Below are 227820 nucleotides of genomic sequence, written 5' to 3' on the forward strand. Positions count from 1 at the left end.
CGCCGAGCAGCTGCGCATGGCGCATGGCGCGGCGCATGATGCGGCGCAGAACGTAGCCGCGGCCCTCGTTCGACGGCAGAACGCCATCGGCGATCAGGAAGGCGGACGAACGCAGATGGTCGGCGATCACCCGGTGGCTGGCGCGACGGTCGCCCTCGGCCTTGACGCCGGTCGCTTCTTCAGAAGCGGCAATCAGCGCGCGGAAGAGATCGATGTCGTAGTTGTCATGCTCGCCCTGCAGAACGGCGGCGAGACGCTCGAGGCCCATGCCGGTATCGATCGACGGACGCGGCAGGTTGACCCGCTCTTCCTTGGTGATCTGCTCGTACTGCATGAAGACGAGGTTCCAGATCTCGATGAAGCGGTCGCCGTCTTCATCGGCCGAACCGGGCGGGCCGCCCCAGATATGGTCGCCATGGTCATAGAAGATTTCCGAGCACGGACCGCAGGGGCCGGTATCGCCCATGGCCCAGAAATTATCGCTCGTCGGAATGCGGATGATGCGGTCGTCGGAAAAGCCGGCAATCTTCTTCCAGAGGTCGAAGGCTTCGTCGTCGGTGTGGTAGACGGTGACCAGCAGGCGCTTGGCGTCGAGGCCGTATTCCTTGGTGATCAGGTTCCAGGCAAGCTCGATGGCGTTCTCCTTGAAGTAGTCGCCAAAGGAGAAGTTGCCGAGCATTTCGAAGAAGGTGTGGTGACGCGCCGTGTAGCCGACATTGTCGAGGTCGTTGTGCTTGCCGCCGGCGCGCACGCATTTCTGCGCGGTCACGGCCGTCGAATAGGGGCGCTGTTCCAACCCGGTGAAGACGTTCTTGAACTGCACCATGCCGGCATTGGTGAACATCAATGTCGGGTCGTTGCGCGGCACCAACGGGCTCGACGACACGACCTCGTGACCGTTCCTGCGGAAATAGTCGAGAAAGGTCGACCGGATTTCATTCACGCCGCTCATCTTGCGTCCTATTCTAAAGCACCGATTCCGGCCCGGATCCGGCATCTGCCGCGCCACTAAGCCATTGTCCTTAAACCCCGCGGCCATCCATGACGGCCACGCCCTCCAACGCCCTCTGTCGCCGGAACCAAAGGCTTTTATCGTTCACGTATCATACTGTCCAGACGGCAGCAAAAAACCGGCCGCCAATGGGACGACCGGTTCTCCGGAAGCTTCAGTTCCTGGTGCTTCACGCCTCGGCGGCGTCGTCGCTGCCGTCGTCGGGCTCCGGTCCACCATTTTCGAGGAATCGGTCGGCGATCAGGCCGGCATTCTGGCGCAACGCCGTCTCGATCTCGCGCGCCAGGTCCGGGTTGTCGCGCAGGAACGTCTTGGCGTTCTCGCGGCCCTGGCCAAGGCGCTGGCTGTTATAGGAGAACCACGCGCCCGATTTCTCGACGATGCCCGCCTTGACGCCCAGATCGACGAGCTCGCCCGTCTTCGAGACGCCTTCGCCATACATGATGTCGAATTCGACCTGCTTGAAGGGCGGTGCCATCTTGTTCTTGACGACCTTGACGCGGGTCTGGTTGCCGACGACCTCTTCGCGTTCCTTGACCGAACCGATGCGGCGGATGTCGAGGCGGACCGAGGCGTAGAACTTCAGCGCGTTGCCGCCGGTGGTGGTTTCCGGCGAACCGAACATGACGCCGATCTTCATGCGGATCTGGTTGATGAAGATGACCATGCAGTTCGACTTGGAGATCGAGGCGGTCAGCTTGCGCAGCGCCTGGCTCATCAGGCGGGCCTGCATGCCCGGCAGGCTGTCGCCCATTTCGCCCTCGATTTCGGCGCGCGGCACGAGCGCTGCGACGGAGTCGACGACGAGAACGTCGATCGCGCCTGAGCGCACCAGCGTGTCAGTGATTTCAAGCGCCTGCTCGCCGGTGTCCGGCTGCGAAATCAGCAGGTTTTCGAGATCGACACCGAGCTTGCGGGCATAGACCGGATCGAGCGCGTGTTCGGCATCGACGAAGGCGCAGATGCCGCCCTTCTTCTGCGCTTCCGCGACGGTCTGCAGCGCCAGCGTCGTCTTGCCCGAGCTTTCCGGGCCGTAAATTTCAATGATGCGGCCCTTGGGCAGGCCGCCGATGCCGAGCGCGATGTCGAGGCTGAGAGAGCCGGTCGAAACCGTCTCGATCTCGATGATGCTGTCCTTCCCACCGAGCTTCATGATCGATCCCTTGCCGAACGACCGTTCGATCTGGGAAAGTGCCGCTTCAAGTGCCTTGCTTTTATCCACCGATTTGTCCTCTACGAGCCGCAAAGAGTTTTGTGCCATTTGGTCCACCTTTAGGTTATTGAAGCTACCGAGGCAATGAAGCCGCCGCAGGAGTTTTTGTACATGTTTTGTTCCGTATTTGCAAGAGCAGGACAATGCATTGAAAAACAATAGCTATTTTGCTTGCGTTCGATTCATGTTCACGGATTGAAACCATAGGCTCTCAAACGGGCGCGCCACCCCTGAAGACCTTCCCGGCAAGGCTCGGTCGATTCGCCCACCGGTAAGACATCAACGGTGTCGGGCACTTGGGATTCGTGCCTCGAAATGGCAGAGAGCCAACAGAATTTTCGGCCGGCTGGCCAAGCAGAGGAACATTCATGACGGAAGCTGAAATCGCCGTCTTCGGCGGTGCGCACATCGACAGGCGCGGCCGCATATCGGGAACCACCGCACCGGGTTCCAGCAATCCCGGCACCTGGTTCGAAGAGGCTGGCGGTGGCGGCTTCAACGCGGCCCGCAACCTTGCGCGCCTCGGCCATGGCGTGCGCATGATCAGCACCCGCGGCGGCGATGCCGCCGGCGAGATGGTAACGGCAGCGGCTGCCGCAGCCGGTGTCATCGACAGCCCCCTCACCTTTCTCGATCGCCAGACGCCGAGCTACACGGCGATCCTTGAAAACGACGGCAATCTGGTGATCGCGCTCGCCGACATGGAGCTCTACCGGCTGTTCTCGCCGCGGCAATTGCAGCGCCGAGCGTTGCGCGATGTCGTCGCCACCAGCAGGCTCGTGCTGACGGACGCCAACCTGCCGGAAGAGACGATTGCCGCGCTGGTCCAGTCGGCCGCAGGCAATGGGCGCCTGGTTGCCGGCATCGCCGTGTCGCCTGCCAAGGTCATCCGCTACCGGCCGTGCCTTTCGCATCTCTCCTTCCTGTTCATGAATGAATCCGAGGCACGGGCGCTCACCGGTAAGGACGCGGCCGAGGCGGAAGCATGGCCGGCGCTTTTGAGAGGCGCAGGCCTCAATGGCGGTGTAGTCACACGCGGCGGCCGCGCCGTGGTCGCCTTCGACGGCGACAGCATCTGCATTGCCGTTCCGCCAGCGCTTCCGGCACTGGCCGATGTCACTGGTGCCGGCGATGCGCTTGCCTCCGGCTTCCTTTCGGCGCGCCTCGCAGGGCGCGGCATCGACGAGTGCCTGCGGCACGGCATCGCAGCCGCCGGAATCACGTTGCGCTCCCCCTTGGCCGCATCCGAAGAGATGTCCGCCGCCAATCTCGAACAGGCGCTGGCTCTTGTGCCCGTGCCTCAAATGCTGTCATGACAATTGCCAGCAGAACTCCCAAGGAAAGACCATGACCAAACCCGCTTCTCCCTCCCTGCCGATGGAATTTTCCGACGAGGTCGCCGCCGCCAAGGCGCGTGGCGCGCCGATCGTGGCGCTGGAATCGACCATCATCACCCATGGCATGCCCTATCCGGGCAATCTGAACATGGCCCGCAGCGTCGAAGCGATCATCCGCGAACAGGGTGCGGTTCCGGCGACGATCGCCGTCATCCATGGCGTGCTGCACATCGGCCTTGACGACGCCAAGCTGGAAGAGCTGGCGAAGACGCAAGGGGCGATGAAGGTCTCGCGCGCCGATCTTGCCTTCGCAATCGCCGAACGCCGCACCGGCGCGACCACCGTCGCCGCGACGATGATCGCCGCAGCGCGTGCCGGCATCCGCGTCTTTGCGACCGGCGGCATCGGCGGCGTGCATCGCGGCGCTGAACTCTCGTTCGATATCTCGGCCGACCTCGACGAACTCGCCCGCACCGGCGTCATCGTCGTCTGCGCCGGCGCCAAGGCGATCCTCGACATTCCGAAGACGCTCGAAGTGCTCGAAACCCGCGGCGTCCCCGTCGTCACCTATGACAGCGAAGTCTTCCCGGCCTTCTGGTCGCGCGACAGTGGCCTCAAGAGCCCGCTGATGCTGAACAGCCCGGCGGCGATCGCCAACTTCCAGACCATGCGTGAACTGCTCGGCGTCGAAGGCGGCATGCTGGTCGCCAATCCCGTGCCGGAGGCAGCCGAGATCCCGCGCGAAGAGATGGAAATCTACATCGCCCGCGCGCTCGACAACGCCGAGAACGACGAGATCACCGGCAAGGAGGTTACGCCCTACCTGCTCAGCAACCTCTTCGAGATGACTGAAGGCCGCAGCCTCGAGACCAACATCGCGCTGGTCGAGAACAATGCCCGCCTTGCCGGCGAAATCGCCGTCGCGCTCAACGCCAAGTAATTCCGACAGGATACCAGACGAAAAAGCCCGGCACGCAAGTGCCGGGCTTTTGCACGTCCGGCGTCCGCCGGGTTTGTGATTTCAGTTTCGGACCGCTGGTCTCACGAGTCCAGCATTTCGCGCACGGCGACCGCCAATTGCTTCAGTGAGAACGGCTTCGGCAGGAAGCCGAACTTGGCGTCCGCCGGCAGGTTGCGGGCAAAGGCGTCTTCGGCATAGCCGGAAACAAAGATGAACTTCAGGTCCGGATACTTCTTCCTGAGTTCGGTCAGAAGCGTCGGTCCATCCATCTCCGGCATCACCACGTCCGAAACGACGATATCGACGGCTCCATCGAGCTCATCCATGATATCGAGCGCCTCGACCCCGGAGCCTGCCTCGTAGACCGTGTAGCCACGCGTCTCCAGCATCCGCTTGCCGCCGCGGCGCACCGCCTCTTCATCCTCGACAAGCAGGACGACGGCTGAATCTCCGGTGAGATCGGCCGGCTCCTCGGCTTTTGCCGCCGGTGCTGCAATGGCCGGAACGACCGGCGTGGGGGCGGCCTCAGCCGTAGCTGTCGCCACCTGGGTCTCGTCGACCGCTACGGGCGCCTCGATGTGGCGCGGCAGCAGGATGCGGAAGGTGGTGCCTTTGCCGACTTCTGATTCCGGGTAGATGTAACCGCCCGATTGCTTGACGATGCCATAGACCATCGACAGGCCGAGACCGGTGCCCTTGCCGACTTCCTTGGTGGTGAAGAACGGCTCGAAGATCTTGTCGAGGATCTCCGGCGGAATGCCGGTCCCCTGGTCGGAGACTTCGACCATCACGAAATCGTCGTCGGGCAACTCGCGTCGTCCGAAGGACGCGACCTCGGCGGCAGGCAGGTTGCGCGTTCGAAGGGTGATCGTGCCGCCCCCGGGCATTGCGTCGCGGGCGTTGACCGCAAGGTTCAGCAGCACCTGCTCGAACTGGCCGAGATCGGTCCTGACCGGCCAGAGATCGCGCCCATAGTCCACCTCGACCTTGACGTTGGTTCCGGTCATGCGGTCGACGAGCATGCGAAGATCGCCGATTACATCGGTCATGTTGAGGACCGTCGGCCGCATCGTCTGCTTGCGCGAGAAGGCAAGCAACTGGCGGACAAGCACCGCCGCGCGGTTGGCGTTGCGCTTGATCTCCATGAGATCGGCAAAGCTCGGATCGGCCGGCCGAGCCGACAGAAGAAGGTGGTCGGACGACAGCAGGATCGCCGTCAGCACGTTGTTGAAGTCGTGCGCGATGCCGCCGGCGAGCGTGCCCACGGCGTTCATCTTCTGGGTCTGCGCCATCTGGTTCTCGAGCGCTTTCTGCTCGGTGATTTCAAGCGCATAGATGATCGCCGCTTCCTCTGGCGACTGATCGCTCTGGTCGATCACCGCGTTGATATAGAAGCGGAAGTGGCGCTCTCCATCCGTCGGGTGCAGCGCGTCAATCGGCGCGATATCACCCTGCCGGTCCTTGGCCGCAGCCAGCGCCTCGTGCAGACGGCCCTTTTCGGTTTCGTGCACCACGGCTTCGATCAGCGCCCCGCGCTCGACGTCGTCCTGTGAGACGAGGCCGGAGAAGAGCTTCAGGAAGGGTGCGTTGGTACGCAGGATCCGGCCATTGCCGTCGACCGAGGCGATTGCCATCGGCGTGTTGTTGAAGAAGCGGGTGAAGCGCATCGCGGCACTTGATGCCGACTGCTCGTTGTCCTCGCCACCTTCGCGTGACATCACGATGGTGCGGCTTTCACCGGGCGCCCCGTCGCGCGTCGAGGAGACGCGGTGGATCATGCGCACCGGCAGGCTCTGGCCGTTCATCTTGCGCAGATCGAGATCGAGCATCTTGGTCTTCTTCAGCCCGGGCTCCGCCTGCACAGCCTGGACAAGCGTCAGCCCCTCGCCGGCAACCAGGTCGCCGATGCTGATCGAACCCGGCTGGAACTTGGTCAGATCGATGCCGAGCCAATCGGCGAGCGTGGCGTTGATGTAGAAGATTTCACCCTTGCGCCCGGCGGAGAAGAAGCCGGCCGGCGCATGGTCGAGATAGTCGATCGCGTTCTGCAGTTCCTTGAAGAAGCGCTCCTGATCGTCGCGCTCCGCGGTGATGTCGGCGATCTGCCAGAGGTAGAGCGGGTTGCGCTCGCTGTCTTCGAGCGGCAGCACCCGCGCTTTCAAGCGGAACCAGTGGGCACCGGAGCCGCTGGAGGTGCTGGTCGCCAGCGGCTTCAGCAGGCGGAATTCCTCATGTCCCTGCTTGCCCTCGTGCAAGCCGTTGGTCAGCCGGTAGATCGCTTCTGTCGCCTCGCGATTGCGCGACAGGATGGTTTCGAGCGACTGGATACCGGCAGCGCTCTTGGCACCGGTCAGCGCACCATAGGCGGCGTTGGCGTAGATGATGCGGCCCTTGCGGTCAGTGACGATCGTGCCGTCCTCATGGGCATCGAGAAAGGCGCGCGCCAGTTCATCCGGGCGCGACTGCGGCATGACCTCGATGAAGCCGATGACGGAGGAGACGAGAAAGAAGATGCCGACCATGGCAAGAACGCCGAGGATGCCGAGAACGATCTCGTTTTCCATCTCGTTCTTGAAGATCACGAAGGCGATGGCCGACACCGTGAGGACGATCGCGAGCAGAACGATCCGCAGCACGGTGCCCGGCCTGACGCCACGGTCAACAACCGGCATCTGGTAGTCGCCTGACTGCCGCAATTTCGTCATCTGGTCCTCTTATGCGGCCGGCGCCGCGCGCGGGCGCGGCCCAGCCCTTCCGGCCGGCATCCGCTCGATCCGCCGGGCGGAATCGGTCATTGCCGACACGCCCTCGATCATTCGGACAAGAATCATCTTTAACAATCAGAGATAACAGCAAAAAGCACCTCGGCGGAAGCATTGCAGCCAATTCACAGGGAATGTCGGCGCAGTCCTTGTCCGGGCCCGAAAAAAGCCGTCAAATACTGGCACTCGAAAGGCAGAAGGAGTTCAGCCTATGATGGAAACGATCATCGCAGACAATGGCAGCCGGTTCGTCATCGCCGCCGCAGCCGTCGCGATTGGACTTCTCTGCCTCGTGGCCGTGCTCTGGATCATGCGAAATCGCCCCTCCTCGCCGTTCATTCGCGGTGGAAAGAACCGCCAGCCCCGGCTTGCCGTGCTGGATGCCGCCGCCGTCGACACCCGTCGCCGTCTGGTGCTCGTGCGCCGCGATGACGTCGAACATCTGATCATGATCGGCGGTCCGACGGATATCGTCATCGAGAGCCGGATCGGTGCGCCCGAGGAGCGTGCCTCCGTCGCGGAGCGCAAGATTGCGGAACCGCTGGCGGTGGAGAGCCGGCCGGCAACGCGGGAGATTCCGCAGCAGGCCGCACCTTCGCTCGAAGCGGAAACTGCTGCCGCCGTCACGCCGGTCCGCCCAATTGCCCGACCGGAAGAGCAGCCGGCTACCCGTATCGAGCCGGTCGCGTCGCCGCGCATCGTCGCTGAGCAGCGCCCGGTCGCCGCACCCGTCCTTGCGGTTGAGCAGCGTCCGCCTATTCGTCCGTCCGTTCAGCCGGCTCCGGAGATCCCTGCCGTCGCAACCGCCTCGACGCCCCAGGCGAACTTCGAGGTTTCGGTAAACAGGCCCGCGCCGGCAGTGCAGCAAGTACAGGCACAGCCGATCGCCGTGCAGCCTGTGCAATTGCAGCGCCCGGTCCCGGCCATCCAGCAGCCCCAGCCGGAACCAGCCACTGCGCTTTCGGATTTCGAACGCCTGCTTGATGCGGAGATCACCGGCGACCTGCAACGGCTTGGCCCGGGCACGGTAAGCGGCCCCGGCACAATCGCCAACGCGACGGGCATGGTCGCGCCGGAGAGCCGTTCGCTGGCGCCATCCGGCCGTCAGGAGCCCACGCTTGGCGCCCCCGGCGCTGAAGGCGGCCGCAAGGAACCGACCATCGAAGAAGAGATGAACCGCATGCTGGCCGATATCTCCGCAGGCCGGAAGCCGTAGCTTCCCATTTCACAACTGGCGCCCCGCGAATTTCGCAGCTGGCGCCCCGCCAACGATCCACCCTCGCTCCGCATACAGTCCAAAGAAAAAGGCGCGGCTTGAGCCGCGCCTTTTTTCAGACAGTTCCGAAAGTCGGATATCTTATTCGTCTCGGTAGACCTTTTCCCGGCGCTCGTGACGCTCTTGCGCCTCGATCGACAGGGTTGCGATTGGCCGTGCATCCAGCCGCTTCAGGCCGATTGGCTCACCGGTTTCTTCGCAGTAGCCGTATGTGCCTTCGTCGAGCCGTTGCAGCGCCGCGTCGATCTTTGAGATCAGCTTGCGCTGGCGGTCCCGGGCTCTGAGCTCGATTGCCCGATCCGTTTCGGAAGAAGCCCTGTCTGCGAGATCGGGATGATTGGCGCTCTCCTCTGCCAAGTGATCCAGTGTCTCGCGTGCCTCACGAAGGATGTCATTCTTCCAAGCGTTCAACTTGGCCCGGAAATACGCCCGGTGGTTGGCATTCATGAATTCATCGTCCTCGGAAAGGACGAAGGTACTAAGATCGATCTTCTCACTCAACGCGATTCTCCTGAAGAACATCTCATTGCGGCGGTGTATAGACCTATGGAAGCCTTGATTCAAGCCTCGGAAGAGACACTCAACCGTATTTTAATATTGCTCGCGATTCAGGCTAACTGACGAATATTTCATCAAAATTACACATTGGAACTTGAATTCCTGCTTGGGTGTACCGCCGTATCCAGCCATTCCCGTCCAAAAGTGACACTGATGTGTTTGCGCCATTGGATCGCCTGATCGCGACCGCGGCAAAGCGCAGCAGCGCGTCGGTCCCCGGAAAAAAGCAGCCGCCAGCTTGATCTTTACGGTTCCTCCGGGAAAAGGTGGGTGTCTGTCTGGCGATGCGCAAGGCGTGCCCGACAGACACCGTTCGACCCTGCCGCAACAAGCAACAGGCCAGCCACCGGAAATTGTTCGATGCAAGACAGCGCCCCCAAGGCCCTTCGCCTCTATCTTCTCAGGCACGCGCGTTCCGGCTGGGCGTTGCCGGGGCAACGCGACTTTGATCGGGCACTGGACGAGGTTGGTTATGTCGATGCGGAACGGCTTGCACAGGTGGCTGCCAACCAGGGCATCCGGCCCGAGCGCATCCTGTGTTCCACCGCCGTGCGCTGCCGCGAAACCGCCGAGCCGTTCTTTCGCACCGTCAGCGAAAACCTCGATATCCGTTATATCGATGCGCTCTATTCGGGACCGACAACGGTCTACTTCGACCTCATCGACGCCCATCGGCATCTGAATTCGCTGATGCTGGTCGGGCACAACCCGATGATCGAGCAATTGCTATGCCGGCTGATCGGCGACGACGCCGCACGTGAGGCGTTTCCCTATGGTTATCCGCCGGCGGCGCTTTCGATCCTCGACCTGCCCGCCGTCGCGCCGAAAGATGGCGCTGAGCTGGCGACGTTGGTCTCGATCCTGCTGCCCAACCAATAGAAGAATTGCCGCGCCCTCGTTGCGACCGGGGAAATATTGCCTATATCGCGGTGGCTGCCTGCGTGCGACAGTTCTGCCGGACGACGCCAGCAAGGACCCACGGATCTACGCCGCAAGAAAGAGCAAGATTTGGCGCCCAACCTGACCAGTTTCAAAGACGACGCCCTGATTGCGCTCGACAATCTGACCGACCGGGCCTCCGGTCTCGTCAATCCCTCCATCCGCCTCGGTGTCACCGGCCTGTCGCGCTCCGGCAAGACGGTTTTCATCTCGTCGCTGGTGCACAATCTCCTGAACGGCGGGCGCCTGCCGGTGTTCGAACCGGTGCGATCCGGGCGGGTCTCGAAGGTCAGGCTTGAACCGCAGCCGGATGATGCCGTTCCTCGCTTTCAATACGAGGATCATATTGCCGCGCTGGTGCGCGATCGCATCTGGCCGGACTCGACCCGCGCCATTTCGCAGTTGCGCATCACGCTCGACTATGAGAGCGCCAGCGGCTGGAACCGACTGTTCTCGCCGGGCCGGCTGTCGCTCGATATCGTCGATTACCCGGGCGAATGGCTGCTCGACCTCCCCCTGCTGGCACAGGATTTCCGCGCGTTCAGCAACAACGCCGTGGCACGCGCCCGCGCCGCCAGCCGCCGCGCCCTTTCGTCCGAGTGGCTGACACTGGCCGCTTCGGCCGGACCGACGGCCGTTGCCGACGAGGCGAGCGCCCGCAGGCTTGCCGAGAGCTTCACGGGCTATCTTAGGGCCTGCAAGGCCGACGAACGCTCTCCCTCGACCCTCCCGCCCGGTCGCTTCCTGATGCCGGGCGATCTCGAGGGATCGCCGGCCCTCACCTTCTCGCCGCTTCCCGATCTCCCGGATGGTCGCGCACCCAAGGGCTCGCTCTGGGCGATGATGGAGCGGCGCTACGAGGCCTACAAGAAGCATGTGGTGAGCCCGTTCTTTCGCGAGCACTTCGCACGCCTCGACCGCCAGATCGTGCTGGTCGACGCGCTGCAGGCGATCAACAACGGCCCGGAGGCACTTCTCGATCTCGAGCAGGCGCTTGCCGATGTACTCGCCTGCTTCCGCCCGGGAACCAACAGCTGGCTTTCGTCCTTCCTGACGCGCCGGATCGACAAGGTGCTGATCGCCGCAACCAAGGCGGATCACCTGCATCACGAGAGCCACGACCGCCTGGAGCGCATCGCCGCGCGCCTGGTCGATCGCGCCGCAGAAAGCATTGGCATGAGCGGCGCCGGCCTTGAGGTCATGGCGCTTGCATCCGTCAGGGCGACCCGCGAAGCGACCGTCAACCACGACGGCCACGCGCTGCCGGTCATCGTCGGCACCCCGATCGCCGGAGAGAAGATCAACGGCGAGATCTTTGATGGCGAAAAGAAAACCGCGATATTTCCCGGTGACTTGCCAGAAGACCCTGAAGTGCTTTTCAAGGCGATCGAGATGCAGTCGGGCGGAACGACCTTCATCGAAAGCGCCCACCCGCTGCCGGAGCTGAGCTTCGTTCGCTTTCGCCCGCCGCATCTCGAAGAAACCGGCGGCGGTTTGAAACTGTCGGTACCGCATATCCGCCTCGACCGAGCCATGCAATTTCTGTTCGGAGACCGGCTCGCATGAGTGACGATAGCAACGGCCGCAGCCGCCGGCCTAGCGCCTTTTCGGTTGGCGAGGAGAAGCCCGTCCAGGCCGCCCCTCAGTCGCGCGTCCCGCGTTCGCCCGCGAGCTTCGATGACAATGTCGTGCTGACGCCGGATGCGGAAGATCCGTTCCGCGAGACCACGCTGGCTGTCGAGACGCTCGCGTTGCCGGAGGCAAGCCCGCGCAAGCGTCGCCTCTCGGTCGGCAAGATCGCGATCGGCGCTCTCGGCATCATCCTCTCGCTTGCAGCAGGCCTTTGGGTCGACCGCCTGCTGCGCGATCTCTTCACCCGCGCCGACTGGCTTGGTTACTCCGCCCTTGCCGTCGTCGCGATCGGACTGCTGGCGCTTCTGATCGTCGTTGCCCGCGAACTCTCCGGGATGATGCAGCTTACCGCCATCCAGAAGCTGAAATCGGAAACGGAAAATGCCGCCCTGTCTGGAAACACCAAGCTTGCGCGGTCGGCTCAGACAAAGCTCGTCCATCTGCTCGCCGGTAATCCGCAAACGGCACGCGGCCGCACGCGGCTGAAGGAGACCGAGGGCGAAATCATCGATGGGCCGCACCTCATCGAGCTCACCGAGCGCGAACTCCTGAACCCGCTCGACCGCGAGGCCCGTCGCCTCATTCTGGCCGCCTCCAAGCGCGTTTCGATCGTCACCGCCGTCAGCCCGCGCGCCCTCGTCGATCTCGGCTATGTGCTCTACGAATCCGCCCGCCTGATCCGCGCCATGGCCGAACTTTACGGCGGCCGTCCTGGCACGCTCGGTCTGCTGCGGCTGATGCGCGACGTCATCGCCCATCTTGCCGTTACCGGCTCGATCGCCGCCGGCGACAGCCTCATCCAGCAGGTGCTCGGCCACGGCCTCGCCTCGAAGCTCTCGGCGCGCCTTGGCGAAGGCGTGATCAACGGCCTGATGACAGCGCGTATCGGCATTGCGGCGATGGACCTCTGCCGTCCGATGCCGTTCCGCGCCTTGAAACGCCCGGGGATCGGCGATTTCCTGGCCGACTTAAGCCCGGGCGCCGGGCGCGTCGGCAGCGAGATCGGTGAGAAATAGGACCTGTTCGGCCGACACCAGAGCATCCCGATTTCAAGTCGAATCCTGTGAAAGCGGGATGCTCAAGAAACGAAGTGCTAGAGCGACCTTGGCGCCTTCATCCGAACGGCACGGCGCTCTAGATACCGGCATACCAGTCATAGCCTAGATCTTCCCAATAGCCGCCGCGTCCGCCACCGATGTTCGAGAGATCGGATACCACTTCGATCCCCCGGATGTACTTCGCCATCTTGTAGCCGAGTTGCCTTTCGATGCGAACACGCAACGGAGCGCCGTTGGCGACTGGAAGCAGCGTTCCGTTCAGGCCGTAGGCCAGAATCGTCTGCGGATGGCGGGCATCGATCATGTCGATCGATTCGTAGTAGGCAGCCGAGCCCGCAAGACCGGGCGACATGCTGTCGAAGCAATGGAAGACAACGTAACGTGCGTCACTTTTCACGCGCGCCTCGTCGAGCACACGGGCCAGCGGCACTCCGGTCCACTTGGCAACGCAGCTCCAACCTTCGACGCAGTCATGCCGTGTGATCTGCGTGCGCGACGGCATGTTGCGCAGTTCGTCGAGCGTCAGTTGCATCGGTCGTTCCACGAGCCCTGCGACATTCAGCCGATACGCAGCAAAGTCCCCGTCCTTCAGAGCAAGATAAGCCGGGTCGGTCGGGTCCATTGAGCCGTTCGGCCGCTGCCCCTGACGAATCTCGCTTTCCGAGAACTCCGGTGCGAGCCGATCCGCGGGGATCAGAAGTCGCTGCAACCGGTAGGTCAGTGAGTTCGCCGATGCGAGAAAGCCACGCACCGGATCGCCACTGGCCAGCAACCCATCGAGCATGTCGCAGCCCGCAAGCGGAACGGTGGATGCGGCCACTCCGGCGACGCCCAGAAAACGGCGGCGACTGACGAGCAACTGCGTCATCACGCATTCCCTCCCTTGGGTCGATCGTCGAGACGGTAGCGACCGGTAATCATCGACCGCATCTCGTTGATCGGCCCGGCGGCAAACACCATGAACAGGTGCACGACGAAGAACCCGACGAGGAGGAGCATGACGACGAAGTGGATCGTGCGGGCCGTCTGCCGTCCGCCGAAGAGGTCAAGCAGCCACGGCAAGGCGGCGTCCATGCCCGGTGACATCGTCAGTCCCGTCAGGATCATCAGCGGGAACAACAACAGGAGAACAAGCGCATAGGTGAGCTTCTGCAAGCTGTTGTAGCGTCCGTCGTGGTCGAAGTGAAAGCGTAGATGTTCGATCAAGGTGTGCGGCAACGCGCGGATATCGCTCCAGCCGGGAAGGATATCCCGCCTCAGGTGCCCATTGATCAGGCTTGCCAAGAACCAGATGGCGTAGACCGTTGCAAAGACCCATGCGAAGAAGAAATGCACGACCCGCCCCGTAGCAAGATCCTGGTAGGACGGCACGGTCAGCCAGGCAGGAAAGGCGCTGTAGGTGCGCATCTCTTCGGCCCCGCTGACGCCGAGGACGCCGGTAGTATCGAAGTTTCGCCCCAACACGGTCGTTAAACCTCGGACCTCGCCATTCCGGTCGCGAATCGGCTGGATTGAAAAGACACCATTGTCGAAGGCGAAACCGGATTGCTGGCCGACATAGAGCGCAGGATGCGCGTTGAAGATCTGCAGGCCGCTGACCAGCAGAAAGAACAGCGCCGCCGCCCACGCCCAATGGGTAAGACGCGTGACAAGTCGGTGCCGTCGAATCGTCAACCCTGCCCGCGAGCCTGTGGTGGTCGTCTGGAGGTCATTTTCCGTTCTGTTCATGGGAAATCTCCCGTTTCCCATGGCTATACGTAGGGCGCTCGGGATAAGTTTCACATGCGTTCGCTGCGCCCGCGAGAGCACTTCCCGCCGGTCGCTCCGACACGCCGAAAACCCTGTGAACAATCGCTCCAACGGCCACAAAGAAGCCACAACATCCGGCGCCCGGAAACCGTCCGTTAACCATTTGCGCGCAAATGTGGCTTCCAGTTTCGGACGTTGACCCATCAAGGATCGTTTATGTTCTCGCGCCCTTCTTTGATCGCTCGCGGCACTGCCGCCATCGCGCTTGCGGCTACCGTTGGCGTTGCGACGCCAGCCCTTTCCGGCGCCAAGGACAAGGCCTTCTTCGAGAAGGTTGCCGGCCAATGGAAGGGCCCGGGCGAGATCGTCGCCGGCAAGTACAAGGGCACCAAATTCACCTGCGATCTCTCCGGCGAACCGGTGGCTGGTGATGACACGGGTATCAAGCTCGACGGCTTCTGCCGCGTCGGCGTGTTCAAGCAGCCGATGTCGGCGGTGATCACCCGCAAGGGCAACAGCTACAGCGGCAAGTTCCTCGACGGTGCCGAAGGCAAGGGCCTCGACGTCGTTTCCGGCAATGTCGCCAAGGACAAGGTCGTCGTCGGCATCAACCGCAAGAAGCTGAACGGCGCCATGATCGCTCGCCTTCAGGACGATCAGACGATGAACATCACCATTTCGGTCAAGGTCGAGGAGACGATGGTGCCGGTCATCGGCGTCAGCCTCAACCGCCAGCTCGATGCGATTGCGGTCGGTTCGATCAAGTAGTTCCAAAGCAGAAGCGAACAACAAAGCCCCGGCAGTATTTGCCGGGGCTTCGTTGTTTCAAATGGTCTCGTCGACTTGTCGGGATCGCTCAGGCGTCTGAGCGCCACCAGGTGATGTCGCCATCGGCAACCTCGATGCCTGCGACATCCGCCGCGCGCAACCAGTCACCGACAGTGCGCCCGCGCACCGGCAAGTCGGCGGCGATGTCGGCAAGCGGCATCAGCACGAAGCCCCGGTCCGTCATTCTCGGATGCGGCAGTTCCAGCCGTGTTTCAGCCTGGGCCACCCCCTCATAGGTCAGAACGTCGATATCGAGCGTGCGCGGTCCCCAGCGCTCGTCACGCACCCGCTTCATCAAACGTTCGATGTCGAGGCACGTATCCAGCAAGGCCTCGGGCTTCAAGGTCGTCTTGACTTGAGCGCAGGCGTTGAAGAACCAGGCCTGATCGGTCTTTCCCCACGGCGGCGTGCGGTAGAGCCGCGACACGGCCTCGACGACACAGTCCTCGCGCGCATCGAGGGCCCGCAGCGCCTCGGCCATCGCCTTGCGCGGATCGCCGAGGTTACCGCCGAGGCCGAGTGTGGCGACCCGCCAGCCGCCCTCAGACGACATGCTCGACCGTCACTTCGACATAGTCGAGCACGCCGGGCACGGGCGCGTTCGGCTTGCGGATCGAAACCTTGGCGCGCTTGATCTGCGGAAACCGCACGCAGAGCGTCTTGGCGACTTCCAGCGCCAGCGCCTCGATCAGGTAACGGCGGCGCCCGGTAACGATGCGCTCGATCTCCTGAAAGGCAATGCCGTAGTGGACGGTGTCTTCGATCGAATCGTCGACGAGCGCCGTGCCCTGCTCGACTTCGAGCTCGGCATCCACGAAAAAGCGCTGCCCGAGGAGCTCTTCTTCGTCGAAGACGCCATGGCGCGCGAAGAAGGCACAGTTTTTGAGAGTAATGGTGTAAGTCGGGCTCATGCTTCTCCGTCCCGTCGGCTTTTTCTGGAATCACGCTGGCTTGGATCGAGCCGAGCTGGTTCAGACGTGATCGATTCTGGTCAGTTGCAGTCGAATGCGGGGAAAGGGCCGCACGCGCTTTTCCTTATCCCGCTCTGGCCTTGAGCATAGCATCGGCCATGGCCAGCGCATCCCTGCTGTTTGCGACATCGTGTACGCGGAAAATCGAGGCGCCGGCAGCACGCAGCAGCGCCGTAGTCGCAGCCGTCGCCACATCCCTGTCGGCCGCATCGCGTCCGCTCACGGCCCCAACGAAACGCTTCCGGGACGTTCCGACCAGGAAGGGAAGTTCGAAGCGGTGCAACTCGGCAAATCGCGCCATGAGTTTAAGGTTTTCATCCGTATCCTTGGCAAAGCCGAAGCCCGGATCCAGGACGATATGGTCGCGCGTGACGCCCGCTTCAGCCGCAATCTCAAGAGAACGATCGAGGAAAAGGAACTGATCGTCGATCACGTCGGCGAGCTTCTGTCGGTCGCGGCCGGTATGCATGATACAAAGCCCTGCTCCGGTATCCGCGGCTACCGCTGCAATATCCGGCTCGCGCTGCAGGCCATGCACGTCATTGACGATGTGGGCGCCGGCCTCGACCGCCAGCCGAGCCGTCGAGGCCCGGTAGGTATCGACGGAGATCAGTGCGTCGGTGTCGCGGCTGAGCGCGGAAATCACCGGCAGGATGCGCGCCTGCTCCTCCTCGGCACTGACTGTCGCAGCATCCGGTCGCGTCGATTCCCCGCCGATATCGAGGATCAATGCGCCCTCCTGCAGGCACCGCACGCCTTGCGCTGCCGCAGCAACTGCATCGATGAAACGTCCGCCGTCGGAAAAAGAATCCGGGGTAACATTGACGATCGCCATCAAAACGCCACGCGGCCCGAGTTCCAGGCTGCGCCCATGCGCCAGCTTCCAGCTAAATTTCTGAAATGGATTGTAAGTCATTTTCCCTCACGATCCGCATTCGGCCGAGAGCCATCGATTTGCTGTTGCGCCGATGGTGGCTATGCCCCAAGCTTGATCGAAGTTCAACTGAAGAGAACCACGCATTGATGTCCCGAGTACGCGTCCCGTTCAAAGCCGCCCTTCTCGCCCTCCTGGTCGCCGCTCCTCTCAGCGCTGCGTCTGGTGAAACCGTGATCAGCAAGAGCTTTTCCTATTTCACGATCGGTGGACGGACTGCGGAGGAACTCGACAAGGCGCTTTCGGCCAGCGGCCCGATGATGAAATCCACCGGCGCACGCCACCCGGGTGCCACCCGGATAAAGTTCGGAGGCTCCATCACCTACGTCAACCGTGGCGGCCGCTGTGCGGTCGGCTCGGCCCGGGTGACGCTCAGCACCCGCATCATCCTGCCACGCTGGAAATATCGTCGCCAGGCCGGCCGCGACCTCGCTCTGGTATGGGATACGCTCTCAAGCGACATCAAGCGCCATGAAGAGCGACACGCGGAAATCGCCCGCAACCACGCCCGCCGCATGGAAAAGATGTTCCTCGCCCTGAAGCCGGAAGCCGATTGCGAACGCATGCAGGCAAGCGTGGCGCGGGTCAGCGTCACCGCGATCGAAGCACATGACAAGGATCAGGCGCGGTTCGATCGCACCGAAGCCGCAAATTTCGACAAGCGCATGATCCGGCTTTTGCAATATCGGCTCGAAGCCCTGCAGAAAACGCAACAATAGGTAGCGGCGCCCAGACCCCGAAGAAGAGCCTGACTATAGTCCGGCTCGGCGCGATTTCAGCGGCAATACCCACAGTATTTTATTGGTGAAATATAACGATGGCTGGCAGCCGCCGACTCATCTATATTGAAATCATAGAGCGAGGGGCCGGGATGAAGACTAGCCTCAGCCGAATGAGCGAGTTAAGCGCGGCGCAGTAGTTGTGCGAAGAGCTTAAATTTTGCCGTTACTTTAGTTTAGGCGGCGTTGTTCAATATTAAAAAGAAGAAACTGAACAGCGGGGCCAATGTGGGTTCTCCTGGCGTGTCTTGGTGCTGCAGATGTCCCCTCCCTCATCTGTCAGCGATGCGCCCTCCTCGCCTCGCTTGTCCAACGACCGGCGAGGCGCTTTTTTTGCGCAAGCTGCAAATTGGAGGGCGCCAGAGCATGTCACGCAAAACCGCACGGCGGTTCGGCGACAATGACATCCGAACGGTCAAGAACTTAAGGCACAAGCAGCGAACGTGAACACTCGCCGAGCGTGTTAGGCCTGGCGCTCCGGCACATGCACGACGAGACCGTCGAGTGCATCGCTCATCTTGATCTGACAGGAAAGTCGCGACGTCGGCCGGACATCATAGGCAAAGTCCAGCATATCTTCTTCCATGGCTTCCGGAGCGCCGACGACAGCCGACCAGGCGTCGTCGACATAGACATGACAGGTCGCGCAGGCGCAGGCCCCGCCGCATTCGGCTTCGATGCCGGGAACCGAATTGCGAACGGCGTTTTCCATGACCGTCGAGCCGTTTTCGACATTAAGTTCATGGCGCGCGCCATCAAAGGCAACGATCGTAAGTTTTGTCATGTTTCTTTCCGGAATGAACTGCTGGGACTGGCAAGGCGCAAAGCCTGTTCAGAACGCACGCCGTACAGGCGCAAATTCAGTGGAAGTTCTTCCAACAAATCCGCCGGTCAGTCAACAACGGCCATCATTGCATGCCTCGCGCGCAGCGTGCGCGAAGCCGCACTCTTGAAATGTGGGATGCCGGAAGGGCGTTGACCCTCTCCGCGCCCCATCGGGCCGCGGGCTAGCGGCAGAGCTTCAAAATGAAAAGTTCGGCCTCGAGCACGGCGACCGCAAGCGTGTCTGAGAGCGATGCGTCGGCCGGGTTCTGCTCGATCGCGCCGGCAATGCTGGCAACGTCGACGGCGCCGACTGCAAGTGCAGCGCCCTTCAGCCGATGGGCAGCCTGAGCGCGAAGCGTGCTCTCTCCCTCGACGATCTCTTTCATGACCTGGCGCGCCTGGCGCGCAAAGAGTTGCAGCACTTCAATTTCCAGCGCCTTGTCACCCATCGTCTGCGCCGCCAGGTGGGCGAAGTCGATCGGCTTCTTGCCGGTAGCTGCAGAGTTTCCCGGGGTGTCCGGAGCTTCGAAGGCAATCCTGAGGGCCGCCATGAGCCAAATTCCCTATTGTTTATTGTATGTTGGTGTTATTTTCGGTGTCGCCATATCGTCCACACCGACACGCGCAAGCTCAGATACACATCCTCTGCGGGTGCGGGCTGCTATCGACTTAAATCGGGGCGCAATATGGGCAGGAATCTGGGAAAATGGTTAACGGCCGTTAAACCGTATGATTCCCTTGTATTTTCTGGCTTTGACACCGTTATCACATTAAGATTTCATTAGGATTTTAATTAAGGCCGAGCGCTCTTAATTGTAAGAACCCAGCTAATGTGTCACTACGATACGCTTAGGAACTTGCCTACGTACGAAAATGGCAACCGTTCCGGTGGATAAGCTCAACTCGTGGTCCCTTTCGGCCACAAATGTGACTATCCGTCGAGGCAATGCAGTGTGTGATCAGTAGGGTATTGCGTAGATCCGATGCGCGTATCTTGCCGTCACAGCCCGCGAGGAAGGAGCCTGGCCCGCCCGTTGTGCGCGAGCGCTGGCAGCTTTGTCGCTGGCAAAAGGTAATGAGGCGTATCCCTATGGCGACGAAAAAGAGCAATGAGTCGATCGACGAGAAGGCCTTCCAGGCTTTGGAAGCTGCCCTGAAAATCGATTTTGACGAGCTTAACTCGAGCCCGAATGACAAGACTTCCTTGGATGATCCGGAGGAAAATGTGTCTCAGCCCGGCAATCAGGCGCCAGCGCCCGATAAGAATAAAAGAGCAAAGTCTCAACCGGAGCCATCCCGCGCGGCCCGTGCTGCCGAAGCGGCCAAGACACTCGCCCCGGAACCTGCGCCCAAATCCCCTTCCCTTTCCGCAGCCAACGACGATGGTCGCCGTTCGCCGGCTGCGATGCTGCGCGCGCTCGACGTGCGCTCCAATCGCGCCGCGATACGGGTTGCCGCGCTGGTGTCGATCATCTGGGCCATCGCCGGCCTCGGCATTGCCAACCTGCTCTATGGCCCGCATATCTGGCAGATCCGCTCCCTGAGCGATCTGGCCGCGACGCCCGGCGCTATTGGCGTTGCAATCGGCATCCTGTTGCCGGTCATGCTCTTCTTCTCCTTCGCCATCATGATCGCCCGTGCGCAGGAACTGCGCAACGCCGCCCGCTCCATGGCTGAAGTGGCACTGCGCCTTGCCGAGCCCGAAACGGCCGCAGCCGATCGCGTCATGACCGTCGGCCAGGCCGTGCGCCGTGAAGTCTCGGCGATGAACGAGGGTATCGAGCGCACCATCGCACGCGCCACTGAACTCGAAACGCTGGTGCACTCCGAAGTCAACGCGCTTGAGCGCAGCTACAGCGAAAACGAACTGCGCGTGCGCACCCTGGTCCAGGAACTCGGCCTCGAGCGCGAAGCCATCATCGGTCACTCGGAGCGTATCCGCTCGGCGATATCGGGCGCGCACGGCAAGCTCAAGGATGACCTGGAACAGGCGAGCGACGACATCGCTTCGCGTATCGCGATTTCGGGCGAAGCCTTTGCCTCGCTGATCGACACGCGCGCCGCAGCCCTCAGTGAAAAGTCGGACACGGCCCTGCAGTCGATCGGCAGCATGCTGTCGTCCCGCACAGATGCGCTGCTTTCCGGCCTGACGGCCGCCGGCCTTGGCCTCAGCACCGAATTCGATACCCGTCTCGACCAGTTGAGCGACACGTTGACGAAGCGCGGCGAAGACCTGCTTAGCCAGTTCGAAACGCGCGCCTCCTCGCTCGACGCCAGCACCGAAAGACTGAACGCGGCATTGAACGACCGCGCACGCCAGCTCAACGAGACGCTGATCGCCCGCACCCGTGACCTGAACGAAAGCCTCAGCGTCGGCCAGCAGGCGATCACCGGCGGCCTCGATCACGTGCTTGCCTCGCTCAACGCCACGCTCGACGAGAAAGGCGCAAGCTTCCGTCAGAGCCTGCGTTCGAGCGCCGACGATGCGATCATGGATCTGGACCTGCGCGGCGGCTTCTTCGAAGAGAAGCTGCAGACCACCGTCGGCCAGCTCGCGACCGCCTTCGACGAGCGCTTCCACGAGTTTGCGTCGGCCTTCGACAAGCGTGCGAGCATGCTCGACACCAAGCTGATGGAAAGCCTGCACCGCATCAACGAGACCGTCTCCGGCGGCTCTGAAGCAATCGGTGGCGCCCTCGACAGCAGCATCGAGAAGATCGGCTCGGCCCTCTCCGATCAGTCGTTGACGCTGGCAGCGACGCTCGGCGCAACCCAGGACTTCATCGAGGAGACGATCACCAGCCGGACCTCGGAGCTCGGCAACCTGGTCGGCGATGCGCACAGCCGCATCGACAGCGTGCTCTCCGAGAAGACCAGCGGCCTCATGGGTGCCCTTTCCCAGGCGCAGGAGCGCATCGAGAACGGCTTCGGCCAGCGTGCCGACGCGCTTGCAAGCGCGCTCACCACCAGCGAACAGCGCCTGAGCGAAGGGCTCGACACCCGCACCGCGGCCTTCGTCGACGGTCTGCACGCAGCCCATGCCCGCATCGAGCAGACGCTCAGCGGTTCGACCGACGAAATCACCAGCGCGATCGCAGCCAGCCAGCACCGCTTGGACAACACGCTGTCCGAGCGCACGCTCGCGCTCTCGACCATTCTGTCCATGGGCGCGGACTCGATCGACAATGCCGTCAACGGCACGGCCGACCGGCTGGAGCGCGTCTTGTCCGAACGTGGCGAAGCGATCTCCGAAGCGCTCACGACCCAGACGTCGGCCCTCGATGGCGTCCTCGCCGAACGCGCCGCCGCCATCACCTCGACCATGTCGTCGCGCGCCAACGAAATGGCGAATACGCTGAGCCGCCATGCCGAAGACGTGGCCGACAGCCTGACGTTCCGCGCAACGGCCGTCGCCGAAACCATGACCGACCGTGTCGGCGATATCGAACAGAAGCTCTCCGAGAGCGTCAACACGATCGCCGAGAACCTCGGCGGCCGTGTCAACCTGATCTCCGATACCCTCACCCAGACGAGCGCTCGCATCGCCGAGGATCTCAGTGGCCGCGTCGGCAAGATTTCCGACACGCTGACCGAGACCAGCGCGCACATCGCCGATGCCCTGACCGCCCGCACGACCGAGGCCACCGCTTCGCTCGCCGGCAAGGCAGCCGAAATTGAGCAGACGCTGAGCGGCCGGGCCGAGCATCTGCGCGATACGCTGTCGTCGACGCACGAACAGATCCGCGCCACGCTCGACGATCGCATCAACGCCATCAACCTCGCCGTTGGCCAGGGCCGCGATCAACTCGAAGGCATGCTGGCCGATCAGTCGACCGCCATCGCCACGACGCTCGCCACCAGCGCCAGCATGCTGGAAATGTCGCTGGAAGAGCGCCAGTCCGCGCTTGCCGGCATCATCGACCGCAGCGGCGAAACGCTCGACACGCGCATGCGCTCGACGACCGGGCACATCGCGGAGCGACTGGCTGAAACTGCCAACCAGATCAGCCTCGCGGCCGACAGCCTCACGAACCGCGTCGACATGTCGATCAACGGCATCAACGACCGTCTCGACGATACCGGCCTGCGCATCGAGACGAGCCTCGGCTCTCTCGAGGAGCGCATGCGCGAAAGCGCGGGCAACATCGGCTCGATCGTCGACGAGACCGGCATGCATATCGAAACCCGCGTCGGTGTGCTCGAGGATCGCATTCGCAACACCGTCGGCAATGTCGGCACGGTTGTCGACGACACCGGCGCCCGTATCGAAAGCAACCTGGGCGCACTTGAAAACCGCATCCGTGGCAGCGTTACCAATGTCGGCTCCGTCGTCGACGATGCGGCTGCCCGCGTCGAAGGCGGCCTCAGCACGCTGGAAGATCGGATCCGCGGCAGCGTCAGCGGCGTTGGCGCAATCGTCGGCGAGACCGGCACCCTCATCGAAAACAGCCTCGGAGCCCTTCAGGATCGCATTCGCGGCAGCGTCAACGACGTGAACACGCTGGTTGACGATACCGGTCTTCGGCTGGAAGTCAGCCTCAGCTCGCTGGAAGAGCGTCTTCGTGACAGCGTCGGCGGTGTGAACGAGATCGTCGACGGAGCCGGACAGCGCATCGCCCACAGCCTCAGCCAGCGCGCCGGCGATATCGACCGCCTCAGCGAGGTCGCGGCCACCCGTATCTCCGGCGCAATCGAATCCGGCGCAGAGCGTATTGCCGAACGCTTCGGCACCATGGATCGCGCCCTCAATATCGGCCTCGAAAACGTCAACCGCACAATCGAAGGCAAGGCCGCCGGTCTGGTCACCAGCCTGCGTGGTGCGGTCAGCGAAGCAACGCAGGATCTGGACGCCGAAGCCGTCCGCCTCGAAGTCAAGACCGGTGACCTCGTCAGCAACCTGCGCAGCGCAGTCGGCGACGTGGCCCAGGAATTCGACGCAGAAGCCGTCCGCATCGAGGGCAAGGCTGCGGGCCTCGCGACGTCGCTTCGCGGCGTGGTCGGCGATGTCGCCCAGGAACTCGACGCAGAAGCTGCACGTATCGAAGGCAAGGCTGCCGGCCTCGTGACTTCGCTTCGCGGCGCAGTCGGCGACGTCGCTCAGGAACTCGACGCAGAAGCCGCTCGCATCGAAGGCAAGGCTGCGAGCCTTGCCACCAGCCTTCGCGGCGCCGTTGGCGACGTTGCCCGGGAGATCGACGCGGAAGCGGCGCGCTCTGCCGAGCTCCTTTCCAGGGCCGGCGACGACTTCGCTTCGGCGCTTGCTGCCCGTCAGGCCGAGTTCGCCAACACGATCGACCAGACGGCAGCGGCAACCGCCGCCCGCCATGCGGACCTTGCCAATACGATCGAGCAGAAGGCTGCTGCCAGCGCAGCCCGTCACGCCGATCTTGCCCGTTCGATCGCCGACGCGGCCGATACGGCAACGGCACGGCTCGCTGCCACGCACAGCCAGATTGCCAGCCACGCCGACACCATCCACCAGGGCCTCGCCAACACCGAGAAGGCGCTGGAAGCACGCGGCGAAGCGATCCGCACCACGCTTGACGACCGCACCCGCGAGCTCAACTCGATGCTCGCCGGCCGTTCGCTCGAACTGTCGCGCCTGATCGACGAGCAGGCCCGCCCGGTCATCGACCAGTATGCCGCAACCGGCCGCGAGGCTGCCGAGCGCATCGCCGCCGTGACCCAGGAAAGCGCAGATCGCCTGCGTGCCGAAAACGCAGCCCTGGTCAACGCGATTGCCGACCGCACGGGTGAAACGCTGAACGCGATCTCGCACCGCGCCGAGGAAACGGCGAAGGCGATGAAGATGGTCGAGAACCGTCTGCAGTCGACCGCCATGGGCCTGATCGACCAGCTCGCCAACAATAACAATGCGATCGCCACGGTCATCGACCAGGCAAGCAGCAACCTCGGCGAGATGGACCAGCGTCTGGAATCGACGATGGCCCGCGTTTCAGAAACGACCCGTCAGGCTTCCGACATGCTGTCGACTTCCACCCGCCTCATCGAAGGCAAGGTCGACAAACTGTCCGACATCTCGGCCTCGACGCTCTCGCAGATCGGTGGCATCGTCGGCCGCTTCGAGGACCACTCGAAGGTGCTCGGACAGGCCTCCGACCTGCTCGGCGCCGCCCAGTCGAACCTCGTCAGCACGCTCGAAGAACGTCAGGACGCACTGCGCACCCTGTCGGTTGGGCTCGTCCAGCGCTCGGAAGAGATCGAACGCACGATGCGTGCGCTCGAAGGCTTCGTCGATGGCGCCTTCCAGCGCGCCGAAGAACGCTCGGGCCTCGTTGCCGGCAACCTGCGCAGCGGCATCCAGCAGTCCTTCTCGGATGTTGGCCGCCTGTTGACCAGCGCCGAACAGCGTGCAGCCGAAGCGGCCGAAGCGATGCGCAACACGCTGGCTCAGGCGGGCGATGAAGCAGGCGCCTCGGTCGAACAGGTGTTCAGCCGAGCCGAGGAGCGCTCGCGCCAGATCGCCGATACGCTGCGCTCCGGCGTCGAGACCTCGTTTGCCGACGTCAACAAGACGCTGTCTTCGGTCGAGGGCCGTGCGCTCGGCGCATCGGAGGCGCTCCGCCAGGCGATCGCCAAGGTGGGCGAAGATGCCGGTGCATCGATCGAGGGCGCATTTGCCAATGCCGAGGAACGCTCCAAGGAAGTCGCCTCACGTCTGCGCGGCAGCGTCGCGGCCTCGGTGTCCGATATCGAGCGCATGCTCGCCGAGAGCGGCAAGAAATCCGACGGCGTCGCAGGGCAACTGCGCGACGCGGTTCGCGTGGCGATCGACGAGGCCATCGGCCGCTTCAGCGGTGCGACCGACGAAATCCGTCGCTCGGCCGGCGAGATCCGCAAGGAACTCGACATGACCCGCGAGGAACTGAAGCGCGGTGCCTTCGACCTGCCGGAAGAGGCCAAGGAAAACGCGGCCGTCATGCGTCGCGCCGTTGGCGAACAGATCAAGGCGCTGCAGGAACTGTCCGACATCATCGGCAAGTCCTCGACGCAGCTCGAGGTCGCCCAGCCGCTGCGTCAGCAGCCTGCCGCCGCTTCGGTCGCTCGCCCCGTACAGCAGCAACCGGTACAGCAGCAGCCGGCGCCGCAGCCGGTTGTCCAGGCCGAGCCCGTTGTGGCCCAGCAACCCGTGGCGCAGCAGCCCGTGGTGCAGCAGGCAATGGTGCAGCCGCAGGTCGAGCAGCCGCGCCGGCAGGAACCCGCTCCGGCCCTGCGCGGCAGCCTCGGCATCGAACAGCCGGCCGTTCGCCAGCCTGCTCCGTCGCAGGCGGTGACCAGCGAAGTTGCTGAAGGTGGTGGCTGGATGCGCGACCTGCTGCGTGCGGCATCGCGCGAAGAGGCGCCCTCGCCGGCGCCACAGCGTCCGGCCGAAGCCCAGCCCGCCGCCCGCACCGGCGACAACCGCAATCCGCGCCACGTCGTCGAGTCGCTGAACTCGCTCTCGGTCGACATCGCCCGCGCCATCGATCACGATGCCTCGGTCGACCTGTGGCGCCGCTATCAGCGCGGCGAACGCGACGTCTTTACCCGTCGCCTCTACACGCTGAAGGGCCAGCAGACTTTCGACGAGATCAAGCGCAAGTACGATCGCGAGCCGGAATTCCGCACTGCCGTCGACCGCTACATCGCCGACTTCGAGAAGCTGCTCGCCGATGTTGCCCGCAACGACCCGGACAAGCGCATCACCCAGACCTACCTGACGTCGGATACCGGCAAGGTCTACACGATGCTCGCCCACGCCGCTGGCCGCTTCAGCTAAGCGGTCTCGGACCTGAAACAACAAAAACGGCCCCGTCTTGTGACGAGGCCGTTTTTGTTTGCAAGGACTTTAAGGAAGAGAAGAGGCCAATCGTTTTCGCTATCGGCGGGAGGTCAATTAGCTCCATGGTCGGACACTGCGAACGAGGCTCGAGACTATGGCCGTCTATCTCATGGCACTTGTCCCGCCGCCGACTGCAGCACCGCGTATCCTCTCAAGCGCGCAATTTCGCTGTCGCCACTTTGAACTCCCTATGCTTGTACATTCCTTTTGCTGCAATCACTGATAATATACAGCAGGCCGAACTAGCTCAGCGCAGCGGCGAGCAGCCGCCAGCATCACCGGCCTTGACGCGGCCGGCCTGAAGATCCTTCAAGTAGGGCTTGTTCGGATCCGGTCCGCCGATCACGTCGTCATAGGTGGCACGATTTGTCTTCAGCATGCGTCCGCTTGCCGTAAAGCTCACCATTTCCTTCCTGTTGACGTAGGCCGAGGCGACATTCATCCGGCAGAAGAACTTCTTCTGGCCGTTCGCGACGACCCAGCCCCAGGCACCGGACTTGCCCCTGCTGAGCTTGCCCGTCGCATAGCCTTGCTTGGTAAGCGTGGAATAGCTTTCCGCCTGGGCAATGCCGGGAACGAAGGCAAGGCCGAGCGCTGCCGCCACCACCAGCCGCCTGAATGAAATAGACATCGGATTTCAACCCCTTGATTACTGAGTAACGCAATTGTCTACGCGGTCGCGGATGGCTGGCGCAACCACAACATGCATACGAGATTACCGCGCACGCCGGTGACCAAAACGACGCGAGTGGGCGACAGACTGCGCATGCCGATAACCCACAAAGCCGGCGTGTTTGCCACGTCACGGTTGCATCTCGGCACCGCTGGAATTCGCCTTCACGAAGGCGAGATGCAATCGTTTGCATTGAAATGCTGTCTTGCGCCCCGCAATGAAGGTCCTGGTTGGCCGAGACATAGGCGGGGCCGCAAGAACCATCGACGTCGCCAATGACGGCACTTGTGAAATGGGTGCGTGCAGGCACTGGAAGGTGATGTCGAACGCAGCGGATCATCAGCCGAACAGAACCGCGCCGAGATCGAAATTGCTTACACTACATCCTCGTCACGCTCACGCCCGGCCCTGGAATCTGCCGGTCGATCGGAGGACGCTCAGGCAAGCGACCTTGGATAGAACAACGGATAGAACAACGCAGGGGTCCCGCCGCAATGTGCGGCCGTTCTTGTCTGCACGATCATCTGGAAGCAGATGTGACACCCAGTCGCGATGATCCGCGGCGACCACCCTGCAGTTCGCAATGGGCCACTCCCACCCCAGGCAGTTGGTATTGCGCGATGCGTCGGCTCAGTTGAAAGGACTTGAAACGCATTGCTCTTTCGCCGCGCGAGCGGATGATCGGTTTGGCTTGACTTGCGGCAATGGCTGACTTGCCGAATGCGGACGACGGGCCTATTTACGCCGTCGTCCAACCGATTTCGATCCGCCAGGATCAAAGAAGAACTCGATCTCCCAACGCCGATGAACACGACACAGACAAGGTCCCCGCAACCGGTTGAAATCTGCGCCTGGTCTCCCGAATGGCCAAGTCAGTTCGCCGTCAAGGCAAAACGCATAAGAAGCGTGTTGGGCGAGCGCGCCATTCGCATCGACCACGTTGGCTCGACGGCGATCCAGGGGCTGGCCGCAAAGCCGATCATCGACATTCAAATTTCGGTGGCCGATCTGCACTCCATCGAAGTCCTGAAAGAGGAGATGAGCGTCATCGGGTACATGTGGCGGCCACTGAATGGCGACCTGACGAAGCGCTATTTCCGAGAGGCACCGGGCAACGAGCGTACGCATATCCACGTGCGCGCGCTCGGAAGTTGGAGCGAACAATGGTCCCTGTTGTTCCGGGACTATATGCGCGGCCATGGAGAAGAGCATGCGCCCTATGCAGAACTCAAGAGAGCCTTGGCGTCGCGATACCAGGATGATCGCGTGGCCTACACCGAGGCCAAGTCCGAACATCTATGGGGAATTGTTCGTCGTGCGGATTCCTGGGCTGCCCGAACCGGTTGGCAGCCGGGACCGTCCGACGCTTGAGCACAGACGCCATCGCAGGCGCGAGAACTCTGCCGCCGGAGCAAGGTCGACCCGCATACCCGACGGGCCTCCTCCCTCGACCGAACTCCGAAAACAAAAAGGCCCCGGACGAACCGGGGCCTTTTTGTTGGATCTCGATCAGAGCCGGCTGGAGCCGACAGCGATCAATGTTCCTTGTTGGCGTAGACCGACTTCTTCGTCAGGTAGACGAGACCGGTGAAGATCAGCAGGAACACCATGACCATGAAGCCGGTGCGCTTGCGTTCCTCGAGGTGCGGCTCGGCCGCCCACATCAGGAAGGAAGCAACGTCCTTGGCGTACTGGTCCACCGTCTGCGGCGTGCCGTCGTCGTAGGTGACCTGGTCGTTGGAGATCGGCTGCGCCATTGCCAGAGCGGCGGCGTTCGCGAAGTACGGGTTGTAGTGCGTACCTTCGGCGACTTCGACACCCTGCGGCGGCTCCTGGTAGCCGGTCAGCAGCGCATGGATGTAATCCGGGCCGCCTTCCTGGTAGGGCCAGAACATGTCGAAGACGAACTGCGGGAAGCCGCGTTCGATGCCACGTGCCTTCGCGATCAGCGAGAAGTCCGGCGGAGCTGCACCGTTGTTGGATGCCGCAGCCGCTTCCTTGTTCGCGTAAGGCGACGGGAAGTGATCAGACGGCAGAGCCTTGCGGGTGAACATTTCACCGTCGGCGTTCGGGCCGTCCTGAACTTCGTAGTTTGCTGCAAACGCCTTCACCTGCGCTTCCGAGTAGCCGAGGCCTTCGAGCGTACGGAAGGGCACCAGGTTCATCGAGTGGCAAGCCGAACAGACTTCGGCGTAGACCTTCAGACCACGCTGAAGCTGGCCCTTGTCATAGTGACCGAACGGGCCGGCAAAGCTCCAGTCCTGCTGTTCCGGCTTGTGGATCGGGTAGTGGGGCGTACCGCCGCCATGCTCCTCGCCGCCCTTTGCCTCTTCGGCGACAGCCGCTCCGAGACCGAGACCAGCGACGACAGCGAGTGACAGAATGCCTGTAACAAGCTTTTTCATTGTTGTGGGTTCCTTATCAATCGCTGTTCTGATCAGGCGCGCGCGACGGCCGGCTGCGCCTTGGCATTCTGCTTTTCCAGCACCGCTTCGGTGATGGAATTCGGAATGCGCTTCGGCGTTTCGATCAGGCCGAGAACCGGCATGATGACGAGGAAGAAACCGAAGTAGTAGAGCGTGCCGATCTGCGACATCACGACGTAGAGGCCTTCTGCAGGGCGTGAGCCGAGCCAGCCGAGCATGATGGCGTTGATGACGAAGATCCAGAAGAACAGCTTGTACCACGGACGGTAGACGGCCGAGCGGACCTTGGACGTGTCGAGCCAGGGCAGGAAGAACAGGATGATGATCGAGCCGAACATCACCAGAACGCCGCCGAGCTTGGAGTCGATCGGGCCGATGTTGAAGGTGATGGCGCGCAGCATCGCGTAGAACGGCAGGTAGTACCATTCCGGAACGATGTGAGCCGGCGTCTTCAGCGCGTCAGCCGGAATGTAGTTGTCCGGATGGCCGAGGAAGTTCGGCATGTAGAAGACGAACCAGGCGTAGATGATCAGGAAGACGGAGACGCCGAGTGCATCCTTCAGCGTCGCATAGGGCGTGAAGGGAACGGTGTCGGTCTTGGACTTGACTTCAACGCCGGTCGGGTTGGTCTGGCCGGTGACGTGCAGCGCCCAGATGTGCAGGACGACGACGCCGGCAATCATGAAGGGCAGCAGGTAGTGCAGCGAGAAGAAGCGGTTCAGCGTCGGCTGATCGACGGCGAAGCCACCGAGCAGGAACTGCTGGATCCACTCACCTACCAGCGGGAAGGCGGTGAAGAAGCCGGTGATAACCGTAGCACCCCAGAAGGACATCTGACCCCAAGGCAGAACGTAGCCCATGAAGCCGGTCGCCATCATCAGGAGGTAGATGACCACGCCGAGGATCCAGAGGATTTCGCGCGGAGCCTTGTAGGAGCCGTAGTAGAGACCACGGGCAATGTGCAGGTAGACGGCGATGAAGAAGAAGGATGCGCCGTTGGCGTGCATGTAGCGCAGCAGCCAGCCATGGTTGACGTCGCGCATGATCTTTTCGACCGAGTTGAAGGCGACGGTCGTGTCGGCGGCATAGTGCATCGCGAGAACGATACCGGTCAGGATCTGCACGATCAGCATGACCGAAAGCATGGCACCGAAAGTGTAGGCGTAGTTCAGGTTCCGGGGAACCGGATAGCTGATGAAGCTATCATGAACGAGACGCGGCAACGGCAGACGGGAATCAACCCATTTCTCAATGCCAGTCGTCGGCGTGTAGGTTGAATGTTCAGCACTCATTATCAGTAGTCCCCTCAACCGATCTTGATAACTGTGTCGGAAACGAACGCGAAGGTCGGCACGTGAAGGTTCTCTGGCGCCGGACCCTTACGGATGCGACCGGCCGTATCGTAGTGCGAACCGTGGCAGGGACAGAACCAGCCACCGAAGTCACCGGCCTGGCCAAGCGGCACGCAGCCGAGATGGGTGCAGGAACCGATCATGACGATCCAGTTCTCCTTGCCCTCGCCGGCAGAGCGATCGACATCGCTTGCCTCTGCGTCGGCCGGAAGGTTGGCATTGCGCGCAACCGGATCCTTCAGCTCGTCGAGCTTGACGGCCTTTGCCTCTTCGATTTCCTTCTCCGTACGGTTGCGGATGAAGATCGGCTTGCCGCGCCATTTCGCCGTCAGCGACATGCCGGGCTGCAGGCTCGAAACGTCAACCTCGATCGAGGCGAGCGCGAGCGTCGATGCATCCGGACGCATCTGGTCGATGAAAGGCCAGGCGACAGCACCAGCGCCAACGACGCCTGCCATGCCGGTAGCCAGATAAAGGAAATCGCGGCGAGTGGGCTCGCCCAAGGCCTCGCTTGAAGTGTCGTGTTCGCTCACGGCTAAACCATCCTCTCACGCAATATTGCGGACACCGCATCCGCCCCCGGCGAGATTCTTGCCCCTTGCGGTTTGATCCAGGTCAAGGAACCACGCCCAATTCATAGTGCTAACGCCCCCGCCGTTTTGCGCCTGCAAACACGACATCGGCACCAGAATCCGGAAAAACTCTGCGCGCATGCGGCACGCAGAATCCCCGTCAATCCGGCGCGTTCTATGCTTGATCGCAAATTATGTCCAGCCTTGACAAGGGGATGTGGGCAGATTGTCGCGGGGAAAAGCGCGGCCAATCGGCACAAGGACTTGACGGTCGCCAGTTAGGCTGAACTCAGGCCGCTCGAGCGGCCTTTGAGGCACTCTTGAGGCGCCCTACTCGGCCGCTTCTTCGCGGGCCAGAAATCCGCCCGACTGGCGCGACCAGAGCCCGGCGTATAGCCCGCCACGGGCGACGAGTTCTGCATGCGTTCCCTCCTCGACGATCCGCCCCTTGTCCATGACGACGAGCCGGTCGAGCGCGGCGATCGTCGACAGACGGTGAGCGATCGCCAGCACCGTCTTGCCCTGCATCAGACGGTCGAGATTGGACTGGATCGCCGCCTCGACTTCCGAATCGAGCGCAGAAGTCGCCTCGTCGAGAACCAGGATCGGCGCATCCTTGAGCATCACCCGGGCTATGGCGATGCGCTGACGCTGGCCACCGGAAAGCTTGACACCACGCTCGCCGACATGGGCATCGAACCCCTGGCGGCCGCGCTGGTCCTGCAGGCCGAGAATGAAGTCGTAGGCTTCGGCTTTTCGTGCGGCTGCGATCAGTTGCTCCTCGCTCGCGTCCGGCCGACCAAAGAGGATGTTGTCGCGGATCGAGCGATGCAGCAGCGAGGTGTCCTGGCTGACCATGCCGACCTGGGCACGCAAGGATTCCTGCGTTACCGCCGCAATATCCTGCCCGTCGATGCGGATGCGCCCGCTCTCAAGATCGTAGAAGCGCAGCAACAGGTTGACGAGCGTCGACTTGCCGGCGCCGGAACGGCCGACGATGCCTACCTTTTCACCGGGTCGAACGATCAGCGAGAAATCGTCGATGACGCGCTCGGCCTTGCCGTAATGGAAGCGGACGTGTTCGAAGCGAATTTCCGGTTGGCTGACGGCGAGTGCGGTGGCATCGGGCCGGTCGACGAGACCGATCGGCTGTGACACGAGTTCGGCCGAATTCTGGATCGTGCCGATGTTGCGCATGATCGAGTTGAACTGCGTCATCATCCGGCCGAGCAGCATGTTGAGCCGGAGCACCAGCGCCAGCGTGAAGGCGACGGCACCGGAACTGATCGCGCCGCCGAGCCAGAGATGGATCGAATAGACCGCAATCGCGGTGATCATCATGCCGGAAAGCAGCGCCAGCGAAGCGCGCACGGCGGTCAGAAGTCGCGTAAACGGAATGACCGCGCGCTGGAACCGATCGAAGCCGGAGCGGATATAGCGGTCGTTCTCCTCGTCGCGACCGAAGAGCTTCAGCGTCTGGATGTTGGAATAGGCATCGACCATGCGGCCGTTCAGCATCGAGGCCATTTCGGCCGTCTCGCGGGCGTGCTTGCGGATGCGTGGAACGAAGTAACGCGCGAGCGCCAGGAAGACGACGATCCAGAAGGCGACCATTGCGGCCAGACGCCAATCGAGCTGCGCCACCAGCGCCATGGTGGAGGCCGTGTAGATGACGATGAACCAGACGACCTGCAGCAGCGAGACGATGAGATCGCTCGTCGCCTGAGCGCCGGCCCACACCTTTGTGACGATGCGGCCGGAGAAATCGTTCTGGAAGAAGGTCAGCGACTGGCGCGCAACATGCACATAGGACTGCCAGCGCACCAGATTGAGAAAACCGGTGATGATCGACTGCTCTTCGACGAGCGCTGCCAGCGACACCGCGGCAAAGCGGAACACCATCACCGTCAGCAGCATGAACATGAGTTCCGGCCCGTTGGCGGCAATGAGCCCGCTCCAGCCGGCTTCCGGCTTCACCGTGTCGAGAACATCGACCAGCCGCCCGACGAAGTAGAACAGCCCGGCTTCGAGCATGGCGACGAGACCGCCAAGCACGGCCATGGCAATGAACGGTCCTTTCGCCTGCCTGGCGTAGAACCAGGCGAAACCCCAGAGCGATTTGGGCGGCTGAAGGCGCTCGCGCCGCGCGAAAGGCTTGATCCAGTTCTCGAAGAGGCTGACGATGGCGCTGAGCATGGTTCCGATATAGGCGGTTCGACGGCAACAGCAATCGGTTTCGACACAATTGCAGATTACAAATGCGTAACGTCCAAGAGAGCGGCCGCCGCTCTTTCGAACGGCGGGCCGCTGTTTCTTATTCTGCAGCTTCTTCCTTCTCGACGTCGTCGGCGATGAAGCCGCCGGACTGGCGAGACCAGAGATCGGCGTAAAGACCGCCATTGGCGACCAGTTCACCATGCGAGCCCGTCTCGACGATCCGGCCAGCTTCGAGGATCACCAGCCGGTCCATCTCCGTCAGCGTCGACAGCCGGTGAGCGATCGCGATCACCGTCTTGCCGGACATCAACGCGAACAGGTTCTCCTGGATCGCCGCTTCGACCTCGGAGTCGAGTGCGGACGTCGCCTCGTCGAGGATCAGGATCGGCGCGTCCTTCAGGAACACGCGCGCGATCGCGATGCGCTGGCGCTGGCCGCCGGAGAGCTTGACGCCGCGTTCACCGACCTGCGCATCCAGGCCCTTGCGGCCCTGGTTGTCCTCAAGCCCCTCAACGAAGTCCCAGGCATTCGCCTTCTTCGCCGCCGCAATGATCGCCTCGTCGTCCGCTTCCGGATGACCATAGGCGATGTTGTCGCGAATGGAGCGGTGCAGCAGCGAGGTATCCTGCGTGACGACGCCGATCTGGGCGCGCAGGCTGTCCTGGGTGACGGTGGAGATATCCTTGCCGTCGATCCGGATCGCACCGTCCTCGAGGTCGTAGAAGCGCAGGAGCAGGTTCATCAGCGTCGTCTTGCCGGCGCCGGAGCGACCGACGAGACCGATCTTCTCCCCCGGCTTGATGTCGAGCGACAGGTGATCGATGACGCCCTTGGCCTTGCCGTAGTGGAAGCGGATGTTGTCGAAGGCGATTGCCCCCTTCTCCGCCTTCAGCGCCTTGGCATCCGGTTCGTCGACGATGTCGTGTGCCTTGGTCATCATGCCGATGCCGTCGTAGACCGTGCCGATGTTCTCGAACAGCGCCGAGACTTCCCACATGATCCATTGCGACATGCCGTTGATGCGCATCGCCAGACCGACGGCGATCGCGATCGCGCCAACCGAGATCGCGCTCGTCAGCCACAGATGGATGCCGAGTGCTGCGATCGCAAAGAGCGCGATGCTGTTGTTGGCGTAAACGAGGATGTGGAAGAGCGTCACCTTGCGCATCTGGCGATGCACGGTGTCGAGGAAACCGTCCATGCCGTCGCGTGCATAGCCTTCTTCGCGGCCGGCATGCGAGAACAGCTTGACCGTTCCGATGTTGGTGTAGCTGTCGACGATCCGGCCCGTCATCATCGAGCGCGCATCCGCCTGCTCCTTGGAAATCTTCTGCAGGCGCGGCACGAAGTAGCTGACGATGCCGATATAGATCGCAAGCCAGATGGTGAGCGGGATGACCAGGCGCCAGTCGGCAGTCGCCACGACGGCGAGCATGGTGACGAAGTAGCTGACGACATAGACGAAGACGTCGAGGATCTTCATCACCGTTTCGCGCACGGCAAGCGAGGTCTGCATCACCTTCGTCGCCACGCGTCCGGCGAACTCGTTGGCAAAGAAGGTCATGCTCTGGCGCAACAGGTAGCGGTGCATCTGCCAGCGGGCGATCATCGGATAGTTGCCGAGCAGCACCTGATGCATGATCAGCGAGTCGATCGCCACCAGACCAGGCAGGCCGATGAGGACGAGCGCTCCCATCCAGAAGAGCCTGCCGCCTTCGGCTTCCAGGAACGTATCGCGATTGGCGCTCGACAGCCAGTCGACCATGTTGCCGAGGAACTGGAACAGCGCCACTTCACCGATGGCAATCAGCGCGGTGCAGACCGACATGATGAGGAGCCACGGCACGGCCGGCTTGGAATAGTGCCAGCAGAAGCCGAAAAGGCTCTTCGGCGGGAGCGTCGGCTCCTCCGCCGGATAGGGATTGAGGCGGGATTCAAACCAGCCAAACATTGCATTGCTCCTTCAGAGTATTTTGAAGGAAAGCGGGTTTCCCCGCGTTCTTAGGATAAAAAAGTCAGTCCGGAAATGCAGCCCCGAAAGAAGGCTTTGTCTTCCGGAGTCCCGGAAGCGCGTCGATCTCTTTTAGAAGATAGGTCGCGGAACCGGTCAGGCCAAACGGTGGCCCATTACTCCAGGAAGGCATGTCAACATCAGTACATTCATGTTTGCCTCCGTCGGTTCGCGTTGAAGAGGCCTGATCTCTACCCTTATTCGCGCCGGCATGCCAGATTGTCGCAGGCTGTTTCTTGCACAATTTTTCATCGCTCGAGCATCTGTTGCTGTTTCGGCACAGATTAGCGTCGGCAAAATCAGCGAGCGCAAAAGCAAGCAGCGGCGGGCCTTTCGCTGCGGAGAACACGGATGAATGTTTCATCGGATACGCCTCCTGATCTTCGCGGTGACGGCTTCGTCCTTCGCCGCCCTCGCGACGGTGATGCGGATGCGCGCCTGCGGCTCGGCCGCCATCCGCAAATCTACCGAATGTTCGGTGCTGGCCTGTCGTCGCCCGGCCTCTTTGGCCACGGAGAGGCAGCCGCCTGGGTTGCGCGGATTGCCGGACACCCGGCAGCCTGGATCATCGATCAGAACGGCCTCGCCGGCGAAGTCAGGCTCGACAATATCAATCACGCCGATCGGCGCGCGAGCTTCGCCATCGGCATCTTCGATCCGCGGCGCCTCGGCAAGGGGCTTGGCACGGCGGTCACCCAGCGGGTATTGGCCTATGCCTTCAGTGAACTTGCCCTTCATCGGGTGTCGCTCAGAGTTCTTTCGTTTAATGAACGGGCGATTGCCGCCTATCGCAAATCCGGCTTCTCCATCGAGGGCCGCGAACGCGAGTCGGCTCTGATCGACGGTGAATGGCACGATGACATCATGATGGGCATCCTGGCCGCGGAATTTGACGCGCGGCACGCTGCCCCCAGAAACGAGTGACCTGACGTGAGCAATCTGCGCATCGCCCTCTACCAGCCCGATATTCCCGGCAATACCGGCACGATCCTGCGCATGGCCGCCTGTCTCGGGTTGGGAGTCGATATCATCGAGCCCGCCGGGTTCGACATTTCCGACCGCAACCTGAGGCGTGCCGGCATGGACTACATCGCTTCCGTTGCACTCACCCGCCACGTCAACTGGGAGCGCTTCGAAGAGTGGCGCGCAGCGAGTGGGCGAAGGCTCGTGCTCGCTTCCACCAAGGCGGCCCTGCCCTATACGCGCTACGAGTACCTCCCTGACGACATCCTGCTTTTCGGACGGGAGAGCGCCGGCGTGCCCGACCATGTGCACGAGCGCGCCGACGGCCGCGTCCTCATTCCGATGGCCGAGGGCCAGCGCTCGCTGAACATCGCCATCTCCGCCGCGATGATCGCCGGCGAAGCGATCCGGCAGGTCTCTCCGGCCTGACAGCGTAGACATTGCTACCTCCTGACTGCTGGTCGCAAACATCACCATCGATCGGGCCTTACGCCGCCACCTCGTTGTAAGGCGCGCTCTTGCGCGCCTGTTTCAGAACGCGCGCCCACCAGGTCAGCCGGTCTATCATAAGGAAGAGCGGCGCGCGCAGTTCCTCGGGCTTGTAGAGGTTGCCGGCTGCGTCGAACTTCGACCAGGCCTTCGCCAAGGCGATGCCATCGCGCAACGTCACCGCATGCAGTTCGCCGAAAACCTGGCGCAATTGCTCGACGGCCCGAATGCCGCCCGAGGCGCCGCCATAGGAGACGAAGGACACCGGCTTTGCGTGCCAGGGCTCGTAGACCGAATCGATCAGTTCCTTGAGCGCTGCCGGGTAGCCGTGATTGTATTCCGGCGTGACGACGATGAAGGCGTCGGCCTCGGCGATCTTGCGCTCGAGCCACTCACCCGGATTGACCGCCGCCCCCAGGCCGCGCGAGGTCCTCAGCCGCGCTGGATCGATGATCGTCAGCGTGAAGGTCTCCGAAGACGAAAGTTCCCGGATCAGCCAGTTTGCGACGGTATCGCAGAAGCGACCCTGGCGCGCGCTGCCATAGATCACGGCAAGGGTCATTTTCTCAGTCATGGGAACAAGCTCCTGTTGTCGACGTCATGGAGCCAATGCTATAAAACCTCAACAATAGTTGAGGTCAATAGCCATCATGACAATTGTGAAAAGCAGCGAATTGCGCCGCGAACTGACGGTCGGCGAAGTGGCGGAACGAAGCGGCGTCGCCGTCTCCACCTTGCACTTCTATGAAGCCAAGGGGCTGATCCGCAGCAACCGCACCCGCGGCAACCAGCGCCGCTATCCGCGCAGCGTGCTGAGGCGTGTTGCGGTGATCAAGGTAGCCCAGCGCACCGGCATCCCCCTGTCGGAGATCCAGGACGCTTTGTCGGTTCTGCCGGACGATCGTCCGTTGACGGTGGAAGATTGGGGCAGATTGTCTGAAAACTGGCGCGAACAGCTGAACGAACGCATCACCAGCCTGATGGCCCTGCGCGATCACTTGACGGGTTGCATCGGCTGCGGTTGCCTGTCGCTGCGCGAATGTCCGCTGCGCAACCCGCACGACGTGCTGTCGATGGAAGGCGCCGGACCGCGGCTGATGGATGACGATGGCCACCCGTGAAGCACATTAGTCTAAAGGTGCCGAAGTCATGGCCGCTGCGCGAGAACTAAAAATGAGATCCGCACTGAAATCTATAATACTTTGATCTGGTCAATCCGCAGTCGGCAAGCGGCGCATGGTGAATTCGATCTGATCGCCGTCGAGTTGGCGCCAGCTTTCGACCTCGGTCCAATAGGCGGCCTTCGGCCAGGTGTCGAACCATTCCCGAGCTTTTGCGCGGGCAGCACTGCGATCGAGCCGAAAGGTTTCCCGCACGAAAAGGCTATCGCCTCGCGTCGGTTTGTCCCGGCGATGCCGGGCGATCTGCCGTCGCAAACCGTCGAGCGGCGGGCCTGCAGGTATTCTGGCCATGGGCTATACCTCTAAGCGCTAAGATAGTGACGGCGCTTGAGCTTTGCCAGAGCTTTGTGTTGCCCAGGCCCGTACTACCCATCGGCGCTCCGATGCGACAGACCGCCCAGTGGTGCTGGACCGCCGTTGCCATCGGCGCGAAAGTATGAACTGTGGCGACTTCAATCGAATCGGCGGCATTTCATCGGGAAATCCCGCCAACAGGACGCAATTTTCCATGGAACGACCGCAGCTCCCCCCGGGCCTCCCCGCAGATATCGAAGACAAGAAGGCCGAGGCGCGCGCGTGGTTCGAAGGTCTGCGCGACACCATCTGCGCGGCCTTTGAGGGCATCGAAGACGAACTGACCGGGCCTCTCTCCGACCGCGCGCCAGGCCGTTTCGTCGCCAAGGATTGGAGTCGGGACGATGGCAAGGGCGGCGGTGGCCGCATGTCGATGATGGAAGGTCGCGTCTTCGAAAAGGTCGGCGTCCACACCTCGACCGTCTACGGCGAGTTCTCGCCTGAATTCCGCAGCCAGATCCCGGGTGCCGCCGAAGATCCACGTTTCTGGGCCTCGGGCATCTCGCTGATCGCTCACCCCGTGAACCCCAATGTGCCGGCCGTGCACATGAACACCCGCATGGTAGTGACGACGAGCAACTGGTTCGGCGGCGGCGCCGATCTGACGCCGGTGCTCGACCGCCGCCGCGTCATGACCGACGCCGACACGCAGCTCTTCCATCGCGCCATGGAAATCACCTGTAGCCGTCATGCCGTCGCCGACCACGCCAAGTTCAAGAAGTGGTGCGACGACTACTTCTTCCTGCCGCACCGCAATGAACCGCGCGGAACCGGCGGTATCTTCTACGACTGGCTCCACTCGTCCGAGGAACAGGGTGGCTGGCAGGCCGACTTCGCCTTCACCCGAGATGTCGGCAAGGCTTTCGCCCTCGTTTATCCGAAGATCGTGCGCACCAACTTCAACACGCCGTGGACCGAGGAAGATCGAGACGAGCAGCTCGTACGGCGTGGTCGCTATGTGGAGTTCAACCTCCTCTACGACCGCGGCACGATTTTTGGCCTGAAGACCGGCGGCAACGTCGAGTCGATCCTCTCGTCGCTGCCCCCGGTGGTGCGCTGGCCATAACTCCAGCCATGGCGGCAAGCCAACTTGCGTCAGACGAACAGACAGAGCGCTGCCGGCCAAGGCAGCGCTTTTTGTTTACTTGCAGATCCGGACCTTCTTCATGGTGACGTTGCCATAGGCGCCGTAGGTCTTGACGGTCTTGAGCACGCAGCTCGGCTTGCAGCCGTAGCTGTAGTTTTGCGCCTTGGCTGCCGTGCCAAAGGCAAGTGAAAGCACCGTCGCCAGAGCCATGGCGAAGAACAAACCGCGCATCGAGTGTATCCCCTGCTGCTGTAGTGGCCGCGACCGATCCCCGTCGCTTGAGAACACACATGGCATGAACAGGAGATAGGCGCTGTTTCGAATGAAACAGGTGCGACCGCGCCGCTGTGGCGGGCACGTGCAAGGACGTTCACGGGGCGTTGTCGTCTGTGGTGGCTCGGCGACCCGAGGCCTGCAAGATCACGTCAACGGCTCAGCCGTCGTCAGATCGAGCCGAGGGTCCAGCCGACGATTTCGGCGGAGACGGTGGCAAACGCCTGATCCAGAGCCTTCACGAAAGCGGGGTTTCCGGCGCCCTTGACCGATGTCGTGGCACGAAACGCTTTCTGCGCCCGCACCGTGCCGGTGCGGTCGTTCAGGATCTTGGCGAAGATCTCGACCACGGCCGTATCGGCCCCTTCGGTCGAAATCTCGAACGAACGGATTTCCGTGATGATCTGATAGTCGATGGCGAGCCCTTCGCCCGGCTTGCCGACGCCACCGATCTTTCCGGTGTTTTCAAACGCCTGCACGAGCTTCGACTGGACCATCCTCGGCAGCCGGTCACTCCATTGCGCCTTGGAGAGATATTGCAGTTCCGATCCGGACAGACGGATGACCACCTGATCGCTGTCGAGCGCCTTCAGTGCTGTCGGTTCCGGTACCAGGATCTGCTTGCTTGTCGATGCGCGCCCTTCGATCACTGGCGACGCCGAAAGGCCGAACGTGTCGTTGGTGGCGCGCGTGCCGCATCCAGCAAGGCCTGCAGCCAACATGAAAATCAGAGCGGAACGCCAAGCGCGCGTCTTCCCTACACCCACAAGCTCCGAAAAATTCATACTGCCCAAACCCTTGTCCCACACACCTTGGCACGCTTCCGATCGAAAACACACCGTCCGGCCCGACGCCGGAGCCGCCACCTCCCGACTCAGCGTCGGGTGCGGCCATCATACTGTTTTACCGTTTCGCCACCGAAGAGAAGACGCTGCGGGTTCTTGTCGAATGTGGAGATCGTATTCTCCAGGCTCTGCACCGTGCGCCGCGTATCGGTGACAAGCGCCTCGACATCGCGCAGGCCCGAACCGGAGAAACGCTTGAGGTTCTCGGCGATCGGGCCGATCTGCGCGTTGAGATTATCTGCCATCTTGCGGAAGGACGCGAGCGTCGCGCGGGCGTCTGCCGAAAGCGAAGGCGCATCCGCGTCACCAAGGAAGCCGTCAACCTTGACGAGAATGCTGTCGACCCGGTTGGCAGAGGCGTTCAGCTTGCTCGCCAACTGGGTGACATCGGTGATCGTGCGCTCGATATCCTGCTGCCGCGCGGTGATCTTCTCGGCAAACGCAGAAATGTTGGCGACCGTCTTTCGGGCGTCGGCGGTGGCTGCCGTGATGTCGTTGACGACGAGCTCGACCTTCTCCTGGTCGACCGAGGCCACCAGCGTATCGACCCGTTCCAGCGTCTTCTGGGCGTTCTTGCCGAACTGGTCGTAGGTCTCGACCGTTCGACGGAACGCGGCAAGCGTCTCCGTCACTCCGCCCGAAGCCGCCTTCAGGTCGTTGCTGATCTGCTCGACGTTGGAGACGATGTGGTCGATCTTCTTCGGATCAACGGATTTCACCAGGGTCTCGGCGGACGCCAGAGTCGAATCGAGCTTCTTCGAAGCCGCACTCACCGAGCCGGAAAGCTCCGTCACGCTCTTCAGGAAGTCGTCGACCGCGCCGGAATTGTTGGCGAGCGCCGTCGAAAACTTCTCGGCATTGCCGATCGTCGTCGTCAGTGGGCCGCGCACGTCGGTCACGAAACCCTGTATGTCGGTGATCGCGTCATTGGCACGGTCCATGATCTGGTCGGCTGTTGCCAGCAGGCTGGTAACGCTCGACTGGTCCGCAAGAATGCGCGCCTGCGTGCCCTTTTCGATCGCGGACCTCAGTATGTTCTCGTCGCCCTTGCGACCGCCGCTGAGCTCGATATAGGCGGCGCCCGTCAGGCCCTGGACTTCCAGCGTTGCCTTGGTCGATTTCAGGACCGGCGCATCGATCGAAACCTCGGTGACGGCAATCGAATAGCGCGGGTCATTGGCGTCGATCGCAAGATTGCGCACCGTGCCGACGGCGATACCGTTGAAGCGCACCGGCGAACCGACGGAAAGACCGTTGGCCGAGCCCGGAATATTGACCACCAGTTCGACCATTTCGCCGCTGCGGCCGTATTGCGACATCCAGTAGACGAAGCCGAAAGCGGCCGCGATCACGAACACCGTGAAGAAACCGACAATGGCGTAGTTCGCTTTCGTTTCCATTCGTACCGACTACCTTCGTGGCCGCTTCACCGGCTCTTGCTCCGATCTCGACACGTAAGCGTCAAAACCGCCTTCTCGAAATTACTGATCGTTCCGCACGATCGAACGTGCCCGCTTGCCCCTGAAGTAGGACTGCACCCAGGGGTCGTCGCAGGCCAGCATGTCCTCCACGGTCCCTTCGACCAGAACCTTCTTCTTGCCGAGAACCGCGATGCGGTCACAGACGGAAAAGAGGCTGTCGAGGTCGTGAGTCACCATATACACGGTCAATCCCAGCGTGTCGCGCAGCTTGGCGATCAACTCGTCGAACTCCGCAGCCCCGATCGGGTCGAGGCCCGAGGTTGGCTCATCCAGGAAAACCAGGTCGGGATCGAGCGCCAGTGCGCGTGCGAGTGCCGCACGCTTGATCATGCCGCCTGAAAGCTCCGACGGGTATTTTTCCGCCGCTTCCGGCGCCAGGCCAACCAGTTCGATCTTCACCCGTGCCAGTTCGTCCATCAGGCTTTGCGGCAGATCGAGATATTCCCGCATCGGCACCTGGATGTTCTCGCGCACCGTCAGCGCCGAGAAGAGCGCGCCATGCTGGAAGAGAACGCCGAGGCGCATATCGAGCGCTATGCGCTCGGCTTCCGTTATGTTGTCGTAGTCGGCGCCAAGAATTTCGATCTTGCCGGAGCGCTTGGCGAGCAGCCTGAGAACGGTGCGCATCAGCACCGACTTTCCGGTACCGGAAGCGCCGACAAAACCGAGGATCTCGCCGCGGTAGATTTCGAGGTTCAGCTTGTCGAGCACGATGTTCGAACCGAAGCCCACCGTCAGGTCGCGAACGGAAAGCACGGATTCGCGACCGTTCGCATCCGTTGCCTGCTCTTCCTCATGTCGTTTCTCGACTGCGCTCACGCTGTTCCTCGCCTCAGAAATCGATTGCTGCGTAGAACATGGCGAAGAGCCCGTCGATCAGGATCACGACGAAGATCGATTTCACCACCGAAGAGGTCACGTGACGGCCGAGCGATTCGGCACTGCCGCCGACCTTCAACCCCTCGACGGCTGCAACCACGCCGATGATCAGCGCCATGAACGGCGCCTTGATCATGCCGGCCGCGACGGACGAAAAATCGACCGCTTCCTGCAGACGAGCAAGGAAGGTGGGGATCGTGATGCCGGAATAGCCCCAGGCAACCAGAGCCGCACCGGTCAGGGCCGCAAAGTTCGCGATGATCGTCAAGAGTGGCAGCGCGACGGTGAGTGCCACAAGGCGCGGAAAGACGAGAACGCCGATCGGGCTCAGTCCCATCACCTTCAGCGCATCCACTTCCTCGCGCATCTTCATCGAGCCGATTTCGGCGGTAATGGCACTGCCGGAACGGCCGGCGATCATGATCGCCGTCAGGAGCACACCGATTTCGCGCAATTGCAGGATGCCGACGAGGTCGACGACGAAGACTTCCGCACCGAAGTAACGCAGCTGGAATGCGCCCTGCTGCGCGATGATCGCCCCGATCAGGAACGACATCAGCGTGATGATCGGCACTGCCATCACGCCCATGCGGTCGATCTGGTGCACGATTGCCGCCGGCGAGACGCCGCTGTGCCGACCAAGCTTCAACTGGGCGCCGCGCACCGCAGAGCCGAGAATGTACATGGCAGCGACGATATCGTCCCAGGTCGCGATCATGACCTCGCCGACGGGCGCGAATATGCGCTGGAACAGCGGCACGCGCTCCTTGCCTTCATCGGGCGAACGCAATTCCGCCGGCAACGCGTCAATCAGCTCGACATAACGCTGTCCGCCCTCGGCAAAATGGACATGATCCCGCGAGGGCCCGGCTACCTTGGTCATGAAACGGCGGATGATCCAGGCACCTGCCGTATCCATCGCGGTCACGCCGGAAAGGTCGAACTGAGCGACACCGTCGTCCTTGCGGGCGAGCTGCTCCAGCTTTGCCGCCATCGCCTCGGCCGTTTCGTGCCGCCAGGCGCCGGTGAAGACATAGCTTCGCCCGCCGCCACTTTCGGCCAGCGCGACATCAGCGGTCAACTTGCGGGCAGCTTGCGACACGTGGCTTCTGTTTTCCCGATTTTCTACTGCATAATTTCCCGGATCGGGGTCGGTCTCAGGACAAATTTATGCAGCGGGCCTAAAGTGTTACAGCAAGCATTGCGCATCTGGACGCCCGCTGCCGTAAAGATTCGTAAATCCTTACCCCGTCATAACCGCTCGTATCGTTGCTGTCACCCGAACGTTCGACCGGTGGCGATACCACTCCTTCAGAATGCAGGCCGGAGACGTTTTCATGTCACTTTCTCTCGATGCAGCGGTGGAACATTTCCCGATCGCAGGCACGTTTACGATCTCGCGCGGCTCAAAGACGACGGCCAGCGTCGTCACCTGCCGAATCAGTGACGGCCTCCATGCCGGTCTTGGAGAATGCGTGCCCTACGGCCGCTACAACGAAACGCTTGATTCCGTGCTTGCCGAGATCGCTGCCATTCGGCCACGTGTCGAGGCCGGCCTCTCCCGCGGCGAGCTCCAGCACGAGATGAAGCCGGGCGCTGCGCGCAACGCCGTGGATTGTGCGTTGTGGGATCTGGAAGCGAAACACAAAAACAAGCCTGTTCATGTGCTTGCCGGAATTTCTTCGCCTCAGGAACTGACCACCGCCTACACACTTTCGCTGAGTGAGCCCGACGCCATGCGCGAACAGGCGGCGAAATATGCGCATCGCGCCCTCTTGAAGATCAAGGTCGGAACGCCTGACGACGCCGCCCGCATCCGCGCCGTCCGGGCCGGCGCGCCCAAGAGCCGCATCATCCTCGATGCCAACGAGGGCTGGACGCCCGAAACCCTCGCCTATCATTTCGCGATCTGCGCCGAGGAACGGATCGACCTGATCGAACAGCCGCTCCCGGCCGGGCGCGACGAGGCGCTGGCAACGATCGCCCGACCCGTACCCATTTGCGCGGATGAAAGCGTGCACGCGACCGGGGACCTCGCGGCCCTCGTCGGCCGCTATGACGCGGTCAACATCAAGCTCGACAAGACCGGCGGGCTGACAGAGGCCTTGCGCATGCGCGCGCAGGCAGATGCGCTCGGCCTCAAGGTCATGGTTGGCTGCATGGTCGGCAGTTCGCTGGCGATGGCGCCGGCGATTCTGGTCGCGCAGGGTGCCGATTTCGTCGATCTCGATGGGCCGCTGCTGCTCGCGCAAGACCGGGCGCCCGGCTTGCGCTATGAGGCCTCGCTGGTCTTTCCGCCGGAGCCCCGTCTCTGGGGCTGAAGGTACCAGGCGGCAATCGCAAAGCAGCAGCCGGCGAAGGCGACGACCGACATCGAATAGAACCCCTTCACCCCGTACCAGGCGTAGAAGTATCCGGACAGGAACGTGAAGATCGCGGTGAAGATGCCGGTATAGAAGAAATAGAGGCCCTGGGCCGACGCTTCCTGGGATTCCACCACCCGTTCGACGAGCTTGTGCTGCATGCCTGTGTGCATGATCGCATAAGTGAAGGCGTGGAAGCACTGGAGGATGAAATAGCCGCCGAAACCGAGATCCATCGGGAAGATGATCCAGCGTACCACGGCCAGAAAACAGCCCGACAGGATCATCACCCAGACGCTGAAACGGCGGCTGATCGCCTTGGCGAAGATGAACATCGTGACTTCCGCCGCCACGCCCGCGCTCCAGAGCAGCCCGATCTCCGTGCCGCTGTAGCCGATGTGCTGCCAGTAGATCGCCGAGAAGGCAAAGAGCATGGCGTGGCTGGCGTTGACCAGCGTTACCCCGACCAGGAGGAGCTGCAGGTCGAGCTGCCGTAGAGACTTCGGTGGCGGCTCGGTGAGCGCCGTGATCGGCGACGGCCTGCGCGGCTTGCCGACACGCGGCGCCGCAAAGGCCATGGCAATCGTCAGGCCGAAACCGATCGCCATCGCCGGCAGCACCATGTCGCTGCCGAATATGCCGACCATCCAGCCACCCAGCATCGTTGCACCGATAAAGGCGACCGAGCCCCAGAGCCGCATATGGGCATAGTCGAACCCCCAGCGCCTAACGCCCGAAAGCGCGATCGCCTCGACGATCGGCACATAGGGGGAATAGACGGCCGACTGCAGCGTGTAGATGACCAGCACGGGCCAGAAGTCGCGGAAATAGAACAACACCAGCGCGGTTGCCAGCGACAGGAACCCGGACCAGATCAGCACGATCGCCCGCTCGCCAAGGCGGTCGGCGATGACGCCGGCGATCGGCGCGGTGATGACGCGCACGAACATCGGCAGTGCCAGCACCACGCCGATCTCGAAATCGGTCATCGAGAGCGTGCTGAGCCACATCGGAAAATACGGCATCGCGAAGCCGTTGACGATCAACGGCGCGCAGAAGAGCAAGGCGATGCGAAGCGCGAAATGGCGCGGCGGAGGGCCCACGGATGCGGGCGCTGAGGAGGGAATCATCGGCTGACCTGATGGCTGTGCCTGATCTCTAGCACAGCCCAGGCACGCCTCGCCATAACCTAGTTTTCGCGACAGAGCCGGACGACCGCGCCCGAGATTCAGGCGGCGCGCTGGGTCAGCAATTGGGCAAGCAACCTGTCGGCTTCACCGGAGGCTTCGCCTTCCAGGGCGCCGCCGCGCATCTGGTGCCAGGTGATGAGTTCCATCGTGCCGTCGTGGTGCTCGGCGATCGCCGTACAGCTTTCCACCCAGTCACCGGTATTGATGTAGCGGATATCGCCGATGTCCTCGATGACCGCATGGTGGATGTGGCCGCAGATCACGCCTCGGGCGTCGTGCCGGCGGGCTTCCTCGGCAACCACTTTCTGGAACTCGCCGATGAAGTTGACGGCATGCTTCACCTGGAGCTTCGCCCAGGAGGAGAACGACCAGTAGGGCATGCCGAGGCGGCGGCGGATGGCGGCCAGACCGATATTGATGGCAATCGCCGTGTCATAGGCCCAGTCGCCGAGATAGGCGAGCACGCGGGCATTGCGGACCACGACGTCGAACTCGTCGCCATGCAGCACCAGATAGGTACGGCCGTCCGCGCCTTCATGCATGTAGCGTTGGGCCACCTCGATGCCGCCGAAATGCACACCGGGGAAATCGCGCAGGAACTCGTCGTGATTGCCGGGGATATAGACGATGCGAGTGCCTTTGCGGGCCTTGCGCAGAAGCTTTTGCACCACGTCGTTGCAGTTCTGCGGCCAGTACCAACTGCGCTTCAGCCTCCAGCCGTCGACGATATCGCCGACGAGCACGATCGTCTCCGCTTCGTGATACCGCAGGAAATCGAGCAGGAAGTCCGTCTTGGCGGCCTTCGACCCGAGATGGACGTCGGAGATGAACAACGTCCTGAGCTTTCGTACGGAGTTGTCTTGCTGCGCCGTCATGCCAGCCTCGTCTTCAGTTACGCTTCCTGCCCCCGTGAAAACCAGACTCGTGTTTCAGGAAGATGACATGAGCGCCTTGCCGCCGGTCAGGCCGCCGAAATCAACACGGCAAAACTGTACCTTGCTCCGAATTCATGCCAAAAGGCACGACCACGAATGAGGAATGTGAGAGCATGAACACGGGCGACAAATCGAAATCCCAAACCGGTCCGGCCAGCGGCGACATCGACCAGCAGGCCCTTTTCTTCCACCGTTATCCTCGCCCGGGAAAGCTCGAAATCCAGCCCACCAAGCCGCTCGGCAACCAGCGTGACTTGGCGCTTGCCTACTCGCCGGGTGTGGCCGCGCCCTGCATCGCCATCCGCGACAACCCGGAAACGGCTGCGGATTTCACCGCACGCGCCAACCTGGTCGCTGTCATCTCCAACGGCACGGCCGTGCTTGGTCTCGGCAATATCGGCCCGCTCGCCTCCAAGCCGGTGATGGAAGGCAAGGCGGTTCTCTTCAAGAAGTTCGCCGGCATCGACGTCTTCGACATCGAGATCGATGCATCGAGCATCGATCGCATGGTCGACGTGGTCTCGGCACTGGAGCCCACATTCGGCGGCATCAACCTTGAAGACATCAAGGCGCCAGAATGCTTCGAAGTGGAGCGGCGCCTGCGCGAAAAGATGCAGATCCCGGTCTTCCATGACGACCAGCACGGAACCGCCATCATCGTTGCCGCCGCCATCCTCAACGGCCTGGAACTCGCCGGCAAGGACATCGCCAAGGCGAAGATCGTCACCTCGGGTGCCGGCGCCGCGGCACTTGCCTGTCTCAATCTGCTGGTGACGCTTGGCGCCAAGCGCGAGAACATCTGGGTCCACGACCTCGAGGGCCTCGTCTACAAGGGGCGCGAGGTGCTGATGGACGAATGGAAGTCCATCTACGCACAGGAGAGCGACAACCGCGTGCTCGCCGACAGCATCGGCGGCGCGGACGTGTTCCTCGGGCTTTCCGCTGCCGGCGTCCTGAAGCCGGAACTGCTGGTGCAGATGGCGGAAAAGCCGCTGATCATGGCGCTTGCCAACCCGACGCCGGAAATCATGCCGGAAGCGGCCCGTGCCGCCCGTCCGGATGCAATGATCTGCACCGGCCGCTCGGACTTCCCGAACCAGGTCAACAACGTCCTGTGCTTCCCGCACATTTTCCGTGGCGCGCTCGATTGCGGCGCAAGCACGATCAACGAAGAAATGAAGATGGCCGCCGTGCGCGCCATCGCCGGGCTTGCCCGCGAGGAGCCGTCGGACGTTGCCGCCCGCGCCTATTCCGGTGAAACCCCGGTTTTCGGCCCCGACTACCTGATCCCCTCGCCCTTCGATCAGCGTCTCATCCTGCGCATCGCGCCGGCGGTCGCCAAGGCGGCTGAGGAAAGCGGTGTCGCCACCCGTCCGATCCAGGACTATGACGCCTATCTTGACAAGCTGAACCGCTTCGTCTTCCGCTCGGGCTTCATCATGAAGCCGGTGTTCGCCGCCGCGAAGAACGCCCAGAAGAACCGCGTGATCTTTGCCGAAGGCGAAGACGAGCGCGTACTGCGCGCCGCCCAGGTGCTGCTCGAAGACAGCACGGCCCGGCCGATCCTGATCGGCCGACCACAGATCATCGAAACGCGCCTGCGCCGTTACGGCCTGCGCATCCGCCCGGATGTCGATTTCGAAGTGGTGAACCCCGAGGGCGATCCGCGTTACCGCGAGTATGTCGAGGACTATTTCGCCCTCGTCGGCCGCCTTGGTGTCATTCCGGAAGCCGCCCGCACGATCGTTCGTACCAACACGACCGTCATCGGCGCACTTGCCGTCAAGCGCGGTGAAGCGGACGCCCTGATCTGCGGCGTCGAGGGCCGTTACAGCCGGCACCTGCGCGACGTCTCGCAGATCATCGGCAAGCGGGAGGGTGTGCTCGACTTCTCCGCCTTGAGCCTGCTGATTTCGCAGCGCGGCGCCACCTTCTTCACCGACACCTATGTGAGCTACTGCCCGAGCGCGGAAGAGATCGCCCAGACGACGGTCATGGCCGCCCAGGAAATCCGCCGCTTCGGTATCACGCCGCGTGCAGCGCTGGTGTCGCATTCGAACTTCGGGTCGCGTGATTCGGAAAGCGCCACCAAGATGCGCAAGGCGCTTCAGCTCGTGCGGGAACTCGCGCCCGATCTCGAAGTCGACGGTGAAATGCACGGCGATGCGGCGATTTCGGAAGCGCTGCGCCAACGCGTGATGCCGGACAGCAGCCTTTCAGGTGAAGCCAACCTCCTGGTCTTCCCCAATCTCGATGCCGCCAACATCACGCTCGGCGTCGTCAAGACGATGACCGACAGCCTGCATGTCGGCCCGATTCTCCTGGGTTCGGCGCTTCCCGCGCACATCCTTTCGCCTTCGGTCACATCGCGCGGTGTCGTCAACATGGCGGCCCTCGCGGTCGTCGAAGCCAGCCATCCGGGCTGAAATGATACCGCGGAGATCGCCTTCGATCTTCGCCGACATCGGGCGCCAGACCGGCGCCCCCAATGCCATATCCAGGCGTCGCGCAAGTGTTGAGCGCGACGCTCTATCGCCCGAGAATCACAGCGGAATCATCCTCTGTCGCCCGCTCGCGCGATCCGGTCGCGAGGACCGGCAATCGATAATTGCAAAATTGGTATTACACACCAAACAGGTAAGTTTGCGCTGGACAAAAGGTGAACCCCTAACCATGCTGGGGCCTCGGGCGAGATTCGGTGTTGTGGCATGACTGAGCAGCAGGCTGTCCTCGACATGCTGGAAATCCTGGAATGCGGGGGCTGTGTCGAGCCCGCTCATTTCTTTACGCTGATGCGCCGTACGTTCCGCATCGCCCATCTCCTGTACCTTGAAGCCGAGCCCTATGCGGACGAGCTCAAGATCTGCCGGCTGCATCACACCTTCGGTGCCTATGCCGCCGAGATCTACCGTTTGCGCGGCCTTCACCGGATAGATCCCATCCTGAAGCTTGCGCTTGGCGGCGTTCGCCCGGTGGAGTGGACGATGGCCCGGCATCGTTTTCCCGACTGCGAGCCGCTGTTCGAGGCGGCGCAGGAGATCGGCCTGTCGACGGAGGGTGTCGCGCTGCCGCTGCCTTCGCCCGCCGGCCGCATGGCGCTGCTGGCGATCAACGTCAACATGCCGGCCGACGAATGGACGGCCTATCGGCGCCAACATCTGCGTGATTTCCAGCTCGCCGCGAATCTTTTCCACGCGGCCATGCTGGAACATGGCGCGATGGCCGGCGGCCTTTCGGCGCGCGACATGCGCCTCACCGGTCGCGAAACCGAGGTGTTGACCTGGGCCGCCGCCGGCAAGAGCTATTGGGAAATCGCAACGATTCTCGGCATTTCCGAACGCACCGTGCGCTTCTTCATGACCAATGCGCGGCGCAAGCTGAATGTCGTCTCCAATACGCAGGCCGTCGCCCAGGCGGTCCGCCATGCGCTGATCCCCACCGTTTGACGCAGCTCGCGCCAAGTCCCTCCCAAAACCCCTCGAAATCTATTGGGAAATATCGCTGATTTAAACTGTCACTACCGACAGTTACGCAGCCGCCGCCAGCCTGACAGCATCCGCCCATCCCAAGACAAGGATGGAGAAAACGATGATCAGGATCCTGAACGGCAAGACCCGAGCGCAGCACCCGCAGGCCGTCGACGACATGTTCCGGTTGCGCAAGCGCGTCTTCCACGATTTTCTGAAGTGGGACGTTCAGACCGACGGCGAATGGGAAATCGACAACTACGACACGGCAAACCCGCTCTACGTCTTGTCCTACGCGCCCGACGGCCGGCTGCGCGGCTCGCTGAGGCTACTGCCGACGCTCGGTCCCAACATGCTGGACGATACTTTCCCGATCCTGCTCGGCGACAATCCGGAAATCCGCAGCGCCTCGGTGTGGGAATCCAGCCGTTTCTGCATCGAGCCTGAGATTTCGCAGGACCGCGCCTCCAACCAGGTGACAGTTGCGGCCGCCGAGTTGATGTGCGGCGTCGGCGAACTGGGCCTTGCCTCTGGCATCAGCCATATCGTCACGGTCACCGACGTGTTCCTGGAGCGCATGTTCCGCCGCATGGGATGCCCGGGCGAGCGCATTGCCGACCCCCATCGCATCGGCTCGGTCTTTGCCGTCGCCGTCGCCTGGGAAGTGACCGACGGCCTGCTTCAGCGCATGAAGGCCGTCGCCGCCATCGAAGGCACCGTTCTGGACCGCCCGATGTCGCTCGAAACCGCCCGCGCCGCTTGAGCGCATCGGTCGGCTGGAGCCATTAACGCAAACCGCTGCTTGTCGTTGCACGATCACCGACAAGCTCTATGATGGAGGTGAAACAGGAATTGCCGCTGGCAGCCGCCCATATCAGAAGGCCGGCATCGTGCGGCAGCAGGAAGAGACTTCGCCCGTGTTCCCGCGCTTGAAACACGTCGCCGCGGTGCTTGTGCCGCTGACCCTGGTCGGTGCCGATCCTTTGCTGGCATCGACCGTGTGCGACCGGCTGAATACCCGGCTTGCGCAACTGCCCGACTTCGTCGCCACCAATGCCGATGCCCGTGACTATGCCAGCGCCATCTCGCGACAGAACATCGAGTTGCGCCGGGCGAAGAACGACCGCCGCCGCGCGGCCTGTGGTGGCGGCAGCGTCGACACCTTCGATGGTGGCGACCCTGATAGCTGCGGCGAACTCGACAGCCTCATCGCCGAGATGGAAGACAATCTGCGCATGCTGAAGTCGGAGCGCGAGCAGATCGTCGCCGGAGGCAGCGATGACAGCCGTCGCCGGATCCTTGCCGCGCTCGAGATAAACGGGTGCTACGGCAACCGCGAAGAATTTGCGAGCGTCGAGCCCGAAGAGCCCGAGACGCACCGCAACATCATCGCCGATCTGCCACCTGATGACGCCTACGGGCCGATGCTCGGGCGTGACGAAGACGGCTATGCGCCGCAGGGTAGCTACTATCACGGCACGCTCAGAACCATGTGCGTGCGCACCTGCGACGGCGCCTTCTTCCCGATCTCTTCGGATGCGACCCCGGCCGATTTCCCGCGCGACGAACAGGCCTGCCGGGCGCGCTGCCCAGGCGCCGAAACGGAACTCTACTTCCACGATATCAACACGGAAGAGAGCGAGCAGATGGTATCGGCCGTGACCGGCCTACCCTATGCCGAAATGCCCAATGCGTTTGCCTATCGCACCCGCGGCGTCAGCAAGCCCGGCATGTGCGGCTGCCAGATACCGCAGACCGCCGCAACCTCACCGAAAACCACAGGCACGATGACCAGCGACGATCAGTCGTCCATCGTCGTGATCGAAACCAAGAAACCGGCAGATACCATGACAGCCAAGGCGCCGCCCGAGGAGCGGCCGTACGATCCGGCGAAGAGCAAGGTGCGCGTCGTCGGCCCGACCTACCTGCCGCAGGAAGAAACCTCGATCGACCTCAAGCACCCGAAGGGACCGGCCTATCAACCGGTCCAGAACTGATTGCCGGCGCCATCTTAAAGCGCGTCGCGATCTCCCAGATGTGCTCATTGCGCCTTAAGTTCTTGATAGTTCTCATGCCATAATCGCAAAACCGCTGCGCACCTTTGCGTGACGGGCGTTAGGAACTCTCACTGCAGTTGCCCCAGCCTTCCTCGAACACCAGTTCTTCCAGCGGCAGGCGCTGCCGCCATCCCTTCACCGCCAGCTCAGGCTGCTGGTAGAGGCGATCAACATAGCCGAGGCAGAGCCAGGCGACGATTTCGATGTGATCCGGGATGCCGAGAATCGCCTTGATCTCCTCCTCGTGAAAGATGCTGACCCAGCCGACGCCAACCCCTTCCGCGCGCGCCGCAAGCCACAGGTTCTGCACGGCACAAACTGTGGAATAGACATCCATCTGCGGATTGTGCGTGCGCCCGAGAACGACCGCGCCGCCGCGCGTGCGGTCACAGGTGACGCAGATGCTGAGCGGTGCCTTGCGAATGCCTTCGAGCTTCAGCGAGCGATACTTGCCCTGCTGCTCTGCCGCAAACATCGAGGCGGCCTCGTCATTGGCACGGCGAAACGCCTGCCAGACGCGCTCGCGCGTTTCGGCCCCCCGCACCAGCACGAAGTTCCAGGGCTGCATGAAGCCCACCGACGGCGCGTTGTGGGCTGCCGCGAGCAAACGTTTCACCAGATCATCGGGAAGAGGCTCGGGCAAGAACTCGTCACGAACGTCGCGGCGTGTTTCGATGGCGCGGTAGACGGCCTCCCGCTCTTGCCGCGAGAAGGCACCGGCGGTCGCAAGGCCGCCCTTCGGTTCAGTCAGCATCGTTCGATCCCCAACAATGCGAAACCTCCCGCCGTCCACGCGGGGTTCGGTCTATCTCGCCAGGCCGGTCTTCTGACTTCGGTTCAACCGGTCGCCTCACCTTCCCAGATCGATTGAAGATCCAGTGGCAAAACCTTGAATCAATTCAAGGCTCTTCGAGAGGCGACCGTCCCCGTCACAGCGTTGGGCACGTTCCGGAATGAAACCGGATTCCCGATTCTCCCGCTCGCGCGGGCACCTGACGGCGTCATAAGGGCACAGCCGCCGGGGAAAGACAAGCGCCGTCTAGAGCGGCGCCACCGGATGCGGAGAGCCGTCATAGCCGCCCCAGACCGACTGGTCGAAGCAGATCACCGATCCGGTCATCAACCCGGATTCGGCCGAGGACAGATAGGCGCAGGCGCGCGCCACTTCTGCCGGATCGACGAGCCTGCCGAAGGGTTGGCTGGCGGCCGCCTTTTCGAGCCAGTCCGCCGCAGCACCGTGAAACTCGCGCTGGATGCGGTCTTCGCCTTCGGATGCCATCCAGCCGATGTTGAGGCCGTTGACGCGGATGCGATTGCGCAGAAGCGCATAGGCGGTGTTCTTGGTCAGTGTCTCCAGCGCCCCTTTCGACGAGCAATAGGCCGCGATGAAGGGCTGCCCCGCCATCGCCGACATGGAACCGATATTGACGATCGTGCCTTCGGTTCGTTCGCGCCGCATCACCTTTACCGCCTCCTGCATGAGGAAAAACGGCGCCCGTACATTGATGGCGAACATCCTGTCGAAGAGTTCCGGCGTCGTGTCGAGGATCGTGCCGCGATCGGTGATGGCGGCAGCATTCACGAGCGCATCGACCCGGCCGAACTCCGCGTCACAGGCAGCAACGACCCTGCGGGCGTCCTCGACCTTTTCAAGATCGGCCTCGACATAGACCACCTTCGCAGCGCTGGCCTTGCCGATCTGTTCGGCCTTCGCATGCCCCTTGGCAGCGTTGCGTCCGCAGATGACGAGGCCCGCCGCGCCTCGTTCGGCGAATAGGCTTGTGATCGTCGCGCCCAGCCCTTGCGTGCCACCGGTGACGATGGCGATCTTGCCTTCCATTTGTCCGCTCATTGAAACTCCCCCTTGGATGATCGTGTAGAACAGGTGCGGCCCCCGGGCGAAACGCACCGGGAGCCAATCGCATGTGCTGTCGGGCCGTCAGCTCAACTTACGCTTTGCCTGCGCCTCGAGTGCCGCTTGAAAATCCGGCTCACTCGTTCCCGCAGCCAGTGCCTCGCGCATCAACTGCGCCTGGGTCTTCGGCGCCAGTCCGCCGAGCGGTGGATCGCGATCGAGATTGGTCGGGAACGAGTAGCCCTCGGCACAGGAGGCGATAGCATTGGCAGCCTCCGCCGCAGTCAGCTTGCCGTCCTCAACCAAGGCCTTCAAGGCCGGATAGAGCGCCCCGCTCATTGTCAGACGATCGACCGTTTCCATCGCCCGGCCAAACGCCGAGGACACCTGCAACAGGTTCGCCACACGGCGGATGTCGGCAGAGCGATTGTTGCCGGCGGCGTGGAAGAGCGCCGGATTGAAGAAGACGACATCTCCCTTTTCTAGCGGGAGCTGGACATGGTTCTCGTCGAAATAGGCCCGGAACTCCGGCCGGTTGAGCGCCAGGTAACCCGGCACATAGGTCTGGCTATAGGGCAGGAACAATGTCGGTCCGCTTTCAAGCGGCATGTCGCAATGGGCGACCGCCCCTTGCAGGGTCAGCACCGGCGAGAGCTTGTGGACATGCGCCGGATAGCGCTCGATCACCGCGGAGGTCTGGAAGCCGAGATGGTAGTCCCGGTGGGCCGATTGGGCCGCCCCGCCCGGATTGACCCGGTTGACCTGCGCCGTCATCTGATAGTTCGGCCCCAGCCAGGCTTCGCTGACGAGCGCGATGATGGCATTGCCATAGTAGGCTGCAAAGTTCTCCGGCGCCTTCAGGCAGTGCTTTTCCAGCGAGTTCCAGATGCGATCGTTGGCGCCGGGCTTGGCGAAGTGATCGCCGCCGCCGCTGTTGCTGCGATGCTGTTCCTCGATGATCTCGTCGAAGACGGTGCTTGCGATATCGACCGCGGCGGTGTCTGCAAAGGCGCGCTTGAAAACCGCCACACCCGGGCCGGTCGCCAGCGCCTCACAGATTTCGGCAAGCACCGCCCTCCGTGTCTCGGCATTGCCGCAAGCAGCAATCAGCTCTTCGCTGTTATAAATCAGCACGTTCTTGTCGCAGCTTGAAGCATAGGGATAGTCGGCGAGCTTGGTCCGGCGCTCGACTTCCGCGCGGAAAGTCTCGATGTCGCAGGCCTCTTCGGTGAGCCAGACGCGCTCGATCCGCTGCCTCGCACTGTTGTCGGTCTTCATCCCGTTTCCTCCTCTGGAACATCTTGATGGACACGACTATAGGCGGCGGCAAAACATGATATAGAGCAAGAATCCATCAAAAATCCATCAGGAGCGCAGCGGCGATGGCCCATCCCTTTCTGGTCAAGGACATCGCCTTTCAGGCAGGCCTCAGCACCGCGACCGTCGATCGCGTACTCAACGAACGTCCGGGGGTACGGCGGCAGACCATCGCCAGGGTTCGCGCAGCCATAGAGGAACTGGAGAAGCAGCAGGCCGGGCTCGACATTCAGGGTCGCAAGTTCGCGATCGATATCGTCATGGAGGCGCCGGAACGCTTTACCGATGCGGTGCGGCGGGCCTTCGAAAGTGAAGCCATGACCCTGGCGCCGACGATCTTTCGCTGCCGTTTTCACTTCGCCGAGACCATGCGCCCGCAGGACATCGTCCAACTGCTCGACCGCATCCGCCTGCGCGGAACCGACGGACTGGTCTTGAAGGCACCGGATGTGCCCGAGATCGTCAGCGCCGTGGCGCGCTTCGAGGCAAGCGGCATCCCCGTCGTGACGCTGGTGACAGACCTGCCCCATTCGCCACGAACCGCCTATGCGGGCGCCGACAACCGGGCAGCGGGAGAAACGGCTGCCTATCTGATCGGCGAACGCTTTGCGGGGGCGCCGGCGACCGTCCTCGTGACGCTCTCCAGCGGCCGCTTTCGCGGCGAGGAAGAGCGGGAGATCGGCTTTCGCCGGGTGCTGCGTCAGCACTATCCGACAATCCGGATCGTCGAGATCAGCGAGGGGCATGGCCGCGATAGCGAGACAGGCGCGCTGGCCGACGCGGCACTTGCCGCCAATCCCGATATCAATGCCGCCTATTCGATCGGCGGCGGCAACCGTTCGGTGCTTGCAGCCTTCGACCGCCTCGACCGCAGCTGTGCGCTCTACATCGCCCATGATCTCGACGAGGACAATCTGGCGCTGCTGCGCGCGCGGCGCATTCACTTCGTCCTGCATCACGATCTGAAGACCGACGCGCGCACGGCGTTCCGCACGATCATGCTACACGGCCGTACCCCGATCGCCGCGGTAGGCCCTCAGCTTTCGGCAGTGGTGGTCATCACGCCCTATAACGTGCCGGAGTAGGAAAATCGCCGGAACCGCCCGGTCCGGCGGTCGGCTCTTCGCCGGAGGTTCCGCCCGGCAGCACCGTATCGTCAGCGGTCTCGACGCGGTTGCGGCCACGCCGCTTGGCAAGATAGAGCGCCTCGTCCGCCGCCAGCAGCAAGGCACGCGCGGTCAGGCCATGGCGCGGCGCAAAGGCGATGCCGGCGCTGCCACCGACGACGAGCAACTGGCCGTTGAACGCGACCGGTGTTTGCGCATCGGCGATAAGACCGGCGGCAAGCCCGCGGGCTACGGTCTCGCTGCAATCGCCGAGAATGATTGCGAACTCGTCGCCACCGAGCCGCGCAACGGTGCCCTTGGGCCCGGCGCGGTTGCGGAAACGTTCGGCCATGGCGACGAGGACAGCGTCGCCAGCCGCGTGGCCGTGGCGGTCGTTGACCGCCTTGAATTCGTCGAGGTCAGCATAGACGAGCGTGAATGGGTGGGTCTTTGCCCGCAGCAGCGCCGCCGCCAGCATGTCGTCGAATCCGCTGCGATTGAGCAGCCCCGTCAGCCGGTCGTGTTTGGCCAGATGCCGGTTGAGCGCCTCGCTGTGCTGCAAGGCGGCAAACAGCGTCGAGAAGCGGAAGGCAACGAATGCCATCAGCAGCGCCGCGACGATCGCCATCATGATGACGCTCGGCAGCAGCTCGGCGCGCACGAACCCGCCAGGCGATTGCGGCATCCACGCCGCCACCAGACAGGAGGCGTCGGAGCAACGCCCGACGGACGCATAAGCGCTGCCCTCCGGTCGCTCCGTGAGGGGAACGAAGGCCAGCCCGCGCACACCCAGCCGCGCCGCAATCTCGCGCGTCATCTTGGGCGTCACTGGCCGCACAGAAACCAGGAATACAGGCGCGCGGCGTTCAGCCGGAACGACCAGTGTTTCCGGGATAACCGCCTGAACGACGGCCACACTCATGCGCCCCTCGATCTCGCGCAGATCCACTGCGTGGATCCCTGGAACGGCCGGCATGACCGATTGCGGATCGGGAGTGACGACGTCGAGTACATAGGAGCCGTGGTTGTTTCTGAGCGCGTTTTCGTAGCGGCGCCTGGCTTCCTCGACGAGATCGCCGACTTCATCGAGAGGCGCACCGGCCGCTCGTGCCGATACCGCTGCGCCATCATTCAACGCCGTCGAAACGTTGTGCTCGACGTCTGTCAGGATCAGCCAGGAAAAGCCGTAGTCTTCCCACAGCCAGCCCGACATCTCGTCTGCAATGAAGGCATCGCTGACGTGCCCTTTGGCCAGTTCCTGATAGGTCTTGTCCCAGAAGGAAAGCTGCGCCTGAAACTGAACGACCGCATCCATCTGGTGGCGCAGTTCGTTTGCCACCAGCCGACGCTCCGCCGAGAGGCCGAAACGGTCCGCTTCGTCGACGGACCGATCCAGAACGAAGATGAGGCTCGCGATGATCAGGACGGCGACCAGGGTGCAGGCGACATGGATCGCCCAGACCGTTCTGCTCCGCTTCGCCAGCCGCAAAGTCTTGTCCATGATGCGATCGCCCCCTCGTCGGTACCGGCCATCACGAGCAGCTTGGCACTTCGGAAAATGCGATGCTCGACGACGGCTGCCGGTACGGTCCGCACCCTAGCGATCAAAATCGAAGTTTGGCTTAAATAAGCTGGTGTTGAAATACTTAACGATTTCAACCGACTGAATCCGCCGGCAATCAGCAGTCGCAGATGGATTGCAGGGAGCGCAAACAATGTCAGCGCTCCCCATTTGAAGGCGGTGTTCTATTTCTCAACGACTGCAGGGCGCAGCAACGCGATGATCTCGCCGTTGCCCTTGTCACGCGCCAGATCGCGTATCGAAGGGCCGGCGACGCCGTCACGTATGCTGGCGTTTGCGCCTCGTTCGAGAAGCAGCCGCACAGCGGCCGCCTGCCCGTTGACCACGGCGAAGGCCAGTGGCGTCATCCAGTCCTGCTGCGGTTCCGGACGGCCGCGTCCCCGGAACCTGCCGAACGGCGTCTCGAGCAGCTCCGGCTGCCGATCGAGGATCGTGGCGACGCGTTCGACCATGCCGAAGGATGCTGCCGAAAAGATGTCCAGCGGCTGCTCCTTCAGAAAGCGCACCATCTCGGTCTTGCCGTTGTACTCGGCCCAGCCGATGGGCGGAGCATGGTGGTAGGGATCGCGGGCCGTTGAATTGGCACCGTGATCGAGCAGCAGCCTCGCCATTTCGACATGCCCGTGCAGCGCCGCCTCGTGCAGCGGCGTGCGCGACGTCATTCGGTTGACGTCGAAGCCGAGCGACAACATGAGTGCGGCTTCAGCGCGCTTGTCATCACCCGCCGCCTCGTGCAGAAGCGCCGGATGCGCGGCCTGCACGCGCGTGATCAGCGTCGGATCCGCATCGACGAGTGCCCTCGCCTCATCGGCCTTCTTTTCTGAGATGGCCCGCGCCAGCCGGTCGACATCTTCGAGCGGTGCTTCCGTCGCTCCACGCGAAACAAGATACTCAGCCAGCGCCGCGTCACCGCCGAGCTCCGCCCATTGATAGGGTGTGCGCCCCTTGACGGGTCGATTGACGTCTGCCCCATGCGCGACCAGCAGCCGCACGCGTTCGCCCATGCGCTTTTCAAGCGCCCAGGCGAGCTGGTAGTCGAAAACGCGTTCGCCATTTTCAACGAAGCCGCCGTCGTTGCGGACCAGCCAATTGTTGCGGTCGTTGGCGCCGAGGCCATAGTCGAGCAAGAGCTTCAAGCAGCTGTTGTCCGGCTGGAACATCCGGTTGTAGAGCGCCTGGCTGTCGTTGGCCCGGGCACCGGCATCCAGCAAGATCCGCGCGAAAGCGGCGCAATCCGGATGTTGCGGCTGCCGCTCCGGGCCGGCCTCGCCTTCGCCGAAGACGCCTGTCAGCGCCGTGAAGCGGTACTGACCGTCGTCGAGCCAATGCGCACCGGGATCGGCACCCCGTTCGATCAGGCGCCGCCCGGCGGGCAGCGAGGAATGCTCGGGAACCCGGGCATAGGCGGCATAGAGCAACGGCTCCCAGTCATAGGGGCCGCTTCGCTTGGCTGCGAGCTTGGGATCACGGTCGAGCCAACGATCGATCGCCTCCGCGTCTCCAAGGGCCGCGGCCACATGAATGCTGTCCTCGGCGATTTCAGGATGCGCCTGCAACAAGGTCAGCGCCTGCGCGAACCGATCGGGGTCGGCCGGAATGTCGCCAAAATAGGAGACGGTCGCGAGCGCAAGAAAGCGGTTTGCAAGCTGCTCCGTTGCCGGCTTCGCCGCTCCTGCCTGTTCGAAATGCCGCTTCAGCCGCGTCCAGCTCGAAAAACCGAATTCGCGGGAAAGTACGAGTTGGGCATCCTGAAGGCCCATCGCGGCAGGATCGGAGAAGTAGGGAAGCGCCCGCTGCCGTGCACTGGCATCGCCGGCCTTCACGGCTTTCAGAAAAGCCTTGGCCTGCTTGCGGATGGTGTCGAGGGTAAGGTTCGCGGGGAAATCGCGCGCGATCATGAAAGACCTCCTTTCATTCACGTCCGGTATCCGCGCCCACAGACTGAAAAGAGGTGTGGCAACCAAGTTCAGTGAGACAGGTGGGCCTTGCCCTTCCCGCGGATCGGATGCGCCCTGCGAACGAGGCCATCGCTAGCACGCCGCACTGATACTTGTCCAGCGTTGTCAGCTTTCCGGCTGATAGCGAACGAAGGCGAAGCGATCGCCCGATGGCGACCAGTTGGGAACATTGATCGTTCCCTGCCCGCCGAAAAGTTCGAAGAGGATGTGCGGGTTGCCGCCATCCATATCCATCAGCCGCAGGCGGACGTCGAGATCGCGCGGATGATCGAAAACGTCGCCGTCATAGGAAAGCACCAGCAGGTGCTTGCCATCCGGCGACGGATGCGGAAACCAGTCGCCATAGGGACTGTCGGTGATCCGGGTGATATCGCTGCCATCCGGCCGCACGCGCCAGATCTGCATGCACCCCGTCCGGCTGGAGTTGAAATAGATCCATTCGCCATCCGCCGACCAGTCAGGCCCGTCGTTGCGGCCTTCCCCGTGGGTCAGCCGCTGCTCCTCGCCGCCATCAACCGAAATCGTGTAGATGTCGAAGACCTGGTCGCGGATGCCGCAATAGGTCACCCTTCGTCCATCCGGCGACCAGCCGTGCCAGTAGGATGGCAGGTTGCGGGTGACGAGCCGCGGCGTGCCGCCTGCAGCCGGAAGCAGATAGATCGCCGACTTGCCGAACTCCGTCTTGTCGCTGATCGCGATGGTGCCGCCATCCGGCGAAATGCCGTGATCGTTGTTGCAGAGAGTGGCAAAGCCGGTGTCGATCTCCGTCGGCTCCGAACCGTCAAAGCCGAGGCGATAGAGACGACCGTCGCCGTTGATGATCAGATGCGTTCCGTCCCGCGACCAGTTCGGTGCCTCGACCAGCCGATCCGTCTGCCAGACGATCTGCGTTTCACCGGTCGCAATGTCATAGGTTTCGACGGAACTGCGCATAGTGTTCTCCCCCCCGGCAGCAAGGCCGCTATCTGCGTTCGTCGCCCGTTTCAGGCATCGCCAGGATCTTGGCGCAGACCGACTGCATCAGAATTGAATTGCGTTGGTCCCGAAAGCTCGAAACGAGGCCCCAGGCCAAGAGCAGCAGAATGCAGACGAAGGCGACGCCGAGGATAACGACGCTGCCGGTGGCAAGGCCGTAGACACCGAAGACGGCCGGTGTCGCGAAATAGGCGATCTGCGCGGAAACCTGCCTTGCGGCCGAGACGTCGCTCACCGACCATAGGCGCATCAGCCGGATTTCCTCGTCCGTGAACCGACGATATTGGTCCGTGCCGTCGTGCCCTTCGCTGGAGGTCGTCACATCCTAGCCCCGATCACGGAAGCGGTTGGTAATCGGGTAACGGCGGTCGCGGCCAAAATTCTTCTTGGTAATCTTGACGCCCGGCGCCGACTGCCGCCGCTTGTATTCGGCGATGTAGAGCAGGTGCTCGACCCGGTGAACCGTCGCCTCGTCATGACCGCGGGCCACGATCTCGTCGGTCCCCATCTCCTTTTCCACCAGGCATTCGAGAATGTCGTCCAGCACCGGATAGGGCGGCAGCGAATCCTGGTCCGTCTGGTTGGGCCGAAGCTCGGCCGAGGGCGCCTTGTCGATGATGTTGTGCGGAATGACCACGCCGGAGGGTCCAAGCGCGCCCGGCGGAACCGTGGTGTTGCGCCAGCGCGAAATCGCGTAGACCTCCATCTTGTAGAGGTCCTTGATCGGGTTGAAGCCGCCGTTCATGTCGCCATAGAGCGTGGCATAGCCTACCGACATCTCCGACTTGTTGCCGGTCGTCACAACCATCGAGCCGAACTTGTTGGAGATCGCCATCAGGATTGTGCCGCGCGTGCGGCTCTGCAGGTTCTCCTCGGTGATGCCGGACTCAGTCCCTTCGAACGTATCGGACAGAGCGCTCAAGAACCCCTCGACCGGCTCGGAGATCGGCACGATATCGTAGCGGCAGCCGAGCGCTGCGGCACATTCCTTGGCGTCCTTCAGCGATTCCTGCGAGGTGTAGCGATAGGGCAGCATGATGGTACGCACCCGCTCCTCACCGAGCGCATCCACGGCGAGTGCAGCGCAGATCGCAGAATCGATACCGCCGGAAAGACCGAGCACGACGTTCTTGAAGCCGTTCTTGTTCACGTAGTCACGGAAGCCGAGCATGCAGGCGCGATAGTCCGCCTCCTCCTGCTCCGGCAACCGCGACTTGAGCCCGCTCTCGCAATGCCAGCCGCTATCGCCCTTCTTCCATTCGACAATGGTCACGGCCTCTTCGAACTGGCTCATCTGGAAAGCCAGCGACTTGTCGGTGTTGAAAGCGAAGCTTGCGCCGTCGAAGACCAGTTCGTCCTGGCCGCCCAGCTGGTTGGCATAGATCATCGGCAGGCCGGTTTCGAGCACCTGCTTCAGCACCACCTGGTGGCGTACATCGACCTTGCCGCGGTAGTAGGGCGATCCGTTCGGCGACAGCAGGATTTCAGCCCCGCTTTCGGCCAGCGTCTCGCAAACACCGAGGTCGCCCCAGATATCCTCGCAGATCGGAATGCCGATGCGCACGCCCCGGAAATTGACCGGCCCCGGCATCTCGCCCTGATCGAAGACGCGCTTTTCGTCGAACTCGCCGTAGTTCGGCAGATCGACCTTGTCGCGGATTGCAATCACCTTGCCATCGTCAAGCACGGCAACCGAATTGTGGCGCCCGGACTTGGCCTGACGCGGGAAACCGATGATGACGCCCGGGCCTCCGTCAACCGTTTCGGCAGCCAGCTTTTCGACCGCCTGCAGGCAGGCCTTCAGGAAGGCCGGCTTCAACACGAGATCCTCGGGCGGATAGCCGGAAATGAACAGTTCCGTCAGCAGCAGGAGATCGGCGCCCTGGCGCGCCGCGTCGGCACGCGCCTCGCGCGCCTTGGCCAGGTTTCCGGCGATGTCGCCCACCGTTGGATTGAGCTGGGCGACTGCGATGCGCAGGATCGAGGGAGCGGTCTTGTGAGCGGTCATGAGCGGGCCTGTCGGTCTTTTCTGAGCGATTGCGTCTGACTTTCGCAATGTTCTTTAGCGCAATCCGCGGGAAAATACCCACAGGCAATCGCCGACGGGCAAAAAAAACCGAAAAATTCTGTCTTTCCCGGTTCTTATGAACGACCGCTACAGCGCCCTCACGTCACGAAAAGCTGTTCTCAAACCCCGTTAAGAAACCATTCATCCCCTGTTCAAAATGACGGGCGTATGACAGTTACACGACACATTTATGAAACTGGAGAATACGTTGGCTAGTATCGATTCCGCTGTCGCGAGAGGTTCGCGCGTCTACGTCGATAGACCCGGCTTCACCGCACGGCACGCCAAGACGCTTGCGGCCACCCGCAGCGCATTGTTCTCTTTGTTCGTCGCGACCTCGCTGGTCTTCCTCGTCGAGCTGATCGTGCGTCAGTCGATGTCCGATGCGGTCGCCTATATACTCGACCCGACGCGCCCGGCGCTAACCACCGTCGGCGCATTTTTCCTGATCATGCTGGCCGTCGATGGCATTTTTGGTCGCGAGCACAAGTCGGCCGTGGTGATTGCGCCGCTTGCCATCATTCCCGCCGTCGTCTGCCAGCAGAAGCAGGTCTTCCTGTCCGATCCGCTTTATCCGACGGATTTCCTGTTCGGCCGTCAGATCATGGAACTGATGCCGGTGCTGGTGAAGGATCGCCCCTGGACCGCCATTGGTATCGCCGTCGGTCTTGTCGCTGCGGTCATCGCCATCGCTCTCCTGTTGCGTTTCGCCTGGCGGACCTTCCCGAAGCTGACGACGCGCGAGCGTGTTGCCCGTCTCGCTTTCGCGCTGCCGCTGCTTGTCGCCTTCTGGAACATCATGGATTACAACCAGTTCTCCTGGATCCGTGACCGCCTGAAGGTCATCCCCATCATGTGGGACCAGACGGAGAACTATAAGCACAACGGCTTTGCACTCGCCTTCGCCATCAACCTGCCCATGGCCAATGTCAGCGCGCCTGCCGGCTACATGGCCGACGCCATCGACCGCATTCCGGTGAAGCCGCTTCCGGCCGGCACGTCGCATCGCGGCAAGCCCGACGTGATCGTGCTGATGAGCGAGTCCTTCTGGGATCCGACGCGCCTGCCGAACGTCAAGCTCTCGCCCGATCCGATGCCGACGATCCGCGAGATGCAGTCGGGCAACGTGTTCTCGCCGGAATTCGGCGGCATGACCGCCAACGTCGAGTTCGAGGCGCTGACCGGTTTCTCCAACGCCTTCCTGCCCTATGGCAGCATTCCGTACCAGCAGTATATCCGCAACCCGATCCCGTCGCTCGCCACCTTCTTCCGTGGTGAAGGCTATGTCTCGCGCGCCATCCATCCCTTCCAGAGCTGGTTCTGGAACCGCACGGCGGTCTACAAGGCCTTCGGCTTCGACATGTTCAAGTCGGAAGAGAACATGCCGCCGATGCAGAAGCGTGGCATCTTCGCCTCGGACGAATCGCTGACCCACGAGATCATGCGTCAGGCCGACGCGATGGACGATCCGTTCTTCTTCTTCGCCGTCACGCTGCAGGGCCACGGCCCCTACGAGGCAAACCGGTACGCCAAGAACACCATCAAGGTCGAAGGTGACTTGCCGGAGGCGGATCGCCAGGTGCTCGCCACCTATGCCCAAGGCATCAAGGAGGCCGACGAGAGCCTGAAGATGCTGATGGACTGGGCCAAGAAGCGCGATCGCGAAACGATCATCGTGCTCTTCGGCGACCATCTGCCGCCGCTGAACACGGTCTATACCAACACCGGCTTCATGAAGGGCGTGACCGCGGAGCGCAAGGGTTCGAAGGACCAGATGAAGGCGCAGCATGAAACGCCACTCGTCGTCTGGTCGAACAAGACTGGCCCGAAGAAGAACGTCGGCACGATCAGCCCGGCCTTCCTCTCCTACCAGATCCTCAAGCAGTCCGGCTACGAGCACCCCTATTACACCGGCTTCCTCGGCAAGGTGTACGACCAGTATCGCGTCGTCGACCGCTACATGCTGATCCGCAAGAACGGCAAGGAAGTCGCCGAATGGTCGCGCCAGCCGAAGGTGCCCGCCCTTCTGCGCGACTACCGCTTCCTGCAGCACGACATGATGTTCGGAGACCGCTTCTCGACCGATCGGTTCTTCAAGTCGCACGCCGATCTCTTCGCCAGCGTCGAGGCCCACTGATCGAAGGGGCCGGAGCAGCCGTCAGCCGCTCCGGCCCCTCATTTTCCGGTGGTGCCTGATTTCCTTGCGACGCTGAAGCGCTAGATTGTCTCCGGCCAACTCCGGAGATCCCCATGGCGCATTTCAATGACATATCGAAGCAACTGTTCGGCAAGCCGCTGAGCGAACTCGGCGAAATCGAGCGCCGCATCCTGTCGCATGCCCGGGAACGGCGCACCCTTTCAACCGATTCCCACGCCGCCTTTAACGCCGGACTGACCTTCGGCGACAAGCTCGCCGACAACATTGCCCGCGTTGGCGGCTCCTGGAGCTTCATCGTCACGTTCTGCGGATTTCTCGTCTGCTGGGTCATCCTGAACTCGGTGCTGTTCGCCACCGGAGCATTCGACCCCTACCCCTACATCTTTCTCAACCTCGTGCTTTCCATGCTTGCCGCACTGCAGGCCCCGATCATCATGATGTCACAGAACCGCCAGGCTGAGCGCGACCGCTTCGCAGCGTCCAAGGACTACGAGGTCAACCTGAAGTCGGAAGTCGAACTGATCGCCCTGCACCACAAGGTCGATGACGTATTGCTGCGCGAGATCTCGGAATTGCGGGCGGACCTTGCAACGCTCAACCGCCAGCTTGAGCAGTACCGTTCGGCACCCGGGCACGACTGACCGAACATCCGAAAATTACAGATTCAGCCCCCGGCGCCCCGGGTGCAGCGCCGGCGCGTCGGTGCGATCGGGACGCCCGCGACACCCACGTAAGTCAAGGGCGATAACTAGCTCATTTTCATAAACACTAATTCAACCGTGAATACACGTTTTGCAACATCTGCGAAATCCGCACGGAATCAACAACTTATCGGAGTACGAAAAAATTAATATTTGAGGACCATCGTACGGGTGCAGGGACATTCGAAAGATACAGCAACGTGGGTACGCGGAGATGCTGCAATGTCCAACTTCAAGCGCCTTTTAGGCCGCCAAGACGGCGCCGCTGCAATCGAATTTGCAATCATAGCGCCACTCTTCTTCCTTTGCGTGCTGACCTTGATCGCCTACGGGATCTATCTCAGCGCGGCCCATTCCATACAGCAGATCGCCGCCGATGCCGCGCGCACAGCCATCGCCGGATTATCCGAAGGCGAGCGTGAACGCCTCGCGACCGACTACATCCGCCGCACCACGATGGATCAGGCCTTCATCAAATCCTCGCGCATGACCGTGACCGTCAAAGACGACGCCAGCAACGCCAACCAGTTCACCGTTCGCATCAATTACGACGCCGCCGACCTCCCGATTTTTAACCTTTTCACATTCGCAATGCCAAGCAGCCAGATCGAGCGCTTTGCAACCATACGCGTGGGAGGAGCCTGACATGTCGTGGAGATCAACGCACCTGTACACGCTGCTCCGATCGCGAGACGCCAATATCGGCATCTCCGCTGCACTGGTCATGCCACTGGTGATCGCCTCGATGGGGCTCGGCATCGACTACGGCTATCTCACCGTGCAGAAACGTGAAATGCAGTCGGCGGTCGACCTGGCCGCGATCGCCGCAGCCTCCAACATCTCGTCGGCCGAGAAGGCCGTGCTCAACTACTTCTCCAACAATGGCCTCAACTACGCCGTGGCCACACCGACCGGTCTGATGACGGTCGGTGGCAAGGTGCTGCCGCTGAGCGATGTCGGCACGGGCAAGGTGGATGGCGTGGCTAGCCTGACGCGCGGTCGCTACATCCCCGACCCTTCCGTCGAGGCTGGACAACGCTTCGTCAAGGACGCAACGCCGACCGATGCCGTGCAGGTGCTGCTCGAAAAGAAAGGCCAGATTTTCCTTGCTTCCATGTTCAGCGCCCCGCCGGACCTAAGCGTTATCGGCACGGCCGCCAGTTCCAAGATTGCCGCCTTTTCTGTCGGCTCGCGTCTCGCCAGCCTGAACGACGGGTTGTTGAACGCGATCCTCGGGCAAATGCTCGGTACGACCATCTCCCTCAAGGTCATGGATTATCAGGCGCTCATCGACGCCGACATCGACGTCCAGCCGTTCCTCAAGATCGTCGCGACAAAGCTGAACCTGACCGCCGCGTCCTATGAGGACGTGCTGAAGGCCAATCTGACCATGCCGCAGTTGCTGTCCTCTATGCGGCTCGTCCAGGGTCTTTCGGGTACGGTGACGGCCGCGCTCAAAAGCATCGAGCTTTCGACAGCAAACAACAAGAAGACCGTCACACTGGCGCATATCCTCAACCTTGATCCGAAAAAGAGCCTGCAGGTCAATGCCGGTTCCGATTGGGCCATGAAGATCAGCGCCTTGCAGATCGTCTCCGCGGCCGCAGCAATCGCCAATGGCCAGAACCAGATCGCGCTCAACGCCGTCACTGGACTTCCCGGCATCGCCTCCGCCAAGGTCAAGCTCGCGATCGGCGAGCCGCCGGTCCAGACGCCGAGCCATCGCCTCGGAACCCCGGGCGCAGCCGTACGCACCGCCCAGACGCGCCTCGCCGTCGAAGTCAACGTCGATGGCCTTGCAGCGCTCGCCGGCATGCGCATAAGGCTGCCGATCTACGTCGAACTTGCCTATTCCGAAGCGAAACTTGCCGATATTCGTTGCTACGGCGGCACCCCGGAGAACGCGGCAGTCAGCGTGGATGCCGTACCGGGCATTGCCGAGATCGCGATCGGCGACGTCGACCCGGCGGTCCTTTCGAACTTCTCGTCGGATGCCCGCGTGCAAAGGGCCCGCCTCGTCGATGCCCTTGTCGTGAAGATCGATGCCCTCGCTCATGTCGAAGCACAGAACCTCAAGGTCTCGCGCCTGAGCTTCAGCCCATCCGAGATTGCGGCTCGATCGATCAAGAGCGTCTCCACGAAGGATATTCTCACCTCCACGACCCAAACGCTGCTCAACAACCTCGACCTCAACATCCAGGTTCTGCTCCTCACGCTCGGCAGCCCGACGATCATCCAGCAGGCCCTTGCCCAGACCCTAAGTTCCGTCACCAAGCCGGTCGATGATCTCCTCTACAACCTGCTCCTGCTCGTCGGCGTGCGGGTTGGCGAGGCCGATGTGCGCGTCACCGGCGTCAAGTGCCAGCCGCCCGTGCTGGTACAGTGACGGAGACCCGGTAATCGTTCGGTGCGCGCCTGGCGGCTGAACGTCACGCGCCCCGTTTGAACAAAATCGGTTGTTCACACGTTATGAGCAAGCTACTTCTGCTATTTGGGGTTAGGCTGAGTGGCGGTTGACGACCGAGCAACTTGTAGTTCATGCATCGGGCGAGCCGCGCAAGCATCGGGGGTGTGCGCAGCAAATGCGTGTCGTGGCAGAGCATGAGGGCGTTGCGCAAGCTGGTGCACTTGCCTTTACCGCAGAGGATTTTCGCAATCATCCGAACTTCCGGGCGATCCTTCAGGCGAGCGCCCGCGATCTGATGTCGGTGTTTGACGTCTTCCCGCGGGTCGCCCGCCTCGTCGCCTCCCATCAGAAATGGACGCTGAGCCAAGCTGTCTACACGCTTCACCTCGAGCGTGATCCAGCCAATCCCGAGACGGGCATCACTACCGCGCGCCTGCTGAAGTTCATGCACGAGATGGGCGGCGCCAGCCGCAACACCGCCGCGGCCTTCATCGCCGAACTGCTGACCTACAAACTGCTGCGCGATGCCGATGGCGGTCGTGCCAGAAAGAAGGTGCGGCCGCTGGAGCCGACCGAGATCAGCGAAGGCGCGATGCTGCGCTGGTTCATGACCCAGATGGGCACACTCGACCGTTTCGATGGCAAGGGCCGCCTTCAGCGCGTCGAAGCGGATCGGACGATCTTCGACCGCGCCCAACCGATCGCCACCCGCCTGCTGCTCGCCGACCACCGTTGGAACGAGCCGCCGGAAGCGGTGGCCGCCTTCGTCTGGACCGAGTGCGGCGGCCTGCTGCTCGACGATCTCATGTCGCGGCCGCAAAGCCTCGATCCGGTCGACGGCAAGGTCTGGCTGGAAGCGAGCCTCTCGGAACTCGCCACGCACTACATGATCTCCAACACGCATATCAGGCGAATTTTCACCCGCGCCCAGGATGCGGGCCTGATAGGTCGCGCCGGCGAGGGCCAGCGCGGTCTGTTCTGGCTCGGCGAACGCCTGCTCGACGAATATTGTCAGTGGCAATCGGTCAAGATGGCTGGCCTTGCCAACGGCTTCGAGCAGGCGGTTCGGCAGGCAACGAGCACACCGGAGTGATCGCTCAGTTGCGTCCGGCCGCATATTGCGGCAAGTCGTCCGCGATCTCGTAGAAGTCTCCCTGGTCTTCGCAGAAGATGTGGTAGCCGCCCTTCAGCTCGGTCGGCTTCTCGAAGGCGCCAGCCAGGATCGAGGTATAGCCAAGCCCGTCCGCCTTCCAGAACAACGCCGATCCGCAATGCCGGCAGAAGCCGCGACTGGCGCTATCGCTTGCCCTATACCAGGTGACGTTCTCGCCCCCCTCCACCGCAAGGTCCTGATCCTCGACATTGGTCGCTGCGTAGTAGAGGCCGGTCTGCTTGCGGCACTGGCTGCAATGGCAATAGATCAGTTCGCGCAGCTCGCCACGCGCTGCAAAGCGCACTGCCCCGCAAAGGCAACTTCCATTGTGAATGTCCGGCATTGTCTCCCCCAAGGTCGCGATCATCTTGTTTCACACTGTCATGAGGTGGCTGCAGGCAAACGACCACACACGCCGCTTCCTGCTCCAGACACGAAAATGCCGGGCCAGCTTCCAGAGCCGACCCGGCATTGTCAAATTCAAAGCGCCTAAGCGAAGTTCAGAAAAGTTGAACGACGCCAGCGACTTAGATCAACCGTTGACCACCATTCTCTTCTCGTCGCGGCCGCCCTTCATGCGTTCTGCGAGCAGGAAAGCAAGCTCCAGCGCCTGGTCGGCGTTGAGGCGCGGATCGCAATGGGTGTGGTAACGGTCGGCAAGGTCGTCGCCGGAAAGCGCGCGGGCGCCGCCCGTGCATTCCGTCACGTCGTTGCCGGTCATCTCGATATGGATGCCGCCCGGATGCGTGCCTTCGGCGCGATGGATCTGGAAGAAGCTTTCGACTTCCGACAGGATCCGCTCGAACGGACGGGTCTTGTAGTTGTTGAGCGTGATGGTGTTGCCGTGCATCGGGTCGCAGGACCAGACGACCTTCTTGCCTTCGCGCTCGACCGCGCGGATGAGGCGCGGCAGATGTTCGGCCACCTTGTCATGGCCGAAGCGGCAGATGAGGGTCAGGCGTCCGGCTTCGTTGGCCGGGTTCAAGAGGTCGATCAGCTCGAGCAGGCCATCGGCCGTCAGCGAAGGACCGCACTTGAGACCGAGCGGGTTCTTGATGCCGCGGCAGTATTCGATGTGCGCATGGTCGGGCTGACGGGTACGGTCGCCGATCCAGATCATGTGGCCCGACGTCGCGTACCAGTCGCCCGAGGTCGAATCGACGCGCGTCAGCGCCTGCTCGTAGCCGAGCAGCAGCGCCTCGTGGCTGGTGAAGAAGTCGGTCTCGCGCAGGCTCGGATGGTTTTCCGAGGTGATACCGATCGCCTTCATGAAGTCCATGGTCTCGGAGATCCGGTCGGCGAGCTTGCGGTAGCGTTCCGCCTGCGGGCTGTCCTTGACGAAGCCGAGCATCCACTGGTGCACGTTGTCGAGGTTGGCATAGCCACCCATCGCAAAGGCGCGCAGAAGGTTCAGCGTCGCGGCCGACTGGCGGTAAGCCATGATCTGGCGTTCCGGGTTCGGGATACGCGCTTCCTCCGTGAACTCGATGCCGTTGATGATGTCGCCACGGTACGACGGCAGCGTCACGTCACCCTGCTTCTCAACGCCTGAAGAGCGCGGCTTGGCGAACTGGCCGGCGATGCGGCCGACCTTTACCACCGGCTGCTGCGCGCCGAAGGTCAGGACGACGGCCATCTGCAGGAAGGCGCGGAAGAAGTCGCGGATCGTATCGGCGCCGTGCTCGGCGAAGCTCTCGGCGCAGTCGCCGCCCTGCAGCAGGAAGCCGCGACCTTCGGCGACGTTGGCAAGGGCACTCTTCAAACGGCGCGCTTCGCCTGCAAACACCAGCGGCGGATACTTCGCGAGGCGCGCTTCGGTCGCCTCAAGCGCTGCCAGGTCCGGATAGTCCGGCACCTGCTGGATGGGTTTCTGCCGCCAGCTGTTTGGAGTCCAAGTCTGTGCCATTTCGATCACCTGTTGTCTGCCGCGGTTCTGTCCGCGCGGGTCGCGCCCTGACGGCCGAAGGCGGCCGCCCGGTATTCGGAAATTTCACTCACATCCGCGTGCCCTGCCCCGGACGCTGAGCCCGGCCTTGTGCCCACTCCAGGCGGAAACGCCGCGGAATGCGGGCTTATAGACGTTAAGGAAACGCTTGGAAAGCCATCCTACCAGAATTCATTGCTTTGCAGGACGTACAGGGCGCAAGGATATGTCCGGTCAGCGCACAATCTCGAAAAGCGAAGGCGGCGGCACGAAAGAATTATGCGCAGTTTCAACGAGATAGTGCCGCCAATTCGCTACCGCCACTGTCGTGCAGCGCGGTTGGCGACATAGGCAACAATCCGTTCATCGATCATGTCCAGCAGCTTTCGGCCCGCAGCGGCTGGCACTGATGCCCCAGAGTGCACCTGCGACCGGCGCGGCTGGGGCACGCGTCAGGCGCACTTGGCGCCTGCGCCGGCGCAACAGCAGGAACGACAGGATCGGCAGCACCCAGTGCAGCCCACGCCACTCCGGTCCGTCAAGCGGATCGTCAAAACTCTTGCACGGCCCCCGCCGGTGTTGGCATTGGAGCGTCGTCCACATGACTGCCCAGTGCTCAAGCATGTTCTCGCCTCCTTTGCCTTGGGACACCGGGAGACCTAATGTCTTCTCCTGGAGCGTTGTAGGCGCGGCACTGAAAGACGTCTTTCATCCGCGAACGGACGCAAACGAGACCGACCCGCGCTAGTAGGAGACGGTGACTGTCAAGGAGAGCATATGGCTGAGCCAGCCTGGGACGATCTGAAACTGTTTTATCATGTCGCGACCGAAGGCGGATTGAGCGGCGCCGCCACGCGGACAGGCTTGAGCGCGCCGACCATCGGCCGCCGCATGCTTGCGCTCGAACGCACGATCGGCCGGGCGCTCTTCATCCGCAGCCAGCAGGGCTACCGCCTCGCCCATGACGGCCAGATCCTGTTCGAACATGTCCGCGCCATGCAGAATGCCGCCGACAGCATCTCCGACTGGCACCGCGACGCATTCGCGCTGCCCATCGTCTCGGTCGCAGGCGATGCCTGGGTGGCCGGCTTCGTCGCCGACCATGCGATGGATATCCGCTCCTGGGGCGACGGCTTTCGCTTCTGCTGCAAGCATGCCCGTCGCGGCTTCGACTTGACCTTCAGAGAGGCCGACGTCGCCGTGCTCCATGAACAGCCCCGATCCGGCAATGTGGCTGTACGCCGCTCGGTGAACATCGCCTACGCCGTCTATCGCGCCGGCAACATGCCGGAGCGCGATGACTTTCCGTGGATCTCGATCGGTACGGAAGTTGCCGGCTCGCCGGCCGAGAAGTGGGTGTTTGAAAACCGCGAGCAGCAGATCCACACGTGGACCGACAGTCCCGCTTTCCTCGCGCGGCTGATCCGGAACGGCGCCGGGCGCGGCGTCCTGCCGGCCCTTGTTGGCGACGGCGATCCGCTCCTCAAACGCGAGGGCGGCTTGATCGAGAGCCTGACGCATCCGCTATGGATCGCGGCCAACGATGACGATCGCCGCCGCCCGGAAGTCCGGACGGTCATCGATCGCCTCGCCGACCTGTTCAAGCGCGAGGAAGCGCGGTTGGCAGGCGCATCCGCCTGAGGCAGTTAGATACGCTCGCCCTTGCGGATGCGGTAGGACGGCGAATACATCGTCACCAGTTCTTCCGCTGCCGTCGGGTGCACTGCCATGGTCCGGTCGAAATCGTCCTTGGTGCAGCCAGCCTTCAGCGAGATGCCCAGTAGCTGGGCCATTTCTCCGGCGTCGTGACCAAGGATGTGGGCACCGAGCACCTTGCGGTCGGCGGCGTTGACGATCAGCTTCATGATCATCTTTTCCCTGCGACCCGAAAGCGTCGCCTTCATCGGCCGGAATTCGGCGCGATAGACTTCCAGCTCGTCGAACCGGCGCCCGGCCTCCTCTTCCGTCAGGCCGACGGTGCCGATCTCGGGTTGCGAGAAGACGGCGGTGGCGATCAGGTCGTGATCCGGCGACACCGGATTGTTCTTGTACTCGGTCTCGATGAAGCACATGGCCTCGTGGATCGCGACCGGCGTCAGCTGAACGCGGTCGGTCACGTCGCCGAGCGCATAGATGCCCGGTGCGCTGGTGCGGGAGAAGGCGTCGACGACGATGGCGCCACGCTCATCGGTCTTGACGCCTGCGGCCTCCAGACCCAGACCCTTGGTGTTTGGCACGCGCCCGAGCGCCAGCATCACCTGGTCGGCAACGATCTCACCGTGCTTCTTTGTCTGTGCCACGCGCTTGCCGTCCGCGTTCAGGGCGACAGACTGGATGATGTCCTCGCACAGGATGCGAATGCCCTTCTCTTCCATCGCGGCATGCAGACCGCGGCGCAGGTCGTGGTCGAAGCGCGACAGGATCTCCTTGCCGCGGTAGATCAGTGTCGTTTCGACGCCGAGGCCGTGGAAGATGTTGGCGAATTCGACGGCGATGTAGCCGCCACCCGCAATCAGGATCGACTTAGGCAGTTCTGGGAGATCGAAGGCCTCGTTCGAGGAAATGCAGTGCTCGTGCCCCGGCAGGGCGTCGTGCGGCGTCGGATGACCGCCGACGGCGATGACGATCCGCTCGGCCGTGACGGTCTTGCCGCTGTCGAGCAGGCGAACCGTGTTGGGGCCGACGAGCTCGGCGCGCGTATGCAGGATTTCGGCGCCGGCATTGTTCAGGCCCTTCTGGTAGAGCCCTTCGAGCCGGGTGATTTCCTGTTCCTTGGCGGCAACCAGTTTCTTCCAGTCGAAGCGGCTCTGGCCGACCGACCAGCCAAAGCCGGCTGCGTCTTCGAAATGTTCGGAAAACTGCGACGCGTAAACATAGAGCTTCTTCGGCACGCAGCCGCGAATGACGCAGGTGCCGCCGTACCGAAACTCTTCTGCAATCGCCACCTTCTTACCGAGGCTTGCCGCCAGGCGGCCGCTTCTGACGCCGCCGGACCCGCCACCGATTACGAAGAGGTCATAGTCGAACGCGGGCATGGGCAGTCTCCTGAAAGCAAGCGGGCCGGAATGGCGAAATGGAAAGCGCGCCGAACGATCGTGCGTTCGGCAGCCGGTCACGGCCAGCCGATGGCCGCACCGCACGCACATATAGTGGTGCCCCCGGCCAAAAGAAAAGCCCGGATCTCTCCGGGCTCCTCGAAACGTGATGGACCTTGGACGGCGACGGTTATTGCGCCGGCGCCTGGACGGCGCCTTCGGCAGCCGGCTGCGTGCTGCCAACCTTGTCGTCGAGCGACTTGGTGGCTTCCTGGTTCAGGTCGCGGGAAACGCCCGCAGCCCAGATGTCGGCCGCCTTCAGCAGCTCGCGCGATGCGATCGGGCCGTCGTTCAGGAGCTTCTTGCCGGCAGCAGAGCCGTAGAATTCCGTGATCGCGTTCAGCTCTTCCAGCGTAAAGGTCTTGGCGTAGATCGTCGCGGCTTCGTTCTCGAGGTCTGCACGGCGGGCGGCAAGGGCCAACGCCTTGTCGTCAACCGTCGCGGTGATCAGTTCCTGATGGTTCGGCGATGCCTGGATCAGCGTGTTCTTCAGCCGTTCGGCAAGGTTCGGCAGAATGTTGTCGAAGCTGTTGGTCACGCCAAGCGCTGCGATCGTCGCGCGCGCTGCCTTGATCTGCTCTTCGGAGACGTCCTGGGCCTTAACCGCCGGAATCGATGCGGAAAGCAGAACCGCGGTGGCAGCGAATGTGCGGACAAGACCTGCGAGTTTGTTCATTTTTACCCTTGCTCCTGTGTTTGTCGCATGCTGCCCGGGCGATTGCCGCCGCCAGGCCCGCATGTGTGGAAACCTGTTGTCTTTACCGCTCCCAGCCCATTGCGGGCTGTCGGGAGCCGGCTCAGGACGCAGTCAGAATGCGTGCCTGTTCCGGCCCTGCAATGATTGCCAGCGACGCGATGCCAATGAAAAGCCCATGCTCGACGACGCCGGGAATGGCATTCAGCTCTCCCGCGAGCGCATCTGCATCAGGAATACGGCCAAAAGATGCATCGAGAATGAGGTGCCCGCCATCGGTCTTGAAGGCGCCGTCATGGGACTGACGCACGGCAATTTCGCCTGAAAGGCCGAGGCGCGATGCCAGCTTTTCAATGGCGATCCGGGTCGCAACCTGACCGAAGGGATTGATCTCGATCGGCAGCTTGAAGGCGCCGAGAACTTCGACGACCTTCGATTCGTCGGCGATCACGATCATTCGCTTGGAGGCGCTCGCAACGATCTTCTCGCGCAGCAGCGCGCCGCCGCCACCCTTGATCAGCCGCAGCCGGCCATCGACCTCGTCGGCACCGTCGATCGTCAGGTCCAGTTCCGGCAGTTCGTCGAGCGACTTCAACGGCACGCCGAGCTCAAGGCAAAGCCGCGCGGTACGCTCCGAGGTGGGCACACCTTCGATACGGAAGCCCGCGGCGACCTTTTCAGCCAGCAGACGGACAAATTCCTCAGCCGTGGAGCCCGTGCCGATGCCGAGGCGCATGCCGTCTTCGACATATTCCAGAGCCGCTGCTGCGGCTTTGATTTTCATTTCGCGGGCGTCCATGCGCCAGTCGCTCCCTTGTAATTCCGACGGACGGCTTTGCTGCAAACAGCGAACGGCCAGCCCGTTTTCCGCTGAGACACTTACACGCCCGGCGACGCAAACAAAAGTCAAAATGAAATTGCTGCCAAGGATTCCGGAGTACTTGGGATATGTACTCCCCATTGCATTTTGAGGTCACTTCGCCTACCCGAACTGCAATGTGTCCGGTGCCATGAGGTTTTTCGGTGTCATCCCCCATAGTCGTCTTCGATCTCGACGGAACGCTCGTCGATACCGCTCCGGACCTGGTCGCGAGCCTCAACCATGCGGTGACCCAGGCGGGCATCGCCCCGGTCGGCTATGCCGATCTGACCCATCTTGTCGGTCACGGCGCACGCGCCATGATCGAACGCACCTTCGCCCTTCGGCAAAAGCCGCTCACCGAAGACGTGCTCGAATGGCAGCTCAGGGAGTTCGTCGATTTTTACCACGGCTCGATGCCCGGCGATTCGCTCCCCTATCCGGGCCTCGTCGACGCCCTCGACCGCCTCTCCGGCGCCGGCTACAGGCTGGCGGTCTGCACCAACAAGCCGGAAAAGCTGGCAAAGCGCCTTCTCGAACGCCTGGGGCTGATCGAACGCTTCGCGGCGATTTCCGGTGGTGACACCTTCGAAGTGCGTAAGCCGGATGCCGAGCATCTGCTCAGGACTGTTGCCAATGCCGGCGGGTCAGCCGAGCGCTCGGTGATGGTCGGCGACAGCCTCAACGACTTCCTCGTCGCCCGCAATGCAGCGGTGCCGTCGATTGCGGTTCCCTTCGGCTACTCCGACGTTCCTGTCGAAAGCCTGGAACCGACGAAAATTATCAGCCACTTCGACGAGTTGACGCCGGAACTGGTCTCGGCGCTTCTCGAAGCCCGATGATGGAATAGAAAAAAGGCCGCTCGAAGCGGCCTTTTCCTTTTCGTGTGCCTTATCCTTCGGCTCTGCGGGCGCCCCGCGTCGCGTCGAAGGCGCGGTTCATGTACATGTCGCGCTCATAGACATCGTTGAAATACTCGACGACGCCGTCCTTGTTCGGCCAGGCCGTGAAATAGGCGACATAGACCGGCACCTTCGCCGGAACCTGCAGCGCCTTGTTGCGGCCGCCGGCGATCTCCTTGCCGACATCCTCGACGCTCGTACCGAGCACCGCAGCCGCCATCAGGCGCGGATCGGCGAGCCGCACGCAGCCGTGGCTGAGTGCCCGGTTGTCGCGCTTGAAGAAGCTCTTCGACGGGGTGTCGTGCATGTAGATCGCATGCGCGTTCGGGAACAGGATCTTCAGCTCGCCGAGCGCATTGTCACTGCTCGGCGGCTGGCGTACTGCGACCGAAGCGGTCGAGCCGTTCCAGTTGACCGATGCCGAGGGGACCGGGCGTCCACCGACCTCGACCTGATAGCCCATGCGATCGAGGTAGTTCGGGTCGCTCCTGAGCTTCGGCAGCATCTCGTTGACGATAATCGACTGCGGCACGCCCCAGTACGGATTGACCTCGACCGTCTGGATTTCGTCCTGGAAGAAGTAGGTCTGGTTCGTCTTCGAGCCGACGACGACGCGCATCGAGAACTGCTCGGCGCCCTGGTCGGTATAGGTCGCGGTGAACGCCGGCTGGTTGATGAAGACGTAGCGATTACCGAGACCGTCCGGCAGCCAGCGTGCCTGCTCCATGGCGATCTCGAGCTTGTTGATCTTGTTGGCGACGCTGTCGCCGCCCGTCAGGATACGCACCGACGCCTGGCCGACGACGCCGTCAGCCTTCAGCCCGTGCTCCTTCTGGAAAGCTTCGACCACAGTTACCAGTTCCGGCGTGTATTCCGGCGTTCCCTGGTAGGCGGCGAGAACCGCCGCGTGCTCGGACTTCAGCGCCTCCGATCCCTTGAGGCGAATACCGGCAATGATGTTGGCGAGCTCGGGATTGCTCTGGCCCGGCTTCAAGAGCGTGTCGGGCGCGATCTCTACGCGCTGCTCGGCGCCCGTTTCCGCCCTCAACTTCTCCAGCTCGACGGAAAGGGCCGCAAACTGCGCGCTCTTCGGGTTCTGGTCGTTGAGGAGCGTGGCGACGTCGCTGCTCGCAGACAGCTTGTCGAGAAGCGGGGCGAGTTCGACAGTCTTGCGCTTGAAGTCGTGGTAGCCGGAGATCTTGTTCGGATCGATACGGCCGCGCACTGTGTCCTGCGCATAGGTCAGCGTTGCCGCCGACAAAGCGATTTCGAACTGCAGCAGTTCCTTCTCCCGCGCGATCATGTCGCCGCGGTCGAAAGTGTCCGCCGGTACGGTAACGGCATAATCCTGCGGATCGAGGCCGACCTTGGCTGCGTCGGCGAGAACGGCGACTGCCGCCTTTGCCTTGGCATTCACGCCTTCAGCGCCGATCCAGATGTAATCCATGCGGGCACCGTAATGGGCTTCGACCGCCTTGGCGACATCGCCCGAAGCGCGCACGTTGATTTCCGGAAGGAACTGCCGCGCATCGGCGAGCGGCATGCGCAGCATCGGCGGCAGCGCATCGTTGCGCACGGATCCGGTAACGACCGGATCGAGCAGCTTGTCGGTCGAGATGCGACGCAGCGGCTCCGCCTTGTAGGTGTAATACTTCGGGCCTGTGACCTTCGGCAGCGGCTTGGCCGCATCCTGCTGCGGGTCGAGCATCGTACCCACGCCCGGCAGCGGCTGGGTCGGCTGGACCTGCTGAGCCTCGGTCTTTTTCCGGCCTGCCCGGATGAAATCGCCGAATGTGAAGGCCGAAGCCGGCCGCGCATCCATGGTCGCGATCGCACAGCCGCTCATGAGCGCCACGATCGCTGCCGTCTTAATTACTTTCATATGAAACTACGTCCCCGTATCGCGTTGTCGCCGAATTCGGCTGAAGCCAGATTCTCGCCACGCCCTCGTGCACTGAAAGTTATAGAAAAGGATGGTGAATGAAAAGGAAACGCGCCCGCGAACATCGACCTTGGATCTCCTTCTCCGCCCCAGCAAACGCCTCGATTCCATAACGTTCGAAAGGGGATAAAAATTTGATCCATATGGATTTTATTTTGGCAGAAGCTCATGGACCGGCTGAAGCGGCCAATCGGCGCCCGAAAAGAACGCAGCGCATGTGACCGAAACATCACAACGGCGCCCGCCGGCCGCAAGCGAGCGAATCACGTTCACTCAGGGCCGCCTTGTTGCACTGCACCGTTTCAAACGATTGTAGCATGGCAAGCCTCGCCACGCCCCTTTACAAGCTACAGCAAGCGGGGCAGAGAGAGGCCCGGCACCCTGGGGAGATGCGCCACCCGGCCCCTCGCCCAGGCTTCATGAACCGCATGATCAAGGCAGGTATCACGATGACATCGACGCGCACGGAAACAGATACGTTCGGCCCCATCGAAGTGGCAAACGACCGCTATTGGGGCGCCCAGGCCCAGCGCTCGCTCGGCAATTTCAAGATTGGTTGGGAAAAGCAGCCGGCCTCCATCGTCCGGGCGCTCGGCATCGTCAAGCAGGCAGCCGCCCGCACCAACCAGGCGCTTGGCCGGCTGGATTCGACCGTCGCCGATGCCATCGTCAAGGCGTCTCAGGAAGTGATCGACGGCAAGCTCAACGACCATTTCCCGCTCGTCGTGTGGCAGACCGGCTCCGGTACCCAGTCGAACATGAATGCCAACGAGGTCATCTCGAACCGCGCCATTGAGCTTTTGGGCGGCGTCATGGGCTCGAAGAAGCCGGTGCATCCGAACGACCACGTCAACATGAGCCAGTCGTCGAACGACACCTACCCGACGGCGATGCACATCGCCTGCGCGGAACGGGTGATCCATGACCTGCTGCCGGCACTGAAGCACCTGCACAAGGCGCTCGAAGCCAAGGTGAAGGCGTTCGACCACATCATCAAGATCGGCCGCACCCACACCCAGGACGCAACGCCGCTGACGCTCGGCCAGGAATTCTCCGGCTACGCCGCCCAGGTCGCCTCGTCGATCAAGCGCATCGAGATGACGCTTCCCGGTCTTTGCGAACTCGCCCAGGGCGGCACGGCCGTCGGTACCGGCCTTAACGCACCCATCGGCTTTGCCGAGAAGGTTGCCGAAGAGATCGCCAAGATCACCGGCATCGCGTTTACCTCGGCGCCGAACAAGTTCGAGGCGCTCGCCGCCCACGACTCCATGGTCTTCAGCCACGGCGCGATCAACGCGACGGCGGCCGCACTCTTCAAGATCGCCAATGACATCCGCTTCCTCGGCTCCGGCCCGCGCTCCGGTCTCGGCGAGCTGTCGCTGCCGGAAAACGAGCCTGGCTCGTCGATCATGCCCGGCAAGGTCAACCCGACCCAGTGCGAAGCGCTGACCCAGGTCTGCGTCCAGGTCTTCGGCAACCACGCGGCGCTCACCTTCGCCGGCAGCCAGGGCCATTTCGAGCTCAACGTCTTCAACCCGCTGATGGCCTACAACTTCCTGCAGTCGGTCCAACTGCTCGCCGATGCAGCCGTGTCCTTCACCGACAATTGCGTCGTCGGCATCGAGGCGCGCGAAGACAACATCAAGGCGGCACTCGACCGCTCGCTGATGCTGGTGACGGCACTCGCCCCGAAGATCGGCTACGACAACGCCGCCAAGATCGCCAAGACCGCGCACAAGAACGGCACGACGCTGCGTGAAGAAGCCGTCGGCGGCGGCTACGTGACGAACGAAGAGTTCGACGCGGTCGTCCGCCCGGAAACGATGATCAGCCCGGCCTGATCCATTCTGATACACTGCGGCGCCTCAACGGCGCCGCGGTCTGAAGTCGCAATCCCGCAACAAACCGGCCGAAAAAGCCGCAGACGATCAAGCGGCAGCACGCGACGGCGGCAAATATTAAGACTTCGCAAATCATTTGCCCCTAAAAATCATAACCCGTAAGCACTGATTAATATTAGGGGGTTTGCACATGCAAACGGCAAACTCGGGCAAATCGCAGACGCCCGATATCGCAGCGCAAGTGACCCATGCCATGCGCATGATGGGTGTCGCGCCAATCCCCCGCAACTACGAGCTCTATTACGAAGCCTATCTCGGCTCCAACCCACAGCTCTCCAAGGAGCTCGCAGCGCTCGGCAGCCGCGCGACCCAGGAAGAACTGGACGCGATCGGAGCGCAGTACTTCAGCCACATCCACCGCTCGAACGGCATCGAGCGCGCCCACACCACGCTTGCAGCCAAGCTTGCCGAACTCGTCACCCTTCTGAAGGACGAGCAATACGCGCTCGAGAACTACAACAAGGTTCTCGACGAAGCCTATGTCAACATCGTCAGCAAGAGCGCGTCCAGCGCCGACATCCTGCGCCATGCGATCGGCATCCTGACCGAGGCGACCGCCGAAACGATGAGCCAGGGCAAGGAACGCGTACAGACGGTCGTGCAGAAGTCCTTCGAGATGGAAGTCATCCGGCAGGAACTCGACGAGTACAAGCGCATCGCCAATACGGATTCGCTGACGCGTCTCGCCAACCGCCGTGCCTTCGACGACAATCTGGCCGCGGTCTACAACAACGACCACCTGAGAAACTATACCGGCCTGCTTGTTGCCGACATCGACCATTTCAAGAAGGTCAACGACACCTTCGGCCATCCGGTCGGTGACAAGATCCTGGCGACCGTCGGCGGCGTCCTTCGCGCCAATCTGCGCCGCGAGGCCTTCGTGGCGCGCACCGGCGGTGAGGAGTTCGCCATCATCCTTGGCGACAGCACCCAGGAAGAATGCCTGCAGATCGCCGATCGCATCCGCACGGTGCTCGCGGCAACGCCATTCCGGAACTCGAAGACGGGGGTCAATTACGGCCCGATCACGCTTTCGGTCGGCGTCTGCATGGCAACCGCTGCCGAGGATCCTGTCGATCTCTACAACAAGGCGGATATCGCGCTCTATTCGGCCAAGAATGGCGGACGCAACAAGACAGTTCTCTTCGAAGACGGCATGCGCAAGGAATCCGGCCGCAACTGGCTGATCTACCGCCGCTGACCCTTGTCACGTTCTGCAACTGACAATTGGCGCCCCTTTCGGGCGCCTTTGGCGTTAAAGCAGCGCGTTCCTTTGGAAACAGCCATTTTTCGCCACAACCGCTAGAACGGTTCTCAACGGGAAACTACCGCTTGAGGACAGGCGCGGACGGTTCCCACAACCGAGGGGAACCACCATGAAGACCATTCTCGCAGCCCTGATTGCCACCAGCTTCTTTACCGGCGCCGCCCCGTTGGCCATGGCCTCGGACGCCGCGCCGATCACCGTCGCCTCGCTCGACAGCGCCACCGTCAAGACCAGTTCGCTTCAGCTTCTTTCGAAAGGCAGCGCAAAGGCAAAAACCGCGCGCCGCAACATCAGCCAGTCGCCGATCCCGCGTGAACTGGTTGCCTTCAGCGAAGCCGCTGCCCCCGGCACGATCATCGTCGACAATTCCGAGCGCCGCCTCTACCACGTCCTCGGCGGCGGTGTTGCGGTCAAGTATGCCGTCAGCGTCGGTCGCAGCGGCTTCCTCTGGACCGGCACCAACACCGTGAGCCGCAAGGCCGAATGGCCGACCTGGGTGCCGCCGGAAAAAATGCGGGTGCGCGAGGCGAAAAAGGGCAAGATCCTGCCAGCCAGCATGAAGGGCGGCATCGACAACCCGCTCGGCGCCCGCGCCATGTATCTCGGATCCAGCATCTACCGCATTCACGGCACCAACCAGCCGTCGTCGATCGGGAAGGCGATGTCCTCGGGCTGCATCCGCATGGCCAATGAGGATGTCGAACACCTCTATGCCAGCGTCGAGATCGGCGCCACGGTCATCGTTCGCGATTGAGTTCGCAGCAAAACCACCAGTGAATACCGGCTAGCGGCCGCAGGCGTTGGCTCCTGCGGCCCGTGCAATCGCAATCAGCTCCGGCCGGTACTCAAAATGCATCGTATCGAAGTGGTACCAGCGGCCACCCCAGATGAAGCCGTGCCGCTCGAAAATCTGGACGATCTCAAGCGGATAGCGGTTGCGATAGCCGAGCTTTCCCTTGGCCTTCCCAGCCCAGCGCCAGTAATCGGCAAAGCCGGTGTTGAGATCGATCGCCGCACCGAAACTATGGACCGAAAGGGTCGCGGCTCCGGCAATCGTCCGCCAGTTGAAAGTGCCGGCGCTCGGGCTGAGATAGCGCCGGAGCTCCGGCTGCCGCGAAAGATCAGCAGCGACCGCCTTCAGGGCCTTTGCCGCTCCGTATTTCCCGGTCACCTGCAACCGTTCGCCGAACCAGTCGACCGTGACGAGGTCCCGCCTGACGGCCGCAGCGCTACCACCATAGAGCCGTTTCAGCAACGCATCGCTGCGGATGCGACCCGGATCGAAGTCTATGGCCGGCGGTTTCGCGCACGCACCCGGAGGATAGATCTGTGACAGGCTGTCCTCGATGTCGGCCGCGGCCAGCTTCTCGGCATGGCTCTTTTTCCTGCCGTCATCGATGTCGAGCGGTGCTCCGCCATCCCGCAGGATCAGCGCATTGCCATCGATCCGCTCGATAGCATCAGGGTAGGCTTTGGCCAGCAGGCTGAGTTTCTCTGACAGGCTTGGCTCGGCGTCTACCGCCGTGCTGCCCAAGAGCGCGAGGAGGAGTGCGTATATACCTGTCAGAGCTTGCCGCCGCACCGTCGCCTCCGCTCGCGCACACCGCCGAGATGGGCGACCGCAGCGGTCGCCCGGACGGCAGCCTACCACATGGTCTTGGCGGCGCGCTCGGGCCATTCTCGGTCATAGGTTTCGCGGTCGAAATCCGCCTTGGCGGCCTTCAGCAGCGTGCCCGGCGTCGGCAGCGTTGCCGGATCGAGGAAGCGTTCCGGGTTCCAGAGCTGCGCGCGCGTCACCGCACGGGCACATTGGAAATAGACTTCAACAATGGTCACAACAATCACGCTGCGCGGATGCTTGCCGTCGACCTCGAAACTCCCGGTCAAGTCGGGATCGATGCTGAGCACCGCCGTGCCGTTGATGCGCATGGTCGTGTTCGAGCCGGGGATCAGGAACATCAGCGCCACACGCGGATCGCGCACGATGTTTGCGAGCGAATCGACCCGATTGTTGCCGCGCCAGTCGGGAAGCATCACCGTCCTGTCGTCGGCGATCCGAACGACGCAATCGTCGTCACCGCGCGGCGAACAGTCGAGCCCTTCCGGCCCGACGGTCGCCAGCGCACAGAAGGGCGAAGCTTCGATCATCAGCCGATATTCTGCCGTCAGCGTCTTGGTGACCTTTGCCACCGAAGCTTCGCTGACACCGCCATAGAGCGCGTTGAGTTCCTCGACCGAGGTGATGATCGACATGCCGTCCTCCAATACCGAAAGATCTCCGGATCGCCGGCAGGGCGCGGATTGCGTTGCGATTCCGGAGGCTAAAGCGACCCTTCGACCGATAGCATGACAGCCTGATGACGACAGCAACGAAAAAGTGTCAGGCCGCGGCTTTTTGATCTTCCGCGTGTATGAAGGTATTGATCCGCGCGATCACCGGGGCGGCCGAAACGATGCGGCGATGGCCAAAGCCGTTTGCCCAGAACATCTCGACATTCGGCCCGGCGGCGGCGTAGCGGCGCGCGTGATCGGCCGCAACCTCCTTGTCGTCCTCGGCGTGGACGATCAGCGTCGGCACGGCGAGGACGCCGATGATCCGCGCGGCATCGAATTCCTCCAGGCGTTGGCCTGAGAGACGCTCAACCACACCTTCGAAGGCGGCCTGCGTCTTCGGTGTCAGGCGAAGAATTTTCCCGAAGCCCCTGAAAAGCCAGGTCATCTCGCTCGGCGCGCCGATCAGCACCAGCTTCTTGGCCACATGGCTGCGCACGTCACAGACGATGCCACCCGCCGCACAAGCCAGGCTGCCGCCGCCAAAGGAATGACCGACGCAGACGTCGAAATTGCCGAAGTGCCGCCAGGCGGCATCGATCGCCCTGACCGCCGCGGGCATGGTGAGTGTGCGCCCCGGAGAACCGCCATGCCCCGGCCAGTCGAGCGTCACCACTTCGGCGCCGCCTTTGACCAGGCCCTCGATCATCGCAGCCAGATAGTCGCTGCGCGATCCCCAGCCATGCACGAGGAGGATGCGCTTGGCGTTCGCCGCACCGCGCGGCGCTGCGAACCGCCGCGCCAGCACCCAGCCACCGGCGTAGGAAAGCGTCACCGGCTGCCCTTGGGCAATCACCGGCGCCGCGGCCGCGAGCGCCGCCTTTTCCTTGGCATTCTTCGGCTTGCGGCCGGGCGTGACGCTGAACAGCCGGAAGGCAAGCTGGCCCGCCGTCTCGGGTGAAAAGACGGCGACGCCTTTCAGCGCGTTGCGGATGACCTTGATCGCAAAGGATGCCATAGTGGGAATCTCTTTATATGTTCAATGCTGAACATAATTGTACAACGATGAACAAAAATCAAGTGACGAGCGAACATCATTTTCCCTGGGACCATCCCCGCTTTCGCAGCTGGATCGCAGTGGCGCGCGCCTGCCAGCTCATGCAGCAGACGGTGACGCGTGAAATCGCCCATCTCGACATCAAGCCGCCGCACCTCGATATCCTGATCAACCTCTACCGCTTCGACGGCATTTCGCAGCAGGAACTGGCACGCAAACTGCTGGTTGGCCGCTCCAACATGAGCATGCTGTTGCCGCAGCTGGAAAAGCGCGGCCTGATCCTGCGCCGCGGCGACGAGAAGGACAAACGGGTGCTCAGGCTGTCGCTGACCCCGGAGGGCCGGTCGCTGACCGAGGCCGCCATGGAGATCCATACGGCGCTGATCGAAAGATTGCTCGACGACGAGCCGATCGATGATTGCTTGGTGGTCGCCCGATCCATGGAACGGCTGATCGGCCTTCTCTTGAAGGAGGAAGGTGAGCTAGCCTGACGCGGGCGACTGCATGCCTTGGATCTCAAGCGGATCAAGCGACAGGAACATGCGGCAATCGCGGTGGGACGGCGACCGTTATGCGCCTGGAGGCAGGCGCGACGCGGCGGCAGTCAACGTGGCTTCTCGGCCTTGTCGCGCGACATGCCCTTGTCGGCCAGTTCCTGCTCGTAGGTGGCAAACAGGTCCGCGCCCTTTTCACCGAGCTCGTGCAGATAGCTCCAGGTGAAAATGCCGGTGTCGTGAAAGTCATCAAAGCCGATGCGTACCGCATAGTTGCCGGTCGGCTGGACCGAGATGATCTGCACGTTGCGCTTGCCTGGCACCGTCACCCGTTGGCCCGGCCCATGGCCCTGCACTTCGGCAGACGGCGAAAGCACCCGCAGCATCTCCGCCGAGAGATCGAAGGATGCGCCATTATTGAAGGTGACGACGAGCCGATGACGATCCTTGGAGACACGCAGTTCCGTCGGCCAAATTTCGCTCATATTGCCTGCTCCTGTTCGCGAACGGCAAACGCGATGCCGTCCATTCGCCGTGATCCGCTGAAGGTTCATCGCACCATGCTTGCTGAAACCTCCTATCCCTGAAGCGGCTTTGACTTCGGGACAAGTATGCACTAGCGCAGAAATCGGCTGGCGAGAATTACCCTGCTCTTCCGATCAACACTTTGCGACAGTATGCGCCTTGACGCGAGCAGGTTCGACGACGACATTGAAAGCGCTGGGAGAAAGACGTTTGAACACAGCCACGATAGATAGGTACGGCGCTGCGCCGCTAGAGCAGAATATTGCTCCGATGATCGACCCATTCGGCCGGGCGATCACCTATCTGCGCGTGTCCGTGACCGATCGCTGCGATTTCCGCTGCACCTATTGCATGGCGGAACACATGACCTTCCTGCCGAAGAAGGATCTGCTGACGCTTGAAGAATTACAGCGGCTCTGTTCCGCCTTCATCGCCAAGGGCGTGCGCAAGCTGCGGCTCACCGGCGGTGAACCGCTGGTGCGCAAGAACATCATGTTTCTGGTGCGCGAACTCGGCAAGGAGATCGATGCCGGTCGACTCGACGAACTGACGCTGACGACCAATGGCTCGCAACTGGCGAAATATGCGGCAGAGCTCGCCGACTGCGGCGTCAAGCGCATCAACGTCTCGCTCGACACGCTCGATCCGGCAAAATTCCATCACATTACCCGCTGGGGTGATCTCTCCAAGGTCATGGAAGGCATCGACGCGGCCCAGGCCGCCGGCCTCAAGATCAAGATCAACGCGGTGGCGCTGAAGGGTTTCAACGACGCCGAGATCCCGGATCTCATGTGCTGGGCCCACGGCCGCGGCATGGATCTGACGCTGATCGAAACCATGCCGATGGGCGAGATCGAGGAAGACCGCACCGACCACTACATGCCCCTCTCCGAGATGCGCCGGCAATTGGAAGAGAGATTCACCTTCTCCGATATTCCCTATCGCACCGGTGGCCCTGCCCGCTATCTCGAGGTCGCCGAAACCGGCGGACGGCTCGGCCTGATCACGCCGATGACGCATAACTTCTGCGAGAGCTGCAACCGCGTTCGCCTCACCTGCACCGGCACGCTCTACATGTGCCTCGGCCAGAACGATGCCGCTGACCTGCGCACTGCGCTCAGGGCCTCCGAAGACGATGCCTATCTGAGCCAGGTGATCGACGAAGCGATCGGCCGCAAGCCGAAGGGCCACGACTTCATCATCGACCGGGAGCACAATCGCCCGGCCGTCGCCCGCCACATGAGCGTCACCGGCGGCTGATCGTACTTTTCCTTGATTGGGAATCTACAGCGCCGCACGGCTTTTGCGTGGCGCAAGGTTCGCTGTGCACTTCGAACACCTACAGCTTTTGTCCGTAGTCGGCTGCGCCGTGAAGAACATGCGGGGCATGGCTGGCGCTTGAAATTTCCGGCAGGCGGCCCCTCTTCCGCCTGCCGGCATCTTCTCCCTCATCAGGGGAGAAGCGTGAGGAGAAATCGTCGTCCCCCTCACGGTATTCCACATCGATATGGGCAGAGCCCTTGCCGCGACCTCAGCCGAGGTCAGTCCATGCCGTTGGACAGGTCCCTCTCCCCGCCAGCGGGGAAAGGGTGATGATGAGGGCCAGCCGCCGGCGACAAAGGCCGCCAGGCCGGCCGGGATCAGGCAGCGTAGCTCCGACGCCGCTGCGCCTGCGCACCGATACCATCGGTGCCGGTCCGGAAACGCTCGATCTTTTCGTTGAGCATTTCCACCTGCCGGCGCAGGCCATGGATCTCGGCAGTATTCTCCTCGACCATGGCGGCGTTCTGCTGAGTGATCAGCTCGACCTCGTGCACGGCCGAGTTCACCTCGTTGAGGCCCGTGTACTGGTCGGCGGCCGAAGCCTCGATGTTGCTGACGAGGTCGTGGATCGTAGTGATGTGGCTGTTGATGACGGTGAGCGCATCGCCGGTTTCCTGCACCAGAGCCACGCCGCTCCTCACCTGTGCCGAACTCTCGGAGATCAGCCCCTTGATCTCGCGGGCAGCTCCTGCGCAACGCTGGGCAAGCTCGCGCACTTCCTGCGCCACGACGGCAAAGCCGCGGCCCGCCTCGCCTGCCCGCGCCGCCTCGACGCCGGCATTGAGAGCCAGAAGATTCGTCTGGAAGGCGATCTCGTCGATGACGCCGATGATCGTGCTGATCTTTTCAGACGAGCGGTTGATTTCTGCCATCGCGTCGATCGCCTTGGCGACCACCTGACCGGAATGCTTGGCATAGGAGTTGGTTTCGCCGACCGAAACCGTTGTCTTGCGGGCGCTGTCGGCCGTCGCACGGACGATCTCCGTCAATTGGCGAAGTGCCCGTGAGCTTTCCTCGAGCGCAGCAGCCTGCTGCTCGGTGCGGCGTGCCAGGTCGTCCGCCGATGATGCAAGGTTCCCGGTACCGCCGGTGATCTCGCCGGTGACGACGCGGACGTCGGCCAGCGTCGCCCTGAGCGCCTCCACCGCATTGTTGTAGGTACGGGCCATGATGACATAGTCGGCCGGCAGGTCTTCGGCCATGCCTTCCTCGAGGTTTCCGTCAGCGAGGGCTGCCAGAACATCCGAGAGCGCGTTCAGCGCCTGCATCTGCTCGGCTTCGATCCGGGCACGCTCTGCGGCGCGGCGCGCCTCCTCATCGGCTGACAGCGCGCGTGCGGCTTCGGCCTCGCGTCCCAGTCGCACGTTCTCGACGGCATTGTCGCGGAACACGGCGACCGAGCGCACCATGTCGCCGATTTCGTCGCCGCGGTTGCGGCCCTCGATGGCAACCTCGAGATCGCCATTGGCAAGCCGGGTCATCGTTTCGGTCACGCGCTTTAGCGGGCCGCGCAAAGTCTCGACCAACATCAGGCCGCCGATGATGGCAAGCAACGTGCCGGCAATCATGGCAACGATGGAGATATCGGCCGAACGCTGGCTGTCGACCTTGCCCGCTTCCTGCGCACTGCTGACGAAGCTTTCGAGCGTGGTGCTGGCCGTGGCCACGAGGGCCGAGGCTTCCGCCTTCGCTGCCTGCCAGCGACCGCCGACATCGATCAGCGCCGCAGTGCCCTTGTCGATATTGTCGAGCGAGGGGCCGAGCTTCGCCGGAAGATCGCGGAGCGCCGCGTTCTTGCCACCGAGTTCGCCGAGCTTGCCCGCCGTTTCGCGAACCGCCTGGAGGTCGGCCATGACCGGCTCGCGGCCCGCCGCATCGAGCTTGCGATGCAACTCGCTGATATGCAACCGCGTGCTGTCGAGCCCCTTGAAGGTGTCGCCCATCAGCGCGATCAGCGTCTTCAACTGCGAAATCTCGGCATCCATGCCGACGAAGCGCTTGGCCGCCGTGTCCGAATTCTTGGCGGCTTCCTTGGCGAAGTCCGCTTCATACTTGGAGAACTTGCTGAGGATCGGCACCAGCGCGTTCTTCTTCGCCTCGCTGTCTTCGGCACCGGCAAGGATCGCCTGAACCTTGAGCGCCTGCTCCTTCACTTCCGCAATCGGTGCCTGCACCTTTTCCGAGGCGATCTTTTCCGCCTCGTCGATCTGCTTCAGGAGATGCGGCAAGAGCTTGCCCGCCTGGTCAATCTTGGCGTCCGGATTGACGGCCATGGTTACCGGCAGGCGGAATTTCTTGATGCGCTCGGCAAGGCCCTGGTAGGCGGCGGCATCGAAGAGCAGCGCCTTGGCGAAGGCTTCCTTCTCACCGGATTCCTTGCGGATGATGTCGATCTGCTTGTAGGCGGTGTTGCCCTGCTCGGTCATGTCGGCAAGCGCCGCTTCGAGCGACGCCGTCACCTGGTCCCGTTCGAGCTTGGTCGCCCAGAGCTTGTCTGTCTGGCTGCGCATCGTGCCACCCAGCGCCAGCACCGAGGCGATCTCCGCCTTGTCCTGACCACGCGTCAGAAGGCCGTCGAGCGCTCTCACGCCGCTTTCCTGCTCGTCGATCTGGCCCGCGAGTGCCGTTTTCGTTTCCTCGCTCGGCGCATCGGCAAAGGCCTGCAGCGCGCTGCGGAGCGCCTGGAAATCCGAGAGGTTGTTGATGGTTTCCCGCGTCACGGTCATATGCCCGTTGAGCGTGCGAGCAGTGAAGAAGCCAATGAGACCAATACCGGCGATCAGCGCCACGAGCGGAACCACGAAAAGCAGAACCTTGGTGACGATCCGCAAGCGCTGCAGCAGGCGATCGATGAAAGACATTGCGCACCCCTGAATTATTCTTATGGGAAGCAGGCCCGCGCGGCGGCATTCTTGGTGGAAACACCGATGGGACGAATGCCATAGGCTCTCCCAAGCCCTTGGCAGACATCCCTGGAATGGCCACCCTGCAAGGTTAATTGCGGCGCCACCCCGCCGATCGCGTCATGCGAATGGATGCGGAATTGTGGCGACGATAGGCAGCGAAACTTAAGATTCCGCGAATAAGCTCATGTTCGCGAGCGGCGGTTTTACCAGCTGACTTCAGTCTTCCTGGCAGTTGACCCCGGCCTTTCTATTTGCGCTGAAAGAAAAAGCGACTGGCGCGTGCGAAGCCGTTTGCACAAGACCTCGGCCGATGCTTAAACATTGGGCGATCCCATCTCGTGGATTCGCCTCCCATCCGTCGACAGCGAAGCCCGCTCGCCGGCGCCGCAGGACAGCCAGCATGCACGCCTCCACCAATTTCCGTGGCATTCTTTTCATGTGCCTGGCGATGGTCACGTTCTCCTGCAACGACGCCCTGGTCAAATCCGTCACCGGTGCGATGAATGTGGGCCAGATCATCTTCGTGCGCGGGCTGCTGACCACGCTGATGGTCGTGCTCGCAGCCTGGCAGTTTCGCGCCTTTCGGCCGCTGCGCACCCTGATGAGGCCGGTGATCCTGCTGCGCATCGCGATGGAGGCACTGGCCTCGGTCACCTACATCTCCGCGCTTGGCCAGATCCCGCTCGCCAATGCCTCGGCGATCATGCAGGCGCTGCCTCTGGCGGTCACGCTCGGCGCCGCCCTCTTTCTCGGAGAACCGGTCGGCTGGCGGCGCTGGACGGCGATCATCGCCGGTTTCATCGGCGTGCTGATCGTGCTTCGCCCCGGTCCAGAGGGCTTCACGCCGGCGGCGCTGACCGTCGTCGCCTGTGTGTTCGTGACCGCGACACGCGATCTCTGTACGCGGCGCATCGGCCATGAGGTGCCCTCGCTCTACATCACCGTGTCCACCTCGCTCGTCACGACCATCGTCGGCGCCGTTCTCATCCAGCCGATGGGTGGCTGGCAGCCGATGTCGGCGACGACACTCAGTCACATCGCCGCCGCGAGCATCCTGTTGATGCTCGGTTACCAGACGATCGTGCTGGCAATGCGCGCTGGCGATATTTCTGTCATCGCGCCCTTCCGCTACACCAGCCTGATCTGGTCGATCGCGATCGGCATCTTCTTCTTTGCGGAAGTACCGGACACCTGGATGCTGGTCGGCGTTGCGGTCATCATCGGTTCGGGCCTCTACACCTTCTACCGCGAGACCTTGCGTGGCCGGAAAGCTGTTGCCCAGCGCTCGCTGACCGGCCCGCTGGAATAGGAGCCGCCCGATGCTGGACACGTCACCCCTGATCAGCACCCCCCTACCGGCCGTCATCCTCGCCGGCGGATTGTCGCGCCGTATGGGAAGCCCGAAGTCTCGCCTTTCCCTGGGTGGCAGCACGATGCTTGCGCGGATCATCGAGCGCCTTCGGCCCCAGGTTACGAATGTCGCGGTCAACCTCAATACCGAACCACCGGACGGGTCGATCGGCGACCTTGCCGTGATTGCCGACACGGTTCCAGGCTTTCTCGGGCCGCTCGCCGGCGTGCTGACGGCCATGCGCCATGTGGCGGCGAGCACGCCGAAAGCATCCCATGTCGTGGTCGTTCCGACCGACACGCCTTTCTTTCCGGACGACCTCGTCGCACGACTGATCGGCGCCCTGACCCGGCGTCAACAGATTGCCGTTGCGGCATCCGCCGGCCAGATGCATCCGCTGTTCGCACTCTGGCCAGTTGCGCTCGCGGACGATCTGGAGAGTTGGATGAAGAACGACCCGAAGCGGCGCGTCCGTGCCTTTATCGAACGCCATGCCTCGGTAACGGTCGATTTTCCGGTCATCATGACGTCGAAGGGTGCGTTTGATCCCTTCTTCAACGTCAACACGCCTGCGGATCTCACCGAGGCGGAGGAATGGTTGAATTTGTTCGAAGGTGGAAAAGCATGAGCGCGATGAAGATTTTCGGCATCGCCGGCTGGAAGAACTCCGGCAAGACCGGGCTGATGGTGCGGCTCGTCACGGAATTGACGCAGCGTGGCTATGTCGTTTCCACCGTCAAGCACGCGCACCACGATTTCGACATCGACAAGGTCGGCGCCGACAGCTACCGCCATCGCGAGGCCGGCGCCCATGAGGTGACGATCGTCTCCGGCACGCGTTTTGCCATCATGCATGAATTGCGCGGTGCACCGGAGCCTTCCTTCGAGGATATCCTTGCACGGCTTGCCCCTTGCGACCTCGTGCTCGTCGAAGGCTACAAACGCGAACCGATCCCGAAGATCGAAGCGCGACGCCTTGAATCGGCGAACCGCGAGCCACTGGCCCCCACTGATCCCCACATCTGCGCGATTGCGGCCGATCACCGGGTCGCTGACAGCGACCTTCCGGTCTTTGACCTCGACGACACCACGGCGATCGCCGATTTCGTCGAGAACGTCGTAAACCTGCAGCGCAAGGACACCTCTTCCTGACCAAAGAGCCAGGGGCCAGGGTCACGGCTTCTGGGCGTCGCGATACTCTTTCGGTAGCCCGTCGAGCAGTTGCTGCGCCTTCTGCATCCCTTGCGCAGCCGCCTTGGCATACCATTTCGCGGCAGCCGAAAGATCCTTCTCCACCCCGTCACCTCTGGCATAGGCGATGCCGAGATTGAACTGCGCGTCGGCATTTCCCTGTTCGGCGGCCTTGCGGAACCACCTGACGGCAGCCGCAGCGTCGATTTCAGCGCCGATACCACTGAGATAGGCCATGCCAAGTTGGTACTGCGCCAGGGCATAGCCCTGCTCGGCCGAAAGCTTGTAGAGCCGCGCCGCTTCCTTCACGTTCTTCTCGAGACCCTGGCCGTTGGCATACATGACCGCCAGGTTGAATTGCCCCTTGGGATCTCCGCGCTCTGCGAGCTTCAGGAACCAGTGGTGCGCTTCCGCGTAGTTTTCAGCAACGCCATCCCCCCTAAGATACATGACGCCGACATTCATCTGGGCCTGCGGATTGCCCTGCATTGCCGCCTTCAGGAACAACTCGAACGCCCGAGCCTTATCCTTCCTGACGCCGCGCCCCAGCATATGGAGGATCGCCAGATCCACCTGCGCCGAGGCCATGCCCGGTCGGCCGCCTTGCGGCACCAGGTCACCGCCTCCCGATCGTCGCGCCCGACGCCGAAGGCCCGCACGTAAACACCGCAGAGCAGGTTCTGCGCGTCCTTGTGGCCGGCGTCCGCCGCAGGCCGAAGCCAGCGAACGCCCTCCTTGGCATTGACCCGCCCGGCCTCATTGTTGAAATAGAGCCGGCCGGCATTCGCTTGGCCGTCAACATCTCCCTGCTCGGCCGCGCGCAGATACCAGCGCAGCGCTTCGGCCAGATTGCGTTCGACACCAGCCCCTTTCTCGTACATGAAGCCGAGATTGTACTGAGCGCGAGCCTCGCCGGCGATCGCGGTTCGCGACGTCCACCGATAGGCTTCCGCGTCATTCTTCAGCGTGCCGTTTCCTTGAAAATAGGCGATGGACAGATTGTGCATTGCCATGACCAGACCCTGGTCCGCCGCCTTCCTATACCATTCAAGGGCCGCGGCCGCATCGCGCGTCGTGCCGCGCCCCTCCTGAAGCAGGTAACCGAGGTTGTATTGGGCCAAGGCATACCCCTGTTCCGCTGCCAGCCGATAGTAGGCAACGGCCTGCGCGTCGTCCTTGGCGACACCAAACCCATTTTCGTAGTGGACCCCGAGATTGTATTGGGCGGCCGGTGTGTTCTGATCGGCGGCGAGACGGAACCAGCGCAGCGCCTCGGCATAGTTCTGCTTCACGCCATCGGCACCGTTGAAATAGATCGCACCAAGCAAGAACTGCGCTTTCGCGTTGCCCTTCTCGGCCGGCGTGCGATACCAGCCGATGGCCTTCATGACGTCGCGCGCAACGCCCTCGCCGGTCTGATAGCGCATGCCCACATCCACCTGCGCCTCGACATCGCCCGCTTCCGCACGCTCCTGCACCTGCTCGAACGGTGCCAATGCCGTGCCTGCGCCATCGGCACGCGCGGCCAAGCAAACCTGCAACAGCAACGCGACGACGAGCCCAAAGACGATACGTTTCATCCATCCCTCCAAGCCAGGCGCCTAGCGCCACCAGCCTATGGAGAGACTCCGGCAACGGAAAATGGATTTCGACAGACCGCTTCGACGCGTCGAGCAATGGCCTTTCATAGCCACGAAGCAAGCTGTATTTGGCCGCGCAATTCACCGCACTTGCAGAGCATGGAACGCCGCCATACTCTGAAAATGTCGGACGCCAAGGATGTCGTCCGGCACCGTCCACTCTCTGACGGATATTTTCAGCCGCTAGCCGCCAATGGCCGTCAATTCGTCGCGCCGACGGTCATTTCGTCCGGAATGTCGTTGAGACGGACGAAGCTGTAGCCCTTCGCCTTCAGATCGAGGATGCCCCGGGCGACGCCCGCGCCGGCGGAATGGGTCGGCTGGTTGATATGGGCGATGATGACGTCGCCGTCCTTGGCATTGCGGATGCGCTTCTCGGCGAGAGCGGCCCCGAGCAGCGAGCCGCCGTCGCCATTCACCGAATAGCCGGCGATGCGATAACCCATGGCACGGATCTGGCTCATCGACGAATGGCTGTATTTCGCCGTTGCGCCACGGAACCAGTGCGGTGCCGGAAGGCCGTGCGCCTCGATCGCCTTGGCGCCGCCATCGACTTCGGCCGCAACCGCCGCTTCCGAGCCGGCCGCCGCCAGACCATAGACCGAGACCTTCACGTCGATCGGCGGCACGTGCATGGCGCCGTGATCCTCGATTTCGAACAGGTCCGGATGCGCCTTCATCACCTCGACCACGAGCCCGTTGCGCTTCAGCCAGCGCGCGGTGACGAAGATCGTCGCTGGAATGCGGTTTTCGATCAGGGTTCCAAGGATACGCATGTCGGTCGCGCCGCTGCAGGCATCGAGCGTCAGCGCGACACGCGGCTGCGCACTCTTGCCAGCCGGATTGGACGGCAGCCGCAAATCCGGCTCTACGAGACCGGGCGCGGCGCTGGCCGATTGAGCGAGGGTGGTTGCGGCGAGAAACGCGAGGGCAAAGGCTTTCATGGCAATCCGGGGAGTGAAATGCTGAGAAGGAATATCAAACGACGGAAACCCGCCTTTTGCGAGGCGGGTTTCCGAGAGTTAACCGGGCAATCCTGCCCGGAGCTTGATCAGCGCTACGCGACTTTGATCAGCGCTGCGCGAAGGTTGCTTAGCGCTGCGCGACCGGGCGAACCAGCGGGGTCACGCGGCGAATGGTGACGCGACGGTTCTGCTGTTCGGCGTCCTCAGTGCGCACCTTCAGGAAGCGCTCACCGTAGCCCTGGGTGACCAGGTTTTCCGGCGGAATGCCGTAGACTTCGGTCAGCAGCGAAGCGACCGATTCGGCGCGCTTGTCCGAAAGCACGAGGTTCGAGCGATCGGAACCGACAGCGTCGGTGTGGCCTTCGATGAAGAAGGTTTCGCCCGGGTCCTTGGCCAGGACCTTCTCCATCGCCGCTGCGACCTTGCGCATGGTCTTGGCCTGCGACATCGACACCTCGGCACTGCCCGTCGGGAAAGTGATCGTGTCGAGGTCGACGCGGCGGACCTTGTCGCGCAGACGCGCGGAGTGACGGACCTCGTCCATCGTATAGACGCGTTCGACACGCTCCACTGGCGGCTCGGACAGGAACTCGTAGTAGTCACGGTCCGGATCGTCCGAAACGTCGGCGATATAGTCACGCACCGGGATGCGCAGGCGCATCGGCGGCAGTTCGTAGCCGACGTCGATTATAGCCGGGCGCGGACCTTCGTCGCGCTCAGGCGCATAGATCATCAGGTACTCATTGCCGTCGCGGTCAACACGCGAACGCTGCAGGATGTCGCCGTAACGGTTGTAGACGGTGACGATCCGGTAGCCGCCCGGACGCAGGATGGTTTCGCGGGTGCGGCCACGCGGAAGCTGGTCGTAGTAGGTCTCTTCCGCATCGTGGCGCAGGCGCGGACGGTCGTCGCCACGCACGAAGATCTGGTCGCCGACGCCGAGGATGACGCGGTTGTCGACCTGTTCGACCACCTTCACCTCGGTAATGTTGTTGGTGATGTTGTTGACGGTCGTGTTGTTGTTGATCACCGTGTTGTTGATGATCGTGTTGTTGACGATGTTGGTCGTCTCCGGAACCACGAACACCGGCGCCTCATCGACGCGCGTGCCCTTTTCGTTGAGGTTCGCCTCGATCTTCTGCGGCAGGTCGGCCGGGATTTCAGCAGCGATGGCAGCCTGGGCGGCCGCATCGTCAGCCGGCGGCGGCGCATCTTCTTCCTTGGCACGCAGCTCTTCACGCAGCTTCTGGCGCTCTTCGCGCGCCTGGTTGCCGCCGGTATTGTCCGCGTCCTTGTCGCTGTCGAGCACGGCCGCACCGTTTTCGACCGGCAGAACCACGGTCTCATCGGTCGCCGCCGGGTCTTCGGCGATCTTCACCTTTTCTTCTTCCGTGCGGGTATCGACCACTTCCGGAACTGGCTGCTGCACCTGCGGCTGCTGCTCGGCGGTGGCCGGCTGCTCGGTCCCTGGGACCACCTGGCCTTCACCGGTCTGCGGCTGCTCTGTGCCGGGCACAGGCTGGCCTTCGCCGGTCTGGGGTTGCTGCTCGGTGCCCGGCGCCGTTTCGCTCGGCGCAGGCTGCTCGCCTACATTCTGCTCCTCTGTGGTCGCAGGCTGTTCGGCTGCCTTGCCACCTTCCGGCGGGCATGCGGTGGATGCATCCTGACCTTCCGGCACGACGCAGGTGCCGGGCTGAGCCTGCTCGGCAGCCTTCTGCTCTTCTGCAGCCTTCTGTTCTTCGGCTGCCTTCTGCTGTTCAGCAGCCTGACGGGCAGCTTCGTCTTCCGCAGCCTTCTGCTCGTCGGCGGCCTTTTGCTCGTCGGCGGCCTTTTGCTCTTCTGCAGCCTTTTGCTCTTCAGCCGCCTTTTGCTCCTCAGCCGCCTTCTGTTGCTCAGCGGCCGCACGGGCTGCTTCTTCCTCGGCAGCCTTCTGCTGTTCAGCGGCCGCACGGGCAGCCTCTTCCTCGGCGGCCTTCTGCTGTTCGGCGGCTGCGCGGGCAGCCTCTTCCTCGGCAGCCTTCTGCTGTTCGGCGGCTGCGCGGGCAGCCTCTTCCTCGGCAGCCTTCTGCTGTTCGGCGGCTGCGCGGGCAGCCTCTTCCTCGGCAGCCTTCTGCTGTTCGGCGGCTGCGCGGGCAGCCTCTTCCTCGGCAGCCTTCTGCTGTTCAGCGGCCGCACGGGCAGCCTCTTCCTCGGCAGCCTTCTGCTGTTCAGCGGCCGCACGGGCAGCCTCTTCCTCAGCAGCCTTCTGTTGTTCGGCAGCCTGACGTGCTGCCTCCTCTTCAGCCTGACGCTGCTGCTGCAGCAGCAGCTCTTCGTCAGACTGACCGCCACCCTCCTGTGCAACCTCGAATGGCTTCATCAGGTTGTCGGCGACAGCGGGCGGAACCGCCACGGACACCGACAGCACCGGCAGCGCGACGGTTGCAAACAGTTTGGATCGAATCGACATTTGTCTTCCTTCCTCTTCTTGGGAGGTCCTGGTCCCGCATCTTCTTCCCGGTGTGTGACACGCCCAAGAATCGATGCGAACGCGAATACTCACGGGGCCTTGACCCAAGGTTCCGGCTTTTTTGTGTTGCCGGCGACACGCGCCGTCAAGTGCAATGCCCGAGCCGCGCGCCGGTTCCTTGACAAGGGCTAGCCGAGACAAGATTAACCGCCGCTGAACGCGCCGTTCATGTTCATTGCGCAGCCCGCCACCACAATCTGCGGTCGAAATCCTTTTCCCGGTGAGCAGCTTCGCTTTCCTGTTGATTTTTACAGGAAAAGAGTACGAATATCGCCGCAACCGGAGGCAAACGCTCCGGCAGAAATTGGCATCCGTGAAAAACAAAAAACCGGATGTCGACCAACAGAGAGGACTATCATGCGTATTTCCAAGCGGCTGGCAGCCGCCGCATCGGCTGCCGTTTTCGTGCTCATGGCAGGCTCGGCCATGGCCGACGGCGAAAAGGTCGTTATCGGCACGGAAGGCGCCTACCCGCCCTTCAACAACCTCGAAGCGGACGGCACGCTGACGGGCTTCGACATCGACATCGCCAAGGCACTGTGCGCGGAAATGAAGGCCGAATGCACCTTCGTCACGCAGGACTGGGACGGCATCATTCCGGCGCTGATCGCCAAGAAGTTCGACGCCATCATCGCCTCCATGTCGATCACTGCCGAGCGCAAGGAAAAGGTCGACTTCACCAACAAGTACTACAACACGCCGCCGGCAATCGTCGTGCCGAAGGATTCGCCGATCACCGAGGCAACCGAGGCAGCGCTTGCGGGCAAGACGCTCGGCGCGCAGGGCTCCACCACCCATTCCAACTATGCCGAAGCGCATATGAAGGGTGCTGAGATCAAGCTCTATCCGACCGCTGACGAGTACAAGCTCGATATCGCCAACGGCCGCATCGATGCCGTCATCGACGACGTCGTCGTGCTCTCCGAATGGCTGAAGTCGACAGACGGCGCCTGCTGCAAACTGCTCGGCACGCTGCCGATCGACCCGGTCATCAACGGCGAAGGCGCCGGCATTGCGGTTCGCAAGGGCGACGATGCGCTGCGCGAAAAGTTCAACAAGGCGATCGAAGCGATCCGCGCCAACGGCAAGTACAAGGAAATCAACGAAAAGTACTTCCCGTTCGACGTATATGGCAGCTGATTGACGGGATCCGGCGCGATTTCCTAGTGAATCATGCCGGAGAAACGTCAGTTCATGCGAAAAATGCAACGGCGGATGGCTTGCCCTTCCGCCGTTTTTGTTTGACAAGAGCCTAAAACAAAGCGCGATCGATACACACAAAAACGGCGCAAAGGGGAAACTTCTGACATGAGCGGGTTGTTTGCCGGCTTCTATTCCATCCTCTCCTGGATCGGATCGATCGTCGATCCATTCTGCGGCCCCGTCGGGGTCTTCACTTGGCTGGCGCCCGGCACCTTGCTGGCCTGCGGCGACACCGGCTGGGGCGATGATATCGCCTACGGCTTCGTGGTTACCGCGAGCCTGGCCATCGCCACGCTGCCCGTCGGTCTGCTGATCGGCTTTTTCATCGCTCTCGGAAAGCAGTCCGAAGAGCGCACTGTGCGGTTGGCCGCCAACATCTACACCACGATCTTCCGCGGCCTGCCCGAACTGCTGACGCTCTTCATCGTCTATTACGGTCTGCAGATCCTCGTTCAGCAGCTGCTGGCGACGCTCGGCTACGAGGGCCCGGTGGAGATCAACGCCTTCTTTGCCGGCATGATCGCGCTCGGCGTCGTGTTCTCCGCCTATTGCTCGGAAGTCCTGCTCTCGGCCTTCAAAGCCATTCCGCACGGTCAGTACGAGGCCGGCGACGCCCTTGGTTTCCATCGCGGCAGAACCATGCGGCTCATCGTCCTGCCGCAGCTGGTGCGCATCGCGCTGCCCGGTCTCGGCAATCTCTGGATGGCGCTGCTCAAGGACACCGCCCTCGTCTCCGTCGTGGGCCTGACCGACATCCTGCGCCAGACCGGCGTCGCCGCCCGCGTGACCAAGCAGGCCTTTGAATTCTACGGTGTCGCCTGCGTGCTCTTCCTGATCCTCGCGATGATTTCCTCGATCGTCTTTGCGAACCTGGAACGCTGGACCAAACGTGCGGAGATGGGCCGATGAGCGCAGTAGCAACGATGATCCCGCCGCAGGCCCCGCCTCCGGCTCCGCCGAAGCCCTATACGCTGACCCGCTTTGTCGGCAGCGTCGCGCTCGGCATCTGGCTGGCGCTTGGCGTCGGCATCTTCCTGACCGTCGTCGGCGGCTGGGATCCGGAGAAATTCGCGAAATACGGTCCGCGCTTCCTCAGCGGCCTCGGCGTGACACTGATGCTGGTCTCGATCTCGATCGTGCTGGGCGCCGCCCTGTCGCTGCCGATCGCGTTTGCCCGCATGTCGAAGAGCAAGCTCTGGTCGTGGCTCGCCTACGGCTATGTCTACTTCTTCCGCGGCACGCCGCTGCTCGCACAGCTCTTCCTCATCTATTACGGCCTCGGCAGTTTCCGCCCGCAGCTCGAAACGGTCGGTCTTTGGTGGTTCTTCCGCGACGCGTGGAACTGCGCGCTCTTCGCCTTCACGCTCAATACCGCGGCCTACCAGGCGGAAATCCTGCGTGGCGCAATCGAGAGCGTGCCGCGCGGCCAGCGTGAAGGTGCAGCCGCTCTCGGGCTGCCCGAGCGCGTCGCTTTCTGGAAGATCATCCTGCCGCAGGCGATGATCGTGGCGCTGCGCCCCTACGGCAACGAAATCATCCTGATGATCAAGGGCTCGGCGATCGTCGCGATCGTCACCGTCTTCGACCTGATGGGCGAAACCCGTTACGCCTTTTCCCGCACCTTCGACTTCCAGATGTATATCTGGGCAGCCCTTCTCTACCTGATCATGGTCGAGATCCTGCGCAACATCTGGAGCATACTGGAAGCGCGCCTGACCCGTCACCTCAAGCGCTAGTTCCGCAGATCGCCGACAAGGAAGGCTTGGCAGCACTCTCCATGAGATGCTGCCAAGCCTTTGTTATTTCTGACGAAAGTTTCATTTTGGGGCAAATATTAGCTCTTGATTAAGAAATCAAGAGTTTCATCATAGAGACCAACCTTTGCGAGAAGTGAGGTCCTGATGACAAACGAAATGGAACTGCAACTGAAGGGCTACGGCCTGACGACGGCCCAGATCCTCTACCGCATGCCGGACCATCCGACATTCCTGCAGACCTATATCTGGCAGCACTACGACCTGGCACCGGATTTTCCCGAGATGCGCAGCTTTCTGAAATTCTGGGAAGAAAAGCTGGATGGCCCACTCCATTCGGTGCGCTACGTCCACCGCAAGCTGATTTCGGCGACGGAATGGCGGGCACTGAAGGGCGAGCTTATTCTGCACTGAGGCGCCCACGAAAAGCGATGTGCCCGAGGTGGCCTTCGGTCAGACAGCCGGCGTAGCGATCGGCAAGCCTTGATTACCGCCATCGCTCAAGCGTTGCGGACCTTGCGGCCGATGTGCGCTCAAACATGCACCTCCCCATGCGCCAACTCCCCTTCGCGCGGCTCCCTGTGCAGCGAGCCGTAAAGCACCAACCCATAAAACAGAGCCACGCCAAGGATCACCGGCCAGCCGGGCAAAGGGCCGAGCGCGGCATTCTGCGCCACATCGGCCCAGGAGCGCACGTGACCGAAGGGCTCACCGTTGGCTGAGATCTTCGGTGAGGAAATCTTCAGCGCCCACGCGAGCAGCAGGATCAGATACATCCAGCAGTAATTGCGCTGCAGCCGCCGGCAGACCGCTTCGCGGTAGCTCATCAGAAAGGCCGGTTTGCGCAGGCTCTTGGCAATCGATGCGGCCCAGTTGAGGTTCTGCGTCCCGTCCGGCGCCAGGATCTGGGCGAAATATCCGCGTTCCAGCTGTCGCACGCGGGCACGGTAGACATCGAAGAAGCGGTAGCGCCGCGCCTCGATCAAGAGCAGCAGCGTGATCAAAAGCATCGCGAAAAGCAATACGCCGTGGTGTGACGATGGGGTCGACAGCGATACGGACAGCAAGGCCGCAACCACGGTGATCGCCCAATTCGACGTTCGGTCGATGCGGTCGCGCCAACCGGCCATCCGCCCCATTTCACCGCGATAGTAGTGCACCACCGCATTGATCTGCTCCTGCGACGTCTGCGGCAGCGGCGGGCCCTTCATTTCCTTGACCTCCGCGCTGATGATCAGCGGACCGAGCTCGGCGGACATCGGCATTCCTCCCGTCTTTTCTTATGCTTGCGATGATGACTCCTTTCCTCGCGCCGATAAATCCCGACCGCGTCGCAAGGCGCCGTTTTTCGTTCAAAAGGCCAATGAAGTCCTGTCTCTCGCCCGGATATCGCTCAATCCGCCGCGGTAAACGATCGCCGACGGCGATTGCCAAAGCGCCTCTGCAGACGTAAGAAGCGCCCATGACCCAGAAGAGCACGAAAATCGACGAGGAAGCGCTGGCGGAAGCCTATAACCGCGCCCTCTCCCTGGAAAAATCCGGCAACTTCGATGCCGCGGCGCAAGCCTATGCCGAAGTGCTGGCGCTCGACCCGGAAGACCACGGCGGCGCTGCCGTTCGCCTGGCTTCGATGGGACGCGGCGAGACGCCCGTGAAGGCGCCTGATGCCTATGTCGCCACCCTCTTCGATCAGCACGCCGAAGTGTTCGACAACGTGCTCGTCGACCAGCTCGGTTACTGCGTGCCGCTCCTTGTGCGCCAGCGACTGCAGGCGCTCGAACTCGGTCCGTTCGATCGTGTGCTCGATCTCGGCTGCGGCACGGGACTGACCGGCGGTGCGCTTCGCGACATGGCTGACGATATCACCGGCGTCGACCTCTCCGAAAACATGGTCGAGATCGCCCATGAGAAGGATCTCTACGAGACGCTCTACGTCGCCGAGGCGGTCGATTATCTCGACGACAACGATGACGAGCCGTTCAATGTGATCGTCGCAACCGACGTGCTCCCCTATATGGGCGCGCTCGAGGCGCTGTTCTTCGGCGCCGTCGACAATCTTGTGCCCGGTGGCCTGCTGATCTTCTCCAGCGAAACGCTGCCGGCTGAAACCTTCGCCGGACGCGATTTCATGGTCGGACCGCACCAGCGCTTCGCCCACGCCGAGAGCTATCTCCGCAACCGTCTCGCCGCCACCGGTTTCGAGATCGTCGAGGTCGGCGACATCACCGTGCGTTTGGAAGAAGGCGAACCGATCGCCGGCCATCTCGTGATCGCGCGCTTCAAGCCCTGAATGACCTTGTGCCGAGGGAGCATCTGATGATGCTCCCTTCGCTCTTTTCGCGATCCGCGCCATCAGTTACACCAGAGCGAAAGCAATGGGAGCATACTGAAAATGGCAAAGGTCGCATTCATCGGGCTCGGCGTAATGGGGTATCCCATGGCCGGCCACCTCAAGGTCCGCGGCGGACACGAACTGACGGTCTATAACCGCACCTTCGCCAAGGCCGAGAAATGGGCCGCCGAATTTGGCGGCCGCGCGGCGCGCACACCGGCGGAAGCCGCAGATGGCGCCGATTTCGTCTTCTCATGCGTCGGCAATGACGACGACCTGCGCTCGGTAACCACAGGCAAGGACGGCGCCTTCGAGACGCTGAAGGCCGATGCCGTCTTCATCGACAACACCACCGCTTCGGCCGAGGTCGCCCGCGAGCTTTACGAAGCCGCAGGGGCCCGCAACGCCCACTTCATCGATGCTCCGGTTTCCGGCGGCCAGGCGGGTGCCGAAAATGGCGTGCTGACGGTCATGTGCGGCGGTGACGAAGCGGCCTTCGACCGGGCAAAACCCGTCATCGAAGCCTTTGCCCGCATGGTCGGCCTGATGGGTCCGGCGGGTGCCGGGCAGATTACCAAGATGATCAACCAGATCTGCATCGCCGGCCTCGTCCAGGGGCTCGCCGAAGGCATTCACTTCGGCAAGAAGGCCGGGCTCGACATCGAGAAGGTGGTCGACGTCATCTCCAAGGGAGCTGCCGGCTCCTGGCAGATGGAAAACCGCCACAAGACGATGAATGCCGGCAAGTACGATTTCGGCTTTGCTGTCGACTGGATGCGCAAGGATCTCGACATCGTGCTCGCTGAAGCCCGCCGCAACGGCGCCAAGCTGCCGGTGACGGCTCTGGTCGATCAGTTCTACGGCGACGTACAGGAAATGGGCGGCAACCGCTGGGATACGTCCTCGCTGCTTGCCCGCCTCGAAAAATGAGCCTCGGCCCATCCTCGACCGCAGACGAGATCATCGCGCACCTGCGGTCGCTCGGATCTGACGACAATCTCGCCGGCATGGCGCGCTTCGGCATCGTCACCGAAGCCGCCCTCGGCCTCTCCAATGTCGAGCTCCACAAGGTGACGCGGCAAGTGAAGACCGATCACCGCCGCGCGCTCGAACTCTGGCAGTCCGGCATCCGTGAGGCGCGCATCCTCGCCGCCTTTCACCGCCGATCCGAAAGCGCTGACGCTGGAAGAGGCGCGCCGTTGGGCCGACGGCTGCAATTCCTGGGAGGTCGTCGACACCGTTGCCGACCTTTTCGTCGCCGCCCGCTTCGAGCGCGAGCTGATCAGGGAATTTTCGGCCGACGAACGTGAATTCGTCCGCCGCATCGCCTTTGCTATGATTGCGACCGCTGCGGTCCACCTGAAGAAGGAACCGGATGCGACGCTCCTTGCCTGGCTGTCGCTGATCGAGCGGCACGCAGGCGACGAGCGAAACTTCGTCAAGAAGGCAGTCAATTGGGCGCTGAGGCAGATCGGCAAGCGCAACGCTTCATGCCACGGTCCGGCGCTGGCGCTCGCCGAACGCCTGGCTGAAAGCACAAACCGCGCCGCCCGCTGGACGGGCAAGGACGCGGTTCGCGAACTCAGCAGTGACAAGGTGCTCGAGCGGCTCGGTCTTCATCAAAGCCAAGCGCACTAGCGAGGTCTCAATCCTCGGCGGATTTCGCCTGGTCGATCACCATATAGTCGAGCGGAAGCTCGGTCGTGTACTTGATCTGCTCCATGGCGAAGGCGGAAGAGACGTCGCGGATCTCGATCTTGGCGATCATGCGCTTGTAGAAGGCGTCGTAGGCAGCAATGTCGGGAACGACCACGCGCAGAAGATAGTCGACGTCGCCGCTCATGCGGTAGAATTCGACGACCTCGGGAAACTCCGACACCACCTCGGAGAAGCGGCGAAGCCATTCCATCGAGTGCGAATTCGTGCGGATCGACACGAACACCGTGACCTTGGTGTTGATCTTCACCGGGTCGAGGAGCGCGACACGGCGGCGGATGACGCCGTCCTCTTCCATCTTCTGGATGCGCCGCCAGCACGGCGTGGTCGAAAGCCCCACCTTCTTGGCAAGGTCGGCAACGGCCAGCGTGGAATCCTCCTGCAGCAGGCGCAGGATTTTGCGGTCTAGGCGGTCCATGGAAGTCCCTCTCGAATTATTTTTCCCTCTATAGCGCGAAATTGGTGAAGATAAAGAAAATTGTTTCAGGACGCGAGCATGACCACCCGCTCCCGCAGGAATGGCAGCACATCGGCCTCGAACCACGGATTGCGCTTCAGCCAGCCGGTATTGCGCCAACTCGGATGCGGCAGCGGCAGGATGGCGGGATCCGCATTGCGCAGCGCGTAACGCCGCCAGTCCTTCACCGTATCCGTCATCGATTTCGGACAGTCCGGCCCGATATGCCAGCGCTGCGCATAATGCCCGATCGCCAGCACCAGCTCGACCTGCGGCATCTGATCCATCACCCGCCGCCGCCAGAGCGGCGCACATTCCCGGCGGGGTGGCAAGTCGCTGCCATGGGCATCGTAGCCCGGAAAGCAGAAACCCATCGGCACGATCGCGAATTTCGCCGCATCATAGAAGGTCTCGCGGTCCACCCCCAGCCATTGGCGGAGCCGATCGCCGGATGCATCGTTGAACGGCAACCCGCTGTCGTGCACACGAAGCCCGGGCGCCTGCCCGGCGATCAGGATGCGTGCTGCGGTCGAAATCACCGCAACCGGCCGCGGCTCATGTGGCAGACGGTCATCATTACCGCGCAGCGGACTGTCGCGACAGATGCGGCAGGCGGCAATTTCCGCCCTCAGCCGCTCCAGATCTCGGAAATCGTGCTCAGGCATCGCCGATACCCGCAAACAAGGCGGTCAGCCGCTCCATGAGCCAGCGCCTTATGGTTTCGAGCCAGCCATCGACCAGATGCGGCCCCTCGTCCGGATGGCCATTCGTGCGGCGCCATTCCTGCGGCGTCGTGAACGTGCCGGCCCAGATGCCGCGCCGCTCCTTCTCTGCCTGCGCCTCTTCCGCCTGATAGCGTCCGTAGCTCACCGCATACCCGGAGAGCACCATCTCACGGCCGACGTCACGCCCGCCCGCCTCGCATGTGCCGAGGTCGCGACCATATCGGTCACGGCCATGAAAACGGCAGCGGACATCGCCGGCGGAAACCTGCTCCCGCAGGCGATCGCGCGCCTGGCGGCCGCAATCCCAGGCCTCGTCGTCGCGCACGCAGCTCTGGTCGAGTTCCGGCGCATCGATCCCCTCGATGCGGATGCGCTTGCCGCCCAGGCGGAGACTGTCACCATCGCTCACGGACGCCGCTCCCCGCGCTTCCCCGGTTGCCGCGCGCTCCCCCACGGGCAGCTTGTCGGCGCAATAGGCGACGATCGAAAGCAGCAGAAGGAAGATCCATCCCCCGAGCATGCCGCCGCGGCCGGCCGGTCGTGACCGGCCCGAAGAACCTCCGCCGCGTCCGCCGGTGAAGCGGTATCTCGCCCGACCCGGTTTCACGTTTCTTGTACCTCTATCGCTTCGCGCGTTCCCATCAAGCGCGGAATGAAATTAGAAACATGCACGATTCCATAAACTTAGAGGTGGAATCTCATGCGCTGGCTGCCGTTTTGGCGAAAAGACACGACTGCGCCACAATGGTTGTCGAATCCTTCACGCACGGCAGCAACTTCTTAAGGATTGCTCACTAGACTGCAAGGCAACCACAACCTTCGCATAAGAGCATGAGTATCGCCGCCAGCACCTCGACAGATAAGAACATTGTCGACAAGTCGCGAAACCATCGAAACAAGGCCGTTTCGAGGACGGTCCGCGCGACGCGAGAGCGGCTGCAAACTGGCTCGTCCGTGCCTTCGGGCTTCGATCGCGAAATGCTCAATCTTTACATCGATTCGGCGTTGCACAATGCCATCGCCATACCGGTGCTCGTCGCCCTGATTGCTGCCGTCGGGGTCTATCTTTCCGGCAATCTCGCCATCATCCTCTGGGCCCTCATGACCCTTTCGGCGCATGCGGTGACGCTCGTGCTGGCGAGGAAGGCGCACAAGAAGGACATCAGTACCGAAAAGGTCCCGGTCTGGCGCCGGCGCTTCCTGCTCGGTCAGGTGCTGATTGGCCTCTGCTGGGCAGCTTTCGTTGCGCAGGATTGCTCGTCGTGCGGCGATGTCCGCTTCGGCTTCTTCGAAGGCACTGCCCTCTTGTTCGCGCTCGCGGCCACGGCCATGGGCACATTTCTGTTGCGTAATGCCTTGCTCTGCACCTTCACGCCCGTGGTCGCCGCATTGGCCTTCGTCTCGCTGACGACCGGCAATCCAATCTATATCGGCCTTACGGGCATCATCTCGCTGGCGCTGCTCTTCCTGGTGTTCATGACCGATCGCATGAACCGGGCCAATGTCCACATTCTCTCGGTTCAATCGGAAAAGGACGACCTGATCGCCGAACTCGAAGTGGCAAAATCGATGTCGGACGAAGCACGACGCCGCGCAGAGGAAGCAAACCTCGCCAAATCACGCTTCCTGGCATCCATGTCGCACGAACTGCGCACGCCACTGAACGCCATTCTTGGCTTCTCCGAGGTGATGTCGACGGAGGTCCTCGGTCCGCTGAGTAACCCGACCTACAAGGAATACACCAACGATATCCATCGTTCCGGCGAGCATCTGCTGAACCTGATCAACGAGATCCTCGACCTGTCGCGTATCGAAGCCGGCCGCTACGACCTGAACGAAGATGCCGTCAGCCTCGTCGAGATCGCCGAGGACTGCGTCGGCATGGTGCAACTGAGGGCGCGCGCCAAGAACATCACCATCCACTCGCAGTTCGAACTTGGCATGCCCTCGGTCTGGGTCGACGAGAAGGCAATGCGCCAGGTCATCCTCAATCTGCTGTCGAATGCCGTGAAGTTCACCAATGCGGGCGGCGAAGTCACCTTCAAGGTCGGCTGGACGGCCGGCGGCGGACAATATCTCTCGATCAAGGACAACGGCCCAGGCATCCCCGAAGAGGAAATCCCGATCGTTCTGTCGGCCTTCGGTCAGGGCTCGATCGCCATCAAGAGCGCCGAGCAGGGTACCGGCCTCGGCCTGCCCATCGTCCAGGCCATTCTCGCCAAGCACAACGGCGAATTCATCCTGCGCTCCAAACTCCGGGAAGGCACCGAGGCGATTGCCATCCTGCCGGCCCGTCGCGTGCTCGAAAGCCTGCCGGCGGTCGAGGACGTGGCAGCGCCGATCCGTCGTCGCAAGAGTTTCGCCTGATCCATGTTCATCGAAACGCAACGCTTGCGGCTTCGGCCCTGGGAGCCGCGCGACGTCATGCCGTTTGCGGCCGCCAATGCCGATCCGGAGGTGCGCCGCTACTATTTTCCCGACGTACTGACGCCGGAAGAGACTGCGGCAATGATCGCCGACTGCGACTGGCACCTCAGCAGACACGGCTTCGGATTTGTGGCCGTCGAGCGCAAGGCTGACGGAGCGTTCATCGGTGGTCTCGGTCTTTCGTATGCCGGAGTCGAGATCCCCGGCGGCCCGCATGTCGAAATCGGCTGGATCCTCGCCCGCCCCTACTGGCGGCAGGGATATGCGCTCGAAGCGGCGAGCGCCTGCCTGCACCATGCCTGGTCGAAACTCGGACTTGCCGAAGTCATCGGCTATACCTCACGCATCAACCAACCATCCCGCGCGCTGATGGAAAAGCTCGGCATGCGCTCGGATCCGATGGAGGCTTTCGATGACGTGACGGTGCCCGAGGGCAATCCGCTGCGTCCGCACGTGCTCTATCGGATCGCGCCGAACGACCGGCGGTAGCGGATCAATTCAAGAAGCCGTCGAAAATCACGACGTAGCCGGCGTAGACGCCATTGGCGATGATCAGGCAGAGGCAGGCGAAGGAGCCGAGGTCCTTGGCGTTCTTGCCCATTTCCGAGATTTCCGGCGAAACGCGGTCGACGATCTCCTCGATCGCCGTGTTGATCGCCTCAAAGGCCATCATCAGGAGAAACAGGATCGCCATCGCCACATACTGGAAGAACGTCGCGCCGACGATGACGAAGGCAACCATGGCGATGCCGAAGGCGATCAGTTCATGGCGGAAAGCAGCCTCGCTGATCAGCCGTTTCGCGCCACCCAGCGAATAGCTGGCTGCAGCGAAGAGATGCCGAATGCCGGTCTGCTTCTCGACGGGACCCGTCTGTCCAATGCGGTGTGTGGTGTTCTTGGCGTCCATTTCTTCTCGACAGGGCTTGAAACTGCGCTTGCTTCGACATCGTGAATGAGGCGAATGCAAGGCGTTTCCCGGTTGCAGGCACCCAAGACTATAGCTAGGGCGCGCATCTGCGCTTTGGATAGGCGAGAAGGACGCAGCCATCAAGGCCCGCCGCACGGTGCATTGGCGCGCGCGACAGGCTTTGGACAGAAATCGGCCGGGCTTCCTGCGGAACCCGGCCCTATCTTCGTTATTCCTTGTTGCTGACGCCAGCCTGCGCGAAGGTCGCCATGCCGCTGTGGCAGGCGGCCGCGGCCTTGACGATCCCGGCGGCAAGGGCGGCGCCCGTGCCCTCACCGAGCCGCATGCCGAGCGCCAGAAGCGGCGTCTTGCCGAGCTTGTCGATCGCCCGGATATGGCCGGGCTCGCCTGAGACGTGGCCGATCAGGCAGTGATCGAGCGCTGACGGATTGGCAGCCTTCAAAATAGAAGCCGCCGCGGTCGCCACATAGCCGTCGATGATGACGGGCACCTTCTGGACGCGGGCGGCAAGGATGGCCCCTGCCATTGCCGCGATCTCACGGCCGCCAAGGCGACGCATCAGTTCGAGCGGATCGGAAAGGTGATCGCGATGCAGCGCCACCGCCTTCTCGACAGCCGCGATCTTGCGCTTCAAGACCTCACCTTCTGAACCGGTACCCGGACCGACCCACTCCTCGGCCGTGCCACCATAGAGGCCGAGATTGATCGCGGCCGCGATGGTGGTGTTGCCGATGCCCATTTCGCCGATGCACAGCAGATCCGTGCCGCCGGCGATCGCTTCCATGCCGAAGGCCATGGTGGCGGCGCAGTCCCGCTCGGAGAGCGCCGCTTCCTCGGTGATGTCACCGGTCGGGTATTCGAGCGCCAGGTCGAAGACCTTGAGGCCGAGGTCGTGGCTGACGCAGATCTGGTTGATCGCAGCGCCACCGGCGGCGAAGTTCTCGACCATCTGCGCGGTGACGGACGACGGGAACGGGGTGACGCCCTGACGGGTGACGCCATGGTTCCCGGCAAAGATCGCCACCAGCGGCCGGTTGACCGCCGGCGCCTTGCCGGTCCAGGCGGCGAGCCAGAAGGCGATTTCTTCGAGACGACCAAGCGCGCCCGGCGGCTTCGTCAGCTGTGCGTCCCGCTCGCGCGCCGCGACCAGCGCTGCCGCATCCGGCCCCGGCAGGTTGCGCAACAATTCGCGGAAATCATCAAACGGCAGGCCGCTGGCACTCATGCTGGGAATCCTTGCATATCGTGAATCTACGCTCCTCATAGAGGGCGTCGAATATTCGGGCAACGGCATTTGCGCCAATCCGCGTCGCCGGCGCATGATCGACCGTCAGGTGGACGATTCGACGCACTGTGGTTTTGGATGCTCACCCTGCTCTCACTTGCGGGCGCCGGTGACATCTGCGATTGCGGCTGAAGGCCGGATCTTTGGAGGGGCCATGGGCTTTCTGGGCGATTTCTGTGACGACGTGGCGCGCTCGATCGGCTTCCTGAGCCGCATTCCGATGCCGGCACGCCACTTCGTCGGATATGACGGGCGGCTGAACCGGGCCGTGCGCGCCTTCCCGCTCGCTGGCATCGTCATCGTCCTGCCCGCTGCCGCCGCCGCCAGCGCGATGATCGCGCTGCAGGTGAGTTCGCTTTTTGCCGCCTTCGTCGTCGTCGCGCTCCAGGCGCTGCTGACCGGCGCGCTGCACGAGGATGGGCTTGGCGATACCGCCGACGGTTTCGGCGGCGGACGCGACCGCGACGCGGCGCTCGCGATCATGAAGGACAGCCGCATCGGCACCTATGCCGCCGTCGCGCTCATTCTTTCCTTCGGCCTCCGGGTCTCGGCGCTTGCCTCCATCCTGCCGCTGTTCACGCCGCTCGGCGCCGGCATGGCGGTCCTTGGCGCCGCTGCGCTCAGCCGCGCCGCCATGGTCTGGCACTGGTCCAGCCTGCCGCCAGCGCGCAGCGGCGGTGTTGCGGCGTCCGCCGGCGAGCCGGATCCGGGCGCTTCCCGCTTCGCCCTCGCCTTCGGTCTTCTCGCAACGATGCTGCTCTTCTATTTCGCCAAGGTCCCGGCCCTCGGCCTGATCGCGACGCTCGGCGCCTTCTTCACTGCCGTCAAAGGCTTCGGCCGGCTCGCGGCCGCCAAGATCGGCGGGCACACCGGCGACACGATCGGCGCCACGCAGCAGCTTACGGAAATCGCCGTGCTCGGTGCCCTTGCGCTGACGGTTTGAAAGATCGATATAATCCGGGAAAAACTGGGCAACGCCATGGAATCTCCCTGCATTCTCGTCTGTTCCATCGACGACAAGACCGGCTACTGTTTCGGCTGTGGCCGAACGCGCGACGAGATCGGCCGCTGGACCCTCTATACCGATGCCGAACGTCGCAGCATCATGACGGTACTTCCCGCCCGCCTTGAAACCGTCGAACGTAAGCCCCGGCGCGAGACCCGCCGCAACCGCATGGCGAGGGAACGCGGAGAAGCATGACCCGTCTCGCCATCCTGCTCTCGATCCTGGCCATTGGCCTCATCCTGTTGATCGTCAACCACGATGCCGGCCGCACCATGGGCCTTGCCAACGACGATTTCGGTCGCCTTGTGTCGCTCGGTGCCATCGCCACGCTGATCGGCGCCGGGGTCCTGCAAAGCCGCCGCCGTTTCGGTGAAGGGCTGCGCCAGGTCGCCATCTGGCTCCTCATCACACTCGCCCTCGTATCCGCCTATGTCTATCGCTTCGAACTGCAGAGCTTCGGCAATCGCCTGCTCGCCGGCCTCGTCCCCGGTCGCGCGACCGTGATCACCGACAGCGAGGGCCAGCAGGAAGTGGTGCTGCACAAGATGCTGAACGGCCACTTTGAAACCGGTGCCACCGTCAACGGCAAGGATATCAACATGCTGGTCGATACCGGCGCCAGCAGCATCGCACTGACCTACGAGGATGCCGAACGGATCGGCCTCGACCCGGAAAACCTCAGCTACATCGTCACCGTCATGACCGCCAACGGACGGGCACAGGCAGCACCGGTCATGCTCGAGGAAATCTCCGTCGGCCCGATCACCCGCCGCAACATCGGCGCGACGGTGGCCGCCAAGGGGCGGCTCGACCAGAGCCTGCTCGGCATGAGCTTCCTGTCGACGCTGGAGATGCTGCAGATGCGCACCGACGAGCTGCGCCTGCGCGACTGAGCCACAGGCGCCAGAGCAAACCGCAGCGGCGGCCCGCCCTCAGTTTCTCAGCCGGTAGCCGGTGCGGAAGATCCAGGCGAGGATCGACATGCAGGCCGTCAGGAAGGCGATGATGATCACCGCGCTGAAGATCGGGTTGACGTCGGAAACCTCGAAGAAGCTCCAGCGGAAGCCGCTGATCAGGTAAAGCACCGGATTGAAGTGGCTGACCGCCTGCCAGAAGGGCGGCAGCATCTTGATCGAATAGAAGCTGCCACCAAGAAAGACGAGCGGCGGGATCACCAGCATCGGGATCAGGTTCAACTGCTCGAAGTCCTTGGCCCAGATGCCGATGATGAACCCGAACAGGCTGAAGGAAATCGCCGTCAGAACGAAGAAGAAGACCATCACGAACGGATGCGCGATCGTCAGGTCGACGAACAGCGAGGCCGTCAAAAGGATGATCGTGCCGATCATCAGCCCCTTGGTCGCCGCCGCCCCGACATATCCAAGCACGATCTCGACCATCGAGACCGGCGAGGACAGAACCTCATAGATCGTACCGGTGAATTTCGGGAAATAGATGCCGAAGGAACCGTTGCCGATGCACTGCGTCAGAAGCGTCAGCATCATCAGGCCGGGGGTGATGAAGGCGCCGTAGGAAACGCCGTCGATTTCCTGGATACGCCCGCCGATCGCGGCGCCGAAGACGATGAAATAGAGAGACGTGGAGATGACGGGCGACACCACGCTCTGCAACAGCGTGCGGCGGGTGCGGGCCATCTCGAAGAAATAGATCGACTTGATCGCCTCGATGTTCATCGCCCTGCCCCCACGATTTCGACGAAGATGTCTTCCAGCGAGCTCTGCCGCGTGGAAATGTCCTTGAGCCGGATACCAGCTTCGGCGAGCGCCGCCAAAAGTGTGGTGATGCCGGTGCGTTCGGCGCTCGTATCGTAATCGTAGATCAGACAGTGCCCATCGGCCTCGAGCGTCAGATTGTAGCTCGACAGTTCTTCCGGAACGCCATCCAGCGGATGGGCGAGATCGACACGCAACTGCTTGCGCCCGAGCTTCAACATCAGCGCTGCCTTGTCCTCGACCAGCAGGATCTCGCCGCCGTTGATGACGCCGATGCGGTCGGCAATCTCCTCCGCCTCTTCGATGTAATGCGTCGTCAGGATGATGGTGACGCCGGAAGCGCGCAGCCGCTCGACGACGTCCCACATGCTCTTGCGCAGGTTGACGTCGACACCGGCGGTCGGCTCGTCCAGGAAGAGGACCCGCGGTTCGTGCGACAGCGCCTTGGCGATCAGCACGCGCCGCTTCATGCCGCCCGAGAGCTCGCGCAGCATGTTGTCCTTCTTGTCCCAGAGCGACAGATCCTTCAGCACCTTCTCGATATGGGCGGGGTTCGGCTTCCTGCCGTGCAGGCCGCGGGAAAAGGAGACCGTGTTCCACACGGTTTCGAAAGCGTCGGTGGTCAGTTCCTGCGGCACGAGCCCGATCATCGCGCGCGTCTCGCGGAACTCGCGCACCACGTCATGGCCGCCGACCGTCACCGTTCCGCCGCTCGGATTGACGATGCCGCAGATGATCGAGATCAGCGTCGTCTTGCCGGCGCCGTTTGGTCCGAGCAGCGCCAGGATCTCGCCGTCCTCGATATCCAGGCTGACGCCCTTCAGCGCCTGAAAGCCGGAGGCATAGGTCTTCGACAGATTGGAAACGGAAACGATAGGCGCCATGAAGCTGATCCGGATGCGGGGGGACAAGTCGGCAGGTTTCGCCTATATGGGGCAACTGAATGCGATTTGCATCCTACCGGATGGAAAAAACGGGGTGACGCTTCGTCAATGCGGCTGCGACAGACGCGCACCCGCCTCCGTGCCGCCGCCCGTTCGCGACGGTCGGTGCGCCACCAGCCGGTCATGGATGAGCATCCCGAAAACCATCGCCGCCACGAAGAGCATCGTCGGCGGCAAACCGAGCGACAGCGAAGCGAGCGCCGGGCCCGGGCAGAGTCCCACCAGCCCCCAGCCGACACCGAAGATTGCCGCGCCGACAATCAGTCGCCTGTCGATGACCTGATTGTCCGGCAAATGGAAGGTTTCGTCGAACAAAGGATGCTTCAGCCGCCGCGTCAGCACGACACCAAGCGCAGAAACAAAGACAGCGCCGCCGAGCACAAAGGCAAGGCTCGGGTTCCAGTTGCCGGTGATATCCAGAAACGCCCGCACGCGCGCGGGGTCGAGCATGCCGGACAGCGAAAGACCGAAGCCGAACACGAGGCCGGAGAGAAGCGTTGCCGCGAGGCGAAAGAAGCCGCTGTTCATCCGAGCAAACCCATGACAAGGACCGTGACGATCGCCGCGGCCATGAAGGTAGCAACCGCGGCAATCGACCGCCGCGACAGCCTCGCAAGGCCAACGACGCCATGGCCACTGGTGCAGCCGGAGCCCATGCGCGACCCAAAGCCGACCAGCAGCCCGCCGGCCACCAGCAGCGGCCAGGAGGACGTGACAGTCACCACCGGCCAGGCGCCGAAGACGAGACGAAAAAGCAGCGGCCCCGCCATCAGCCCCAATATAAACAACGCGCCGGTGGAGGCCTGTACGCCCTGCAGCAGACGCCCGGCGATACCGCTGATCCCGGCCACCCGGCCGTTGGCAACCATCAGGATCGCTGCCGAAAGGCCGATCAACAGCCCGCCCGACAGCGCATTCCCGTATTCATTCATGTTTTCGAACCATCCCGACAGAAGATTTGATAGAGCGCACCAACCAGACGCGCCACCTTGTCGTGGCTAAGCCGATAGAACACCTGCTTGGCCTGCCGACGCGTCGAGACAATGCCGGCATCGCGCAACACGGTCAATTGCTGCGAGAGGGTCGGCTGGCGAATGCCCAGGCTCTCTTCGAGTGCCGCCACCGAGTGCTCACCCTCCAGCAAGGCGCTCACGATCAGCAGTCTGTTTCGGTTGGCGAGAGTTCTCAGTATCTTTGAAACTTCGGCGGCGTGCACGGCCATATCCGTACGCACCCCCGGAAATTGCATAACAGTTCCCATAGCTTCCTCCTGTCGTTGCCCAAGGAGTGAGTGGAGCCCCAATGCTTGCTGCGGTTATGCTGACTACTATCCGTGATTGTTCTACGAAGTAATATAATATCGTAATACTTATTAATAAACCAGACGAAACATGACAGCGCGATCGGCGCTAGTGCCCCTTACCTGTCGGTTTGCTGTCAAATCATATAGAAAATTCAGGTCGTTACAACGCGGCTGCTACAAGGGCCAAAACGCCATATTTGGGGCAACCGCGCGGAAGATTCAGGTCAGGCATAAAACTTCTGGTGTAGTGACCCGAAATGGGAAGCTGCAATGATGCTTACCGGGGGCATCGGCCCCAGCGCCTGCGCCGGAATTTCGACACCGGCCTGGCGCCGGCCGAACCCAGAGATCAACCATTATCCGGCGAGCGATCTCCAAATGAATCGTCGTCAGTCCCGTTCCCCAATCCCGTTCCGTTGTCACGAAACGGTGATGGTCTTCGAGCAATTTGCTCGCGCGGCGCGCTATCGCCCTTTTGATTTGCGCTCGTGATTTGCACGCCGGAGCCTCCCCCTTTTGCTCCGGTTGTTGGGCCGGCCTCCCCGCCGGCCTCTTTTTTGCCCGCCTGCGATTTCGCAGACGGCAGCAGGAAGGCGCGCACCCAGGTCAGTCGCAGTGACGATAGCCGGTCTTGCGGGTTCTCAGATCGAAGTGGAAATGGTCCTTGTGGAACGGGTCGCTGCCCGGTCCGAGCACGGTGTTGAAGTATTTGCAGCTATCGGAGCGAACGGCCTTCAACAGCCCCTTTTCACGGAAGGCGAAAAAGCCCGGCTTGCGGACGTCGATTTCCTTACCGTTCTTCAGCACGAACTTGCCGACATCGATGGCGTTGCCGCGCGCATGTTCGGACATCGGGTTGCCGCGGCGGGAATTCATCGTGCGGCAGGAATAGCCGCCGAGCGGCTTGATGGTCTTTACGCCAGACCAGTAGCGGTAGCGCGACGATGGCGCGAGCTCGTACTTCACCCACTTGGCGAAGGCCTCCGTCACCTCGCAGTTAAGCTTGACCGCCGGCTTCACGCCGATGCCGCCGGAGAGACCGCTGAGTTCGATCGGATAGTCGATCCCGCAGGAAGGCCCGTTACTGATGCGCGGAATATCGCGGAACTGGACGCCGAGCTTTCTCAAGCGCTGACGGCAGGCGATCTCCGAGCCCGGCATTTCACCGGTGTAGTCGGGCGTCGACATAGGGTTGCGTACGCGCGGCAGCATGGCGACCTGCTGCGGTTCCTGCGCCCGCTGCATTGCGCGCTGCGCTTCCATGGCACGGGCACGCTGCGCCTCTTCGGCCGCAGCCTTCTCGGGAGAAAGCGGCGGCAGGTCCGGATCATAGCCAAGGTTCGCCTCATCCGCGGGCGCAGCTCCGGATGCCCCGCCGAGCTGGCGCACATTGTCTTCGCCGATGCCGTCGACCACCGGCTGGCTGGAATTACCCTCGGCGATCTCGTTGCTCTGCTCCTGCGCCAGGCCGACGACCGGCTGCTCGACGCCGAGCATGGCATCCATGTTGACGCCTTCATCGGGGATGGCCGTAGAACCCGCATTCGCCGGCTGCGCACCGGAGGAGACCGCCTCGTCACTATCGATCATCGGCAGCGAGCGCCGCGTTTGTCGAGGCGCCGCCTGCGCAGGAGAAATATAATCGGGATTGCCGCTGCCCATCGAAGCCGATGTGGTAGCGGGATAGGCAGCCACTTCTTCCTGCGGCACCGCGTCGACCGGGACCGGCCCGATCGAACCGACCCGGGAGCCGCCATCGATACGACTGGGCGGCGATAGCGCGTCATCGGTCGAACAGGCGACAAGCGATAGTGACAGAACGAGTGCTGTCAGCGGGCGATGGAGACGAGTGACATACGCCATACCGAACTGCGCCTTCCTCAAGACGGCCAGCAGACCGCCATTCATTACCCCGCCGCCCCCCGCAACGGCGCGCCAACCGGCACGCAATGATCGCTGCAGCACTCGCAAGTGCTGCCTTTCGCCTGTGTCGCAAACCGGGCACAGCAATCGAAAGGCCAGACTTCGCAGGCATTTTATTCAAATACGGTAAACGAAGCCTTGCGGCCGATACCCGCGATCGAGGGTGGCGGGCTTACCGTTCTGGCTGACTGCCGACAACAAAAGGCCCGCGTCCTTGCCGGACGCGGGCCTCCTTTATCGATTGTCGATCCGCTTGATGTCAGCGGCACTCGCCGCGATGCACGATCCGGAAGCCCGCGCCACCAGCCTCGCAGGCGTTCGAGAAGGTTTCCATCCGCCCGCCGCGCTGGCCGCAGACCGGCGCGAATTCGCGGGTGCAGAACTGCCCTTCCGAGGGGCGATCGTCGCCGCGACGGCATTCGCCGCTGCCGATGACCTGGAAGCCCTCAGCGCGGGCCTGGCAGGCGTTGGGGAAGGTCTGCGTGTTGCGGCCACGCTGGCCGCAGACCGGCATGTACTCCATGGTGCAGGCCTGCGGCGGGCGCACCGGCGGGCGGTTGTCCGGACGGCACTCGCCGCGATGGATGACGTTGAAGCCGTCGGCACGGGCCTGGCAGGAGTTCGAGAAGGTGCGCATGCGATTGCCGCGCTCACCGCAAACCGGCGCGTATTCCATCGTACAAACCGGCGGACGGATCGGCCGCGGCCCCGGGCGCGGCTCGTCGACGACGACGGTACAGGCCGAGAGAACGCCAAGCGCCAGCATCAGCACGGCGATCGGGCGCGTCAGAAGAAGTTTGAGAAGTGCCATGGATGTCCCCTCTTGTGCATGTTTCCTTCAATCGTGCCGATTAAAGGACAAAAACATGCAAAAATTCAAAGTGCTACAGCGGCCTTTTGCGCGTCCGACAGGACGCGCGGCGCTGTAGTGCAGCGGTCGGCAACCGGAACGACGCCCCGTCAAACACCTCCCGCTTCTCGCGTATCTATCCCCAGCCACGATCAGGTCAAGACGGAGATAATCGTCGTGCACGGTAACCGGAGGCGAGAGCGGCAGATAGGCCACAATCGTTGTCACAGGATTGCGATCACGGGCGCCCCATCGTTGCGACGACGCAGCAATCGAAGCCCGCGAGCGTGTCCGGTTTAGCTGGCTGACGAATGCTGGCGGCCTCAGATGAGCTTGACGCTTATCGTCGTCACTTCGCTCGCGATCGTTTTCAGCGCATCGAGAAACGGCACGTTCCCCTTCCCAGTCCGCAACCCCGACAATTCGTCGGAGTTCGAGAAGACGAGCGCGACATCGCCCGGCCACCCCGGTCCACCGCCCTCAAGGGCATCCCAGAACGCATCGAGGTTGCAGCCGAACATCCCGGCCCCTTCCGGCTCCGCGACATCGAGATAGCGCTGCCAGAATTCGGCGGCCGAGCGGATGCCTGTACAATCGATAACAACTTTCTTCATGTCCCGACCATGGCCACTGCTTGCAACGACAGTCAACTTTCCGACCATCGCGCACGCCACTTTGCGCAGGGCATAAGCATGGGAAAAGCGCACGATCGGCATAGCGCGAAAAACTCGCGCGGCACGCCGCGCGGGTTTAACAAGGACTGCAAGGCTTGCGCTCAGGCGGCGCGGCCGTAACCTGCGTGCGACGCCGAACTCTGCAGCCGGAACTTCGTCAGCAGCGACTTCAGTTCCCGGCTCTCTGCTGCCAGCGTCTGGCTTGCGGCGGTCGTTTCCTCGACCATTGCGGCATTCTGCTGGGTCATCTGATCCATGCTGTTGACAGCGACGTTGACCTCCTGCAGCCCGGTCGCCTGTTCGCGCGCGGCCGTCGCGATCGAGGCCACCTGCTCGTTGACGCGGTTGACCAGGGTTTCGATCTCCGTGAGAGCTTCTCCGGTCGAGCGGACCAGTTGGACCCCGGCACCGACCTCGCGCACCGAGGCGCCGATCAGTTCCTTGATCTCCTTGGCAGCCCCTGCGGAACGCTGCGCCAATTCGCGAACCTCCTGCGCTACCACTGCAAATCCACGACCCGCCTCACCGGCACGCGCCGCCTCGACGCCGGCATTGAGCGCCAGCAGGTTCGTCTGGAAGGCGATCTCGTCGATCACCCCGATGATCTGGCCGATCCGGCCGGACGACCCCTCGATCCGGCCCATGGCATCGATGGCGTTGCGCACGATGCCGCCGGACTTGGCGGCGCTCGCCTTGGTCTCGTTGACCATGTCGCGCGCCTCGTTCGCCCGCTCGGAAGCGTGGCGGACCGTCGAGGTGATCTCGTCGAGTGCGGCGGCGGTCTCTTCAAGGGCGGCCGCCTGCTGCTCCGTCCGGCGCGAGAGATTGTTCGCCGCTTCGGAGATATCGCCGGCACTGGCCGTGACGATCTCGGTGGAATGCGAGATCGAGCCGATGACGTCGCGAAGTGCTGCTACGGCCGTATTGAAGTCCTCTCTCAGCTTGCCGTATTCCGGCGCGATATGGCCGATCTCGGCGGTCAGCTCGCCACTTGCCAGGAGCTCGAGTGCGGCACCGACGGTCTCCATCGCATCCGCTTGCGCTTCCGCCGTTGCCCGCTGGCGCTGCTCGTTGCCGCGCCGCTCGGAACTCAGCCGCTCCTGCTGCTCGGCTTCGCGCGAGCGCAGTTCCAGCCGCTCGCGGACGGAATCACGCAGCACCACCAGAACCTTGGCCATCTGGCCGATCTCGTCGCCGCGGTCGGTCTCCGGCACCTCAGACGAAAGGTCCTCGTCGGCGATCGCGCGCATCGAGGCTTTCAGCTTCTCAACCGGCTTGACGACGCTGCGCACGATCGCCAGGGCCGCCATCAGGATGGCGAGCGCGGCGGCGGCGAGAATGCCCGCGCCCTGCCAGGCACGTTCGCGGAACATCGCCGCCAGATCGTCGGCATAAACGCCCGTGCCGACCACCCAGCCCCAGGGCTTGAAGCCGGCGACATGCGAATACTTCAGCACCGGCGCGTCCGCGCCCGGCTTCGGCCAGTAGTAGTCGACGAAACCCTGGCCGCTCTTTTCCACGGTCTTCACGAACTCGACGAAGAGGTGCTTGCCGTTGGCGTCCTTGTTTTCGGTGAGATCCTTGCCGTCGAGCTCCGGCTTGATCGGATGCATCACCATGGTCGGATGCATGTCGTTGATCCAGAAGTAGCCGCTACCCTGGTAGCGCATCGCCTTGATCGCCTCGAGTGAACGCTTCTGCGCCTCCTCGCGCGAGAGCGTGCCGGCCACTTCCAGCTTGTGATAGGCGTCGAACACCGCGATTGCGTTTTCGTCCATTGCCGCGAGCATCGCCTTGCGCTCGCCGACGAGCTTGTCCTGCGCCTGGAACAGGCCGAATGTCAGCGCCGCCGCCATGGTCAAAAGCGCAAATGCCACCAGCGCGTAGAGACGCGCCGAGATTCTGAATTTCTTCATTGCCAATCCCCTGCCCCTTCGGCGCTCCTCGCGCCGCCCCTTGAGACCCCGGCTGCCGCCAGCATGGCCGGCCGCACTCCAAGAGCCTGCAGGATAGGAAGAGGTCTTTGCAAAGCCCCTAACAACCGATCCCTAAATTTGACATTTCTGAACAACCCCTCCGAAAGTCTAAGGCGGCGACGCGGCGGGATGCGACCTGCATTTGTGCGGCGGCGGGCCTTCCCACAGCAAGCGCGGTCGGGTTACATCTTTCATCCAACAGGGAGACAGGCCGCATGACCGAACAGACCAAACCGACCGGCGAGCTGACCTTGCGCACACTCGCCATGCCCGGCGACGCCAATGCGGCCGGCGATATCTTCGGTGGCTGGGTGATGGCGCAGATGGACCTTTCCTGCGGCATCCGTGCGGCCGAACGCGCCCGTGGCCGTGTGGTGACCGCGGCGGTCAAGGAAATGGCCTTCGCACTGCCGGTCAAGATCGGCGACACGCTCTGCATCTATACCGATGTCGTCAAGGTCGGCCGCACCTCGATGACGCTCAAGGTCGAGGCCTGGGCGCAGCGCTACCTCTCGCATCTGATGGAAAAGGTCACGGACGCGATCTTCGTCATGGTCGCGCTCGATGAGCACGGCAAGCCCAAGCCTGTGCCGCCGGAGGAATAGGAGCGGCGGCCGTGGATCAGGTTCCGACCAACCCGGAAATCTTTCCGCATATTCGCACCGTCATGGGCATGGTCGTCAGCCTGAGCCTGGCCAGACTTCTCAGCGGACTGGCGCTGTTCGTGCAGCACCCCGGCAAGACGCGCGTCTACTGGATCCACCTCGGCTGGGTCCTGTTCATGTTCGTCTTCCTCGTGCATTTCTGGTGGTGGGAGTTCCACCTGCATTCGCTGGCCGTGATCGACGTCAGCGTCTATCTCTTCGTCATCCTCTATTGCTGCGTCTTCTTCTTCCTCTGCGTGATGCTCTTCCCGACGACGCTCGAGGACTACAGCGACTACGAACACTACTTCATGTCGCGCCGGGCCTGGTTCTTCGGCTTCCTGGCACTCGCCTTTGCCGTCGACCTCGTCGATACCGCTCTGAAGGGCAAACAGTATTTTGCCTCCTACGGCCTCGAATACCCTGCCCGCAACGCCACCTACATCCTCTTCTGCATCGCCGCCGCCTGGACGGCGAACCGGTGCTTCCATGCAGCCTTCGTCGTCGTCGCGGTCGCCTATCAGCTTGTCTGGATGTATCGGGCCTTCGACCTCCTGGATTAGGACCGTCGATCAAATCGCCTGCGGAGGTTTTCCGTGTGGGGTGCGCCTCGCCTCTTGATCCCGAGGCGAGGCGGTGCTTTATCCGTTAGACATATTTGAATCTCGCATCATGGCACGTCGGGGGACTGTCGCATCATGGAAATCTTTACCGCTGCCGGTCTGGCAGCGCTTCTGCAAGTCATAGTCATCGACCTCGTTCTCGCCGGCGACAACGCCGTCGTCATCGGTCTTGCTGCGGCCGGGCTTCCGACCGAGCAGCGCAAGAGGGTCATCCTGGTCGGGATCATCGCGGCGACCGTGCTGCGCGTGGCGCTCGCCAGCGTCACCGTGCAACTCCTCGAGATCATCGGCCTGTTGTTGGCCGGCGGCATCCTGCTTCTGTGGGTGTGCTGGAAGATGTGGCGCGAAATTCGCGAACAGCAGGCAGCCAACGCCGCAGGCGAAAGCGGTCAAGCCAGCGACACGCCGAAGAAGACCTTCATGCAGGCGGCCATACAGATCGTCGTCGCCGACGTCTCGATGTCGCTCGACAACGTGCTCGCCGTTGCCGGCGCCGCCCGCGAACACCCGACAATCCTCGTCGTCGGCCTGGTTCTCTCGATCGCGATGATGGGCGTTGCCGCCGGTTTCATTGCCCGGCTGCTCAACCGCTACCACTGGATCGCCTATGTCGGCCTCGCGATCATTCTCTATGTCGCGCTCGACATGATCTATCGCGGCTCCGTCGAGGTGTGGCCCCACGTGGCCCCGGCCGTGGCGGCGATCGTCTAGCGCAAGCCGAACTGCAGCGGCCCGCCCCCTCAGGGGCCAAGTCATCAGAAACCGAAAAGGCAGGGCGAACGCCCTGCCTTTTTTTCTTTATCACTCTGTGTGCAGCCCTTTTCGCGCGCAGCCACGCAATGGGACGCAGGCAACCGGCTGCCTGTCGAGGGCCAAGATCGTTGACGGTCGCCCTCGGACGGTTCGGGTCGCCTTACCCCTTGAAGATGAAGGAAGCGCCCGCAGCGATCAGGGCGAAGCCGACCAGATGGTTCCAGCCGATCGACTCCTTCAGCCAGAAGACCGAGAAGGCGGCGAAAACCAGAAGCGTGATCGCTTCCTGCATCGTCTTCAGCTGTGCTGCGGAATAGACCTGATGGCCGATGCGGTTGGCCGGCACCGCCAGGCAATATTCAAAGAAGGCAATGCCCCAGCTTGCGATAATCGCCATGTAGAGTGGCGACGAGGTGTATTTGAGATGCCCGTACCAGGCAAACGTCATGAAGACGTTGGACATCAGAAGCAAAAGGATCGGCCAGAGATAGGTCGGATTGATGGTAAAGGGCATGGAGAACCTCGCAAGCACGAATCGTGCTGAGACGATGCTCTGCCGCCCGGCCAATAGGCAAGTACAATGCCCGGAATGCGGCGCTGCCTGCACCCAAGAGTCCGCTGCCTCTGTGATTTTCACCGGCCAGATTGGCGAATCAGCAGCGATCGATCATTGATTTCGTCACTTTGCAAGCCTTGCCATAATATTTTACGGGTTTTGCCACAATTTTGTACTGACCCATGAGCATTGTCGCTCGACTGTCCAAAATGGGACAGGCAGGGGAATACCACACTTCATAACGGCGGTTGCCGTGAAGCTGGCTCCGCGCTTGAGCGCGGTTCGCCGACACGCCGATGCTGCGCTTCACGCGCTGGGCACCCGCGTGGCCGCCGAATTTTCCCAACACCACAGTGGAAACAGTTGAGCATTTGGGTGCCATGCCCGGCGATTGCCGAGCCGCCCCGACCGTTAGCACCAAGCAACTTGTCAAGGAGACCTGACAATGAAGGTCCTGGCATTTCTTGCGGCTGCCTATGTCGCGCTCCTATTACCAAATCCGGCCAGCGCGGGCATGCTTGCGCAGGCGCAGCAGTACAAAGGCCTGCACGAGATCAAGAACAACAAGACGCTCCGCGCAGTTCTCGGCATCAACCCGGCTCGCACACCCTGGTGCGGCCATTTCATGGGCCTGATCGCCCGGAAATCTGGCCGCAGTCCACCGCAGAGCTTCAGCTTCGCGCGTTCATGGCTTCGGTTCGGTGCACCGGTGAAGCTCGCCTATGCGCGCGCCGGCGATGTCGTCGTCGTGCGCACCGGTCGTGGCTATCACGTCGGCATCCTGGCCGCGCTCTCGAAGTCGACGGCCCAGTTGATCGGCGGCAACCAGTCCGGCGGGGTCAGGGTCTCGCAGTTCGCGCGCGGCCAGGTCGTCGGCGTCCGGCGCTAGTGCGGGAAAGCCAAGGGCGGGAACCGCACTTCGCACCAGGCATGGCGCCGGCGGCCTAGAGCCCGACCGGACCGGGGATTTGCATCGCCGCCTCGGGCGGATAGCCGACGCGCATCCTCACGCAAGCGTCAGGCGCATTGCGCAGCGCCGCTCCGGCCGCAGGCCGTGCGCTGCCTCGTTTGCAAGGATCTGCACGAGACGGGCGTCGAGTTCATCCCCAGCAAGCGTAGCAAAGCCGAGTGTGCGGTAGAAGTGATCGTTCCATTTGAGATCGCGGAACGTCGTCAGCGTTACTGCCGCAAACAAATGGGCGTGAGCATGCGCGATTGCAGCCAGCATCAAGGCGCGCCCAAGGCCACGGCCCTGGCTTTCCTGCAGCACGGCAAGCTGCCAGATGTGCAGCACGCCCTCGGCGCTCGCCGCACAAAGGAAGCCCAGCGGTCGATCGTGCTCGTCGACGGCCACCAGCGACAGGCCGTTGCGCAGAAAATCGACATGCGCTTCCGCGGACTGGACATCGTCGTCGGCGATCCAGGCAAGGTCGGGGACCTCACGGAATAGCGCGCCCGACGAGCGTTCGATCTCGGGCAGCAATGTGGCGTCATCTTCACGTGTAGGTCGAATCAGGGTCATGGTGACGGCATCCTACAGCGCAGGCTGTCGTAGGGGATGGGCGAAGTCGGTGCCGCCCTTCAAAAATCTCGGTGCTCATTAGCCGGATAACGAGTGTCGCTGGTTGGCGATCGTGTTCATGGCTGACTCGAGCCCGGCTGCCGGACTCGACAGCGGCCGCGGTCCGTTGCGCACATGATCGGCGGCGCCCGCCATGGACGCCTGGGCGAGCGCCACGATGGAGGCTCCATCCACATAGGCCGCTTCTGCCGCCTGAGCGATTGCAGCGAGATAGCTGTCCCGGTGTCCCGACTTGAACAGCGACCAGGCACCCTCCACGAGACGAACCTCCAGGGCAGCACCCGAACGACGTGCCGCCTCGGCAAAAAGCGCCGTGGTGGGTGCGATCGTCGTTTCCACCGCGCAAAGCGCTACCACTTTGCCGCCGGTCGCAGCCGCCTTGTCCGCCAGCGCCGCATCGACCCGCAGGATCGGGACGGTAGTCGCCACCCCGGCCTTCATGACGCTCGGCCCGAGCGTCGAGCAGGTGAGCAGCACCGCATCGGCCTCTGCCGCCAGCGCCGAAAGAACCGCCGCGGTCTGCTGCGCGATATCTCCGGTCAGGCCGCCCGCCTCCTCCGCAGCGCGCAGCAGATCGGCCCGGACCGTATGGCGCAAGTTCGCGCCGGAGAGCCCGAGTTCGCGTGCAGCATTCTCGAAAACGGCGACGTTGCTGTCGGCCGTATGCAGGCAGGAGATGATCAATTGTTGGCCCTTGAATGGCGAACGCCTGACGGCGGGTTCTGATTTTGCGAAACTTGCACAATCGCCGCACGCCGGGAAGCCTCGCCCGACACAATCTGCCGTAGAGGCTTCGTGAACCGCTTAATTGCGCCTCCGGCCCCGCAATGGACACAAATCGGGGCAATTTATGCTTCTCGGCTTTTCTAATTTAAGTTACGCTCATCTTCCTTCTGACCAGATGCCGCGGGAGGGGCTAGCCCTCTTGGAACGGAAGCTTGCCGTGATCCTTGCTGCCGATGTCGCTGGCTACAGTCGCCTTGTCGCGATCGACGAGGAAGGTGCGCTCGCAACGCTTGCCACCTATTGCGCAACGATTTCAAGCCTTGTGGCGGAGCATGGAGGCCGCATCTTCGGCGGCGCTGGCGATAGTCTTGTCGCCGAGTTCCAGAGCGCAGTGCAGGCGGTTCGCGCAGCGGTCGCCATCCAGCGGACGCTGCAGCGGAGAAATTCCGACCTCGCGCCGGAGCGTCGCATGGAGTTCCGCATCGGCCTCAACCTCGGCGACGTCGTGGTTGATGGGGGCAATCTGCTCGGCGACGGCGTGAACGTGGCGGCGCGCCTGCAGCAGGTGGCGCAACCGGCCGACATCTGCATCTCCGGTGCGTTGCACGACCAGATCGTCGGCAAGCTGGATTTTCCCGTGCACCGGCTCGGCGATCGCGCGCTGAAGAACATGCCGCGCCCGGTGGCGGTGCACCGTGTCGACTGGCACGAGGACCCGGTGAGGCCGGATTTGCCCGGCATGCCGCTTGCCCTGCCCGACAAGCCGTCGATCGCCGTGCTGCCCTTCGTCAACATGTCCGGCGACCCGGAACAGGACTTCTTTGCCGACGGTCTGACCGAGGACATCATTACGGCGTTGTCGCTCTACCGCTGGTTCTTCGTCATCGCTCGCAACTCCTCCTTCGCCTACAAGGGCCGCGCCGTCGACGTCAAACAGATCGGCCGCGATCTCGGCGTGCGCTACATCGTCGAGGGCAGCGTGCGCCGCGCAGGCTCGCGCGTGCGCGTCACGGGACAGTTGATCGAAGCGGAAACCGGCATCCATCTCTGGGCGCAGCGCTACGAGCGCGAATTCGCCGATATTTTCGCCATCCAGGATGAGATCACCCAACATGTGGTCGCGGCGATCGAGCCGGAGATCCTGATTGGCGAAAACCGCCGGGCGCTGTTGCGCGGCAGCGACAATCTCGACGCCTATGAATGCCACATGCGCGGTACCTTGTTGCACAATGCGCAGGACTCGGCCGCGCATTTCGACGAGGCGATCGAGTGGCAACGCCGCGCGATCGCCCTCGACCCCGAGTTCGGCCGGGCGCACATGATGCTGGCCCGCTCGCTCTTTGCCCGCTGCTACTTCGGCTTCAGCGACGATATCGACCGGGACAGCGCGGAGCTGGCGGCCGAGGCCGCGCGCGCCGTCGTGATCGAGGATCACGATCCTTATTGCCACTATGTCATGTGCCTCGCCAATTTCGCGGCCCAGCGGCCGCACGCCGCGGTCCAGGAAGCGCAACAGGCGATCGATCTCAACCCGAATTTTGCGCTCGCTCACATGGCGCTCGGCTGGGCGCGCATCTACATCGGCCGTTTCGCCGAGGCGTTGGATCCGCTGCACAAGGCGCTGAGACTGAGCCCGCACGATCCGCTGACCTACCTCTTCTTCAACCGCATCGCACTTGCCCACTACCACCTCGGCAATTACGAGGAAGCGTTGCGCCACGCCGAACGGGCGCTGCTGCTGCGCCGCACCTATTTCAACCTGGTCATTATGCTCGCCTGCCTTGGCCAACTCGACCGCAACGAGGAAGCCCGCAGGATCGTTGCCGAGGCCGTCGCCAACGCGCCCTTCGATTTGCCGCGCTACTGGCGCTTCTTCACCGGCTATGTCGACCCTGCCGACCACGCGCATTTCAAAGACGGGCTCGTCAAGGCGGGCCTGCCCATCGTCCCGTAGGCCGCCATGACACGAGCCCAGCTGTTCGGCGTTCTCATCGGCCTCACAGTGGTGGCAATCTTCACGGTCCTGCGTGCCAACGATCCGCAGCTTCTGAGGCAGGCGCGCGACGTCACCTTCGACGAATATCAGCGCATTGCGCCGCGCAGCTTCGAGGCGATGCCGGTCAAGGTGATCGATATCGACGAGGCATCGCTGCGCCAGTTCGGCCAATGGCCCTGGCCGCGTGATCGCCTGGCGAAACTGACCGACCGGCTGACCGAGATGGGCGCCGCGGCAATCGCCTTCGACGTGCTCTTCGCTGAGCCTGACCGCCTCTCGCCGCGCACCGTCGTACGCGATGTCGGCGGCGTCGATCCATCCTTCGTCGCAACGCTGCCGGACAATGACGAGATCTTTGCCAAGGCGATCCTCGACAAGCCTGTCGTGCTCGGCTTCGGCCTGACCAACGAAGGCAGCTACCTGCCGCCGGTCAAGGCGGGCTTTGCCTTTACCGGCGAAACCGCGAGCGAGGCGCCGCCGCGGCTGCGCGCCGCAACGCCGCTCAGGCCGCAGCTCGAAGCCAACGCCGCCGGCCTTGGCCATATCAGCCTCAATCCCGGCGCCTCCTCGGCGGTGGTGCGGGCCGCACCGCTGTTCCTCAGCGACGGGCAGCAATTCTATCCGAGCCTCGCCCTGGAGGCGCTGCGGGTGGCGCAAGGCGCCTCGACCTATGTGCTCGCAGCAGCACCCAACGTCGCCAACACGCTCACCGCCGTCAAGATCGGCGACTTCGTCGTGCCTCTTACCTCCACCGGCGAACTCTGGCTCTACGTGACCCCGGACACGACGGAGCGCTATATTTCGGCCCGGCGCGTCCTGACCGACGAGGCCGCTTCGCCAGACGTTCGCGCGGCAATCGAGGGCAGCATCGTCTTCATCGGCACCTCGGCTGCCGGGCTTCAGGACGTGCGCACCACGGCGCTCGGGCAGAACGTGCCCGGCGTCTCCATCCACGCCCAGATCGTCGAGCAGATCCTTTCCGGGCGCTATCTCTCGCGTCCCGACTGGGCCAACGGGCTCGAAATCCTCTCGATCGCGCTGGCCGGCACACTGCTCGTGCTGCTGACCACATTCGTCAGCCCCGTGGTGGCGCTCGTCTGCGGCCTGGCGGTCACGGTGCTGGCGCTCGCTGCCTCCTGGCTGGCCTTCTACTACGGCGGGCTGCTCTTCGATCCGCTGGCGCCGATCCTTGCCGCCTCGATCACCCATTTCGCCGCCACCGCCTATCGCTTCCTGGTGACGGACCGCGAGCGGCGCGAGGTCCGCCAGGCCTTCGGGCGCTATCTCTCGCCCTCGCTGCTCTATCGCATCGAGCACACGCGCAATGCTCTCAGCCTCGGCGGCGACGATCGCGAGCTGACGGTGATGTTCGTCGACGTGCGCAGCTTTACCGAGATGAGCGAGCGCATGACGCCGACCGAGGTCGTCGCCTTTCTCAACACGCTGCTCGACGCGCTGAGCCGCCATGTGCTTGCCAATGAAGGCACACTCGACAAGTTCATCGGCGATTCCATCATGGCCTTCTGGAACGCCCCGGTCGATGTGGTCAACCATCCGCAAAAGGCGCTTCGCGCCGCGCTCGGCATGCGCGAAACCCTCGCCCGGCTCAATGCCGAGGACGCATTCGGCTTCGGCACCGGCCACGAGGTCCGCATCGGCATCGGCATCCATACCGGGCTCGCCTGCGTCGGCAACATGGGTGCGGAAACCCGCTTCAACTATTCGGCGGTCGGCGACACCGTCAACATCGCGGCGCGCATCGAGGCGGCCTGCAAGGATGTCAACTTCGACGTGCTCGTATCGGAAGCGACTGCAGAGGCCTTGCCGGAATGCGCGCTTTTGGATGCGGGAAGCCTGGGCCTCAAGGGAAAGACGACGCGAACCCGGCTTTTCGCCGTCGCCGGGGACGAAAACCTTGCCGCTTCGCCCGCCTTCGCCGAATTGCGGGTCCTGCACGACAGGCTCGTCTCGGTCCTGCGGACACGCGCAACCTCGAGCCGCAGCATCATCAATGCCGCAAAGCTGAAGTCTGCCGCCCTGACGCCGGGCCTGGTCGGCTTCTACGCCCGGATCTCGCGTCGATCGGAGCATTTTGCCGAGACGCCGGTCGAAGGCGCCAAGCGCCCGGCGGAGTGATCGATGTCACGGCCCCCCCGGAACCCAGCAACTGCCGCGGATCACCTGGACTCGGACTCTCAGACATCTCTGCAAATATTTGATTTGGGCCAGTTTTGCGCGGTTCAGCCCCCAACTTCGGGGGCCGATCCCTGACCTGTCGTCGATCGTTGCAACGATCATCTTGCCGAACGCCTGGCCTCTTGGCGGCTGCCGCCGTCGCCAGTGGTCAATTCTGGCTCTGGCTTTGGCTCTGGCTCTGGCTCTGGCTTTGGCTCTGCGTTCCACCGCCCTGTTGCGACTGTTCCTGTCGCTGTTCCTGTTCCTGGCGTTGGCTGCCCTGGCCCTGCCCTTGTTCCTGCTCCTGCCGCTGGGACTGTTCCTGCCGTTGGCTACCCTGTCCCTGTCCGGCTCCTTGTCCCTGTTCCTGACGCTGCTCCTGCCTCTGCCGCTGGCTCTGTCCGTTCTGCTCCTGCCGTTGCCTTTGTTCCTGGCGCTGCGTCCCGGGTATCAGCGGTATGAGTTGACGCGGCTTTTGCTGCTCGATGGCGGGGGGTTGCACAGTCTGCGGTTGCAGTTCAAGGTCGTCCTTGATCGCCGCCGCAAGGCTGCAGCCACCCCCCGCCCAGCCCAGCGCTCCGGACAGTCGTTGCCCACCGGAGAGGAAAGGAAGGGCTTGCGCATTGCCAAGTGATTTCAATGTATTGCGACTGACTCTTCTCGGATTGCTGATGCCGCCGCCCGGCTTGGCGACGACGCAGTCGCAACGCTGTGTCAATTGCCGGCAGCCGCCGGCGCCACAGAAGCTTGCGGCGCCGCTGAGCAGCACGACGGCGGTGGTGCCGTCGCGGCCGACATAAAAATCGAAGGCGGTGCCACGAACACCGATCGTGCCGGCCGGCGTGACGATCTGATAGGCGGAGTGCCCGGACTTGCCGCTGATCCAGCGGAAGGTGCCCTTGGCAGCCATGATCGTCAGCTTCTTCACCGACTTCTGATCATCGTAGACGAACTTGTCGATGACGACGGAGGAGCCCCAGCCGACGGCCAGCTTGGTGCCATCCTGAAAGACGAACTGGCCGAGGCCGGATTTCGATGTCGAGATCCGTTCGTCCTTGTAGACCGGGTCCTTGACCGCGATCGGGCCACGAGCGCCGCTCACTGCCGTCCGGATTTGCACTGCCTGGCCGACGGGCTCGGCGGCATGGACCGGAATCGGGATGTAAGACGCGACACAAAGCGCGATGAATGCGGCACCACGCAAGCAGAACATGGCACCCTCCAAAGCATTATTGTTATCACGTTACATGGATTTATGTCTTGTCGCCCAATCGGGGTAACGTTACGGCACATCGCAACCGTAAGAGTTACATCAGCAAACAAATTCATCCCGTTACAGTTGAGCGTCGGTCGGCCGCCATCCAGCACGCTTTCGCCACGCTGGCCTGCCTGGTCCGCGCGACATCGTCTTCGGCGCCCAGATCCTTGCACGGGCCTGTGCGTTCAGCGAGACGTTGGGCGGTTCGTCGTCGCGTTGCCGCGCCTGTGCCATTGCCGAACTGTGCCATGGACGAACGCCTCTCCTACGGCCTGATTTCCCTGTGATAACCCGGACGCACCGTCCGGGAAGTCGCTGCCAGACAATGGAGGAATGTTGCCTTTTTGTACTCACCCGCCCCTTCACTTTCCGGCGGACTCTCTCCATATTCCCCGCCATGACCAAAGCTCCGAAGAATGCCCCGCAGAAGCCCTCCACTCCGTCCGGTTTCGAAGAAGCGCCGCAGGCGCCTTTCTCTGGTGCGCCGCTTTCCGGCAATGTCTCCGACTGGGTGAAGCAGCTCGAGGCGGACGCGGAAGCCTCTGCCTTCGAAACCCAGCGGCAGATCGCCTCCAAGGCCGGCAAACACCGCAAGACGGTGGAGATCGCCGCCTCCAAGGCAGCGCGCAAGGCCGCCGGCGCGGATGAGGACGCGGCGCCGAAGAAGGCTGGCAAGAAGGGCAAGGTCGAGATCGTCGGCAGCAAGTCGGCGCGCGGTACCTCCATGGGCGGCTCGACCGACCCGAAGACCCGCGCCGCCGCCGGCCTCAACCCGGTCGCCGGCCTCGACGTGTCCCTGGAAGATGCGGCCAAACTGACGTCCACGTCAGGCGTCACCGCCACCGTCGAAGCGCTGTCGGCGCTGATCGAGAGCGGCAATCCGCTGTTCAAGGACGGCAAGCTCTGGACGCCGCATCGCCCTGCCCGGCCGCCGAAATCCGAAGGCGGCGTCGAGATCCGCATGGCCTCGGACTACCAGCCCGCCGGCGACCAGCCGACGGCGATCGCCGATCTGGTCGAGGGCCTGAACTCGGGCGAGCGCAGCCAGGTGCTGCTCGGCGTTACCGGCTCGGGCAAGACCTTCACCATGGCCAAGGTGATCGAGGCGACGCAGCGCCCCGCCGTCATCCTCGCGCCGAACAAGACGCTCGCCGCCCAGCTCTATTCCGAGTTCAAGAACTTCTTCCCGGACAATGCGGTCGAATACTTCGTCTCCTACTACGACTACTACCAGCCGGAAGCCTATGTGCCGCGCTCGGATACCTTCATCGAGAAGGAGTCCTCGATCAACGAGCAGATCGACCGCATGCGCCACTCGGCCACCCGCTCGCTGCTCGAGCGCGACGACTGCATCATCGTCGCCTCGGTCTCCTGCATCTACGGTATCGGCTCGGTCGAGACCTATACTGCCATGACCTTCCAGATGAGCGTCGGCGACCGGCTCGACCAGCGGCAGTTGCTCGCCGACCTGGTGGCGCAACAGTACAAGCGCCGCGACATGGATTTCCAGCGCGGCTCGTTCCGGGTGCGCGGCGATACCATCGAAATCTTCCCAGCCCACCTGGAGGATGCCGCCTGGCGCATCTCCATGTTCGGCGACGAGATCGACGCCATCACCGAATTCGACCCGCTCACCGGCCAGAAGACCGGCGACCTGAAGTCGGTAAAAATCTACGCCAACTCGCACTATGTCACCCCGCGCCCGACGCTGAACGGCGCCATCAAGGCGATCAAGGAAGAGCTGGTGCACCGGCTCGCCGAGCTGGAAAAGGGCGGCCGTCTCCTCGAAGCCCAGCGGCTGGAGCAGCGCACCCGCTATGACATCGAGATGCTGGAGGCGACCGGCTCCTGCGCCGGCATCGAGAACTATTCGCGCTACCTCACCGGCCGCAATCCCGGCGAGCCGCCGCCGACGCTGTTCGAATACATCCCCGACAACGCGCTGCTGTTCGTCGACGAGAGCCACGTCTCCGTCAGCCAGATCGGCGGCATGTATCGCGGCGACTTCCGCCGCAAGGCGACGCTGGCAGAATACGGCTTCCGCCTGCCCTCCTGCATGGACAACCGCCCGCTGCGCTTCGAGGAATGGGACGCCATGCGCCCGGACACCATCGCCGTATCGGCCACCCCGGGTTCCTGGGAACTCGAACAGTCCGGCGGCGTCTTTGCCGAACAGGTCATCCGCCCGACCGGCCTGATCGACCCGCCGGTGGAAGTGCGCTCGGCGAAGACCCAGGTCGACGACGTCTTGGGCGAAATTCGCGAGACGGCCGCGGCCGGCTACCGCACGCTCGTCACCGTGCTCACCAAGCGCATGGCCGAAGACCTCACCGAGTACCTGCACGAACAGGGCATTCGCGTGCGCTACATGCACTCCGACATCGACACGCTGGAACGCATCGAGATCATCCGCGACCTGCGTCTCGGCGCTTTCGACGTGCTCGTCGGCATCAACCTTCTGCGCGAAGGCCTCGACATTCCCGAATGCGGCTTCGTCGCCATTCTCGACGCCGACAAGGAAGGGTTCCTGCGCTCCGAGACCTCGCTGGTCCAGACCATCGGCCGCGCGGCGCGTAACGTCGACGGAAAGGTCATCCTCTATGCCGACCAGATCACCGGCTCGATGCAGCGCGCCATGGACGAAACCAGCCGCCGCCGCGAAAAGCAGATGGCCTACAACGAGGCCAACGGCATCACGCCGGAATCGGTGAAGGCGAAGATCTCCGACATCCTCGATAGCGTCTACGAAAAGGACCACGTCCGCGCCGACATCTCCGGCGTTGCCGGCAAGGGTTTCGCCGACGGCGGCCACCTCGTCGGCAACAACCTGCAGGCGCACCTCAACGCGCTGGAAAAACAGATGCGCGACGCCGCCGCCGACCTCGACTTCGAAAAGGCCGCCCGCCTGCGCGACGAAATCAAACGCCTCAAGGCCGCCGAACTCGCCGCCATGGACGACCCAATGGCACGGGAAGAGGCGAAATCACAGGAAGGTGGCAAGCGGCTCTCTTCCTCGGCGTCCCCATCTTCTCCGTCATCCTCGTCCTCGGGTTCAACCCGAGGATCGACCCGAGGATCCAAACCCACGGACGACAAATCCCTCTTCCAGAAGCCCTCGCTCGACGACATGGGCCCTGGCACCGACACAGCCCCCCCCCTGTTACGCAAGCCCGACCTCGACGAAATGGGCCGCGACGTCGCGACACCCGCCGGCGCGGACCGCTCGCTGTTCCGCAGAAACACCCTGGACGAAATGACCGTCGGCCGCACCGAAAAGCCGGTCATCGGCCATGTCCCGGAAAAACCGATCCTTACCCGGGCGAAACCGGGCGTTGGGTCCTATGAAGACCCGGCGGACCAGAAGCGGCAGAAGGGCCGGACGAAGGGCAAGACGGGGCGGCCGGGACGGTGAGATAGAACTTCGACGGAGGGGTTTGCATGACGAACGCAGAGAAGCCGGATCAATCTCCGCAAACTGATCGATTGAGAAGCGCCGCTGCCGTCGTCGGCATGTTGTTAATCGGCCCAGTCTTCGCCGGCTTTGTGATATCGCGTTTCATCGCGGGTGAACTGCCCGGCCACCATACGCTTACCGCCGCCGAACACCCAATCCTGTTTTATTTGATAATCTCGGCGCTGGGTTATGGCGCCCTTAAGGCGATGCAGCTCAGTCTCTTGTTCGTTCTCGGCCACTTCGGCGACCGGAGGAAACGTTAGAAGTAGGCGGCAAGAGGTCGGGCAAGGGCGAGCCTAGCGTGATCTCCCCCTTGTGGGGGAGATGTCCGGCAGGACAGAGGGGGTTAATCCCTCCTCATCCGACAGCTACTTCCAGAAGCCATCCCTCGACGACATGCGCCCGGGCACCGACACGGAACCCCCACTGTTCCGCAAGCCCGACCTCGACGAAACGGGCCGCGACATCGCACCCCCGCCGGCGCGGACAAATCGCTGTTCCGCCGGAACACCCTCGACGAAATGACCGTCGGCCGCACCGAGAAGCCGGTCATCGGTCATGTCCCGGAAAAGCCGATCCTTACGCGGGCGAAGCCGGGTGTTGGATCCTATGAGGATCCGGCGGACCAGAAGCGGCAGAAGGGTCGGACGAAGGGGAAGACGGGGCGACCGGGGCGGTGAGGTAGGCAGGCTTCTTTTGCCAAAGCACCGTCTTCTGCCTCCTCCCAAACCGTCGTTCCACATCCTGCCACGTAGTGCCGGTGCTCCGAATGGAGGGCCTCAGTTTCTACCTGTTAGACCAAGCTGATGAATGCTTCGAAGCAGAGAAAATCGAACCGGTTCAACTCCAGATTCCTCCTTAGCGGGCGCCGGTAGATCATTGAGCGCCTGAACTATACTTCGGAGTTGCTCCTTAAGTATAAGTATATTCTTTGCCCCCATGCAGTCTGAACGTTTTCCAACAAACGGCTCGATTTCTGCGAGCACCCTTATTACAAAATCTCGGTGATCTGCATCTCTGAGCATTGCACCGAATTTTTCCAGCAGTTGAACGATTTCTTGCCACAAGCCAATGTCTTCCATCGGTGTATCGCGGTGCATTTCGATGTGGAGAAGCAACCGCATATGGTAGGTATCTAGCTGATAAGTCTGATACCCGGCATTCGATTCGGCCCGATCGTAGGCTGATCGAATGTGTTCAAGCGCTTGGGTTAGTTGTTCCAGGTCGCCTTCCGGAGAGTCTAACAAGATAGCAAACTGAAGCCAAAACAATGGCTCTGCATTTAGCTCAGGAACTAGGCGCGCCTCTTCATACATTCTCAGAATGCGTTGATCGTGATCAGGTACGTTGTTGAGGAGCTTTCGTAGGCGCGAGACCTGCAGGACACGTCCCATCACCTTCACGGCCTCACGACCGCGACCACTAATCGGTCCCTCTCTCAGATCTTCTCTCTTAATACGACTAACAACTGTGGAGACCCTGAGTGCCCAATCCAAGATATCTTGCGCGTCCATGAGCTCAGATACGAGAACCTGTGATACAATCGCTGAAAACGGCTCCACGGTCGCGTCGCGAAAATCGAAAAAGTCGTGCACGTTGTCTCTTAGATCTTCTAGAACTGCTTCGAGCGCAGCAGATGGGTCTTCGCCAACTATTGTTCGCTTCAAGGCCGGAGAAACATCAAGATCGAGGCTCTTGAGGAGAAAAGCCGTAATCATGACGCGTCGCACTCTCGGTATGGCCCACAGTGGTCTCGCGTGTGACAACAAGCTTTCGCGTATATGGTTACTCTCGTATAGTCGAAGTAAGAAATCTCGAAACTCTCTACAACGCGCGAATGTATTATTAAAATTCCTGGTTGGTATACCGGCGTTACGTAAGACAGCCTCGAAATTTTCTTGATCATCATCGCTCAAGGGATTCAGATCAATGCGATGTAGCGGATGTATCAGTTCGCGACTGAGCGAAGTGGCTCGGACATCTGCGATGCTCGTGGGGACCTCAACCACGAATCGCATATCCTCTCTGTGCTTCGTCATCTGACTAAGTGCCTGTGCAGCATCATCAGGTGATCTAAAGAACAAAATCAATCGCTGCGTGGACCCTAAAAGTTTCAAATCGTCATCTGTCAAAGTCGGTGACGGCTTTGCAGCAATGCATCTCCACCCCTTTTGAGCGAGAGCGATACTAAGCATCTCACAGAAGATCGTTTTTCCATTTCCGGTTCTGCTATGAACCAATATTGTTTTGTATCGCCCAAACGCACTTATTACTTCATCTACCTTAGCCTTCCGCGGAACAACATAGTCGGCAGCAGGCCACGTTGCCGCGCAAGCCAATCTATTGAACCTTCCGTAGGTCAACAGATTGCGAACCTCCACGGTTGTCGCTGGCACAAGTGCCTTTTTGTCTTTCTTTGGATTCAACTCGACGAAAGCCGCAAAGTATCCCTCCGGCGTGAACCGCCTTGCGAAGTTCCGCGTCTCCCGTGAGTCTGCACTCTTAAGAGTGGACTTAAGAGTGCATTGAGCATGGGACATGCAGTTTTGCTGACGGGGCCGGAGCGGCGTCGGCGATGGTCGTTGGAAGATCGCGCCCAGATACTGGCCGAGGCTTTCGCGCCAGGCGCGGTGGTTTGCGAAGTCGCACGCCGTTTCGATGTTGCGACTGGGCTGATCTATACTTGGCGACGGCAAGCTTTGGCGCCGGAAGCCGGTCCGGCGTTCGTCCCGGCCAAGCTCGTTGACGTTCCGAACAATGGTGATGCGGCCGAGCCGGCCGTGTGCGTGGACTTCCCGAGTGGCGTGAAGGTGAGGATTGGCGCGGCAGCGCCATGCGAGCTGGCAGCCGCGGTCATGCGAGCGCTCAAATGATCCCGATCAGTTCCGGGGTGCGGGTGTGGATCGCGAGCGGTCACTGCGACATGCGCAAGGGCATGCAGGGTCTGGCACTGCTGGTGCAGGAGGGCCTCGGCCGCGATCCGTTTAAGGGTGACGTCTTCGTCTTTCGCGGTCGCAGCGGCCGACTGATAAAGGCCCTTTGGCATGATGGGATCGGCCTATCGCTGTACGCGAAGCGGCTCGAGCGCGGCCGCTTCATTTGGCCGGCGACGGAGGATGGTGCGATCGCGCTGACCGCCGGTCAGATGTCCTATCTGCTGGAGGGGATTGATTGGCGAAACCCGCAACAGACCTGGCGCCCGACCAGTGCCGGGTGACCGTCTGAAGGGCGATTACTCCGCAACAAGTTCTTTGAAATGCTAGGCAAATCAGGGCTTCTGTGATTCACTTCGGGCATGGAAAACAGCCCCGATTTGCTTCCCGACGATGTTGCCGCCCTGCGAGCAGAGCTCATCGCGGCACGCGCCAAGGGCGCCCAGATCGAGGCTGAACTTGCCGTTGCCAAAGCCAAAGCGTCCGACGATCTTGCTGTCATTGCCCGGCAGAAGCTGCGCATCGAAAAACTCGAGCGGCAGCTTTACGGCCCGAAGGCAGAGCGTCGCGCCCGGCTGATCGATCAGATGGAGTTCCAACTGGCGGAGTTGGAGATGGCGGCGACCGAGGACGAACTCGCGGCCGAAATGGCGGTGGCGGCCACCGTCAATGTCGCCGGCTTTACCCGCAACCGGCCGGTGAAGAAGCCTTTGCCCGAGCATCTTCCGCACGAACGCGTCGTCGTGCCCGGTCCCGTGAGCTGCCAGTGCTGTGGTGGCGACCGACTGCGCAAGCTGGGCGAGGACATCACCGAGACCCTCGAGGTCGTTCCGCGCCAATGGAAGGTGATCCAGACGGTGCGCGAGAAGTTCACCTGCCGCGATTGCGAAAAGATCAGCCAGGCGCCGGCCCCTTTCTATGCCATCCCGCGTGGATGGGCCGGCCCCAATCTCCTGGCGATGATCCTGTTCGACAAGTTCGGCCAGCACCTGCCGCTCAACCGTCAGGTCGAGCGCTTCGAACGCGAAGGCGTTCCGCTCAGCCTGTCGACGGTGGCCGACAGCATCGGAGCTTGCTGTGCCGCACTCACTCCGCTCCTCAAACGGATCGAAGCCCATACGTTTGCGGCGGAGCGATTGCACGGTGACGACACGACGGTTCCGGTCCTGGCGGCAGGAAAGACCGATATTGCCCGAAGTTGGGTCTATGTCCGCGACGATCGCCCGTTCGGCGGCACGGCTGCACCATCGGCGATGTTCTACTATTCCCGTGACCGCGCGGGCGAGCACCCGCAGGCGCATCTCGCCGGCTATAGCAGCATTCTGCAGGCGGACGCCTATGGCGGATACACCAAGCTCTATCTTCCGGATCGACGGCCCGGCCCGATAACGGAAGCAGCCTGCTGGGTCCATGCGAGGCGGCCCTTCTACGCGATGGCCGACGTCGAGGCGAATGCGCGCCGACGAGCGCAGGGCAAGACGCCGGCTGTCATCTCGCCGATCGCCCTGGAGATGGTGCAGCGAATCGATGCCCTGTTCGACATCGAGCGCGACATCAACGGTCAGAGCGCGGAGTTCCGAAAGTCGGTTCGTCAGGAGCGCAGCAAACCCTTGGTCCTGGAGCTGGAAGCGTGGATGAAGGCTCAGCGTGCCAAGCTGTCGCGCGATCATGATCTCGCCAAGGCCTTCGATTACCTGCTGAACCGCTGGCCGGCCTTCACCCTCTTCCTCGATGACGGGCGTGTTTGCCTCTCGAACAATGCCGCCGAACGCGCCCTGCGCGGCATAGCTTTGGGCAGGAAATCGTGGTTATTCGCCGGATCGGACCGCGGTGGCCAGCGCGCCGCCGCCATGTACAGCTTGATTGTCTCGGCCAAGATGAACGGCGTCGATCCGCAAGCCTGGCTCGCCGACGTACTTCACCGCATCGCCGGTTATCCCGCGCATCGCATCGATGAGTTCTTGCCTTGGAATTGGAAGAGCGCGTCGCCAGCGGCGCACATGCACGCGGCCTGAAGATGCCGGCCATCCGGCCGCAACGCGGACCGCAAATCACGCCGAAAAATCCAAAAGCCTTCAGCCTGCGGCCTTCGCCGGATGCTTACGCCGCAAATTGCGTCGGCTGCCGAGAAATCTCAGTTTTGGAAATGGCTCGCAGATGATCCGCCAATCCCTGCAGCGCGATTGGCCGGATAGTACCATAGAGAGAGACTTGCCTTTCGTAGCGCCTATCCGGTGGACTTCGGACAACAAAAGAGGTTTTTGCTCGTATTTCCGGTGCGCTTAACAGAAGCGCTGCGATGGGAACATCCGCCAAGCTGTAACCAACGAAAACGATTGCTTGGGCAAAGCGGATGTCATCAATAAACTGGTCAAACCAGGGACGCGGCGCTGACAACTGTCTTACATAGCTACGCTGAGTTAAGACAAGTCTCTCATCTAGATCCTCGTTTGAGCATCGATGAATGTACCCGTGCAGATGAATTATCTGCCTACCGTTTCCTGGCTTTTTCACAGGGTCAGTAAATGTCAGAGGCTCCGGAGTGACCCCACAGCCAAGTAGGCCGAACTCCAAAACATCGTCATAGTTGGTCGTATATACGCGTCGCCAAGGATGTCGAATGATCTCAGAGCCTGATGATCTGGAATGAAATCATCCGCGACGTCTGCAAGGGGTAGCGTAATACCTTCATACCCCAGCGTTTGCCCCAACCGGGTCGCCAATCTCTCGCCTGTAAGAAACGTCTCGCCTGCCTTGTTCGTAGCCTCTGCAGAGAAACCTGAACCGACGAACAGTATTGTATTCCTTGGCAACAATTGTTCCCAGCCTGCGTCATCCATGCCAATGCCACCATCAGAAATTGAATCATGTGACCATAGATCAAAGAGGAGAATGAAACCAAACGGAATAACGAGCGGACAAACGTCCGATTCTTCGCACTGCGTTCTTTCTGCGGCTACTTATATTCTGCTGTAAGAAGATATGAGCCTCGCGCCTTTGTGCCGCACGCATTCACCGACAAAATCGGCCTCCACCCTTGCCGCCTCCCCCGTTCCCCGCTACAACCACCGCATGATCAACACCACGCTCATCGCTGCCACCTATTATGCGACGTCTCCATAGGGAGCGGCGCGTTTCGATCATGTCTTGAAACAAGCCGCCGTCAGGCGGCTTTGTTTTGTTCGGTGCTCCCTGGCGGCAATGCCATGGAGAGTACCGATGACCCATCCAGACAATCCCATAGATGCCTTTGAGCCGCGCTCGGCGATCGCCCGGACGCTGGTCGAGCGCGGTTACGTCAACCAAGTGACCGATCTTCAGGGCATTGACGGTGCCTTTGCGGCCGGGAGCGTGCCTGTCTATGCCGGTTTCGACGCGACGGCGGACAGTCTGCATGTCGGGCATCTCATGCCGATCATGGCGCTCAGGCGGATGCAGCGGGCTGGCCACAAGCCGGTCGTGCTGATCGGCGGCGGCACCACCCGCATCGGTGATCCCAGTTTTCGCTCGGCGGCACGACCGATGCTGTCGGAGGAGGAAATCGCTGCCAATGTCGCCGGCATCCGCAAAGTGTTCGAGCGGCTGCTGACCTTTGGCGACGGCCCGACCGATGCGGTCATGGTCAACAATGCCGACTGGCTGGACCGGATGGCCTGGATCGACATGCTCCGCGACGTCGGCAAACATTTCTCCGTCAACCGCATGCTCTCCTTCGACAGCGTGAAGTCGCGGCTGGAGCAGCAGGAGAACCTGAGCTTCCTCGAATTCAACTACATGATCCTGCAGGCGGTCGATTTCCTCGAATTGTTCCGCCGCATCGGCTGCCGGCTGCAGCTCGGCGGCGGCGACCAGTGGGGCAACATCGTCGGCGGCGTCGACCTGCTTCGGCGGATCGAGGGCGCGGAGGTCTTCGGCATGACGACGCCGCTTCTGACCACCGCCTCGGGCGTCAAGATGGGCAAGACGGCGGCCGGCGCCGTCTGGGTCAACGCCGATCGCCTGTCGCCCTACGACTACTGGCAGTTCTGGCGCAACGCCGAGGATGCCGATGTCGTGCGCTTCCTCAAACTCTTCACCGAGTTGCCGCTCGACGAGATCGAACGGCTCGGCCGCGCGGAGGGTGCGGCGCTGAACGCGGTGAAGGAGCGGCTTGCCAATGAGGCGACCACACTGGTGCATGGGGCGGATGCAGCCCGGCAAGCGCAGGAAACCGCCCGGCAGGCTTTTGGTGCAGGCGAAGCGGCCGAGGGACTGCCGACGGTTGAGCTCAACGAAGAGGAACGCGCCGAGGGCGTAGCGCTCACCGACCTGCTCGTCCGCGCCGCAATGGCGTCGTCGAAGAGCGAGGCGCGGCGAGCGATCGCTGGGCGTGGCGTTCGCCTCGATGGCGAAGTCGTGGAGGATGCCGAGACGATTGTGCGTGTCGCCTCGGGTCCGATACGTCTTTCGCTCGGCCGCAAGCGCCATGCCGCGGTGAAATAGCGCTCCGGGGCGACGACCCCGATCCCACCGCTGTGCCTGTCACAGGGATCCAGCCGCGTCGCGTCCGCGGCGCGAGGGGATGCCCGACATATTTTCGGGCGCGCCGTGGATCGACATCTCCCGCCGCGCCGACGCGCGGCGGCTGGATCTCTGTGACAAGCGCAGAGATGACGGTGGAGAGGGGGGCGGACGCTGAGATCATGGCCGCAGGGCGTGACCTCAAGCCCATCCGGCGGCGCGAAGCAGCTGCCACCTGCCCGACGGAGGTGTCACCGGACCGACGATCAGCCGGTGGCAATGGCCCTCGCCCCTGGCCGTACGTCGGCACCGGCTCGCAGCGTCACTACGCTCGCCGAAAGCGTGCCGGGACCAACCCAGGAATCCAGCCGCGCCGCTTCCGCGTCGCAAGGAGAACGCCGCCGAGCGTCCGGCTTGCGAGCCAAGCATCGTTCGCCGCGCCGACGCGCGGCTGCTGGATCTCTGTGACAAGCACAGAGATGAGGGTTGAGAGGGTCGCGGCCACCGAGGTCGGCGCTGCGGAGGGAGAGGCTTGGGGCGTGGACACAAGCGCGCGGTCATAAGCGCGGTCATTAGTGGCCATGAGGGCTCGGTCAAAGGTGCGCGCGTTTGCCGGCGCGCCATTGTTTCACCCGGTCGTCGCGTCGTCGCTCAGCCCGCAGCAACAGCCCTCGCCTTCTGTCGCACCCTGGCGTCATCGCCAAACTCCTCGCCCCACTGACACAGCGCCTCCGCCGCGACGTTCAGCGCAGCACCCCGCTCGGTCAGCGAATAGACCACCTTCGGCGGCGTTTCCTGATAGGTGGTGCGGGCAACGAGGCCGTCGGCCTCCAGTTCGCGCAGCTGCTGCGCCAGCATCTTCTCGCTGATTGAAGGGATCGCCTGGCGCAGCCGGCCGAAGCGGCGGGCGGCCTTGCCGAGCTCGCAGAGAATATCGACCTTCCACTTGCCCTCGATCGCCTTCAGCGCCGTTGCAAATCCGCAGTTTTCCGTTGCCGTCGTCACGCCATCCTCCCTTACGTCGCGGTAACCACTTACCATCCGGTGCGTATTGCGACCCGGGCCGTCCACCTTACGTCTCAGCCGCGACGACACCCGCGTCGCTTTGGAAACCAGGGCGGGATGTCGGCGCAACCGCCATCCCGCGCCATGGATATGGAGACTGGGAATGCAACCTGCAATCAGCGTTTTGGGAATGGGGCGCATGGGCGCGGCACTGGCGCATGCGCTCATCAAGGCCGGACACCCGACGACCGTGTGGAACCGCACGCCCGCAAGGGCGGCGCCGCTCGCCGCCGCCGGGGCCGAGGTGGCGGCAAGCGTGCGCAATGCCGTTGCCGCATCGCAGATCACCATCGTCAATGTCAGCGACTATCAGGCGACGCAAGGCCTTCTGCGCGACAAGGAGGTCGCCGGTGCCCTCGCGGGCAAGCTGATCATCGAACTCACGTCAGGCACGCCCGATGGCGCCCGCGAAGCGCACGGCTGGGCGCAACGACAGGGCGCCCGCTATCTCGACGGCGCGATCCTGGCGACCCCGGACTTCATCGGCACCGAAGCGGGCACGCTGCTCGTCTCCGGTCCATCAGGTGTTTTCGAGGAAGGCCGCGCGGTGCTCGCTGCGCTTGGCGGCAATGTCCAGTTCATCGGCGAGGATCCGGGGCTTGCCAATGCACTCGACAGCGCCGTGCTGGCGCTGATGTGGGGGGCGTTGTTCGGCACCTTGCAGGCGATTGCCGTTGCACGCGCCGAGGCGATCGATCTCGGCGTGGTCGCCAAACAATGGACGGCAACGGCACCGGTCATCGATGGTCTGGTCTCGGACCTCATCAGGCGCAGCGCCGACAAGCGCTATGCCGCCGACAGCGAAACGCTTTCCTCCGTCTCGCCGCATTACGGCGCCTTCCGCCATCTGGTCGAACTGATGGAAGCCCGCGGCATCGACCGGACGATCACCGACGGCTACGAGGCGATCTTCCGCCGTGCGATCGACGCCGGCCACCTGCACGACGACTTTGCGTCGATGTCACTGTTCATGAAGCGGCCGGCCTAGAGCGAAAGCGAAACGGCGCGGCGATCAGTGGCCGCGCCGTCTGCAGGCGGATGACATGCTTGTCGCGGCACGAGATTGCCGTTGCATCCCACCGCTCCTCATCCCTGCTTGTTGCTGGAATCCACTCGCGTCGCGGCGGCAGCAGGAGAAGACTGCTTGAGGAAGCCGGCGGCCGATGGACCACGTTCCTGCCGTGCTGACGCACGGCTGCTGGATGACGAACACAGAGATGAGTGGAGACGAGGCGTCGCGTCACTTGGAAGCTGCACCGCTGCCGTCTGCTGCCGGCTTCAGCACGCCGACCAAAGTCTTGCCGTCGGTGAAATAGGGGTCGCCGCCGCCGTTGCGGCCGGTCTTGGTGGCACCGATGCCGGGGATCTCATAGGTCTGCGCCACCTGCCCCGCCTTGTCGAGGTCGCCGATCACCAGATCGCGTTCGGCATCGAGATCGGGGCCGATGTGGTGGGTGATCTGGCCGGTGTCGTGACTCAGGCCCACGCCGCGGTCAAAACTCGCCGAACCCAGCCAGAGCGTGCCGCCGCCCTCCACCGGCGTCGCGGTCTGCCAGAAGCGCACATGGTTGCGCTGGTCGGCGCTGCTACCCACAGGCTTCTCGAAGGCCAGATCCTGCTTGCGCCCTTCATAGAACAGCGGGCTGACGGGCGCATCGAGGTCCGGGCGGTCGAGGACGACGCTGAGGCCGATGTCGACGGACGATCGCAGCGTGACCTTGTCCGCGGCATCCCAGCCGGCTGCGTTGAAGGCACGGATGATCTGCTCCTTGGAGCCGACCAGCCCGACATTGATCGGATCACCGGGTATGCCCTGTTCCGTGGATGTCACCATCGGATTGAGCGGAACCTTCCGGCGGTCATCGTGGAACAGCCATAGCTCCGGGACCAGGAAGTAACTGACCGCGAGATAGGCGGCGAGCACGATCGCCAGAAGGAGAAAAGCAACGCGCATGTGTGAGCGACCGCTCATGCCACTCTCCTTCGCTCCAGACCGAGACGGAGGTCCCGGCCACCCGGGACAGACGGAGACTATGCCACCGACAGACGCCGCTGCACAGCGGCGGCGCGCAGCCGGATGCCCGCGACCACGGGTCGGCAAGCAGGAAGCCGGTGATCAGGGGGCAGATCGCCGCGGATCAGGGCGTGGCCATGCCCTCGTCGCGGCGCGCCAACAAACGGGAAAGCGATCGAGGCGGGCCCTACTCCGCCGCGTGCGCGTTCACCTCCAGCGCCTCCAGTTCATAGCTGTAACCTTCCAGCATCTCATAGGCCTGCTCGATCGTCTTGATCTGCTCGTCGGCATTCTTGATCGCCTCGGCGATTGACCGCGAGCGGGCGCGCAGCATGGAGCCGAGCACATCGGTTTCCGGCCGGCGGCCGAGGCGGTCCAGGTGCTTGCGCACGCGGGCGCGGTGCCGCTCGAGCTCGAGAATGTGGAAGCGGCTCTTGACGATATCGTCGGAGAGCTTGCGCCGCATGGCAGCCACGGGATCGAAGGTTCCGGGCTCGCGCTCGTCGAGGATGAAGTCGTTGACCAGCGATTCCAGCATCATCAGCCCTTTCAGGTCGCGCGCGTCGGCAAGCTGCGGGTCGTAGCCGGTGTCGTCATAGACCTTGCGGCGCACGGGATCCTTCAGGAGCTCATAGGCCACCTGCAGGCGCGCAAACTGTTCGGGATCGCCGCCGGAATCCGGATGCGCCGATTTCGCCGCCTTGCGATAGGCGTTGCGGATCGCCTGATTGTCGGCGTCGCGTTCCAGTCCAAGCAATTCGTAAGGGTCGATCACGCTGTCCCTCTCCGTATGTCACTCCCGCCGTCCGGTTTACCCGGCCGGCGCATTCTCCGGGCGAAACCTCGCCCGGTCTTCCCGGCAACTCGTCCGGCCAAGGCAACCTCGTCGTCTGGGCGGAGCAAGCAATCGTCCGGCTCAAACCGAACTTCACCCACCTTACGACGATCGATCGCCCTGTGCAGGCGACGATCGTTCAGAACAGCTGCACTTCGTCCGATCCGGGCAGTCGTCTTCGACACCCGAAACAGCGCCGCATCGGCCCCTAGCTACGCCATCGCCAGCCAAGACGGAACCAACCTTCGGTAAAGCCTGCGCGCTATCCTGGTGATGCGCAAGCCTTATCCCCGGGGATGCGCAAGCCTTATCCCCGGGGATGCGCAAGCCTTATCCCCGGGGATGCGCCGGCGTATCCCGGGAATGCGCAAGCCCATCCCGGAGATCGGCACACCTCGCGCACGCGGCCAGGCGCAACGACAGCATCCGCTGAGATCGGCGACCGGCCCCTTCGGCGGCGCGCAAGTTCGGTCGTGGTCGGGACGAAATTGTGTCGAGAAACGGACCGTCCCCGATTTTTCTGCCTGAGGGGTGAATGGAGCAACCAGATCCGGCGGCCAAAGCCTTGCAAAGCCTGACGCTCCGTGCCTTGAGGCGGCACACAAGGCGCTTGCCTTTTTCTGCAAATCCTGTCACTTCTTGCGCCGTTCGGGCGATTTCTATCCCGGAGACTGGACTTTCCACTGCGCCCGGCCTCGTGCCGGGACCGCCGGCATCGGCACCGTAGACGTCTTTTCCCCGATATCGTGACCACTCGACGCCTTTCCGCTTGCAAGCGGAAGACGAGATGCCCACATCCCCTCGGGGGCGCGGGCAACGCAAATTGACTGAAGGAAAAGGACTTCTTCCATGGCCACCAAGGGCACCGTAAAATTCTTCAACCAGGACAAGGGCTTCGGCTTCATCACGCCGGATGGCGGCGCGAAGGACGTGTTCGTACACATCTCCGCCGTTCAGGCCGCTGGCCTCGCAACGCTCAAGGATGGCCAGCAGGTCACCTTCGACACCGAGCCGGATCGCATGGGCAAGGGCCCGAAGGCCGTCAACATCCAGGCTGCCTAAGCCGGATTGTCCAGTCGGACATTCATTTGGAAACGGCGCTCCGCAAGGGGCGCCGTTTTCGTTTGGGGAGATCGGACGCCCTCTGTCACCCTCATGCCTGCGCTTATCGCAGGCATCCAGCCGCCGTGCGTCGGTATGGCGAGAAATGCCCTTCCCTTTGCCGCGCTTTCGCTTCTACGATTGACAAAAAGCCTCCCCCGCGCCAGACGCGACGCTGCCGGGCGGAAATGTCAGCGAGGTGGCCCCGCCCGGTAGCAACGCTTTCTCAGAATGGGCCTACACCGTCGCCCCCTTGCGCGACGGCCCTCTATTCAGCCGCCTGCTTCGCCGCCGTCGCCTCGAACACCGCATCGAAGGCCGCGTGGATCACGTCCGGCCCCGCGCCCTGGCGGGTCGCATCGGACGACAGGATCTGGCGATAGCGCCGCGCGCCCGACCAGCCCTGAAACAGGCCGACCATGTGCCGCGTCACGTGGATCAGGCGACCGCCATTGGCGATATGCGCGGCGGCGTAGTCCGCCATCGCATCACGGACGTCCGCCCAGAAATCGAGATCGAGACGGTGGCCGCGCTCGGAGAATGCGCCGGCTTCCTGCGCCAACGGCGCCGCCGCCGTCAGCGGATGCGGGAAGTAACCATCGGCCGCCGTCAGCATCGCGCTATCGTGATAGGCCGCGCGGCCGAGCATGACGCCGTCCAGGTGCTGCAACTGCTCAAGCGCCTGACTCAATGTCTGAAGGCCGCCATTGATGCCGATGAAAAGGTTCGGATTTTCCTGTTTCAGCCGATGCACGAGGCCATAGTCGAGCGGCGGGATTTCGCGGTTCTCCCTCGGGCTCAGGCCTTGCAGCCAGGCCTTGCGCGCGTGCACCCAAACGGCATCCGTACCGGCGTCCACCACCTGCGACACCAGCGTCCTCAGCGCCACCTCCGGGTCCTGATCGTCGACGCCGATGCGGCACTTGACCGTGACCGGGATCTTGACTGCCACCTTCATCGCCGCAACGCACGCAGCCACCGTTTCCGGCTCCTGCATCAGGCAGGCGCCGAAGGTGCCGGACTGCACCCGGTCCGACGGGCAGCCGACATTCATGTTGATCTCGTCGTAGCCGAAGCCCTCGGCAATGGCAGCCGCCTCCGCCATCTTGCGGGGATCGTTACCGCCAAGCTGCAGCGCGACCGGATGCTCCGAAGCATCAAAACCCAGCAGCCGCTGCCGATCACCCCGCAGGATCGCCTCGGCGACGATCATCTCCGTATAGAGCAGCGCATGTTTCGACAGCCGCCGCGCGAAGAACCGGTAGTGCCTGTCCGTCCAGTCGATCATCGGCGCCACGGCGAAAACCGGTGCGTTGAAATAGTGACGGTTGCCCGGATTTCCGGGCTGTGCGCGGCCTTCTGCCATGCTCGATCAGCTCTCGTTATTCTGGTTTTGCGCGCCGGCACTACAATGTAGCACGCACGGCAGATTTGCAGCCCTGGCGCCCGCCCGGCGCCAAAGCCCCCACAGGGGACGGCGCCTTATACAGCGCAATGCAGAAGAATGCGAGACCGCGTCGAACGGCACGGACCAGTCCCCGATTTGCGCGGCCCTGCCGTCCGATGACAACCGCGTGACGGCCTCCTCTCCGATCGATATTGCAACCTCGCGACGCGCCGGATACAACCTGCGCGGCAACGACACATGGGGAACAACGAATGCTGAAATACCTTGCTCTCGGACTGGCCGCTCTTGCGCTCTCCGGCTGCCAGCCGCCGGCGCCGGAATCCGTTCTTGCATCGCAAAAGCCGCCGTCGCCGGCGGTGCGCAAGGAATATGTCGCGGCGATGCGGGCAATCGATGCCAAGGGCGCCCAGTTCAAGACGGCCGAAATTTCGAGTGTGGTCCTGCTCAATCCCGAAGCCAAGATCTATGCCTTTTGTGTTCGCTTCAGGGAAACCCGCATCCAGGAGGTACTGCAGGTCGGCGGCTATGCCTTGCGCGATGGGAAGATCGTCGACGCCAGCTCGTACGATGCCCGCTGCAGCGACAAGAGATTGCGCTGGTACGACTTCCCGGAGCTCCGCTCGATGCGGGGCTGACGGGCTCGCCAGCCAGGCGGCGGCATGGCGCCTTCTCCAACAGCGCTTCGCCTTCGATCCTTCACCGTCACAATGGTTTCCGTTTTGTTAATCAGAATCGCCGATTGTTCCGCTTTGACATGATCGTCGTCGGAGCGAAGACATGAGCTACGATTGGAGCGGCGCGCGGCGCCGACGGACAATAGCGACCGTCATAGGTGCAGCATTCCTGGTGGCAGCGCTGGCCGCTACGGTTGCCGCGGCGGTTGCCGGCAGCATCTTCTGAAATACACCTTTGGATGAAGCAGGCGGCGAAAGCCGCCTGTTTGTATTTGCAGGACCGGACCGAACCGCTTGCCGACTCCGGCCAGCTTGCCTTCTCCGTCGGGAAGTGATCGCCTCTCGCCGCAACCAGCAAGCGAGGAATCACGCGATGTCGAAATCCCCCGACGAAATGAGTGCAGAAGAGCTTCGCCTCCATGGCGACGCGGCCCAGCTCGGACAACTCTCGATCCTGAATGCGACGGTCGCGGCTCTCGTCATGCAGGCCGAAGACAAGCAGGCGATTGTCGATTCCATCGCGAATTGCCTCGCCGACCTCAAGGCCGCCTGGCAGAACGTGGGCGACGCAGGCTCCTTCGGCGAGGCGGCGATGGCCGGTGCGCGCTCGTCCGCCGATCTCTTTCTCTACTACGCAGGCCCGCCTACGCGCCACGACGCGTGACGCATCACCGCGTCCCGGACTTGACAGAAGCGACCGAAGGCGATTACAGCGCCGCGCGTCTATCGAGACTCTCAAGGTCACTATCCAACACTGCTGGTTTTGCCCTCTGGTCGAATTCGAACTAAGGATTTGCAGCGCAAGGCAGCGGCGCTGTATCGATACAGTAGGCAAGAAAAAGGACGGACGGCATGAAACGCGCGATCGCGGCACTGCTCACGCTTCTATTGGCCGGATGCCAGTCGATGGAACTGGAGGCGCCTGAAGTCGCAAGGCCGAGGCCTGTCGCCCCCTCCGTGCCGACACTTTCGGGCGACGCGCTCCAGGCCTTCCTGGTCGGCAAGACGCTGCGCTACAACCTCAACGGCGTCAACTCCACCTTTTATGCCGACGGCCGCTATGGCTATCGCGACTACGAAGTGCGCGACGGTGGCAGCTACACGATCACCGGCGACGAGGTCTGCATCACCTTCGAAGATGGCGGGCGTCGCTGCGACCAGTATGCGCAGATCGGCTCCGACTACTACCGGATCGAGGAAGGCGGTCGCCGCACCAAGGTGGATCGCGTCGTGCCCGCGGCCTGATACGCCGATCTCCGATCAACCGCTGGGCGATTGGAACCCCTCATTCCCAAGGGGTCCAATTCGCGTGCGTTCTGCCATAGTGCCGGGCGGGGAAATGGGTGCTGCGGGAGGAACAGGTGGCCCCTTTGCGAGCGACACAATGCCTTGCCCTCTCGAAGGGTGATATGGAGCGGCTGCAGCGTGTCTTTGACGAGCTTTGCCTGGAACAGGGCTGGGCCCGCGACGGCGAGCGGGCGCGGCGCCATGCCCGGATGCTGATCGACGATTACCTCGCCGGCAATACCAACGAGATGCGCTTGCTTCTTGCCGGCCGCGCCTTTGCCGAGCGACTGCGCCACGACGTCTCCCTTTAGCATCGTGCCATCCATGTCGGCTATGGCCGCCCACCGCCAGCGCTTGCAGCGTGTCCATCGAACACGGAAAAGCTGCTTACAATTCCGTGCTCCTGCGCTACATTAGCAAGCTCGACTGTCGATACCACTTGAGAGGAGCCAAGGGGCCGACAGCCGCAGTGCCGACATTCATTGAGATGATCTCGAGGAGGAGACGCATGCAACTAGTCTGGAAACAGCCGATCGAGCTCGACTTTGTTGGCGGTAATTGCCGCACCGTTAAAGGCCCCTCAGACGCGCTCGCCTGCCTTGCCGACCATTGGCCCCGCCGCGGGCCGTTCTACGTTGCCGCCCGCAGTGCCTGCCGCGCCGCCATCGACGGTCGCCGCACGGCCGAGGAAGCGCGAACGCTGTTCATCTCGGCCGCCGAGGAGGCCGAACTGGGCACTCACTGAGGCGCAACTGCGCCGGACCGATTCCGCTGCGCGAAGCAGCGAACGCTCGCCGATGGCGGGCGCGAGACAATGTTTTAGTTGAAGCAGCAGATTCCGACGCTCGTCGATCGATGGCTCAGATACTGGGCATTTGCCCGAAGATTGCATCAATTCGACGCAATATCACCTAATAGCGCATGATTTTTCCAGAAACGGCCCGATTTCTGTCGTGAAGCCTTCACTTCTTTCGCCTATATCATGAGGTGCCTCACAAAAACCAATTTCGGAGCGCTTTAGTCCCCGCAAGGGAATTCAAATAAAAACGATATACGGGAGAGAACTTATGAGCGAGAGCAATCTCTATCGCATCGTTGAAGTCACCGTGAAGCGTGAAGGTGGCCGCCGTGACGTCGGCATCATGACCGTGCGCCAGGCCCTTGAGCTTCCCCAGGTTCCCAGTCTCGAATACAGCCATCCGGAGCTCAATTCGCGCTCTGACGGCCGGTTCCTGACGCGAGATCAGCTTCAGGCCTACGCACACTGCGCCTGAGTTCGTCGCTCACGACACCCTTTCGGGTGTCGTGACCCCGCGCGCCCGTCCGGGCGCGCTTCAGCCGCCCCCTCCTCAATCCCTCGTCATATTTTTCCACGGATCGATTCCGATTCGCGGTTTTATGCAGTAACGTCCGGATTCTTCCCAACCTCGCTCGAAGCCGAACTCGGTCGACGGCGAGCGCCCATCAAATGCGCAGCGCTCTTTCGGTCCCTTGAGACCGATGGACGCCCAAGACCGGACGATCATGGAAACCATCATCCCTCCTCCGCTTCCCGTGCTGCTGCCGATCTCCGGCAGTCTGGTCGGTTTTCCGGTTCGCCGGGTCTATTGCGTCGGCCGCAACTATGCCGCCCACGCCATCGAGATGGGTCACGACCCGGATCGCGAGCCGCCGTTCTTCTTCCAGAAGAATCCGGACAACCTGCTTGCAGCCGGTAGCGCATTCCCATACCCGCCGCTGACTTCCGACGTTCATCACGAGGTCGAGCTCGTGGTGGCGCTGAGGCGTGGCGGCAGCAATATCGCCGTCGAGGATGCGCTGGATTGCGTCTACGGCTATGCCGTCGGCATCGACTTCACCCGCCGCGACCTGCAGGCCGAGGCCAAGAAGGCCGGAAAGCCCTGGGCGGCGGCGAAGGCCTTCGAACATTCCGCTCCGGTTTCGGCAATCGCGCCGGCCGAAGCAATCGGCCATCCGGTCAATGGCAACATCTGGCTGAAGGTGAATGGCGAAATGCGCCAGCAAGGCGATCTCGACCAGATGATCTGGAAGGTGCCGGAGATCATCGCTGAGCTTTCCAGGCTCTTCACGCTCGCCCCCGGCGACGTCATCATGACCGGCACGCCATCGGGCGTTGGCGCCGTGGTGCGCGGCGACGAGGTAACCTGCGGCGTCGACGGCGTCGCAGCCCTTGCCGTTAGCGTCCTTTAGGAAAATCGTGCCAGGAACGGCGTGACGCGCTCTTCCTGGCATTGCATCATTTCAGACGACACGAAGGATAACTGCCGATGCCACTTTATGCCCTTGGACCGCTTCGCCCACAGACGCCGACAAACGGCAGCTACTGGGTGGCGCCTGACGCGAACATCATCGGTCAGGTGGAGATCGGCGACGAGGTCGGTATCTGGTTTGGCGTGACGCTGCGCGGCGACAACGAGCCGATCCGGCTCGGCGCCCGCACCAATATCCAGGAAAACGTCGTCATCCATGTCGATCCCGGTTTCCCGGTGACGATCGGCGAAGGCTGCACCATCGGACACGGCGCCATCATCCACGGCTGCACGATCGGCGAAAATTCGCTGATCGGTATGGGCGCGACCGTGCTAAATGGCGCGAAGATCGGCCGCAATTGTCTGGTCGGCGCCAATGCGCTGGTCACCGAAGGCAAGGAGTTTCCGGACAATTCGCTGATCGTCGGCGCGCCGGCCAAGGCGATCCGCACGCTGGACGAGGCGGCTGTGGAGGGCTTGAAGCGCTCGGCAGCGCATTATGTCAAGAACTGGCGGCGCTACGCCTCCGACCTGACCCGGCTGGACTGAACCAAGGCGGGACAGCAGTTTCGCCGGATTTGGCGGAACCGCCGTTACGCGCAGCTCTGGCAGTGCCCGCGGATCTCGATCGTGGTCTTCTCTGTCTTGAAATTCTGCGCCCGTGTCAGCGTCGAAAGCCGCTGCTCGATCGCCTCGTCATGAAACTCCGTTACCTGGCCGCAGCCTTCGCAGATGGTGAAGGCGGTGACACCATGGTCGTGCTCATGATCATGCGGGCAGCTACAGGCAACGAAGGCGTTAAGGCTCTCCAGCCGGTGCACCAGGCCATATTCGAGCAGCTTGTCGAGCGCCCGGTAGACCTGCAGCGGCGCGCGAAAGCCATGATCGCGCAGCCTGTCGAGAATGGTGTAGGCGCTCATCGGCCCTTCGGAGTGGCTGAGCGCATCCATCACCAACGTCTGGTTCTTGGTCAGTTGCGGCGTAGCCATCAGTGGTGCCCTCCAGGCGTGGAATGATGCGCAGTCTCGATTGGACGGCGGCCGATCGGTAGCAGACTCAGAACGAAAAGCCCAACGGCCGCAACGACGATAGACGGTCCCGACGGCGTATCCCAGTGCAGCGAGCCGAAAAGTCCGCCGGTAACCGCAAGCGCGCCGATCACGGACGCGAGAACAGCCATCACTTCAGGCGAAGTTGAGAATCGCCGCGCCGTTGCCGCCGGGATGATGAGCAGCGACGTGATGAGCAGGATGCCGACGATCTTCATGGCGATCGCAATCACCAGCGCCATCAAAAGCATGAAGAAGAGCCGCGTGCGCTCGGGCTGCAGCCCCTCGGCCTCCGCCAGTTCCGGATTGACGGTAGAGGCCAGCAGTGGCCGCCAGAGATAGACGATGGCGAAGATGACGAGAATGCCGCCACCCCAGATGATGTCGATGTCGGATTCGGAGACCGCGAGGATGTCGCCGAAGAGGAAGCCGACGAGGTCGATACGCACCCAGGTCATGAAGGCAACGATGACGAGGCCGAAGGACAGCGCCGAATGCGAGAGGATACCGAGCAGTGCGTCGGTCGACAGCGCGCCGCGCCGCTGCAGGAAGAGCAGCAGCACCGAGACGACGGCAGCAACGATGAAGACGCTGAGCATCAGGTTGAGTTCGAGCAGCAGCGACAGTGCCACACCGAGCAGCGCCGAATGCGCCATGGTGTCGCCGAAATAGGCCATGCGCCGCCAGATGACGAAGCAGCCGAGCGGTCCGGCCATGACGGCAATGCCGATGCCGGCGATCAGCGCGCGCACGAAGAAATCGTCAAGCATCGCGCTTCTCCTTCACGTCATAGCCATGCAGGCGCGTGTGGTGGCCGCAGCCGCAATCCTCGCCGTGGTCGTGCACGTTTTCTTCGTCGTCATGATGGTGGCCATCGCCGGGGTAGCAATGCTCGGTGATCGAGCCGTCGGCATGCAGCACCCGGCCGTCAGGCAGATGGGTGTGGTCGTGGTGGTGGCTGTAGACGGCAAGCGTATTGGCCGCGCGCCTGCCGAAGAGCTTCTGATATTCCGGGCTCTGGCTGACGGCCTGCGGCGTGCCGCGGCAGCAGACATGGCCGTTGAGACAAACGACCGTGTCGGTCTCGGCCATGACGATGTGCAGGTCGTGCGAGATCAGCAGGATGCCGCAGCCGGTGCGGTTGCGGATCTGCTTGATCAGTTCGTAGAGCGCGATCTCGCCACTGAAATCGACCCCCTGCACCGGCTCGTCGAGCACCAGCAAGTCAGGCTTGCGGGCAATGGCACGCGCTAGCAGCGCCCGCTGGAACTCGCCGCCCGAAAGATGCTGGACTTCGGCTTTGGCAAGATGCAGCACACCGGTCGCCGACAGCGCCTCTTCGATCTCTCTGCCCTTGAGCGGGCCCGTCAGCGTCATCAGCCGCTCGACCGTCAAGGGCAACGTCCAGTCAACTGCAAGCTTCTGCGGCACATAGCCGACCTTCAGGCCCGGCTTGCGCTCGACATAGCCTTCGTCGGGTTTAAGCACGCCGATCGCGGTCTTCGCCGTCGTCGATTTGCCCGAGCCGTTCGGGCCGATCAACGTGACGATCTCGCCCGGGCTGATCGAGAATTCGACGCCACGCACGAGCCAGCGACCGTTGCGGCGCACGCCGGCATTGCTGAGATTGACCAGCGGCAGCGTGTCTGGGGAACGGAAATTCAGCATGAAAAAAATCCGGATTGGATGGTTGCCACTGGCTATCGCACACGTTATAGCATAACGCAATTGATGTAATAACATAACACATCAACTTCAAGACCGGCAACGGCCCGTTGGATTGTTGCGTTGCATGCCCGAAAGCGTGCCTGGCCCACACGGCCACGTGCGCCAAACAAGCCCGGAGAACCCGATGAAATCGACTTCCGCCCTGCTTCTTGCCTCCACCGTGTTGCTCGCCTCGCCTGCCCTCGCGGCCAGTCCCAATGTGGTGGTTTCGATCAAGCCGATCCACTCGCTCGTCGCCTCGATCATGCAGGGCGTTGGCGAACCGTCGCTGATCGTCGAGGGTGCCGCATCTCCGCACACTTACAACATGAAGCCCTCCAACGCTTCGGCCCTGCAGGCGGCAAACGTGGTCTTCTGGGTCGGTCCCGGCCTCGAAGCCTTCCTCGACAAGCCGCTCGATGCGCTCTCCGGTGGCGCCAAGGTGGTTGAGCTTAGTGAAGCACCGGGCATCGAGAAGCTGAAGTTCCGCGAAGGCGGTGCGTTTGAGGCGCATGATGACGGCGACGAGGGCGACGGCGAAGAAGGGCACAAGCACGAAGAGGGCGAAGCCGAGCACGACCACGCCGCAGCGCCGGAAGCGGCCCCCGGGCACGATCATGGCCATGATCACCACGACCACGGCCACGGCGATACCGACCTGCATATGTGGCTCGACCCCTTGAATGCCAAGGCGATGGCCGCCGAGATCGAAAAGACGCTTGTTGAGGCCGACCCGGACAATGCCGGTGCCTACAAGGCCAATCTCGAGGCGCTCAACAAGCGGCTGGACGACCTTGATGCCAAGCTGAAGGAGACCGTGGCGCCGGTGAAGGACAAGCCCTTCGTCGTCTTCCACGATGCCTACCAGTACTTCGAGCACCGCTACAATGTCCGCGTCGCCGGCTCGATCACCGTCAGCCCCGAGGTGCTGCCGGGTGCGGAACGACTGTCCGAGATCCACGCCAAGATCAAGGAGCTGGGCGCCACCTGCGTCTTTGCCGAGCCGCAGTTCGAGCCGAAGCTGATCAACGTGGTGATCGAGGGAACGCCAGCGAAATCCGGCACGCTCGACCCGGAAGCCGGCACGCTCGATGCCGGCCCGGACCTCTATTTCCAGCTGATGGAAGGCATCAGTACGTCGCTCAAGACCTGCCTTTCCTCGGCAAGCTGATCCGTCCTCCCAAGACGTTTCGGGCAGGCGCCATTTCACGCGAATGTGGGGAGCGCATGCCCCTGTCCGTCATGCTCTGGCTTGACCCGAGCAACCAGCCAACGGGCGATAGCGCAAACCGGCCATGGTTTGGCACCTGATTTCTGGGATCTCGGGTCAAGCCCGAGGATGACGGGAGGAGAGGTCAGCCACAGACGACAGAATGGTTGTGACAACGATCCGGCTGCTTGGCCAACCGGGGTCCGGCCGGAAGATTGAACACCAAACTCCCACTTTCCCACCAGGCGGGCGATCGCGCTCGCCTTTTTTACTCGCTTTAATTGTAACGGTATAACATTATAGGACCAATCGATGGAAAAGCTTCCCGTTACCGTGCTCTCCGGCTTTCTCGGCGCCGGCAAGACCACCCTGCTCAACCACGTGCTTTCCAATCGTGATGGCCTGCGCGTCGCCGTGATCGTCAACGACATGAGCGAGGTCAACATCGACGCGGCCCTGGTGCGCGATGGCGGCGGCGGTCTCTCGCGCACGGAAGAGCAACTGGTGGAAATGACCAATGGCTGCATCTGTTGCACGCTGCGCGACGATCTGTTGAAGGAGGTCCGCAATCTCGCCGAACAGAACCGCTTCGACTATCTGCTGATCGAATCGAGCGGCATTTCCGAACCCCTGCCCGTCGCCACCACCTTCGATTTTCGCGATGAGGACGGTGAGAGCCTTGCCGATGTCGCCCGCCTCGACACGATGGTCACCGTCGTCGATGCGGTGAACCTGATCGCGGACTACTCCTCGCTCGACTTCCTTGCCGACCGCGGCGAGACGGCGGGAGAAGGCGACACGCGCACGCTGGTCGACCTTTTGGTCGAGCAGATAGAGTTTGCCGACGTCGTCGTCCTCAACAAGATCGGCACTGCCACGCCCGAGCAGGTGGATGCCGCCCGCAAGATCATCGTCGGTCTCAATCCCGATGCGCAACTGATTGAAACCGACTTCGGCAAGGTGGCACTTCGGGACGTGCTCGGAACCGGCCGCTTCGATCTCGTCAAGGCGGAGCAGCATCCGCTCTGGTACAAGGAACTGCACGGCTTCAAGGACCACATTCCGGAGACGGAGGAATACGGCATCCGCTCCTTCGTCTACCGCGCCCGCCGGCCCTTCGATCCCATGCGTTTCCAGGCCTTCCTCAACCAATCCTGGCCGGGCGTGCTTCGGGCCAAGGGGTTCTTCTGGCTTGCGACCCGCCCGCATTATGTCGGCGAGATCAGCCAGGCAGGCCCGCTCGTGCGCACCGGCAAGATGGGCTTCTGGTGGTCGGCTGTGCCACAGGAGCAATGGCCGCGCGAGCCCGGCTTTCTGGCCGCGGTCGACCGCTACATCGATCCGGTCTGGGGCGACCGGCGCCAGGAGATCGTCTTCATCGGCGCCGATCCGATGGATGAAGCAGCGCTTCGCGCCGAACTCGACGCCTGCCTCATTGCTGACGACACCTTCCGTCCGGAACGCTGGCGCGATTTGGCCGACCCCTTCGCCAACTGGTCGCCGCGGGCTGCCTGATGGCCGAAGCCGCGCGCGCCCCGCGCCGACCGCGCTTCATCTGCATGGCGCTCAATGCCGCCGGTCGGCCCGTGCCGATGTTCGATCCGTTTCTTGGCGACACGCCTTGGGAAGAGGAAGCGCCGGAGGTACCGGGCGAGGTCGAGCGGTTGCTGTTTGGCGAACAAGCCGGCGTCATTGCCGACCATTGAAAAGGCGAAGGGGCGGTGTGAGAACGCCCCCCTTCGCCCAGCGATCCGTCACGCGGATCAGTGCGCCGTCGCCAGCCCGACGATCACGCCGGTGGCGAGGCTGATCAGCAGGAAGTCGTTGTCGACCCGGACCCACTGCTGGCCGCGCGGTGGCGGACGCAGCTTGTAATAGCGATAGTCGCGCACCTGGGCCATGTGTCGCCGCTCGGCCGGCGTCAGGCGATGGCCGCGCGCCCATCTTTCCTTTTTCTTGACGATCACGCGCTTTTCGATCGTGACGTGCTTGTCGACGTGGCGATCCATCTGGCGATCGACGGGGCGGCGGGAGCGGTCATAATTCTGCGCCACCTCGAAGGATCCTGCCGGCTGGGCAAGTGCTGCGACCGGCGTAATCAGAACGGAGCTGGCGACGAGCGCGATCAGGAGACGTTTCATTCGGGTGTCCTTTCGTTGTCTACACCCAGAAAATAGGCCCCGCTTCCTGAACCGAATATGAAACTCTACATTACAAATACGTAATGATATCCGATAGTTATTCACATATTCTAATGTTTTCTGTCTCTACCCCGCGAGACTGACGTAACGGAAGTGATCGAAATCGGCTGGCTTGCCGGCACCCGAGGTATCGAAGGCAAACATGCCCGCAAAGGCACCGGTGAACGAGCCATGCTCGCCGCGACCGCCCTCGTCCGAGACCACGCCGGCATCGAGAACCGGGCCAATTGGCGACCAGTCCTGCGCTTCCGTTGGCCGCCAGAAGAACTGCAAGTCGTTGTCGCGGATCTCCATGGCAAGATCGATCGGACCATCTGGAATGGCGATGCCGCTGCCGAGGGGAAACTCCAGCCGCCCGTGCGGGAAATCGCCGGGGCATGAGAGGATGGTCAGCGCCCGCCCGAGCGTCTCGTGCCAGGTCAGGCCGAGCGCGTGGAACTTGTGGCGGTTGTAGTAGTGCGTCAGGCCCGCGACCTGTTGATAGGTTTCGGCGACGAAATCGATTGATGTCTCCGCGCGGAAGGAATGATGCTCCTGCCGCCGCGCGACAAGTGCCTGTTCGAACCAACTGCCGATGCTTTCCCGTCCGAACAGCCGCAGATGACCCGGACGCCTCTCGAGCGAAAAGATCCGCGCAGGCTCAGGCGTGCGCAGCCACTGAAATTCGACCGGAAGCGTGCCTTCATCGAAATCGGTTTCGACGACCGTCGGCGCCGCCACCTGATCCACCGTTCCCGGAGCCGGCACACGCACCTCCGGCACCGGCCCGCCATTTTCAAGGTAGAGCCACCCATCGTCACGCCAGACGCATTTCTGCAGCGCCGTCTCGCGGCCGAGCGTGCAGCGACGCTGCGGCGGCAGCGGTCGGCCGGTCAGATGCGTGTGATAGGCCTGGCCGTCGGGCGTCTCGATGTACTGGCCGTGCCCGGCCCGCTGCAAGGGCGCCTCCGGATGATCCTTCGAGGTGATGAGGTAGGTATCCGGATGCATCTCGTAGGGGCCGTCGATGCTGCGCGAGCGCGCCATGGTGACGGCATGGTCGTAGCCGGTGCCCCCTTCGGCGGTGGTCAGATAGTACCAACCGTTTTTCTTGAAGAGATGCGGACCCTCGACGAGCCCGAGCGGCGAGCCGGCAAAGATGTTCTTCACCGGACCGACGAGCCTGCGTGTGCGCTCGTCCCATTCCTGCAGCAGAATGCCGTCGAAGGCCGGATGCTTGGGCGAGCCGCCAAAACTCTCGGTGCGGTGGTTCCACTGCATGTTGAGGAACCATTTGCGGCCATCGTCGTCATGGAAGAGCGAGGGATCGAAGCCCGAGGAATTGACGTAGACCGGGTCCGACCAGGTCGCCTCGATCGCTTCGGCCGTCACGATGTAATTGTGCGCGTCCTTGAAGTTGCCGTCGAAGCGCTTGACGTCGGTATAGACCAGCCAGAACAGCCCGTCGTCATAGGACAGGCACGGCGCCCAGACGCCGCAGCTATCGGGATTGCCGCGCATGTCAAGCTGGCTTCTCCGCTCCAGCGGCCGCCGCACCAGCCGCCAGTTCACCAGATCGCGCGAGTGGTGGATCTGCACGCCCGGATACCATTCGAAGGTGGAGGTCGCGATGTAGTAATCGTCGCCGACGCGGCAGATCGAAGGGTCCGGATTGAACCCTGGCAGAATTGGGTTGCGGATCATGGTGGTCATCGGTTTGGCATCCTCCCTGTACGGCGTCATCCGATCTCAAAAATCATACAAATTCAAGACTGCAACGTTGCAGTAAAGTGCTCGCACCGACCTCTGTGGCCGTCTTTCCACACCGATTCGCACGGCTGCTGCATGTCCGGGAACGGTCCGCCCGTACTCGGGCCGGTGAAGGGGAACGGGTTTGCACAAACAATGAGCAGAGCGCCGGAACGGCACATTCTACTTTAGTCGGAGGTGGCCGAACTACACGGGAAAATCGCATCTCGGACTTGAACGCGCGCTTGAAATCGGCACTCTGGCTGTGCTTGGCACAACAACCATAAAAAGCCATCGCGGGGAGGAAATCGATGAGAGCTTTGCTCGGCTTCAGCCGACTCATAGACACGATTACGGAATTCATCGGAAAGAGCGTTTCATGGCTGATCCTGGCCGCTGTGCTCGTCAGCGCCGGTAATGCCATCATACGCAAAATCTTCAACATGTCGTCGAACGCCTGGCTCGAGGCGCAATGGTACCTGTTCGGCGCCGCCTTCATGTTTGCCGCGGCCTATACGCTGAGCCAGAACGAACACATCCGCATCGATGTGGTCTACGGCCAGTTCTCGCGCCGCGTGCAGCATTGGATCGACCTCCTGGGGCATCTCTTCTTTCTGATGCCCTTCGTTCTGCTCGTGCTCTACTACCTCTTCCCCTATGTGAAGATGTCCTACGTCTCGGGCGAAGTCTCATCGTCCGCCGGCGGCCTGATCATCTGGCCGGCCAAAGCCATCCTGCTCTTCGGCTTCCTGTTGCTCGCCTTCCAGGGCGTGTCGGAGATCATCAAGAAGATCGCGATCATGACCGGAAACATGGAAGACCCGACACCCTATGTGCCGACCCATGCGCCGCTTGACGATGTCGTGTCTCCGGAGACCCGTCCATGATCGAATTCATTGCTGAAAACCTGGCGCCGATCATGTTCGCGTCGCTGATCGTGTTCCTGCTCTTGGGATACCCGGTCGCCTTCTCGCTCGCCGCAAACGGCCTGCTGTTCTTCATCATCGGCGTCGAACTCGCGCCTCTGTCGGATTCGATCAACCTCTCCTGGCCACTGCTCAATGCGCTGCCGGACCGGTTCTGGGGGGTGATGTCGAACGACACATTGCTTGCCATCCCCTTCTTTACCTTCATGGGAATCGTGCTCGAGAAATCGGGCATGGCCGAAGACCTGCTCGACACGATCGGCCAGCTCTTCGGCCCGATCCGCGGCGGTCTTGCCTATGCGGTCATCTTCGTCGGCGCGCTGCTTGCAGCCACAACCGGCGTCGTTGCCGCCTCGGTCATCGCCATGGGCCTGATCTCGCTGCCGATCATGCTGCGCTACGGCTACGACCGTAAGGTCGCCTCGGGCGTGATCGCCGCTTCGGGTACCCTCGCCCAGATCATCCCGCCGTCGCTCGTGCTCATCGTTCTTGCCGACCAGCTCGGCCGCTCGGTCGGCGACATGTATGCCGGCGCCCTGATCCCGGGCCTGGTGCTGACCGGCCTCTACATGGCCTACATCCTGCTGATGACCTTCGTCCGGCGCGACTCCATGCCGGCCCTGCCGCTCGAAGCGCGCACACTCGGCTCCGGTGTCACCTCGCTCGCTATCGCGCTCGCGGTCGCGGCCGGCATCGCCTATGCCGCCCATGTCTATCTCTACCCGACCCAGGGCGAAAACGCCGATATCCTCGGCGGCACTGTTGGCGTCGCCTTCATCTACATCGTCGCGCTGATCGACAAGGGCTTCAAGATCAATGCGATGTCGCGGCTTGCCCAGCAGGTCATCATCGTGCTGATCCCGCCCCTGGCGCTGATCTTCCTGGTGCTCGGCACCATCTTCCTCGGCATTGCAACGCCGACCGAAGGCGGCGCCATGGGTGCTGTCGGCGCGCTGATCATGGCGGCCGCCAAGGGCCGTCTCAACATGGACGTGGTGCGCGGCGCCTTGACAGCAACGACCCGGCTTTCGGCTTTCGTGCTGTTCATCCTCATCGGCGCACGCGTCTTCTCGCTCACCTTCTACGGCGTCAACGGCCACATCTGGGTCGAACATCTGCTGACGGCGATGCCGGGCGGTGAAACCGGCTTCCTCATTGCCGTCAACATGCTCGTCTTCTTCCTGGCCTTCTTCCTGGATTTCTTCGAGCTCGCCTTCATCATCGTGCCGCTCTTGGCACCCGCTGCCGACAAGCTCGGCATCGACCTCATCTGGTTCGGCGTACTGCTCGGCATCAACATGCAGACGAGCTTCATGCACCCGCCCTTCGGCTTCGCGCTCTTCTATCTGCGCTCGGTCGCGGCCAAGGTGCCCTATCTCGACAAGATCACCGGCAAGAACATCCAGCCGGTCACCACCGCCCAAATCTACTGGGGTGCCGTGCCCTTTGTCGGGATCCAGATCCTTATGGTGGCGCTGACGATCATGTTCCCGCAGATGGTCATGCACTACAAGGGAACGGGCACTGCCGTCGATCCGAACACGATCAAGATCGAAGTGCCGGGCTTCGCCCCCGGTGGTGGCCTGACGCTTCCGGACAATGGCGGCGGCCTCGGGCTTCCCGGCGGTCTCCAGCTTCCCGGCGGCAGCCCGCTCGACCAGAAGCCAGCCGATCAAGGTGGCGGCGCCCAGCCGCAAACGACACCGTCAAACGACCTCAGCCAGCCGCCTTCGTTCGGCGGCACGGGCGCCCAGCCGCAGACGGCACCTTCGAACGACCTTAGCCAGCCGCCTTCGTTCAAGTAAGGCGACCGGCAAACGGACAAACAAAGGGCGGCTCATAGGCCGCCCTTTTCATTCAGGATACTCGTTCAATGGACCGCGGACGTGCGCTCAATCGAGCCGCTTCGCCGGATTGTCGCGATACCAGTCGACGATCATGGGCATCATTTCCTCGAACGGCCCGCCGACATAGACGTTCAGCAAGCCCATGCGTGAGGAACTCTCGTTACGGAAATCATGCATCGTGCCACGCGGGATGACGCAGAGCGAGCCCTTGGCCATCTGGTGCCACGTGTCACCGACCAGAATGCTCGCGGTTCCCTCGATGACATAGAAGATCTCGTCATTGTCGTCGTGCTTGTGAGCGCCCGGTCCTTCGTGCCGGGCATCGAGCCACCATTCCGAGATCGAAAATCGACCGAGGGTTTCCGGGCCGTCGGCTTTGAACACGGCCTGTATGGCGCCCATGTCGTACCGTCGCCCCTCATCGGGTCCGAGCACGACCGATTGGCCTTCGCTTGGCATCGCACCTTCTCCCGTTCATCAAGGGCCGCAACCATACCACGAAACATCGGCCGTGCCGCGCCTCGTGTTCCACCCGCATGGGTAGGAAACGCCGGGCCGTCGAAAGTCGGCGGCCGCCAACCGAAACGAAAAAGCCGCCCGCAACAGACGTTGCGGGCGGCCCTTTGAAATCAGCAACGAGCTAGGCTTAGAGCTTACCGCCGCGCTGCTGGATCATCATGAAGGTGTCGTAGTTGTATTCGGCGATCTGGGCGTTGAGGTAGTACTCGCCGCGGAAGGCCTTGATCGAGTCCCAGATCTTCTTGAAGGTCGCGTTCGAGTCTTCCATTTCGGCATAGACCTCGTTCGCCTTGTCGAAGCAGGCCGACAGGATTTCGGCGCTGAACGGGCTGAGCTTGGCACCGGAAGCCACCAGGCGCTTGATCGCCGAGGGGTTCAGGTAGTCGTACTTCTGCAGCATGTTCGCGTCGGTCGCCTGGCAGGCTGTACGCAGCAGCGACTGGTAGTTCTTCGGCAGACCTTCGAAAGCCGCCTTGTTGAACATGGCGTGGACCGTCGGGCCACCTTCCCACCAGCCGGGATAGTAGTAGTAGGGCGCGACCTTGTAGAAGCCGAGCTTCTCGTCGTCATAGGGGCCGACCCACTCGGCTGCGTCGATGGTGCCCTTTTCGAGCGCCGGATAGATGTCGCCGCCGGCGATCTGCTGCGGCACGACACCGAGCTTTTCGACGACCTTGCCGGCGAAGCCGCCGATGCGCATCTTCAGGCCCTGCAAGTCGGCGACCGTCTTGATCTCCTTGCGGAACCAGCCGCCCATCTGAACCCCGGTATTACCGTTGGGGAAACCGACGAGGCCCTGAGTTCCCAGGAATTCGTTGAAGAGATCGATACCACCGCCATGGTAGTGCCAGGCGTTCATGCCACGCGCATTGAGCGCGAAGGGAACGGCCGCGCCGAGCGCCCAGGTTGGGTCCTTGCCCCAGTAATAGTAGGAAACCGTGTGGCAGGCCTCGACCGTACCGGCAGCCGCGGCATCGGCAGCCTGCAGGCCGGGGACGATTTCACCGGCGGCAAAGACCTGAATCTGGAAGTTGCCGTCGGTCGCTTCGGACACGTGTTTCGCCAGCACTTCGCCGCCGCCGTAGATCGTGTCGAGCGACTTCGGGAATGACGATGCCAGGCGCCAATTGATCTTGGGGTTTGCCTGGGCGATGGCCGGCGTTGCAAGTGCTGCAGCACCCGCTGCGGCCAAGCCGCCAAGGCTTGCGTTTTTAATGAATGAACGGCGATCCATGGTTCCTCCCCTAGTTCTCGCCAAAAGGGCGGCCGCGATGAGCGACACCACCCATTCAATCCACCCTGCCCCTTCCCGGACGACGGTGGCTCCTCCTCGTTAACCTGCCGAAACGACGCAAATCGGCGTCGCAATCGACGGGCATTCCAGCACCTTACAGAAACACCGGACCATGTCCAGAAGGCGCTTTCCGGCACCTATTCGACTTTTGTCTAATGCGCCGGAAAGCAGGAAATTTTGCCTAAAATGCAGGCAAATCAATGTTTTCAGCAAAACTTAGAGTTCGGCTGACTTGGCCCAGAGGTTGATGTCGGCCTCGCGCGCATAGAGATCGATCTCGGCGAGTTCCTCTGCTGTAAATGTGTCGTTTTCCAGCGCTTTGACGCAATCGACGATCTGCTCGGAGCGGCTCGCGCCGATCAGCGCCGAAGTGATCCGGCCGTTGCGCAGCACCCAGGCAAGCGCCATCTGCGCCAGCGTCTGGCCGCGCTTTTCGGCAATGCCGTTCAGCTTGCGGATATTGTCGATGATCTCCGGGCGGATGAAGTCCTTCTTGAGGAAATGGTTCTGCGCCGCGCGGCTGTCGGACGGGATACCGCCGAGATACTTGGTCGTCAGCATGCCCTGGGCGAGCGGCGAGAAGACGATCGAGCCGATGCCGAGATCTTCGAGCGTGTGGATCAGGCCGTCGTCCTCGATCCAGCGGTTGAGCATCGAATAGCTCGGCTGGTGGATGAGGCAGGGCGTGCCGAGATCCTTCAGGATCGCGGCGGCTTCGCGGGTACGCTGCGAATTGTAGGAGGAGATGCCGACATAGAGCGCCCGGCCGGATCGGACGATATGATCGAGCGCGCCGCAGGTTTCTTCGAGCGGCGTCTCCGGATCGAAGCGGTGCGAATAGAAGATGTCGACATAGTCGAGGCCCATGCGCTTCAGGCTCTGGTCGCAGGACGCAATCATGTACTTGCGGCTGCCCCATTCGCCATAGGGACCGGCCCACATATCATAGCCGGCCTTGGACGAGATGATCAGTTCGTCGCGAAGATGCGCGAAGTCGGTACGCATGATCTCGCCGAAGGCCGTCTCGGCCGAGCCCGGAGGCGGGCCGTAGTTGTTGGCGAGGTCGAAATGGGTGATGCCGAGGTCGAACGCGGTGCGGCACATGTCGACCTTGCGGTCGTGCGGCGTGTCGTTGCCGAAATTGTGCCAGAGCCCCAGCGAGATCGCCGGCAGCTTCAGGCCGGAGCGGCCGACGCGGTTATATTTCATGGTGTCGTAGCGGTTTTCCGCCGGTAGCCAGGTCATCGCACAATCCTCCGCGATCGGTATCCGGATGGCGGTGGTTCCGCCCTCCAATAAACTCAAAGGTTTTCCGCAACATGTGCGGAAAACCCGTTGGGCAAAGCTCTACCCCATAAGCCGAAAACTCGGAATCTGTAATCGGCATGTTGCGCACAGTTTCAAGGCGCTTTTCGCAATCGGTTAGAGCGTCGGTCTCAGCGCTGCCGGCACGAGCAGGCAATCATCGCGAACCTCAAAATCCGTCTTCGGCCTCCGCCCGGTCAGGAGCGCCGGCTTCGTCAGGAGTTTCACAGCCAGCAAGAAAGGCAGCTTGCGCCCGTCTCCTTCGATCCGCTGCTTTTCGCCAAGCATCATGTCGAGCAGCGCTGCGTTCGCTTCAGGCGAGCAGAGCCGGTCCGGCGCCAACTCACGGCGGACGAAGCTCTCGTCCTCCGATCGCTTGCCGATCATGGCGAGCAGCCGCACCTCGCTCGAGGCAGCCGGGTCGGCATCCCCGGCCGTGCGCCACCGCAGTCCGCCCGCTGCTTTATCCATCGCGACATCAGGTTGCATCAGTTGCAGAATGAGAAGCGCGGTCGATGCATCGCATTCGGGCTGGCTCGCGACCCAAAGCAGGATGTCGTAGATTTCCGGATAGTCCCAATTCAGATCGGCCAGCAGGTGCCACATGTCCGGATCACGCGGCGCTGCAGTTTCCAGCCAATTGAGAATGCCGGCGATCTGCAGACGATCGAATGTGCGTCCGTTTTGCTCCTTCGTGGTCACGCGCTCCGCAGCATGTTCAACCTTCGCTCCGGATCGTTCGCCGGCATCGGGATGTCCGGCCCTTGCGTGGACGCCTGATGTCACCGGCTGCTCCTGCGAGAGGCCACGGAGCTGCCGGAAAACCGTATGTTCCTTTGCACTCAGCCGTCGAAGGGCTTTGTCGAATTGCCGGTCCGTCATGATGGTCGCCGCATGCGCCAGTTCCACGGCGCGCAATTCACGCGGGCTGAGGTCGGCGAGCGCTGGCGGCGCACCCCCACCCCTGTTTTCGGTGATTGCTTCGATAACTGTGAGCACGGCATAATCCGTTTGAGCACCCAACGTCACCGCCTGCGGATCTGCGATCAATCTGCGGCGAGCGGCGTCATATGCCTCCGTGAACCTGCCAAGCGCCGCGTTCGATTTTCGGCGGCTGACGTGGCGATAGATCAGCAACGCCACTGCCAGAACGACGACTGCACTCCAAAACAACGTCTCGATACGCATATGCAGACCCCAGATTGCGCTGCACGATCTTTAGTGACCATGCCTTGCAATGGGATTAACCGCGCCCTTTCACGCGCGCCCTCCTGATTTGGGGGCCTGGCGCCACGCGCCTGCAACACTAGGACGGGCGCTCAGTTTATGCTGAGCGCCCGCACCGGCCCTTACGAGGCTGCAGCACGCCTTTCGGTCGACACGTCATGCTCCGCGTCGCGCAGCAGCGCCCTCGCCTCATCGATGCCGAGGGCTGCCGGCTGGGTGCAGGTGGTGGAAAGCTCGATGAAGCGGCCCTCCTCGCCCGATTTCAGGATCGACACCATGACGTCGACACCGTGCAGCGCGCGATCGAGCGAGCAGCGGGCATCGCGGCCTTCGAGGATGGCGAGCGCCATGTCGGCAAGGCCGGCGGTGCGGTAGTTCGCCATCGGCCCCTGCGGATGCTCCTGGTTGGCGATACCGAAGGGGTGGTCCCAGGACTCCAGCGGCTGAATGTTCTTGTCGCGGCCGCTTGCCTCCACCTTGCCGCCGAAGAAGTTGGGATCGGGCACATAGAGCGAGCCTTCGGTCCCGTAGAGCTCCATATTGGCGTGGCGGTGCGACCAGACATCCCAGCTTGCCGACAGCGTGATCGTCGCGCCGTTCTCAAATTCGAGCAGCGCGTGGATGTTGGTCGGGGTCTTGACCGGGATCTCCTCGCCCTTGCGCGGTTCGCTGGTGATGGTGCGGGTCGGATTGGCCATGGAGGACAATGCGCCGACACGCTTTACCGGCCCGATCAGGTTGATCAGGTTGGCGATGTAGTAGGGACCGAGATCGAGGATCGGGCCGCCGCCAGGCAGGAAGAAGAAGTCCGGGTTCGGATGCCACATCTCCATGCCCGGGCTCATGACGTGGCAGGTGCCCGAGGTCACCCGACCGATCCTGCCGGCGTCGATGGTGCTGCGGGCAAGCTGGTGTGCGCCGCCGAGGAAGGTATCCGGCGCGCAACCGACGGAAAGGCCCTTGGCCTTGGCGATCGCCCTCAAGTCCTCGCCCTGCTCCAGTGAGAGCACCAGCGGCTTTTCGGAATAGACGTGCTTGCCGGCTTCGAGGATCGCCTTGGAGACCGGATAATGCGCGTCCGGGATGGTCAGGTTGACGACGATGTCGACATCCGGATTGGCAAGCAGTGCCTCGATGCTCTGGGCTTTTACGCCGTATTCGGCTGCCCGTGCCTCGGCCGCCGCCGGGTTGATGTCGGCGCAGGCGATAACCTTGATGCCCTTAAAGAGCGGGGCAAGCTTGAAGTAGGTGGTGGAGATGTTGCCGCATCCGATGATGCCGACGCCAAGTTCCTTGGTCATGGATGAACCCGCTTCTCAATAGGATTGGATGGAGGCGAGCGAACGCTTGGCGAAGCGCTTGAAATCGCTCGGATTGTCGTGCTCGGCGATGAAGTAGCGAGCCTTGGTGGAAGACAGCGCCTGGAACAGGCCCTTCCAGTCGACGGTGCCCTCGCCGACGTCGGCCCAGCCGTCCTCGTCCTTCTTCTCGCCTGCCGGCGCGATGTCCTTCACGTGCACGGCGGTGATGCGGTCAGCGTATTTCTTGATCCAGGCGATTGGATCGGCACCGCCGCGGATGATCCAGGCGATATCGGCCTCCCAGGAGAGATCCGGTCCGCCAGCAAAGATCAGGTCCTGTGGAATGCTGCCATCAGGCAGGGCGAAGAATTCGAAGTCGTGGTTGTGCCAGCCGAAGATCAGCCCGGCATCGCGATAGGTCTTGCCGGCCTTCTGCAGCCGTTCGCCGAAGGCACGCCAGCCGGCGGCATCCGTCGGGCGCTGGTCGGGCATCAGGTAAGGGCAATAGATCGCCTTGATGCCGAGCGCCTTGGCGATCTCGAGCACGCGGGCCGGATCGCTTTCGAGCATGTCCAGGCCGAAATGCGCCGTCGGCATGGCGAGACCATTCTCGTCGAGCCCTTCCTTGAAGCTCGCGATCTCGGCGTCGCTGAGTGCTGCATAAAGCGCGCCATAACCTTCGACCTGGCTGTAGCCGGCCTCGCCAAGCGCTTCGAGCACATTGGCGAATGGCGGGAAGTTGCGGGCGCTATAAAGCTGGAAACTGACGTCCTTCATGAATTTCCTCCTCGAAAGTTCACTTGTCCTGGGGGGTGTTGGGGTTGTCGGGGTCTTGGGATCACTTCAGCCAGGTGTCGTAGTCCGACACCAGCAGGTGGGTGGGAGCTGCGTCCTCCTCGATCGCCGAGAAGCGACCGACAGGCTCGCGGAAGTAGTTGTCGGTGAGATCGTCGTTGACGGTCGAAACCTCGCCCATCAGCACGTCCGCGTCTTCAGCCCAGAAGGCGTGCCAGTTGCCGGGCAGAAGCGTGACGCTCTCGCCAGCCTTGAGTTTGAGCAAGGAACCGGCTTTGAGGGTTCTCAGCCGCGCATCGGTCGCGACCACCACGTCGCTCTCCTCGTCGACCGAACCGTCGGGCCTGGAATTGTACATCTGCAGCACCAGCGAACCGCCGCCGCGATTGATGATGTCCTCGGTCTTGAGGGCATGGCAATGCAGCGGATTGACCTGGTCCTTGGCGGTGATCATCAGCTTTTCGGCATAGACCATGCCGTGACCGGTCTTGAGGTTGGCGGCGTTGCCGTTGCGCAGCGTGAAAAGCACCAGTCCGAACTGGTCGAAGCGACCCTTGCCGTAGTCGGTGATGTCCCAGCCAAGCCGGGCATCGAAGATCGTCGGGCTGTCGGAGGCAATGTGGGACTTCAACTGCTCCGGCGACCAGTAGGCAAAGGGCGGCAGCGTGAAGCCGAAGCTCTTCATGAAGCCATCGCTCTCGGCGATGATGTCGTTGACGTGGCTGCGTCTCATGGCGGTCAACCTTTTCCCTGGCAGGATTCGAGATCGAAGGCGGCAAAGCGCGGAAGCTCGCCCGCAGCGAGCGGGACTTTCGGCGCGAAGCGGACGACCTTCGTCTCGCCAGCGAGAAGATCGAAGGCATTGTCGGAGTAGCGACCCGCGACATCCGCCTCGATCATTACATGCAGTGCGAGCCCACTCGCCTTGACGGTAACGTCGAACGCGCCCTCGCCCGCCGGCGCCACGTCGAGCGTCAGGCCGGATGGCCTGAGATCAAGCGCCTTGTAGGTGCCGTTGACGTGATGGCCCTCGCCGCGCATGCCGTTCGACGCCTCGAAGGACCAGAACAGCAGGTGATCAGCGGGAACATCGGAAGCCGCGATCGTCATCAGGGTTGCAGCACGATCCGGGCTGCAGGTGCCGGCAGCGGCCGTCAGCGGCGTGCGTTCGCCATCGAGCGAAACCAGGAACGTCTGCAGCTCGACGGTGACAGGCTCGGCCGTGTCGTTGACCATCGAGAAGGCAATGTCCTTGCCGTCGGTCGACGGAATCGCCGCGACCGAGACCGGCTGGAAGAAGCGGCGGACCATGTAGTGCATCGCCTTCCAGCTGCCGCCATAGTCCAAGCTCGACCAGGAAGCGACCGGCCAGGTGTCGTTGAGCTGCCAGTAAAGCGTGCCCATGCAATGGGGCTTCAGCGAACGCCAGTAGTCGACCGCCGTGCGGATCGCCAGCCCCTGCTGGACCTGGCTCAGATAGACGAAAGCCGGGAAATCCTTGGGGAAGCGGAAATAGCGGAACATCGTGCCGGCGATGCGTTCGTTGCCGCCGACATTCTTCTGGTGGCTCTCGATCACGGGCGACGCGATGTTGAGGTCCTTCTCCGCCGCAAACTGACGGATGACCGGCATCGACGTATAGGACTGGAAGCCGAATTCCGAGCAGAAGCGCGGGCGCACGCTGCGGTAATTGTCGAAGGACTTGTTCTCGTGCCAGACCGACCAGTAGTGCATGTCGCCGGATCCGTCGGCATGCCAGGCGTCGCCGAAATCTAGATAGCCGGAGGCCGGGCTCGACGGCCACCAGATTGCTTCCGGCAGCGCCGCTTTCAGCGCCACCTCGATCGTGCGGTTCAGCCGATCATAGGAAACGAGATAGCGATCACGATCCTTGCGCGGCTCGTCGAACCAGGTCAGCGCGCCGACGAGCTCGTTGTCGCCGCACCAGACTGCGATCGACGGATGCGACGACAGGCGCTTGGCCTGGTAGTCCACTTCGGCCGCGACATTTTCGAGGAAGTCCGGCGTCGAGGGATAGAGGTTGCAGGCGAACATGAAGTCCTGCCAGACCAAAAGCCCCAGCCGGTCGCAGAGGTCGTAGAACCAGTCCGGCTCGTAGAAGCCGCCGCCCCAGACCCGGATCATGTTCATGTTGGCGTCGACCGCCGAGATCAAAAGGTCCTCGACGCCATCAGGCGTCACCCGCGACATAAGCGCGTCAGCCGGAATCCAGTTGGCGCCCCTGCAGAAGATCTCGCGGCCGTTGACGCGGAAGGCAAAGCGGCTGCCCGCCTCATCCTTGTCGGTCAGAAGCTCGATAGTTCTAAACCCGATCTGGCGTGTTACCTGCTCCTGCGGCACCTCGACGATCAGCCGTGACAGATGCTGCTCGCCGCTGCCCGCCGGCCACCAGCGCTTCGGTTTTGCAACGCTGAAAACATGGGTGATGCGCGTCTCGCCCTTGCCGACGGCGCAGTCGAGGCGCTCGCGGTCATCGTCGAGCGAAAAATGGATCGGCACGATGCCGGGGCCGTCGGCAAAGAGCGTCACGGTTACGACCAGATCGACCGAACCGTCGTCCAGCCAGACCTGCTTCGTCGTCACGTGCTCGATGCGGGCGATCTCCAGCCGGCAAAGGGCGATCTCGCCATAGACGCCGAGCGGCGCGATCGCCAGATTCCAATCCCAGCCGAAATGGCACTGGGGCTTGCGCAGCATGTTGCCGTTGGCAATCGGCGAATTGCCGGGATGATAGGGCACGTAGAACGGCTGCTCCGCCTGCCGCCGTGCACCCTCCGCGATTGAGGAACGCAGCACGATGCGGATGCGGTTTTCACCGGCAACGAGCGCCTTCGAGACATCCGGCCGGTAGCGGCGGAAGCAGTTCTCGGCTTCGAGCACCGCCACGTCGTTGACGAAGACCGAGGCAACCGTATCCAGGCTTTCGAGATCGAGATACCAGTAGCCGGCGAGATCCTGCGCCGAGACGGACACCGTACGTTCGATCACCCAGTCCTTGTGCGCCACCCACTGCACGTCGTTCTCGTTGCGGCCGACATAGGGATCATCGATCACACCGGCCTTCAGCAGTGCCGTGTGCACATCGCCCGGCAACGTCATCGCCAGCGCATGGCTGTTGTCGGCGGAGCTGAGCTTCCAGTCCCCCTGTAAGTCGAGACGGATGGCGGTGCGGGTGTAGTCCTCAGAGAGCATTGTCGTATTCCATCGATCGACCGGCAGAGCCGGCGCTGTCATTGCTGGGAAGCGCCAGGCGGCGAAATCCGCCCGGCGCCTCCGCCTTCTTTACAGTCGGTTCTCGCTGGTCGCATCGAAGATCGAGGCGACGGCCATGTCGAAGGAGAGCGTCACCGCCGTGCCCGGCGCATAGCGCCGCTGGCCGGCGATGCGCACCGACATCGATTGGCCTGCGAGCTTCAGCCACAACAGGTTGTCGGCGCCCATCGGTTCCTCGATGTCGACCACTGCCCGGTGCGAGGCCGCAGCGCCGCTTGCCACCTCGTCGACGCGCACATGTTCAGGCCTAAGGCCGAGCACGACCTTCTGCCCGTGCACGAAGGGTGCGCGAGACGGATAGGCCGACACGTCGAAATCGACGCCATTGACGTGGACATAGGCACGCTGGTCGCGAAGCTGCAGTTCGCCGCGGAAGAAGTTCATCGACGGCGAGCCGATGAAGCCGGCGACGAACAGGTTTTCCGGCGCGTTGTAGATGGTCATCGGATCGGCCAGCTGCTGGATCACGCCGCTCTTCATGACCGCGATACGGTCTGCGAGCGTCAGCGCCTCGATCTGGTCGTGGGTGACGTAGATCATCGTGTTCTTCAGCGACTGGTGCAGCCGCTTGATCTCGACGCGCAGCTCCGAGCGCAGCTTGGCGTCGAGGTTGGAGAGCGGTTCGTCGAAGAGGAACACGTCGACATCGCGCACCAGCGCCCGGCCGATCGCCACACGCTGGCGCTGGCCGCCCGAAAGCTCCGAAGGTTTGCGCTTCAAGAGCGGCTGGATCTGCAGGATCTCGGCGGCACGGCTGACGCGCTTGTCGATCTCCTCCTTCGGAACCTTGGCAACCTGCAGGCCGAAGGAGAGGTTCTTTTCCACCGACATCTGCGGATAGAGCGCGTAGGACTGGAACACCATGCCGATGCCGCGGTCCTTGGGTTCTTCCCACGTGACGTTCTTGTTCTTGATGAAGATCTGCCCGTCGCTGACGTCGAGCAGGCCTGCGATGCAGTTGAGCAGGGTCGACTTGCCGCAGCCGGACGAGCCGAGCAGCACCAGGAACTCGCCGTCCTTGATGTCGAGGTTGAGCGTGTCGAGCACAGTGACGGCACCGAAGCTCAACGACAGGTCTTTTACCGATACGCTGACGTTTTGCATGTTGTTACCCTTTCACTGCGCCGGCGGCGATGCCGCGGACAAAAAGCCGTCCGGAGACGAAGTAGACGAAGAGCGGCACGGCACCCGTGAGGATCGTCGCTGCCATGTTGACGTTGTATTCCTTCACGCCCTGGACCGAGTTGACGATGTTGTTGAGCTGAACCGTCATCGGGTAGTATTCCGGCCGGGTGAACACGACGCCGAACAGGAAGTCGTTCCAGATGCCAGTGACCTGCAGGATCATCGCCACGACGAAGATCGGCAGCGACATCGGCAGCATGATCTTGAAGTAGATGGTCCAGAAGCCCGCACCATCGACGCGTGCCGCCTTGAACAGTTCCTCCGGCAGGCCGGCGAAATAGTTGCGGAAGAGCAGCGTCAGGATCGGCATGCCGAAGATGGTGTGCACGATGATGAGGCCCGTCAGCGTGCCGTAGATGCCCATTTCCCGGAGCACGATGACGATCGGATAGATCATCACCTGATATGGAATGAAGGCGCCGACGATCAGGATGGTGAAGAACAGCTCCGCCCCCTTGAACCGCCAGTTGGCGAGCGCATAGCCGTTGACCGAGGCGATCGCGATCGAGACGATCGTCGAGGGAACGGTGATGCGCACCGAGTTCCAGAAGCCGCGCGAAAGCCCGTCGCAGTTGAGCCCCGTGCAGGCGCTCGCCCAGGCCTTGACCCAGGGTTCGAAGGTGATTTCGACCGGTGGCGCAAAGATGTTGCCAAGCCGGATTTCCGGCATGCCCTTGAGCGAGGTCATCACCATCACATAGAGCGGCAAGAGATAATAGAGCGCCACGACGATCAGGGTGCCGTAGATCATGATATTGCGGCCCGACAGCGCCCGGCGGGGTTTTCGCCCACGTGGCCCGGCAATGACGCGGTCCGTCTGCGCCTTTGGTGCAGCCTCTTCGGCCACAGAATTGAAAGCAACGATATCAGACACGCTTGCGCCCTCCCCCGAATTCCAGATAGGCCCAAGGCACGATGATGATGGCGACGGTGATCAGCATCATGGTCGAGGCGGCAAAGCCCTGACCGAGGTTCTGCGCCTGGAACATGTAGTCGTAGACGTATTTGGCGGGGACTTCCGAGGCGATGCCGGGGCCGCCGCTTGTCTGCGCCACGACCAGGTCGTAGACCTTGACGATGCCGCTGGCGATGATCACCAGCGTCGTGATGAAGACGCCGCGCATCATCGGAATGACGACGAAGATATAGGTCTTCCACATCGGGATGCCGTCGACGCGCGCCGCCTTCCAGATGTCCTCGTCGATGCCGCGAAGGCCCGCGAGCATCAGACACATGACGAGCCCGGTGCCCTGCCAGAGTGCGGCGATCAGAATGCCATAGATGACGATGTCGGCATTATAGAGCGGGTCGAAGGTGAAGGTCTCCCAGCCGAGCGAGCGCACCACCGACTGGATGCCGAATTCCGGATTGAGCAGCCATTGCCAGACCAGCCCCGTCACGATGAAGGACAGGGCGAAGGGATAGAGCATGATGGTGCGGAAAGTGTTTTCGAAACGGATCTTCTGATCCATCAGCGCCGCCAGCACGAAGCCGATGACCAGGCTGAAGATCAGCGAAAAGATGCCGTAGATCGCCAGATTCTGCACCGAGACCAGCCAGCGCGGCGCGTCCCACAGGCGCTCGTACTGATCGAGACCGACGAATGAGAGCCGCGGCAAGAGCTTGGAATTGGTGAAGGAATAGACGACCGTCCAGATCGTGCCACCGAGGAAGATCACCACGGCCGTCAGGATCATCGGGACGGAGGCAATCTTCGCATTCAGGTTCCGCAGCCACTGGTTCGGTCGACCCGAACTCTGTGTGTGACCCGCCATGTTTTGTTCCTCCGGAACTGCATTGGGTTTCGGACGATGAGCAGCACCGCGCGGAGATCGCGCCGGTGTCATGCCTCATCAGGGCGACAACCGCTCCCGAAGCGCCGCGCAAGACTGGCTCGCGCAGGCTATCGGCACGGCCAGACCGCACCGAAAGGGAGGCCTTGGCCGACCCCACCCGTAGGGCGGGATCGGTCAATCAAGGCAGTTGCGGTTACTCCGCGTTCGCGATGATGTCGGCGAAGCGCTTCTGCGCGTCTTCCGGCGTGATCGACGGATTGGCGAAGAATTCGGAGAACAGGTCTTCCTTCTGCTTCTGGCTGTCGGCCGAAAGCAGCTGGTCGGTGCCCTGGATCACGTTGCCCTTGGCAAGGATGTCCAGACCCTTCTTCATGCAGTCGTTGGCGGCAGCCAGATCGACGTCGCCGCGTACCGGCAGCGAGCCCTTCTTGAGGTTGAAGGCGACCTGGGTCTTCGGGTCGAGCAGCGTCGAAGCCAGTGCTTCCTGCGCCTTCGACTTTTCCTCGTCCTTCAGGAGCGGGAAGTAGAAGGCGTCGCCACCGGTGGAAATGATCTCGTTGACGCCGAGACCGGGCAAGCAGGTATAGTCCGTTCCGGCCTTCTGGCCGGCGAGCGCGAATTCGCCCTGCGCCCAGTCACCCATGATCTGGCCGCCGGCCTTGCCGGTGATGACCATGTTGGTCGCCTGGTTCCAGTCCTGAACGTTGGTGCCCTTGGACATGCGGCGGGCGTCGTCTGCAGCCTTGAAGACCTTGGCGATCTCAGGGCCGGCCGCCACTTCCTCGTCCTTGTCGCCGAATACCTTCTGGAAGGTGTCCTTGCCGGCGATCGCCACCATCAAGACGTCGAACGCGCCGGCTGCCTGCCATGGCTGGCCACCGACGGCGAGCGGCACGATGCCTGCCTTTTCGAGCGCCGGCGCAGCCGCAACGAATTCATCCCAGTTCTTCGGCACTTCGACGCCAGCCGTCTTGAAGGCAGCGTTCGAAAGCCACAGCCACTGCCAGGAGTGGATGTTGACCGGTGCGCAATAGATCTTGCCGTCGATGGTGCAGGAATCGAGCAAGCTTGCCGGCTTGACGATCTCCTTCCACTTCTCGCGGGTCGCAACATCGGTCAGGTCGCGCATCAGCCCGGCCTGAACCAGTTCCTCCGCCTGACGGCCATGGTTGAACTGGGTGGCGCCCATCGGGTCGCCGCCGGTGATGCGGCTGATCATGATCGGACGGGCCGTGCCACCGGATCCGGCGATCGCGCCGTCAACCCAGTGATTGCCCGTTGCGTCGAAGGCCTTGGCGAGTTCCGCGACCGCAGCCGCCTCGCCGCCTGACGTCCACCAATGGGTCACTTCAAGATCAGCAGCGCTGGCCGCACCAAGCGGCAGGGCCACGGCAGTCGCGAGCATGGCGGCGAAAGAACGTAGTTTCATGAGTCTCCTCCCTCACTGTAACGTTACCGTAAAAAACTTAGTGCAATCGATTACAGGACGCAACACCCACTACAATCGATTTAATCAGAATCTTAAAAAACACCTATTGCGTGCAGATGGCAGCACACATCCAAAGCGCTTTGCACCCGGCGACGGCCCCTTCGCGTCTCGTTGAAGCTTCATTTATATTGCTGATATTTATAGGTTTTCATCGAGGTCTTTGCGCCGTTGTGGAAATCATCATCTCGCAAGCGCAAAAAACACACGCCCGAAAGCGCGATTCAACCAGACCGCTTCATCTTCCGCAGTGCAGCAACGAAAACGCTCGACATCGCAACTGTATCGTTACAGATTTGAAGCAATTTGATCGATCCGAAGCAGGATAGCCGCTCGCTGCTTTTCGTATATAAGGCGATAAAGTGACGCGGGGTTCCGGCAGTGGACAGGGCTGAACCAACGCGCTTCGCCGCCGGGCGGGCAAAACGGTTGGCGCGCGGGCAGAGAGTGGGCGGGTGACGGCAATGGACAGCAAGACGAAAAACAGACCACAGACGCCGCCGCCGGACGGCGGCCGGCCGACACTGAAGACGATCGCCTTCATGACCGGGCTCGGCATCACCACGGTGTCGCGAGCACTGAAGGACGCACCCGATATCGGTGCAGAGACCAAGGAACGCGTGCGTCTCGTTGCCAAGCAGATCGGCTACCAGCCGAACCGCGCCGGCGTGCGCTTGAGAACCGGCAAGACCAACGTCATCAGCCTGGTGCTCACGCTCGAAGAAGAGATCATGGGCATCACCAGCCCGATGGTCGTCGGTATCACCGAGATCCTCGCCGGCACGCCCTATCATCTGGTTGTCACGCCCTATAGTGCCGTCAAGGACGCACTGGCACCGATCCGCTACATCCTGGACACGGGTGCAGCCGATGGCGTCATCATCTCGCGCACCGAGCCGCACGATCCGCGCGTCGCACTTCTGACTGAGCGCGGCCTGCCCTTCGTGACGCATGGCCGCACCGAGATGGGCATCATCCACCCCTATCATGACTTCGACAACGAGCGCTTTGCCTATGAGGCGGTGCGCAAGCTGGTGGCGCGCGGAAGGCGCAAGCTGGTGCTGCTCGAGCCACCGCCGCACCTCACCTTCTATTCGCACATGCGCGCCGGCTTCGAGCGGGGCCTGCGCGATTTCCAGGCCGATGCGGTTGGCTTCCACCAGACCAACATCGACCATTCGCTGGTCGAGATCCGCGACGCCTTCGAGGTGCTGATGCGCTCCGAGGATGCGCCTGACGGCATCGTCTCGGGCAGCGGCTCCGGCGCAATCGCGCTGATCGCTGGCCTCGAAATGGCCAAGAAGAAGCTCGGCGAAGACTGTGACATGGTCTCGAAGTCCCCGAGCGACTTCCTGCGCTGGCTCCGCCCTGAAGTGATGACCATGTACGAGGACATCCGCGTTGCCGGTCGCGAATTGGCAAAGGCCGTGATCGGCCATATCGACGGCCAGCCGCCGGAAACGCTGCAGAGCCTCAGCCAGCCGGAGTTCCAGCCGCCGATCACACGCGGCCTGCGGGCCTGAGCCGACAACTGAGCACAACGGCCTGAGGCCGACAGCCGATCCCTCAGAGAAGCGCGGCCGCGAAAAGACCTTGCCTCACAAGCTGTCGTCTCATTGTGACCGACTATGCTGGCGGTATCTCAAGACCGTTCGGTAGCGAAATCCAGATGACAGTCTGCGCCTCCGGGGAATGTCGTGACAAATGACCTTTGCCATGGGTATCCTCTACAAGCACGAAGCTGCCCGCCTGAACGTGGCGCACCTCTCCGTCGCTCGTCTCGTACTCCACTGAACCGTCCAGTCGAACCGTGAGCACCGGCTCCGGCACGTTGTGCCAAGCAACCTCGCGCATCCCCGCTGGAATCTGCGTTATGCGCACGCGAGATGCTGGATAACTCCCGGTAACGTCGAACGGAACAGCGGCGGGATGTACTGCCCGCTTCGTTGTTGGCAACTCGACTTCATCAAAATGAGACTCGCCATCCGGGGTAGCATAGATGCGAAGGCACTTCATGCGGCTGGCTCCCTCTCTCCGCCTGACGCGGCGAATGCATACCACGACGAAGCCAACAAACACCACGGTTCAGGCGCGCGAGCGCGGCTACGGCCGATTGCGGGCGGGGAGCGAAAAGGCCTTTGAAGTCTTGCTTGTGACGCAGAAACCTGCGACAGGCCGGGGCAACATTCGGGCGCGACTACGCCCCGCTCCTCCCTTCAGGCTACCGCAGACATGATCCGTATCGAAAATATCAGCAAGCAGCTCAGCCATCGCATCCTCTTCATCGAAGCTTCCGCCGCGCTGAACCGCGGCGAAAAGGTCGGTCTCGTCGGCCCCAATGGCGCCGGCAAGACCTCGCTCTTCCGCATGATCACCGGCGAGGAAGTGCCCGACGAAGGCCAGGTCGCCGTCGATAAGGGCATCACCATCGGCTACTTCAACCAGGACGTCGGCGAAATGGCCGGCGGCAGCGCGGTTGCCGAAGTCATGAACGGCGCCGGGCCGGTGAGCGAAGTCGCCGCCGAGCTGCGCGAGCTCGAAGCCGCCATGGTCGATCCGGACCGCCTTGATGAAATGGACGCGATCATCGAGCGCTACGGCGAGGTGCAAGCGCGCTACGAGGAGCTCGACGGCTACGCATTGGAAGGCCGCGCCCGCGAGGTGCTGGCGGGCTTGAGCTTCAGCCAGGAAATGATGGACGGTGACGTCGGCGCGCTTTCGGGCGGCTGGAAGATGCGCGTCGCACTCGCCCGCATTCTCCTGATGCGCCCGGACGTGATGCTGCTCGACGAGCCGAGCAACCATCTCGATCTCGAAAGCCTGATTTGGCTTGAAGACTTCCTCAAGAACTACGACGGTGCGCTGATGATGACCTCGCACGACCGCGAGTTCATGAACCGCATCATCACCAAGATCATCGAGATCGACGGCGGCTCGCTCAACGCCTACACGGGCGACTACGGCTTCTACGAGCAGCAGCGCGCCCAGAACGAAAAGCAGCAGCAGGCGCAGTTCGAGCGCCAGCAGGCGATGCTCGCCAAGGAGATCAAGTTCATCGAGCGCTTCAAGGCCCGCGCCTCGCACGCCTCCCAGGTGCAGAGCCGGGTGAAGAAGCTCGAAAAGATCGACCGGGTGGAGCCGCCGAAGCGCCGCCAGACGGTCGCCTTCGAATTCCGCCCGGCGCCGCGCTCCGGCGAAGACGTCATCAACATCAAGGGTGTGCACAAGAAATATGGCAGCCGCAGCATCTATGAGGGGCTCGACTTCATGGTGCGGCGGCGCGAGCGCTGGTGCATCATGGGCATCAACGGCGCCGGCAAGTCGACGCTGCTGAAGCTCGTTGCCGGCTCGACCGAACCGGACGAAGGCAATGTCGCGCTCGGCGCCAGCGTCAAGATGGGCTATTTCGCCCAGCACGCGATGGACGTTCTCGACGGCGATCGCACGGTGCTGCAACAGCTTGAAGACACCTTCCCGCAGGCGGGCCAGGCGCCGCTTCGGGCGCTTGCCGGCTGCTTCGGCTTTTCCGGCGACGATGTCGAGAAGAAGTGCCGGGTGCTCTCGGGTGGCGAGAAGGCGCGTCTGGTGATGGCGATCATGCTCTTTGATCCGCCGAACCTGCTGGTCCTCGACGAACCGACCAACCACCTCGACCTCGACACCAAGGAAATGCTGATCAAGGCGTTGGCGGAGTACGAAGGCACCATGCTTTTCGTCTCGCACGACCGCCACTTCCTGGCAGCCCTTTCGAACCGCGTGCTGGAACTGACGCCCGAAGGCATTCACCAGTATGGCGGTGGCTATACGGAATATGTCGCTCGCACCGGCCAGGAAGCGCCGGGCCTCAGAAGCTAGAGAGCATCCGCTCTCCCGCGAGTTGGGCGCTGCGCGCCAGCGCCCAACATTCGCGTTTCCCGCTCACGCTCGGTGAGGATCGGATCAGCAAGCAGGCCTCGGCTCTCGTCGGGGCCCGGCTCTAAATCGGCTCTTAAAAAACTAGGTATTTTTGAAGAGTTGCCGTAGCAACGCTTTAAGATTAGGAGGCCTGCCGCGCGAAATCGATCGGACTTTGGTCCGATAGGCGCAGGTCAAAGGTCCCAATTTCGCCGATACCGCTCACCCGCTACTTCCACGGCCGTTTTGATCACGGCACATCACGGTGGCCCCCAAAGCAAAACGGGGCGACCGGTGGCCGCCCCGCTTCAAACGAACTGTCTCGTCGAACCTTAGCCGTTGAGGCCACTGCCCCACGGGCCATGGTGGCTGTCGGCGCCATCGACGCGGTCGAAGCCGTGGGCGCCGAAGAAGTCGCGCTGCGCCTGGATGACGTTGGCCGTGCCACGGCCGCGGCGGTAGCTGTCGAAATAGCCGAGCGCCGAGGCGAGCGCCGGCACCGGCAGGCCGCCGAGAACGGCAGCCGAGACGACACGGCGCAGCGCCCCGTCGGTTTCCTTGACCATCGCGGCAAAGGCCGGGGTGACGATCAGGTTGGCGGCGTCAGGCGCCTTGGTGAAGGCAGTGGTGATCTCGTCGAGGAACTGCGAGCGGATGATGCAGCCGGCGCGCCAGATCTTGGCAATGGTCGGCATCGGCAGGTTCCAGTTGAACTCTTTCGATGCCGCCGACATGACGGCGAAGCCCTGCGCATAGGCGCCGATCTTGGCGGCAAGCAGCGCGCTTTCGAGATCCTTTATGAAGGCTGCCTTGTCGGCAACCTTGAACTCGCCGACCGCTGGCAGGCCGAGGATCTTTTCAGCCGCTTCGCGCTCGTCCTTCATCGAGGAGATGCTGCGCGCCGCAACCGCCGCCTCGATGCCGGTCGCCGGCACGCCCATGTTCTGCGCCTCGATCACCGACCACTTGCCGGTGCCCTTCTGGCCGGCCTTGTCGAGGATCAGGTCGACGATCGGCTTGCCGGTCAGGGGATCGGCAGCCTTCAGCACCTTTTCGGTGATCTCGATCAGGTAGGAGTTCAGGCGACCCTTGTTCCAGGTGCCGAAGACTTCGCCGATTTCAGTCGCCGACATCTTCAAGCCATCGCGCAGGATGCCGTAGATCTCGGCGATCATCTGCATGTCGGCATATTCGATGCCGTTGTGGATGGTCTTGACGAAGTGGCCGGCGCCGTTTTCGCCGAGCCAGGCGACGCACGGCACGTTGTCGTACTTGGCGGCGATCGAGGTCAGCACGGTCTCGACGCGCTTCCAGGACTCTTCCTTGCCGCCGACCATGATCGACGGACCGTGGCGCGCACCTTCCTCACCACCGGAAACACCCATGCCGATGAAGGTAAGGCCCGAGTCCTTCAGCGCCTCGAAACGGCGCATCGTGTCGCGGAAGTTGGCGTTGCCGGCATCGATCATGATGTCGCCCTTGGAAAGGTAGGGCTTGAGGATTTCCATCTGCTGATCGACCGGCTCGCCGGCCTTGATCATGATGATGATCGGGCGCGGCGGGCGGATGGCAGCGACGAACTCTTCGATCGTATCACAGGGCACGATCTGGCCCTTCAGTTCGCCCGCTTCCGCGTAGAATTTGTGCGTCGCTTCGACGGTGCGGTTGAATACCGCGATCTTGTTGCCTTTTTCAGCGATGTTGAGCGCCAGGTTCGAGCCCATGACGCCGAGACCGATTAGGCCGATTTCCGCCTGTGACACGTGATTGCCTCCATTGGACAGAAGTGCCGGGCGCGATCGGGATAAGCGCGTCAAAGCCGGCCCTTCGAATTGAACTTCGCCGCTCGCGCGGGGCTCTGTCGAAGGCCCTGGCGCGAGAAGCGACGGCGGAGGATGTTTTGGCATTCAAATCGATTAACGACAAGCGATTCCTGACAAAATCACTTCTTTTCAGGCTTGCCGTCGCCATCGTCGAGCACGCGCCACGCAGCCCCTTCGAGGTCCTCGTACTGGCCGCTCTTCAGCGCCCAGAGGAAGGCGACGAGACCGATCCCACCGAGAAACAATGCGATCGGAATGAGATAGATCAGCGTGTTCATCAGGCGCTCCCGAGCGGCCGCAGGCTTGCAGGCGCTTGGCCGTCGCGCGCCTTCTCTGCAACATTGCCGGTGGCAGCGCGCAGGCGCAAGGCGTTGGCAACCACGATCACCGACGAGGTCGACATGGCGACGGCCGCGATCAGCGGCGTCGCATAGCCGAGGATCGCGATCGGCACGGCGATCACGTTGTAGCCGATCGCCAGCGCGAAGTTCTGGCGGATGAGCCGACCGGCCCGGCGCGACGTATCGATCGCCATCGGCACGGCGTTGAGCCCCTGATGCAGGAAGACGAAATCTGCCGCCTGGCGTCCGACATCGGCCGCCGTAGCCGGCGCCATCGAGACGTGGGCCGCGCGCAACGCCGGCGCGTCGTTGATACCGTCGCCGACCATCAGCACGCGGTGCCCGCCTTCGGCTGCAAGAGCACACTCGTCGACCTTGCCACGCGGTGTCAGCTCGGCCTTGAAGCGCTCTATGCCGACCCGGCGGGCAAGGGCCGCCACGACAGGCTCTCGGTCGCCGGAGAGAATACCGGTCGACAGGCCCAGGTGGCCGAGCTCATCGATGCTTTCGCGGGCGAACGGCCGCAAGCGGTCCTCGAAGCGGAAGTGGCCAAGTTCTCGGCCATCGAGCGACAGGATCACCTCCGACTGGCCGCTGGCCTCGCCGGCGTCGCCGCAGGCGAATGCGCGGCTGCCGAGCCTGTAGATTCCCGAGTCTGTGCTCGCTTCGATGCCGGCACCGGGGATTTCGCGGATCTCGCCGGCAATGACCGGGGCAATCTTCGCCGCATCGTGGATGGCCATCGCCAAAGGATGGCGCGAATGCACGGCAAGCCCGGCCGCAGTCGCAAGGGTCGATGGCTGGATCTCCTGACCGTTGACGAGCCGCGGCTCGCCCACAGTCAGCGTGCCGGTCTTGTCGAGCAGAACGGTATCGATCTCGGCGAGCCGCTCCATGGCCGAGCCATCCTTGACCATGACGCCGTTCTGGAAGAGCCTCCCGGCGGCAATGACCTGCACCACCGGCACCGCGAGGCCGAGCGCGCAGGGGCAGGTGATGATCAGGACCGCGACGGCCACCAGCATCGCGTGGTGGAAGTCGCCGTTGACGAACATCCAGCCGATGAAGCTGACCAGTGCCAGCAGGTGCACCGCAGGCGAATAATATTGCGCCGCCCGGTCGGCAATGCGGCGGTAGCGCGCCCTGCCCCCTTCGGCGGCCTCCATCAGCCCCATGATCTCGGCAAGCAGCGAATCGCGTGCTGCAGCCGTCGCCTCGATGGTCAGTGGTCCCGTGAGGTTGAGCGTGCCGGCCTCGACCGTGTCGCCAACCCTGACGGGTGCCGGCGCGCTCTCGCCATTGACGATCGAGCGGTCGAGATCGCTGGCGCCGACGAGAATGAGGCCATCGACGGGAACGCGCTCGCCGGCTGATATCGCCAGTTTTTCGCCCGGCCTGATTTCATCGACGGGGCGATACTCGCGCCCGCCTTCCGCATCGAGCACCATGGCGCCGCGCGGCGAAAGCCTGGCCAAGCTGCTGATCGCCGAGCGCGCGCGTCCGCGCATCATGTGGTCGAGCGTGCGGCCGATCAGCAGGAAGAACAAAAGCATCACCGTGCCGTCGAACCAGGCATGGGTGCCGTGCGTGATCGTCTCATAGAGCGAGATCGAGAAGGAGAGCGTGATCGCGAGCGCGATCGGCACATCCATGTTGGTGCGGCCGTGCTTCAGCGCGTTCCAGGCAGACGCGTAGAAAAAGCGCCCGGCATAGATCAACGTCGGGGCGGCAATGAGCGCCGAGATCCAGTGAAAGAGATCGCGGGTGGCCGCCTCCGCGCCCGACCAGACGGAAACGGACAAGAGCATGATGTTGGCCGAGGCGAAACCTGCCACGGCAACGGCACGCACCAGTTTCTTCAACGTCTGGTCGCCGTCTTCCTCGCCCGGCGCAAAAAGATGTGTCTCGTAGCCGCGAGCGCGGATCGCCCGCGCCAGTTCCCGCGGATCGGTACGGGTCCCATCGAGCTCTTCCTTCCACACGATCGAGACGCGCCGCGACGAGAGGTTCACGCGTGCCCGATCAACCTCCGGACGGGCTTTCAGTGCGCCTTCGAGCGTGGTGATGCAGGCGCCGCAATGCACGCCGGGCACGCTGAGATCGGTCTGGCGCAGTCCCCCGCCGAGCGAGCGGCTCGTCAGCCAAAGCTCTTCCGATGTCGGCAGACCCTGCCCGGCCCTGTCGATCTCCAGAGCCATTTCGGTTCCGGGAGCGCAGCAGCTCATTGCGCTGCTCCCGGCACCATGAAGCGGACCGCCTGGCGGTAGACGACCGTTTCGCCCTTGGTCGCGGTGATATCGGCAATCCACTGGCCGCGCTTCAGCGTCGCCGCGGCAATGAAGACGCCCTCGCCCTGATGCGCCATCTCGACCGTGACGTCCTCATGCTCCTCGACCGGACGCTTCAGAACCGCGACCACCTTGTCGGCGGTCAGTTCCGGCTTGCCCTGTCGCGTCAGCGTGTAGCGCAGCGCCTCGTTCTCGACACTGAGCTTGCCTTCGAGCCCGCTGGCGGCAAAGGCCTTTGCCTCCTTCACCTTGCCATTGAACTGCTGGCTGGCGACATAGGTGTTCTGCACCACGAGCCCGCTCCAGCTATGGCTGGCGTTCCAGGCCATGATCAGGTTGACGGTGATGATGGTGCCGAAGAACAGCACCATGACGCCGAGCATATGCCAGCCGGTGAAGGGCCTCGGTGCTTTTGCCTGTCTCATCGTCATTTCGCGGCTCCCGGGCTGTTGAAGTTGGCCTTGTAGACGTCGCGCTCGTGGCTCGACGGATCCTCGACGATGAGGCTGAAGCCATCGGCCGCTTCGGAAAGCTTGTCCTTTGGCAGCGTCACGAAGACCTTAACCGCCGTCACCTTGTCCGGATCGACCCCGACGGCAAAAGTGCGACCATCGCCCGGCGCATGACCGGCGAGACGCATCGTCGCCGAGGGCATGCCGTCGATCGCGAGCGTGATCGTGCGTTGTTCGGGGATCATGTTCAAGAGCTTGACCATGTAGCCGTTGCGCACCGAACCGTCGGATTCGACGACGAATTGCGGGTTGCGGTCGTGCAGCACGTTGAGCTCCAGCCGGTCACGCGACAGGAGCGCATAGAGCAGCCCGATGCCGACGAGCGTCCAGACGCCGAGATAGACGAGAACGCGCGGACGGAAGACGATCTTCCAGTTGAAGTGGCGTACCTTGTCGGAGAAATTGCCTTCGGCGTCGCGCACGCGACCGGGGTCGATCGCAGCCGTGCCGCCATTGGTGGCAAGCGCCATATTGGCGGCATAGTCGTTCAGCGTCGCATAGGAGATCAGTCCGCGTTCGCGGCCAACCTTGTCCATGACGCTGTTGCAGGCGTCGATGCAGAGCGCGCAGGTGATGCATTCGAGCTGCTGGCCGTCGCGAATGTCGATGCCCATCGGACAGACGACGACGCAGGCGTTGCAATCGACGCAATCGCCCACGGCCTCCCCGGCTGCCACCGCCTTCTTCTGGTGGCGCGAGCGCGGCTCGCCGCGCCAATCGTTGTAGGTGACCACCAGCGAGTTTTCATCGAGCATCGCCGCCTGTATGCGCGGCCATGGGCACATATAGGTGCAGACCTGCTCGCGCATGAGGCCGCCGAAGACATAGGTGGTGGCGGTCAGGATGCCGACGGTCATGTAGGCAACGGTCGGTGCTTCCAGCGAGACGAAGCTTTTGAGCAGCGTTGGTGCATCGGCAAAATAGAAGATCCAGGCACCGCCGGTGGCAATGCCGATCAGGATCCAGATCGTATGCTTCGACACCCGCTTGACGATCTTGTCGAATGTCCAGGGGCCGGCATCGAGCTTCATGCGGGCGTTGCGGTCGCCTTCGATGTAGCGCTCGACCACCAGAAAGAGATCGACCCAGACCGTTTGCGGACAGGTATAGCCACACCAGGCGCGCCCGACGGCCGAGGTCACCAGGAACAGGCCGAAACCCGCCATCACCAACAGGCCGGCGACGAAGAAGAACTCCTGCGGCCAGATCTCGATGAAGAAGAAGTAGAAGCGCCGGGCGGCGAGATCGACGAGCACCGCCTGGTCCGGCGCGTGCTCGCCGCGATCCCAGCGGATCCATGGCGTCAGATAGTAGATGCCGAGCGTCACCAGCATCACCAGCCACTTGAAGCGGCGGAAACTGCCTTCGGCGCGTTTCGGGAAGATCTTCCTGCGTTTTTCGTAAAGCGGCTTGCGCACATGCGCCGCATTGACTGGTTCGGCCTCGTGGCGTTCGACGGAGGCTGGATTTGCGGCGGATTGAGGGCTCATTTGTGGGAAATCCCCGGATATGTCATGCATTGCACCACCTTTTGCCCGATTTGGCCGCCGAAAACGTTGATCTGTGTCAAGTTTGCGGGCTAAAGCGCCTGCATGCGGCGAAACGCCCGGGGGCCGTTGCAGGAAATACCCGGGGCTTCGTACGAAATGCGCAGGCTTTCACGAGAAATGCCCGGGCTTTTCCATCCGATCCGCCCTCGCGGTTCGATACATCACCACATCCAGCAATACCGAAGAGGAACCGCATGGACGCGATCATCGGCTTTCTGAACACGATCTTTTGGGGCTACGTGCTGATCTACGGCCTGCTCGCCGTCGGCATCTACTTCACGCTCCGCCTCGGCTTTCCGCAGATCGTGCATTTTGGCGAGATGTTCCGCGTCTTGAGCAGCGGCGGCTCGAAGGACGCAGCCGGCATCAGCCCGTTCCAGGCGCTGACCGTCAGCCTCGCCTCGCGCGTCGGCACCGGCAACCTCGCCGGTGTCGCGGTCGCACTTTATCTCGGCGGTCCGGGCGCGACCTTCTGGATGTGGATGGTGGCGCTCGTCGGCATGGCGACGGCCTATGCCGAAAGCGCGCTGGCCCAGCTCTACAAGGTCAGGAACGAAGACGGCCAGTATCGCGGCGGTCCGGCCTTCTACATCGCCCGCGGCCTTAACGCGCCCTGGGCGGCAACGATCTTTTCCGTCTGCCTCATCCTCTCCTTCGGTCTCGTCTTCAATGCGGTGCAGGCAAATTCCATCGCCGATGCCGTCCAGGGCGCCTTCGGCGTACCGAAGCTCGTCGTCGGCGTTGCGGTCGCTGCCATCTCCGGCATCGTCATCTTCGGCGGCATCCGCCAGATTGCCCGCGTCGCCGAAATCGTCGTACCCTTCATGGCGATCGCCTATCTCCTGACGGCGATCTATGTGCTCGTCGCCAATGCGGCGATGGTGCCGAGCGTGCTGTGGACCATCGTCTCCAGCGCCTTCGGCCTGCACGAGGCCGTCGGTGGCGTTGCCGGCGGCGTGACCGCGGCGATGATGAACGGCGTCAAGCGCGGCCTGTTCTCCAACGAGGCCGGCATGGGCTCGGCCCCGAACATCGCAGCCGTCGCAACGCCCGTGCCGCATCATCCCTCCGCTCAAGGTTTCGTGCAGTCGCTCGGCGTCTTCATCGACACCATTCTGATCTGCACGGCGACTTCGGTGATGATTCTCATGTCGGGTACGCTCGAGCCCGGCTCCGGCGTCACCGGCACGCAGCTGACCCAGGCGGCGATGAACGTGCATATCGGCTGGGCCGGCAGCTACTTCATCGCGATCGCGATCTTCTTCTTCGCCTTCACCTCGATCATCGGCAACTATTCCTATGCCGAAAACGCGCTCACCTATCTCGGCGGCGCCAACCGGCTCGGCGTGACGATCATGCGTTGCGCCGTGCTCGCCATGGTCGTCTGGGGCGCGTCGGAGAGCATCACCACCGTGTTCGACGCGGCCGACGCCTCCATGGGCCTGATGGCGACGATCAACCTCATTGCCATCGTGCTTCTGTCCGGTACCATTGCCAAGCTGACGAAGGACTATTTCGCCCAGCGCCGGCGGGGTCTCGATCCGGTGTTCCACGCCGCCGACTATCCGGAGCTGCAGGGCCAGATCGACGGCGAAATCTGGTCGCGCGAAGAGGTGATCGGCATGAACAGGAGCGTAAAGGACAAGGCATGGACGGCTCCATCGAGCCCCTGACACCTACAGGGCTGACACTGGCCAAGCGGCGCGGCATCTATCGCGAGCGTGCCGCGCCAGGCGCGCTTGACGGCCATGTCGAATGCCTCTGGAGCCACCAGATGCCGGACGCGCCGCCCGCGCCGATCGCGGTCGTGCCCGACGGTTGCGTCGATATCCTCTGGTCGGATCGCGGTCTCGTGGTTGCCGGTCCTGACCGGGTAGCTGCCTTTCCGGTCATCGCGCCGGGTGCCAAGGTCATCGGCCTGCGCTTTCGCCCGGGCGTCGCCGCGTCGTTTCTGCGCGCGTCGCTTTCGGAAATCACCGGCGAGATCGTCCCGCTCGATACCTTCTGGGGCAAGGCCGCGCGCGAACTGGATGCCAAGCTTCAGGACGCGCCGGATGCGATCCGCACCGCTATCTTGACGGCAGCCGTGCTGGAGCGATCACCAGCCGTCTCCCCGCCTCCTGGCGATGTCGCAGCCGCCCTCGCCCGTCTCCGGCAACGGTATGAACCGTCCGACAACCCCATCCGCGCATTGGCCACCGCCACCGGCACCAGCGAGCGAACGCTGCGCCGCCGCTGCCACGAGCATTTCGGCTATGGTGCCAAGACGCTCGACCGTATCCTGCGTCTGCAACGTTTCCTCAAGGCCTGCCAAAGAGAACCATCCGCCACACTCGGCTTGCTCGCCTTCGATGCCGGTTACGCCGATCAGGCGCATCTTTCGCGCGAGGCCCGGGAACTGACGTCGCTCTCACCCGCCGAAATCCGCCGCCAGCTCTCCGTCGTCCGGCAAGCCGCCTGATTGGCCGTTTCGTTCAAGACCGGTGAGATCAGCCGTGCTACTCCTTCGTTCAGGAGAACAGAGCATGGCAACACTTGAAGCAAAGATCGTTCACACCACGATCAACCGCGACTGGCGCGAGGTCTATGCCTTCATGGCCAGGCCAGAAAACATGCCGCGCTGGGCGTCCGGCCTCTCGTTGGGCCTGACACGCGCGGGCGATCATTGGCTGGCGCCGGGGCCGCTCGGCAACGCCCGCGTGCACTTTGCTCCCGCCAACGACTTCGGCGTCGTCGATCATCTGGTGACGCTCGAAGATGGCACGAAGGTACACAACGCGCTGCGCGTCGTGCCGAACGGCGATGGCGCGGAGGTGATGTTCACGCTTCTGCGGCAGCCCGGCATGAGCGGGGAACAGTTTGCCGGCGACGCCAGCTGGGTGGAGAAGGATCTCGCCACCCTGAAATCGATCATGGAATCGGGAAAAGACAGGTAGGAAAATGGGTAACAAGGGCAACGACAGCCGAATCGACTATGTCGAATTCAACGTCTCGGACATCACTGCCACCAAGGCATTCTACGGCAGCGCCTTCGGCTGGACCTTCACCGACTACGGCCCGGAATATTGCGAATTCCAGGACGGCCGGCTGACCGGCGGCTTTACCACCACCGGTCCGGTTCGAAGCGGCGGCCCGCTGATCATCCTCTATGCCGACAATCTCGAGGACATGCTGGTCCGCGTCGAAAAGGCCGGCGGCAAGATCGTCAAGCCAATCTTCTCCTTCCCCGGCGGTCGCCGCTTCCACTTCGCCGATCCCGATGGATACGAACTGGCGGTCTGGTCCACACAATGACAAACAAGCCCGTCAACGTCCCTGTGGACGGGCTTTTCCGCTTTACGTCGGCTTAATCTCTACACGCCAGAATTGCACGCGAAGAACAAGAAGGGCGCAAGAGCAATGGCCGACACACACGATTTCCTGAAAAACTCCGTCATCATCGGCGCCCATCCCGACGACGAGCTCCTGTGGTTCACCTCGATCCTCAACAAGGTTGATCAGGTCATCATCCTTTACCGCGACATCTGGTCGGAGCCGCAGATGGGCGATGCGCGCGCTGCCGCGATCAAGGCCTATCCGCGCGGCAACGTGCGTTTCCTGGAGATGGAGGAAACCGGCTCGTTCGACTGCGCCGACTGGAGCAACCCGAAGCCCGGCCCCTTCGGCATGGAGTTCGGCACCGAAGGTACGCGCCGCGAAGCCAAGCGCATCGTCAAGAAGTCGCTGTCGCAGATCATGCCCGGCAACTTCCGCCATTCGAACCGGCCGATCGCCCAGGCCTATCGCGACAACTACGAGACGCTCTACCGAACGCTGCGGCCGCTGCTCAAACCCGACATGAACGTCTTCACCCACAATCCCTGGGGCGAATACGGCCATGAGGACCATGTGCAGGTCTTCCGTGTGCTCGACCGGCTGCGCCACGAGATCGGCTTCAAGCTGTGGATGTCCAACTACTGCACCGAGCGCTCGATGCCGCTTGCCATGCAGTATTTCAGCCGCAAGCCGACCGACTATATCCGCCTGCCCGCTGACAAGGCCTTCGCCGAACAGGTCGCCTCCGTCTATCGCGAACACGGCTGCTGGACCTGGCGCGACGACTGGATCTGGTTCGACGACGAATGCTTCATGGAAGCACCGCGCAGTAAGCCGGAAGGCGGCGGATTTCATCTGCTGCCGATGAACTTCTTCAACTTCGGCACCGTGGTCAAGAAGCCGGTCAACACCTCGCTGCTTCTCGGCACGGCGCTTTCGAGCGTCGTCGTCGGCGCGACGATCGCGGCGGCACTGGAATGAGAAAGGCCGCGTCTTTCGACGCGGCCCTCAGCCCTCACCGCCCTGCGCCTTTCGGCTCGCCCCTCACTGGCTGCCGGACATGTCTCCCCGCACGCGGGGAGAGAAACGCTGGGCGCGCCCTCGAACGCGAACCGCAGCATTTCTAAACCGCAGCGTTCCATGACCCGGCCGCAGTGTCCGAGCTTGGCGACACGCCGAGATGAGCAAAGCCGGTGCGGCTGGCTCGGTTCTCCCCGTCATGACGGGGAGAAGGTTCCGGCAGGCGGATGAAGGGCAAGCGCTAGAGCTCGGTCGCAAGCCCTCACTCACCGCCGCCCAACGAATGCACGAAGACGGCAAGCTGCTTGACCGTGGTGTCGCCGAGGCGTGGAAGCCAGGCGGGCATGACACCGTGCTTCGGCGCCCTCATCTGGGCGATGATCGCCTGCTCGCCCTCGCCGTTCAGCCACAGGGCGTCGGCCAGGTTCGGGGCGCCGAACTCGCGGTTGCCCTTGGCGTCGGGGCCGTGGCACGAGGCGCAGTTGGCGGCGAACAGGGCCTTGCCCGGCTCGACCATCGAGACGTCCGACGGCGTACCGGTGAGGCTGACGACGTAGGCGGCCGTCTGCTTGATCTCTTCGGGCTTCAGGATTTCGGTAAAGGCCGGCATTTCCGAAACGCGGGTCTCGCCGTCACCGTTGTAACGAATGCCGTGGGCGATCGTCTGGTAGATCTCCTCGGGCTTGCCGCCCCAGAGCCAGTCGTCGTCGTTGAGGTTCGGGAAGCCGGCAGAACCGGCCGCACCCGAGCCGTGGCACTGGGCACAGTTGACCTTGAAGGCCGAGGCGCCGCCGGAAACGGCGAACTGCTGCAGCTGCGGATCGGCAATGATCTGCTCGATCGAGCTCTCGGCGATCTTTTCGAGATTGCCGGCCTGTGCCGCCTTGGCGCTTGCGAGTTCCGCACTCACCTCGGCGCGGCTCGAATAGCCGAGCACGCCCTTGGTCGCGTCCGTCAGCAGCGGCACCGCCGGATAGACGATCATGTAGCCAATCGCCCAGACGATGGTCGCGTAGAAGGTATAGACCCACCAGCGCGGCATCGGGTTGTTGAGCTCGCGGATACCGTCCCATTCGTGGCCGGTGGTCTCGACGCCGCTGATTTCGTCGACGTGTTTGTCCGCCATTCTATTAATCCTCCTTCAGGGGGATGGCTGCGGCATCATCGGCGGCCTTCTTGGCGCCGGGCCGGAAGATGAAACCGACGACGCCCAGGAAGAAGAGCGTCATGGCAAGGAGCGCCCAGCTATCGGCGAACTGGCGCATGGCCGTGTAGGTTTCCATGTGCGTTTCTCCTCAGCGATAGCCTGTCGTGTCGTCGTAGGTGGAGAAGTCGACCAGCGTGCCAAGCATCTGCAGATAGGCGATAAGCGCGTCCATCTCCGTCAGCTTCTGCGGGTTGCCGTCGAAGTCGCCGAGCTTGGCCTTCGGATAGCGCGCCTCGACGCCGGACGTGTCCGCGTTGGGATCGGCCTGCGCCTTGATGTCGGCGAGCGCGCTGTCGATCATCTCGTCCGTATAGGGAACGCCGACCGCCTTGTTCGCCTTCAGGTTGGCAGCGATGTTGTTCACGTCGAGCGTCGTGTCCTTGAGGAAGGCGTAGCTCGGCATGACCGATTCCGGCACGACCGAGCGCGGCTCGATCATGTGCTGCACGTGCCACTCGTTGGAGTAACGGTCGCCGACGCGGGCGAGATCCGGCCCGGTGCGCTTGGAGCCCCACTGGAACGGATGGTCGTACATGGATTCTGCCGCCAGCGAGTAGTGGCCGTAGCGCTCCACTTCGTCGCGGAACGGACGGATCATCTGGCTGTGACAGACGTAGCAGCCTTCACGGACATAGATGTCGCGACCGGCAAGTTCCAGCGGCGAATAGGGCCGCATGCCTTCCACCTTCTCGATGGTGTTTTCGAGATAGAAGAGCGGCGCGATTTCCACGATGCCGCCGATGGAGACGACGAGCAGCGAGCCGACGAGCAGCAGCGTCGCGTTGCGTTCAAGGGTCGCGTGTTTGTCGAGAATGGACATGGTCTATGCCCTCCTATTCCGCAGCTTTCAGCGCGGGCTGAGCAGCACCGAAAATCGGAGCTTCGTCGCGCACGCGGCCGAGGATGGTCATTGTTACGTTGAAGGCCATGAGCAGAGCCCCGGCGAGGAACAGTGCGCCGCCAAGAGCACGTAGCACGTAGTAGGGAACCATGGCCGCGACCGATTCCGCGAAGGAATAGACGAGGAAGCCCTGGTCGTCGTACTCGCGCCACATCAGGCCCTGCTGGATGCCGGCGACCCACATGACCGCCGCGTAGACGACGATGCCGAGCGTGGCGAGCCAGAAGTGCCAGTTGACCATGCGCACGCTGTAGAGGCGCTCGCGGTTCCACAGCTTCGGAACGAGATAGTAGATCGCACCGAAGGTGATGAGGCCGTTCCAGCCGAGCGCGCCGGAATGCACGTGGCCGATCGTCCAGTCGGTGTAGTGGCTGAGCGAGTTGACCGTCTTGATCGACATCATCGGACCTTCGAAGGTCGCCATGCCGTAGAAGGCAACCGCCATCACCATCATGCGGATGATCGGATCGGTACGGATCTTGTCCCAGGCGCCGGACAGCGTCATCAGGCCGTTGATCATGCCGCCCCAGGAGGGCATCCACAGCATGACCGAGAACACCATGCCGAGCGTCTGCGCCCAGTCGGGCAGCGCCGTATAATGCAGGTGGTGCGGGCCCGCCCAGATATACATGAAGATCAGCGACCAGAAGTGGATGATCGACAGACGGTAGGAATAGACGGGGCGGTTCGCCTGCTTCGGGATGAAGTAATACATCATGCCGAGGAAGCCCGCCGTCAGGAAGAAGCCAACGGCGTTATGCCCGTACCACCATTGCGTCAGCGCATCCTGCACCCCGGAGAAAGCCGAATAGCTCTTCGAGCCGAGGAAGGACACCGGTACCGCCAGGTTGTTGACGATGTGCAGCATCGCGATCGTGACGATGAAGGCGAGGTAAAACCAGTTGGCCACATAGATATGCGGCTCCTTGCGCGTCAGAAGCGTGCCGAGGAAGGCGATGAGATAGGCAACCCAGACGATCGTCAGCCAGAGGTCGACGTACCATTCCGGCTCCGCATATTCCTTCGACTGGGTGATGCCCAGGAGATAGCCGGTGGCGGCCATGACGATGAACAGCTGGTAGCCCCAGAACACGAACCAGCCGAGATTGCCACCGAAAAGGCGCGCGCGGCTGGTGCGCTGGACGATATAGAACGAAGTCGCAATGAGCGCGTTGCCGCCGAAGGCGAAGATCACTGCCGAGGTGTGAAGCGGCCGCATGCGGCCGAAGTTGAACCAGGGCTCGATGTTGAGGTCCGGAAAGGCGAGCTGGAGCGCAACCACGACGCCCACGAGAAAGCCGACGACGCCCCAGAAGACGGTGGCGATCACGCCATACTTGACCACGTCGTCGAAATATTCCGACTGCGGCGGTGGTGGTGGCGCCCTGCCTGCGGAAACCGGGCTGAACTCGATGCGTCGCATCAGCACGATGGTGCCGGCAAGAAGCACGAAGAACAGCACCCACATATGGGCTTCAAAGTGCCGGTCCTGGGCAAACCCGGCGCCGACAAGCGCCAGGAAAGCACCGACCCCGAGCAGGATCATCTCGAATGTGTATTTCATGGTTGGGTCCCCAACTTGGTCCGATCGCACGCGGAGACACGCCCCGGAACGAGGCACGCCACTGCAGCTTGCCGGAAAGTGTCAGAATCGGGGCAGCCTGGCCTTGATTCAGATCAAGGCTGGAGCGCCTCGATTGGATCATCCTCGGCAAACAATAGGGAGCGCCATGGGAGCTGGCGTCTGAAGCCGATGAAAAAGACTTTTGAGGATGGACGAATCCGGAGCCGGCCCGAGCCGCCCCCCCGCCCTGTCCCGGCGGCCGAGCCCTTCGCCTGGCTCGCCCGCGCGCATGAAGAACAACTCGCACTCTGCCACAGCCTGGAAGAAATCGCCGACAGCCTGCCCGCCGAAATCGACCGGCAGAAATGCGTCTACGCCGCCAAGGTGCTCGGACCGATGATCCGCGAAATGCACTCCGGCGAGGAAAGCCTGGTGTTCCCGTGGATCGAACGCACGTTCCGTGGCGACCCGACGATCGGCGCGACGCTGGAGCGGCTGAAATACGAGCATTGCGAGGACGAATGCTTCGCCGAAGAACTGACGGAAATGCTGGAGCGCCTCGGCGCCGCTGACCAGACGGTCAATGCCGAAACCGCCGGCTACATGCTGCGCGGCTTCTTCACGAGCCTAAGGCGGCACGTGGGCTTCGAGCAGGAATGTCTGCGCAGCATCACCGCACCGGCGGGGTGACGCTAGCGAACAGGGCGACAGGTGAAACAGAATAAGGCGCGACCGACTTCCGGTCGCGCCTTATCACTTTTGAATTCGACTTTCCGGGCAGCACCGGCTTCCTGCCAGTGCCGACGGCTCGCGCCCTCATGCGGCAATCGCGCGGCGGCGGTCGGCGTGTTCCTGGATCACCAGGATAGCACCGATGAGCTTGCCGGTGCTGGACGTGCACGGCGTCAGCCGGCAGCGCACGACGACCGTGCGCGCATCGACGGTCTTGGCGAAGGTATAGTCGACCACTTCGCCCGAAAAACACCGATCGAGGTAGGACTTCACACGCTGCTCGAAACGCTGGATGCCGATGAACTCGACGATGTGCCGGCCGATCAGATCCATCGGACGGCTCGCCAGATGGTTGGCATTCAGCGGATTGGTATAGAGGTAGCGGTAGTCGGGCGTGATCACCGCAATGCGATCCGGGAAGCTGTCGAGGATCGCCTCGTTGAGCAGGCCTTCATCCGCCCTGCCCTTGCTCGGCTGGGCCGGCAGGCGCTCGAGCTGGAGGTCGGCGAACTTCTCCGCACCGGTCGCTGCGAAATAGCGGTTGATCAGCGACTGCAGCAATTGTGAGTGTCTGAGCACACAGGAGATGTCGTCGGCTTCGACGCGCAGGATGTCGATCAGGAACTGGAATTGAAGTCGGGCATCTTCGACGCTCACCGCCTTCTCGTCGTAGACGGATCTGAGGATCGGATCCAATTCGCGATCCAGAATGCCGATCAAATGCTCGTCTGCCGTACGTACGGCATACTGCAGCTGCGAATATTTGAACCAGAACAGCTCAATCAGTGCGTTCAATTCGAAACCCCAATTCCCCCACGGCAGAGCCGCTTCGATGCACTTACAAGATAGGCGTTGATGCTGCAGACACTGATTTAGTTTTTGATGCTTCCCCACCCCTTCCGTGTAAAACCACACCGCTCCGGCCACCCAAAGCGCTTGCAGTCTTCCCCTCGCGAAGACAACGTTGAGTTTACACTCATTGCGTTAGCGTTCAACAGCAGAAAGAAAAACTTAACCTTTTGAAGCATTTTCACGGCAAATTCGGCACACGGTGCCGCAGGCGGGCCACGCGCGTGGCGACCGCCGAGCCGATATCGGCACGCGTCGAATTTTCATGCGGCAAGGAACGACGCGCAGGCGCGATCGTCCGTGCGGAGGGGAATCAGTCCTTGAGGTAGCGCTTGATGTGCCAGCGGTCGTGATACCACAGCCACTGACCGGGATACTCGCGTACCCAGCTTTCCACCTTGTCGTTCAGCACCTGCGCCGTCGCGGTGACGTCGACATTGCCGTCAGGCTTGCGGGGAATAGCGATCGCCGGTTCCAGCTCCAGCCGGAAACGGCCGCCCGGCAACCTTATGCAACGGGCCGGATAGACTTCGCAGTTGAACTGGCGCACCAGCTTGGCCAGCAGCGGATTGGTCTGCACGTCTTGGCCGAAGAACTTGGTCTTCAGGCCCTTGCGGAACTTCTGGTCGACGAGAACGCCGACGCCCAGGCCCCGTTCGAGCTGGCGGGCGAGCGCGAAGGACGAGCCGGCATGCGACGGCACGAGGTTGCCCATCCGCTCCTCGCGGAACTTGAACACCTTCTCGGCCACGTAAGGGTTGTTCGGCGGCCGGAAGAGCACCGTCACGTCGAGGCCGAATGAGGAGCCTGCAACCGGCAGCATCTCGAAGTTGCCGCTATGTGCCGTAAAGACGATGAACGGCCGCGGATTGTCGCGAAGCTCAAGGAACAGCGGAATGCCCGACACCTCGACGCGACCGGGCGTCGTGCGCTCGGGGTCGAAGTCGAACAGACGGTCGAGGAACACATATTCGGCCGCCATGCGGCCCATGTTGCCCCAGCTCTCAAGCGCAATCTCGTTGATCTCCGCTTCGCTCTTCTCCGGAAAAGCGTTGCGCAGGTTGGTGAGCGTCAGCTTCTGCCGGCTGGTCTTCGGGCCGATGAACCGCAGGGCGCGATCCATGAAATTGATCGCGCCATCGGCTGGAAACATCTTCAGGATCGTCAGCAGCAGGAAAACGAACTGCGCAATCAGCCACTGGCGGGTACGATCCGCCGCCAGCACCAGCCGTGTGATCAGCATGCGCACGTCGATCAATCCATCTTCAGGATGATCTTGCCGAAGATCTGGCGCGATTCCATGCGCTCGAGCGCCCGGTCGATCTGATCGAGGGTGATTTCGGTGTCGATGACCGGATGGACGAGGCCGCGGGCCATCTTCTGCATGGCGTTGGCCATGTTCTCCATGCGGCAACCGAAGGAGCCGAGCAGCTTCAGCTGCTGCTGGAACAGCATCATCAGGTTCATGTCGGTGGACACGCCCGAGGTCGAGCCGCAGGTGACGAGACGTCCGCCGCGCTTCATGCAGAGCATCGAGCCCGCCCAGGTGTCCTTGCCGACATGTTCGAAGACGACGTCGACGCCCTTCTTCTTGGTGAGCTTGCGCACCACGCCTTCGAAGCGGTCGGTGCGGTAGTTGATGACGTGATCGGCGCCAAGCGCCTTTGCCTTCTCGATCTTGTCGTCGGAGCCGACGGTGGTGATCACCGTGCAGCCGATCTTCTTGGCAAGCTGGATCGCCGCCGAACCGATGCCGGAGCCGCCGGCATGCACGAGAATGGTTTCGCCGGGCTCAAGCTTGGCGTTGTCGAAGAGCATGTGCTCGACGGTACCGAAAGTAACCGGCGCAAGCGCTGCTGCAACGGCATCGACACCTGGAGGGGCCGGAACCAGCAGGCGGGCCGGAAGATTGATCTTTTCCTGTGCGAAGCCGTCGAGGTGGAAGCCGTGCACGCCGCCGACATGTTCGCAGAGATTGTCACGGCCTTCCTTGCACGGACGGCAGAGACCGCAGGTGCGCGCGCCATAGATCGAGACGAGCTGGCCCGGAAGCACGCTCGAAACGCCCGGACCGATGCTGTCGACGACACCCGAGGCTTCGGCGCCGATCACGAGCGGCATCTTGCGCTTGGCAAAGGCCATGCCGCGCCAGCCCCAGACGTCGATATGGTTGAGTGCCACCGCCTTGACGCGCAGGGTCACCTCGCCCGGGCCGGGTGCTTCCGGTTCAGGAATGTCGGTGATTTCGAGCTTGCGGTCATCGAGCAGTTGCAGGGCGCGCATGGTTCTTCCTCTGCCTTGGCGGCATGTTTACGTCTTGAATTTTCACAGCGCCGCGCATCCATCGGGACGCGCAAGAGGCGCTGCAACTCATGTTTCCGGCTTAGGCCGGCTCGGCGGTCATGACAAGGCTGGCGTTCTGGCCGCCGAAGCCGAAGGAGTTCGACAGCACCGCAGTCACCTGCTGGCTGCGCTTCACGTTCGGCACCACGTCGAGCACGATCGCCGGATCGGGGTTCTGGTAGTTGATCGTCGGCGGCAGCGTGCCGGTCAGCATAGTCTGGATCGAGAACACTGCCTCGACGGCACCGGCTGCCGTCAGCGTATGGCCGATCATCGACTTGTTGGACGAGACCGGGATCGACGGCAGGCGCTCGCCGAAGACGTTCGACATCGACAGATATTCCATCTTGTCATTCTCGGGCGTCGAGGTGCCGTGCGCGTTGATGTAGCCGATGCCGTCCTCGTCGATGCCGGCGTCGGCGAGAGCCGCACGGATCGTCGCGATCGCCGGGCCACCGTCCGGCGAGGAGCGCGTGCGGTGGAAGAGGTCGGCCTTTTCGCCGCAGCCCTTGAGGATGCCGTAGACGCGGGCACCGCGGGCGACCGCAGCTTCCAGCGATTCCAGCACCAGCGTCGCTGCACCTTCGGCGATGACGAAGCCGTCGCGATCCTTGGTGAAGGGCTTGGAGGCCTTCTCCGGCGGATCGTTCTGGGTGGAGAGCGCCGAGAGCAGCGCAAAGCGGATCAGTGCCTCGGCGCTGACCGAACCGTCCGTCGCAACCGTCAGCGCCCGATCGGTGCGGCCCTGGCGGATCGCTTCGACGCCGAGCTGGATCGCGGTCGCACCCGATGCGCAAGCCGTCGACAGCGTCACCGGCAGGCCGCGCGTGCCAAAACGATCGGCAAGGCGTTCCGAAATCGAGCCGAACAGCACGGCTTCGTGGAACACCGGATCGGCCTTCTGGCGCATCGCGGCGAGGAAGCGGTTATAGGCGTCGCCCGGGCGCTCGGACGGCGGCGAACGGTCGGCAAGCTCGAAACGGGCGCTCCATTCCGGCTCGACCGGCGGGGCGGCCAGGAACAGCGGGCCGTTGAAGTCACCGGAAATGCCGGCCTGCGCCAGCGCTTCCAGCGTCGTTTCGCGCGCCATGGCGTAGGAACGCTCGACGGAATTGTCAGCCGGAATGTCGATGAAATCGACTGTACCGGAAATGCGGGTGTTGAGACCTTCCGTCGGGAAGCGGGTGATCTTGTGGATACCCGAGACACCACCGGACAGGGCTGCCCAGTTGTCTTCGACGCCCTGGCCGAGCGAGGTGATGACGCCCATGCCGGTAACGGCGATGATCGGGCGGCCGAGGTGATCCTTGTAAGCGTTGCTCATCGTCCGCTCCTGTTATTCCGCCGAAAGCACGGCGACGCCTTCGCCGCGCGAGTGGCCGATGGTGGTGACCACGGCGGCCTTGGCCACTGCCGTCATCGGCTTTTCCGCGCCGGCATCGAAGGCAGGCACCTTGGCGCCCTCACCCAGCGTCAGCGCCGCCAGCGCCAGCCCCAGCGGGAACTGCGCCTCGATGCTGTGACCGACAAGGCCGCCATAGGCACGCACGGGCGCGCCTGCGAATTTTTCCTCGAGGAACGCCTTCTCGCGCGCCACCAGATCGTGGAAGCCGGATGTACCGGAGAAGACGACGGTCGAGGCCGCATCGAGCTTTTCCGCAGGTTTGGCGAGATCGCCAAGGCGGGCTTCCAGCTTGCCGCCGTCACGCGCGCCGCGGTCACCGCCGATCGCGTCGATCGTGGCATAGATGCGGGCGCCGCGAGCTTCGGCAAATTCGCGTGATTCCAGCACCAGGAAGGCGCCGACCGAACCGAGGATCATGCCGCCGCCATTATCCTTGCTGCGCGACCAGATCGGGTGCCAGTCGCCGAGCGCATGGCCCTGGATGGCTTCGATCAGGAGGATGATGTCGAGACGCTCGGCCGAGAACGCACCGCCGACGAGCGTGTGCGTAGACTGGCCGGCCTTGATGCGGGCAAAGGCGGTTTCAATCGCCGAGATGCCGGCCGCCTCTTCACCCATGAAGGTGCGCGACGAACCGGTGACCTTGTGCACGATCGAGATGTTGCCGGCGAGAAGGTTCGAAAGCTGGGCGAGAAACAGCGTCGGGCGCAGCTCGGTCGTCAGCTTCTCGTTCAGAAGCTGTTCGCGGTCATTGCGCTTCAGCGCTTCGTCGACGATCAGCGAATCGACGTTGATGTCGCGCTCGCCGCCGCCGGCAGCGACGATCATGTCCATGCTGCCGCAGGCTTCGAGATTGTCCTTGAGACCGGCATCATCGAGCGCGAGACCAGCGGCAAAGACGCCGAGGCGTTGCCAGTTTTCCATCTGGCGCTGGTCGCCACGCTTGGCGATCTGCTGCGACCAGTCGATTTCCGGCAGCGGATGCACCGGATAGGGGCTGAACTTCTCGGTCTCGACCCGCACGGCCGGCGATGTGCCGGCGGTGAGCAGCGCCATATGCGGCTCGACGCCGACGCCCTGGCTGGTGACGATACCGACGCCTGTAATGACAACGTCGTTTGCAGATTTGCTCATCTTACTTCTCCGAACCGGCTGCCGCCGAAAGAGCTGCCATCAGGCCCACTTCTCCAGCCCGCTTGCGCACGATATCGCCGAGCGGAACCTGATCGAACGGCATGGTCCGCAGTTTCAGCTGGGCGTCGCAGACCTTCTTGCCGGCGGACGTGATCTTGGCCTTGGTCACCGCAAAGCCCGAACCCTCGTGCTCGAGGAAGGCCTCGATCTCGAGTTCGGCACTGGGCTCGACGAAGGTGCGCATCTTGGCGCCGTCGACCGACATCAGGAAGGGCATGGCGGCGAAATTGGTGGCAGCGAGCACCAGGAAACCGGACGCCTGCGCCATGGTCTCGATCAGAAGCACGCCCGGCACCAGCGGGTAGCCTGGAAAATGGCCTTCGAACACCGGGCTCTTTTCAGGAACCACGGACCGCGCCGTCAGCCGGCCAGCCGAAAGATCGACCGTTTCGACACGATCGATCATCTGGAAGTATTCAAGGAGCATTGAGGCTCACCCTGTTCGTTTTCTGGGTTCGTTTTCTGGCCGTTCGTTTCGGGCTCAAGTAAAAACGCCAATGCCGCCTGTCAAGCGCGGGGCGCGACGGGCGGCATTGGAAATCGAGTGGCAAGGCTCGGGCGAAAGCCCGATCAGCCCTTGGCAGCCCGCAGTTCGTCGATCTTGGCGCAGAGGTTCTTCAGAACGAAGTACTCTTCGGTCGAAACCTTGCCTTCGTTGACTTCCTGCGTCCACTGCTCGAGCGGGATCTTGATGCCGAATTCCTTGTCGATCGCAAACACGATGTCGAGGAAGTCCAGGCTGTCGATGCCGAGATCGTCGATCGTGTGGCTTTCCGGCGTAATCGTCTCGCGATCGATCTCGCTCGTTTCCGCGATGATGTCGGCAACCTTGTCGAATGTAGCTGTCACGCGCATACCTCTTTATTCTATGTCGAGTCTCGGCGATCCTATAGGTAAATGCGCCGCAAAAGCCAATGGCCTTGATTGCAACGGCTTGCGAATTGAAAGCGGTGTTGCCAGAGCGCCGCGCGCCGATGGCGCGCATAAGGCGCTCTGCCTACTTGAAGCGCATAAGCCTTCGCGAAAGCCAGGCCTGGATTTCGCGGTTATGCGCAGCGCCGCGCGCATAAGGCGCCCGCTCCAAGATGCGCATTGATCACACGGCGACCGAATGCCGACCGCGGCCGTTGCCGAGATAGGCATCGAAGGCGGCTGCCACCGAGCGTGCAAAGGGCCGGCCGCGCTCGGTCAGACGGAAGACGCCGTTTTCGATCGTCGTCAGACCATCGGCATCGCGCGCCCGAAACAGCCGCGCCTCCTCGATCACCGCACCGGCCAGGTCAGGAAATGCCTGCTCGACTTCGTCGAAGGCGAAGGCGAACCGGCACATGATGTCGGCGATCACTTTTGCTCTCAACTGGTCGTCGGGCGTGAAACGATAGCCGCGAACGGCGGCGATCCCGGCGCTTTCCACATGGCGCAGATATTCGCCGGTTGCCGGCATGTTTTGGACGTAACCTTGACGAAACTGGCCGATCGCCGAAGCGCCAAGGCCGACAAGCGTTTCGGCCGCATCGTCGGTGTAACCCTGGAAATTACGGCGCAAGCGCCCTTCCCGGCTGGCACGCGCCAGACTGTCCGCAGGTTTTGCGAAGTGATCGATGCCGATGGCCTCGTAGCCGGCCGCAATCAGCATCTCACCGGCGCGGGTCATCTGGGCAAAGCGCTCGACGATGCCGGGTAGGCTCTCGTCGGGGATCATCTTCTGGTGCGTCTTCATCCACGGCACATGCGCATAGCCGAAGAGCGCGACACGATCGGGGTTGAGCGTCAGCACCGCCTCCATCGTCCGCTCCAGCGACTGCAGGCTTTGATAGGGCAAGCCATAGAGCACGTCGCAATTGACCGAGTGCACACCCCTTGCCCGCGATGCCTCGATTGCATCGCGCGTCTGTTCATAGGTCTGGATGCGATTGATCGCCTTCTGCACCTCAGGATCGAAATCCTGGATGCCGAAGCTTGCCCGCGTCATGCCAATCGCGGCCAGCGCGTCATGGCGCGCCTCGTCGAGATCGTTCGGATCCATCTCGACGCTGATCTCGCAATCGGGCGCGAAGGTGAAGTGATCCGTGAAACTGCGCATGAGCGCGATCATGTCATCCGGCCGGACAAGCGTCGGCGACCCGCCGCCGAGATGCAGCGCCGATACCCTCGCTTCGCGGTTTACCCGACCGCCGATTTCCGCAACCTCTCGATGCAGGCCCTGCAGATAGGTCGCGACGGGATCGTAGCGCAGCGTCTGCTTGGTGTGGCAGGCACAGAACCAACAGAGCCGGTCGCAATAGGGCACATGGGCATAGAGCGAAATCGTCTCCCCCGCACCGATCGCACCGAGCCAGCTTTCATAGTCCGCGGAGCCCACCGCCTCGGAAAAATGCGGGGCTGTCGGGTAGCTGGTGTAGCGCGGCACCGGGCCTGAATGTTTGAGGATAAGCGCGTCTTCCATCGGTCTCTCCGCTGTCATGAAGATGGCATAGGACGGATGGGCAAGGGCGCCATTGATTTTGATCAAGTTGCCGAATTAACACGTTAAAATTGACAATGCGCAATTCAACATGAGACATTGTTTCGCGCCTTTGAAATTAGCACCTGTCAACTCTTGATTTAACGACCCGCATCCTCTTTGGTCATCCGGAGAGCAACGACATGCAGGTAGAAAGAATTGCAGATCGTGAACGAACATCGCCGCAAGGATATCCATAACTCGGACATTCCAACCGTCTGCGCAGCCTGCGAGGCGCGTCATGGCGGCGTATGCGGAACGCTCACCCCGGATCAGCTTCTCGACCTCAGCCGCCACTCGACTCGCCGCAGCATCGAGCCGGGCCGCGAGGTCGTCGGCCAGGGTGAGACAACCGACAGCTACGCCAACATCATCTCTGGCGTCGTCAAGCTCAGCAAGGTTCTGGCCGATGGACGCCAGCAGATCGTCGGCCTGCAGTTCGCGCCCGATTTCATGGGCCGCCCCTTCACCCGCGAAAGCGCGCTGACGGCGGAAGCGGCTGTCGACACCGACATCTGTTGCTTCCCGCGCACCGTCATCGATCGCCTCGTTTCGGAAGCGCCAGGGCTGGAACATCGGCTGCACGAACAGGCGCTGAAAGAGCTCGACGAGGCGCGCGACTGGATGCTGACGCTCGGCCGCAAGACCGCCCAGGAAAAGGTGGCGAGCTTCCTCTACATCATCGCCACCCATATCGACCCTGAACAGGGAACCGCGAACGAATTCGACCTGCCGCTCTCGCGCGCCGACATCGCCGACTATCTGGGCCTGACGATCGAAACCGTCAGCCGCCAGATTACCAAGCTGCGCAAGGAAAACGTCATCCGCATCGAAAACAGCCGCCACGTTACCGTGCCGAGCCTCGACCGCCTGATGCACGTCGGCGGGATCGATTGAGCGGCGCTCGACGGCGCCCGCGCGGATTTGTCGCCAAAACCCAAAGTCAGTGAATTGCCCCTCACCCCAACCCTCTCCCCGCCGGCGGGAAGAGGGAACGAGGGCAGTCGCAACGGTCTTGCCTGCGGGCGCGGGCGCCGGCACGAGAATCAAGCGATCAATTTGAGAACGAACACGCGCCCTTGGGCCAGTCTCCCCGTCCGCGGGGAGAAGATGGCTGCAGCCAGATGAGGGGCGGCTTCCGTCGGCAGCCGGGAACGCGGATTAACGCGTGATGACGATGCGCGTGTTTGCCAGCCCATGCTCCTGCGTCAGCGCAAAAAACTCCGCCGCATTGTTGGGATGCAGCCGCACGCAGCCATGCGATGCCGGGCGCCCGAGCCGCTTGATGTCGTAGGTGGCGTGGATGGCGTAACCGCCGTTGAAAAACACGGCGTAAGGCATCGGCGCGTCGTCGTATTTGCGCGAACGATGGTTGCGGGAGAGCCACTTGGCGCTCCAGCTGCCGCGCGGTGTGACATAGCCCCTGCGGGCGGTAGACACCTTCCACCGATACATGACGACGCCGTACTGTTTGACGGTCATGGTCTGCGACGACAGGCTGATATTGGCAATGAGATTGGCGGCGTTCGCCGGCTGAACGGAAAACTGCATCAAAGCGGCAACGAGCACAGTCAAAAACGCATTCCGCATGCTTCTCTCTCCGGGATGACAAACATTTACCGGCGGAACCAGACGTCCGAAGAGAATAACCGGGCAAATATGAAGCAATCTTAATACATATGGAAAGCAAAGTCTTAATGCGAAGCCCGATTTCGCAAGACGGGCGCCGCCGAAACGATCAAATCATCGCGACGGCAAGAACAAACCCGGTCATCACCGTGCAGGCGCCATAGAATACAGCGATGCCGGCATCGATATCTTCGCTTTGCGCAACCGCGCGACCCGGACCGTTGATCATCGGTTCGCTGACCTTGACGCCGCCATAGATGCGCGGGCCGGCCAGTTGCAGATCGAGCGCGCCGGCCATGGCCGCTTCCGGCCAGCCGGAATTCGGCGAGCGGTGCAGGCCGTGGTCGCGCAGCGCTGTCGTCAGCGCGTCCTTTGCGGCACGCACCCCACGGTGGATCAGAGCACCGGCGGCGATCAAAAGGATCGAAAGCCTTGCCGCCGGCAAGTTGGCGAGATCGTCGAGCCGCGCCGAAGCCCAGCCGAAATGCAGATATTTCGGCGATTTGTGACCGATCATCGAATCGGCCGTGTTCAACATCTTGTAGGCAAGCAAACCGGGCAAACCGGCAACCGCATACCAGAAGGCCGGCGCCACGACGCCGTCGGAGAAGTTTTCGGCGAGGCTTTCGATCGCCGCGCGGCAGACCGCCGGCTCGTCGAGCGTCTTCGGATCGCGACCGACGATCATCGAAACGGCTCTTCGCCCGCCGTCGAGCCCGCCCTGCCTTAAGCCGTCAGCAACACGGCGCACATGATCGGCAAGGCTCTTCTGCGCCAGGAAGACGGCGACCAGCACCGCCTCCAGCAGGAAGCCGACCGGACCGAAGGCGGAAAACAGGCGGTGCAGCAGGTGACCGAACCAGGCACTGAAGCCAAGCAGCAGCACGATCGAAACAACGCCGCGAAGCCTGGCCGCACCTGCCTCCAGTCCCTCGCGGTTCAGCCGGTCGTCGAAGAAGCCGATCGCCTTGCCGAAGAAGACGACCGGATGCGGCAGGCGCGCCCACAGCCAATCCGGATCACCGACGATGCGGTCGATCACCAGCGCCAGAACGAGGATGAAAAGGATGGTCTCCGACATTCAGAGCTCCATCCGGGCAAGCGCATCCGCCAGTCGCCGGTCCCCCGTCGCATCCGGCGCAAGCCCGATCCTCAGCCACGTCGGCGCATAGTCGAACTTGCGCGTGAGGATGTGTGCCTCGCAGAGTCGCTCCTGCAGCAGCGCGGCGCGCGGATGCTCGACCAGCACGAAAAGCCCTGTGCCGCCGATCCGCTTGAGCCCTGCCCCGTCGAGTGCCGCATCGAGGCCGGCGCGCCGCTCGAGGATACCGGCCGCAATCGCCTTGTTATCGCCCTGCATCTGCGCTTTCGAGATCGTCAGCGCCGGACCGGAAACCGCCCAGGGACCGAGCCAATCGGCAAAGGACGCAAGCACCGGCTCCGTCGCGACGACGAAACCGAGGCGCAAGCCCGCAAGCCCGAAGAACTTTCCGAAGGAGCGAAAGACGATGAGATTGCCGTGCTCACGCACATGGCCGGCAACGCTCAATTCCGGCTGAAGATCGCCGAAGGCTTCGTCGACCAGCAGCAACCCGCCGCATGCCTTTTGCCTCGCCGCCATCGCCAGAAGTTCGGCAGGCGCGAAAGCGCGGCCGGTCGGGTTGTTGGGGTTCACCACGATGACCAGGGCATGCTCGGCGCTGAGCGCATCGGCATCGCCGACCCGATCGACGGCAAACCCGGCTGCCGACAGGACGCGGGCATATTCACCATAGGTCGGCCCGAAGATCGCGACGCGCCTTTCTGCCGGCGTTTCCCTGTTTTCATGCAATCCCGGGCGCAAAACCGCTTCGTACTCTTGCTGGAATCGCATGAGACGCGGCAGCAACTGGATCACCGATTGGGTGCCGGGCACCGGCAACGGCAGCACGCCATTGGTACGGTAATATTCTGCCGCTGCGAGGCGTGCATCATCCACCGTCTGCCGATCCGGCAGCCGGTGCCACGCGCGCTCCGGCACCGGCGGCACGGCGACGGGGCACGGATTGATGCCGGTCGAAAGATCGAGCCAGTCTTCGAGGCGGCCGCCGAAGCGGGCTGCGGCTTCGGTGATGCCGCCACCGTGAACGATCGGTGCGCTCATGGCTGGGCCGCGATGTCGACGAGATGCATGAAGGAGCCGGCGACATTGCCGCGTTTCAAGCCGGCTTGGCCAAGATCCTCGCCGGCCGCGTCGCTCACCGAAAACAGCCGATCGGCCGCACCTTCGGCGACGATGGTCGCATAGTGGAATTCGTGCGCCGTCATGGGTCCATCGAAGAAGGCGTTGTCGACAGGCACGACGCGGCGATAGCCGAGGTGCCGCCTGCGCTCGGCAAAACTGGTGGTCAGCGGCAGCAGGCCGAGCATGTCGTAGCGTGCGCCATCGGCGGCGACAAGCCCTTCGCCGAGCACCATGTAGCCACCGCATTCACCGAAGATCCGGGCGCCGCGCTCCGCGGCTGAATGCAGGCCGGAGCGGAAGGTCGAAGCGGCGCTCAACTGCCCCGCATGCAGTTCCGGATAGCCGCCCGGCAGATAGACGGCATCGGCCGAAGGATCGGGGCTCTCGTCCGCCAGCGGAGAGAAGAACGAAACCTCTGCCCCGCGCCTGCGCCAGCCGAACAGCAGGTGCTCGTAGGAAAAGGCAAAAGCAATATCGCGAGCGACAGCGATGCGCTGGCCGAGCGGACGCAGCCTCTCGATATTTGCTGGCGCCGGGTCCTGCGGGAAGATAGTTGCGGCGCGGCGGATCGCATCGAGGTCGCAGGCGCGCTCCACCCGTTCGGCCGCCGCCTCTATGAAGCCCTCAAGTGCACCATGCTCACCCGCCTGCACCAACCCAAGGTGCCGCTCGGGCAGTTGCAGCGCACTGTCCTGCCGGAGCACGCCGAACACCGGCATCCGCACGCGATCGAGCGCGTCGAGAAGCATCTTCTCGTGCCGGTCGCTGCCAACCTTGTTGAGAATGACGCCTGCCACCCGGATATCGTTTCGATGATCCGCATAGCCGCGCACCAGTGCTGCCACCGACTGGGACATCCGGGCGCAATCGACGACGAGAATGACCGCAAGATTGAGCGTTGCGGCAAGATCGGCCGGCGTGCCGGATCCGTCCGCCGCGCCGTCATGCAGCCCCATCATCGCCTCGATGATCAGCGTGCGGCCACCGGCTGCCGCGTGCGAAGCGTTGGCCATCAAGAGATCGGGCCGCATCGCCCAGGGATCGAAGTTGAAACAGGGTTCGCCCGTTGCCGCCGCGTGGAAGGCGGGGTCGATGTAATCGGGCCCGGCCTTGCCCGGCGCGATCGCAATACCCTGCTTCTTCAGTGCCCGCATCAGCCCCAGCGTCACCGTCGTCTTGCCGGAGCCCGACGACGGTGCGGCGATCAGCAGTCCGCTCATGCCGGGTTCCTGAGAATGCGATTGGCGAAAGGGTCGGCCGAAAGCTCGCGCCCGTCGAGCGCCCCGATCCAGTCGAGTGCCGCCCTCAGCCGCACCACTTCGCCGACGACGACGATCGCCGGCGGTTCGAGACCTGCCGCCTCGACATCGGCCTCGGCGCGCGACAGCGTCGTTTCGAGCACCGTCTGGTCAGGCGTCGCCGCATTGCAGACGAAGGCGACCGGTTCGTCCGGCGAGCGGCCGCCGGCGATGAGATTGGCGGTAATCGCGCCGATATGCTTCATCGCCATGTACATGACGATGACGGGCGAGCCGCTGGCAATCCCCTGCCAGTTGATGCGATCCGGAACCAGGCCGGAGGAATCATGGCCGGTGAGGAAGGTAACGGCGTGGTTGACCTCGCGGTGGGTGACGGGAATGCCGGCATAGGCAAGGCCGCCGATACCGGCGGTGATGCCGGGCACGATGCGGAACGGGATCTGGTGCTCGACCAGCGTCAGCGCCTCCTCGCCGCCGCGGCCAAAGACGAAGGGATCGCCGCCCTTCAGCCTGAGCACGCGGTTGCCGGCGCGTGCGAGCTCCACCAGTCGCAGCGAGATGTCGCGCTGCTTCGGCGACGGCTTGCCGCCACGTTTTCCCGCAAACTCGAGCACGGCGCCCGGCCGCGCGAGCTTGAGGCAATCCTCGTTGACCAACGCGTCGTGCACGATGACATCCGCCTGGCGCAGCGCGTTGGCCGCATGCAGCGTCAAAAGGCCCGGATCTCCCGGACCGGCACCGACCAGCCAGACCGAACCTTTCTCGAGCGCCGGCAATCCGGCAAAGAAGTCGTCGATCATGCGTGCTGCCTCACCTGTATCCCGGCACCGCCTGACGGTGCACCTGACGCGAACTCTAAAGAACCGGATTCCGTTTCAGAGCAAACCCGGGCAAAAGATTGATTCAATTCAACAACATAGAAGCGCATCAGACGACCTCTGCGGCCAGACGGCGCGCCTCGACACGCGCCGGCCCGGCAAGGGCCGCCGTCGCATGCGCGGAGACGATCTTCGGTACAATCAGCATCGCCTCGCTTCCGGCGCCGACAAGGGCTGCCCCTTCGGCCACGCCATGGCAACCGGTGTGGGCAAAGACGATCTCGGAGGGGTTGGCGAGCCGGGACGCTTCGGCTTCGAGCGTGGCCGCATCGTAGAAGACGGCGGGAACGGCGAAATGCTTCGCGGCCGCAAGGATCGCCGGCTCCTCGGCGCGGGCATCGAGCGACGCGACCAGCCGCAGGTCCCCGGCATTGGCACCGGCGTCAGCCAAGGCGCGTTCGGCAAGCGCGATCACCTCTTCGGCCGGCGTCCGACGCTCGCAGCCAAGCCCGAGCACCAGCCCGGCCTCTTCCGTCATCGTCTGTGCGAGAGAGTTTTTTTCACGCAGTTCCGGACGCAAAACCGCTGCGCACTTTTGCTGGAACTGCTTCGATCCCCTAACCGATGCCATCGGCGGCCGGCTCCCTTCGTCGGTTCTCCTTAACGAAGCGCCGGCTGGAACGAACCGTTCCGGCCGATCTGGACAGCACCGGCTGATGGCCCCCTGGCTGGGTCGGCCGCACCGGACGCTCTTTCAGTCCACCGAAGCGGACGCCGTCGCATGATTGTCATTTTTACCGGAGCGCGGGAGACCGGTCAAACCGGATTGCGCCATCGCCATGTCGCGATTGGGGAAGACATGCATCCGGCCTCGACCAAGAAGCGCGCCCGTCATAAACAGCAGCGCCCCGGCAAAAGACGCAGGACCCAAAATCGAGCGACTCAGGACAAGGCACTGATTTTCTGCAGGATTCGCGATCTGGCCAAGTGCGGCGCGAAGGCATGGCGACAGAAGGCTTTGCATTTCCCCGCCGGCTCTGACACAAGGCGGAAAAATCTCCCTCTGCGACCTCCCCCCGAGTCCTCCCGTGCAAGACCTCGCCTTCCACCTGCTCGCCTTCCTGTTCGTTGCCGCCTTCATCGCCGGCTTCATCGATTCGATCGCCGGCGGCGGCGGCATGATCACCATTCCCGCCATGCTGATCGCCGGCATCCCGCCCTTGCAAACGCTTGGCACCAACAAGCTGCAGGGATTGTTCGGTTCGGGCTCGGCTAGCCTTTCCTATGCCCGGCGCGGTCACGTGAACCTGAAAGAGCAATTGCCGATGGCGTTGACGTCGGCGGCAGGCTCCGTGTTGGGGGCGCTGCTCGCAACCATCGTTCCCGGCGATGTCCTGAAGGCCGTCCTGCCCTTCCTGCTGATCGCCATCGCACTCTATTTCGGGCTGAAGCCGAACATGGGTGATGTCGACCAGCACAGCCGCGTCACGCCCTTCGTCTTCACGCTGACGCTGGTACCGCTGATCGGCTTTTACGACGGCGTCTTCGGCCCCGGCACCGGCTCCTTCTTCATGCTCGGCTTCGTGACACTCGCCGGCTTCGGCGTCTTGAAGGCGACGGCGCACACGAAGTTTCTCAACTTCGGCTCCAACATCGGCGCCTTCGGCGTCTTCCTGTTCTTCGGCGCCATCCTCTGGAAGGTCGGCCTGTTGATGGGCGTCGGCCAGTTCCTCGGCGCCCAGGTCGGCTCGCGCTACGCCATGGCCAAGGGCGCCAAGATCATCAAGCCGCTGCTGGTCATCGTCTCGATCGCGCTCGCGATCCGGCTGCTCGCCGATCCGACGCATCCCTTGAGGATCTGGCTGGGACTTTGAGACGCGGCGTGCTCCTGGCTTGCCGTGACGGCCGCGCCTTAAGCGAACGTCACTTGACTGTCACACCGACGTCGGGGGCGCCTGTGGTTGACCAGCATGAGCATTCTTCGCCCGCTGGCCCCGCGCCGTAGCCGCATACCTGCTTCGGGGTCTTGCATTGCCGCGGGCTGCGCGCTTCGGCAAGCGCCTTTGCCTCGGATTCGGCCGCAGCTTTTTGCTTGCGGCTCATCTTTGCCGTCGGAGCCGCCTTCGCTTTTGCGGTCTGCTGGACCACGGCTGCGCTGGCCTTGGTCGCTTGGGCCGAGCCGGTTTCACTGCATGATGCGATTAGGAAAAGCGATGCGATAACAAACGCAACTCTGGCAACGGTCTTCAAGTTTCACCCGCGATCTATACCATGTGGAGCATCTATATGCGTGCTTGCAGAAGCCTCATCAAGGGGTGACCACCCCGCCGCACGGAGGGCAAGCCAAAACCCGGACGTGCTGCCGCCTCGATTTGCCCACATTGAACGTCTGATGTCAGGGCATGGACAAAGCTGGCATCGCCTTCCTCATACTCATCTGCATTCTCGTCGCTCTCGTCGTAAGCATTCTGGCGCTCCGGCCCGATTTGGAGACCGCCCCATCGCAAACGCCTGCAATCATTCCTGGCAACCAGACCAAATAAGGGAACCAAGGCCCTCGCCGGGTGTTGCTGTGGATCGCAACAACCGCTGGGAAAGCCGAATGCGTATAGTCGTGATTGCAATAGTCGCCTCGATCATCAGCATACTTGTCTTCAAGTATGCCGACGGCACGTTCGGTGGCTCCGAGATCACCGCAACGGCCGAGGAACTATCGGACAAGTGAAAAATGTCCAGGACGAACCAGCGCCGGATCGCTTCCTGGAACGGCAACCACCCTGCGCATAGACAGCGGTTATTGGATGGTCGTGGGGCAACATTCTCTGAATCCAAGCAATGTGCGGTTATGGCGGCGACACCCTCCCCAAGACCGGGCGGGCATTCCCTGCCGCACTCGCCGATTCAACATCCGGTGACCAAAACGGAAATCGCGTACTCAACCCCTTGAATCTCTAGCCACTAGAGATTGCAGACTACAGAAAATACGTCGCGGAGGTCGGGCAAGTCAGGGACTCGGCAGCCCAGCCGCAAGCGCCATCCTGTCATTGCCCAGAGGTTCCGATGTCCGCCATCCTTCCCGCAATCCTGATGCTTTTCGTCGGCCTGTTCACCCTGGCGCTGGCGATCCTGCGCCGCCTGCAATCCGGCCGTTCACCTGTGGTGCTGACCTATGGCGACGATGCCGAGGGGTTTGCCGGCAAACTCTTTCGTCTGATCGTGGCGGCGCTCGTCGTTCACCTCCTGGCCGTCGCTGCCTTGCCGCAAACCGTTGATGCCGCGCTCGGCCGCATCCCGCTGCTCGACGGGCCGGTTCTTCACGCCGTCGGCCTTTTCCTTATGGCGCTCGGCGGCGGGCTGACGATGCTGTCGCAATGGGCGATGCGCCATTCCTGGAAGATCGGCATCCCCGAAAAGCAGGACGCGCCGCTCGTGACCTCAGGTCTCTACGCCTTCTCCCGCAACCCGATCTATGTCGGCATGGTGACCGCGCTGATCGGCACGGTGCTGGCGGTACCAAACGTCGTCTCGGTGGCACTGGCTCTTTCCGCCTGGATTTCGATCTCCTACCAGATCCGCATGGAGGAAGCCCACCTCGGCCGGTCTTTCGGAGAGGCATATGCCGCCTATTGCCAGTGCGTCCGCAGGTGGATCTGACTGAAGCGTCGCCCTCAGGCAGCGACGCTCTCGCCGCCGGTCGAACTGCACGACGTGCGCCGCCGGGTCAGCAAAACCACCGAAAGAGCCGCAACGACGCTGGACAAACCAAGTCCGAGGAAGGAGCCCGTTGAAATCGGCACGCTCTTCCGCAGCACGTCTTCATTCAGGCTATGGACCATGGCACCTCCGACGAGAAAGGCCGAAAGAGAGACGATGACGAGGGCTAAACCCGGCCGGGCGGCTCTGTGCTTGAGAAAGCCGTGAAGCAGCATGGTCAGCAATGACACGACCGCCCAGACCCGATAGTTCAAAAGCCATGTCTCGATGGCGCCGACGTGCAGAGCGGTGTCGGGGTCCGCCTGCGTCTTGATGTCTAGCATGTGCGCGAGGGCGGCGAAAACAGGGTATGAGAGAGCCGCGACGGCCGGTGCGGCAAAGCCGGCGGTCCGCAGGATGCGCATCGATTCCCGCGCGGAAGCAGCCTGTTGCGCACTTTGCGCTCCGAGGCCGCGGCGATCGGGGAACCAGATGGCGGTGCAAATGGCAGCCGACAGGGCACCAACGAGGCCGCCGAAAGGCAGCAGAAACGCCTGATTACTGGTGGTGTCGTCTGCATAGTCAAACAGAAGCGTGAAGATTGCGCCGACGTGCAGACCGACGAAAAAAGCGGCAACCCAGGCCGAGCGGCGTGAGCGGTTGGAGACGAGCGCAAGAACGAGCACGGCGCTGATCGCCGCCGCGTAAACGCCGCCGAAGTAGTATCGCAGCACTGCCCATGGCAGTTTCGAAGCGCCGAGCGCGGTTTCCGGGCTGAAGATCATCTCCAGAAAGATCAGCGGGAGGATAACGACGACCGGACCGACCAAGATAGAGAGCCAGAAATAGTGCTCTTCCACCCGCGATTGCCGACTGCGAACGAATGCACGCTCGTGCGGGGCAAGCGGGAGCACCGAAGCAGTCCCGTCCCCGGGGTCAGCACTGTTGCGTTCCATTCTCTTCTCGCGCAGCAGCCACAGTCCGAAGGTCGCACCAGCGAAGAGCGCACCGGCTCCCGAAAACATCGGGAAACCGGGCGTTAGAAAACTGTGCGTCAGCACTGGGTAGGGCACGGCATATCCACCCGGATCCCAACTCGCGAAACTCATGGTCAGAACGTAGACGCCAATCAGGCCGGCGACCGCGGCGAAACCCCAGCCGGACGAAAGCGCCATCAGTCGCCAAGGGCTGTGGCTGGATCGGCTGAACGCGATCGTCAACCGCGCCGTAGCCATCGCCGGGAAAATACCAAGGAGAATCAAGAGAAGTCCGATGGGGCAGCCCTCGGCCGGCGTAGCGAGATAGTAGACGGCAGCGCAGAATGCCGACAGCACTGCCGTCATCCAGGCTGCGAAGAAAAGATAATCGCTTTCAAGGCGCTCGCGCCAATTGCCGTCAACCTGCATACCACCCTCCCGACAATCACAACCACTGCATGTACCGGGATTGCGACTTGATTGAGTCGAACATTCAGTGAACAAATCGCAGGAGGCAGGCGCGCTCAAAACACCGCCAGAAGCAGCGCCCCCGCAGCGATGAACACGACGCCGAGCCAGTTCATCAGGTTGAGCTTTTCGCCGAGAAAGAGCACGCCGAAGATGGCGACCATGACGATCGACAATTTGTCGAGTGGCGCGACGCGGGCGGCGTCGCCGAGTTTCAGCGCGCGGAAATAGGCAAGCCAGGAAGCGCCGGTGGCAAGGCCGGAGAGTGTCAGGAACAGCCAGGTGCGGCCGGGAATTTCCGACGGCTTCTGCCATTGCCCGGTCGCCACCACGATGCCGGCGAGCACGCAGAGGATGACGACGGTGCGGATCAGCGTCGCGAAGTCGGAATTGACCTGCGCGACGCCGACCTTGGCGAAGATCGCCGTCAAGGCAGCAAAGGCCGCCGAAAGCAGTGCCCAGAACTGCCAGCTCTGGCTCATCAGAACTCCACGCCCTGCTGCGCCTTGATGCCGGAACGGAACGGATGCTTGATCAGTTCCATCTCGGTCACCAGATCGGCGATCTCGATCAGGTCTTCCTTGGCGTTACGGCCGGTCAGGACCACGTGGGTCATGTGCGGCTTTTCCTCCTTGAGGAAGCGCACGACCTCGGCGACGTCGATATAATCATAGCGCAGCGCGATGTTGATCTCGTCGAGCAGCACCATCGAGTTGCGCTCGTCGCGGATCAGTTCCTTCGCCTTTTCCCAGGCCCTTTCCGCCATCGCCACGTCGCGGGCGCGGTCCTGCGTTTCCCAGGTGAAGCCTTCGCCCAGCGTGTAGAACTGGCAGACATCGCCGAAATGCTTCTCGATCAGTTCGCGCTCGCCGGTCGCCATCGCACCCTTGATGAACTGCACGACGGCGCAGGGCATGCCGTGGGCGATATGGCGGAAAATCATGCCGAAGCCGGCGGTCGACTTGCCCTTGCCCTTGCCGGTGTTGACGATGATCAGACCCTTCTCGTCGGTCTTCGTCGCCATGATCTTTTCGCGGGCGGCCTTCTTCTTCGCCATCTTCATGGCGTGGCGGGCATCATCCTTCTCGGCAGGCACTTCGCCGCTGTTTGTCGTCTCTTCGCTCATGATAACTCCCTCGATTTCCGGTGGCCGGCTGCGGTCTGACCCACGCACACGCCCTCGTTCCACATCCGTTCATTTCCGTGTTTCACTGAACAGCGAAAGTGAACCCAAGTCTTTGTTTCCACGCAATTCCGGGCGGAAAACATCGCCCGGAACCGCTCTATTCGTTGCCGGCGCGAAGCCGGGTTTCGGCTTTGCCGATGCCAGAAAGCTCAAATCGTGCCGAGTTCGAGCGCGGGGTCCACAGGCTGCGGTCGATCGCTTCGAGCAGTCGTTCGGCAAGCTCGGCAAAGGCGGCCGGGTTCCTGTCGCGCAGGAAGTCCGCCACCCGCTCGTCGACGACGAAAGCCTGATAGGCGGCCTCGAAGTGATGATCGCGGACCGCCCCCGTGGTTGCGGCGAAGGCGAACATGTAGTCGACCGTGGCGGCGATCTCGAAGGCGCCCTTGTAGCCGTGGCGCATGACGCCATCGATCCACTTGGGATTGACGACGCGGGCCCGGACGACACGGCCGATTTCCTCCTCCAGCGAGCGGATGACGGGCTTTTCCGGGCGGGAATGGTCGTTGTGGTAGATCGCCGGCCGGTTGCCACCAAGATGTTCGGCAGCCGCACTCATGCCGCCTTCAAACTGGTAGTAGTCGTCGCTGTCGAGCAGGTCGTGCTCGCGGTTATCCTGATTCTGCACCACGGCTTCGATCGTGCGCAGCCGTTCCTCGAAGAGATCGCGCTCGGCCTTGCCCTCTTCGCCGGCACCATAGGCATAGGCGCCCCAGGTGAGATAAGCCTCGGCGAGATCAGCTTTGCTCTCCCAGCCCTTCTCGTCGATCAGCGCCTGCAGGCCGGCGCCATAGGCCCCGGGCTTGGCGCCGAAGACGCGGTAGGAGGCACGCCGCGCGGCCTCCTGCGCCTCGACTCCTTCCGCCTCCAGCCGCCGAGCCTCGGCGCGCATGCGTGCGGCGATCATGTTGTCGGCATCGTCTTCTTCCAGCGCGCCGACGGCGCGGATCGCCTTGTCGAACAGCGCGATCTGGTCGGGGAAGGCATCGCGGAAGAAGCCGGAGATGCGCAGCGTCACGTCGACGCGCGGCCGGCCGAGCACGGCCAGCGGCACGATCTCGTAGCCCATCACCCGGCGCGAAACCATGTCCCAGGTGGGCCTTGCGCCGATCAGCGCCAGCGCCTGGGCGATATCGTCGCCGCCGGTGCGCATGTTCGCCGTGCCCCAGGCCGTGAGCCCGAAGGAGGATGGCCACTCGCCGTGATCCTGCAGATAGCGGCGGATCAGGAGTTCAGCCGATTTCTTGCCGAGCTCGTAAGCCGCCGGCGTCGGCACCGAGCGGCTGTCGACGGAATAGAAATTGCGGCCGGTCGGCAGCACGTCTGGGCGGCCACGGGTTGGCGCGCCGGAGGGACCGGGTGCGACGAAGCGGCCGTCGAGACCGGTGAGGAAACCCGCCATTTCGGCAGCGCCGGAGTTTGCGATCGAGGGCTTGAGGCGGGTTTCGATTTCGTCGAGCACGGCTTGCGTGTTGGTCCAATCGTCTGGGCAAGACTGCTCGCCCGAAACGAGCTTCGCTGCCAGCAGCTCGATACGCTCGACCGTGTCACCGTTTGTGCGCCAGGGAGCGTCCGAGAGGTCGGCGAGGATCGATGGTGTCGGGCCGGTCCAGGCATCCGACATCACGCAATCGAGCGGGTCGAAGTCCGCCCCAGCATCCGCGGCGATCGCCCGCTGCAGGCTCTGGTCGCCGCCTTCGCCGAGGCCACGTGGGACGCGCGCCAGCGCCACCGTGAGATCGGTCAGCAACCGCCCCTCCGGGGCCACGCCGAAGATGTGCAGGCCGTCGCGGATCTGCATTTCCTTGAGGTCGCAGAGATAGGCGTCGAGCTTTTCCAGCGCCTTGTCGTCACTGTCGCCCTTGTTAATGCCGGCGTCGCTGTCGAGGCCGATGTCGCGCACGAGGTCGAGGATCTGACGGCTGAGCAGACGCAGGCGACGCGGGTCACCGCCGGCGGCATCGTAATACTCGTCGACGAGCGCCTCGAGATCCTTGAGCGGCCCATAGGATTCCGCGCGCGTCAAAGGGGGTGTCAGGTGGTCGATGATAACCGCGCTGGTGCGGCGCTTGGCCTGCGTGCCTTCGCCCGGATCGTTGACGATGAAGGGATAGATGTGCGGCAGCGGCCCGAAGATCGCCTCGGGGTAGCAGGTCTCTGATAGCGCCAGGGCCTTGCCGGGCAGCCATTCGAGATTGCCGTGCTTGCCCATGTGCACGATCGCCTGCGCACTGAACTGCCGGCGGAGGAAGGCATAGAAGGCGAGATAACCGTGCGGCGGCACGAGGTCCGGCGAATGGTAGCTTTCCTTCGGATCGATGTTGTAGCCGCGTGCCGGCTGGATACCGACGACAACTTCGCCGAAGCGGGCGAGCGGCAGCGCGAAACCGCCGTCGAGGAAGAACGGATCGGCTTCCGGCGCACCCCAGCGACCACCGACTTCATCCTGAATCCGTTTCGGAAGCGAATCGAAGAAGATCTTGTAATCGCTGAGCGAAATCCTCTCGCGGATTTCACGGTCGTGGCTTGCGGCATTGGTCGGCCCGGCCATCAGGTAACGCATCAGCGCGTCGCCATCCTCCGGGACTTCGCCCACCGCATAACCTTCTGCCGTCATGGCGTTGAGCACCTCGACGGTACCGGCCGGGGTATCAAGACCGACGCCGTTGCCGAGCCGCCCGTCGCGGTTCGGATAATTGGCCATGACGATGGCGATCCGCCGCTCGGCCGGCTCTGCCCGGCGAAGCTTTGCCCAATTGACGGCAAGGTTCGCGGCAAAGCGCACCCGGTCTTCGAGCGGCTCATGGCCGACAATGTTAGCCTCGACTTTCGCATCGTAAATCGACGCCGCCTTGAAGGAGACGGCGCGCGCGAGAATGCGGCCATCGACCTCCGGCAGGGCGACGTTCATGGCGAGATCGCGCGCCATCAACCCTTGCGGCGATGTTTCCCATTGCGCCCGAGAGGAACCGGAGAAGATCACCTGCAGCACTGGCGCGCCGGTTGATTCCAGCACCGTCGGCTGCCGATCGGCGCCGGGCGAAGAAACGGCAAAGCCGGTGGCGTTCATCACCACGTCGGGTGCGGCCTCGGCGAAGATCGCCTGCAGTGTGCCGACGGAAACGACATCCTTGAGGCTGGAGACAAACACCGGCAGTGCCCGCACGCCTTCCGCGGCAAGCGCCGTGATCAGCGCCTCCACCGGCCGCGTCTCGCCGCTCTGGACGAGGGCGCGGTAGAAGCAGATGGCGACGGTCGGTTCAAATGCCTTCGTCTCCGTCGAACCGCCCGGCGCTGCGTTTGTCGCCTGCCATTCCGAAACCCCGATCACGCCCCTGCCCGGCCACCAGATTCCGGCCTTGAGCAACGGCTTGGCCGGTTGCGGCTTCTCGGCACCGGTGACCAGCGCCTCGGCATAGTCGAGGAACAGGCCGGCGTTGTCGGCGCCGCCTTCGGTGAAATAGGCCCAGAGGCGCTGACGGTCGTCGGCCGCAACCGTGGAAAACGGTTCGAGGCCCGGATCCGGCTTGTCGTCGCCTGGGAGCACCGCGATCTGGAACTGGTGGGTGACGGCGGCGGCGTGCAGGGCTTCCAGCAGATAACGGAAATAGCTGGCGCCACCGAGCGGCCGGACCACGATCAGCTTCGCATGACGCGCCGTGCGCTCGACATAGGTGTCGACCGACATCGGGTGCATCAGGCTCATCAGGCTGGCGATGCGCAGGCTCATGCCGCCATCGCGGCGGCCGTGGGCTGCGGCGATTGAGGAGAGCTCGGTGTCGGCGGCAGACAGAAACAGGATGTCGGCCGGCGTTTGCCCCAGGTCGATCGCTTCGTTGCCGTCGGCGATCGTTCCTTTCTGGGCGAGAAGCAGATGCATGGTCTTGTCCGTTCGGGCAGTTCCGGACGGAAGATGCGTGCTGCGCCTTCCCTCCGGAATTGCGTTATTTCAAAGTATTAGACGAGCGCCGTGATGGCGGCGCGCACCGCCGCTTCGTCCATGTCGTGCAGGCCGATGACGACGAGGCGCGTGCCGCGCTTTTCGCCGGCAGCCCAGGCACGATCGTAATACTGGTCGACGCGGGCGCCGACGGCCTGGATCAAAAGGCGCATCGGCTTGCCGGGCACGTCGGCAAAGCCTTTCAGCCGCAGCACGTCGTGTTCTGCGATCACGCCCTTGAGGCGATCGATGAAGGCGGCCGGATCGGCGATGGCGCCAAGCTCGACGACGAAGCTGTCGAACTCGTCGTGGTCGTGCTCCTCGCCGGCCTCGTGCTCCATCTCGTGATGCGACTTGCGGTTGGCGATATCGCTTTCGGTGCCGACGCCGAGGCCGAGCAGGATGGCGGCGGCAACTTCGCCGTTCTTCGCCTCGATCATCGCCGGCTTGCGGCTGGTGCGCGAGGAGACCTCGTCGCGCACGGCCTTGAGGCCGGAGGCATCGATCAGATCGGTCTTGTTGAGAACGATGAGGTCGGCAGCCGTCAGCTGGTCCTCGAACAGCTCCTCGATCGGGCTTTCGTGGTCGAGATTGTCGTCCTCGACGCGCAGCGCATCGACCTTGTCATGGTCGTCGGCAAAGCGGCCGGCGGCCACGGCGGCGCTGTCGACCACGGTGACGACGCCATCGACGGTCACTTCGCTGCGGATATCCGGCCAGTTGAAGGCGGCGATCAGCGGCTGCGGCAAAGCCAGACCCGAGGTCTCGATGATGATGTGGTCCGGGCGGTTTTCGCGCTCGAGCAGCTTGGTCATGGTCGGGATGAAATCATCGGCAACCGTGCAGCAGATGCAGCCATTGGTAAGCTCGATGATATCGTCCTCGGTGCAGGCCTCCGCGCCGCAGCCCTTGAGCACGTCGCCATCGACGCCGAGATCGCCGAACTCGTTGATGATCAGGGCGATGCGCTTGCCGTCGGCGTTCTGCAGCAGATTGCGGATCATCGTCGTCTTGCCGGCGCCGAGGAAGCCGGTGATGACAGTCGCCGGGATCTTGCCGTGGCTGGTTCTCGCAGTGGTCATTATTCAACCCTTCATTTTCAGCGGCAAACCGGCCGCGATAAAGTAAACTTCAGCGGATTTCTCCGCAACGATCTGGTGAAGCCGGCCGGCATGGTCGCGAAACTCGCGCGCCATGCGGTTCTCGGGCACGATGCCGAGGCCGACCTCGTTGGAAACAAAGACAAGGCGCGCTCGCGCCTCAGGCAGGGAGGCGGCAAGGGCCGCAAACTCCGCCTCGATGTCGCGCTCCTCGAGCATCAGATTGGTGACCCACAGGGTCAGGCAGTCGATCAGCACCACATGATGGGCGTCGTCTATGCGCCGGAGCACGCCGACGAGATCGACAGGCTCCTCATGCGTCGTCCAGCCTTCACCGCGCCTGGTCCGGTGATGGTCGATGCGTTCACGCATTTCATCATCCCAGGCGCGGCCCGTGGCGACATAATGCTTGATGAGACCGGACGCTTCGACAAGCTTCTCGGAAAAAGCGGATTTGCCGGAACGGGCGCCGCCAAGGACCAGAACAGGCCCGGGGCTTTGATTGCTCATCGCTGCCGCCTCAGAACTCAGTGGTCATTGGCATGCGGCAACAGCCGTTCGGCGCGCCGGCGGCGCGTTCGGAAAAATATCTGAAAGCCAAAACAACCTCCGTGATGGCATTGGGAAGCGGGCTTCCCTTCGGGCGGAATGCCCCTGTCGGACGGCAGGTCTCCTGGCTCACGGCGTCACGAGGCCCGTCATCGCCTCGCCCCAAAGGGCGAGGTTCCGATGTCAGGACCCGAGCGGCCCGCCTCACCTTCCCGGCGTTTTTCAAGTTCGTGAAAGGCGGACGATTCGTAGCAGAAGAGGCGTCCAACCCGGCTGATCACGATGCCACGCCAGTGGCTTTTCCGGCTCGATCCCAACCTTGGCGTCGATTGCCCCATGCAATCGCCTGACAAAGCTGAACTTGAGCCCGATGGCGAACCCTGACCGTTCTACAGTCGCGGGGTCGGCTGCGATAAGGATGCCCGGTTTGGGTCCATCCGTCACATTCCCAATTATTCCCCCGTGTCGCCACGACGCGGAGGAACCATCCAACATCCGATGATTAGGAAGCGGGCGTCGCAAAGTCAATCGACGCTTGCGACACCTCCCCGGCCGACTTGCGTCGCGCGACGTTTTGTCGGACGGGGCGGCGCCGGTCTAGACAAATCGGAATCTCGTTCTCACTTGGCCGCGCCAAGCAGGTAGCCTCCGTCCCAGTGCCAGATCTGCTTGTCGTCGACCGTGACCTTGACGATCGCCTGGAATCCGGCAAGCGTCCCGCTGCCGGCATGGAACGCGCAGGTTCCGAGCGGCGGACTGGCCGTGTCGTAGACGACGCAGTAGCCGACCGCCGAGTCTCCGTTCCCGACGGCAATGACCGCCGTGCTGCTGGAGAAAATGGGATTGGCAACCACCGGTCCATAGTAGAGGATTTTTGTGCCCGCCGGGATCGCCGCGAGGTTCGATTCCGTAATGGTGCAGAAGCTCGGGGTATCGCCGGTGAACTGACTGCATTCCTTGGCGATCTTGAGTGGTTGGGTGGCCGGCGCTGCGGACGCCATGGATGTCAGTGCCAGAATGGCACCAGCCGACAGGATCAAGAGTCTGCTCATTGCCTACTCCTTAAAGTTGATTTGTCTATTTAGCTTCTACTGCGTGCTTCCTCCCCAGCAATTCGCTGTCTTGAATCCTCCGGGCAAGGGCTTGCCGTCAGCCTCGCCCCCCGCCGGCCTGCTGCGAGACCGGACCTCGGCGAATGCGGCATGGCGGACGAACATATTTTAGCAATGACGGATGTTGAGATAAACTGCCCACCCGAGGGGCTTCGTTTGTCCGGTAAACACATGGAACGCAGGCTCGCCGCCGTGATGATTGCCGATGTTTGCGGCTATGGATTGCTCACCCAGGCCGACGAAGAGGGTACCTGCGCCCGCTTTCAGACTGATCTGCATGAATTGTTCGAACAAAGGATCGCCGCACATCGTGGTCGCTTGATCAAGACCATGGGCGACGGCCTGCTGGTCGAATTCCATAGCGTCGTCGAGGCCGTGCGATGTGCGGTCGAGGTGCAGCGCGCCAAATCTGAAAGTCGCGGCACGGATACGGGCCGGCTGGAATTCCGCATCGGCATCAATCTTGGCGATGTGATCGTCGAGGGCGACGATATCCAGGGGGATGGCGTCATCATCGCCGAGCGCCTGCAGAACCTCGCCGAGCCCGGCGGCATCGTCATCTCCGGCACCGCCTATGACCAGGTCGAGAAGCATCTCGATGTCGGATTCGTCTTTCTCGGCGAGCAGCGCCTGAAACATGTCGAAAAACCGATTCGGACCTACCGTATCTCGATCGACGAAGCCTACGCCCGAAAGCCTAAAACCAGGGCGCACAGCGGGCGACGCTGGGCCGCCCTGGCAGCGGCATCTGCCCTGACATTCGCCGCCGCCGTCGGTGTCGCCTGGTGGCGCCCTTGGCAGCCGCCTGCCGACGTCCGTCCGCCTCAGGCCGTGGAGCTTGGCGAGGCAGACAAGCCCTCGATCGCGGTGCTTCCGTTTGCCAATGTCAGCGATGACCCCAAGCAGGAATTTTTCGCCAATGGCATGACCGACGGCCTCGTCACCGAACTGGCCCAGATCTCAGGCCTGTTCGTCATCGCCCGCAACTCGACCTTCACCTACAAGGGCAGATCGGTCACAGCCAGGCAGGTGTCGGAGGAGCTCGGCGTCAGATATGTGCTTGAAGGCAGCGTCCAGCGCGCGGGAGAGCAGCTCCGCATCAATGCCCAGCTCATAGATTCCCATGATGGCGGACACGTCTGGGCCGGGAAGTTCGACGGATCGCTCACCGATGCCTTTGCGCTGCAGGACGAAGTGATGCGTGGCATTGCCGAAGCGCTTGCGTTGCGGCTCGATCCTGACCAGCAGATGGCCTTCGGGCGCAAGGAAACGGTCGTTCCGGCCGCCTTCGATGCGTTCCTGCGCGGCTGGGAACATCACCGGCGCACCACGCCCGAAGACTTCGCCAGGGCACTGCCCTACTTCGACCAAGCCATTGCGCTCGATCCCGCCTATGGACGCGCCTATGCCGCCGCAGCCATGGTCTATGCGCGCATCTATTTGTGGCGCTGGCACTATCAGCTGGGCATCACGCGCTTCGAGGCGCGAGCCAAGGCGCGGCAGTTCCTGCGCACGGCGCAGAAACATAGGACGGCCCTCGCCTATCAGGCATCGGCCCTCCTTGCCGAAGCGGATCAGCGGCATGCCGACGCGCTTACAGAACTCAAGGAAGCAATCGCGCTCGAACCCGGTGACTCCTGGAGCTACGCATTGACGGCCTTCGTGCTGACTTCCGCCGGCCGGCCGGAGGAGGCCCTGCCCTATATCCGTACGGCGATCCGCCTCGATCCGCACTCCCCGTCCTTCTTCCACTACGTCCTCGGCCTGACCCAGTTCAGCCTGGAGGATTTCGAGGCGGCAGCGGCGGCGGCGAGAAGCAGCATCGCACTCAACCCCCAGGATGACGGCCCTTTCCTTCTCCTTGCCTCTGCCGCCGGAC

At 62.7% G+C, this 227820-nt stretch carries 214 protein-coding genes, 3 pseudogenes and 1 riboswitch (2 of these 218 cut by a window edge); of the genes and pseudogenes, 90 read left to right on the plus strand and 127 right to left on the minus strand.

What is annotated here, in order from left to right:
- Positions 1-952 carry the beginning of an alanine--tRNA ligase gene (gene alaS, locus PWG15_RS08205; protein WP_275023900.1) on the minus strand. It extends 1712 nt beyond the left edge of the window, so only the first 952 of its 2664 coding nucleotides appear in the window; the start codon lies at positions 950-952; its stop codon lies off the left edge, out of view.
- Between the two features lie 229 nt (positions 953-1181).
- Positions 1182-2273: a recombinase RecA gene (gene recA / locus PWG15_RS08210; protein WP_275023901.1), complete on the minus strand. Its 1092-nt coding sequence runs from the start codon at positions 2271-2273 to the stop codon at positions 1182-1184.
- 320 nt (positions 2274-2593) lie between these two features.
- Here recA and PWG15_RS08215 point away from each other — a divergent pair, with 320 nt between their 5' ends.
- Positions 2594-3541, plus strand: coding sequence for a carbohydrate kinase family protein (locus tag PWG15_RS08215; protein ID WP_275023902.1), 948 nt, complete (start codon positions 2594-2596; stop codon positions 3539-3541).
- Between the two features lie 31 nt (positions 3542-3572).
- Positions 3573-4502, plus strand: a complete 930-nt coding sequence (locus PWG15_RS08220) for a pseudouridine-5'-phosphate glycosidase (RefSeq protein WP_275023904.1) — start codon at positions 3573-3575, stop codon at positions 4500-4502.
- Between the two features lie 101 nt (positions 4503-4603).
- On the opposite strand, the gene cckA is transcribed toward PWG15_RS08220, so the two are convergent.
- Positions 4604-7228: a cell cycle histidine kinase CckA gene (gene cckA / locus PWG15_RS08225; RefSeq protein WP_275023905.1), complete on the minus strand. Its 2625-nt coding sequence runs from the start codon at positions 7226-7228 to the stop codon at positions 4604-4606.
- A 268-nt stretch (positions 7229-7496) separates the two neighbouring features.
- Between cckA and PWG15_RS08230 the strand changes: the two genes are divergently transcribed.
- Positions 7497-8501 (plus strand): flagellar biosynthetic protein FliO, encoded by a 1005-nt coding sequence (locus PWG15_RS08230; RefSeq protein WP_275023906.1) that lies wholly within the window; start codon positions 7497-7499, stop codon positions 8499-8501.
- 141 nt (positions 8502-8642) lie between these two features.
- On the opposite strand, the gene dksA is transcribed toward PWG15_RS08230, so the two are convergent.
- Entirely contained in the window at positions 8643-9062 is a 420-nt protein-coding gene (gene dksA, locus PWG15_RS08235; protein ID WP_034794589.1) for an RNA polymerase-binding protein DksA, read from the minus strand.
- A gap of 417 nt (positions 9063-9479) precedes the next feature.
- Here dksA and PWG15_RS08240 point away from each other — a divergent pair, with 417 nt between their 5' ends.
- From PWG15_RS08240 to PWG15_RS08250, 3 genes are all read left to right on the plus strand, one after another.
- On the plus strand, positions 9480-9998 hold the full coding sequence (locus PWG15_RS08240; RefSeq protein WP_275023909.1) for a SixA phosphatase family protein: 519 nt from the start codon (positions 9480-9482) through the stop codon (positions 9996-9998).
- Between the two features lie 129 nt (positions 9999-10127).
- Positions 10128-11624 carry a YcjX family GTP-binding protein gene (locus tag PWG15_RS08245; protein WP_275023910.1) on the plus strand — a complete coding sequence of 499 codons (1497 nt, stop codon included), beginning with the start codon at positions 10128-10130 and terminating at the stop codon, positions 11622-11624.
- On the plus strand, positions 11621-12706 hold the full coding sequence (locus tag PWG15_RS08250) for a YcjF family protein (RefSeq protein WP_275023911.1): 1086 nt from the start codon (positions 11621-11623) through the stop codon (positions 12704-12706). The genes PWG15_RS08245 and PWG15_RS08250 overlap by 4 nt, the downstream gene beginning before the upstream one ends.
- A 118-nt stretch (positions 12707-12824) precedes the next feature.
- Here the strand turns inward: PWG15_RS08250 and PWG15_RS08255 are convergent, their stop codons facing one another.
- Both PWG15_RS08255 and PWG15_RS08260 read right to left on the minus strand, forming a co-directional pair.
- On the minus strand, positions 12825-13616 hold the full coding sequence (locus PWG15_RS08255) for a molybdopterin-binding protein (RefSeq protein ID WP_275023912.1): 792 nt from the start codon (positions 13614-13616) through the stop codon (positions 12825-12827).
- Positions 13616-14476 carry a cytochrome b/b6 domain-containing protein gene (locus tag PWG15_RS08260; RefSeq protein ID WP_275023913.1) on the minus strand — a complete coding sequence of 287 codons (861 nt, stop codon included), beginning with the start codon at positions 14474-14476 and terminating at the stop codon, positions 13616-13618. Before PWG15_RS08260 ends, PWG15_RS08255 begins: the two co-directional genes overlap by 1 nt.
- 237 nt (positions 14477-14713) lie before the next feature.
- Here PWG15_RS08260 and PWG15_RS08265 point away from each other — a divergent pair, with 237 nt between their 5' ends.
- Positions 14714-15265, plus strand: a complete 552-nt coding sequence (locus PWG15_RS08265) for a hypothetical protein (protein ID WP_057248910.1) — start codon at positions 14714-14716, stop codon at positions 15263-15265.
- 88 nt (positions 15266-15353) lie between these two features.
- On the opposite strand, the gene folK is transcribed toward PWG15_RS08265, so the two are convergent.
- The 3 genes from folK to folP form a co-directional block, all read right to left on the minus strand.
- Positions 15354-15878, minus strand: a complete 525-nt coding sequence (gene folK / locus PWG15_RS08270) for a 2-amino-4-hydroxy-6-hydroxymethyldihydropteridine diphosphokinase (RefSeq protein ID WP_275023914.1) — start codon at positions 15876-15878, stop codon at positions 15354-15356.
- Positions 15868-16236 (minus strand): dihydroneopterin aldolase, encoded by a 369-nt coding sequence (folB, locus tag PWG15_RS08275; protein WP_057248908.1) that lies wholly within the window; start codon positions 16234-16236, stop codon positions 15868-15870. The genes folK and folB overlap by 11 nt, the downstream gene beginning before the upstream one ends.
- Before the next feature lie 124 nt (positions 16237-16360).
- Entirely contained in the window at positions 16361-17212 is an 852-nt protein-coding gene (gene folP / locus PWG15_RS08280; protein ID WP_275023915.1) for a dihydropteroate synthase, read from the minus strand.
- 107 nt (positions 17213-17319) lie between these two features.
- On the opposite strand from folP, the gene PWG15_RS08285 reads away from it, so the two are divergent.
- Positions 17320-17949: a DUF922 domain-containing Zn-dependent protease gene (locus PWG15_RS08285; protein ID WP_275023916.1), complete on the plus strand. Its 630-nt coding sequence runs from the start codon at positions 17320-17322 to the stop codon at positions 17947-17949.
- A 523-nt stretch (positions 17950-18472) separates the two neighbouring features.
- On the opposite strand, the gene PWG15_RS08290 is transcribed toward PWG15_RS08285, so the two are convergent.
- Both PWG15_RS08290 and PWG15_RS08295 read right to left on the minus strand, forming a co-directional pair.
- Complete coding sequence (locus PWG15_RS08290) at positions 18473-18793, minus strand: 2Fe-2S iron-sulfur cluster-binding protein (protein ID WP_275023917.1); 321 nt, start codon at positions 18791-18793, stop codon at positions 18473-18475.
- A gap of 223 nt (positions 18794-19016) precedes the next feature.
- On the minus strand, positions 19017-19385 hold the full coding sequence (locus tag PWG15_RS08295) for an Hpt domain-containing protein (RefSeq protein ID WP_275023919.1): 369 nt from the start codon (positions 19383-19385) through the stop codon (positions 19017-19019).
- A gap of 788 nt (positions 19386-20173) precedes the next feature.
- On the opposite strand from PWG15_RS08295, the pseudogene PWG15_RS08300 reads away from it, so the two are divergent.
- Positions 20174-26614: pseudogene (locus PWG15_RS08300) on the plus strand (kinesin); the annotation flags it as partial.
- 310 nt (positions 26615-26924) lie between these two features.
- On the opposite strand, the gene PWG15_RS08305 reads toward PWG15_RS08300, so the two are convergent.
- The gene (locus PWG15_RS08305; RefSeq protein WP_275023921.1) at positions 26925-27308 is read right to left on the minus strand and encodes a hypothetical protein; all 384 of its coding nucleotides are present in this window, start codon (positions 27306-27308) and stop codon (positions 26925-26927) included.
- 846 nt (positions 27309-28154) lie between these two features.
- Here PWG15_RS08305 and PWG15_RS08310 point away from each other — a divergent pair.
- Positions 28155-28721 carry a GrpB family protein gene (locus tag PWG15_RS08310; RefSeq protein ID WP_275024383.1) on the plus strand — a complete coding sequence of 189 codons (567 nt, stop codon included), beginning with the start codon at positions 28155-28157 and terminating at the stop codon, positions 28719-28721.
- 164 nt (positions 28722-28885) lie between these two features.
- Here the strand turns inward: PWG15_RS08310 and PWG15_RS08315 are convergent, their stop codons facing one another.
- The 6 genes from PWG15_RS08315 to PWG15_RS08340 all read right to left on the minus strand — a co-directional run bounded on the left by PWG15_RS08315 (position 28886) and on the right by PWG15_RS08340 (position 36292).
- Positions 28886-29755, minus strand: coding sequence for a cytochrome c1 (locus PWG15_RS08315; RefSeq protein ID WP_275023922.1), 870 nt, complete (start codon positions 29753-29755; stop codon positions 28886-28888).
- Between the two features lie 32 nt (positions 29756-29787).
- Positions 29788-31068 (minus strand): cytochrome b, encoded by a 1281-nt coding sequence (locus PWG15_RS08320; protein WP_275023923.1) that lies wholly within the window; start codon positions 31066-31068, stop codon positions 29788-29790.
- Positions 31069-31082: 14 nt separating this feature from the next.
- Positions 31083-31661 (minus strand): ubiquinol-cytochrome c reductase iron-sulfur subunit, encoded by a 579-nt coding sequence (gene petA, locus PWG15_RS08325; protein WP_275023924.1) that lies wholly within the window; start codon positions 31659-31661, stop codon positions 31083-31085.
- Between the two features lie 369 nt (positions 31662-32030).
- A complete protein-coding gene (locus PWG15_RS08330; RefSeq protein WP_275023925.1) occupies positions 32031-33896 on the minus strand; it encodes an ABC transporter ATP-binding protein in 1866 nt (621 codons plus the stop codon).
- Between the two features lie 118 nt (positions 33897-34014).
- Positions 34015-35868, minus strand: a complete 1854-nt coding sequence (locus tag PWG15_RS08335; protein WP_275023926.1) for an ABC transporter ATP-binding protein — start codon at positions 35866-35868, stop codon at positions 34015-34017.
- 64 nt (positions 35869-35932) lie between these two features.
- Complete coding sequence (locus PWG15_RS08340) at positions 35933-36292, minus strand: hypothetical protein (RefSeq protein WP_275023927.1); 360 nt, start codon at positions 36290-36292, stop codon at positions 35933-35935.
- On the opposite strand from PWG15_RS08340, the gene PWG15_RS08345 reads away from it, so the two are divergent.
- Positions 36280-36852, plus strand: a complete 573-nt coding sequence (locus tag PWG15_RS08345; RefSeq protein ID WP_275023928.1) for a GNAT family N-acetyltransferase — start codon at positions 36280-36282, stop codon at positions 36850-36852. The two genes, PWG15_RS08340 and PWG15_RS08345, sit on opposite strands and share 13 nt — an antisense overlap.
- A 6-nt stretch (positions 36853-36858) precedes the next feature.
- Positions 36859-37320, plus strand: coding sequence for a tRNA (cytidine(34)-2'-O)-methyltransferase (locus PWG15_RS08350; protein WP_275023929.1), 462 nt, complete (start codon positions 36859-36861; stop codon positions 37318-37320).
- 58 nt (positions 37321-37378) lie between these two features.
- Here the strand turns inward: PWG15_RS08350 and PWG15_RS08355 are convergent, their stop codons facing one another.
- Positions 37379-37954, minus strand: coding sequence for an NADPH-dependent FMN reductase (locus tag PWG15_RS08355; RefSeq protein ID WP_275023930.1), 576 nt, complete (start codon positions 37952-37954; stop codon positions 37379-37381).
- Positions 37955-38030: 76 nt separating this feature from the next.
- On the opposite strand from PWG15_RS08355, the gene soxR reads away from it, so the two are divergent.
- The gene (soxR, locus tag PWG15_RS08360; RefSeq protein ID WP_275023931.1) at positions 38031-38501 is read left to right on the plus strand and encodes a redox-sensitive transcriptional activator SoxR; all 471 of its coding nucleotides are present in this window, start codon (positions 38031-38033) and stop codon (positions 38499-38501) included.
- A gap of 90 nt (positions 38502-38591) precedes the next feature.
- Here the strand turns inward: soxR and PWG15_RS08365 are convergent, their stop codons facing one another.
- Positions 38592-38852: a hypothetical protein gene (locus tag PWG15_RS08365; RefSeq protein WP_275023932.1), complete on the minus strand. Its 261-nt coding sequence runs from the start codon at positions 38850-38852 to the stop codon at positions 38592-38594.
- Between the two features lie 217 nt (positions 38853-39069).
- On the opposite strand from PWG15_RS08365, the gene hemF reads away from it, so the two are divergent.
- Positions 39070-39981 carry an oxygen-dependent coproporphyrinogen oxidase gene (hemF, locus tag PWG15_RS08370; protein WP_275023933.1) on the plus strand — a complete coding sequence of 304 codons (912 nt, stop codon included), beginning with the start codon at positions 39070-39072 and terminating at the stop codon, positions 39979-39981.
- Between the two features lie 75 nt (positions 39982-40056).
- Here the strand turns inward: hemF and PWG15_RS08375 are convergent, their stop codons facing one another.
- The 5 genes from PWG15_RS08375 to PWG15_RS08395 all read right to left on the minus strand — a co-directional run bounded on the left by PWG15_RS08375 (position 40057) and on the right by PWG15_RS08395 (position 44582).
- Entirely contained in the window at positions 40057-40233 is a 177-nt protein-coding gene (locus tag PWG15_RS08375) for a hypothetical protein (protein ID WP_275023934.1), read from the minus strand.
- A gap of 212 nt (positions 40234-40445) precedes the next feature.
- Positions 40446-41060, minus strand: coding sequence for an ABC-type transport auxiliary lipoprotein family protein (locus tag PWG15_RS08380; RefSeq protein ID WP_275023935.1), 615 nt, complete (start codon positions 41058-41060; stop codon positions 40446-40448).
- An 89-nt stretch (positions 41061-41149) separates the two neighbouring features.
- Positions 41150-42520: an MlaD family protein gene (locus PWG15_RS08385; protein ID WP_275023936.1), complete on the minus strand. Its 1371-nt coding sequence runs from the start codon at positions 42518-42520 to the stop codon at positions 41150-41152.
- Between the two features lie 81 nt (positions 42521-42601).
- The gene (locus PWG15_RS08390; RefSeq protein WP_275023937.1) at positions 42602-43420 is read right to left on the minus strand and encodes an ABC transporter ATP-binding protein; all 819 of its coding nucleotides are present in this window, start codon (positions 43418-43420) and stop codon (positions 42602-42604) included.
- Between the two features lie 13 nt (positions 43421-43433).
- The gene (locus tag PWG15_RS08395; protein ID WP_275023938.1) at positions 43434-44582 is read right to left on the minus strand and encodes an ABC transporter permease; all 1149 of its coding nucleotides are present in this window, start codon (positions 44580-44582) and stop codon (positions 43434-43436) included.
- Between the two features lie 235 nt (positions 44583-44817).
- Between PWG15_RS08395 and dgcA the strand changes: the two genes are divergently transcribed.
- Positions 44818-45801 (plus strand): N-acetyl-D-Glu racemase DgcA, encoded by a 984-nt coding sequence (dgcA, locus tag PWG15_RS08400; RefSeq protein WP_275023939.1) that lies wholly within the window; start codon positions 44818-44820, stop codon positions 45799-45801.
- Here the strand turns inward: dgcA and PWG15_RS08405 are convergent.
- A complete protein-coding gene (locus PWG15_RS08405) occupies positions 45753-46973 on the minus strand; it encodes an MFS transporter (RefSeq protein WP_275023940.1) in 1221 nt (406 codons plus the stop codon). The genes dgcA and PWG15_RS08405 overlap by 49 nt on opposite strands.
- A gap of 98 nt (positions 46974-47071) precedes the next feature.
- Positions 47072-47908 carry a UDP-2,3-diacylglucosamine diphosphatase gene (locus PWG15_RS08410; RefSeq protein ID WP_275023941.1) on the minus strand — a complete coding sequence of 279 codons (837 nt, stop codon included), beginning with the start codon at positions 47906-47908 and terminating at the stop codon, positions 47072-47074.
- Between the two features lie 173 nt (positions 47909-48081).
- On the opposite strand from PWG15_RS08410, the gene PWG15_RS08415 reads away from it, so the two are divergent.
- The 4 genes from PWG15_RS08415 to PWG15_RS08430 all read left to right on the plus strand — a co-directional run bounded on the left by PWG15_RS08415 (position 48082) and on the right by PWG15_RS08430 (position 53432).
- Positions 48082-50394, plus strand: a complete 2313-nt coding sequence (locus tag PWG15_RS08415; protein ID WP_275023942.1) for an NADP-dependent malic enzyme — start codon at positions 48082-48084, stop codon at positions 50392-50394.
- Positions 50395-50676: 282 nt separating this feature from the next.
- Positions 50677-51414, plus strand: a complete 738-nt coding sequence (locus PWG15_RS08420; protein ID WP_275023943.1) for a helix-turn-helix transcriptional regulator — start codon at positions 50677-50679, stop codon at positions 51412-51414.
- Positions 51415-51556: 142 nt separating this feature from the next.
- Positions 51557-52198, plus strand: coding sequence for an acyl-homoserine-lactone synthase (locus PWG15_RS08425; RefSeq protein ID WP_275023944.1), 642 nt, complete (start codon positions 51557-51559; stop codon positions 52196-52198).
- A 127-nt stretch (positions 52199-52325) separates the two neighbouring features.
- The gene (locus PWG15_RS08430) at positions 52326-53432 is read left to right on the plus strand and encodes a DUF2865 domain-containing protein (RefSeq protein WP_275023945.1); all 1107 of its coding nucleotides are present in this window, start codon (positions 52326-52328) and stop codon (positions 53430-53432) included.
- A 118-nt stretch (positions 53433-53550) separates the two neighbouring features.
- Here the strand turns inward: PWG15_RS08430 and bluB are convergent, their stop codons facing one another.
- The 3 genes from bluB to PWG15_RS08445 form a co-directional block, all read right to left on the minus strand.
- Complete coding sequence (bluB, locus tag PWG15_RS08435; protein ID WP_275023946.1) at positions 53551-54246, minus strand: 5,6-dimethylbenzimidazole synthase; 696 nt, start codon at positions 54244-54246, stop codon at positions 53551-53553.
- Between the two features lie 45 nt (positions 54247-54291).
- Positions 54292-54503: riboswitch (cobalamin riboswitch) on the minus strand.
- 28 nt (positions 54504-54531) lie between these two features.
- Complete coding sequence (locus PWG15_RS08440) at positions 54532-55344, minus strand: SDR family oxidoreductase (protein ID WP_275023947.1); 813 nt, start codon at positions 55342-55344, stop codon at positions 54532-54534.
- A gap of 87 nt (positions 55345-55431) precedes the next feature.
- The gene (locus tag PWG15_RS08445) at positions 55432-56625 is read right to left on the minus strand and encodes a phytanoyl-CoA dioxygenase family protein (protein WP_275023948.1); all 1194 of its coding nucleotides are present in this window, start codon (positions 56623-56625) and stop codon (positions 55432-55434) included.
- 104 nt (positions 56626-56729) lie between these two features.
- Here PWG15_RS08445 and PWG15_RS08450 point away from each other — a divergent pair, with 104 nt between their 5' ends.
- Entirely contained in the window at positions 56730-57749 is a 1020-nt protein-coding gene (locus PWG15_RS08450; protein ID WP_275023949.1) for a LacI family DNA-binding transcriptional regulator, read from the plus strand.
- Here the strand turns inward: PWG15_RS08450 and PWG15_RS08455 are convergent.
- From PWG15_RS08455 to PWG15_RS08475, 5 genes are all read right to left on the minus strand, one after another.
- Positions 57724-59271: a sensor domain-containing diguanylate cyclase gene (locus PWG15_RS08455; protein WP_275023950.1), complete on the minus strand. Its 1548-nt coding sequence runs from the start codon at positions 59269-59271 to the stop codon at positions 57724-57726. The genes PWG15_RS08450 and PWG15_RS08455 overlap by 26 nt on opposite strands.
- Before the next feature lie 245 nt (positions 59272-59516).
- Positions 59517-61250: an ankyrin repeat domain-containing protein gene (locus tag PWG15_RS08460; RefSeq protein WP_275023951.1), complete on the minus strand. Its 1734-nt coding sequence runs from the start codon at positions 61248-61250 to the stop codon at positions 59517-59519.
- A gap of 165 nt (positions 61251-61415) precedes the next feature.
- A complete protein-coding gene (locus PWG15_RS08465) occupies positions 61416-62243 on the minus strand; it encodes a TolB family protein (RefSeq protein ID WP_275023953.1) in 828 nt (275 codons plus the stop codon).
- A 28-nt stretch (positions 62244-62271) separates the two neighbouring features.
- Positions 62272-62607 carry a hypothetical protein gene (locus PWG15_RS08470; RefSeq protein WP_275023954.1) on the minus strand — a complete coding sequence of 112 codons (336 nt, stop codon included), beginning with the start codon at positions 62605-62607 and terminating at the stop codon, positions 62272-62274.
- Positions 62608-62610: 3 nt separating this feature from the next.
- Positions 62611-64293 (minus strand): NAD+ synthase, encoded by a 1683-nt coding sequence (locus PWG15_RS08475; RefSeq protein WP_275023955.1) that lies wholly within the window; start codon positions 64291-64293, stop codon positions 62611-62613.
- A gap of 268 nt (positions 64294-64561) precedes the next feature.
- Here PWG15_RS08475 and PWG15_RS08480 point away from each other — a divergent pair, with 268 nt between their 5' ends.
- The 5 genes from PWG15_RS08480 (at position 64562) to PWG15_RS08500 (ending at position 70712) form a co-directional block, all read left to right on the plus strand.
- Positions 64562-66490, plus strand: a complete 1929-nt coding sequence (locus tag PWG15_RS08480; RefSeq protein WP_275023956.1) for an LTA synthase family protein — start codon at positions 64562-64564, stop codon at positions 66488-66490.
- 113 nt (positions 66491-66603) lie between these two features.
- Entirely contained in the window at positions 66604-67152 is a 549-nt protein-coding gene (locus PWG15_RS08485) for a DUF1003 domain-containing protein (protein WP_275023957.1), read from the plus strand.
- 282 nt (positions 67153-67434) lie between these two features.
- On the plus strand, positions 67435-67857 hold the full coding sequence (locus PWG15_RS08490) for a TadE/TadG family type IV pilus assembly protein (protein WP_275023958.1): 423 nt from the start codon (positions 67435-67437) through the stop codon (positions 67855-67857).
- Position 67858: 1 nt separating this feature from the next.
- Positions 67859-69598, plus strand: a complete 1740-nt coding sequence (locus tag PWG15_RS08495; RefSeq protein ID WP_275023960.1) for a pilus assembly protein TadG-related protein — start codon at positions 67859-67861, stop codon at positions 69596-69598.
- 196 nt (positions 69599-69794) lie between these two features.
- Entirely contained in the window at positions 69795-70712 is a 918-nt protein-coding gene (locus tag PWG15_RS08500; RefSeq protein WP_275023961.1) for a helix-turn-helix domain-containing protein, read from the plus strand.
- A 4-nt stretch (positions 70713-70716) separates the two neighbouring features.
- Here the strand turns inward: PWG15_RS08500 and PWG15_RS08505 are convergent, their stop codons facing one another.
- The 3 genes from PWG15_RS08505 to PWG15_RS08515 form a co-directional block, all read right to left on the minus strand.
- Positions 70717-71115, minus strand: coding sequence for a GFA family protein (locus PWG15_RS08505; RefSeq protein ID WP_275023962.1), 399 nt, complete (start codon positions 71113-71115; stop codon positions 70717-70719).
- A gap of 189 nt (positions 71116-71304) precedes the next feature.
- Positions 71305-72678, minus strand: a complete 1374-nt coding sequence (locus PWG15_RS08510; RefSeq protein ID WP_275023963.1) for a class II 3-deoxy-7-phosphoheptulonate synthase — start codon at positions 72676-72678, stop codon at positions 71305-71307.
- 381 nt (positions 72679-73059) lie between these two features.
- Positions 73060-73320, minus strand: coding sequence for a hypothetical protein (locus PWG15_RS08515; protein WP_275023964.1), 261 nt, complete (start codon positions 73318-73320; stop codon positions 73060-73062).
- A gap of 153 nt (positions 73321-73473) precedes the next feature.
- Here PWG15_RS08515 and PWG15_RS08520 point away from each other — a divergent pair, with 153 nt between their 5' ends.
- Positions 73474-74337, plus strand: coding sequence for a LysR family transcriptional regulator (locus PWG15_RS08520; protein ID WP_275023965.1), 864 nt, complete (start codon positions 73474-73476; stop codon positions 74335-74337).
- Positions 74338-74342: 5 nt separating this feature from the next.
- Here the strand turns inward: PWG15_RS08520 and gor are convergent, their stop codons facing one another.
- The 3 genes from gor to rpiA all read right to left on the minus strand — a co-directional run bounded on the left by gor (position 74343) and on the right by rpiA (position 77284).
- Positions 74343-75731 (minus strand): glutathione-disulfide reductase, encoded by a 1389-nt coding sequence (gor, locus tag PWG15_RS08525; RefSeq protein WP_275023966.1) that lies wholly within the window; start codon positions 75729-75731, stop codon positions 74343-74345.
- A gap of 190 nt (positions 75732-75921) precedes the next feature.
- Positions 75922-76467, minus strand: coding sequence for a DUF2059 domain-containing protein (locus tag PWG15_RS08530; protein WP_275023968.1), 546 nt, complete (start codon positions 76465-76467; stop codon positions 75922-75924).
- A gap of 121 nt (positions 76468-76588) precedes the next feature.
- On the minus strand, positions 76589-77284 hold the full coding sequence (gene rpiA, locus PWG15_RS08535) for a ribose-5-phosphate isomerase RpiA (protein WP_275023969.1): 696 nt from the start codon (positions 77282-77284) through the stop codon (positions 76589-76591).
- 224 nt (positions 77285-77508) lie between these two features.
- On the opposite strand from rpiA, the gene PWG15_RS08540 reads away from it, so the two are divergent.
- Complete coding sequence (locus PWG15_RS08540; protein ID WP_275023970.1) at positions 77509-78186, plus strand: HAD family hydrolase; 678 nt, start codon at positions 77509-77511, stop codon at positions 78184-78186.
- 49 nt (positions 78187-78235) lie between these two features.
- Here the strand turns inward: PWG15_RS08540 and PWG15_RS08545 are convergent, their stop codons facing one another.
- Positions 78236-80128, minus strand: coding sequence for a L,D-transpeptidase family protein (locus tag PWG15_RS08545; protein WP_275023971.1), 1893 nt, complete (start codon positions 80126-80128; stop codon positions 78236-78238).
- Between the two features lie 509 nt (positions 80129-80637).
- Here PWG15_RS08545 and fumC point away from each other — a divergent pair.
- The 3 genes from fumC to PWG15_RS08560 all read left to right on the plus strand — a co-directional run bounded on the left by fumC (position 80638) and on the right by PWG15_RS08560 (position 84110).
- Positions 80638-82029 carry a class II fumarate hydratase gene (fumC, locus tag PWG15_RS08550; RefSeq protein ID WP_275023972.1) on the plus strand — a complete coding sequence of 464 codons (1392 nt, stop codon included), beginning with the start codon at positions 80638-80640 and terminating at the stop codon, positions 82027-82029.
- 190 nt (positions 82030-82219) lie between these two features.
- Positions 82220-83290 (plus strand): GGDEF domain-containing protein, encoded by a 1071-nt coding sequence (locus tag PWG15_RS08555; RefSeq protein WP_275023973.1) that lies wholly within the window; start codon positions 82220-82222, stop codon positions 83288-83290.
- 175 nt (positions 83291-83465) lie between these two features.
- A complete protein-coding gene (locus tag PWG15_RS08560) occupies positions 83466-84110 on the plus strand; it encodes a L,D-transpeptidase (RefSeq protein WP_275023974.1) in 645 nt (214 codons plus the stop codon).
- A 30-nt stretch (positions 84111-84140) separates the two neighbouring features.
- On the opposite strand, the gene PWG15_RS08565 is transcribed toward PWG15_RS08560, so the two are convergent.
- From PWG15_RS08565 to PWG15_RS08575, 3 genes are all read right to left on the minus strand, one after another.
- Positions 84141-84938: a M15 family metallopeptidase gene (locus PWG15_RS08565; RefSeq protein WP_275023975.1), complete on the minus strand. Its 798-nt coding sequence runs from the start codon at positions 84936-84938 to the stop codon at positions 84141-84143.
- A 62-nt stretch (positions 84939-85000) separates the two neighbouring features.
- Positions 85001-85609, minus strand: a complete 609-nt coding sequence (locus PWG15_RS08570; protein ID WP_275023976.1) for a pyridoxamine 5'-phosphate oxidase family protein — start codon at positions 85607-85609, stop codon at positions 85001-85003.
- A gap of 127 nt (positions 85610-85736) precedes the next feature.
- Positions 85737-86645, minus strand: coding sequence for an alpha/beta fold hydrolase (locus PWG15_RS08575; protein ID WP_275023977.1), 909 nt, complete (start codon positions 86643-86645; stop codon positions 85737-85739).
- A 47-nt stretch (positions 86646-86692) separates the two neighbouring features.
- On the opposite strand from PWG15_RS08575, the gene PWG15_RS08580 reads away from it, so the two are divergent.
- Positions 86693-87175 carry a MarR family winged helix-turn-helix transcriptional regulator gene (locus PWG15_RS08580; protein WP_275023978.1) on the plus strand — a complete coding sequence of 161 codons (483 nt, stop codon included), beginning with the start codon at positions 86693-86695 and terminating at the stop codon, positions 87173-87175.
- Between the two features lie 113 nt (positions 87176-87288).
- Here PWG15_RS08580 and PWG15_RS08585 read toward each other — a convergent pair whose 3' ends face one another.
- Positions 87289-87663: a gamma-butyrobetaine hydroxylase family protein gene (locus PWG15_RS08585; RefSeq protein WP_275023979.1), complete on the minus strand. Its 375-nt coding sequence runs from the start codon at positions 87661-87663 to the stop codon at positions 87289-87291.
- A 250-nt stretch (positions 87664-87913) separates the two neighbouring features.
- Between PWG15_RS08585 and moaA the strand changes: the two genes are divergently transcribed.
- On the plus strand, positions 87914-88963 hold the full coding sequence (gene moaA / locus PWG15_RS08590; RefSeq protein ID WP_275023981.1) for a GTP 3',8-cyclase MoaA: 1050 nt from the start codon (positions 87914-87916) through the stop codon (positions 88961-88963).
- Positions 88964-89343: 380 nt separating this feature from the next.
- On the opposite strand, the gene PWG15_RS08595 is transcribed toward moaA, so the two are convergent.
- Positions 89344-91887, minus strand: a complete 2544-nt coding sequence (locus tag PWG15_RS08595) for a methyl-accepting chemotaxis protein (RefSeq protein ID WP_275023982.1) — start codon at positions 91885-91887, stop codon at positions 89344-89346.
- Positions 91888-92332: 445 nt separating this feature from the next.
- Between PWG15_RS08595 and PWG15_RS08600 the strand changes: the two genes are divergently transcribed.
- Genes PWG15_RS08600 through mobB form a run of 3 tightly spaced genes read left to right on the plus strand, consistent with a single transcriptional unit; the run spans position 92333 to position 94435 of the window.
- Positions 92333-93241, plus strand: coding sequence for a DMT family transporter (locus PWG15_RS08600; RefSeq protein WP_275023983.1), 909 nt, complete (start codon positions 92333-92335; stop codon positions 93239-93241).
- 10 nt (positions 93242-93251) lie between these two features.
- Positions 93252-93911: a molybdenum cofactor guanylyltransferase MobA gene (mobA, locus tag PWG15_RS08605; RefSeq protein WP_425536742.1), complete on the plus strand. Its 660-nt coding sequence runs from the start codon at positions 93252-93254 to the stop codon at positions 93909-93911.
- On the plus strand, positions 93908-94435 hold the full coding sequence (gene mobB / locus PWG15_RS08610) for a molybdopterin-guanine dinucleotide biosynthesis protein B (protein WP_275023984.1): 528 nt from the start codon (positions 93908-93910) through the stop codon (positions 94433-94435). The genes mobA and mobB overlap by 4 nt, the downstream gene beginning before the upstream one ends.
- Before the next feature lie 21 nt (positions 94436-94456).
- Here mobB and PWG15_RS08615 read toward each other — a convergent pair whose 3' ends face one another.
- The 4 genes from PWG15_RS08615 to PWG15_RS08630 all read right to left on the minus strand — a co-directional run bounded on the left by PWG15_RS08615 (position 94457) and on the right by PWG15_RS08630 (position 99528).
- A complete protein-coding gene (locus PWG15_RS08615; protein WP_275023985.1) occupies positions 94457-95062 on the minus strand; it encodes a tetratricopeptide repeat protein in 606 nt (201 codons plus the stop codon).
- Positions 94972-96054 (minus strand): tetratricopeptide repeat protein, encoded by a 1083-nt coding sequence (locus tag PWG15_RS08620; protein WP_275023986.1) that lies wholly within the window; start codon positions 96052-96054, stop codon positions 94972-94974. The genes PWG15_RS08615 and PWG15_RS08620 overlap by 91 nt, the downstream gene beginning before the upstream one ends.
- Positions 96055-96314: 260 nt before the next feature.
- A complete protein-coding gene (locus PWG15_RS08625) occupies positions 96315-97058 on the minus strand; it encodes a polysaccharide deacetylase family protein (protein ID WP_275023987.1) in 744 nt (247 codons plus the stop codon).
- Between the two features lie 148 nt (positions 97059-97206).
- Positions 97207-99528, minus strand: a complete 2322-nt coding sequence (locus PWG15_RS08630) for an OmpA family protein (RefSeq protein WP_275023988.1) — start codon at positions 99526-99528, stop codon at positions 97207-97209.
- A gap of 417 nt (positions 99529-99945) precedes the next feature.
- Here PWG15_RS08630 and PWG15_RS08635 point away from each other — a divergent pair, with 417 nt between their 5' ends.
- From PWG15_RS08635 to PWG15_RS08650, 4 genes are all read left to right on the plus strand, one after another.
- Positions 99946-100728, plus strand: a complete 783-nt coding sequence (locus PWG15_RS08635) for an ABC transporter substrate-binding protein (RefSeq protein ID WP_275023989.1) — start codon at positions 99946-99948, stop codon at positions 100726-100728.
- Between the two features lie 168 nt (positions 100729-100896).
- On the plus strand, positions 100897-101700 hold the full coding sequence (locus tag PWG15_RS08640) for an ABC transporter permease (protein ID WP_275023990.1): 804 nt from the start codon (positions 100897-100899) through the stop codon (positions 101698-101700).
- Complete coding sequence (locus PWG15_RS08645; protein WP_275023991.1) at positions 101697-102527, plus strand: ABC transporter permease; 831 nt, start codon at positions 101697-101699, stop codon at positions 102525-102527. The genes PWG15_RS08640 and PWG15_RS08645 overlap by 4 nt, the downstream gene beginning before the upstream one ends.
- A 165-nt stretch (positions 102528-102692) precedes the next feature.
- Positions 102693-102959 carry an usg protein gene (locus PWG15_RS08650; RefSeq protein ID WP_275023992.1) on the plus strand — a complete coding sequence of 89 codons (267 nt, stop codon included), beginning with the start codon at positions 102693-102695 and terminating at the stop codon, positions 102957-102959.
- Between the two features lie 119 nt (positions 102960-103078).
- Here PWG15_RS08650 and PWG15_RS08655 read toward each other — a convergent pair whose 3' ends face one another.
- Positions 103079-103804 (minus strand): DUF2270 domain-containing protein, encoded by a 726-nt coding sequence (locus tag PWG15_RS08655; RefSeq protein ID WP_275023993.1) that lies wholly within the window; start codon positions 103802-103804, stop codon positions 103079-103081.
- A gap of 203 nt (positions 103805-104007) precedes the next feature.
- On the opposite strand from PWG15_RS08655, the gene PWG15_RS08660 reads away from it, so the two are divergent.
- The 3 genes and pseudogenes from PWG15_RS08660 (at position 104008) to PWG15_RS08670 (ending at position 106515) form a co-directional block, all read left to right on the plus strand.
- Entirely contained in the window at positions 104008-104835 is an 828-nt protein-coding gene (locus tag PWG15_RS08660; RefSeq protein WP_275023994.1) for a class I SAM-dependent methyltransferase, read from the plus strand.
- Positions 104836-104937: 102 nt separating this feature from the next.
- A complete protein-coding gene (locus PWG15_RS08665; RefSeq protein ID WP_275023995.1) occupies positions 104938-105807 on the plus strand; it encodes an NAD(P)-dependent oxidoreductase in 870 nt (289 codons plus the stop codon).
- Positions 105804-106515 (plus strand): annotated as a pseudogene (locus tag PWG15_RS08670) (DNA alkylation repair protein). Before PWG15_RS08665 ends, PWG15_RS08670 begins: the two are co-directional and overlap by 4 nt.
- Before the next feature lie 7 nt (positions 106516-106522).
- On the opposite strand, the gene PWG15_RS08675 reads toward PWG15_RS08670, so the two are convergent.
- The 3 genes from PWG15_RS08675 to PWG15_RS08685 form a co-directional block, all read right to left on the minus strand.
- Positions 106523-107011 (minus strand): Lrp/AsnC family transcriptional regulator, encoded by a 489-nt coding sequence (locus PWG15_RS08675; protein WP_275023996.1) that lies wholly within the window; start codon positions 107009-107011, stop codon positions 106523-106525.
- 65 nt (positions 107012-107076) lie between these two features.
- Positions 107077-107715, minus strand: a complete 639-nt coding sequence (locus tag PWG15_RS08680) for a uracil-DNA glycosylase family protein (RefSeq protein WP_275023997.1) — start codon at positions 107713-107715, stop codon at positions 107077-107079.
- Positions 107708-108382, minus strand: coding sequence for a thermonuclease family protein (locus PWG15_RS08685; protein WP_275023998.1), 675 nt, complete (start codon positions 108380-108382; stop codon positions 107708-107710). The genes PWG15_RS08680 and PWG15_RS08685 overlap by 8 nt, the downstream gene beginning before the upstream one ends.
- A 224-nt stretch (positions 108383-108606) precedes the next feature.
- On the opposite strand from PWG15_RS08685, the gene PWG15_RS08690 reads away from it, so the two are divergent.
- Together PWG15_RS08690 and PWG15_RS08695 are read left to right on the plus strand one after the other, a co-directional pair.
- Positions 108607-110142 (plus strand): sensor histidine kinase, encoded by a 1536-nt coding sequence (locus PWG15_RS08690; protein WP_275023999.1) that lies wholly within the window; start codon positions 108607-108609, stop codon positions 110140-110142.
- A 3-nt stretch (positions 110143-110145) separates the two neighbouring features.
- On the plus strand, positions 110146-110691 hold the full coding sequence (locus tag PWG15_RS08695) for a GNAT family N-acetyltransferase (RefSeq protein WP_275024000.1): 546 nt from the start codon (positions 110146-110148) through the stop codon (positions 110689-110691).
- Between the two features lie 4 nt (positions 110692-110695).
- Here PWG15_RS08695 and PWG15_RS08700 read toward each other — a convergent pair whose 3' ends face one another.
- Entirely contained in the window at positions 110696-111109 is a 414-nt protein-coding gene (locus tag PWG15_RS08700) for a diacylglycerol kinase (protein ID WP_275024001.1), read from the minus strand.
- 229 nt (positions 111110-111338) lie between these two features.
- Positions 111339-112355 (minus strand): nicotinate-nucleotide--dimethylbenzimidazole phosphoribosyltransferase, encoded by a 1017-nt coding sequence (gene cobT, locus PWG15_RS08705; protein WP_275024003.1) that lies wholly within the window; start codon positions 112353-112355, stop codon positions 111339-111341.
- A 214-nt stretch (positions 112356-112569) separates the two neighbouring features.
- Between cobT and PWG15_RS08710 the strand changes: the two genes are divergently transcribed.
- The 3 genes from PWG15_RS08710 to PWG15_RS08720 are packed head-to-tail and all read left to right on the plus strand — an operon-like array spanning position 112570 to position 114314.
- Complete coding sequence (locus tag PWG15_RS08710) at positions 112570-113358, plus strand: adenosylcobinamide-GDP ribazoletransferase (protein ID WP_275024005.1); 789 nt, start codon at positions 112570-112572, stop codon at positions 113356-113358.
- A gap of 36 nt (positions 113359-113394) precedes the next feature.
- On the plus strand, positions 113395-113616 hold the full coding sequence (locus tag PWG15_RS08715) for a DUF1289 domain-containing protein (protein ID WP_275024006.1): 222 nt from the start codon (positions 113395-113397) through the stop codon (positions 113614-113616).
- Positions 113613-114314 carry a retropepsin-like aspartic protease family protein gene (locus PWG15_RS08720; RefSeq protein ID WP_275024007.1) on the plus strand — a complete coding sequence of 234 codons (702 nt, stop codon included), beginning with the start codon at positions 113613-113615 and terminating at the stop codon, positions 114312-114314. The genes PWG15_RS08715 and PWG15_RS08720 overlap by 4 nt, the downstream gene beginning before the upstream one ends.
- Positions 114315-114353: 39 nt before the next feature.
- Here PWG15_RS08720 and PWG15_RS08725 read toward each other — a convergent pair whose 3' ends face one another.
- The 5 genes from PWG15_RS08725 to PWG15_RS08745 form a co-directional block, all read right to left on the minus strand.
- Positions 114354-115115, minus strand: a complete 762-nt coding sequence (locus tag PWG15_RS08725; protein ID WP_275024008.1) for an ABC transporter permease — start codon at positions 115113-115115, stop codon at positions 114354-114356.
- Entirely contained in the window at positions 115112-116038 is a 927-nt protein-coding gene (locus PWG15_RS08730; protein WP_275024009.1) for an ABC transporter ATP-binding protein, read from the minus strand. The genes PWG15_RS08725 and PWG15_RS08730 overlap by 4 nt, the downstream gene beginning before the upstream one ends.
- 105 nt (positions 116039-116143) lie before the next feature.
- On the minus strand, positions 116144-116626 hold the full coding sequence (locus PWG15_RS08735) for a YeeE/YedE family protein (protein ID WP_275024010.1): 483 nt from the start codon (positions 116624-116626) through the stop codon (positions 116144-116146).
- Positions 116623-117030 carry a YeeE/YedE family protein gene (locus PWG15_RS08740; RefSeq protein ID WP_275024011.1) on the minus strand — a complete coding sequence of 136 codons (408 nt, stop codon included), beginning with the start codon at positions 117028-117030 and terminating at the stop codon, positions 116623-116625. The genes PWG15_RS08735 and PWG15_RS08740 overlap by 4 nt, the downstream gene beginning before the upstream one ends.
- Positions 117027-117359 (minus strand): ArsR/SmtB family transcription factor, encoded by a 333-nt coding sequence (locus tag PWG15_RS08745; RefSeq protein WP_275024012.1) that lies wholly within the window; start codon positions 117357-117359, stop codon positions 117027-117029. Before PWG15_RS08745 ends, PWG15_RS08740 begins: the two co-directional genes overlap by 4 nt.
- 312 nt (positions 117360-117671) lie before the next feature.
- Here PWG15_RS08745 and PWG15_RS08750 point away from each other — a divergent pair, with 312 nt between their 5' ends.
- A complete protein-coding gene (locus tag PWG15_RS08750; RefSeq protein ID WP_275024013.1) occupies positions 117672-117893 on the plus strand; it encodes a hypothetical protein in 222 nt (73 codons plus the stop codon).
- Between the two features lie 114 nt (positions 117894-118007).
- Here PWG15_RS08750 and PWG15_RS08755 read toward each other — a convergent pair whose 3' ends face one another.
- The 4 genes from PWG15_RS08755 to PWG15_RS08770 form a co-directional block, all read right to left on the minus strand.
- The gene (locus PWG15_RS08755; RefSeq protein WP_275024385.1) at positions 118008-119264 is read right to left on the minus strand and encodes an extensin-like domain-containing protein; all 1257 of its coding nucleotides are present in this window, start codon (positions 119262-119264) and stop codon (positions 118008-118010) included.
- A gap of 319 nt (positions 119265-119583) precedes the next feature.
- The gene (locus tag PWG15_RS08760; RefSeq protein ID WP_275024014.1) at positions 119584-120135 is read right to left on the minus strand and encodes a Kazal-type serine protease inhibitor family protein; all 552 of its coding nucleotides are present in this window, start codon (positions 120133-120135) and stop codon (positions 119584-119586) included.
- Positions 120136-120497: 362 nt separating this feature from the next.
- The gene (locus PWG15_RS08765; RefSeq protein WP_275024016.1) at positions 120498-120890 is read right to left on the minus strand and encodes a barstar family protein; all 393 of its coding nucleotides are present in this window, start codon (positions 120888-120890) and stop codon (positions 120498-120500) included.
- A 59-nt stretch (positions 120891-120949) separates the two neighbouring features.
- Positions 120950-122764 (minus strand): methyl-accepting chemotaxis protein, encoded by a 1815-nt coding sequence (locus tag PWG15_RS08770; protein WP_275024017.1) that lies wholly within the window; start codon positions 122762-122764, stop codon positions 120950-120952.
- Between the two features lie 275 nt (positions 122765-123039).
- On the opposite strand from PWG15_RS08770, the gene PWG15_RS08775 reads away from it, so the two are divergent.
- From PWG15_RS08775 to PWG15_RS08785, 3 genes are all read left to right on the plus strand, one after another.
- Positions 123040-123429 carry an acyl-CoA thioesterase gene (locus tag PWG15_RS08775; RefSeq protein ID WP_275024018.1) on the plus strand — a complete coding sequence of 130 codons (390 nt, stop codon included), beginning with the start codon at positions 123040-123042 and terminating at the stop codon, positions 123427-123429.
- Between the two features lie 68 nt (positions 123430-123497).
- Positions 123498-124031, plus strand: a complete 534-nt coding sequence (locus PWG15_RS08780) for a hypothetical protein (protein WP_425536753.1) — start codon at positions 123498-123500, stop codon at positions 124029-124031.
- 135 nt (positions 124032-124166) lie between these two features.
- Complete coding sequence (locus PWG15_RS08785) at positions 124167-124802, plus strand: TerC family protein (RefSeq protein ID WP_275024021.1); 636 nt, start codon at positions 124167-124169, stop codon at positions 124800-124802.
- A 202-nt stretch (positions 124803-125004) separates the two neighbouring features.
- Here PWG15_RS08785 and PWG15_RS08790 read toward each other — a convergent pair whose 3' ends face one another.
- Both PWG15_RS08790 and PWG15_RS08795 read right to left on the minus strand, forming a co-directional pair.
- Entirely contained in the window at positions 125005-125358 is a 354-nt protein-coding gene (locus PWG15_RS08790; protein ID WP_275024023.1) for a DMT family protein, read from the minus strand.
- Between the two features lie 139 nt (positions 125359-125497).
- On the minus strand, positions 125498-125782 hold the full coding sequence (locus tag PWG15_RS08795) for a hypothetical protein (RefSeq protein ID WP_275024025.1): 285 nt from the start codon (positions 125780-125782) through the stop codon (positions 125498-125500).
- A 63-nt stretch (positions 125783-125845) separates the two neighbouring features.
- Between PWG15_RS08795 and PWG15_RS08800 the strand changes: the two genes are divergently transcribed.
- The gene (locus PWG15_RS08800) at positions 125846-126289 is read left to right on the plus strand and encodes a TIGR02594 family protein (protein ID WP_275024026.1); all 444 of its coding nucleotides are present in this window, start codon (positions 125846-125848) and stop codon (positions 126287-126289) included.
- Positions 126290-126406: 117 nt separating this feature from the next.
- Here PWG15_RS08800 and PWG15_RS08805 read toward each other — a convergent pair whose 3' ends face one another.
- Both PWG15_RS08805 and PWG15_RS08810 read right to left on the minus strand, forming a co-directional pair.
- Positions 126407-126922, minus strand: coding sequence for a GNAT family N-acetyltransferase (locus PWG15_RS08805; RefSeq protein ID WP_275024027.1), 516 nt, complete (start codon positions 126920-126922; stop codon positions 126407-126409).
- Positions 126923-127000: 78 nt separating this feature from the next.
- The gene (locus PWG15_RS08810; protein ID WP_275024029.1) at positions 127001-127666 is read right to left on the minus strand and encodes an aspartate/glutamate racemase family protein; all 666 of its coding nucleotides are present in this window, start codon (positions 127664-127666) and stop codon (positions 127001-127003) included.
- Between the two features lie 241 nt (positions 127667-127907).
- Between PWG15_RS08810 and PWG15_RS08815 the strand changes: the two genes are divergently transcribed.
- On the plus strand, positions 127908-129662 hold the full coding sequence (locus PWG15_RS08815) for an adenylate/guanylate cyclase domain-containing protein (protein WP_275024030.1): 1755 nt from the start codon (positions 127908-127910) through the stop codon (positions 129660-129662).
- Between the two features lie 6 nt (positions 129663-129668).
- A complete protein-coding gene (locus PWG15_RS08820) occupies positions 129669-131840 on the plus strand; it encodes a CHASE2 domain-containing protein (RefSeq protein ID WP_275024031.1) in 2172 nt (723 codons plus the stop codon).
- Between the two features lie 208 nt (positions 131841-132048).
- On the opposite strand, the gene PWG15_RS08825 is transcribed toward PWG15_RS08820, so the two are convergent.
- Positions 132049-133092, minus strand: coding sequence for a FecR family protein (locus PWG15_RS08825; RefSeq protein WP_275024032.1), 1044 nt, complete (start codon positions 133090-133092; stop codon positions 132049-132051).
- A 442-nt stretch (positions 133093-133534) separates the two neighbouring features.
- On the opposite strand from PWG15_RS08825, the gene uvrB reads away from it, so the two are divergent.
- From uvrB to PWG15_RS08840, 3 genes and pseudogenes are all read left to right on the plus strand, one after another.
- A complete protein-coding gene (uvrB, locus tag PWG15_RS08830; protein WP_275024033.1) occupies positions 133535-136549 on the plus strand; it encodes an excinuclease ABC subunit UvrB in 3015 nt (1004 codons plus the stop codon).
- Between the two features lie 26 nt (positions 136550-136575).
- Positions 136576-136854: a hypothetical protein gene (locus PWG15_RS08835; RefSeq protein ID WP_275024034.1), complete on the plus strand. Its 279-nt coding sequence runs from the start codon at positions 136576-136578 to the stop codon at positions 136852-136854.
- Positions 136800-137271 (plus strand): annotated as a pseudogene (locus PWG15_RS08840) (excinuclease ABC subunit UvrB); the annotation flags it as partial. The gene PWG15_RS08835 and the pseudogene PWG15_RS08840, both read left to right, overlap by 55 nt.
- A gap of 99 nt (positions 137272-137370) precedes the next feature.
- Here the strand turns inward: PWG15_RS08840 and PWG15_RS08845 are convergent.
- Positions 137371-138309, minus strand: a complete 939-nt coding sequence (locus PWG15_RS08845) for a hypothetical protein (protein ID WP_275024035.1) — start codon at positions 138307-138309, stop codon at positions 137371-137373.
- Between the two features lie 813 nt (positions 138310-139122).
- Between PWG15_RS08845 and tnpA the strand changes: the two genes are divergently transcribed.
- From tnpA to tnpC, 3 genes are all read left to right on the plus strand, one after another.
- The gene (tnpA, locus tag PWG15_RS08850; RefSeq protein WP_275022361.1) at positions 139123-139464 is read left to right on the plus strand and encodes an IS66-like element accessory protein TnpA; all 342 of its coding nucleotides are present in this window, start codon (positions 139123-139125) and stop codon (positions 139462-139464) included.
- On the plus strand, positions 139461-139808 hold the full coding sequence (gene tnpB, locus PWG15_RS08855; RefSeq protein WP_040679045.1) for an IS66 family insertion sequence element accessory protein TnpB: 348 nt from the start codon (positions 139461-139463) through the stop codon (positions 139806-139808). Before tnpA ends, tnpB begins: the two co-directional genes overlap by 4 nt.
- 78 nt (positions 139809-139886) lie before the next feature.
- Positions 139887-141539 (plus strand): IS66 family transposase, encoded by a 1653-nt coding sequence (gene tnpC / locus PWG15_RS08860; RefSeq protein WP_275022363.1) that lies wholly within the window; start codon positions 139887-139889, stop codon positions 141537-141539.
- A gap of 85 nt (positions 141540-141624) precedes the next feature.
- Here tnpC and PWG15_RS36540 read toward each other — a convergent pair whose 3' ends face one another.
- Positions 141625-142098 carry an SIR2 family protein gene (locus PWG15_RS36540; protein ID WP_425536743.1) on the minus strand — a complete coding sequence of 158 codons (474 nt, stop codon included), beginning with the start codon at positions 142096-142098 and terminating at the stop codon, positions 141625-141627.
- Between the two features lie 645 nt (positions 142099-142743).
- Between PWG15_RS36540 and tyrS the strand changes: the two genes are divergently transcribed.
- Positions 142744-144006: a tyrosine--tRNA ligase gene (gene tyrS, locus PWG15_RS08865; protein ID WP_275024036.1), complete on the plus strand. Its 1263-nt coding sequence runs from the start codon at positions 142744-142746 to the stop codon at positions 144004-144006.
- 669 nt (positions 144007-144675) lie between these two features.
- On the opposite strand, the gene PWG15_RS08870 is transcribed toward tyrS, so the two are convergent.
- Positions 144676-145029, minus strand: coding sequence for a winged helix-turn-helix transcriptional regulator (locus tag PWG15_RS08870; protein WP_275024037.1), 354 nt, complete (start codon positions 145027-145029; stop codon positions 144676-144678).
- 163 nt (positions 145030-145192) lie between these two features.
- On the opposite strand from PWG15_RS08870, the gene PWG15_RS08875 reads away from it, so the two are divergent.
- Positions 145193-146077, plus strand: coding sequence for an NAD(P)-dependent oxidoreductase (locus PWG15_RS08875; protein WP_275024038.1), 885 nt, complete (start codon positions 145193-145195; stop codon positions 146075-146077).
- A 252-nt stretch (positions 146078-146329) separates the two neighbouring features.
- Here PWG15_RS08875 and PWG15_RS08880 read toward each other — a convergent pair whose 3' ends face one another.
- Complete coding sequence (locus PWG15_RS08880) at positions 146330-147061, minus strand: LssY C-terminal domain-containing protein (RefSeq protein ID WP_275024039.1); 732 nt, start codon at positions 147059-147061, stop codon at positions 146330-146332.
- 229 nt (positions 147062-147290) lie between these two features.
- The gene (locus PWG15_RS08885) at positions 147291-147878 is read right to left on the minus strand and encodes a J domain-containing protein (protein ID WP_275024040.1); all 588 of its coding nucleotides are present in this window, start codon (positions 147876-147878) and stop codon (positions 147291-147293) included.
- A gap of 909 nt (positions 147879-148787) precedes the next feature.
- On the opposite strand from PWG15_RS08885, the gene PWG15_RS08890 reads away from it, so the two are divergent.
- Complete coding sequence (locus PWG15_RS08890) at positions 148788-149000, plus strand: cold-shock protein (protein WP_065774817.1); 213 nt, start codon at positions 148788-148790, stop codon at positions 148998-149000.
- Positions 149001-149307: 307 nt separating this feature from the next.
- Here the strand turns inward: PWG15_RS08890 and dusA are convergent, their stop codons facing one another.
- Positions 149308-150405 (minus strand): tRNA dihydrouridine(20/20a) synthase DusA, encoded by a 1098-nt coding sequence (gene dusA, locus PWG15_RS08895; protein WP_275024041.1) that lies wholly within the window; start codon positions 150403-150405, stop codon positions 149308-149310.
- 293 nt (positions 150406-150698) lie between these two features.
- Here dusA and PWG15_RS08900 point away from each other — a divergent pair, with 293 nt between their 5' ends.
- From PWG15_RS08900 to PWG15_RS08940, 9 genes are all read left to right on the plus strand, one after another.
- The gene (locus PWG15_RS08900) at positions 150699-151082 is read left to right on the plus strand and encodes a hypothetical protein (protein ID WP_275024042.1); all 384 of its coding nucleotides are present in this window, start codon (positions 150699-150701) and stop codon (positions 151080-151082) included.
- Positions 151083-151224: 142 nt separating this feature from the next.
- Positions 151225-151347, plus strand: coding sequence for a hypothetical protein (locus tag PWG15_RS08905; protein WP_275024043.1), 123 nt, complete (start codon positions 151225-151227; stop codon positions 151345-151347).
- 147 nt (positions 151348-151494) lie between these two features.
- Complete coding sequence (locus PWG15_RS08910; protein ID WP_275024045.1) at positions 151495-151785, plus strand: hypothetical protein; 291 nt, start codon at positions 151495-151497, stop codon at positions 151783-151785.
- 188 nt (positions 151786-151973) lie between these two features.
- Entirely contained in the window at positions 151974-152366 is a 393-nt protein-coding gene (locus PWG15_RS08915; RefSeq protein WP_275024046.1) for a hypothetical protein, read from the plus strand.
- Positions 152367-152482: 116 nt separating this feature from the next.
- On the plus strand, positions 152483-152719 hold the full coding sequence (locus PWG15_RS08920; RefSeq protein WP_275024047.1) for a hypothetical protein: 237 nt from the start codon (positions 152483-152485) through the stop codon (positions 152717-152719).
- 197 nt (positions 152720-152916) lie between these two features.
- Positions 152917-153153, plus strand: a complete 237-nt coding sequence (locus PWG15_RS08925) for a DUF982 domain-containing protein (RefSeq protein WP_275024049.1) — start codon at positions 152917-152919, stop codon at positions 153151-153153.
- Between the two features lie 322 nt (positions 153154-153475).
- The gene (locus tag PWG15_RS08930; protein WP_275024050.1) at positions 153476-153682 is read left to right on the plus strand and encodes a hypothetical protein; all 207 of its coding nucleotides are present in this window, start codon (positions 153476-153478) and stop codon (positions 153680-153682) included.
- Positions 153683-153932: 250 nt separating this feature from the next.
- The gene (locus PWG15_RS08935) at positions 153933-154619 is read left to right on the plus strand and encodes a fumarylacetoacetate hydrolase family protein (protein ID WP_275024051.1); all 687 of its coding nucleotides are present in this window, start codon (positions 153933-153935) and stop codon (positions 154617-154619) included.
- Between the two features lie 77 nt (positions 154620-154696).
- Complete coding sequence (locus PWG15_RS08940; RefSeq protein WP_275024052.1) at positions 154697-155227, plus strand: gamma carbonic anhydrase family protein; 531 nt, start codon at positions 154697-154699, stop codon at positions 155225-155227.
- Between the two features lie 44 nt (positions 155228-155271).
- On the opposite strand, the gene PWG15_RS08945 is transcribed toward PWG15_RS08940, so the two are convergent.
- From PWG15_RS08945 to PWG15_RS08955, 3 genes are read right to left on the minus strand one after another with little or no spacing between them, the layout of a single operon-like run.
- Entirely contained in the window at positions 155272-155667 is a 396-nt protein-coding gene (locus tag PWG15_RS08945; protein WP_275024053.1) for a Fur family transcriptional regulator, read from the minus strand.
- Positions 155667-156497, minus strand: coding sequence for a zinc ABC transporter permease subunit ZnuB (znuB, locus tag PWG15_RS08950; protein ID WP_275024054.1), 831 nt, complete (start codon positions 156495-156497; stop codon positions 155667-155669). The genes PWG15_RS08945 and znuB overlap by 1 nt, the downstream gene beginning before the upstream one ends.
- Positions 156490-157395 carry an ATP-binding cassette domain-containing protein gene (locus tag PWG15_RS08955; RefSeq protein ID WP_275024055.1) on the minus strand — a complete coding sequence of 302 codons (906 nt, stop codon included), beginning with the start codon at positions 157393-157395 and terminating at the stop codon, positions 156490-156492. The genes znuB and PWG15_RS08955 overlap by 8 nt, the downstream gene beginning before the upstream one ends.
- Before the next feature lie 184 nt (positions 157396-157579).
- Between PWG15_RS08955 and znuA the strand changes: the two genes are divergently transcribed.
- The 3 genes from znuA to PWG15_RS08970 all read left to right on the plus strand — a co-directional run bounded on the left by znuA (position 157580) and on the right by PWG15_RS08970 (position 160350).
- Positions 157580-158605: a zinc ABC transporter substrate-binding protein ZnuA gene (znuA, locus tag PWG15_RS08960; RefSeq protein ID WP_275024056.1), complete on the plus strand. Its 1026-nt coding sequence runs from the start codon at positions 157580-157582 to the stop codon at positions 158603-158605.
- Between the two features lie 351 nt (positions 158606-158956).
- Positions 158957-160159: a zinc metallochaperone GTPase ZigA gene (gene zigA, locus PWG15_RS08965; protein ID WP_275024057.1), complete on the plus strand. Its 1203-nt coding sequence runs from the start codon at positions 158957-158959 to the stop codon at positions 160157-160159.
- The gene (locus tag PWG15_RS08970) at positions 160159-160350 is read left to right on the plus strand and encodes a hypothetical protein (protein ID WP_275024058.1); all 192 of its coding nucleotides are present in this window, start codon (positions 160159-160161) and stop codon (positions 160348-160350) included. Before zigA ends, PWG15_RS08970 begins: the two co-directional genes overlap by 1 nt.
- A gap of 57 nt (positions 160351-160407) precedes the next feature.
- Here the strand turns inward: PWG15_RS08970 and PWG15_RS08975 are convergent, their stop codons facing one another.
- On the minus strand, positions 160408-160785 hold the full coding sequence (locus PWG15_RS08975) for an RcnB family protein (RefSeq protein WP_275024060.1): 378 nt from the start codon (positions 160783-160785) through the stop codon (positions 160408-160410).
- Positions 160786-160911: 126 nt separating this feature from the next.
- Positions 160912-162537: a glycoside hydrolase family 43 protein gene (locus PWG15_RS08980; RefSeq protein ID WP_275024061.1), complete on the minus strand. Its 1626-nt coding sequence runs from the start codon at positions 162535-162537 to the stop codon at positions 160912-160914.
- Between the two features lie 347 nt (positions 162538-162884).
- On the opposite strand from PWG15_RS08980, the gene PWG15_RS08985 reads away from it, so the two are divergent.
- Positions 162885-163460 (plus strand): TRAP transporter small permease subunit, encoded by a 576-nt coding sequence (locus PWG15_RS08985; RefSeq protein ID WP_275024062.1) that lies wholly within the window; start codon positions 162885-162887, stop codon positions 163458-163460.
- Positions 163457-165304 carry a TRAP transporter large permease gene (locus PWG15_RS08990; RefSeq protein WP_275024064.1) on the plus strand — a complete coding sequence of 616 codons (1848 nt, stop codon included), beginning with the start codon at positions 163457-163459 and terminating at the stop codon, positions 165302-165304. Before PWG15_RS08985 ends, PWG15_RS08990 begins: the two co-directional genes overlap by 4 nt.
- Before the next feature lie 87 nt (positions 165305-165391).
- Here the strand turns inward: PWG15_RS08990 and PWG15_RS08995 are convergent, their stop codons facing one another.
- The 12 genes from PWG15_RS08995 to PWG15_RS09050 all read right to left on the minus strand — a co-directional run bounded on the left by PWG15_RS08995 (position 165392) and on the right by PWG15_RS09050 (position 179491).
- Positions 165392-165805 carry a cupin domain-containing protein gene (locus PWG15_RS08995; protein WP_275024065.1) on the minus strand — a complete coding sequence of 138 codons (414 nt, stop codon included), beginning with the start codon at positions 165803-165805 and terminating at the stop codon, positions 165392-165394.
- A gap of 187 nt (positions 165806-165992) precedes the next feature.
- Positions 165993-167099 (minus strand): TRAP transporter substrate-binding protein, encoded by a 1107-nt coding sequence (locus PWG15_RS09000; protein WP_275024066.1) that lies wholly within the window; start codon positions 167097-167099, stop codon positions 165993-165995.
- Positions 167100-167375: 276 nt separating this feature from the next.
- Positions 167376-168404 carry an L-glyceraldehyde 3-phosphate reductase gene (gene mgrA / locus PWG15_RS09005; protein ID WP_275024068.1) on the minus strand — a complete coding sequence of 343 codons (1029 nt, stop codon included), beginning with the start codon at positions 168402-168404 and terminating at the stop codon, positions 167376-167378.
- 177 nt (positions 168405-168581) lie between these two features.
- Positions 168582-169652: a DUF4274 domain-containing protein gene (locus tag PWG15_RS09010; RefSeq protein WP_275024070.1), complete on the minus strand. Its 1071-nt coding sequence runs from the start codon at positions 169650-169652 to the stop codon at positions 168582-168584.
- A gap of 161 nt (positions 169653-169813) precedes the next feature.
- Positions 169814-170992 (minus strand): Gfo/Idh/MocA family protein, encoded by a 1179-nt coding sequence (locus PWG15_RS09015; protein ID WP_275024071.1) that lies wholly within the window; start codon positions 170990-170992, stop codon positions 169814-169816.
- A gap of 15 nt (positions 170993-171007) precedes the next feature.
- Positions 171008-171769 (minus strand): sugar phosphate isomerase/epimerase family protein, encoded by a 762-nt coding sequence (locus PWG15_RS09020; RefSeq protein WP_275024072.1) that lies wholly within the window; start codon positions 171767-171769, stop codon positions 171008-171010.
- A gap of 61 nt (positions 171770-171830) precedes the next feature.
- Positions 171831-172520 (minus strand): D-lyxose/D-mannose family sugar isomerase, encoded by a 690-nt coding sequence (locus PWG15_RS09025; protein ID WP_275024074.1) that lies wholly within the window; start codon positions 172518-172520, stop codon positions 171831-171833.
- A gap of 5 nt (positions 172521-172525) precedes the next feature.
- Positions 172526-175000, minus strand: a complete 2475-nt coding sequence (locus PWG15_RS09030; protein WP_275024076.1) for a beta-mannosidase — start codon at positions 174998-175000, stop codon at positions 172526-172528.
- Between the two features lie 90 nt (positions 175001-175090).
- Positions 175091-176185 carry an ABC transporter ATP-binding protein gene (locus PWG15_RS09035; protein WP_275024077.1) on the minus strand — a complete coding sequence of 365 codons (1095 nt, stop codon included), beginning with the start codon at positions 176183-176185 and terminating at the stop codon, positions 175091-175093.
- 4 nt (positions 176186-176189) lie between these two features.
- Positions 176190-177140, minus strand: a complete 951-nt coding sequence (locus PWG15_RS09040; RefSeq protein WP_275024079.1) for a carbohydrate ABC transporter permease — start codon at positions 177138-177140, stop codon at positions 176190-176192.
- Positions 177133-178041 carry a carbohydrate ABC transporter permease gene (locus tag PWG15_RS09045; protein ID WP_275024081.1) on the minus strand — a complete coding sequence of 303 codons (909 nt, stop codon included), beginning with the start codon at positions 178039-178041 and terminating at the stop codon, positions 177133-177135. Before PWG15_RS09045 ends, PWG15_RS09040 begins: the two co-directional genes overlap by 8 nt.
- A 214-nt stretch (positions 178042-178255) precedes the next feature.
- Positions 178256-179491 (minus strand): ABC transporter substrate-binding protein, encoded by a 1236-nt coding sequence (locus tag PWG15_RS09050; protein ID WP_275024082.1) that lies wholly within the window; start codon positions 179489-179491, stop codon positions 178256-178258.
- 521 nt (positions 179492-180012) lie between these two features.
- On the opposite strand from PWG15_RS09050, the gene PWG15_RS09055 reads away from it, so the two are divergent.
- Positions 180013-181071, plus strand: coding sequence for a LacI family transcriptional regulator (locus PWG15_RS09055; protein ID WP_275024084.1), 1059 nt, complete (start codon positions 180013-180015; stop codon positions 181069-181071).
- Positions 181072-181174: 103 nt separating this feature from the next.
- Here PWG15_RS09055 and PWG15_RS09060 read toward each other — a convergent pair whose 3' ends face one another.
- The gene (locus PWG15_RS09060) at positions 181175-181564 is read right to left on the minus strand and encodes a cupin domain-containing protein (RefSeq protein ID WP_275024085.1); all 390 of its coding nucleotides are present in this window, start codon (positions 181562-181564) and stop codon (positions 181175-181177) included.
- A 216-nt stretch (positions 181565-181780) separates the two neighbouring features.
- Between PWG15_RS09060 and PWG15_RS09065 the strand changes: the two genes are divergently transcribed.
- Positions 181781-183403, plus strand: a complete 1623-nt coding sequence (locus PWG15_RS09065) for an ABC-F family ATP-binding cassette domain-containing protein (RefSeq protein WP_275024086.1) — start codon at positions 181781-181783, stop codon at positions 183401-183403.
- A gap of 371 nt (positions 183404-183774) precedes the next feature.
- Here PWG15_RS09065 and gndA read toward each other — a convergent pair whose 3' ends face one another.
- The 5 genes from gndA to ccoG all read right to left on the minus strand — a co-directional run bounded on the left by gndA (position 183775) and on the right by ccoG (position 189896).
- Positions 183775-185205 carry an NADP-dependent phosphogluconate dehydrogenase gene (gndA, locus tag PWG15_RS09070; protein WP_275024087.1) on the minus strand — a complete coding sequence of 477 codons (1431 nt, stop codon included), beginning with the start codon at positions 185203-185205 and terminating at the stop codon, positions 183775-183777.
- A 179-nt stretch (positions 185206-185384) separates the two neighbouring features.
- Complete coding sequence (gene ccoS, locus PWG15_RS09075) at positions 185385-185543, minus strand: cbb3-type cytochrome oxidase assembly protein CcoS (protein ID WP_275024088.1); 159 nt, start codon at positions 185541-185543, stop codon at positions 185385-185387.
- Entirely contained in the window at positions 185543-187831 is a 2289-nt protein-coding gene (locus PWG15_RS09080) for a cation-translocating P-type ATPase (RefSeq protein ID WP_275024089.1), read from the minus strand. The genes ccoS and PWG15_RS09080 overlap by 1 nt, the downstream gene beginning before the upstream one ends.
- Positions 187828-188325 (minus strand): FixH family protein, encoded by a 498-nt coding sequence (locus PWG15_RS09085; RefSeq protein ID WP_275024091.1) that lies wholly within the window; start codon positions 188323-188325, stop codon positions 187828-187830. Before PWG15_RS09085 ends, PWG15_RS09080 begins: the two co-directional genes overlap by 4 nt.
- Positions 188322-189896 carry a cytochrome c oxidase accessory protein CcoG gene (ccoG, locus tag PWG15_RS09090; RefSeq protein WP_275024093.1) on the minus strand — a complete coding sequence of 525 codons (1575 nt, stop codon included), beginning with the start codon at positions 189894-189896 and terminating at the stop codon, positions 188322-188324. Before ccoG ends, PWG15_RS09085 begins: the two co-directional genes overlap by 4 nt.
- Before the next feature lie 254 nt (positions 189897-190150).
- Here ccoG and PWG15_RS09095 point away from each other — a divergent pair, with 254 nt between their 5' ends.
- The 5 genes from PWG15_RS09095 to PWG15_RS09115 all read left to right on the plus strand — a co-directional run bounded on the left by PWG15_RS09095 (position 190151) and on the right by PWG15_RS09115 (position 194252).
- Complete coding sequence (locus tag PWG15_RS09095) at positions 190151-191629, plus strand: alanine/glycine:cation symporter family protein (protein ID WP_275024094.1); 1479 nt, start codon at positions 190151-190153, stop codon at positions 191627-191629.
- On the plus strand, positions 191605-192417 hold the full coding sequence (locus PWG15_RS09100; protein WP_275024096.1) for a helix-turn-helix domain-containing protein: 813 nt from the start codon (positions 191605-191607) through the stop codon (positions 192415-192417). Before PWG15_RS09095 ends, PWG15_RS09100 begins: the two co-directional genes overlap by 25 nt.
- A 64-nt stretch (positions 192418-192481) precedes the next feature.
- The gene (locus PWG15_RS09105; protein WP_275024097.1) at positions 192482-192892 is read left to right on the plus strand and encodes an SRPBCC family protein; all 411 of its coding nucleotides are present in this window, start codon (positions 192482-192484) and stop codon (positions 192890-192892) included.
- Between the two features lie 4 nt (positions 192893-192896).
- Positions 192897-193250, plus strand: a complete 354-nt coding sequence (locus PWG15_RS09110) for a VOC family protein (protein WP_275024098.1) — start codon at positions 192897-192899, stop codon at positions 193248-193250.
- 105 nt (positions 193251-193355) lie between these two features.
- Positions 193356-194252, plus strand: a complete 897-nt coding sequence (locus PWG15_RS09115; RefSeq protein WP_275024099.1) for a PIG-L family deacetylase — start codon at positions 193356-193358, stop codon at positions 194250-194252.
- Positions 194253-194553: 301 nt separating this feature from the next.
- Here the strand turns inward: PWG15_RS09115 and ccoP are convergent, their stop codons facing one another.
- From ccoP to ccoN, 4 genes are read right to left on the minus strand one after another with little or no spacing between them, the layout of a single operon-like run.
- Complete coding sequence (gene ccoP, locus PWG15_RS09120) at positions 194554-195417, minus strand: cytochrome-c oxidase, cbb3-type subunit III (RefSeq protein ID WP_275024100.1); 864 nt, start codon at positions 195415-195417, stop codon at positions 194554-194556.
- Positions 195418-195421: 4 nt separating this feature from the next.
- Positions 195422-195574, minus strand: coding sequence for a CcoQ/FixQ family Cbb3-type cytochrome c oxidase assembly chaperone (locus PWG15_RS09125; protein ID WP_057254226.1), 153 nt, complete (start codon positions 195572-195574; stop codon positions 195422-195424).
- Between the two features lie 12 nt (positions 195575-195586).
- A complete protein-coding gene (gene ccoO / locus PWG15_RS09130) occupies positions 195587-196318 on the minus strand; it encodes a cytochrome-c oxidase, cbb3-type subunit II (protein WP_275024103.1) in 732 nt (243 codons plus the stop codon).
- A gap of 13 nt (positions 196319-196331) precedes the next feature.
- Entirely contained in the window at positions 196332-197963 is a 1632-nt protein-coding gene (ccoN, locus tag PWG15_RS09135) for a cytochrome-c oxidase, cbb3-type subunit I (RefSeq protein ID WP_275024105.1), read from the minus strand.
- A 189-nt stretch (positions 197964-198152) separates the two neighbouring features.
- Between ccoN and PWG15_RS09140 the strand changes: the two genes are divergently transcribed.
- A complete protein-coding gene (locus tag PWG15_RS09140; protein ID WP_275024106.1) occupies positions 198153-198653 on the plus strand; it encodes a hemerythrin domain-containing protein in 501 nt (166 codons plus the stop codon).
- Positions 198654-198779: 126 nt separating this feature from the next.
- Here PWG15_RS09140 and PWG15_RS09145 read toward each other — a convergent pair whose 3' ends face one another.
- The 8 genes from PWG15_RS09145 to hemN form a co-directional block, all read right to left on the minus strand.
- Positions 198780-199490, minus strand: a complete 711-nt coding sequence (locus PWG15_RS09145) for a PAS domain-containing protein (protein WP_275024108.1) — start codon at positions 199488-199490, stop codon at positions 198780-198782.
- A 367-nt stretch (positions 199491-199857) separates the two neighbouring features.
- On the minus strand, positions 199858-200787 hold the full coding sequence (locus PWG15_RS09150) for a lipid A biosynthesis lauroyl acyltransferase (protein ID WP_275024386.1): 930 nt from the start codon (positions 200785-200787) through the stop codon (positions 199858-199860).
- An 11-nt stretch (positions 200788-200798) separates the two neighbouring features.
- On the minus strand, positions 200799-201827 hold the full coding sequence (locus PWG15_RS09155) for a zinc-binding dehydrogenase (RefSeq protein ID WP_275024109.1): 1029 nt from the start codon (positions 201825-201827) through the stop codon (positions 200799-200801).
- A 100-nt stretch (positions 201828-201927) separates the two neighbouring features.
- Positions 201928-203211, minus strand: a complete 1284-nt coding sequence (locus tag PWG15_RS09160; RefSeq protein WP_275024110.1) for a beta-ketoacyl-ACP synthase — start codon at positions 203209-203211, stop codon at positions 201928-201930.
- 12 nt (positions 203212-203223) lie between these two features.
- Positions 203224-204426, minus strand: a complete 1203-nt coding sequence (locus PWG15_RS09165) for a beta-ketoacyl-ACP synthase (protein ID WP_275024112.1) — start codon at positions 204424-204426, stop codon at positions 203224-203226.
- Between the two features lies 1 nt (position 204427).
- On the minus strand, positions 204428-204913 hold the full coding sequence (locus PWG15_RS09170; protein ID WP_192446370.1) for a 3-hydroxyacyl-ACP dehydratase FabZ family protein: 486 nt from the start codon (positions 204911-204913) through the stop codon (positions 204428-204430).
- A 143-nt stretch (positions 204914-205056) separates the two neighbouring features.
- Entirely contained in the window at positions 205057-205341 is a 285-nt protein-coding gene (locus PWG15_RS09175) for an acyl carrier protein (protein ID WP_089044188.1), read from the minus strand.
- Between the two features lie 241 nt (positions 205342-205582).
- On the minus strand, positions 205583-206932 hold the full coding sequence (hemN, locus tag PWG15_RS09180; protein WP_275024114.1) for an oxygen-independent coproporphyrinogen III oxidase: 1350 nt from the start codon (positions 206930-206932) through the stop codon (positions 205583-205585).
- 216 nt (positions 206933-207148) lie between these two features.
- Here hemN and PWG15_RS09185 point away from each other — a divergent pair, with 216 nt between their 5' ends.
- Complete coding sequence (locus PWG15_RS09185) at positions 207149-207886, plus strand: Crp/Fnr family transcriptional regulator (RefSeq protein WP_275024115.1); 738 nt, start codon at positions 207149-207151, stop codon at positions 207884-207886.
- A 264-nt stretch (positions 207887-208150) separates the two neighbouring features.
- On the opposite strand, the gene PWG15_RS09190 is transcribed toward PWG15_RS09185, so the two are convergent.
- The 7 genes from PWG15_RS09190 to PWG15_RS09220 all read right to left on the minus strand — a co-directional run bounded on the left by PWG15_RS09190 (position 208151) and on the right by PWG15_RS09220 (position 213943).
- Positions 208151-208579: a L,D-transpeptidase gene (locus PWG15_RS09190; RefSeq protein WP_275024116.1), complete on the minus strand. Its 429-nt coding sequence runs from the start codon at positions 208577-208579 to the stop codon at positions 208151-208153.
- A 148-nt stretch (positions 208580-208727) separates the two neighbouring features.
- On the minus strand, positions 208728-209699 hold the full coding sequence (gene cbiB / locus PWG15_RS09195) for an adenosylcobinamide-phosphate synthase CbiB (RefSeq protein WP_275024117.1): 972 nt from the start codon (positions 209697-209699) through the stop codon (positions 208728-208730).
- Positions 209700-210761: a threonine-phosphate decarboxylase CobD gene (cobD, locus tag PWG15_RS09200; RefSeq protein ID WP_275024118.1), complete on the minus strand. Its 1062-nt coding sequence runs from the start codon at positions 210759-210761 to the stop codon at positions 209700-209702.
- Positions 210758-212062: a cobyrinic acid a,c-diamide synthase CobB gene (locus tag PWG15_RS09205; RefSeq protein ID WP_275024119.1), complete on the minus strand. Its 1305-nt coding sequence runs from the start codon at positions 212060-212062 to the stop codon at positions 210758-210760. The genes cobD and PWG15_RS09205 overlap by 4 nt, the downstream gene beginning before the upstream one ends.
- Positions 212059-212898: a uroporphyrinogen-III C-methyltransferase gene (gene cobA, locus PWG15_RS09210; protein ID WP_425536754.1), complete on the minus strand. Its 840-nt coding sequence runs from the start codon at positions 212896-212898 to the stop codon at positions 212059-212061. The genes PWG15_RS09205 and cobA overlap by 4 nt, the downstream gene beginning before the upstream one ends.
- A gap of 130 nt (positions 212899-213028) precedes the next feature.
- Complete coding sequence (locus PWG15_RS09215; RefSeq protein ID WP_275024387.1) at positions 213029-213457, minus strand: cobalamin biosynthesis protein; 429 nt, start codon at positions 213455-213457, stop codon at positions 213029-213031.
- Between the two features lie 216 nt (positions 213458-213673).
- The gene (locus PWG15_RS09220) at positions 213674-213943 is read right to left on the minus strand and encodes a hypothetical protein (RefSeq protein ID WP_275024121.1); all 270 of its coding nucleotides are present in this window, start codon (positions 213941-213943) and stop codon (positions 213674-213676) included.
- Between the two features lie 64 nt (positions 213944-214007).
- Here PWG15_RS09220 and PWG15_RS09225 point away from each other — a divergent pair, with 64 nt between their 5' ends.
- Positions 214008-214793 (plus strand): TSUP family transporter, encoded by a 786-nt coding sequence (locus PWG15_RS09225; protein ID WP_275024122.1) that lies wholly within the window; start codon positions 214008-214010, stop codon positions 214791-214793.
- A gap of 49 nt (positions 214794-214842) precedes the next feature.
- On the opposite strand, the gene PWG15_RS09230 is transcribed toward PWG15_RS09225, so the two are convergent.
- Positions 214843-215169: a hypothetical protein gene (locus tag PWG15_RS09230; protein WP_275024123.1), complete on the minus strand. Its 327-nt coding sequence runs from the start codon at positions 215167-215169 to the stop codon at positions 214843-214845.
- A gap of 352 nt (positions 215170-215521) precedes the next feature.
- Between PWG15_RS09230 and PWG15_RS09235 the strand changes: the two genes are divergently transcribed.
- Both PWG15_RS09235 and PWG15_RS09240 read left to right on the plus strand, forming a co-directional pair.
- Entirely contained in the window at positions 215522-215644 is a 123-nt protein-coding gene (locus PWG15_RS09235) for a hypothetical protein (protein WP_275024124.1), read from the plus strand.
- Positions 215645-215979: 335 nt separating this feature from the next.
- The gene (locus tag PWG15_RS09240) at positions 215980-216573 is read left to right on the plus strand and encodes a methyltransferase family protein (protein ID WP_275024125.1); all 594 of its coding nucleotides are present in this window, start codon (positions 215980-215982) and stop codon (positions 216571-216573) included.
- Between the two features lie 14 nt (positions 216574-216587).
- On the opposite strand, the gene PWG15_RS09245 is transcribed toward PWG15_RS09240, so the two are convergent.
- The 7 genes from PWG15_RS09245 to PWG15_RS09275 form a co-directional block, all read right to left on the minus strand.
- Entirely contained in the window at positions 216588-218018 is a 1431-nt protein-coding gene (locus PWG15_RS09245) for a hypothetical protein (RefSeq protein ID WP_275024126.1), read from the minus strand.
- 95 nt (positions 218019-218113) lie between these two features.
- Positions 218114-218539 (minus strand): EamA family transporter, encoded by a 426-nt coding sequence (locus PWG15_RS09250; RefSeq protein WP_275024127.1) that lies wholly within the window; start codon positions 218537-218539, stop codon positions 218114-218116.
- On the minus strand, positions 218539-219183 hold the full coding sequence (gene cobO / locus PWG15_RS09255; protein WP_275024128.1) for a cob(I)yrinic acid a,c-diamide adenosyltransferase: 645 nt from the start codon (positions 219181-219183) through the stop codon (positions 218539-218541). The genes PWG15_RS09250 and cobO overlap by 1 nt, the downstream gene beginning before the upstream one ends.
- 157 nt (positions 219184-219340) lie before the next feature.
- Positions 219341-223120 (minus strand): cobaltochelatase subunit CobN, encoded by a 3780-nt coding sequence (gene cobN / locus PWG15_RS09260; protein ID WP_275024129.1) that lies wholly within the window; start codon positions 223118-223120, stop codon positions 219341-219343.
- A 77-nt stretch (positions 223121-223197) separates the two neighbouring features.
- Complete coding sequence (gene cobW / locus PWG15_RS09265) at positions 223198-224262, minus strand: cobalamin biosynthesis protein CobW (protein ID WP_275024130.1); 1065 nt, start codon at positions 224260-224262, stop codon at positions 223198-223200.
- Positions 224263-224265: 3 nt separating this feature from the next.
- On the minus strand, positions 224266-224790 hold the full coding sequence (cobU, locus tag PWG15_RS09270) for a bifunctional adenosylcobinamide kinase/adenosylcobinamide-phosphate guanylyltransferase (RefSeq protein WP_275024131.1): 525 nt from the start codon (positions 224788-224790) through the stop codon (positions 224266-224268).
- A gap of 659 nt (positions 224791-225449) precedes the next feature.
- On the minus strand, positions 225450-225881 hold the full coding sequence (locus PWG15_RS09275; protein ID WP_275024132.1) for a hypothetical protein: 432 nt from the start codon (positions 225879-225881) through the stop codon (positions 225450-225452).
- Between the two features lie 231 nt (positions 225882-226112).
- Here PWG15_RS09275 and PWG15_RS09280 point away from each other — a divergent pair, with 231 nt between their 5' ends.
- A protein-coding gene (locus PWG15_RS09280) for an adenylate/guanylate cyclase domain-containing protein (RefSeq protein ID WP_275024133.1) crosses the window boundary here: on the plus strand, positions 226113-227820 show its 5' portion. Its footprint extends 524 nt past the window's final position; only the first 1708 of its 2232 coding nucleotides appear in the window; the start codon lies at positions 226113-226115; its stop codon lies beyond the right edge, outside the window.

Source organism: Ensifer adhaerens (genome assembly GCF_028993555.1).
GTDB classification, from domain to species: domain Bacteria; phylum Pseudomonadota; class Alphaproteobacteria; order Rhizobiales; family Rhizobiaceae; genus Ensifer; species Ensifer adhaerens_I.

Coding starts and splice junctions, on each gene's coding strand:
- recA (WP_275023901.1), bottom strand. CDS start 2,273: ATGGCACAAAACTCTTTGCGGCTCGTAGAGGACAAATCGGTGGATAAA.
- PWG15_RS08215 (WP_275023902.1), top strand. CDS start 2,594: ATGACGGAAGCTGAAATCGCCGTCTTCGGCGGTGCGCACATCGACAGG.
- PWG15_RS08220 (WP_275023904.1), top strand. CDS start 3,573: ATGACCAAACCCGCTTCTCCCTCCCTGCCGATGGAATTTTCCGACGAG.
- cckA (WP_275023905.1), bottom strand. CDS start 7,228: ATGACGAAATTGCGGCAGTCAGGCGACTACCAGATGCCGGTTGTTGAC.
- PWG15_RS08230 (WP_275023906.1), top strand. CDS start 7,497: ATGATGGAAACGATCATCGCAGACAATGGCAGCCGGTTCGTCATCGCC.
- PWG15_RS08240 (WP_275023909.1), top strand. CDS start 9,480: ATGCAAGACAGCGCCCCCAAGGCCCTTCGCCTCTATCTTCTCAGGCAC.
- PWG15_RS08250 (WP_275023911.1), top strand. CDS start 11,621: ATGAGTGACGATAGCAACGGCCGCAGCCGCCGGCCTAGCGCCTTTTCG.
- PWG15_RS08255 (WP_275023912.1), bottom strand. CDS start 13,616: ATGACGCAGTTGCTCGTCAGTCGCCGCCGTTTTCTGGGCGTCGCCGGA.
- PWG15_RS08260 (WP_275023913.1), bottom strand. CDS start 14,476: ATGAACAGAACGGAAAATGACCTCCAGACGACCACCACAGGCTCGCGG.
- PWG15_RS08265 (WP_057248910.1), top strand. CDS start 14,714: ATGTTCTCGCGCCCTTCTTTGATCGCTCGCGGCACTGCCGCCATCGCG.
- folK (WP_275023914.1), bottom strand. CDS start 15,878: ATGTCGTCTGAGGGCGGCTGGCGGGTCGCCACACTCGGCCTCGGCGGT.
- folB (WP_057248908.1), bottom strand. CDS start 16,236: ATGAGCCCGACTTACACCATTACTCTCAAAAACTGTGCCTTCTTCGCG.
- folP (WP_275023915.1), bottom strand. CDS start 17,212: ATGACTTACAATCCATTTCAGAAATTTAGCTGGAAGCTGGCGCATGGG.
- PWG15_RS08285 (WP_275023916.1), top strand. CDS start 17,320: ATGTCCCGAGTACGCGTCCCGTTCAAAGCCGCCCTTCTCGCCCTCCTG.
- PWG15_RS08290 (WP_275023917.1), bottom strand. CDS start 18,793: ATGACAAAACTTACGATCGTTGCCTTTGATGGCGCGCGCCATGAACTT.
- PWG15_RS08295 (WP_275023919.1), bottom strand. CDS start 19,385: ATGGCGGCCCTCAGGATTGCCTTCGAAGCTCCGGACACCCCGGGAAAC.
- PWG15_RS08305 (WP_275023921.1), bottom strand. CDS start 27,308: ATGTCTATTTCATTCAGGCGGCTGGTGGTGGCGGCAGCGCTCGGCCTT.
- PWG15_RS08310 (WP_275024383.1), top strand. CDS start 28,155: ATGAACACGACACAGACAAGGTCCCCGCAACCGGTTGAAATCTGCGCC.
- PWG15_RS08315 (WP_275023922.1), bottom strand. CDS start 29,755: ATGAAAAAGCTTGTTACAGGCATTCTGTCACTCGCTGTCGTCGCTGGT.
- PWG15_RS08320 (WP_275023923.1), bottom strand. CDS start 31,068: ATGAGTGCTGAACATTCAACCTACACGCCGACGACTGGCATTGAGAAA.
- PWG15_RS08330 (WP_275023925.1), bottom strand. CDS start 33,896: ATGCTCAGCGCCATCGTCAGCCTCTTCGAGAACTGGATCAAGCCTTTC.
- PWG15_RS08335 (WP_275023926.1), bottom strand. CDS start 35,868: ATGTTTGGCTGGTTTGAATCCCGCCTCAATCCCTATCCGGCGGAGGAG.
- PWG15_RS08345 (WP_275023928.1), top strand. CDS start 36,280: ATGAATGTTTCATCGGATACGCCTCCTGATCTTCGCGGTGACGGCTTC.
- PWG15_RS08340 (WP_275023927.1), bottom strand. CDS start 36,292: ATGAAACATTCATCCGTGTTCTCCGCAGCGAAAGGCCCGCCGCTGCTT.
- PWG15_RS08355 (WP_275023930.1), bottom strand. CDS start 37,954: ATGACTGAGAAAATGACCCTTGCCGTGATCTATGGCAGCGCGCGCCAG.
- soxR (WP_275023931.1), top strand. CDS start 38,031: ATGACAATTGTGAAAAGCAGCGAATTGCGCCGCGAACTGACGGTCGGC.
- PWG15_RS08365 (WP_275023932.1), bottom strand. CDS start 38,852: ATGGCCAGAATACCTGCAGGCCCGCCGCTCGACGGTTTGCGACGGCAG.
- hemF (WP_275023933.1), top strand. CDS start 39,070: ATGGAACGACCGCAGCTCCCCCCGGGCCTCCCCGCAGATATCGAAGAC.
- PWG15_RS08375 (WP_275023934.1), bottom strand. CDS start 40,233: ATGCGCGGTTTGTTCTTCGCCATGGCTCTGGCGACGGTGCTTTCACTT.
- PWG15_RS08380 (WP_275023935.1), bottom strand. CDS start 41,060: ATGAATTTTTCGGAGCTTGTGGGTGTAGGGAAGACGCGCGCTTGGCGT.
- PWG15_RS08385 (WP_275023936.1), bottom strand. CDS start 42,520: ATGGAAACGAAAGCGAACTACGCCATTGTCGGTTTCTTCACGGTGTTC.
- dgcA (WP_275023939.1), top strand. CDS start 44,818: ATGTCACTTTCTCTCGATGCAGCGGTGGAACATTTCCCGATCGCAGGC.
- PWG15_RS08405 (WP_275023940.1), bottom strand. CDS start 46,973: ATGATTCCCTCCTCAGCGCCCGCATCCGTGGGCCCTCCGCCGCGCCAT.
- PWG15_RS08410 (WP_275023941.1), bottom strand. CDS start 47,908: ATGACGGCGCAGCAAGACAACTCCGTACGAAAGCTCAGGACGTTGTTC.
- PWG15_RS08415 (WP_275023942.1), top strand. CDS start 48,082: ATGAACACGGGCGACAAATCGAAATCCCAAACCGGTCCGGCCAGCGGC.
- PWG15_RS08420 (WP_275023943.1), top strand. CDS start 50,677: ATGACTGAGCAGCAGGCTGTCCTCGACATGCTGGAAATCCTGGAATGC.
- PWG15_RS08425 (WP_275023944.1), top strand. CDS start 51,557: ATGATCAGGATCCTGAACGGCAAGACCCGAGCGCAGCACCCGCAGGCC.
- bluB (WP_275023946.1), bottom strand. CDS start 54,246: ATGCTGACTGAACCGAAGGGCGGCCTTGCGACCGCCGGTGCCTTCTCG.
- PWG15_RS08440 (WP_275023947.1), bottom strand. CDS start 55,344: ATGAGCGGACAAATGGAAGGCAAGATCGCCATCGTCACCGGTGGCACG.
- PWG15_RS08445 (WP_275023948.1), bottom strand. CDS start 56,625: ATGAAGACCGACAACAGTGCGAGGCAGCGGATCGAGCGCGTCTGGCTC.
- PWG15_RS08450 (WP_275023949.1), top strand. CDS start 56,730: ATGGCCCATCCCTTTCTGGTCAAGGACATCGCCTTTCAGGCAGGCCTC.
- PWG15_RS08455 (WP_275023950.1), bottom strand. CDS start 59,271: ATGGACAAGACTTTGCGGCTGGCGAAGCGGAGCAGAACGGTCTGGGCG.
- PWG15_RS08460 (WP_275023951.1), bottom strand. CDS start 61,250: ATGATCGCGCGCGATTTCCCCGCGAACCTTACCCTCGACACCATCCGC.
- PWG15_RS08465 (WP_275023953.1), bottom strand. CDS start 62,243: ATGCGCAGTTCCGTCGAAACCTATGACATTGCGACCGGTGAAACGCAG.
- PWG15_RS08475 (WP_275023955.1), bottom strand. CDS start 64,293: ATGACCGCTCACAAGACCGCTCCCTCGATCCTGCGCATCGCAGTCGCC.
- PWG15_RS08485 (WP_275023957.1), top strand. CDS start 66,604: ATGGCGCATTTCAATGACATATCGAAGCAACTGTTCGGCAAGCCGCTG.
- PWG15_RS08490 (WP_275023958.1), top strand. CDS start 67,435: ATGTCCAACTTCAAGCGCCTTTTAGGCCGCCAAGACGGCGCCGCTGCA.
- PWG15_RS08495 (WP_275023960.1), top strand. CDS start 67,859: ATGTCGTGGAGATCAACGCACCTGTACACGCTGCTCCGATCGCGAGAC.
- PWG15_RS08500 (WP_275023961.1), top strand. CDS start 69,795: ATGCGTGTCGTGGCAGAGCATGAGGGCGTTGCGCAAGCTGGTGCACTT.
- PWG15_RS08505 (WP_275023962.1), bottom strand. CDS start 71,115: ATGCCGGACATTCACAATGGAAGTTGCCTTTGCGGGGCAGTGCGCTTT.
- PWG15_RS08510 (WP_275023963.1), bottom strand. CDS start 72,678: ATGGCACAGACTTGGACTCCAAACAGCTGGCGGCAGAAACCCATCCAG.
- PWG15_RS08515 (WP_275023964.1), bottom strand. CDS start 73,320: ATGCTTGAGCACTGGGCAGTCATGTGGACGACGCTCCAATGCCAACAC.
- PWG15_RS08520 (WP_275023965.1), top strand. CDS start 73,474: ATGGCTGAGCCAGCCTGGGACGATCTGAAACTGTTTTATCATGTCGCG.
- gor (WP_275023966.1), bottom strand. CDS start 75,731: ATGCCCGCGTTCGACTATGACCTCTTCGTAATCGGTGGCGGGTCCGGC.
- PWG15_RS08530 (WP_275023968.1), bottom strand. CDS start 76,467: ATGAACAAACTCGCAGGTCTTGTCCGCACATTCGCTGCCACCGCGGTT.
- rpiA (WP_275023969.1), bottom strand. CDS start 77,284: ATGGACGCCCGCGAAATGAAAATCAAAGCCGCAGCAGCGGCTCTGGAA.
- PWG15_RS08545 (WP_275023971.1), bottom strand. CDS start 80,128: ATGAAAGTAATTAAGACGGCAGCGATCGTGGCGCTCATGAGCGGCTGT.
- fumC (WP_275023972.1), top strand. CDS start 80,638: ATGACATCGACGCGCACGGAAACAGATACGTTCGGCCCCATCGAAGTG.
- PWG15_RS08555 (WP_275023973.1), top strand. CDS start 82,220: ATGCAAACGGCAAACTCGGGCAAATCGCAGACGCCCGATATCGCAGCG.
- PWG15_RS08560 (WP_275023974.1), top strand. CDS start 83,466: ATGAAGACCATTCTCGCAGCCCTGATTGCCACCAGCTTCTTTACCGGC.
- PWG15_RS08570 (WP_275023976.1), bottom strand. CDS start 85,609: ATGTCGATCATCACCTCGGTCGAGGAACTCAACGCGCTCTATGGCGGT.
- PWG15_RS08575 (WP_275023977.1), bottom strand. CDS start 86,645: ATGGCATCCTTTGCGATCAAGGTCATCCGCAACGCGCTGAAAGGCGTC.
- PWG15_RS08580 (WP_275023978.1), top strand. CDS start 86,693: ATGAACAAAAATCAAGTGACGAGCGAACATCATTTTCCCTGGGACCAT.
- PWG15_RS08585 (WP_275023979.1), bottom strand. CDS start 87,663: ATGAGCGAAATTTGGCCGACGGAACTGCGTGTCTCCAAGGATCGTCAT.
- PWG15_RS08595 (WP_275023982.1), bottom strand. CDS start 91,887: ATGTCTTTCATCGATCGCCTGCTGCAGCGCTTGCGGATCGTCACCAAG.
- PWG15_RS08600 (WP_275023983.1), top strand. CDS start 92,333: ATGCACGCCTCCACCAATTTCCGTGGCATTCTTTTCATGTGCCTGGCG.
- mobA (WP_425536742.1), top strand. CDS start 93,252: ATGCTGGACACGTCACCCCTGATCAGCACCCCCCTACCGGCCGTCATC.
- mobB (WP_275023984.1), top strand. CDS start 93,908: ATGAGCGCGATGAAGATTTTCGGCATCGCCGGCTGGAAGAACTCCGGC.
- PWG15_RS08615 (WP_275023985.1), bottom strand. CDS start 95,062: ATGGCCTCGGCGCAGGTGGATCTGGCGATCCTCCATATGCTGGGGCGC.
- PWG15_RS08620 (WP_275023986.1), bottom strand. CDS start 96,054: ATGAAACGTATCGTCTTTGGGCTCGTCGTCGCGTTGCTGTTGCAGGTT.
- PWG15_RS08625 (WP_275023987.1), bottom strand. CDS start 97,058: ATGAAAGCCTTTGCCCTCGCGTTTCTCGCCGCAACCACCCTCGCTCAA.
- PWG15_RS08630 (WP_275023988.1), bottom strand. CDS start 99,528: ATGTCGATTCGATCCAAACTGTTTGCAACCGTCGCGCTGCCGGTGCTG.
- PWG15_RS08635 (WP_275023989.1), top strand. CDS start 99,946: ATGCGTATTTCCAAGCGGCTGGCAGCCGCCGCATCGGCTGCCGTTTTC.
- PWG15_RS08640 (WP_275023990.1), top strand. CDS start 100,897: ATGAGCGGGTTGTTTGCCGGCTTCTATTCCATCCTCTCCTGGATCGGA.
- PWG15_RS08645 (WP_275023991.1), top strand. CDS start 101,697: ATGAGCGCAGTAGCAACGATGATCCCGCCGCAGGCCCCGCCTCCGGCT.
- PWG15_RS08650 (WP_275023992.1), top strand. CDS start 102,693: ATGACAAACGAAATGGAACTGCAACTGAAGGGCTACGGCCTGACGACG.
- PWG15_RS08655 (WP_275023993.1), bottom strand. CDS start 103,804: ATGTCCGCCGAGCTCGGTCCGCTGATCATCAGCGCGGAGGTCAAGGAA.
- PWG15_RS08660 (WP_275023994.1), top strand. CDS start 104,008: ATGACCCAGAAGAGCACGAAAATCGACGAGGAAGCGCTGGCGGAAGCC.
- PWG15_RS08665 (WP_275023995.1), top strand. CDS start 104,938: ATGGCAAAGGTCGCATTCATCGGGCTCGGCGTAATGGGGTATCCCATG.
- PWG15_RS08675 (WP_275023996.1), bottom strand. CDS start 107,011: ATGGACCGCCTAGACCGCAAAATCCTGCGCCTGCTGCAGGAGGATTCC.
- PWG15_RS08680 (WP_275023997.1), bottom strand. CDS start 107,715: ATGCCTGAGCACGATTTCCGAGATCTGGAGCGGCTGAGGGCGGAAATT.
- PWG15_RS08690 (WP_275023999.1), top strand. CDS start 108,607: ATGAGTATCGCCGCCAGCACCTCGACAGATAAGAACATTGTCGACAAG.
- PWG15_RS08695 (WP_275024000.1), top strand. CDS start 110,146: ATGTTCATCGAAACGCAACGCTTGCGGCTTCGGCCCTGGGAGCCGCGC.
- PWG15_RS08700 (WP_275024001.1), bottom strand. CDS start 111,109: ATGGACGCCAAGAACACCACACACCGCATTGGACAGACGGGTCCCGTC.
- cobT (WP_275024003.1), bottom strand. CDS start 112,355: ATGAGTGCCAGCGGCCTGCCGTTTGATGATTTCCGCGAATTGTTGCGC.
- PWG15_RS08710 (WP_275024005.1), top strand. CDS start 112,570: ATGGGCTTTCTGGGCGATTTCTGTGACGACGTGGCGCGCTCGATCGGC.
- PWG15_RS08715 (WP_275024006.1), top strand. CDS start 113,395: ATGGAATCTCCCTGCATTCTCGTCTGTTCCATCGACGACAAGACCGGC.
- PWG15_RS08720 (WP_275024007.1), top strand. CDS start 113,613: ATGACCCGTCTCGCCATCCTGCTCTCGATCCTGGCCATTGGCCTCATC.
- PWG15_RS08725 (WP_275024008.1), bottom strand. CDS start 115,115: ATGAACATCGAGGCGATCAAGTCGATCTATTTCTTCGAGATGGCCCGC.
- PWG15_RS08730 (WP_275024009.1), bottom strand. CDS start 116,038: ATGGCGCCTATCGTTTCCGTTTCCAATCTGTCGAAGACCTATGCCTCC.
- PWG15_RS08735 (WP_275024010.1), bottom strand. CDS start 116,626: ATGAACAGCGGCTTCTTTCGCCTCGCGGCAACGCTTCTCTCCGGCCTC.
- PWG15_RS08740 (WP_275024011.1), bottom strand. CDS start 117,030: ATGAATGAATACGGGAATGCGCTGTCGGGCGGGCTGTTGATCGGCCTT.
- PWG15_RS08745 (WP_275024012.1), bottom strand. CDS start 117,359: ATGGGAACTGTTATGCAATTTCCGGGGGTGCGTACGGATATGGCCGTG.
- PWG15_RS08750 (WP_275024013.1), top strand. CDS start 117,672: ATGATGCTTACCGGGGGCATCGGCCCCAGCGCCTGCGCCGGAATTTCG.
- PWG15_RS08755 (WP_275024385.1), bottom strand. CDS start 119,264: ATGGCGTATGTCACTCGTCTCCATCGCCCGCTGACAGCACTCGTTCTG.
- PWG15_RS08760 (WP_275024014.1), bottom strand. CDS start 120,135: ATGGCACTTCTCAAACTTCTTCTGACGCGCCCGATCGCCGTGCTGATG.
- PWG15_RS08765 (WP_275024016.1), bottom strand. CDS start 120,890: ATGCCGATCGTGCGCTTTTCCCATGCTTATGCCCTGCGCAAAGTGGCG.
- PWG15_RS08770 (WP_275024017.1), bottom strand. CDS start 122,764: ATGAAGAAATTCAGAATCTCGGCGCGTCTCTACGCGCTGGTGGCATTT.
- PWG15_RS08775 (WP_275024018.1), top strand. CDS start 123,040: ATGACCGAACAGACCAAACCGACCGGCGAGCTGACCTTGCGCACACTC.
- PWG15_RS08780 (WP_425536753.1), top strand. CDS start 123,498: ATGGTCGTCAGCCTGAGCCTGGCCAGACTTCTCAGCGGACTGGCGCTG.
- PWG15_RS08785 (WP_275024021.1), top strand. CDS start 124,167: ATGGAAATCTTTACCGCTGCCGGTCTGGCAGCGCTTCTGCAAGTCATA.
- PWG15_RS08790 (WP_275024023.1), bottom strand. CDS start 125,358: ATGCCCTTTACCATCAATCCGACCTATCTCTGGCCGATCCTTTTGCTT.
- PWG15_RS08795 (WP_275024025.1), bottom strand. CDS start 125,782: ATGGCACCCAAATGCTCAACTGTTTCCACTGTGGTGTTGGGAAAATTC.
- PWG15_RS08800 (WP_275024026.1), top strand. CDS start 125,846: ATGAAGGTCCTGGCATTTCTTGCGGCTGCCTATGTCGCGCTCCTATTA.
- PWG15_RS08805 (WP_275024027.1), bottom strand. CDS start 126,922: ATGACCCTGATTCGACCTACACGTGAAGATGACGCCACATTGCTGCCC.
- PWG15_RS08820 (WP_275024031.1), top strand. CDS start 129,669: ATGACACGAGCCCAGCTGTTCGGCGTTCTCATCGGCCTCACAGTGGTG.
- PWG15_RS08825 (WP_275024032.1), bottom strand. CDS start 133,092: ATGTTCTGCTTGCGTGGTGCCGCATTCATCGCGCTTTGTGTCGCGTCT.
- uvrB (WP_275024033.1), top strand. CDS start 133,535: ATGACCAAAGCTCCGAAGAATGCCCCGCAGAAGCCCTCCACTCCGTCC.
- PWG15_RS08835 (WP_275024034.1), top strand. CDS start 136,576: ATGACGAACGCAGAGAAGCCGGATCAATCTCCGCAAACTGATCGATTG.
- PWG15_RS08845 (WP_275024035.1), bottom strand. CDS start 138,309: ATGATTACGGCTTTTCTCCTCAAGAGCCTCGATCTTGATGTTTCTCCG.
- tnpA (WP_275022361.1), top strand. CDS start 139,123: ATGGGACATGCAGTTTTGCTGACGGGGCCGGAGCGGCGTCGGCGATGG.
- tnpB (WP_040679045.1), top strand. CDS start 139,461: ATGATCCCGATCAGTTCCGGGGTGCGGGTGTGGATCGCGAGCGGTCAC.
- tnpC (WP_275022363.1), top strand. CDS start 139,887: ATGGAAAACAGCCCCGATTTGCTTCCCGACGATGTTGCCGCCCTGCGA.
- tyrS (WP_275024036.1), top strand. CDS start 142,744: ATGACCCATCCAGACAATCCCATAGATGCCTTTGAGCCGCGCTCGGCG.
- PWG15_RS08875 (WP_275024038.1), top strand. CDS start 145,193: ATGCAACCTGCAATCAGCGTTTTGGGAATGGGGCGCATGGGCGCGGCA.
- PWG15_RS08880 (WP_275024039.1), bottom strand. CDS start 147,061: ATGAGCGGTCGCTCACACATGCGCGTTGCTTTTCTCCTTCTGGCGATC.
- PWG15_RS08890 (WP_065774817.1), top strand. CDS start 148,788: ATGGCCACCAAGGGCACCGTAAAATTCTTCAACCAGGACAAGGGCTTC.
- dusA (WP_275024041.1), bottom strand. CDS start 150,405: ATGGCAGAAGGCCGCGCACAGCCCGGAAATCCGGGCAACCGTCACTAT.
- PWG15_RS08900 (WP_275024042.1), top strand. CDS start 150,699: ATGCTGAAATACCTTGCTCTCGGACTGGCCGCTCTTGCGCTCTCCGGC.
- PWG15_RS08905 (WP_275024043.1), top strand. CDS start 151,225: ATGAGCTACGATTGGAGCGGCGCGCGGCGCCGACGGACAATAGCGACC.
- PWG15_RS08910 (WP_275024045.1), top strand. CDS start 151,495: ATGTCGAAATCCCCCGACGAAATGAGTGCAGAAGAGCTTCGCCTCCAT.
- PWG15_RS08915 (WP_275024046.1), top strand. CDS start 151,974: ATGAAACGCGCGATCGCGGCACTGCTCACGCTTCTATTGGCCGGATGC.
- PWG15_RS08925 (WP_275024049.1), top strand. CDS start 152,917: ATGCAACTAGTCTGGAAACAGCCGATCGAGCTCGACTTTGTTGGCGGT.
- PWG15_RS08930 (WP_275024050.1), top strand. CDS start 153,476: ATGAGCGAGAGCAATCTCTATCGCATCGTTGAAGTCACCGTGAAGCGT.
- PWG15_RS08935 (WP_275024051.1), top strand. CDS start 153,933: ATGGAAACCATCATCCCTCCTCCGCTTCCCGTGCTGCTGCCGATCTCC.
- PWG15_RS08940 (WP_275024052.1), top strand. CDS start 154,697: ATGCCACTTTATGCCCTTGGACCGCTTCGCCCACAGACGCCGACAAAC.
- PWG15_RS08945 (WP_275024053.1), bottom strand. CDS start 155,667: ATGGCTACGCCGCAACTGACCAAGAACCAGACGTTGGTGATGGATGCG.
- znuB (WP_275024054.1), bottom strand. CDS start 156,497: ATGCTTGACGATTTCTTCGTGCGCGCGCTGATCGCCGGCATCGGCATT.
- PWG15_RS08955 (WP_275024055.1), bottom strand. CDS start 157,395: ATGCTGAATTTCCGTTCCCCAGACACGCTGCCGCTGGTCAATCTCAGC.
- znuA (WP_275024056.1), top strand. CDS start 157,580: ATGAAATCGACTTCCGCCCTGCTTCTTGCCTCCACCGTGTTGCTCGCC.
- zigA (WP_275024057.1), top strand. CDS start 158,957: ATGGAAAAGCTTCCCGTTACCGTGCTCTCCGGCTTTCTCGGCGCCGGC.
- PWG15_RS08970 (WP_275024058.1), top strand. CDS start 160,159: ATGGCCGAAGCCGCGCGCGCCCCGCGCCGACCGCGCTTCATCTGCATG.
- PWG15_RS08975 (WP_275024060.1), bottom strand. CDS start 160,785: ATGAAACGTCTCCTGATCGCGCTCGTCGCCAGCTCCGTTCTGATTACG.
- PWG15_RS08980 (WP_275024061.1), bottom strand. CDS start 162,537: ATGACCACCATGATCCGCAACCCAATTCTGCCAGGGTTCAATCCGGAC.
- PWG15_RS08985 (WP_275024062.1), top strand. CDS start 162,885: ATGAGAGCTTTGCTCGGCTTCAGCCGACTCATAGACACGATTACGGAA.
- PWG15_RS08990 (WP_275024064.1), top strand. CDS start 163,457: ATGATCGAATTCATTGCTGAAAACCTGGCGCCGATCATGTTCGCGTCG.
- PWG15_RS08995 (WP_275024065.1), bottom strand. CDS start 165,805: ATGCCAAGCGAAGGCCAATCGGTCGTGCTCGGACCCGATGAGGGGCGA.
- PWG15_RS09000 (WP_275024066.1), bottom strand. CDS start 167,099: ATGGATCGCCGTTCATTCATTAAAAACGCAAGCCTTGGCGGCTTGGCC.
- mgrA (WP_275024068.1), bottom strand. CDS start 168,404: ATGACCTGGCTACCGGCGGAAAACCGCTACGACACCATGAAATATAAC.
- PWG15_RS09010 (WP_275024070.1), bottom strand. CDS start 169,652: ATGCGTATCGAGACGTTGTTTTGGAGTGCAGTCGTCGTTCTGGCAGTG.
- PWG15_RS09015 (WP_275024071.1), bottom strand. CDS start 170,992: ATGACCAAGGAACTTGGCGTCGGCATCATCGGATGCGGCAACATCTCC.
- PWG15_RS09020 (WP_275024072.1), bottom strand. CDS start 171,769: ATGAAGGACGTCAGTTTCCAGCTTTATAGCGCCCGCAACTTCCCGCCA.
- PWG15_RS09025 (WP_275024074.1), bottom strand. CDS start 172,520: ATGAGACGCAGCCACGTCAACGACATCATCGCCGAGAGCGATGGCTTC.
- PWG15_RS09030 (WP_275024076.1), bottom strand. CDS start 175,000: ATGCTCTCTGAGGACTACACCCGCACCGCCATCCGTCTCGACTTACAG.
- PWG15_RS09035 (WP_275024077.1), bottom strand. CDS start 176,185: ATGCAAAACGTCAGCGTATCGGTAAAAGACCTGTCGTTGAGCTTCGGT.
- PWG15_RS09045 (WP_275024081.1), bottom strand. CDS start 178,041: ATGGCGGGTCACACACAGAGTTCGGGTCGACCGAACCAGTGGCTGCGG.
- PWG15_RS09050 (WP_275024082.1), bottom strand. CDS start 179,491: ATGAAACTACGTTCTTTCGCCGCCATGCTCGCGACTGCCGTGGCCCTG.
- PWG15_RS09055 (WP_275024084.1), top strand. CDS start 180,013: ATGGACAGCAAGACGAAAAACAGACCACAGACGCCGCCGCCGGACGGC.
- PWG15_RS09060 (WP_275024085.1), bottom strand. CDS start 181,564: ATGAAGTGCCTTCGCATCTATGCTACCCCGGATGGCGAGTCTCATTTT.
- PWG15_RS09065 (WP_275024086.1), top strand. CDS start 181,781: ATGATCCGTATCGAAAATATCAGCAAGCAGCTCAGCCATCGCATCCTC.
- ccoS (WP_275024088.1), bottom strand. CDS start 185,543: ATGAACACGCTGATCTATCTCATTCCGATCGCATTGTTTCTCGGTGGG.
- PWG15_RS09080 (WP_275024089.1), bottom strand. CDS start 187,831: ATGAGCTGCTGCGCTCCCGGAACCGAAATGGCTCTGGAGATCGACAGG.
- PWG15_RS09085 (WP_275024091.1), bottom strand. CDS start 188,325: ATGACGATGAGACAGGCAAAAGCACCGAGGCCCTTCACCGGCTGGCAT.
- ccoG (WP_275024093.1), bottom strand. CDS start 189,896: ATGAGCCCTCAATCCGCCGCAAATCCAGCCTCCGTCGAACGCCACGAG.
- PWG15_RS09095 (WP_275024094.1), top strand. CDS start 190,151: ATGGACGCGATCATCGGCTTTCTGAACACGATCTTTTGGGGCTACGTG.
- PWG15_RS09100 (WP_275024096.1), top strand. CDS start 191,605: ATGGACGGCTCCATCGAGCCCCTGACACCTACAGGGCTGACACTGGCC.
- PWG15_RS09105 (WP_275024097.1), top strand. CDS start 192,482: ATGGCAACACTTGAAGCAAAGATCGTTCACACCACGATCAACCGCGAC.
- PWG15_RS09110 (WP_275024098.1), top strand. CDS start 192,897: ATGGGTAACAAGGGCAACGACAGCCGAATCGACTATGTCGAATTCAAC.
- PWG15_RS09115 (WP_275024099.1), top strand. CDS start 193,356: ATGGCCGACACACACGATTTCCTGAAAAACTCCGTCATCATCGGCGCC.
- ccoP (WP_275024100.1), bottom strand. CDS start 195,417: ATGGCGGACAAACACGTCGACGAAATCAGCGGCGTCGAGACCACCGGC.
- PWG15_RS09125 (WP_057254226.1), bottom strand. CDS start 195,574: ATGGAAACCTACACGGCCATGCGCCAGTTCGCCGATAGCTGGGCGCTC.
- ccoO (WP_275024103.1), bottom strand. CDS start 196,318: ATGTCCATTCTCGACAAACACGCGACCCTTGAACGCAACGCGACGCTG.
- ccoN (WP_275024105.1), bottom strand. CDS start 197,963: ATGAAATACACATTCGAGATGATCCTGCTCGGGGTCGGTGCTTTCCTG.
- PWG15_RS09140 (WP_275024106.1), top strand. CDS start 198,153: ATGAAAAAGACTTTTGAGGATGGACGAATCCGGAGCCGGCCCGAGCCG.
- PWG15_RS09150 (WP_275024386.1), bottom strand. CDS start 200,787: ATGCTGATCACACGGCTGGTGCTGGCGGCGGATCGTACCCGCCAGTGG.
- PWG15_RS09155 (WP_275024109.1), bottom strand. CDS start 201,827: ATGCGCGCCCTGCAACTGCTCGATGACCGCAAGCTCGAAATCACCGAC.
- PWG15_RS09160 (WP_275024110.1), bottom strand. CDS start 203,211: ATGAGCAACGCTTACAAGGATCACCTCGGCCGCCCGATCATCGCCGTT.
- PWG15_RS09165 (WP_275024112.1), bottom strand. CDS start 204,426: ATGAGCAAATCTGCAAACGACGTTGTCATTACAGGCGTCGGTATCGTC.
- PWG15_RS09170 (WP_192446370.1), bottom strand. CDS start 204,913: ATGCTCCTTGAATACTTCCAGATGATCGATCGTGTCGAAACGGTCGAT.
- PWG15_RS09175 (WP_089044188.1), bottom strand. CDS start 205,341: ATGCGCGTGACAGCTACATTCGACAAGGTTGCCGACATCATCGCGGAA.
- hemN (WP_275024114.1), bottom strand. CDS start 206,932: ATGGAAGACGCGCTTATCCTCAAACATTCAGGCCCGGTGCCGCGCTAC.
- PWG15_RS09190 (WP_275024116.1), bottom strand. CDS start 208,579: ATGCGGAATGCGTTTTTGACTGTGCTCGTTGCCGCTTTGATGCAGTTT.
- cbiB (WP_275024117.1), bottom strand. CDS start 209,699: ATGTCGGAGACCATCCTTTTCATCCTCGTTCTGGCGCTGGTGATCGAC.
- cobD (WP_275024118.1), bottom strand. CDS start 210,761: ATGAGCGCACCGATCGTTCACGGTGGCGGCATCACCGAAGCCGCAGCC.
- PWG15_RS09205 (WP_275024119.1), bottom strand. CDS start 212,062: ATGAGCGGACTGCTGATCGCCGCACCGTCGTCGGGCTCCGGCAAGACG.
- PWG15_RS09215 (WP_275024387.1), bottom strand. CDS start 213,457: ATGACGGAAGAGGCCGGGCTGGTGCTCGGGCTTGGCTGCGAGCGTCGG.
- PWG15_RS09220 (WP_275024121.1), bottom strand. CDS start 213,943: ATGCAAAGCCTTCTGTCGCCATGCCTTCGCGCCGCACTTGGCCAGATC.
- PWG15_RS09235 (WP_275024124.1), top strand. CDS start 215,522: ATGCGTATAGTCGTGATTGCAATAGTCGCCTCGATCATCAGCATACTT.
- PWG15_RS09240 (WP_275024125.1), top strand. CDS start 215,980: ATGTCCGCCATCCTTCCCGCAATCCTGATGCTTTTCGTCGGCCTGTTC.
- PWG15_RS09245 (WP_275024126.1), bottom strand. CDS start 218,018: ATGCAGGTTGACGGCAATTGGCGCGAGCGCCTTGAAAGCGATTATCTT.
- PWG15_RS09250 (WP_275024127.1), bottom strand. CDS start 218,539: ATGAGCCAGAGCTGGCAGTTCTGGGCACTGCTTTCGGCGGCCTTTGCT.
- cobO (WP_275024128.1), bottom strand. CDS start 219,183: ATGAGCGAAGAGACGACAAACAGCGGCGAAGTGCCTGCCGAGAAGGAT.
- cobN (WP_275024129.1), bottom strand. CDS start 223,120: ATGCATCTGCTTCTCGCCCAGAAAGGAACGATCGCCGACGGCAACGAA.
- cobW (WP_275024130.1), bottom strand. CDS start 224,262: ATGACCACTGCGAGAACCAGCCACGGCAAGATCCCGGCGACTGTCATC.
- cobU (WP_275024131.1), bottom strand. CDS start 224,790: ATGAGCAATCAAAGCCCCGGGCCTGTTCTGGTCCTTGGCGGCGCCCGT.
- PWG15_RS09275 (WP_275024132.1), bottom strand. CDS start 225,881: ATGAGCAGACTCTTGATCCTGTCGGCTGGTGCCATTCTGGCACTGACA.